The sequence below is a fragment of the Escherichia sp. WS1451 genome (genome assembly GCF_046487365.1).
Classification (GTDB): domain Bacteria; phylum Pseudomonadota; class Gammaproteobacteria; order Enterobacterales; family Enterobacteriaceae; genus Escherichia; species Escherichia coli.
Genome location: NZ_JBJQJP010000004.1, coordinates 115344 through 304178 on the forward strand (window position 1 = coordinate 115344; position 188835 = coordinate 304178).

The window sequence follows — 188835 nt, forward strand, 5'->3', positions numbered from 1 at the left end:
GGGAGCGCCAGTCCTGGCACAGCTACATTCCGTATACTGACCGTATCGAATACCTCGGCGGCTGCGTTAACGAAATGCCTTACGTGCTGGCTGTAGAGAAACTGGCCGGGATCACCGTGCCGGATCGCGTTAACGTCATTCGCGTAATGCTTTCTGAGCTGTTCCGCATCAACAGCCATCTGCTGTATATCTCCACCTTTATTCAGGACGTCGGCGCGATGACGCCAGTGTTCTTCGCCTTTACCGATCGTCAGAAAATTTACGATCTGGTGGAAGCAATCACGGGTTTTCGTATGCACCCGGCGTGGTTCCGTATTGGCGGCGTAGCGCACGACCTGCCGCGCGGCTGGGATCGCCTGCTGCGTGAGTTCCTCGACTGGATGCCGAAACGTCTGGCGTCTTACGAGAAAGCGGCGCTGCAAAATACCATTCTGAAAGGTCGTTCCCAGGGCGTTGCCGCCTATGGCGCGAAAGAGGCACTGGAGTGGGGCACCACTGGCGCGGGCCTGCGTGCTACCGGGATCGACTTCGACGTGCGTAAGGCGCGTCCGTATTCTGGCTATGAAAACTTCGACTTTGAAATCCCGGTGGGTGGTGGTGTTTCTGACTGCTACACCCGCGTAATGCTGAAAGTGGAAGAGCTGCGCCAGAGTCTGCGCATTCTTGAGCAGTGCCTCAACAACATGCCGGAAGGCCCGTTCAAAGCGGATCACCCGCTGACCACGCCGCCGCCGAAAGAGCGCACGTTGCAACATATCGAAACCCTGATCACCCACTTCCTGCAAGTGTCGTGGGGGCCGGTGATGCCAGCCAATGAATCTTTCCAGATGATTGAGGCGACCAAGGGGATCAACAGTTACTACCTGACCAGCGACGGTAGCACCATGAGTTATCGCACCCGTATCCGTACGCCGAGTTATGCGCATTTGCAGCAAATTCCGGCGGCGATCCGCGGCAGCCTGGTGTCTGACCTGATTGTTTATCTGGGCAGTATCGATTTTGTTATGTCAGATGTGGACCGCTAATTATGCACGAGAATCAACAACCACAAACCGAGGCTTTTGAGCTGAGTGCGGCAGAGCGTGAAGCGATTGAGCACGAGATGCACCACTACGAAGACCCGCGTGCGGCGTCCATTGAAGCGCTGAAAATCGTTCAGAAGCAGCGTGGCTGGGTGCCGGATGGCGCGATCCACGCGATCGCCGATGTGCTGGGTATTCCGGCGAGCGACGTCGAAGGCGTGGCAACGTTCTACAGCCAGATCTTCCGCCAGCCAGTAGGCCGCCATGTGATCCGTTATTGCGACAGCGTGGTCTGTCATATCAACGGTTACCAGGGCATCCAGGCGGCGCTCGAGAAAAAGCTGAACATCAAACCAGGACAAACGACATTTGACGGTCGCTTTACGCTGCTGCCAACTTGCTGCCTGGGGAACTGTGATAAAGGGCCAAACATGATGATCGACGAGGACACTCACGCGCATCTGACCCCGGAAGCGATCCCTGAACTGCTGGAGCGGTATAAATGAAAAACATTATCCGTACTCCCGAAACGCATCCGCTGACCTGGCGTCTGCGCGATGACAAACAGCCAGTGTGGCTGGACGAATATCGCAGCAAAAACGGTTACGAAGGCGCGCGTAAGGCGCTGACCGGGCTGTCTCCGGACGAAATCGTTAATCAGGTAAAAGACGCTGGTCTGAAAGGGCGCGGCGGCGCGGGCTTTTCGACGGGTCTGAAGTGGAGCCTGATGCCGAAAGACGAATCCATGAACATCCGTTACCTGCTGTGTAACGCGGATGAAATGGAGCCGGGCACCTATAAAGACCGCCTGTTGATGGAGCAACTGCCGCACCTGCTGGTGGAAGGTATGCTCATCTCCGCGTTTGCCCTGAAAGCGTACCGTGGCTACATCTTCCTGCGTGGCGAGTATATCGAAGCGGCAGTGAATCTGCGCCGTGCCATTGCCGAAGCCACCGAAGCGGGTCTGCTTGGCAAAAACATTATGGGAACAGGTTTCGACTTCGAATTGTTCGTCCATACCGGGGCAGGGCGCTACATCTGCGGTGAAGAAACAGCGTTAATCAACTCCCTGGAAGGGCGTCGCGCTAACCCACGCTCGAAGCCTCCATTCCCGGCAACCTCCGGTGCATGGGGCAAACCGACCTGTGTCAACAACGTCGAAACCCTGTGTAACGTTCCGGCGATCCTTGCTAACGGCGTGGAGTGGTATCAGAACATCTCGAAAAGTAAAGATGCTGGCACCAAGCTGATGGGCTTCTCCGGTCGGGTGAAAAATCCGGGTCTGTGGGAACTGCCGTTCGGCACCACCGCACGCGAGATCCTCGAAGACTACGCCGGTGGTATGCGTGACGGTCTGAAATTCAAAGCCTGGCAGCCAGGCGGCGCGGGCACCGACTTCCTGACCGAAGCGCACCTTGATCTGCCGATGGAATTCGAAAGTATCGGTAAAGCGGGAAGCCGTCTGGGTACGGCGCTGGCGATGGCTGTTGACCACGAGATCAACATGGTGTCGCTGGTGCGTAACCTGGAAGAGTTTTTCGCCCGTGAGTCCTGCGGCTGGTGTACGCCGTGCCGCGACGGTCTGCCGTGGAGCGTGAAAATTCTGCGCGCGCTGGAGCGTGGCGAAGGTCAGCCGGGCGATATCGAAACACTTGAGCAACTGTGTCGATTCTTAGGTCCGGGTAAAACTTTCTGTGCCCACGCACCTGGTGCAGTGGAGCCGTTACAGAGCGCCATCAAATATTTCCGCGAAGAATTTGAGGCGGGAATTAAACAGCCGTTCAGCAATACCCATTTGATTAATGGGATTCAGCCGAACCTGCTGAAAGAGCGCTGGTAACCGAATTTCGATTAACGCTCAGTCTCTGACTGAGAAAACTGGAAGCATGCTAATGGCTACAATTCATGTAGACGGCAAAGAATACGAGGTTAACGGAGCGGACAACCTGCTGGAAGCTTGTCTGTCTCTGGGCCTTGATATTCCTTACTTTTGCTGGCATCCGGCGCTGGGAAGCGTCGGTGCTTGCCGCCAGTGTGCGGTGAAGCAATACCAAAACGCGGAAGACACGCGTGGTCGCCTGGTGATGTCCTGTATGACACCGGCTTCCGATGGCACCTTTATTTCCATTGACGACGAAGAAGCGAAACAGTTCCGTGAAAGTGTGGTCGAGTGGTTAATGACCAACCACCCGCACGATTGTCCGGTATGTGAAGAAGGCGGTAACTGTCATCTTCAGGATATGACCGTGATGACCGGACACAGCTTCCGTCGCTACCGTTTCACCAAACGTACCCACCGTAATCAGGATTTGGGGCCGTTCATCTCTCACGAAATGAACCGCTGCATCGCCTGCTACCGCTGCGTGCGTTACTACAAAGATTACGCTGACGGCACGGACCTGGGCGTTTACGGTGCGCACGACAACGTCTACTTCGGTCGCCCGGAAGATGGCACGCTGGAAAGCGAATTTTCCGGTAACCTGGTCGAAATTTGCCCGACCGGCGTATTCACCGACAAAACGCACTCCGAGCGTTACAACCGTAAATGGGATATGCAGTTTGCGCCGAGCATCTGCCAGCAATGTTCCATCGGCTGTAACATCAGCCCCGGCGAGCGTTATGGCGAACTGCGTCGAATCGAAAACCGTTACAACGGTACAGTAAACCACTACTTCCTCTGCGACCGTGGTCGTTTCGGTTACGGTTACGTCAACCTGAAAGATCGTCCGCGTCAGCCAGTACAGCGTCGTGGCGATGATTTCATTACCCTCAACGCCGAACAGGCAATGCAGGGCGCAGCAGATATTCTGCGTCAGTCGAAGAAAGTGATCGGTATTGGTTCTCCGCGTGCCAGCGTGGAAAGCAACTTTGCGCTGCGTGAGCTGGTGGGCGAAGAAAACTTCTACACCGGTATCGCTCACGGTGAGCAGGAACGTCTGCAACTGGCGCTGAAAGTGCTGCGTGAAGGCGGCATTTATACGCCGGCACTGCGCGAAATCGAATCTTACGATGCGGTACTGGTGCTGGGCGAAGACGTTACCCAGACCGGCGCGCGCGTCGCGCTGGCAGTGCGTCAGGCGGTGAAAGGTAAAGCGCGCGAAATGGCGGCAGCACAGAAAGTGGCTGACTGGCAGATTGCGGCAATCCTCAACATCGGTCAACGTGCTAAGCATCCGCTGTTTGTTACCAACGTTGATGACACCCGTCTGGATGATATCGCGGCGTGGACTTACCGCGCACCGGTTGAAGATCAGGCGCGTTTAGGTTTTGCCATCGCCCATGCGCTGGATAACTCCGCGCCAGCGGTTGACGGTATCGAACCTGAGCTGCAAAGCAAAATCGACGTCATCGTGCAGGCACTGGCTGGTGCGAAGAAACCGTTGATTATCTCCGGGACGAACGCTGGTAGCGCTGAAGTGATTCAGGCGGCGGCTAACGTCGCGAAAGCCCTGAAAGGTCGCGGCGCTGACGTTGGTATCACCATGATTGCCCGTTCCGTCAACAGCATGGGGCTGGGCATTATGGGTGGCGGTTCGCTTGAAGAAGCGTTAACCGAACTGGAAACCGGACGCGCCGACGCGGTGGTGGTGTTGGAAAACGATCTGCATCGTCACGCTTCTGCTACCCGCGTGAATGCTGCGCTGGCTAAAGCGCCGCTGGTGATGGTGGTTGACCATCAACGCACAGCGATTATGGAAAACGCCCATCTGGTACTTTCTGCTGCCAGCTTTGCTGAAAGCGACGGTACGGTGATTAACAACGAAGGCCGTGCCCAACGTTTCTTCCAGGTTTACGATCCGGCTTATTACGACAGCAAAACTGTCATGCTGGAAAGCTGGCGCTGGCTGCACTCGCTGCATAGCACCCTGCTGAGCCGTGAAGTGGACTGGACGCAGCTCGACCATGTGATTGACGCTGTTGTGGCGAAAATCCCGGAACTGGCGGGTATCAAAGATGCTGCGCCGGATGCGACATTCCGTATTCGTGGGCAGAAACTGGCCCGTGAGCCGCACCGTTACAGCGGTCGTACCGCCATGCGCGCCAATATCAGCGTTCATGAGCCGCGTCAGCCGCAGGATATTGACACCATGTTCACCTTCTCGATGGAAGGTAACAACCAGCCGACCGCGCACCGTTCGCAAGTGCCGTTTGCCTGGGCACCGGGCTGGAACTCCCCGCAGGCGTGGAACAAATTCCAGGACGAAGTGGGCGGCAAACTGCGCTTTGGCGATCCGGGCGTGCGTCTGTTTGAAACCAGCGAAAACGGTCTGGATTACTTCACCAGCGTACCGGCACGCTTCCAGCCGCAGGAAGGGAAATGGCGTATCGCGCCGTACTACCACCTGTTTGGCAGCGATGAATTGTCACAGCGTGCTCCGGTCTTCCAGAGCCGTATGCCGCAGCCGTACATCAAACTCAACCCAGCGGATGCCGCGAAGTTGGGTGTGAACGCAGGTACACGCGTCTCCTTTAGTTACGATGGCAACACGGTCACGCTGCCGGTTGAAATCGCCGAAGGGCTGACGGCAGGGCAGGTGGGCTTGCCGATGGGTATGTCCGGCATTGCTCCGGTGCTGGCGGGCGCGCATCTTGAGGATCTCAAGGAGGCACAACAATGAGTTGGATATCACCGGAACTGATTGAGATCCTGCTGACCATCCTCAAAGCGGTGGTGATCCTGCTGGTGGTAGTCACCTGTGGGGCATTCATGAGCTTTGGCGAACGTCGCCTGCTGGGGCTGTTCCAGAACCGTTACGGACCTAACCGTGTTGGCTGGGGCGGTTCGCTCCAGCTGGTTGCGGACATGATCAAAATGTTCTTTAAAGAAGACTGGATCCCGAAATTCTCGGATCGCGTCATCTTTACCCTGGCACCGATGATTGCCTTTACCTCGCTGCTGCTGGCCTTTGCGATTGTGCCAGTCAGTCCGGGTTGGGTGGTTGCCGACCTGAACATCGGGATTTTGTTCTTCCTGATGATGGCCGGTCTGGCGGTTTACGCGGTGCTGTTTGCGGGCTGGTCAAGTAACAACAAATACTCGCTGCTGGGTGCGATGCGTGCTTCTGCGCAGACCCTGAGCTACGAAGTGTTCCTCGGGCTTTCCCTGATGGGCGTGGTGGCGCAGGCCGGTTCATTCAACATGACCGACATCGTCAACAGCCAGGCGCATGTGTGGAACGTCATCCCGCAATTCTTTGGTTTTATTACCTTTGCCATCGCGGGCGTGGCGGTGTGTCACCGTCACCCGTTTGACCAGCCGGAAGCCGAGCAGGAACTGGCGGATGGTTACCACATTGAATATTCCGGTATGAAGTTCGGTCTGTTCTTCGTGGGTGAGTACATCGGGATTGTGACCATCTCTGCACTGATGGTGACGCTGTTCTTCGGTGGCTGGCAAGGCCCGTTGTTACCGCCATTCATCTGGTTCGCGCTGAAAACCGCGTTCTTTATGATGATGTTCATTTTGATTCGTGCGTCGTTACCGCGTCCGCGTTATGACCAGGTAATGTCCTTCGGCTGGAAAATCTGCCTGCCGCTGACGCTGATCAACTTGCTGGTAACGGCGGCTGTCATTCTCTGGCAGGCGCAATAAGGGGCAATAAGACCATGACCTTAAAAGAATTGTTAGTAGGTTTCGGCACCCAGGTTCGTAGTATCTGGATGATCGGCCTGCACGCGTTCGCCAAACGCGAAACGCGAATGTACCCGGAAGAGCCGGTCTATCTGCCGCCCCGTTATCGTGGTCGTATCGTTCTGACCCGCGACCCGGACGGCGAAGAGCGTTGCGTAGCCTGTAACCTCTGTGCGGTAGCCTGCCCGGTCGGCTGTATCTCGCTGCAAAAGGCAGAAACCAAAGACGGTCGCTGGTATCCGGAATTTTTCCGCATCAACTTCTCACGCTGCATTTTCTGTGGTCTGTGCGAAGAAGCCTGTCCGACCACGGCGATTCAGTTAACCCCGGATTTCGAAATGGGGGAATACAAGCGCCAGGATCTGGTTTACGAAAAAGAGGATCTGCTGATCTCCGGTCCGGGCAAATACCCGGAATATAACTTCTACCGGATGGCAGGTATGGCAATCGACGGCAAAGATAAGGGTGAAGCAGAGAACGAAGCCAAGCCTATCGACGTCAAGAGCCTGTTACCGTAAGGAGAGGGGCAATGGAGTTCGCTTTTTATATCTGTGGCCTGATAGCCATACTTGCGACCTTGCGAGTGATCACCCATACCAATCCGGTACACGCACTGCTGTACCTGATTATTTCGCTGCTGGCGATTTCTGGGGTGTTCTTCTCACTGGGCGCTTACTTCGCCGGTGCGCTGGAAATTATCGTCTACGCGGGTGCCATTATGGTGCTGTTCGTGTTCGTGGTGATGATGCTCAACCTGGGCGGTTCAGAAATCGAACAGGAACGCCAGTGGCTGAAACCGCAGGTGTGGATTGGTCCGGCAATTTTGTCGGCCATCATGCTGGTGGTGATTGTTTACGCCATCCTTGGTGTTAATGATCAGGGTATCGACGGTACGCCAATCAGTGCTAAAGCAGTGGGTATTACGCTGTTCGGGCCTTACGTACTGGCGGTGGAACTGGCTTCTATGCTGCTGCTCGCGGGTCTGGTTGTGGCCTTCCACGTTGGTCGTGAAGAGCGTGCGGGTGAAGTGCTGAGCAATCGTAAAGACGACAGCGCGAAAAGAAAAACGGAGGAGCACGCATGATCCCCTTACAACATGGACTGATCCTCGCGGCAATCTTATTCGTTCTTGGCTTAACCGGTCTGGTTATCCGTCGCAATCTGCTGTTTATGCTGATTGGTCTGGAAATCATGATTAACGCCTCCGCGCTGGCCTTTGTGGTCGCCGGAAGCTACTGGGGCCAGACCGACGGTCAGGTGATGTACATTCTCGCTATCAGCCTCGCGGCGGCAGAAGCGAGTATCGGCCTTGCGCTGCTGCTGCAACTTCACCGTCGTCGCCAGAACCTGAACATCGATTCAGTAAGTGAGATGCGCGGATGAACATGCTTGCCTTAACCATTATTTTGCCATTGATTGGCTTTGTCCTGCTGGCGTTCTCCCGTGGGCGCTGGTCTGAAAACGTCTCGGCGATCGTTGGCGTTGGCTCTGTAGGCCTGGCGGCGCTGGTAACTGCCTTTATTGGCGTCGACTTCTTCGCTAACGGCGAGCAGGCATACAGCCAGCCGCTGTGGACATGGATGTCGGTAGGCGACTTTAACATCGGTTTTAACCTGGTGCTGGACGGCCTGTCGCTGACTATGCTCTCGGTGGTCACAGGTGTGGGTTTCCTGATCCACATGTACGCCTCCTGGTACATGCGCGGTGAAGAGGGCTACTCTCGCTTCTTCGCCTACACTAACCTGTTCATCGCCAGCATGGTGGTTCTGGTGCTTGCCGACAACCTGCTGCTGATGTACCTCGGCTGGGAAGGCGTGGGCCTGTGCTCCTATCTGCTGATCGGTTTCTATTACACCGATCCGAAGAATGGCGCAGCGGCAATGAAAGCGTTCGTCGTGACCCGTGTGGGTGACGTGTTCCTCGCTTTCGCGCTGTTCATTCTCTACAACGAACTGGGCACCCTGAACTTCCGCGAAATGGTGGAACTGGCACCAGCGCACTTTGCTGATGGCAATAACATGCTGATGTGGGCGACGCTGATGCTGCTGGGCGGTGCGGTCGGTAAATCTGCGCAGTTGCCGTTGCAGACATGGCTTGCCGACGCGATGGCGGGCCCGACGCCTGTCTCCGCGCTGATCCACGCCGCAACGATGGTAACCGCGGGTGTCTACCTGATCGCCCGTACCCACGGCCTGTTCCTGATGACGCCGGAAGTTCTGCATCTGGTGGGCATTGTTGGGGCGGTTACGCTGCTGCTGGCCGGTTTTGCCGCGCTGGTACAGACCGATATCAAACGTGTTCTCGCTTACTCTACCATGAGCCAGATTGGCTACATGTTCCTCGCGCTTGGCGTGCAGGCATGGGATGCGGCGATTTTCCACTTGATGACTCACGCGTTCTTTAAAGCGCTGCTGTTCCTGGCATCCGGTTCCGTCATTCTGGCCTGCCATCACGAACAGAACATCTTCAAGATGGGCGGTCTGCGTAAATCTATTCCGCTGGTTTATCTCTGCTTCCTGGTGGGCGGCGCAGCACTGTCGGCACTGCCGCTGGTCACTGCGGGCTTCTTCAGTAAGGATGAGATCCTCGCGGGTGCGATGGCGAATGGTCATATCAATCTGATGGTGGCTGGTCTGGTCGGTGCGTTTATGACCTCGCTCTACACCTTCCGTATGATTTTCATCGTCTTCCACGGAAAAGAACAAATTCACGCTCACGCCGTGAAAGGGGTAACTCACAGCCTGCCGCTGATTGTGCTGCTGATCCTTTCCACCTTCGTTGGCGCACTGATTGTACCGCCGCTGCAGGGCGTGCTTCCGCAAACGACGGAGCTGGCGCACGGCAGCATGTTGACCCTGGAAATTACCTCTGGCGTGGTCGCGGTGGTCGGCATTCTGCTGGCAGCCTGGCTGTGGCTGGGTAAACGTACTCTGGTGACCTCCATCGCCAACAGTGCGCCGGGCCGTCTGCTGGGCACCTGGTGGTACAACGCCTGGGGCTTTGACTGGCTGTACGACAAAGTGTTCGTCAAGCCGTTCCTGGGTATTGCCTGGTTGCTGAAACGCGATCCGCTGAACTCAATGATGAACATCCCGGCTGTCCTTTCCCGCTTTGCAGGTAAAGGTCTGCTGTTAAGCGAGAACGGTTATCTGCGCTGGTATGTGGCATCCATGAGCATCGGTGCGGTCGTGGTGCTGGCACTGTTGATGGTACTGCGTTGAGTTAAGGATTGTGGGCTTGCCCCTGGGCATATAAGAACGTAGGTCGGATAAGCCGCCTTCGCGGCGCATCCGACACTACAACCACAATCCGAAGAGAATTTTCTGTCGTGAGAATTCGTTGAAAATCCGGTCCTGACGGGACTTTTACAAGGAATAAAGATCGCCATGTTACTACCCTGGCTAATATTAATTCCCTTTATCGGCGGCTTCCTGTGCTGGCAGACCGAACGCTTTGGCGTCAAGGTGCCGCGCTGGATCGCGCTGATCACCATGGGATTGACGCTGGCGCTGTCGCTGCAACTGTGGTTGCAGGGCGGTTATTCACTGACGCAATCCGCCGGAATTCCGCAGTGGCAGTCTGAATTCGACATGCCGTGGATCCCGCGTTTTGGTATCTCTATCCATCTCGCCATTGACGGGCTATCGCTGCTGATGGTCGTGCTGACTGGTCTGCTCGGTGTGCTGGCGGTACTCTGTTCGTGGAAAGAGATCGAAAAATATCAGGGCTTCTTCCACCTCAACCTGATGTGGATCCTGGGCGGCGTTATCGGCGTGTTCCTTGCCATCGACATGTTCCTGTTCTTCTTCTTCTGGGAAATGATGCTGGTGCCGATGTACTTCCTGATCGCACTGTGGGGGCATAAAGCCTCTGACGGTAAAACGCGTATCACGGCGGCAACCAAGTTCTTCATTTACACCCAGGCGAGTGGTCTGGTGATGTTGATCGCCATCCTGGCGCTGGTTTTTGTTCACTATAATGCGACCGGCGTCTGGACCTTCAACTATGAAGAGCTGCTGAATACGCCAATGTCCAGTGGTGTGGAATATCTGTTGATGCTGGGCTTCTTCATCGCGTTTGCGGTGAAAATGCCGGTGGTACCGCTGCATGGCTGGCTACCGGATGCGCACTCCCAGGCTCCGACCGCTGGTTCCGTCGACCTCGCGGGGATCTTGCTGAAAACTGCCGCTTACGGTTTGCTGCGTTTCTCCCTGCCGCTGTTCCCGAACGCGTCGGCAGAGTTCGCGCCAATCGCCATGTGGCTGGGGGTTATCGGCATCTTCTACGGTGCGTGGATGGCCTTCGCCCAGACCGATATCAAACGTCTGATCGCCTACACCTCGGTTTCCCACATGGGCTTCGTGCTGATTGCTATCTACACCGGCAGCCAGTTGGCCTACCAGGGCGCGGTAATCCAGATGATTGCGCACGGCTTGTCGGCGGCGGGTCTGTTTATTCTCTGCGGTCAGCTTTATGAACGTATCCACACCCGCGATATGCGCATGATGGGGGGTCTGTGGAGCAAGATGAAATGGCTGCCAGCACTGTCGCTGTTCTTTGCGGTGGCAACGCTTGGGATGCCAGGCACCGGTAACTTCGTTGGCGAATTTATGATTCTGTTCGGCAGCTTCCAGGTTGTCCCGGTGATTACCGTTATCTCTACCTTTGGGCTGGTCTTTGCATCTGTTTATTCGCTGGCGATGCTTCATCGCGCTTACTTCGGTAAAGCGAAAAGCCAGATTGCCAGCCAGGAACTGCCAGGGATGTCGCTGCGCGAGCTGTTTATGATCCTGTTGCTGGTGGTGCTGCTGGTACTGCTGGGCTTCTATCCGCAGCCGATTCTGGATACCTCGCACTCCGCGATTGGCAATATCCAGCAGTGGTTTGTTAATTCCGTTACTACTACAAGGCCGTAAATCGCCATGACAATAACTCCACAAAACCTGATCGCACTGCTACCGTTGCTGATCGTCGGCTTGACGGTGGTGGTGGTGATGCTCTCCATTGCGTGGCGACGCAATCATTTCCTCAACGCTACGCTCTCGGTTATTGGGCTTAACGCGGCGCTGGTTTCGCTCTGGTTTGTCGGCCAGGCGGGCGCTATGGACGTTACGCCGCTGATGCGCGTTGATGGTTTCGCCATGCTTTACACCGGGCTGGTATTGTTGGCGAGCCTCGCCACCTGTACTTTCGCCTACCCGTGGCTTGAAGGCTATAACGACAACAAGGACGAGTTCTACCTGTTGGTGTTAATTGCCGCCCTGGGCGGGATCCTGCTGGCGAATGCCAACCATCTGGCGTCTCTGTTCCTCGGTATTGAACTGATCTCTTTGCCGCTGTTTGGCCTGGTCGGTTACGCTTTCCGCCAGAAACGTTCGCTGGAAGCCAGTATCAAATACACCATTCTCTCTGCCGCAGCGTCTTCTTTCCTGCTGTTTGGTATGGCACTGGTGTACGCGCAGTCTGGCGACCTGTCGTTTGTCGCGCTGGGTAAAAACCTCGGCGACGGTATGCTCAACGAGCCGCTGTTGCTGGCAGGTTTCGGCCTGATGATTGTTGGCCTCGGCTTCAAACTCTCTCTGGTGCCGTTCCACCTGTGGACGCCAGACGTATACCAGGGCGCGCCTGCGCCGGTTTCCACTTTCCTGGCGACGGCGAGCAAAATCGCTATCTTCGGTGTGGTGATGCGTCTGTTCCTCTACGCACCGGTGGGTGACAGTGAAGCGATTCGCGTGGTGCTGGCGATTATCGCCTTTGCCTCTATCATCTTCGGTAACCTGATGGCGCTGAGCCAGACCAACATCAAACGTCTGCTCGGTTACTCATCTATCTCTCACCTCGGCTATCTGCTGGTGGCGCTGATTGCGCTGCAAACCGGCGAGATGTCGATGGAAGCGGTAGGGGTTTACCTGGCCGGTTATCTGTTCAGCAGCCTCGGCGCATTTGGCGTAGTCAGCCTGATGTCCAGCCCGTACCGTGGCCCGGATGCTGATTCCCTGTTCTCTTACCGCGGTCTGTTCTGGCATCGTCCGATCCTCGCGGCAGTGATGACGGTGATGATGCTGTCTCTGGCGGGTATCCCAATGACGCTGGGCTTTATCGGTAAGTTCTACGTGCTGGCGGTCGGTGTCCAGGCACACTTGTGGTGGCTGGTGGGCGCGGTGGTTGTCGGTTCGGCAATCGGCCTCTACTACTACCTGCGCGTGGCGGTGAGCCTGTATCTTCACGCCCCGGAACAACCGGGTCGCGATGCACCATCAAACTGGCAGTACAGCGCGGGCGGTATCGTGGTGCTGATCTCTGCACTGTTGGTACTGGTGCTGGGTGTATGGCCGCAACCGCTGATTAGCATTGTGCGGTTAGCCATGCCGCTGATGTAAGCTGTCAGTTCGTAAGTCAGAAAGCCGCCGACATGTTCGGCGGTTTTTTTTGGTGCCCTGACCCCATCACCCAACAATAACCGTCAGCGCATGATTCCCTTGTCGCAGCATACGTCGATATGCACTAATCAGTTTTTCCATATCAAGCATGATCGAGGCAAAGAGTTGCCCCTCTAACTCTTCTGAAAAAGTCACACCAGGGTAAATCTCCATTTCATTGAGTCGTTTAATGGAAAACTGTTTACGCAGTTCACTTCGATCCAGTGATTCCAGGCGATCGATTGTCGCGGCTAACTCCTGATTCCAGGTCAATCCAAGGAAGCCATCTATGCCATCTTCGAGGCTGTGTTCACCAAGCACTGCGCGACTTAGCGGGTCATTCTTCGCGGGGTCAAATGCAGATGTACCCGTCAGGCCAAAGTGTAAAAAATCCCAGCGTTTATCAATATCCAGTCGGCGTAATCCTGAAAGCGTGTCATGTATATTATCCATCAAAGGTTTTTGAGTAGACTCAATAAGTTGGTTAATCTTTTCTGAGTCAATTTCTGCAAAATAGCCAATCATTCCCATTTTATTTTCCTCCGTTGAATTTCATGTTTCGCATCTTAAAACAGACGAGGGAAAATAAAATGTACATGTCGCTTTTTCTGGACCCGCCTCGAGAAATTTTTATTATTTACTGTTGTATAACAAAGTTATAACCCCATCCACTACCTGAGCCATTTTCTGATAATTCAATCTGTCTGCGGCATCACCGGGCAAGTGGTATTGTTTATTACGATAAAAAGCGGTGTCGGTAATCATTACGGCGGGAATATCGTGTTGCCAATAATTAAGGTGATCAGAGAAATCAATACCGGGAATAAACCCTGGGGCATTCATAGAATAAACAGATAAATCCCGGGATGACAACAATGCCGCTTTTACCTGACGAACGGCGTTGATATCCTGCATTCTGCCGACCACGGCAATAAAGTCTCCCCGATCGGGATAAAGCCAGGACATTGCCGGGTAAGGGTAATCCTGACTACCAGGCGCAGAGTCGTAATAGCCAATCATCTCCAGCGTTATCATTAATCTCACTGGACGCTCAAGCGAAGCTGCATGTACCGCGCTCCCCATTTCATCGCTACGAAAGAAGGGCGGTTCTTCCGACGCATAGGCGACCAGCTGCACGCCAGTTTTCGGTGCTTGCTGCTGTAACAAACGTGCCAGTTCGAGTAATCCTGCCACGCCACTGGCGTTATCATCCGCGCCCGGCGTATAGGTCAATTGATCGTTTTCATAACTGCTGGCAGAGTCATAGTGCGCACCAATAATAATCAGCGGTCCATCGGCAGGACCATAATCAGCAACAATGTTTTTGTAGGGGCCACCCGTAATGGGGACGTCCTGCGAGGTAACTCTGGCACCGCTACTGACAAAGACCTCTTTTATATACTCTGCGGACCTATTCAGATTATCAATATTGTCGGCACTACGTGGATGCACAGTTTGTGTAAGATAACGAACTGATTTTTCTAATTGCTCAGGACTTGCGTGTCGGGGAGTTGGCGGTAATGCATTGACCCAGGGTTGGTAAAAAATAATAAAAGTAAGCGATAGTAGTAATGATATAAAATAAAGAGGTGTCTTTTTTTTCATATGTAAATTATCAATAAAAGGCGTTATTTCATAATTATTTATAATGAGTGTTTATTTTATTACGGTTGGCAGAGATATACAAAAAGTTTTTTTACAGTGGGTTCGCTATTTTAAAAAGGAATTCATATGAGGAAAAAATAATTATGTTATTTATTGGCAGATTGAATTGACAGGGGGCAGAAATCTTAGGGTAAGAAAAGTCAGCAACTACAATCCACTACATCAACAGACCAGCAATCGCGTGCCGCGATACGCTGGAAATACCCGCAGATTGAACTGGCGGGTGGTGTGACTGACATCAGTCAGTGATGACTTTTTAGCAAACTATGTTCGACCAGTCAGCATATTTGCTGACTGGTCGAATTAATTAACAATGATGTTAACTTACTCTTTTGCCTGATGCTCTATTTTGGGGTTGTGAGTGTTTTATTTCTAAGTCTCTATAATAATCATTGATATTTGCATCGCCATATTTATCTAAATAACAATTTCTGTTTATCAGTCGATGTTGAAAATCAATTTCGTACTGCTCTTCTGCTGAATATTTTTTAAATCTGTCAGCATAGTTTTTTAATAACGTATAGGGAGCGCTGTCAGAATTGCTTTCCCTTTGTTCAATTACTTCTTTGGCTGCCATGCACACAAATGCACCGCAACTTTGGCTTAAGTATTGCTGAAGATCGGTATGTAAAAATATTATTTCTGGTTCAGCTAAATGATCTGTTATATTATCATTATTCGGCATTTCCCCCATGAATTTAGAATTGAAACTATTAATGACACGCTTAAGTGAATTTTCTTTATCATGGCCTAGTGCACGTAATGAGTTGAATATGACGCATTTTATTTGTTGTGTGTTATTTTTTTCATTAACTATTTTTTGTAGCGAAACTAATATCCAGTGTCCGCCAGTATTTATGGGGAATAACTGGACTTCTTTCGGCCATGATGGATCGCTCTTAATATTATCATTGAGAGCGATTTCCAGGTAAGTGCTGTTGGAATCGGGGAGGTAGAGACCAGTAGGATAATTGACTTGAGTATTTTTTGCATTAGCGGCGATCTTCTGAAGATAGCAATCTATTTCATCCGTGGTTAATTGACGATTTTTATCCCAGAAGTTTGTCCCATCGCTCAGTTCATTATTCTTATCATTTAAAAGTACCTTTGAAAGCGACTGTTTTTCTGATATAAGAGGAATGTCCTCACCGATAATTGTCATTAATTTCGAAGGGGAGAATAGTTTTTTGAACAGGAGATCATCTGAATCATGTGATTTGAGGGGGGGTTGGTTGCGGTATGTGCCAAATTATATAATTTTAAACAGGCATTTTTAATAAGTCGGATAATCGATAGGGTCTCATTTGTTGGGTTTCTAACAATATGGTAAAGAATATCTTCAGCTTTTTTCCCAAATTCATCATAACCTAACGCAATGTTATGCAGTAACTCAATACTTTCTTCATCTCCGGATAACGCTGTTTTTTTTAAAGACTGCAGTAATTCATCGGTCACAGTAAATTTTTCTGCAAATGTCTGACTGAGTTGGGTTTGAGATAATTGACAATAATTGCTGACAACTGTAACCATTATAGGCTCCTTTTAGTTGCAAAGGTTGTGCTGAATGAAGATAAAAAGAGGCAACTTATTGCTCTGAATATAGTGCGTAAGGAGATGAATAAATATCAAAAATCGCTCAATATGCCCGTGTGGGGGGATATATGTAGCGCGGGTTGCGATAACAGGGCAAGTTTCGCCCTGTTTTTAATAATAAGCAGAGTTAAACGTTAAACACGGTGAAATCATTCGCTAGTTCAGTCGCCGGGAAAATTGACCTGCATTCACGTAACAGGTGCTGACAACCTTTGTCATCATAGCGCGAGCTGACGTGGGTAATGATTAGCTTACCGACTCCAGCCTCACGGGCCAGTGTCGCAGCCTGGCGTGTAGAGCTATGACCGCGACTATTGGCTTTGGCTTCCATGGTTATATCCAGCGTCGCTTCGTGCACCATGACATCGACACCTTTAGCCAGGTCAAGTGCGGCATCGCAGGGGCCGGTATCGCCGAAAATAGCGAGCGCTTTACCTGGTACTGGAGCGGCTAAGTAATCTGCGCCGTTAATCTGCCTTCCATCTTCCAGCATGATTGTTTTGCCCGCTTTTAATGCCTGAAACAGTGGGCCAGGCGGTACGCCAGCAGCTTTTAATGCCTGGGCATTTAATGCACCCGGTTTATCATGTTCTTCAATACGATAGCCATAGCATTCCAGTGGGTGTTCCAGCGGATAAGCGGTTACTTTGCGCAGGCCATCATCGAAAATTTCGCCAGCGCCAATTTCGACAATTTCCAGCGGATAATCGGTCCATGAGCCGCTAATCCGCAGCGCGGTCTCCACAAATTCACGGATACCTTGCGGACCATAAATCGTTAAGGGTTGGACAATACCAGACATAGAACGACTGCACAGCAAGCCGGGTAAACCAAAGAGATGATCGCCATGAAGGTGACTGATAAAAATCTTGTCCAGTTTTCCAGGGTTAAAGGCGGTATGCAGTAGCTGATGCTGGGTGCCTTCACCGCAGTCAAACAACCAAAGACCGCTCTGGGTCGGATGTTGCAGGTTAAGCAATATTGCCGTGACATTGCGCGTACGGGTTGGCACACCGGCTGAAGTACCTAAAAAAATTAATTCCATGAGTTCATCACGTTTCAAAAAATATTCCGGCTAGTATAAGGCATACATCTAAAAGGAGAGCATTATGATTGAATGGCAAGATCTGCATCACTCTGAATTATCGGTTTCCCAGCTTTATGCCTTATTACAACTGCGTTGCGCGGTTTTTGTTGTTGAGCAGAATTGCCCTTATCAGGATATCGATGGTGATGATTTGACGGGAGATAATCGCCATATTCTCGGATGGAAAAATGATGAACTGGTAGCGTATGCGAGGATTCTGAAAAGTGATGATGATCTTGAACCGGTCGTTATTGGTCGGGTGATTGTCAGTGAAGCGTTGCGTGGCGAAAAAGTGGGGCAGCAGCTGATGAGTAAAACACTCGAAACATGCGCGCACCACTGGCCTGATAAGCCTGTTTACCTCGGGGCGCAGGCGCATCTGCAAAACTTCTACCAAAGTTTTGGCTTTATCCCTGTGACGGAGGTCTATGAAGAAGATGGTATCCCACACATTGGGATGGCACGCGAGGTAATTCAGGCGTAATCAATAACCATTGTCTATAGTTAGTGACAGGTTTTACGCAAATGGAGAACGAGAATGTCTAATCAGTTTGGTGATACACGTATCGATGACGACCTGACGCTGCTTAGTGAAACACTGGAAGAGGTGCTCCGCTCCTCTGGCGATCCCGCCGATCAGAAATATGTTGAGCTGAAAGCGCGTGCAGAAAAAGCGCTGGATGATGTGAAAAAACGGGTTAGCCAGGCTTCAGACAGTTATTACTATCGGGCGAAGCAGGCAGTTTATCGTGCTGATGACTACGTCCACGAAAAACCCTGGCAAGGAATTGGTGTGGGTGCGGCCGTTGGGCTGGTACTAGGACTGTTGCTGGCACGCCGTTAAAACCTCCCTACACCGGGGTACTGCATTTTTTTTGTCGTACCCCGTATAATGTGAGGCTTTTAACAGGGAGAGGTCCGCGTGCAATCACTTACTACGGCGCTGGAAAATCTACTGCGCCATTTGTCGCAAGAGATTCCGGCGACACCCGGCATTCGGGTTATCGATATTCCTTTCCCTCTCAAAGACGCTTTTGATGCCTTGAACTGGCTGGCCAGTCATCAGGTGTATCCGCAATTCTACTGGCAACAACGTAATGGTGATGAAGAAGCTGCCGTCCTGGGTGCGATAACCCGTTTTACGTCGTTGGACCAGGCACAACGTTTTCTTCGCCAGCACCCGGAACACGCCGACTTACGCATCTGGGGGTTGAATGCGTTTGACCCGTCGCAGGGCAATTTACTTTTACCACGCCTCGAATGGCGACGCTGTGGCGGTAAAGCCACGCTGCGGCTAACGCTATTCAGCGAAAGATCCCTTCAGCATGATGCGATTAAGGCAAAAGAATTTATCGCCACACTGGTGAGTATTAAACCCTTGCCTGGGTTACATTTAACCACCACCCGAGAACAACACTGGCCGGACAAAACGGGGTGGACGCAATTAATCGAACTGGCAACGAAAACCATCGCCGAAGGTGAGCTCGACAAAGTGGTGCTTGCTCGGGCAACTGACCTGCATTTCGCAAGTCCGGTCAATGCGGCGGCGATGATGGCTGCCAGTCGTCGACTGAATCTGAATTGCTACCATTTTTACATGGCCTTTGATGGCGAAAATGCTTTTCTTGGCTCTTCACCGGAACGATTATGGCGGCGGCGTGACAAAGCGCTGCGTACTGAAGCGCTGGCGGGAACGGTAGCAAATCATCCTGATAATAAGCAGGCGCAGCGGTTGGGTGAGTGGCTGATGGCGGATGATAAAAACCAGCGCGAGAACATGTTGGTGGTGGAGGATATCTGCCAACGATTGCAGGCCGATACCCAGACGTTGGATGTTTTACCGCCGCAGGTACTGCGTCTGCGTAAAGTGCAGCATCTTCGCCGCTGTATCTGGACTGCACTCAACAAAGCGGATGATGTGATCTGTTTACATCAGTTGCAGCCAACGGCAGCAGTTGCTGGCTTACCGCGCGATCTGGCGCGACAGTTTATCGCCCGTCACGAACCGTTCACCCGAGAATGGTACGCCGGTTCTGCGGGCTATCTCTCTTTACAACAAAGCGAATTCTGCGTTTCCCTGCGCTCAGCAAAAATCAGTGGCAATGTCGTGCGACTATATGCTGGCGCGGGCATTGTCCGTGGTTCCGACCCCGAGCAAGAGTGGCAGGAAATCGACAACAAAGCGGCAGGGCTGCGTACTTTATTACAAATGGAATAGTAATGAGTCGCATCATTACCGATTCATATCAATAATCTATTTTTGTAGCTCCTTATACTTAGCCGCAATATTGATACCGGACAAACTCATGTCAGTAAGCGCATTTAACCGACGCTGGGCGGCGGTCATTCTGGAAGCATTAACGCGTCACGGCGTCAGACACATCTGTATCGCCCCTGGCTCGCGTTCTACACCGTTAACGTTAGCGGCGGCGGAGAATTCCGCATTCATTCACCACACCCATTTCGATGAGCGTGGACTGGGGCATCTGGCGCTGGGGCTGGCGAAAGTCAGCAAGCAGCCGGTGGCGGTGATTGTGACCTCCGGCACGGCGGTAGCAAATCTCTATCCTGCACTGATTGAAGCTGGGTTAACCGGAGAAAAACTGATCCTGTTAACCGCCGATCGCCCGCCGGAGCTCATTGACTGCGGCGCGAATCAGGCGATTCGTCAGCCGGGAATGTTCGCCTCTCACCCCACGCACAGTATTTCATTGCCGCGCCCGACCCAGGATATCCCCGCACGTTGGCTGGTTTCTACCATCGACCACGCTCTCGGTACGCTTCATGCTGGTGGAGTCCATATCAACTGTCCGTTTGCCGAACCGCTGTATGGCGAAATGGACGACACCGGGCTTAGCTGGCAACAGCGTCTGGGCGACTGGTGGCAGGACGATAAGCCGTGGCTGCGTGAAGCGCCTCGTCTGGAAAGTGAAAAACAGCGCGACTGGTTCTTCTGGCGACAAAAGCGCGGCGTGGTGGTTGCCGGGCGCATGAGTGCGGAAGAGGGCAAAAAAGTTGCACTGTGGGCGCAAACTCTTGGCTGGCCGCTGATTGGCGACGTGCTGTCGCAAACCGGACAGCCGCTGCCGTGTGCCGATCTCTGGTTAGGCAATGCCAAAGCGACCAGCGAACTGCAACAGGCACAAATTGTGGTGCAACTGGGAAGCAGCCTGACGGGCAAACGGCTCCTGCAATGGCAGGCAAGCTGTGAACCGGAAGAGTACTGGATTGTTGATGACATCGAAGGGCGACTTGATCCGGCACACCATCGCGGACGTCGCTTAATTGCCAATATTGCCGACTGGCTGGAGCAGCATCCGGCAGAAAAACGCCAGCCCTGGTGCGTTGAAATTCCGCGCCTGGCGGAACAGGCAATGCAGGCGGTTATTGCCCGTCGCGATGCGTTTGGCGAAGCCCAACTGGCGCATCGCATCAGCGACTATCTGCCTGAACAGGGGCAATTGTTTGTCGGTAACAGCCTGGTGGTACGTCTGATTGATGCGCTTTCGCAACTTCCGGCAGGTTACCCGGTATACAGCAACCGTGGTGCCAGCGGTATCGACGGGCTGCTCTCGACCGCCGCAGGCGTTCAGCGGGCCAGTGGCAAACCGACGCTGGCGATTGTGGGCGATCTCTCAGCTCTTTACGATATCAACGCGCTGGCGTTATTACGTCAGGTTTCCGCGCCGCTGGTATTAATTGTGGTGAACAACAACGGCGGGCAAATTTTCTCGCTGTTGCCAACGCCGAAAAACGAGCGCGAGCGTTTCTATCTGATGCCGCAAAACGTCCATTTTGAGCACGCCGCCGCGATGTTCGAGCTGAAATATCATCGTCCCCAAAACTGGCAGGAACTTGAAACGGCACTTGCCGACGCCTGGCGCACGCCGACCACCACGGTAATTGAAATGGTGGTTAACGACACCGATGGTGCGCAAACCCTCCAGCAACTGCTGGCGCAGGTAAGCCATTTATGATCCTGCACGCGCAGGCAAAACACGGTAAACCAGGTTTACCCTGGCTGGTGTTTTTGCACGGTTTTTCCGGCGATTGCCACGAATGGCAAGAAGTGGGCGAGGCGTTTGTCGACTACTCACGGTTGTATGTTGATCTCCCAGGTCACGGTGGTTCGGCGGCGATTAGCGTCGATGGATTTGATGATGTCACCGGCTTACTGCGTAAAACCTTGGTTAGTTACAACATCCTTGACTTCTGGCTGGTGGGGTACTCGCTTGGCGGACGGGTGGCGATGATGGCGGCTTGCCAGGGGCTGGCGGGGCTTTGTGGGGTTGTTGTCGAAGGCGGGCATCCTGGGTTGCAAAATGCTGAACAACGCACGCAACGTCAGCGTTCCGATCGCCAATGGGCGCAGCGTTTTCGCACAGAACCGTTAACGGCGGTATTTGCTGATTGGTATCAACAGCCTGTTTTTGCCTCACTCAATGACGAACAACGCCGGGAGCTGGTTGCGCTGCGCAGCAACAATAATGGCGCAACGCTTGCCGCCATGCTGGAGGCGACTTCTCTCGCCGTCCAGCCCGATTTACGTGCTAACCTTAGCGCCCGCACATTTGCGTTTTATTATTTATGTGGTGAACGTGACAGCAAATTCCGCGCCCTGGCGGCGGAACTGGCTGCCGAATGCCATGTCATTCCTCGCGCCGGACATAACGCGCATCGGGAAAATCCCGCTGGCGTAATCGCAAGTCTGGCGCAGATCTTGCGTTTCTGACTAAAGGACACAATATGATTTATCCTGATGAAGCAATGCTTTACGCACCGGTTGAATGGCACGACTGCTCCGAAGGTTTCGAGGACATTCGTTATGAAAAATCTGCCGACGGTATCGCAAAAATCACCATTAATCGTCCGCAGGTGCGCAATGCCTTCCGTCCTCTGACGGTAAAAGAGATGATCCAGGCACTGGCAGATGCGCGTTATGACGACAACATCGGCGTGATCATTCTGACTGGCGCAGGCGATAAAGCGTTCTGCTCCGGTGGTGACCAGAAAGTGCGTGGTGATTACGGCGGCTATAAAGATGATTCCGGCGTACATCACCTGAACGTGCTGGACTTCCAGCGTCAGATTCGTACCTGTCCGAAACCAGTTGTCGCGATGGTGGCTGGCTACTCCATCGGCGGCGGTCACGTTCTGCACATGATGTGCGATCTGACTATCGCGGCAGATAATGCCATCTTCGGTCAGACTGGCCCGAAAGTCGGTTCCTTCGACGGCGGCTGGGGCGCTTCCTACATGGCGCGCATCGTCGGACAGAAAAAAGCGCGTGAAATCTGGTTCCTGTGCCGTCAGTACGACGCGAAACAGGCGCTGGATATGGGCCTTGTAAACACCGTGGTACCGCTGGCGGATCTGGAAAAAGAAACCGTGCGCTGGTGCCGTGAAATGCTGCAAAACAGCCCGATGGCGCTGCGCTGCCTGAAAGCTGCACTGAACGCCGACTGTGACGGTCAGGCAGGTCTGCAGGAGCTGGCGGGCAACGCCACCATGCTGTTCTACATGACGGAAGAAGGTCAGGAAGGTCGCAACGCCTTCAACCAGAAACGTCAGCCTGACTTCAGCAAATTTAAACGGAATCCGTAATGCGTAGCGCGCAGGTATACCGCTGGCAGATCCCCATGGACGCGGGGGTGGTTCTGCGCGACAGGCGGTTAAAAACCCGCGACGGGCTGTACGTTTGCCTGCGTGAGGGCGAGCGCGAAGGGTGGGGGGAGATCTCCCCACTGCCGGGCTTCAGCCAGGAAACCTGGGAAGAGGCGCAAAGCGTGCTGCTTGCCTGGGTAAATAACTGGCTGGCAGGCGATTGCGAATTACCGCAGATGCCTTCCGTGGCCTTTGGCGTAAGCTGTGCATTGGCGGAGCTGGCAGATACGCTCCCGCAGGCGGCCAATTACCGTGCGGCACCACTGTGTAATGGCGATCCTGACGATCTGATCCTCAAACTTGCCGATATGCCTGGTGAGAAAGTGGCGAAGGTCAAAGTGGGATTGTACGAAGCCGTGCGCGACGGCATGGTGGTGAATCTGTTGCTGGAGGCAATTCCGGATCTGCATTTGCGTCTTGACGCGAATCGCGCCTGGACACCGCTGAAAGGCCAGCAGTTTGCCAAATACGTTAACCCGGATTATCGCCACCGCATTGCTTTTCTCGAAGAGCCGTGCAAAACCCGCGATGATTCGCGTGCGTTTGCCCGTGAAACCGGCATTGCCATTGCCTGGGATGAAAGCCTGCGTGAGCCGGATTTTGCCTTTGTGGCGGAAAAAGGTGTGCGCGCGGTAGTTATCAAACCCACGCTCACGGGCAGCCTGGATAAAGTACGCGAGCAGGTGCAGGCGGCGCACGCGTTGGGGCTGACGGCGGTGATCAGTTCTTCTATTGAGTCGAGCTTAGGCTTAACGCAACTGGCGCGGATTGCCGCCTGGTTAACGCCAGACACCATTCCGGGGCTGGACACGCTGGATCTGATGCAGGCGCAGCAGGTTCGTCGCTGGCCGGGTAGCCCGCTACCGTTAGTGGAAGTTGATGCACTGGAGCGGCTGTTATGATCTTCTCTGACTGGCCGTGGCGTCACTGGCGGCAAGTGCGGGGAGAAGCCATCGCCTTACGTCTTAATGACGAGCAACTTAACTGGCGCGAGCTTTGTGCTCGCGTCGATGAATTAGCCTCCAGCTTTGCGGTGCAGGGTGTGGTTGAGGGCAGCGGCGTGATGTTGCGGGCGTGGAATACGCCGCAAACGCTGCTGGCCTGGCTGGCGTTACTGCAATGCGGGGCGCGGGTGTTGCCCGTGAACCCTCAGCTGCCGCAACCGCTGCTTGAGGAATTGCTGCCCAATCTTACGCTGCAATTTGCGCTGGTGCCGGAAGGGGAAAACACGTTTCCGGCGTTAACGTCGCTGCACATTCAGCTGGTTGAAGGCGCACATGCCGCTGCGTGGCAGCCGACGCGTCTGTGCTCAATGACGTTGACCTCCGGCTCTACCGGTTTGCCGAAAGCCGCTGTTCATACTTATCAGGCCCATCTTGCCAGTGCGCAAGGTGTGTTATCGCTGATACCGTTTGGCGAGCACGATGACTGGTTGCTCTCTTTACCGCTGTTTCACGTCTCCGGTCAGGGAATTATGTGGCGCTGGTTATACGCTGGTGCGCGGATGACGGTACGTGATAAACAGCCCCTGGAGCAAATGCTGGCAGGCTGTACTCACGCTTCACTGGTGCCAACACAACTCTGGCGTTTGCTGGTTAACCGTAGTTCCGTTTCCCTGAAAGCGGTTTTACTTGGCGGCGCGGCTATCCCGGTCGAGTTGACGGAACAGGCGCGCGAGCAGGGGATTCGTTGCTTTTGCGGCTATGGTCTGACCGAGTTTGCCTCCACGGTGTGTGCGAAAGAAGCCGACGGCCTGGCGGACGTTGGTTCGCCGCTGCCGGGTCGGGAAGTGAAAATCGTTAATGATGAAGTGTGGCTGCGGGCTGCCAGTATGGCAGAAGGTTACTGGCGTAACGGGCAACGGGTTCCACTGGTTAATGACGAAGGCTGGTACGCCACGCGCGATCGCGGTGAGATGCATAATGGCAAGCTGACCATTGTCGGACGTTTAGACAATCTATTCTTCAGTGGCGGTGAGGGTATTCAGCCGGAAGAAGTCGAGCGCGTTATTGCTGCACATCCTGCGGTTTTGCAGGTGTTTATCGTCCCCGTTGCCGACAAGGAGTTTGGTCATCGGCCGGTAGCGGTGGTGGAGTATGACCAGCAAACCGTTGATCTTGACGAATGGGTGAAAGACAAGTTGGCTCGTTTTCAGCAACCGGTGCGTTGGTTAACGTTACCATCAGAACTGAAAAACGGCGGTATTAAAATTTCACGTCGGGCGCTAAAAGAGTGGGTGCAACGCCAGGATTAAGAAATCATTAGTTTCACTTCGCAATTTTGCCATTCCATTGCCGTTGATAATAGGTTTATCTGTTAATCTGTAAATTAATGTGAAAATTCTTATCAAACAGGGTGGTGCAATGGAATGGCTGGTTAAAAAGTCATGCTGTGATAAACAAGATAACAGACATGTACTTAAGCTTTGTGATGCTGGTGGCACGATAAAAATGATTGCCGAAGTGAAGAGTGACTTCGCCGTGAAAGTGGGGGATTTACTCTCGCCTTTGCAGAATGCGCTTTATTGTATTAATCGTGAAAAGCTGCATACGGTGAAAGTCCTCTCGGCAAGCAGCTACAGCCCCGATGAGTGGGAACGGCAGTGTCAATCGGCTGGGAAAACTCAGTAACGTTGTTTTGTGGTGGGCAGGAAAATCAGCATCAACCCGCTCATAATACAGGCTACTCCCAGTAGTGCTTTCAGCGAAAAAGTTCCTTCCCAGCCGGGAAGTACCATTGAAGCAATCCATACCAGCACATAACTCATACTGAGCAAGGCATAGGCTTTGCTTAGTGCAAGTTTATGTAGTGTTTTATACCAACAAAAAACGGAAAGCAGATAACCCAGCAGCCCGAGTAACAGTATCCGGGCATCCAGGCCAAAAGCTAACAGCGCCGCGATAAAATCCCATAAGTGCGTCATCGGCGGCAGGTGACTCGCCGCAAAACCCAGGCTTAATTGCGCAGCGGAGGCGATAATGACGCTGAATAATCCCCACATCAGGCCCATTACACGGTACTCCCGAGGATCACAATGCCACCAATAATGAACGCCACCCCACACCAGTGACGCGGCGATACCGGTTCGTGCCACAGTTTTACTGCAGCCAGCGTCACCCAGACAAAATTCAGACTTAACATCGGGTAGGCAATGCCTACCGGTACGTTCTGCAAGACCAGCAGCCAGAGCACCATGGCAAGACCAAGACAAGCCAGCGCCAGTCCCAGCCACAGCACGATATGTTTGCGCCGTTTGTTTATCGCCACAAAGCAGGTTGCCTGTTTCTGACACAACTGCCCGGCAACGCTAAGCAAGCTGGCAAAGACTAATGTTAGCCAGATCATTTGGGACGATACTGAATCAGCACCAGACGCTCCTGACGATCGATGGCATCTGCGGGCGGAATGGCGAGACTGTTGATATCTTCATCGCGGTCAACCGAAAGTACGAGTGTAATAATCCCCTCCTGACGATGTTGATTAAGCCAGTTTGCGAACTCATCACCGCTGACAAATCTCCCTTTCGCATCCGGATAATTAAGGCCGTACTTCAACTCACCTGTCTGGCGATACATGATGATGTCATCGCGTTGCAGGCTCCATGCCAGACCTGCGGCAACACCGACGCTATCAGTAAGAATATAGCGGCTTGGCTGAAGTGATTCTTGTGTCATCTCGACAAAAAATTGCGGATGTTTTCCTTCCATGACTCTGTCAGGAATTGAAAATCCTACCAGCAACGCCAGCCCCAGCGGGCAAAGCGCGGCAAAAGACCAGGTCTTTTCGACGTTTGTTAAGGTGTACCAGCCGAAAAATGCCCATAGCGAAAAAATCGACCAGGCACAAAAGACTTTATAGCTCTCGAAGGTTTGCCACACTGGCGTGTTCATTGGTCCCCATGGGGAGACCACAAATGTGGCAATAATGCCAGTGACACCAAAAGCGATGTTAATCCAGCCATTAATCCGCAGCGCCAGAGGATTATTTTTTGCTGCCAGCAAAGCGTAATGCGCCATCAGCATTGCCAGAGGTGCAAAGCAGGAAAGAATATAGGTGGGCAATTTGCCTTTAGCGACGGAGAAAAACAGCAGCGGCATTATCGTCCAGCTCAACAAATAGACGGTTGCGGAATGCTTGCGGTTTTTCCAGCCTGCGTACAGTGCTCCGGGGAGTAATCCCAGCCACGGCAGGCTACCGGCAATGATGACCGGCAAGTAGTACCAGAACGGAGCTCTATGCTGAGCATCATCCATTGCAAAGCGTTGAATATGCTCAACCCAGAAAAAATAGTGCCAGAAGTCAGGCTCCCGTTGCGCTATCGCCAGTCCCCAGGGGAGAACCGTCAGTACGCAACTGATAACCGCCAGCCAGCCGTAAATAAAGAGATCTTTCCAGCGTTTTTGCGTTGCAACCCATGGAAGCACGCTTAATACCGGCACGGCAAGGGCGAGAAAACCTTTGGTCATCACCCCCATGCCGCAGGTGATTCCCAGCAGTAAAAATCCCGCGCTTTTACCTTTCCACGTTTGCGCATCCATTGCCAACCAGAAGCTACACATTCCCGACACCAGCCAGAATGCAATAAACGGATCGAGCACGGCGTAAGTGCCGATGGCGTAGACAATAAGCAGCGAGAGATAAATGACAGCGGCGAGTAGTGCCAGACGTTTATCGCGCCATAAGCGCAGAGTAAACCAGGTCACCAGCGCGGCAGTTAACAGGGTCGCAAAGATAACGCCTGCCCGCACACCAAAGTTATTCGCGCCAAATAGCCATTGCCCAATGCTGTTAATCCAGTATCCGGCAATGGGTTTTTCGAAATAACGTAGCCCTAACAGATGGGGCACAATCCAGTCGCCGGATGCCAGCATTTCCCGACTGATTTCCGCATAACGCGTTTCATCGGGTTGCCATAGCAGACGCGTGCTGATCGGTAACAGGTAATAGCAGGCAATAAACGCGAAGAGGCCGATAAGGTAACGTACCGATTTCATCAGCGACTACCCGCAATTTGTTGGCAACCCAGCCAGCCTTCACGTCCGGCAATATTTCCGCGAACAACTTGTCCGAGCGGCAACGTCCCTGATAACAGTTCGCTTAAAGGGCAAAATGTCACGCCTTCCTGAGCTGCGCGTTTGAGGAGATCCACAAAATTATGCTGATAAGCGCAGCCTTCAACTTCGGCATGAATGGTGTAAACCGGCGTGCCTTTATCTCGCTGGATGCGGTTGAGTAACCAACCGTTAAAATCTTCTGCTTTCACATCCCGACCAATCACTTCATCCCAGGTGGGTAAGGTCACCGGGATTTGCGCAGTGCCGGGTTTTCCTGAGTCGAGCAAGGGACGAAACGGCATCACCCCACGACAATCGCTGTTGTAGCGCAAATGGAACGCTTCTTTTGCTTCGATCACCTGCTGGTCGGCACGCCAGCCCGCAGCGGCAGAACAGGTTACCGGTTGACCGATAATCTCTTCCAGAGTGCGCAGGCCGCGTGCAATATCGTCGACTAATGTTTGCCGATCCCAGTTACCGCTATGGGCTTGCCAGGCATGGTGATCCCAGGCGTGCAGGCCGACTTCGTGGTATTTAGCCGCTTCACGAATGATATCGGCATTGGCATGACCAATCTCTTTACCTGGCCAGGCCGTACCTGCCAGTAAAATATCCCAGCCATAAAGCGATGCCGCGTTTGAGCGCAGCATCTTCCACAAAAACTGTGGCTTCACCAGTCGCCAGAGATGGCGGCCCATATTGTCCGGGCCGACGCTGAAAAAAATGCTGGCCTGAATATTATGCTTACTCAAGATTTCCAGCAGACGCGGCACGCCTTCACGGGTGCCACGAAAGGTATCGACATCAATGCGTAAGCCGACTTTGGTCATGATGGTTTATCCGTAAGATCAACGGTGCGCAGGAAGAAATCCAGCGTTTCGTCGATGGTTTCCTGCATATCAATTTTCGGTTCCCAGTCCAGGCAGCGGCGGGCATTGCGGATGCTCGGTTTACGATGCTCTACGTCCTGATATCCTTTGCCGTAGTAGCTGCTACTTTCGACAACACGAAAGCCCGCAAACGGTGGGAAGTAATGGCGCAGCGGATGTTTTTCGAAGCTCGCCAGCAGCATCTCCCCCAGTTCTTCAATGCTCGCTTCGTTCTCAGGATTGCCAATGTTGATAATTTCGCCATCGCAGCGATTTCCCGCATTTTCGATAATGCGGTATAACGCCTCGATACCATCCCGAATATCAGTAAAGCAGCGTTTTTGTTTTCCGCCATCAATCAGCTTAATCGGTGAACCTTCTACCAGATTGAGAATGAGTTGCGTAATAGCGCGGGAGCTGCCAATTCGCGCTGCATTAAGGTTATCCAGTCGTGGCCCCATCCAGTTAAACGGGCGGAAGAGGGTGAACTGTAAACCTTCTTTTTCGCCATAGGCCCAGATCACTCGATCAAGTAATTGTTTAGACACCGAATAAATCCAGCGTGGTTTATTCACCGGGCCGACGATTAAATTAGAATGGTCCTCATCGAAGTATTTATCGCTACACATCCCATAAACTTCTGAAGTTGATGGGAAGATGATTCGCTTACGGTACTTCACGCAATAACGGATAATGCGCAGATTCTCTTCAAAATCGAGTTCAAATACGCGTAGCGGGTTGCGGGTATATTCAATCGGCGTGGCTATCGCCACCAGCGGCAACACGACATCACATTTTTTGACGTGATACTCAATCCATTCGGAATGAATGCTGATATCGCCTTCGACAAAGTGAAAATGCGGATGATTCAGAAAACGGCTTATCGCATCGCTGCCAATATCCAGACCGTAAACTTCATAATGATCTTCGCGCAGCAGGCGTTCTGTCAGATGGTTGCCAATAAAGCCATTCACCCCGAGGATGAGTACCCGGGTACGGCGTCGGGCGGCACAGGCAGGCTGGCTATTCAAGCGTGAACCTTGCACCAGGCCCAGCGTCTGCGCTAATTGCGAGCCCTGCATAGTAATGCCGTCGCCCGCCTGTCCAGTGACGATTTCCAGCGCGCCATCGCCACAGGCAATCAGCAGTGGCGCAACAGAAATCACGCTCCCCGGTTGTGCTGCGGGCGCATGAGAATGCACGCGTGACGACCAGACGGTAAATTTCTGATTACCAACATAGCTGAAGGCACCCGGCCACGGATCGGCAACGGCACGCACCATGTTGTGCAGCACGGATGCCGGTTTATGCCATTCGAGGAAACTGTCTTCCGGTGTTCTGCGACCAAAACAGGTGGCTTCGTTTTCGCGCTGGGCGATTTCCAGAATATTACCGTGTTTAATGGCGGGTAATGTCTGTTCCAGTAGCTGGCGCGCGGCATGGCACAATTTATGATGCAGCGTAATGGCGATATCGTCTGGCGCAATGGCAATGCGCAGTTGGGCTACAATGGCCCCAGCATCGGCACGTTTCACCATTCGGTGCAATGTCACGCCAGTTTCCGTTTCACCGTTCACCAGCACCCAGTTCAGCGGCGCGCGACCACGATATTTGGGTAACAGCGAACCATGCAGATTAAATGCACCTGCGGGAGCGAGCTGCAAAATTTCGTCGCAAATAAGATGGCGATAATAAAAAGAAAAAATCACATCAGGTGATAGTTGGGCAATGCGTTCCACCCACAGCGGATGATTAACGTTATCTGGCGCATAAACCGGAATGCCTCTTTCCGCCGCCAGACGAGCTACCGAACCATAAAAGGCTTTTTCACCGGGATTATCAGTATGAGTAAAAATAGCGCTAATTTCGTAACCGGCATCCAGCAGGGCTTCAATACCGAGGCATCCCATATCGTGGTAGGCAAAAACGACGGTTTTCATTATTCATTTTCCTTGCTGGATGGACGGATAACTTGCTGAACAAAATAGCGGGGGCGGGCGCGGACATCGGTGTAGATCCTGCCGATATATTCACCGAGCAATCCCATGCCGATAAACTGAGCGCCAATAAAAGTAAACAGCACGGCAAATAGCATAAAGACGCCTTCTGCCGCCCATTGTGGTCCGAAGGTCAGGCGTAAAATCACCAGCAGCACCGCAATGCTAAAACCGCCAATCGCAATAATGCTGCCAAGCAGACTCAGCATACGTAGCGGCGTAGTGGTAAGGCAGGTCACCAGGTCGTACATCAAATTAATCAGGCGCATAAAACTGTATTTGGATTCACCAAACTCACGCTCGGCATGATGCACTGGAATTTCAATGGCACGGCGGGCGAAGATATTTGCCAGAATCGGGATAAAGGTACTGCGTTCATGGCAGTGCAACATCGCATCGACAATATGACGGCGATAGGCGCGCAGCATACAACCGTAGTCACCCATTGCTTTGCCGGTGGTGCGCTGAATAAGCCGGTTAATCATCTTCGATGCCGTTTTACGAAACCAGCTGTCCTGGCGGTTCTGGCGTACAGTCCCTACCACGTCGTAGCCTTCATCGGCTTTTGCCACCAGGCGGGGGATCTCCTCTGGCGGATTCTGGAGATCGGCATCGAGGGTAATAATTAAGTCGCCGGTAACGTGGCTGAAACCTGCCATGATCGCCGAATGCTGTCCGTAATTACGATTAAGCAAAATAGACACGATGTGGCTGCCCTCTGCTTGTGAGGCTTCGACCAGCATATGCGCGGAATTATCGCTACTGCCGTCATCAATCAGCAGGATCTCATACTCTTTCCCCAGTGATTCACAGGCTTTTGTGGTGCGCCTGATTAATTCCGGTAAGCTTTCCTGCTCGTTATAAACGGGAATAACCACCGAGACTTTCTTAACAGGGTGGATTTCAAACATGGCTTATTGTCCTGCGAGTTGCTGAAGGGCTGTGATGACGCGGTCGGCATCGGCGGTGGTCATATCCGGGAACAGCGGCAACGAACAGATGCGTTCGCTATTCCATTCGGTATTCGGTAACGACAGCGTGGGAAAACGCTCGCGATAATATTTTTGTGTGTGAGCGGCGCGGAAATGTAACCCGGTACCAATACCTCTTTCTTTTAACGCTTCCATCAACGCATCGCGACTGATACCACAACGTTGTTCATCGACACGAATAATAAACAGATGCCAGGCGTGAACGTGCGGCCAGGCGGGAAGGCTTAATGGCTGAAAGGGGAGAGCTGCCAGTGCTTGCTGATATTGCTGGACAATTTCGCGCCGACGGGTGTTGAGGTGCTCTAATTTTGCTAACTGTGTCAGGGCAATCGCGGCGTTAATATCGGTCAGATTGTACTTATAGCCCGGTGTTAAGACTTCAGCTTGCGGTGCACGGCCCCAGGTTTGTCTGTCATAGGCATCGACACCCAGACCGTGAAATTTCAGCATCCGTAGCTGGCGGGCAAGGTTTTCATTATCAGTTACAATCAGGCCACCTTCAGCACAGGTAATATTTTTAATGGCATGAAATGAAAAAATAGCGGTACCTTTTGCGCCAATATGTCGCCCTTTGTAATACGTACCGACGGCATGGGCAGCATCTTCGATAACTGCGATGCCGTAACGTTCGCCAATGGCGCGAATGGCGTCAATATCTGCTGGCGCACCGGCATAATGCACCGGAATGATGGCTTTAGTGCGTGGCGTAATGGCTGACTCGATCGCTTCAGGCGTGACCATCAGCGTATCGCGGTCGACATCCACCATTACCGGCGTTGCACCCAACAAGGAGATCATATTGAGGGTTGAAACCCAGGTCAGGGAAGGCGTAATCACTTCATCGCCCTTGCCAATTTCCAACGCCATTAGCGTGATATGCATTCCGGCGGTGGCTGAACTGACCGCGATGGCATGCTGATTTCCCGTCAACTGGCAAAAGGCTTGTTCAAGCGCCTGATTCTTCGGACCGGTTGTGATCCAACCGGATTCGAGAACCTCTTTAACTGCAGCGAGTTCCTCCACGCCCATTGCTGGTCGCGAAAAAGGCAAAAATTCTGACATTGCTTTTCCTTCCGCCATTGAATACCTGTCCACTTATATTTGCTATAAAGAGTGTTGTGTATATTTTGCCATTTGGAGCAAAATTTTAAGGATAGAATATTAACTTAACCTTAAGAAACTAATATTAGACGTAAATATTGAAATTTTTATATTTTTTCTTATTTAGGCTTTGCATTTGGCAAAATTTTGAGGCATTTTGCCAGCATCGCAGGATTTTTAATATTACACCAACTGCTAATTATCGCCAGAAATGTCGCTCAATTTCACGGTAATTGTCTGGTTGCGCTTGTCTATAGGTGGAGTTTACGTGTTAGCTTTTTGCCGATCTTCGTTGAAGTCAAAAAAATATTTCATCATTTTACTGGCGCTCGCTGCAATTGCCGGACTGGGTACTCATGCCGCCTGGAGTAGCAATGGTTTGCTACGTATCGACAATAAAACGCTGGCCAGACTGGCACAGCAGCACCCGGTTGTCGTTTTGTTTCGCCATGCTGAACGTTGCGATCGTTCAACCAATCAATGCTTGTCAGATAAAACAGGTATTACGGTCAAAGGTACCCAGGATGCCCGAGAACTGGGCAACGCTTTTAGTGCTGATATCCCTGATTTCGATCTCTATTCCAGTAATACCGTCCGGACCATTCAGTCGGCGACCTGGTTTTCAGCGGGTAAAAAGCTGACGGTAGATAAACGACTTCTTCAATGCGGTAATGAGATTTATAGTGCAATTAAGGACTTACAAAGCAAAGCACCTGATAAAAATATCGTTATTTTTACCCATAATCATTGCCTGACATATATTGCTAAAGATAAGCGTGATGCGACATTTAAACCCGATTATCTGGATGGTTTAGTCATGCATGTGGAAAAAGGCAAAGTTTATCTGGATGGGGAATTCGTTAACCACTAAATTTTCAATCTGACAGCCAGTAATGGCTGTCATCATTGTTACAGAAGACCTTTCAAACGTAACGTTTTTCGGGTGGCGGCATTCAAATCATAATGCACTAGATCTTCAGGTTTTACCCACGCGTAGTCCTGAAACTCTTCGTTTATTTTCACTTCTCGGTTGGCAGAAACGCAGTCAAAAATCAGGTAAATCATATAAATCTCTTCCTTGCGACCATCTGCATACGTCTTGGTGCGAATATCATCGCTGAAGGTCCACGGCGTGATTTCTGTCAAAAGCAGCTGTTCTCCCAGTTCTTCGCGAATTTCGCGGCGTAGTGCCTCTTCAATTCGTTCGCCAGGCTCTACGCCGCCACCCGAAAGCGCCCATTGACCGGGGAAAACGCCGCGATCGTCGGCCATTTTACACAGCAAATAAGCACCATCATTTTGAATCAAAGGGCATACAATAGTCCGTTGTCGCACAGGGGTATTCCTTATAAATAAAAAGAAACCATGAGAATACGGTAACTCAGAAATATGTGAAAGTGACAGTAATCTCTTTTGCGATGATAACTGTACTTATTATTATTTTTGTGTGTATCGATAAAGTGTGTTTATTTTTTCGGCGTTTAATTATTTAAGAAGTATTTAGTTACAATAAGTGACTAGATCCCTTTTTTCGCTCATTGAATCCTCTGTGCCAGGCAGTACAATCCCGCAGCTTTGGGAATTTTGATTAATTGCTTGTGGGAAAGGGGATATGAAAAAAATTGCGCTAGCAGGTCTGGCCGGAATGCTGTTGGTTTCTGCATCGGTCAATGCAATGAGCATCAGCGGTCAGGCGGGTAAAGAATACACCAATATTGGTGTCGGTTTTGGGACTGAATCGACGGGCCTGGCGTTAAGCGGTAACTGGACACATAACGACGACGACGGTGACGTCGCGGGCGTGGGGCTGGGGTTGAATCTGCCTCTCGGGCCGTTAATGGCGACCGTTGGCGGAAAAGGCGTTTACACCAACCCGAATTACGGCGATGAAGGTTATGCCGCAGCGGTAGGAGGTGGTTTGCAGTGGAAAATTGGCAACAGTTTCCGTCTGTTTGGCGAGTATTATTACTCCCCGGATTCGCTCTCCAGCGGTATTCAAAGTTATGAGGAAGCGAATGCGGGCGCGCGTTACACCATTATGCGTCCAGTCAGTATTGAGGCGGGCTATCGCTACCTGAACCTTTCTGGTAAAGACGGTAACCGCGACAACGCCGTGGCTGACGGCCCGTATGTGGGGGTTAACGCCAGTTTCTGATCCCTTCCGGCGCGGCATTCTGCCGCGCCATTCAGTTTCTTACTACGCCTTATCTCCCTTTGCGTTATAGTGATTCGATAACAAAAGCAGGAGATAACCATGTTAAAAGTGGAAATGTTATCCACCGGGGATGAAGTGTTACACGGGCAAATCGTTGACACTAACGCTGCCTGGCTGGCCGATTTTTTCTTTCACCAGGGGTTGCCATTATCTCGCCGCAATACGGTGGGGGATAACCTTGATGACTTAGTCACCATTCTTCGCGAACGGAGTCAGCACGCCGATGTGCTGATCGTTAACGGCGGGCTGGGGCCGACCAGTGATGATTTAAGCGCACTCGCCGCTGCGACAGCAAAAGGTGAAGGCCTGGTGTTGCATGAAGCCTGGCTCAAAGAGATGGAACGCTATTTCCACGAACGTGGACGAGTAATGGCACCGAGCAACCGTAAACAAGCGGAGCTACCTGCCAGTGCTGAATTTATCAATAACCCGGTAGGCACCGCCTGTGGTTTTGCCGTGCAGCTTAATCGTTGCCTGATGTTCTTTACTCCCGGCGTACCGTCAGAATTTAAGGTGATGGTCGAGCACGAAATCCTGCCGCGCCTGCGCGAGCGTTTTTCTTTACCGCAGCCGCCGGTTTGCCTGCGTTTGACTACCTTTGGTCGTTCGGAAAGCGATCTGGCACAAAGCCTGGACACTCTACAATTGCCGCCGGGCGTAACAATGGGCTATCGCTCTTCTATGCCGATTATCGAACTGAAACTCACCGGACCGGCAAGCGAGGAACAGGCGATGGAAAAACTGTGGCTGGACGTTAAACGTGTTGCCGGACAGAGCGTGATTTTCGAAGGCACCGAAGGACTGCCCGCGCAGATCAGTCGCGAATTGCAGAGCCGCCAGTTCAGCCTGACGTTGAGCGAGCAATTCACCGGTGGTTTATTGGCTTTGCAACTTTCTCGCGCAGGTGCTCCATTGCTGGCGTGTGAAGTAGTTCCTTCACAGGAAGAAACCCTGGCGCAAACTGCGCACTGGATTACAGAACGGCGTGCCAACCATTTTGCCGGGCTGGCACTGGCTGTTTCGGGTTTCGAGAACGAGCATCTCAACTTTGCGCTAGCCACGCCAGACGGCACTTTCGCTCTGCGTGTGCGTTTCAGCACTACACGCTACAGCCTGGCTATCCGTCAGGAAGTGTGCGCAATGATGGCACTGAATATGCTGCGCCGTTGGTTAAACGGCCAGGACATCGCCAGTGAGCATGGCTGGATTGAGGTTGTTGAGTCCATGACCTTATCTGTCTGATTCCGCCACTCTGTGCCGGTTTACTGCACCGGCACATTCCCCCTCCGGCAAAATTTGTCCAACCTGTTGTACTCAATAAGAAAAAATCCGTGCGCTGATTCACAAATTTGTGCGTAATTTCTCCAGTCCGCTGGACGAGGTGCGGGATTTGATGCGCTTCACAATTTTACTCCCCCTGAGCAACGAGACTGATTCCAGTATCTAAGACTGGAGTCCAGTATGTTGGAATCAAGCAAAGTTCCCGCCCTGACACGGGCTATTGATATTCTCAATTTGATTGCCCGCATTGGCCCCTGTAGTGCTGCGACGATCATTGACACATTGGGGATCCCTAAAAGCACGGCCTATTTGCTGCTTAATGAACTCAGGCGTCAGCGTTTTCTTAGCCTTGATCACCAGGAAAATTTTTGTTTGTGGACCAGGCTGGTGGAGCTTTCCGGTCATGCGTTAAGCAAGATGGATCTTAGGGAGCTGGCGCGACCACGCCTGACGCAACTGATGGATACCACCGGGCTGTTATGCCACCTTGGGATCATCGATAACGGTAGTGCTTATTACATTCTGAAAGTGGAGTCTTCAGCCACCATCAGCGTGCGTTCCCATGAAGGGAAAAGCCTTTCGCTTTATCGCTCTGGCATCGGGAAATGCCTTCTTGCCTGGCAACCAGCCGCTGTACAGCAAAGTATTATCGAAGGGCTGATCTGGGAGCAGGCGACACCCACAACGATTACTCATCCACAGCAACTTCACGAAGAACTGGCGCGTATTCGCCGTCAGGGCTGGAGCTATGACAACGGCGAAGATTACGCCGATGTCCGTTGTGTCGCTGCGCCGGTTTTTAACGCCAATAACGAGCTTACCGCTGCGATCTCGGTGGTCGGTACCCGCTTACAAATCAATGAAGAATACCGTGATTATCTGGCGGGCAAGGCCATTGCCTGCGCCAGGGATATTTCACGTCTGTTGGGATGGAAAAGTCCCTTTGACTTACAGGCCTCATAACAATGGAGAACAGCATGACCCTACCAAAAATCAAACAGGTTCGCGCCTGGTTTACTGGCGGTGCGACAGCAGAAAAAGGCGCTGGCGGCGGTGATTATCACGACCAGGGGGCGAATCACTGGATTGACGATCATATTGCCACCCCGATGAGTAAATACCGCGATTATGAGCAGTCACGCCAGTCATTTGGCATTAACGTTCTTGGCACGTTGATTGTTGAAGTCGAAGCAGAAAACGGCCAGACCGGATTCGCCGTTTCGACAGCCGGTGAAATGGGCTGTTTTATTGTCGAAAAACACCTTAACCGTTTCATTGAGGGTAAATGTGTCAGTGATATCAAACTGATCCACGATCAAATGCTCAATGCCACCCTGTATTACTCCGGCTCTGGTGGCCTGGTGATGAATACGATTTCCTGTGTCGATCTGGCTCTGTGGGATCTGTTCGGCAAAGTGGTCGGGCTTCCGGTTTATAAACTTTTAGGCGGCGCAGTTCGTGATGAGATTCAGTTCTACGCCACAGGTGCGCGTCCGGATCTGGCAAAAGAGATGGGCTTTATCGGTGGCAAAATGCCGACGCACTGGGGGCCACATGATGGCGATGCGGGGATCCGCAAAGATGCCGCTATGGTCGCGGATATGCGTGAAAAATGCGGTGAGGATTTCTGGTTAATGCTCGACTGCTGGATGAGTCAGGACGTGAACTATGCCACCAAACTGGCCCACGCTTGCGCGCCCTATAACCTGAAATGGATCGAAGAGTGCCTGCCGCCACAGCAGTATGAAGGTTATCGCGAACTGAAACGCAACGCACCAGCGGGGATGATGGTCACCAGCGGTGAGCACCACGGCACATTGCAATCTTTCCGTACGCTTTCAGAAACCGGTATCGACATTATGCAGCCGGATGTTGGCTGGTGCGGTGGCTTAACCACGCTGGTGGAAATTGCCGCAATCGCCAAATCCAGGGGGCAACTGGTGGTGCCGCACGGTTCGTCTGTTTACTCCCACCATGCGGTGATCACCTTCACCAATACGCCATTCAGTGAATTCCTGATGACCAGCCCGGATTGTTCAACGATGCGTCCGCAATTTGATCCGATTCTGCTTAATGAGCCGTTTCCGGTGAATGGTCGTATTCATAAATCAGTGCTTGATAAACCCGGTTTCGGCGTCGAACTCAATCGTGACTGCAATTTGAAACGCCCCTACAGCCACTAATCACTCCGGGCGTTGCTGTGACAACGGTAACGCCCACATATTCTAAGGAGCTTTTTATGAGCACCGCTTTGCTTGACGCCGTGGTGAAGAAAAACCGCGCGCGTTTAATTCCGTTTATGTTGGCGCTGTATGTGCTGGCGTTTCTCGACCGTTCGAATATCGGTTTTGCCAAACAGACCTACCAGATTGATACCGGGCTGAGTAATGAAGCTTATGCGCTGGGAGCAGGCATTTTCTTTGTGGTATACGCGTTTCTGGGGGTTCCGGCGAATCTTTTGATGCGCAAACTGGGGGCAAGAACCTGGATTGGTACGACAACACTGCTGTGGGGATTTCTTTCGGCAGCCATGGCATGGGCCGATACTGAAGCGAAATTTCTGATCGTTCGCACTCTGCTTGGTGCTGCGGAGGCTGGGTTTTTCCCTGGTATGATTTATCTCACCTCGCAATGGTTTCCGCAGCGTAATCGCGCCAGCATTATGGGGCTGTTCTATATGGGCGCACCGCTGGCGTTAACACTGGGATCACCGCTTTCTGGCGCGCTGCTGGAGATGCATGGATTTATGGGGCATCCCGGCTGGTTCTGGATGTTTGTTATTGAAGGATTGTTGGCAGTCGGCGCTGGGGTATTCACATTCTTTTGGCTTGATGACACACCGGAGCAGGCACGTTTTCTGAGTAAAGAAGAAAAAACGTTGCTTATCAACCAACTGGCAAGTGAAGAACAACAGAAAGTGACTTCCCGACTGAGCGATGCGCTGCGTAATGGGCGAGTCTGGCAACTGGCGATTATCTACCTGACCATTCAGGTAGCGGTTTACGGATTAATTTTCTTCCTGCCGACCCAGGTTGCTGCATTGCTGGGGACAAAAGTGGGCTTTACGGCGTCGGTGGTCACCGCCATTCCGTGGGTTGCGGCCTTGTTTGGAACCTGGCTTATTCCGCGCTATTCCGATAAAACCGGCGAACGGCGTAATGTCGCAGCGCTGACATTACTGGCGGCGGGCATTGGTATTGGTCTGTCCGGGCTGCTTTCTCCAGTACTGGCGATCGTAGCGCTGTGTGTTGCAGCCATCGGGTTTATTGCCGTGCAGCCGGTGTTCTGGACGATGCCGACACAACTGCTTTCCGGTACGGCGCTGGCTGCGGGGATTGGTTTTGTAAACCTGTTTGGTGCAGTGGGCGGGTTTATTGCCCCGATCCTGCGCGTGAAAGCAGAAACGTTATTTTCCAGCGATGCGGCGGGATTACTGACGCTGGCAGCGGTGGCGGTCATCGGTTCGCTGATTATTTTCACTCTGCGTGTAAATCGCACTGTTGCGCAGACCGACGTGGCACATCATTAAATAGGTTAAGGAACACGATGAACGCATTATTAAGCAATCCCTTTAAAGAACGTTTACGCAAGGGCGAAGTGCAAATTGGTCTGTGGTTAAGCTCGACTACTTCTTATATGGCAGAAATTGCCGCCACCTCCGGTTATGACTGGTTGCTGATTGACGGGGAGCACGCGCCAAACACCATTCAGGATCTTTATCACCAGCTACAGGCGGTAGCGCCCTATGCCAGCCAACCCGTGATCCGTCCGGTGGAAGCCAGTAAGTCGCTGATTAAACAAGTCCTGGATATTGGCGCGCAAACTCTACTGATCCCGATGGTCGATACTGCCGATCAGGCACGTCAGGTGGTGTCTGCCACGCGCTATCCTCCCTACGGTGAGCGTGGTGTTGGGGCCAGTGTGGCACGGGCTGCTCGCTGGGGACGCATTGAGAATTACATGGCGCACGTCAACGATTCGCTTTGTCTGTTGGTGCAGGTGGAAAGTAAGACGGCACTGGATAACCTGGACGAAATCCTCGGCGTCGAAGGAATTGATGGCGTGTTTATTGGACCTGCGGATCTTTCTGCCTCGTTGGGCTACCCGGATAACGCCGGGCACCCGGAAGTGCAGCGAATTATTGAAACCAGCATTCGGCGGATCCGTGCTGCGGGTAAAGCTGCTGGTTTTCTGGCTGTGGCTCCTGATATGGCGCAGCAATGCCTGGCGTGGGGAGCGAACTTTGTCGCTGTTGGCGTTGACACGATGCTCTACAGCGATGCCCTGGATCAACGACTGGCGATGTTTAAATCAGGCAAAAATGGGCCACGCGTAAAAGGTAGTTATTGATATCAAAGGCCCATGGGGATCGGCTGTGGGCCTGTGTTAATTAGTGGTTATTCGCTGCCAGATCGGCTTCGCTTAGCTGAGTGGCCGCGAGCACCTGGTCACGATCAATGCCCTGTTCCAGCATGCGCAAGGCAATTTTAATGGCTTGTTCATGCATGCCTTCTAATTTACCCTCCTGCCAGCCAATTTGGTGTCCTTCCTGCCGTAGCCGTTCAGCAATAGTCATTAATCTCTCCTTTTAATAACAGTTCGGAATATCAGCATCAGTGAGTTGGGTTGTCGCCAGCACAATCTCACGTTCAAAGCCCTGTTCCAGCATGCGCAAGGCAATTTTAATGGCTTGTTCATGCATACCTTCTACTTTGCCTTTCTGCAAACCCTCCAACTTCCCCTCCTGCCAACCTTCAATCTTACCCTCCTGCCAGCCAATTTGATGCCCTTCCTGCCGCAGCCGTTCAGCAATAGTCATTAATCTCTCCTTTTGTAGTGGTGAACGTTCGGCAATCTCCTCAATAAAACGGGTGAAACGGGAGGTATCGCCGCATTGCAGCAGATAATTAAACAGCGTTTGTAGCTGGCTGTCATTAGTGAAGCCTCTAACCAAAAGCGTGGTGATCCTGTCGACCATACCGATTAAATCGCGGTCGCGAATATGCTTTTGAATCAGTTCCAGCAGAGCTATACGCCGATGTTGCATGATCTCATCGTCAGGTACGATGGTGATATCCACCAACGGAAAAGCTTCGGTGTACAACTGCCGGGCAAGTTGCGGATCGTCAAACTCATCCAGCCAGTTGAGTGAGTACGGGTAGGGCGAGGTTTCGCCATGATAAAACAGCAATGGTACCACCAGCGGGACTCTGTCATAGCCTTTGTCCAGGTGACGCTGCATGGCGGCAGTGGCATAGCGCATTAGCCGAAAAGCCATATTCTTTTCTGCAGAGCTTTGATGTTCAATCACGCAGTAGATATAACCGTCACCCTCGCTGGTTTCCACAGACCACAAAACATCCGAGTAGTAAGCGCGTAAACTTTTTTCAATAAAGCTGGTGGGTTCCAGGCGTAAGGTTTGCAGGTTGCAAAGCTTGCGCAGCGGCTCTGGTAGATGTATTTCCAGAAAATCTCGCGCCGTATCGGGCGAGAACATAAAGGTTTTAAATACCGCATCATGCGGGGAGGAGGTTGTTGATTCGGTCATGGTTGTCCGTCACCTGATATTTATGATGACGCGACATTACGGTTATCCCGGGCCTTTGACATCTGCCAGTTTCAGCCTTTGCGAGACGTTTTCAGAGGAATTTTCACTGCGTTGCAACGTATACATTGGGCACGGAATCGTGTACGCAAAAATGCCCGGTAACAACATGCTTACCGGGCATCAGAAAGGAGTTTAAGCCAGCGCCTGGGCCAGCAGCGTAATCGGATGTTCGCAGCGAAGGCTTGTCGACATCTCAATCTGCCATTTACAGGTTTCGCAGTCGGTGACCACCAGATCTGCGCCGCTTTCTTCTATCTGGCGGAACAGTGGTGCGCCGATGGCTTGTGAGGTGGGGTAGTTCTCTTTTTTGAAACCGTAAGTACCCGCAATACCGCAGCACTGGGAATCCAGCACCGTTAACTCAAGCCCCGGGATTTTACGCAACAGCTCCAGGGTGTAGAGCGTCCAGCCCATTTTTTCCATATGGCACGGAGTGTGATAAACCACTTTTAGCGGCAGCGGTTTCAGCGGTAACGTTTTGCCTTCGTCCAGCTTGCGCCACAGCCAGCGGGTCGCCAGTTCGATGTGATCGCGCAAGCCTTTGTTGTCGACATTCAGCACTTCCGGGTACTCGTCGCGCAGAGCAAACGTACAGGTCGAGGAGGTAGCAATCACCGGAATGCCTTTTACTCCCACTGCTTCGCGGATCGACTCTACATTTGTGATTGCCTGTTTACGTGCTTTATCGGTAAAGCCGTTGGCGATCAGCGGTACGCCGCAGCATTTTTCTTTGCTGAGCAGTTGTACACCGGTACCCATTGCGTTGAGCACTTTAATTAAATCTTTGCCTAACTGCGGATGGTTGTAGTTAACGAAGCAGCCGTGAAAGAAAGCCACCTGGTCTTTATATTGTGCCTGCTGGGCCGCCACGCTGCGATACCAGCGACGGAACGTACCGAAGGAGTATTTCGGTAGCGTGCGGCGATGATCGATTTTTAACGCCGCATCAAGCAGCTGCCGCACTGGTTTCAGCGAGGTAGCGGTATTGACGATTGGTGCGAATGGCGTGGAAACGCTACCCATCAGGTCGGTATGACTCAACACAAAATTGCGCAGCGACGGGCGTGTGGTGTCATATTTCGCCCGGGCGCGCTGGATGATATCGCCAATCTTCACATCGGACGGGCAGGCGACTTCGCAACGTTTGCAGTTGATGCAATATTTCAGCGCCTCGTCATACAGTGCGCCATCTTTCAAACGCAGACGCTCGCCATCCGGCCCGGCTTGTTTTGGCCCCGGATATCCCGGATTCACCCGGCTCACCGGGCAGGCGGTGGTGCAGACGGTGCACTTAATGCAGTTTTCGAAGCTGGTGTCGTTCATTGTTGGCCTCCTGCGCGTTGGGCAATCTGTTGAGCGGCATGTAAAGCACTGACGGCACAAACACCGCCGCCGCATCCCTGGGCGATGGGATCAAATCCGCCCAGCACCGAACCGATGGCAAACAGGTTCTCAATGGTTTGCCCTGCCTGCGACGGGCGTAGTGCCTCATCAGTGGTTACACCGAACTGCTGCCACGGTTGCGGCGCAAAAAAATCGCCCTTATACCATTCACCCCGCGTGGCGGTTTGTAGCACATCAAGGCCGAGAATCGGCTCTCGAATGCCATCACGTTCCGCCACCAGTCCGCCGCTAAAGAAACTGCCGCTGGCGAGCACGGCAAAGCGTGGACGCAGCGGGATATCGGCGTGATTGCGCGTCCAGATTTCATTTACTACGCCATTTTTACAGGTCACTTTTTTCACTTCATCGCCTGGCATCCACACGCCACCCTGGCGCACAAACTGGCGCTGTAACTGGTTTTGCAGACGAATGCCCAGCACGGAAGGCGGCAGCGTTGGCAAAAGCATCAGTGAACAAGGTAGTTTTTCATTCAACCAATGCCACAGTTTGTCATCGGCCAGGCCGAAGCAGGCGGGCATCAGGATCATTTCGCAGGTATTGGCGACAGGAATAAGCGCATCAAGTAACAGCGGCCAGTTTTCTTCATTATCAAGGAAACGGGCGATATTCACCGCGCGAAACTCGGTGGCGTTGTTGCGCAGGACATCCAGTTCCGGCAGTTCAATTTCAGCGGTTTCAACGGCAAGGTCGAGTTCGCGCAACGAAGCCGCCGCAAGATGCGCCTGAAAATCCATCAGACCGCTAATTCCTACTACACATATTTTCTTCGCGGGCAGCGGCCAGACGGGGACTTCTGGCGCACTTAGCCAGGTTGAGCGCAGAGTGCCGAGTGGCGTAACCCGCTGGTGAGCCAGTTCTACGCTGCCCTGCAATTGTGCACCGCTTTCAGCGATTAATGCCTGCGCCTGGCAAGCGAGATCGAGTACGCGTTGTGGCCCGAGAAGAGTGTAAGGATGGGCAGGTGCCTGCTGACGCAAAGATTCCAGTCCACTGTGAATGTCTGTCACCGGTTGACCATCCGGCAGATGGCTCAGCAAATCCAGCGATCCAGATGAGAAATGCAGCGCGCTTTGACCACGAGTGACAATGGCACAGCGCAGGTCGTGTTTTTGCAGTTGCAGGCCACAGAGTAATCCGGCGAGGCCGCCGCCCATAATGACAGTATCAAAGCGCATCTTTCTGCTCCTTCTCCAGACCACACAGTCCCTGATAAACCCAGCGGGTAAATTCGCTTTCGCGCAGTGCGTCTCCCCATGCTATGGGTTGCACGCCTTTCCAGCGTTCGTTAAGGAAGGTGGAAAGTTGCTCGATAGATTGCGCGGACGTCGTGACGTTAAAACGTTGCAGCAGTCCGGCAGCCCGGCAGGCGCAGAGTTCGCCCTGGCAGGTACCCATCCCTACACGGGTACGACGGCGTAAATCCAGCAGGCTGTTAACGTTTAAATTTTCTACTGCGTACTGCACTTCACCCGCAGTTACCGCTTCGCACTCACATACCAGGCTGCGGTGCAGGCGGCCTTCGCTCAGCCAGGCTGGTGTGCGATCGCCGTGCCGGTAAACTGCGGAACCGCGCAGCGGAGCGGGCAGGGAGATCACTTTGCGCAGCGTGACTTCTGCCGGTTCCTGTGAGCCAGGCAACGGCGTGTCGGCAGTGGTACAGGGGCGCGTGTTGCCCAGCTTGCGACACACCGCGTCAGTAGCCCATTCCGCCATCAGGCGGTAGGTCATCAGTTTGCCACCGGTGATGGTGATAAACCCGTCCAGACCATCGCGTTCAGCATGGTCGAGCAGCACGATGCCACGGCTGACGTTACGTCCGCTCGGATCGTCATCGCTGGCAACCAGCGGGCGTACGCCAGAGTAGGCTCGCAAAATGCGCGTTTTCGCCATCACGGGGGCCAGTTTTTCCCCTTCACGCAGCAGAATATCAACTTCTTCTGCCGTCACTCGATTATCGTCAATCTCGTTGTAATCAATACGTAAAGAGGTGGTGCCAATTAGCGAAATGGTATCGCCAGGCACCAGAATATCGGCGTCAGAAGGTTTACGGCAGCGGTTGATCACATGCTGATTAATGCGGTGATCCATAATCAGCAGCGACCCTTTCGCCGGGAACATGCGAATGCGCAGATCGGCATATTCCGCAATATGTTGCCCCCAGATCCCGGCGGCATTAACCACGACAGGCGCATGAAGTGCCTGGGTTTCGCCGGTGAGGTGGTTACGTACATGAACGCCGCACACCGTCGCGCCTTCACGAATCAGCCCCGTGACTTCATGAGCGGTAAGGATAACGGCACCGTGTTCTTTGGCATCAAGCATATTTGCTGCGGTCAGACGAAATGGATCAACGGTGCCATCCGGAACTTTCACCGCGCCAATCAGTGCCGGGTTAACGGCAGGTTCGATAATGCGCGCTTGCTGCGGGTCTATAGCTTCTGCGCTGATCCCTGCTTCTTCGCAGGCGCGGATAAAAGTGGCCTGGAAGGAGAGGTCATCTTCCGGCAGGGTGATAAACAGGCCGTTGGTCGGTTCAACGCAGTGACGCGCAATGCGTTTCAGGATCTGGTTTTCACTAATACATTCGCGGGCCGATTCCGCATCGGTTACCGCATAGCGCGCACCGCTGTGTAGCAGGCCGTGGTTACGCCCGGTGGCACCGGTTGCGATGTCGTGGCGCTCTACCAAAATCACGCGCAGCCCGCGCAGGGCACAGTCGCGGGCAATCCCGGCTCCCGTTGCGCCGCCGCCAATGATAATCACGTCACTTGATTGCGAGTCGCGAGTTTTCATTGTTATCCCTCTGAAGTTCGTTTTTTACCATTTAGCCATAGTAAAAACATGAATTGTTTGATTTCGCGCATATTCGCTCACAATTCGAAAGTGAAACGTGATTTCATGCGTCATTCTGAACATTTAAACCATCGTATTTAATAATGTGTGCGGTAATTCACATTTAATTTATGAATGTTTTCTTAACATCGCGGCAACTCAAGAAACGGCAGGTTCTCCCACTGAATCAGGCTGTTAATCATAAATAAGACCACGGGCCACGGAGGCTATCAATGTTGAGTATTTTTAAACCAGCGCCACACAAAGCGCGCTTACCTGCCGCGGAGATCGATCCGACTTATCGTCGATTGCGCTGGCAAATTTTCCTGGGGATATTCTTTGGCTATGCTGCTTACTATTTGGTTCGTAAGAACTTTGCGCTCGCTATGCCTTATCTGGTTGAGCAGGGATTCTCACGCGGTGATTTAGGTTTTGCCCTTTCGGGGATCTCGATTGCTTATGGATTTTCGAAATTCATCATGGGTTCGGTATCGGATCGCTCGAATCCGCGCGTTTTCCTGCCCGCAGGTTTGATTCTGGCGGCGGCAGTGATGTTGTTTATGGGCTTTGTGCCGTGGGCGACGTCGAGCATTGCGGTGATGTTTGTACTGTTGTTCCTCTGCGGTTGGTTCCAGGGGATGGGATGGCCGCCGTGCGGTCGTACTATGGTGCACTGGTGGTCGCAGAAAGAACGTGGCGGCATTGTGTCAGTGTGGAACTGTGCGCACAACGTCGGTGGTGGTATTCCGCCGCTGCTGTTCCTGCTGGGGATGGCCTGGTTCAATGACTGGCACGCGGCGCTCTATATGCCCGCTTTCTGCGCCATTCTGGTGGCACTGTTCGCCTTTGCGATGATGCGCGATACCCCGCAATCCTGTGGCCTGCCGCCGATCGAAGAGTACAAAAATGATTATCCGGACGACTATAACGAAAAAGCGGAACAGGAGCTGACGGCGAAGCAAATCTTCATGCAGTATGTGCTGCCGAACAAATTGCTGTGGTACATCGCTATCGCCAATGTGTTCGTTTATCTGCTGCGTTACGGCATCCTCGACTGGTCACCGACTTATCTGAAAGAGGTGAAACACTTCGCGCTGGATAAATCCTCCTGGGCCTACTTCTTCTATGAGTATGCGGGCATTCCGGGCACCCTGCTGTGTGGCTGGATGTCGGATAAAGTCTTCCGTGGCAACCGTGGGGCCACCGGCGTCTTCTTTATGACACTGGTGACCATCGCGACTATCGTTTACTGGATGAACCCGGCAGGTAACCCAACCGTAGATATGATTTGTATGATTGTTATCGGCTTCCTGATCTACGGCCCTGTGATGCTGATCGGTCTGCATGCGCTGGAACTGGCACCGAAAAAAGCGGCAGGTACGGCAGCGGGCTTTACCGGGCTGTTTGGTTACCTGGGCGGTTCGGTGGCGGCGAGCGCGATTGTTGGCTACACCGTGGACTTCTTCGGCTGGGATGGCGGCTTTATGGTAATGATTGGCGGCAGCATTCTCGCGGTTATCTTGTTGATTGTTGTGATGATTGGCGAAAAACGTCGCCATCAGGAATTACTGCAAAAACGCAACGGAGGCTAATGGCATGAAATTGACGCTAAAAAACCTTAGCATGGCGATCATGATGAGTGGAATGATCATGGGAAGCAGTGCAATGGCGGCGGATAGCAACGAAAAAATAGTCATCGCCCATCGCGGTGCCAGTGGTTATTTGCCGGAGCATACGCTGCCAGCAAAAGCGATGGCGTATGCGCAGGGAGCGGATTATCTGGAACAAGATTTGGTGATGACCAAAGACGACCATCTGGTTGTCCTGCATGACCATTATCTCGATCGTGTTACTGATGTTGCCGATCGTTTCCCGGATCGGGCGCGCAAAGACGGTCGTTACTACGCGATAGATTTCACGCTCGATGAAATTAAGTCACTGAAATTTACCGAAGGTTTCGATATTGAAAACGGTAAGAAAGTACAGACTTATCCGGGGCGTTTCCCAATGGGTAAATCTGACTTCCGGGTGCACACTTTTGAAGAAGAGATTGAATTTGTTCAGGGGTTAAACCACTCTACCGGGAAAAATATCGGTATCTATCCAGAAATTAAAGCGCCGTGGTTCCATCATCAGGAAGGGAAGGATATTGCGGCAAAAACGCTGGAAGTGCTGAAGAAATATGGTTACACCGGTAAGGACGACAAAGTTTATTTGCAATGTTTTGATGCTGATGAGCTGAAGCGTATTAAGAATGAGCTGGAACCTAAAATGGGCATGGATCTCAATTTGGTACAGCTGATTGCCTATACCGACTGGAATGAAACGCAGCAGAAACAGCCGGACGGAAGCTGGGTTAATTACAACTACGACTGGATGTTTAAGCCGGGGGCCATGAAACAGGTGGCGGAATATGCTGATGGTATTGGTCCGGATTATCATATGTTGATTGAGGAGACATCGCAGCCAGGTAATATCAAACTCACTGGCATGGTGCAAGATGCTCAGCAGAATAAACTGGTAGTGCATCCTTACACCGTGCGGTCAGATAAGCTGCCTGAATACACTACTGATGTGAATCAGTTATATGATGCTCTGTATAACAAAGCGGGTGTAAATGGGCTGTTTACTGATTTCCCTGATAAGGCAGTAAAATTCCTTAATAAAGAGTAATGCTACTGCAGGATGGCGTTCATGCGCCATCCTGTCTCATATCAAATTTTCCACTCTCCACTAATTGTTCTGTGCACATTTGTAGTAAAAACAGTGGACTGCCTTCTACCGGCTTTTCTTTAGCCAGCAACGAAATCTGTCGATAGAAGGTTGGTTCGAGAGGAACGGAACACAATTCATCTGCAATGGTTTTCAGCGTTAACTCTGGTAATAAGGCGATGCCTAATCCCTGTCGAATAAAACTGATCGCTGTATCCGGGTGATTAAATTCATATTTTATCTGTGGGGTAATATTCTTTTCTTTAAATAGTGCCATAATGCTTAATTCATAGCGTCCTTTACTAATAATTAATGGTTCACCCATTAACTCTTCCACTGTAATAGTGCTGTTTTTTGCCAGAGCATGGTTGGGCGGTAACACTACGGTGAATTTATCCTGATAAATGGGCACGGAGTACATTCCGCTCACCGGAAAATGAACAAAACCGGCATCAATGGATTCATTCTGAAGGGAATCAATAATCGCTGTGCTATTTTCCTCAAAAGGAATAATTTTTATATTCGGATGATGAATTTCAAAGTAGCGAATCACAGCCGGTAAGATACAGGCGCAGACGCTGGGGAAACAACCAAGTCTCAGCGTTCTTTGAGGGTTCTGCTTTTCCTGCTCGGCTATCTCTTTTACTGCGTTCACTTCCCGATTAATGGCGCGCAGATGATGCATAATGCGGTGACCTGCAGAGGTCAGTTGTATAGCTTTACGGCGATCGCGTAACAGTATATTCACGCCAAGTTCTTGTTCGAGGGCAGCAATTGCCTGACTTACCGCCGACTGCGTCATGAACAATCGCTTGCTGGCTTCAGTAAAGCCACCGTAATCCAGCACGGCGAGTAAAGAATTTATTTGGGTAAGAGTCATTAGAGTTTGCTAATCAATAATATTAAAACGATTAATTTCTCTAATAGCATGCCGCCATTTATACTTCTGTTCTGCAAAGTACATCACAATTTGACGCAACCGCAGTAACGGGAGTGTTGTCTGCGTGCGTCATCCTGACAGGCGGTAGGGTATGAAAGAGAAGTTATGGACGAAGGATTTTTGGGCAATAACCATCATCAGTTTTATTATTTTCTTCGTCTTTTATGTTTTACTAACATTGTTGCCAATTTATATCTCAGACCGCTTGCATGCCTCTCCTGATAAAGCAGGTTTGTTGGTGACTTTATTTTTAATTGCCGCCATTGTTATTCGCCCCTTTGCCGGGCAATGGGTGGGCAAATATTCGAATAAAACTATTCTGGGGCTCTCTTCTCTGGCCTTCTTGGTGGTCACTGCGCTGTATCCTTTTTGCCACTCAATTGAATCACTGCTTTTTATTCGGGTGCTTCATGGTATTACCTTCGGGGTTATCACTACGGTAAAAGGAACGATTTCCGCGCGGCTGATCCCGGCCTCCCGACGTGGGGAGGGCATCAGTTTTTTCTCTCTGGCAATGGGGCTGGCAATGGTGGTCGGGCCGTGGATTGGCCTGAATATGGCGCGCTGGGAGGCCTTTAATATGGCTTTCTGGTTATGCACCGGCGTGGCAGCGGTGGGGATTATTCTGTCGCTGATTATGACAGTGCCGCCGGTTATCAGCCATGCTGATGGTTCAACGCCGAAAATGGGCTTCGCCGCCATGTTCGATCGCGCGGCGTTGCCATTTGCGATGGTCACCTTTTTTATGACCTTTTCGTATGCCGGGGTTTCTGCTTTTCTGGCGCTTTATGCACGCGAACTTAACCTGATGTCGGCAGCCAGTAATTTCCTGCTTTGCTACGCTATCTTCCTGATGATCTGCCGTACCTTTACCGGCAATGTCTGCGACAAAAAAGGACCGAAATATGTGGTTTACCCTTGCCTTGTGTTCTTTACGGTAGGACTGGTGGTTCTCGGCTACACCCAGGGAAGCATAATGATGGTTGTTTCTGGCGCATTGATTGGTATCGGGTATGGTTCCGTGACGCCAGTTTTTCAGACGCAGATTATCAGTTCAGTGGAACCGCATAAAATCGGTGTCGCAAACTCCCTCTTCTTCAATGCGATGGATGCAGGCCTGGCGCTGGGAGCCTGTGTGATGGGGATGATGGTTGCACATACTGGCTACCGAATGATTTATCTGCTGGGTGCACTATTAGTGGTTGTGGTTGGTGGAGTCTATGCGCTGCAAATGAAGGGCAAAAGCGGTGTCATGCTAGTAGCGGCAAAAGAAATTCATTAATACGACACGTTTCATTAAGATTTTTCGCAGGTAACCACCTATAGTCATTGTCGTAAATAAAAAATGACAGGCGATAGGGTATGGCAGTTTCAGCAAAGCACGACGAATTTAATCACTGGTGGGCAACAGAGGGCGACTGGGTTGAAGAGCCTAACTATCGCCGTAATGGTATGAGCGGGGTGCAATGCGTCGAGCGCAACGGCAAAAAGCTATATGTAAAGCGCATGACGCATCATCTGTTTCATTCCGTACGTTATCCGTTCGGTCGACCAACGATTGTCCGTGAGGTTGCGGTAATTAAAGAACTGGAACGGGCTGGTGTCATCGTGCCGAAGATCGTTTTTGGTGAAGCGGTGAAAATTGAGGGGGAATGGCGCGCGTTGCTGGTGACGGAAGATATGGCGGGGTTCATAAGTATTGCTGACTGGTATGCCCAGCATGCAGTAACACCTTATTCTGACGATATTCGGCAAGCCATGTTGAAAGCTGTGGCGATGGCGTTTAAGAAAATGCATAGCGTTAATCGTCAGCATGGCTGTTGCTATGTTCGCCATATCTATGTGAAAACAGAAGGTAAGGCAGAAGCTGGATTTCTTGACCTGGAGAAAAGTCGTCGCCGCTTGCGTCGTGATAAAGCGATTAATCATGACTTCCGCCAACTGGAAAAATATCTGGAGCCGATCCCTAAAGCGGACTGGGAGCAGGTGAAAGCGTATTACTACGCCATGTAATCGTTGTAGGCCAGATAATACGCGTAAGCGTCGTATCTGGCGCTAGTACCCGATCACAACTCGATTTCAATATCGCCTTTTGCCCGGCAACAACAGGGCAAAATTTCCCCCGGCTGAATAAAGGCTAACGGTTCGGCAATCCAGTCCACCTGGCCTGCAACAAGGCGTGTGCGACAGGAACCGCAGTAACCTTCGCGGCACTGATACTCAACCGCCACATTGTGGGATTCCAGCGCCGCCAGAAGGGAAGGGTGTTCATCCTGGCACAGCAGCTGTGTGCCAGTGATGCGCAGGGTAACGCGGGCCATCAGAGCTGGAAGTTACTCAAATCGTCGGTGTCCACTTCCGCGTCAATCTGCCCGACCAGATAAGAACTCACTTCCACTTCCTGCGGAGCAACCTGTACGTTATCAGACACCAACCAGGTGTTGATCCACGGGATCGGGTTGGAGCGCGTCTGGAACGGCAGATCCAAACCGACTGCCTGCATACGGATATTGGTGATGTATTCAACGTACTGGCAGAGGATGTCTTTATTCAGACCAATCATCGAACCATCACGGAACAGATAATCCGCCCAGTCTTTCTCTTGCTGTGCCGCCTGGACAAACAGGTCATAGCACTCCTGCTTACATTCTTCGGCAATTTCCGCCATCTCCGGATCATCCGCGCCGCTGCGCAGCAGATTCAGCATATGCTGGGTGCCGGTCAGGTGCAGGGCTTCGTCGCGGGCAATCAGGCGAATAATTTTGGCGTTACCTTCCATCAGTTCGCGTTCTGCAAAGGCAAAGGAACAAGCAAAGCTGACGTAGAAGCGGATCGCTTCCAGCGCGTTAACGCTCATCAGGCAGAGATACAGTTTTTTCTTCAGCTCGCGCAGGCTAACGGTTACGGTTTTACCGTTAACGGTGTGGGTGCCTTCGCCCAGCAGATGCCAGTAGCTGGTCATTTCGATCAGTTCATCGTAATAGCTGGAGATCCCTTCCGCACGTTTCTGGATCTGCTCGTTGGTGACGATATCGTCAAAGACAACTGACGGATCGTTAACGATATTACGGATGATATGGGTATAGGAGCGGGAATGAATCGTTTCTGAGAACGCCCAGGTTTCTACCCAGGTTTCCAGTTCCGGGATCGAGATCAGCGGCAGCAGTGCCACGTTCGGGCTGCGACCCTGAATGGAGTCCAGCAGCGTCTGATATTTCAGGTTGCTGATAAAGATGTGTTTTTCGTGTTCAGGTAGTGCCTGGTAATCGATACGGTCACGAGAAACGTCAACTTCTTCCGGACGCCAGAAGAAAGAGAGCTGCTTTTCGATCAGCTTTTCGAAGATGTCATATTTTTGCTGATCGTAGCGAGCCACGTTGACCGGCTGACCAAAGAACATCGGTTCTTTCAGCTGATCATTTTTCGTCTGTGAAAAGGTGGTATATGCCATGAATGTGTCCTGTTGGGAGTTTAATGCCGGATAAGGCATTTTACGCCGCATCCTGTGCCTGATGCGACGCTGGCGCGTCTTATCAGGCCTACAAACCGAGCCGTAGGCCAGATAAGGCGTTCACGCCGCATCCGGCATCTCAATATCAGATCTTACATGCGCCGCTTTCGCAGCCATCGTCCTGAATTGACGGCACCAGATCGTCTTGTGCGTCTTCTGCACCGTCACGGGTGTTCTGATAATACAGCGTTTTAACCCCGAATTTGTAGGCGGTGAGCAGGTCTTTCAGCAGTTGCTGCATCGGCACTTTTCCTGACGGGAAGCGTGACGGATCGTAGTTGGTGTTAGCAGAGATCGACTGATCGATAAATTTCTGCATGATACCCACCAGTTGCAGATAGCCATCGTTACCCGGCATTTCCCACAGCAGTTCATAGGCGTCGTGCAGATGCTCGTAGTCCGGCACCACCTGGCGCAGAATACCGTCTTTCGACGCTTTGATGCTGACGTAACCACGCGGCGGTTCAATACCGTTAGTGGCGTTAGAGATCTGCGAAGAGGTCTCTGACGGCATCAGAGCAGAAAGCGTGGAGTTACGCAGGCCGTGCGTTTTGATTGACTCACGCAGTGCTTCCCAGTCGTAATGCAGCGGCTCATTAGCGATGGCATCCAGATCTTTCTTATAGGTATCGATCGGCAGGATCCCTTTCGCGTAAGTGGTTTCGTTAAACCACGGGCACGCGCCTTGCTCTTTCGCCAGCTCATTAGACGCTTTCAGCAGGTAATACTGAATGGCTTCGAAGGTTTTATGCGTCAGGTTGTTGGCGCTGCCGTCGGAGTAGCGTTTACCGTGCTTCGCCAGGTAGTAAGCGAAGTTGATCACACCAATACCCAGCGTACGACGCCCCATCGCTCCACGTTTAGCGGCCGGGATCGGGTAATCCTGATAATCCAGCAGTGCGTCGAGTGCGCGAACCGCCAGAATTGCCAGCTCTTCCAGTTCATCCAGGCTGTTAATTGCGCCCAGGTTGAAAGCAGACAGCGTACACAGCGCGATTTCACCGTTCTCGTCGTTGACGTCGTTCAGCGGTTTGGTCGGCAGGGCGATTTCCAGGCACAGGTTAGACTGGCGCACTGGCGCGATGACCGGATCAAACGGGCTATGGGTATTGCAGTGGTCAACGTTCTGAATATAGATACGACCGGTAGACGCACGTTCCTGCATCATCAGCGAGAACAGCTCAACGGCTTTCACACGCTGCTTGCGGATGCTGTCGTCTTTCTCATATTTGGTATACAGGCGTTCAAACTCTTCCTGATCGGCGAAGAACGCGTCGTACAACCCCGGTACGTCGGACGGGCTGAACAGAGTGATATCTTCACCTTTCAGCAGACGGGTATACATCAGTTTGTTGATTTGTACCCCGTAGTCCATATGACGCACGCGGTTGCCTTCCACCCCACGGTTGTTTTTCAACACCAGCAGGCTTTCAACTTCCAGATGCCACATCGGGTAGAACAGCGTAGCCGCACCGCCACGCACACCGCCCTGAGAGCAGGATTTCACCGCTGTCTGGAAATGCTTATAGAACGGAATACAACCGGTATGGAACGCTTCGCCACCGCGAATCGGGCTACCCAGCGCACGAATACGCCCGGCGTTGATGCCGATCCCGGCACGCTGGGAAACGTATTTAACAATCGCGCTGGAGGTGGCGTTGATGGAATCCAGGCTGTCGCCGCACTCGATCAGTACGCAGGAGCTGAACTGACGAGTCGGGGTACGCACGCCGGACATGATTGGCGTCGGCAGCGAAATTTTAAATGTGGAAACCGCGTCGTAAAAACGCTTCACGTATTGCAGGCGCGTTTCACGCGGGTAGTTCGAGAACAGGCACGCGGCAACCAGAATATAAAGGAACTGGGCGCTTTCGTAGATTTCGCCGGTCACACGGTTCTGCACCAGATATTTGCCTTCCAGCTGCTTAACGGCAGCATAAGAGAAGGTCATATCACGGTCGTGATCGATAAACGTGTCCATCTGCTTGAACTCTTCTTCCGTGTAGTCTTCCAGCAGATGATTATCGTATTTGCCCATCTCGACCATTTTCACCACGTGGTCGTACAGCGCAGGCGGCTCAAACTGGCCGTAGGCTTTTTTACGCAGGTGGAAGATCGCCAGGCGCGCGGCGAGATACTGATAATCCGGCGCATCACGGGAGATCAGGTCTGCGGCAGCCTTGATAATGGTTTCGTGGATGTCAGAGGTCTTGATACCGTCATAAAACTGAATGTGGGAGCGCAGTTCGACCTGGGAAATCGAAACGTTATGCAGTCCTTCTGCCGCCCAATCCAGAACGCGATGGATTTTGTCGAGATTGATGCGCTCTGTGCTACCGTCGCGCTTTGTCACCAGCAGATTCTGATTCATGTATGTCGTACCTGTTTTTGGAATTCTTTCCGCAATAGTTTCATGCAGACTACCTGTAGTGAGGGAAGCTGCTTAGAACACTATATATAGGGGGTATGTTTGGGATTCACTGCAAGATAGTGTGAAAATGGCCCTCTTGCAAGTGCATAACTTTGTGGATAACTCAGGAAGGAAAAAGTGGCTTTCGCGCACCTTAGGTCAGACAAGGTGTCCGGGAAAGTCAATGGGAAGAGAAAAATTTGTTAAAAATAACTGTTCGGTGATTTCTTGAACGGAAGAATAGGTTAGATAAATTGATATAGATGGTTTATTAATCTTTTGGCTAATGATTGCAAAAATTGATCTAAGCACGAGTCATCACATAATCTGATGTATCAGTTATGGTCAATATATAAGCGAATGTAAGCGATTGTTGATGTCGAAATGGTTGTTTTCTCTTCGGTTGTTGTTAAATGCGAAGCCATTTTGTTAATTTACCTTATATTATAAGAAAATTATTCATTACTTTAATTCAGTTTAAACATAACTGATATCCCTTAAGGTGATTAACTTGAATTATGACGCACTGATATTATTCATGAAATAATAACAAAATAGCCATTGCACCGGGTTGAACAATTTACAAAAGAAAAATAACCCATATCGTATAATGCGATTAAATATGCCGTCTTATAGAAAATGATGGTCAGATTAATATGCGGATTATTTTTCTACGCAAGGAGTATTTATCTTTACTCCCGTCAATGATTGCATCTCTTTTCTCTGTTAACAGTGTCGCGGAGGTTTTGGATTCATGCCAGGGATATGATATCAAAGCGAGTTGTCAGGCCAGCAGGCAAAGCCTTTCAGGCATTACGCAGGACTGGAGCATCGCCGATGGGCAATGGGTGATTTTTTCGGGTATGGCCAATAATGCCAGCGGTGGCGCCGTATTTTTGCAGCAAAGTGCTGAATTTACGATATCACCACAAAATGAAACAGGGATGACCCTGTTTTCTAATAACTCGATTAGTGGCGAATATAATAATGGCGGAGCTATCTTTGCTAAAGAAAACTCAACGATAAATCTTGCGAATGTTATTTTCGACAGTAACGTTGCAGGAGGCTATGGCGGAGCAATCTATTCTGCGGGAACAAACGATGCCGGTGATATGGATTTAAATATCACTAATGCAATATTTGCGAATAATATCGCCAATGATGGTAAAGGTGGCGCTATTTATTCTATCAATAATGATATTTATTTAAGTGATGTCATTTTTGATAATAATCAGGCATATACATCAACCAGCTATAGTGATGGGGACGGCGGTGCCATTGATGTTACGGATAATAGTACGGATAACACACATCTTTCAGGAAAAACGATAATTAATAATACCTCCTTTACCAATAACTATGCAGAAGGTTATGGCGGAGCAATTTATACCAGCAGCACCACATCCCCGTATCTTATTGATATTTCTGTTGATGATAATTATGACCAAAACAATGGTGTGATGATTGATGAAAATAACAGCGCCTCGGGATATGACCATTCGGCGACGGCAGCGGCGGGGGGCTTTATGTATATCGGTCATAGTGTGGCTGAATTTAACATTGCCGCCGATAAAACGCTGGTAATAGGCAATACCAGCAACGATGGCGCGATTGATTCTCTTGCCGGAACGGGAGTCATCGTGAAAGAGGGAGCGGGAGAGTTAGTCCTCAATGCCGACAATAATGCGTTTACCGGCGAGATGAGTATCCAGAATGGCGAGGTGACGCTGGGGCGCAGCGATGAGTTAATGAATGTCGGCGACACGCACTGTCAGAGCGATCCGCAGGATTGCTTTGGTCTGATGGTCGGCAGCACTGTTCATTCTGAGTATCAGGCAGAACTGAATGTTGGCAATACACAACAAACGTTTGTGCACTCATTAACCGGTTTTGCTAATGGCATTTTGAATATCGACGCAGGCGGCAATGTTACCGTAAACCAGGGCGGTTTTTCCGGCTCGATTCAGGGTGAAGGACAGTTGACGGTAGCGCAAGATGGCAGCTATCTCCTGACAGGGGCGCAGTCGATGGCATTAACCGGCGATATTGTGGTGGAAGATAACGCCGTATTGTCGCTGGCGGGGAATCAGGCCGATTTACGGGCAATGCAGAGCGATCCGCAATCGATCGTGCTAAATGGCGGAGTATTGGATCTCTCTGATTTCACCACTTGGGATGGCGATAGCTCATACAATGACGGTCTGCAAATCAGCGGCAGTGGGGGGACAGTGATTGGCAGTAATGATGTCGTTGATATCAGCAGTGGCGATGATTTACATATTGGCGGCAGTGATGCCAGCCAGAATGGCGTTTATGTCGTCATTAATGCGGGGGATCAGCGCGTAACGCTGGCGAATAACAACGGTTATCTCGGTAATACGCAAATCGCCTCCGGTACGCTTGAAGTCAGCGATAATTCGCAATTGGGGGACACAAGTTACAACCGTTCAGTGATCTTCACAGATCCCCAACAACACAGTGAAATGGATGTGACGACTGATGTTGACACTCGCTCGGCTACAACAGGTCAGGGCAGGAATATTGAAATGCGCGCTGATGGCGAAATACACGTTGAGGATGGCGTAGATACGCAATGGGGCGGGTTGATGGCGGATAGTACCGGGCAACAACTGGATAGCGTAAGCACGTTGACTAAAAGTGGCGGCGGGACGCTGGAGTTGACCGCCAGCGGCACTGCGACGTCTGCGGTACGTGTGGAGGACGGAACGCTAAAAGGTGAAGCGGAGAATATTATTCCTTATGTTTCTTCACTGTGGGTGGGGGAAGACGGTGTTTTTGAAACCGGGAAAAATCAGGATATTCGTTCAATCGATGCCACCTCTGGCGGCGATATCGACATAACCGATGGTACTGTGTTGCGATTGACGCAGCAGGATACGAACCAGGCGCTGGATGCCTCGCTGTTTAGCGGCGACGGTACGTTGGTGAATGCCACCGATGGTGTGACGCTGACAGGCGAGCTTAATACCAACCTTGAAACTGACAGCCTGACTTATCTTTCAGACGTGACGGTCAATGGTGATCTAACTAATACTTCCGGTGCTGTCAGTCTGCAAAATGGCGTTGCTGGCGACACGCTCACGGTAAACGGTGATTACACCGGTGGCGGTACGTTGTTTCTCGACAGCGAATTAAACGGCGATGACTCGGCAAGCGACCAACTGGTGTTGAACGGTAATACTGCTGGCAACACGACCGTGGTAATTAATCCCATTACGGGTATTGGTGAGCCGACATCTACGGGCATTAAAGTGGTTGATTTCGTAGCCGATCCAACGCAATTTCAAAACAATGCGCAGTTCAGTCTGGCGGGCAGCGGCTACGTCAATATGGGAGCGTATGACTACACGCTGGTGGAAGATAACAACGACTGGTATCTGCGATCGCAAGAAGTAACGCCACCATCGCCACCTGATCCAGACCCGACTCCAGATCCTGATCCTACGCCGGATCCTGATCCAACACCCGACCCGGCTCCAGCCCCTACGCCTGCCTACCAGCCGGTGCTGAATGCCAAAGTTGGTGGCTATCTCAATAACCTACGTGCGGCAAATCAGGCATTTGTGATGGAGCGACGCGATCACGCTGGTGGCGATGGTCAGACGCTGAATTTACGTGTTATCGGCGGAGATTATCATTACACAGCAGCGGGGCAACTGGCTCAGCATGAAGACACTTCTACGGTGCAGCTTAGCGGCGACTTGTTTAGCGGGCGCTGGGGCATGGATGGCGAGTGGATGCTTGGGGCGGTTGGTGGCTACAGTGATAACCAGGGCGACAGCCGCTCGAATATGACCGGAACTCGCGCCGATAACCAGAACCACGGTTATGCCGTTGGTCTGACCTCAAGCTGGTTCCAGCACGGTAATCAGAAGCAGGGGGCCTGGCTGGATAGCTGGCTGCAATACGCGTGGTTTAACAATGATGTTTCCGAACATGAAGATGGCGCGGATCATTACCACTCATCGGGGATTATCGCCTCGCTGGAAGCCGGGTATCAGTGGTTACCGGGGCATGGAGTGGTGATTGAACCACAGGCGCAGGTGATTTATCAGGGCGTGCAGCAGGATGATTTCACCGCTGCTAACCATGCGCGGGTGTCACAATCGCAGGGTGATGATATTCAAACGCGGCTGGGTTTACACAGCGAATGGCGTACCGCGGTTGGTGTCATACCAACATTAGATCTGAATTATTATCACGATCCCCATGCGACGGAAATTGAAGAAGATGGCAGCACTATCAGTGACGATGCGGTGAAGCAACGGGGTGAAATAAAAGTGGGAATAACGGGCAATATCAGTCAGCGAGTTTCGCTGCGTGGTAGCGTGGCGTGGCAGAAAGGGAGTGATGATTTTGCCCAGACGGCAGGGTTTTTGTCGATGACAGTGAAATGGTAATCGCTGTCTGACCGGCACTGTTGCCGGATGCGGCGTAAACGCCTTATCTGGCCTACGGGAGCATTTGTAGGCCTGATAAGACGCGGCAAGCGTCGCATCAGGCTTGGCTCGGTCGTCGGATGAATCCAAACAACAACCTCACTTATTCTGCGTATGCAGCATATAGTTCACATCAACGCCGGGGCCGAGCTTAAAGGAATTAGTTATAGGGTTGTAATGCAGCCCGGTCATATGCCGTTCTTTAAGACTGGTCTGATCCACCCAGCCCAGCAATTCTGCCGGTTTAATAAACTTCTTCACATCATGTGTACCTTTAGGCACCATGCGCAAAATATATTCAGCACCAACCACCGCCATCAGCCATGACTTGCCGTTGCGGTTGAGCGTCGAGAAAAAGACATCGCCGCCCGGTTTCACCAGTTGCGCACAGGCTCTGACCACTGACTGAGGATCGGGGACGTGCTCCAGCATCTCCATGCAGGTCACCACATCATACTGCCCGGCATGTTTTGCCGCGTGCTCTTCCACGGTTTCCTGCACGTAATCCACCTGAATGCCGCTTTCCAGTGCGTGCAGTTTTGCCACCTGCAATGGCTCAAAGCCCATATCCAGACCGGTCACCGTCGCACCTTCGCGCGCCATACTCTCGGCCAGAATGCCGCCGCCACAACCGACATCGAGCACCTTTTTGCCAAATAAACCGCCAGCACGCTCGGCAATATAGCCCAGACGCAGCGGGTTAATACGGTGCAGCGGTTTGAACTCACCTTCCAGATCCCACCAGCGGGAGGCGACGGCTTCAAATTTAGCGATCTCTTCGTGGTCTACGTTATTGTTTTTAAGGAGATTTTCAGTGTTCATTGTTACATAAGAGTCTATAAAGGTTGTCGGGCAGTATAGCAGGTGAAAAGTGCCAGTGTTATAAACTCATTCACATTTTACTGTGTAGATAACGAGAGAATTTTTCGTGCGCGCTCGGTAAATCCACTACTTACGTGATGAGTAATAAAATTACAAACACCTTCAACGTTATTATTTTTTAGCATATCTAAAATAGTCGCATGGCCACGATTTGAATTGGTGATATATTCCGTAGTGAAATCCAGTCGATAACGGATAGCAAGTAAACGTGCGGATATCAATTGGTGTGCCTGAGAGATGTATTTATTATCAGCGTATTTAACAAACACATAATGAAAATCATGATCCAGTTTAAGATAAGCCTGAGTATCGCGCTCGGCATTAATTTTTGCTGATTTTGATAGTATACTATTTAGTTCAATGATGACATTGTTTGCATTCTTTTCCATTGCTTCACTAATTGCACCCTACTCCAGAATTACTCGCATTTTTATGAGGTCATTAATATCTTTATCTGTTACGGAAAAAACGAATGTTCCGCTGCGTGGAATGATATTGATCAGATTTTCATTGTGACTAAGTAAAATAAAAGCTTCACGAATAGGTGTTTTACTTACCGCCAGAATATTCGAAAGTTCATTTTCACTTATCGGTTGCCCAAGACTGAGATCGCCATGAATTATCATATCCCTGATTTTTTCTTTGATGACCTGTGTTACGGATTTTGGTATCTCAATTGATATGTGACTTAAGTCACGTTTCGCTTTATCTCTCATTCCTTTGCCCCTTATTAAGCTGCTGGTCCATTATATGTAATCATTTTATCAATGAAGGTATCTAATATATCAGATATGACAAAAATGATATATCTTATTGTTGTAGCTTAGTGTTTCAATCAATGATCAAGCTGATATATCAGATATAACACATCACCTTTTGAACTGGATTATTTTTTACGTAATATCCACTTCGGGCAGTACTCTTATTCATTGAACCACAAAAGGTGAAACAAAATGAGCAGTCCTCAGAAAGATTTGTATGACGCCATTTCTATTGTGAAAAGGAAGATTATTCCGTTAGCATTTATTCTGTATTTTTTAACTATATGGATCGTGTTAACATCGGATTTGCCGCTTTACGCATGAATGAATCCCTTGGTATTACACCAGAGGATTTTGCTAATATATCTTCAATATTTTTTGTGTCCTATTTGATTTTTCAAATTCCGAGCAGTATTGGGTTGCAAAAGTTAGGTGCAAGAAAATGGATTAGCGCCATTATTGTTGGTTGGGGAACAGTAACAACGTTAATTTTCTTTGCCAAAGACACCCAGCATATATTGCTCGCTCGGGTCTTTTTGGGAATATTTGAAGCGGGGTTTTTCCCTGGCATGGTTTACTACCTGGCATGTTGGTTCCCGGCGCGTGAACGTGGAAAAGTGAATAGCTTTTTTATGTTATCAATCGCAGTTGCATCTGTGCTGGCGGCACCAATGTCTGGTTGGATTATTGAACATATGAATACCGGTAACTATGAAGGATGGCGCTGGCTTTTTGCTATTGAAGGCATTCCTACGGTGTTATTGGGGGCGCTGACCTTTTATTTACTGCCAGATCGTCCGGAAAAAGCCCGCTGGCTTACACCATCGCAAGTCACCGCATTGGTCGATAAACTTAATTCTGATAACGAAAAAGCCGCAGCATTAAATAAAAATACAAATGCATCTTTTCTGTCAATCATTAAAAATCCAGTATTACTACAACTCTCATTTGCTTATATGTTTATTCAGGCAGCGGCGTTGGCGGCAAATTACTGGTTACCGGGGTTGGTTAAAGGATTTTCATCGGATTTCACAGATACCGATGTCGGTTTGATTATGAGTATTCCGTTTATTTTCGCGATGTTCAGTATGCCATTATGGGGATGGCATTCCGATAAAAAGAATGAAAGGAAATGGCATGCCGCACTACCGATGTTGGTTGCAGGTTGCGGTTTTTTAATGATCGCACTTGTACCTTCGATGACGCTGCGCATGATGGGATTAACATTATACGGTGTAGGCATTCTCAGTTATTACGGTCCGTACTGGGCTTTACCCTCAGCTTTACTTTCACCATCAGGCCTGGCAATCAGTATTGCGTTTATTAACTCTTGTTCAAGTTTGGGTGGTTTTCTGATCAATAAATCACTTGGCTATGTTTCTACACATTATGGAGCCACGGGGATATTTATTGTTGAGGCGATTCTTTGCTTTATCGCCGTAGCTATTTTGTTATCAATGAAAATTGATAATAAAAAAGATAACGCCCAGAAAGACAATGTTATTTCACATGCTAAATAAATGAGGTTATTTATGAAGATTACATCTGTAGAAATTTTTGACTGCGAACTCAAAAAAAGAGATCAAACTATGGCCTCTTATAATCCAGTACTTATTCGGGTTAATACCGATGCTGGAATAAGTGGTGTTGGCGAAGTAGGATTAGCCTATGGTGCAGGTGCAAAATCTGGTGTTGGTATTATCAGAGATTTAGCCCCTCTCATCATTGGTGAAGATCCGTTGAACATTGAGAAGATTTGGGAATTCCTCTTCAGGAAAACATTTTGGGGAATGGGCGGTGGTAATGTTTTTTACGCAGGTATGAGCGCTATTGATATTGCCTTATGGGATATTAAAGGTAAATATTTAAACGTGCCGGTTTATCAACTACTGGGGGGAAAGACTAACGATAAATTGAGAACTTACGCCAGTCAGTTACAATTTGGTTGGGGCGAAAAAAGGCAAATATTAGTAACGCCTGAAGAGTATGCAGAGGCAGCGCGTGCCGCTATTGCAGAAGGTTATAATGCGATAAAAGTTGATCCGCTTGAAATCGATCTGCATGGCGGCGATTGTGTCTTTCAGAACAAAAATAGAAATTACTCTGGCTTATTACTGGCCGAACAATTAAAAATGGGCGAGGCAAGAATTGCCGCTATGCGTGAAGCAATGGGCGACGATGCTGATATTATTGTAGAGATTCATTCTCTTCTAGGAACAAATTCAGCGATCCAGTTTGCCAAAGCAATAGAGAAATATCGTATTTTTCTCTATGAGGAGCCAATTCATCCATTAAATTCGGATAATATGCAGAAAGTTGCCCGTTCAACATCGATTCCGATAGCAACAGGTGAGCGTTCTTATACTCGCTGGGGATATCGTGATTTACTGGAAAAACAATCAATTGCGGTAGCTCAACCTGATTTGTGTCTTTGTGGTGGCATTACAGAGGGAAAGAAAATTTGTGATTATGCCAATATATATGACACAACCGTTCAGGTACATGTTTGTGGCGGGCCTGTTTCAACAGTAGCGGCGCTGCATATGGAAACTGCAATACCTAACTTTATTATTCATGAACATCATACCAATGCGATGAAAGCATGTATTCGGGAACTTTGTACTTACGATTATCAACCCGAGAATGGCTATTATGTCGCGCCAGAGTTGCCTGGGCTTGGTCAGGAATTAAACGATGAAATCGTACAACAATATCTTGCCTATGTGATCAAATAACGGCGATTTATATACTCTAAATAATTCGAGTTGCAGGAAGGCGACAAGCGAGTGAATCCCCAGGAGCTTACATAAGTAAGTGACTGGGGTGAGCGAACGCAGACGCAGCACATGCAACTTGAAGTATGACGAGTATAGCCATTATTTCTGGTGTTTATTGAGGCACAGGAAGCGTGTTGCGGTCTTTGTTCCTTTGTCGTTCACCGCCAGCGCGATGTGTGCTGGCGGTGGGGTAAAACGCAGTAGATCTACAGCGCCCGGAAGCCTGCATTACGTTTACCCGTCCGCAAGCGATTGTGTTATAATCTCCGACCTTTGAATCCGGGATACAGTAGAGGGATAGCGGTTAGATGAGCGACCTTGCGAGAGAAATTACACCGGTCAACATTGAGGAAGAGCTGAAGAGCTCCTATCTGGATTATGCGATGTCGGTCATTGTTGGCCGTGCGCTGCCAGATGTCCGAGATGGCCTGAAGCCGGTACACCGTCGCGTACTTTACGCCATGAACGTACTAGGCAATGACTGGAACAAAGCCTATAAAAAATCTGCCCGTGTCGTTGGTGACGTAATCGGTAAATACCATCCCCATGGTGACTCGGCGGTTTATGACACGATCGTCCGTATGGCGCAGCCATTCTCGCTGCGTTACATGCTGGTAGACGGTCAGGGTAACTTCGGTTCCATCGACGGCGACTCTGCGGCGGCAATGCGTTATACGGAAATCCGTCTGGCGAAAATTGCCCATGAACTGATGGCCGATCTCGAAAAAGAGACGGTCGATTTCGTTGATAACTATGACGGCACGGAAAAAATTCCGGACGTCATGCCAACCAAAATTCCTAACCTGCTGGTGAACGGTTCTTCCGGTATCGCCGTAGGTATGGCAACCAACATCCCGCCGCACAACCTGACGGAAGTCATCAACGGTTGTCTGGCGTATATCGATGATGAAGACATCAGCATTGAAGGGCTGATGGAACACATCCCGGGGCCGGACTTCCCGACGGCGGCAATCATTAACGGTCGTCGCGGTATTGAAGAAGCTTACCGTACCGGTCGTGGCAAGGTATATATCCGCGCCCGTGCCGAAGTGGAAGTTGACGCCAAAACCGGACGTGAAACCATTATCGTCCACGAAATTCCGTATCAGGTGAACAAAGCTCGCCTGATCGAAAAAATTGCGGAACTGGTAAAAGAAAAACGCGTGGAAGGCATCAGCGCGTTGCGTGATGAGTCTGACAAAGACGGTATGCGCATCGTGATTGAAGTGAAACGCGATGCGGTCGGTGAAGTTGTGCTTAACAACCTCTACTCCCAGACCCAGTTGCAGGTTTCTTTCGGTATCAACATGGTGGCATTGCACCATGGTCAGCCGAAGATCATGAACCTGAAAGACATCATCGCGGCGTTTGTTCGTCACCGCCGTGAAGTGGTGACCCGTCGTACTATTTTCGAACTGCGTAAAGCGCGCGATCGTGCTCATATCCTTGAAGCATTAGCCGTCGCGCTGGCAAACATTGACCCGATCATCGAACTGATCCGTCATGCGCCGACGCCTGCAGAAGCGAAAACGGCGCTGGTTGCTAATCCGTGGCAGCTGGGCAACGTTGCCGCGATGCTGGAACGAGCCGGCGACGATGCTGCGCGTCCGGAATGGCTGGAGCCAGAGTTCGGCGTGCGTGACGGTCTGTACTACCTGACCGAACAGCAAGCTCAGGCGATTCTGGATCTGCGTTTGCAGAAACTGACCGGCCTTGAGCACGAAAAACTGCTCGACGAATACAAAGAGCTGCTGGATCAGATCGCGGAACTGTTGCGTATTCTTGGTAGCGCCGATCGTCTGATGGAAGTGATCCGCGAAGAGCTGGAGCTGGTTCGTGAACAGTTCGGTGACAAACGTCGTACTGAAATCACCGCCAACAGCGCAGACATCAACCTGGAAGATCTGATCACCCAGGAAGATGTGGTCGTGACGCTCTCTCACCAGGGCTACGTTAAATATCAGCCGCTTTCTGAATACGAAGCGCAGCGTCGTGGCGGGAAAGGTAAATCTGCCGCACGTATTAAAGAAGAAGACTTTATCGACCGACTGCTGGTGGCGAATACCCACGACCATATTCTGTGCTTCTCCAGCCGTGGTCGCGTCTATTCGATGAAGGTTTACCAGTTGCCAGAAGCTACTCGTGGCGCGCGCGGTCGTCCGATCGTCAACCTGCTGCCGCTGGAGCAGGACGAACGTATCACCGCGATCCTGCCGGTGACCGAGTTTGAAGAAGGCGTGAAAGTCTTCATGGCCACCGCTAACGGTACCGTGAAGAAAACTGTCCTCACCGAATTCAACCGTCTGCGTACCGCCGGTAAAGTGGCGATCAAACTGGTTGATGGCGATGAGCTGATCGGCGTTGACCTGACCAGCGGCGAAGATGAAGTAATGCTGTTCTCCGCCGAAGGTAAAGTGGTGCGCTTTAAAGAGTCTTCTGTCCGTGCGATGGGCTGCAACACCACCGGTGTTCGCGGTATTCGTTTAGGCGAAGGCGATAAAGTTGTCTCTCTAATCGTGCCTCGTGGCGATGGTGCAATCCTCACCGCAACGCAGAACGGTTATGGTAAACGTACCGCGGTGGCGGAATACCCAACCAAGTCGCGTGCGACGAAAGGGGTTATCTCCATCAAGGTTACCGAACGTAACGGTTTAGTGGTTGGCGCGGTGCAGGTAGATGACTGCGACCAGATCATGATGATCACCGATGCCGGTACGCTGGTACGTACTCGCGTTTCAGAAATCAGCATCGTGGGCCGTAACACCCAGGGCGTGATCCTCATCCGTACTGCGGAAGATGAAAACGTAGTGGGTCTGCAACGTGTTGCTGAACCGGTTGACGAGGAAGATCTGGATACCATCGACGGCAGTGCCGCGGAAGGGGACGATGAAATCGCTCCGGAAGTGGACGTTGACGACGAGCCAGAAGAAGAATAATTTTACGTCTTCATGCCAAAAGGGAGATATCTCCCTTGTTTGAATTGAAAAGTCCAGGCTGCAAAGTCTGGGCTTTTGTCGTATTAGGGCGCGGTAAAGTTTTGCTGTGCTCGTAAAAAATGGCTGGCTTTACACAAGGAATGTGGCAATGAGTGGTGAAAAAAAGGCGAAAGGCTGGCGGTTCTATGGTCTTGTAGGTTTGGGCGCAATAGTACTGCTTTCCGCTGGCGTCTGGGCGTTGCAATATGCTGGCAGTGGGCCAGAAAAAACGTTGTCGCCGCTGGTGGTGCACAACAATCTGCAAATCGATCTCAATGAGCCGGACCTCTTTCTCGACAGCGACTCTCTGAGCCAGCTTCCCAAAGACCTCCTTACCATTCCGTTTCTCCACGATGTTCTGAGTGAAGATTTCGTTTTCTATTATCAGAATCATGCCGATCGTCTGGGCATTGAAGGCAGCATTCGCCGCATTGTCTACGAACACGATCTCACACTAATAGATAAGCTCTTTTCGTCACTCTTAGATCAGCCCGCGCAGGCGGCGCTATGGCACGATAAACAAGGCCATCTTTCTCATTATATGGTGCTGATCCAGCGAAGTGGTTTAAGCAAGCTGCTGGAGCCATTGCTGTTTGCCGCTACCAGCGACAGCCAGTTAAGTAAAACGGAAATCAGTAGTATTAAGCTAAATAGTGAAACCATCCCGGTTTATCAGTTGCGCTATAACGGCAATAACGCCCTGATGTTCGCAACATATCAGGACAAGATGCTGGTATTTTCCAGCACGGATATGCTGTTTAAAGATGATCAGCAGGATACCGAAGCCGCGGCAATCGCAAGTGATTTGTTAAGTGGTAAGAAACGCTGGGAAACCAGTTTTGGTCTGGAAGAGCGTACTGCCGAAAAAACGCCAGTACGCCAGCGCATCGTGGTCAGTGCAAATTTGCTGGGTTTTGGCTACCAGCGATTAATGCCTTCTTTTGCTGGTGTGCGCTTCGAAATGAGCAACGACGGCTGGCACAGTTTTCTGGCGTTAAATGATGAATCCGCAAGCGTAGATGCCAGTTTCGATTTTACGCCGGTATGGAACAGTATGCCTGCAGGGGCCAGCTTCTGTGTGGCGGTGCCTTATTCACATGGTATTGCTGAAGAGATGCTTTCCCACATCAGCCAGGAAAACGACAAGCTCAACGGGGCGTTAGACGGTGGCGCGGGGCTGTGCTGGTATGAAGATTCAAAATTGCAAACTCCGCTGTTTGTCGGTCAGTTTGATGGTTCTGCCGAACAAGTGCAATTGCCAGGAAAACTGTTTACGCAAAATATTGGTGCGCACGAAAGCAAAGCGCCAGAAGGTGTTTTGCCGGTAAACCAGACTCAGCAGGGCGAAGCGCAAATCTGGCGTCGCGAAGTGAGTTCCCGATACGGCCAGTATCCGAAAGCGCAGGCGGCGCAACCCGATCAATTAATGTCGGATTATTTTTTCCGCGTGTCGCTGGCGATGCAAAACAAAACGCTGCTTTTCTCCCTCGATGACACGCTGGTTAATAACGCGCTGCAAACACTGAATAAAACCCGCCCGGCAATGGTGGATGTGATACCCACTGACGGCATCGTTCCGCTCTATATCAATCCACAAGGCGTGGCGAAACTGCTGCGTAACGAAACGCTGACCAGTTTGCCGAAGAATCTCGAACCGGTTTTTTATAATGCCGCACAAACTTTATTAATGCCGAAGCTGGACGCTTTATCTCAACAACCGCGTTATGTCATGAAGCTGGCACAGATGGAACCCGGTGCCGCCTGGCAGTGGCTACCCATAACCTGGCAGCCGCTATGAGGCACGGACTGCTGGCGCTGATTTGCTGGCTGTGTTGTGTTGTTGCCCATAGCGAAATGCTGAATGTCGAACAATCCGGGCTGTTTCGCGCGTGGTTTGTACGCATTGCACAGGAACAGCTCCGCCAGGGGCCAAGTCCGCGCTGGTATCAGCAGGATTGTGCGGGCCTGGTGCGATTTTCGGCGAACGAGGCGCTGAAAATTCACGACAGCAAATGGCTAAAAAGTAACGGTATAGCAAGTCAATATTTGCCGCCTGAAATGACGCTAACACCTGAACAGCGTCAACTGGCGCAAAACTGGAATCAGGGGAACGGAAAAACTGGCCCCTATGTGACCGCGATTAATTTGATTCAGTACAACAGCCAATTTATTGGCCAGGACATAAACCAGGCGCTGCCTGGCGATATGATTTTTTTCGATCAGGGCGATGCCCAGCACTTAATGGTTTGGATGGGGCGTTACGTCATCTACCACACCGGAAGCGCCACGAAAACTGACAACGGAATGCGCGCAGTCAGTCTGCAACAACTTATGACATGGAAGGACACCCGATGGATACCCAACGATTCCAATCCCAATTTCATTGGCATTTATCGTTTAAATTTTCTGGCGCGATAGCAGCGTGCTTTTGCCTGTCTCTTGTGGGAACAGGGCTTGCTAATGCTGATGATTCGCTTCCTTCCAGTAACTATGCGCCGCCCGCCGGGGGAACATTCTTTTTGCTCGCTGACAGCAGTTTTAGCAGCAGTGAAGAGGCGAAAGTGCGACTGGAAGCGCCGGGGCGTGATTATCGACGCTATCAGATGGAAGAGTACGGTGGCGTGGACGTTCGCCTGTATCGTATTCCTGACCCGATGGCATTTTTGCGCCAGCAGAAAAACCTGCATCGCATTGTGGTGCAACCGAAATATCTGGGCGACGGGCTAAACAATACGCTGACCTGGCTGTGGGATAACTGGTATGGCAAATCTCGCCGTGTAATGCAGCGTACTTTCTCTTCTCAGTCACGGCAGAATGTGACTCAGGCGTTACCTGAATTACAGCTCGGTAATGCCATTGTTAAACCTTCCCGTTATGTACAGAACAGCCAGTTTTCACCGCTGAAAAAATATCCACTGGTGGAACAATTCCGTTATCCACTATGGCAGGCTAAACCGGTCGAGCCGCAGCAAGGGGTAAAACTGGAAGGCGCATCCAACAATTTCATCTCGCCGCAGCCGGGTAATATTTATATTCCTCTCGGCAAACAAGAGCCGGGATTGTACCTCGTCGAGGCGATGATAGGTGGGTATCGGGCAACGACGGTGGTGTTTGTTTCCGATACCGTGGCGCTTAGCAAAGTGTCAGGTAACGAGCTTCTGGTGTGGACCGCAGGTAAAATACAGGGTGAAGCGAAGCCGGGATCAGAGATCCTGTGGACTGACGGTCTTGGCGTGATGACTCGCGGTGTGACCGATGACAGCGGTACCTTGCAGTTACAACATATATCGCCAGAACGTTCATACATTCTGGGTAAGGATGCTGAAGGCGGCGTTTTTGTCTCCGAGAACTTTTTCTACGAAAGCGAAATCTACAACACCCGCTTGTATATCTTTACCGATCGCCCGCTATATCGCGCAGGCGATCGTGTCGATGTTAAAGTGATGGGCCGCGAGTTCCACGATCCGTTGCATTCATCCCCCATCGTCAGCGCACCGGCGAAGCTTTCGGTGCTGGACGCCAACGGCAGTCTGTTGCAAACCGTCAATGTCACGCTGGATGCGCGTAATGGCGGGCAGGGGAGTTTCCGCCTGCCAGAAAATGCCGTCGCCGGAGGTTATGAGTTACGTCTTGCTTACCGCAAACAGGTCTATAGCAGCAGTTTTCGCGTGGCAAACTACATCAAGCCACATTTCGAGATTGGCTTAGCTCTCGACAAAAAAGAGTTCAAAACTGGCGAAGCGGTCAGCGGCAAACTGCAACTGCTCTACCCGGATGGTGAGCCGGTAAAAGATGCCCGTGTGCAGTTAAGTTTGCGCGCTCAGCAATTATCAATGGTCGGTAACGATTTGCGTTATGCCGGACGTTTTCCCGTGTCGCTGGAAGGCAGTGAAACGGTATCCGACGATAGCGGTCATGTGGCGTTAAATCTCCCCGCCGCTGATAAACCAAGCCGCTATTTGTTAACCGTCTCCGCCAGTGACGGTGCGGCGTATCGTGTCACCACCACCAAAGAGATCCTCATTGAACGTGGACTGGCACATTACTCATTAAGTACTGCCGCACAATACAGTAATAGCGGTGAATCGGTTGTGTTCCGTTATGCCGCGCTGGAATCTTCAAAACAGGTTCCTGTTACGTATGAATGGTTGCGTCTCGAAGACCGCACGAGCCATAGCGGAGAGCTACCGTCAGGCGGCAAATCCTTTACCGTCAATTTCGCTAAACCTGGCAACTACAATCTGACATTACGCGATAAAGACGGCTTAATTCTCGCTGGGTTAAGTCATGCCGTCAGCGGTAAGGGCAGCACGGCGCATACTGGTACGGTAGATATCGTGGCGGATAAAACGCTGTATCAGCCAGGCGAAACTGCGAAGATGCTGATTACCTTTCCGGAGCCAATTGATGAAGCATTATTGACGCTGGAACGCGATCGCGTGGAACAGCAGTCGCTGCTTTCGCATCCGGCAAACTGGCTGACGTTACAACGTTTAAACGATACCCAGTATGAAGCCCGGGTTCCAGTGAGCAATTCCTTTGCGCCTAACATCACTTTTTCGGTGCTGTATACCCGTAACGGTCAGTACAGTTTTCAGAACGCCGGGATCAAAGTTGCCGTTCCCCAGCTGGATATCCGGGTGAAAACGGACAAAACCCATTACCAGCCTGGTGAACTGGTCAATGTCGAATTAACCTCGTCGCTGAAAGGTAAACCTGTTTCTGCGCAGTTAACGGTAGGCGTGGTCGATGAAATGATCTACGCGCTGCAACCGGAAATCGCGCCGAATATCGGCAAATTTTTCTATCCGCTGGGGCGTAACAATGTGCGTACCAGCTCCAGTTTGTCGTTTATCAGCTACGACCAGGCGCTCTCCAGCGAGCCGGTTGCGCCTGGCGCAACTAACCGCAGCGAGCGGCGAGTAAAAATGCTTGAACGTCCACGGCGTGAAGAGGTGGATACCGCGGCATGGATGCCGTCACTCACAACCGATAAACAAGGCAAAGCGTATTTCACGTTCCTGATGCCTGATTCGTTAACCCGCTGGCGTATCACCGCGCGTGGGATGAACGGCGACGGGCTGGTCGGGCAGGGGCGTGCTTATCTGCGTTCGGAAAAAAATCTCTACATGAAGTGGAGTATGCCAACGGTGTATCGCGTGGGCGACAAACCGGCGGCAGGACTGTTTATCTTCAGTCAGCAGGATAACGAACCGGTGGTGCTGGTGACTAAATTTGCAGGCGCTGAGATGCGCCAGACGCTGACGCTGCACAAAGGGGCGAATTATATTTCGCTGACGCAGAATATTCAGCAATCTGGCTTGTTAAGTGCAGAACTGCAACAAAATGGGCAAGTGCAGGACAGCATTAGCACAAAACTGTCTTTTGTGGACAACAGCTGGCCCGTTGAACAGCAGAAAAATGTCATGCTCGGCGGTGGCGAGAACGCGCTGATGTTGCCCGAGCAGGCGAGCAATATCCGGCTTCAAAGTAGTGAAACGCCGCAGGAGATTTTCCGCAACAATCTTGATGCGTTAGTCGATGAACCGTGGGGTGGGGTGATCAACACCGGTAGCCGTCTGATCCCGCTCAGTCTCGCCTGGCGTTCGCTTGCCGATCATCAAAGTGCCGCCGCTAACGACATTCGTCAGATGATTCAGGATAACCGTCTGCGGCTGATGCAACTGGCAGGGCCCGGTGCGCGCTTTACCTGGTGGGGTGAAGATGGCAATGGTGACGCCTTCCTCACGGCATGGGCATGGTACGCCGACTGGCAGGCCAGCCAGGCGCTCGGCGTAACGCAACAACCGGAATACTGGCAGCATATGCTCGACAGTTATGCCGAGCAGGCAGATAACATGCCGTTATTGCATCGGGCGCTGGTGCTGGCGTGGGCGCAGGAGATGAATCTGCCGTGCAAAACGTTGTTGAAAGGGTTGGATGAAGCTATCGCCCGGCGCGGAACTAAAACTAAAGATTTCTCTGAGGCAGACACCAGCGATATCAATGACAGTCTGATCCTCGATACACCTGAATCTCCACTGGCAGATGCGGTGGCAAACGTCTTAACCATGACGTTGCTGAAAAAAGCGCAGTTGAAGTCCACTGTGATGCCACAGGTTCAGCAATATGCGTGGGATAAAGCGGCAAACAGCAATCAGCCGCTGGCGCACACGGTTGTGCTGCTCAATAGCGGGGGCGACGCTACCCAGGCGGCTGCTATTTTAAGTGGTTTGACCGCTGAGCAATCTACTATTGAGCGCGCGCTGGCCATGAACTGGCTGGCGAAATATATGGCGACAATGCCTCCAGTTGTTTTGCCTGCGCCTGCGGGCGCATGGGCCAAACATAAGTTAACTGGAGGGGGCGAATACTGGCGTTGGGTTGGTCAGGGCGTGCCGGACATTCTCTCTTTTGGTGACGAATTATCGCCGCAAAATGTGCAGGTCCGCTGGCGTGAACCGGCAAAAACGGCTCAACAAAGTAACATTCCGGTGACCGTTGAACGCCAGTTGTATCGGCTTATCCCCGGTGAAGAAGAGATGAGCTTTACTCTGCAGCCGGTGACCAGCAATGAGATTGACAGCGATGCGCTGTATCTCGATGAAATTACGCTTACCAGCGAGCAGGATGCCGTTCTGCGCTACGGTCAGGTGGAAGTACCGCTCCCGCCAGGGGCTGACGTTGAGAGGACTACGTGGGGCATTTCGGTCAATAAACCGAACGCTGGAAAACAGCAGGGGCAGTTGCTGGAAAAAGCGCGAAATGAAATGGGCGAACTGGCCTATATGGTGCCGGTGAAAGAACTGACGGGAACGGTCACTTTCCGCCATTTGCTGCGCTTCTCGCAAAAAGGGCAATTCGTTCTGCCTCCTGCTCGTTATGTGCGTTCCTATGCACCTGCACAGCAAAGTGTTGCGGCAGGGAGCGAATGGACCGGGATGCAGGTGAAATAAGTGAACTGGCGCAGAATCGTCTGGCTATTAGCGTTGGTTACTCTGCCAACGCTTGCGGAGGAGACGCCGTTACAACTGGCGCTGCGGGGCGCGCAGCACGATCAACTGTATCAGCTGTCGTCATCAGGCGTGACCAAAGTCTCAGCATTACCTGACACGCTCACCACGCCGTTAGGGAGTTTATGGAAACTGTATGTTTACGCCTGGCTGGAGGATACCCATCAACCAGAGCAGCCCTACCAGTGTCGCGGAAACTCCCCGGAAGAGGTTTATTGTTGTCAGGCTGGGGAGAGTATAACGCGCGATACCGCGCTGGTACGCTCCTGTGGGCTCTATTTTGCGCCGCAACGGTTGCATATTGGTGCAGATGTTTGGGGGCAATACTGGCAACAGCGTCAGGCACCTGCGTGGTTAGCGTCTCTTACTACGCTGAAGCCAGAAACCTCGGTAACGGTTAAATCGCTGCTTGATTCATTAGCGACGTTACCTGCGCAAAACAAAGCTCAGGAAGTCTTACTGGATGTGGTGCTGGACGAGGCGAAAATCGGTGTCGCATCCATGCTCGGTAGTCGGGTAAGGGTGAAAACCTGGAGCTGGTTTGCCGATGATAAACAGCAAATCCGTCAGGGTGGTTTTGCCGGCTGGTTAACCGATGGTACACCGCTGTGGGTTACTGGCAGTGGCACCAGCAAAACGGTACTGACCCGTTATGCGACGGTGCTTAATCGGGTTTTGCCAGTGCCGACGCAAGTTGCCAGTGGGCAATGTGTAGAGGTGGAGCTGTTTGCCCGCTATCCGCTGAAGAAAATCGCAGCGGAAAAGAGTACGACGGCAGTAAAACCCGGCGTACTTAATGGGCGCTATCGTGTGACGTTCGCCAATGGTAACCACATTACGTTTGTCAGCCACGGTGAGACGACCTTACTGAGCGAAAAGGGCAAACTGAAATTGCAGTCGCATCTCGATCGTGAAGAGTATGTTGCCAGAGTTCTGGATCGCGAGGCGAAAAGTACGCCCCCTGAGGCAGCGAAAGCCATGACCGTGGCGATACGCACTTTTTTACAGCAAAACGCCAATCGGGAAGGCGATTGCCTGACCATCCCTGACAGCAGCGCCACACAGCGTGTTTCGGCTTCGCCAGCGACCACGGGGGCGCGAACGATGACCGCCTGGACGCAGGATCTTATCTATGCGGGCGATCCGGTTCATTATCACGGCAGTCGCGCTACCGAAGGGACGCTTTCCTGGCGGCAAGCCACGGCCCAGGCGGGGCAGGGAGAGCGTTACGACCAGATACTCGCGTTTGCTTATCCCGATAACAGCCTTAGCCGCTGGGGAGCGCCACGCTCAACCTGTCAGTTATTACCCAAAGCGAAAGCCTGGCTGGCGAAAAAAATGCCGCAGTGGCGGCGTATATTGCAAGGCGAGACGGGCTACAACGAACCAGACGTGTTTGCGGTCTGTCGTTTAGTCTCAGGTTTCCCCTATACCGATCGGCAGCAGAAACGGCTGTTTATTCGTAACTTCTTTACGCTTCAGGATCGGCTGGATTTAACCCATGAGTATCTGCACCTGGCCTTTGATGGTTATCCCACCGGGCTTGATGAGAACTATATCGAAACGCTGACCCGACAATTATTAATGGACTAATGCTATGCGAAAGATTTTTCTTCCGTTGTTACTGGTGGCGCTTTCGCCTGTCGCTCACAGTGAAGGTGTGCAGGAAGTCGAGATTGATGCACCGCTCTCTGGCTGGCATCCGGCAGAGGGCGAAGATGCCAGTTTTTCACAATCGATCAATTACCCGGCGTCGTCCGTCAACATGGCAGATGATCAAAATATCTCAGCGCAGATCCGCGGCAAAATAAAGAATTATGCTGCGGCGGGTAAAGTTCAGCAGGGCCGGCTGGTGGTCAACGGTGCCAGTATGCCGCAGAGAATTGAATCCGATGGTTCATTTGCACGCCCTTATATTTTCACTGAAGGCAGCAACAGCGTGCAGGTCATCAGCCCGGATGGGCAAAGCCGGCAAAAAATGCAGTTTTACTCAACGCCGGGTACAGGAACGATTCGTGCACGTTTACGGCTGGTTCTCTCGTGGGATACGGACAATACCGACCTCGACCTTCACGTTGTTACGCCCGATGGCGAACACGCCTGGTACGGTAACACCGTGCTGAACAACAGTGGTGCACTGGATATGGATGTCACGACGGGGTACGGCCCCGAGATTTTCGCCATGCCAGCGCCAGTTCACGGGCGCTATCAGGTGTATATCAACTACTATGGCGGACGCAGCGAAACGGAATTAACCACCGCCCAACTGACGCTGATCACCGATGAAGGATCGGTCAATGAGAAACAGGAAACATTTATTGTACCGATGCGTAATGCTGGCGAGCTGACGCTGGTGAAAAGTTTTGACTGGTGATTAATGGGGTTACCTTCGCCGTCGATGTTCAAGAAAACGCCCGATAACTTTCGCTATCGGGTGTTTTTATTGGTTAATTCAACCGTTCAATCACCATCGCAATTCCCTGGCCGCCACCAATGCACAGTGTTGCCAGCCCCAGCGTTTTATCGCGTGCCTGCATGGCATGTAATAGTGTGACCAGAATACGAGCACCACTGGCACCGATAGGATGCCCGAGCGCGATGGCCCCGCCGTTGACATTCACTTTCTCAGAATCAAAGCCCAGGGTTTTCCCAACGGCAAGGAACTGTGCGGCAAATGCTTCATTAGCCTCAATGAGATCAATATCCGCCAGTTGCAGCCCCGCCAGTTGTAACGCTTTTTGCGTGGCAGGTACTGGTCCCATACCCATCAATGCGGGGGGCACGCCACCGCTGGCATAACTTTTAATGCGAGCCAGGGGGGTAAGGCCTGCTGCCAGCGCCGCAGATTCTTCCATAATCACCAGAGCGGCAGCACCGTCGTTAATACCAGACGCGTTCCCGGCGGTGACTGTTCCTGCTTTATCGAAGGCCGGGCGCAATGCACCTAACGCTTCAGCCGTTGAATTCGCTTTCGGGAATTCGTCTTGACTGAAGACGAAGGTTTTCTTCCGGGTGACAATATTTACCGGGACGATTTCGGCTGTAAAAGCACCGGACTCAATTGCAGCTGCCGCTTTACGCTGTGAATGTAGCGCCAGTTCATCCTGCATTTCTCGGGTAATTCCGTACTCTTTGGCCACGTTCTCGGCGGTAATCCCCATATGATAACCATGAGTGGCGCACATCAGACCATCGCGCAGGATTACGTCATAAACCTGTCCGTCTCCAAGACGATAACCAGAGCGTGCTTTTGCATCGAGTAAGTAGGGCGCTAAACTCATATTTTCCATACCCCCCGCCACAATGCTTTGCGCCTGACCTGCCTGAATTGCCTGGGCGGCAAGCGCCACACTTTTAAGACCCGAACCACACACTTTATTGACCGTGAATCCGCACACCGTTTCTGCCAGCCCGCTTTTTAACAGTGCCTGACGCGCCGGATTTTGCCCCAGCCCGGCTTGCAACACGTTACCCATAATCACTTCATCAATGTGTAGTGAATCGATTTTTGCACGTTCAATGGCGGCTTTAATTACTGTCGCCCCCAGGTCGATGGCGCTGGTGGAAGCGAGTGAACCGTTAAAACTACCGATAGCAGTACGTACCGCACTGACGATGACACAATTTTTCATTTTATATTCCTTCTGTCTGTAGGGTTGCCGTCAGAACAGCGTTAAACCAATGACGAAAATGACGCCGGAGAAGAGCAGGGCAGTGATGCAATAGCCCATGATGTCGCGGACACCGAGTCCGGCGATTGCCAGTGCTGGCAGCGCCCAGAACGGTTGTGCCATGTTCATCCATTGCTCGCCGTAGGCGATCGCCATTACCGATTTACCGAGATCAGCGCCCAGCGCCTGGGCTGCGGGTATCACGAAAGGTCCCTGAATAACCCAGTGACCGCCGCCAGACGGAACGGCGAAGTTAATCAGTGCAGAACTAAAAAAGGTCATTACCGGGAAGGTGTCTTTGTTCGCAACATTGATGAAGAATTCGGTAATGAGTCCGCCCAGACCGGAATGCTCCATCATCAGTTGGATCCCAGCGTAGAAGGGGAATTGCACCAGAATACCGGCAGTACTGCGTGCTGCCGCGCTGATAGCACGCATATAAGCCATTGGCGTTTTATGTAGCAGCAGACCCGCAATCATAAACATCAGGTTGACGGTATTGATGGTGATGTTGAAGCCATGTTCGCTGAAGTACATCGCAAGGTAAGCGATACCGAGTGCGCCGATGATCAACGTCAGAATGCGGCTTTCTTCCAGTCGCTCGGATGGTGGGGCATCTTTCGGTAGCTGCTTTTGGAAATCAGCCTCTTCCATGAGTAGTTTCGGATCGATACTCACCACGTCAGACGGTTTTGGCATCATCATGCGGGTGATAAATGGCATCACCACAATCAACGCCACAGTGATGAAAATGTTAAAACCACTGAACAGAGTATCGCCCACCGGGATCAGCCCGGCGATATGCTCAACCGGGTTGCCCGGTGTTGCAGCCAACAGAGGCATTGAGCCAGAGAAACCGCCACCCCAGGTGAGAAAACCAATGTAGGCGCAGGCAATGAGCAACGGATAATCAGAACCGGGTACTCGGCGGGCGACTTCACGGGCAAACATTGCGCCGACAACCAAACCAAATCCCCAGTTGATGACACAAGCGACTGAACCGAAGAAAGTAACCAGCATGACGCCCTGTACGGGCGTCTTTGCGGCGGAGGCGGCAGTACGCAGCAAACTTTTTACCGGAGCAGAGCTGGCAAGGGCATGACCGGTAACGATGATAAGCGCCATCTGCATACCAAACGCCAGCAAGTTCCAGAAACCGTCACCCCACATTTTCACCATGCTGATCGGCGTTTGTGGTGTTAACCAAAGCGCGATCACGAATGTTAGCAATGTCAGCAACATGGCAAAGATCAGTGGATCGGGAAGCCACCGGCTGACAAAACGCGTCATAAAACGCGATATGCGACCAATCATAAATCACCCCGTTGCGTATTCAGGTCGGCAGCTACTTCAAACCGAGCTTCTGTTTTGGCACGCACGGTGGCTAAATCACACCCGTCAGCAATTTCGGTGAGCCACATTTTGCCGTCAATAAAACGAAAGACAGCCAGTTCAGTAACCAGCATATGCACCGCATGTTGCGCAGTGAGTGGCATGGTGCAGCGGCGCAAAATTTTTGCTGAACCATCTTTGGCGCAATGTTCCATGGCGATGATCACTTTGCGTGACCCGGTCACCAGATCCATCGCGCCACCCATACCGGGCACCATTTTCCCAGGCACTACCCAGTTCGCGAGGTTTGCTTCTTCGTCTACTTGCAAACCGCCGAGCACGCAGGCATCAATATGACCGCCACGGATTAGCGCAAATGACATGGCGCTATCAAACATGGCTGCGCCGGGTAAAATGCCGCACGGTTGTCCGCCAGCGTTCACCAGATCTGGATGCGCTGTCGTGACCGGGCCTAAACCGAGGAAGCCGTTTTCCGATTGCAGAGTGATATGAATACCCTCCGGTAAATAATTGGCGACCATTGTGGGTAAACCGATCCCTAAGTTAACGATGTCACCATCACGAAGCTCTTGCGCCACACGGCGCGCAATACGTTGTTTCGCATCCATTATTTGCTCTCCTGTGAAACGATGATGTGGTCGATAACGGCACCAGGGGTGACAATATGGTCAGGTTGCAGCTCGCCGGTTTCGACCAGTTCATCTGGCTCTACCAGCGTGATATCAGCCGCAAGGGCTATCAGGGGGTTAAAGTTGCGGGCGCTAAGGTGATAGGTCAGGTTGCCAAGTGTGTCGCAACGATGAGCGCGAATGAGCGCCAGGTCGGCGCGCAGCGGGCGTTCGAGCAGCCAGGTTTTACCGTCGAGTGTCAGTGTCTGTTTGCCTTCCTCTACGACGGTGCCGACACCCGTTGGGGTGAGAAAACCACCAAGTCCAGCTCCGCCACAGCGAATTTGCTCGATTAGCGTACCTTGCGGCACCAGAACGACGTCCATCTCACCAGAAATCATGCGCCGACCTGTTTCCGGGTTGGTACCGATATGTGAAGCAATCACTTTGCGGACTCGACCATTGACGATGAGCGGACCGATGCCGGTATCAACAAACGCGGTATCATTGGCTATCAATGTCAGGTCGCGAACACCAGATTCCAGTAATGCTTCAACCAGGCGGGATGGAGTGCCAATCCCCATAAATCCGCCCACCATGATGGTCATGCCGTCACGAAAGAAGCCGGTGGCGTCTTGTAATGTCATCAATTTTGTTTTCATTTTTTATCCCTCTTGCATACACCGTTGTGGGTACAGTCAGGGAATAGCAAGGGGAGTGCCAGAATGAGATTATTGGGGGTTGTTATTTAACTAATTGAATAGAAAAGGATAAATTAGATGGGGGTTTATAAGGAGAATGAGCGGCTATGCAGAAAATTGCGCACTGTGCAAATTTCTGCATAGCAAGTTTTGGCGTTATACATCCGCCGGATCGATACCGTATTCCTGGAGTTTATACATCAATGCACGGCGACTGATGCCCAGCATTAACGCAGTGCGGGTTCGGTTTCCTTCTTGTTGTTCCAGCACTTCCATAATGATGCGTTTTTCGACGCGTTTAATTTCCTCTTTTAAATTACGCTCACCGACAGGGGCTGTTTTTGCTTCACCAGCATTACAGACTGGCTGACGAATCTGCGGCGGAAGATCCTCAGAAAAAATGATCGGGCCTGAATTCATCACGACGGCGCGTTCAATAACGTTGGAAAGCTCTCGAATATTTCCCGGCCATGACCAGGCGGTAAGCAGTGACATTGCCATCGGATCGATGTCGATAATATCGCGCTGATTCTCACTACTGAATTTTTGCAAAAAGTGATTAGCTAACAGGGAAATATCTTCCCGGCGATCGCGCAGAGGCGGCAGTATTAAATGAATAACGTTAAGGCGATAAAAGAGATCTTCACGGAAGGTGCCTTCTTTCACCATTGCCTGCAAGTCGCGGTTGGTGGCAGCAATGATGCGGATATCAACTTTTATGGTCTGATGGCCGCCAATCCGTTCAAATTCCCGTTCCTGCAGAATGCGTAGTAATTTGGCTTGCAGTACCAGCGGCATTTCACCAATTTCGTCGAGGAGCAGAGTACCTTCGTTGGCACGTTCAAATAATCCCTGACGCAAGGTTTGTGCACCAGTAAATGCACCTTTTTCATGACCAAACAGTTCACTTTCGAGCAACGATTCCGGCAGTGCCGCGCAGTTGACTTTAATGAACGGCCCCTTTGCCCGCCGCGAATTGTAGTGAATCGCTCTGGCAATCAACTCTTTCCCGGTGCCGCTTTCACCGCTAATCAAGACGCTGGCCTGAGAAAGGGCAATTTTGGCGGTGTCTTTGCAGATGTCCATCATCGCCGGGCTGTTGGTGAGAATGTGCCCCCATTGCCAGCTGGTGCTCAGTGCCTGGTGCAGATGACGGATCTCTTTTTTCATTGACTGGAGTTGTAAAGCGCGCTGAACGATTAAATTCAACTCATCGAGATCAAACGGTTTAATAACATAGTCGAAGGCCCCGCAGCGTAGCGCTTCGACGGCGGTTTCCACTTCAGCATAGGCCGTCATCAGAATAACGGGTGTCCGTGTCTCATGGCTGCGCATCTCCTTGAGTGCCTTGATGCCGTCCATCTCTGGCATGCGGATATCCATCAACACCACGTCAGGGTGAATATCGGCAAACAGGTGTAATGCTGTGCGTCCGTTGTTCGCACAATGTGTTTCGAATCCTTGTAGTGCAAAAGCGGTGCTCAGCATACGGCGAACATTATCTTCATCATCCACAATAAGGATGCGATTAATAGCAGTCATACAGTCTGATTTCCCTGCGGGTTGATCGGTAAAATAAGCGTGAAGGTTGCGCCGTAGCCCGGCAAACTGGCGACGCGAATATCACCCTGATGGGCATTAATGATGCGTTGACTTAACGCCAGACCAAGCCCGGTTCCTGAGGCTTTGGTAGTGAAAAAGGGATCGAAGATCTTTTTTTGCAGCGAGAGATCAATGCCACTGCCGTTGTCCTCTATCGAAATGGCCTGTTGTGAGTCGCTATACTGCCAGGTTCGAATGCGAATTTTCCCTCGTGCACTGATAGCCTGGACGGCATTGATCAGGATATTCAGTAGTACCTGTTTGAGCAGTTCACGATCGGCGTTAATCGGGCTTAATTCATTATCCAGTTCGCTTATGAAGTCGACCCGCGCTTGTACGCCGGCGGTTTGTACCAGTACCAGAGTTTCTTCAACCAATGCATTGAGGCTGACTTGTTGCCATTGACTGTGGCGTGGACGTGAAAATTCGAGCAATTGCTGAATAACTTTGTTAATTGAATCAATTTCTTTGAGTACTACGGACAGATATTCCTGATGTATTAGGTCGCTGGTTTGTTGGCGCAAGATCTGTACATAACCACGAATAGCCGTTAGCGGATTACGTACTTCATGCGCCACGCCAGCCATCAGCTCACCCAGTGTAGCGAGGCGTTCTGCTTGCGCCATGCGGCGCTGGGTTTCTTTGCGGGCAGTTAAATCAGAGAAAATCACCAAAGCACCTATCATTTCACCGTGCGTGTTATGAATACGACTGGTCGTGACACTGAGTTCAATGGTGCGGTCACGGCCTGGAAAACTGATCTCCAGTGCTACATGTTCGGTGCCATGTTCCAGCGTATCCAGTACTGGACTGTAGAACTGAGTATTGTCGAACAACATGGAGTAAGGCTGCCCTACCAGTTCATGACGTTGATAGCCAGTAATGACTTCTGCTGCCGGGTTCATGGTGGTTACATCACCCTGGCGGTCAATGGCAATGACGCCATCGGCAGCGTTTTCAATAATCAGATCGTTAAGTGTCCGCGTTTCACGCAGTGCCTGGGCGAGGTTGTTAACACTCTGACTGATTTGCCCCATTTCACCGGGCAATTGTGGTAATCGAGTGGGAATATTTTGTGCCAGAGTCGAGAGGCCATCGGTGATGATATCTATATTGGCGCTCAGGCGACGGGAGAAAAGGACAATCAACAGCAGGCTTATCAGCAAACCGGCGGTGAGCACAATGATAATCCTCACATCCATTTTCCAGGCCTGGCGGCGAATATCTTCGGTTAATTCATTGGCCCAGATATAGCCGAGGATTTCACCATTACGCTCAATGGGGATCATTGAATTCAAAATATCGCCGCGCACCTGCCTGCCTGAATAAACCAAAGGGGTATTTGTACGCATGACTTCGCGACCAGGGTGATCTGCGGCAATGGTAACGCCGACATTATTCTGATATAGCGCTGAAGGCGCGTAGGTGATTATCGCATCCAGCGTTTTGTTGTAATAACCAGCGCCGATGCCAGGGAAGGCGTGAGTGATATTTTCGGTAATGGGGGCAAGTTCTGCATTTAATGCGCGGATACGCTCCTCACGCGGTAAGTCGATGTAGAGATCGTAGCGATCGCCTAGCGCCTGATTAAGCAGGTTGACCACGGCAGAAAGTTTTTTCTCTTTTTCAGATAAGACTGCTGAACGTCCTTCCGTTTCTACGATATAACCAATAGTAAGCGTTGGGACAATGACCATCAGGATTGCCATCAGAATCATTTGATTGCGTAAGCGGCGTGGATAAATCCACTTCATATAATGCATGCTGAAATCCACTAGTCTTGTCCGGTATATGACGATTATCAGAGGTTAAGGTGATGATTTCTCGGCGGTGTATCATATTCCAGAGAAGAGAGAACATTGCGGTAACACGCTTTTACCGCTACCTTAACCACACTCCATCGGTCACCTGAGGCGGAGCTTCGCCCCTTTGAAATACCTTGCTTCTTTTCGTACAACCCTGAAAGCCTCGCGCTACATGTTCAGAGCATTGGCGTTAGTGCTCTGGCTGTTGATTGCTTTTTCATCCGTTTTTTACATCGTTAATGCGTTACATCAGCGAGAATCGGAAATTCGTCAGGAATTTAATCTGAGTTCCGATCAGGCTCAGCGCTTTATTCAACGCACCTCTGATGTGATGAAAGAGCTGAAGTACATCGCCGAAAATCGCTTATCGGCAGAAAACGGTGTGCTTTCCCCGCGTGGACGAGAAACGCAGACGGATGTGCCTGCGTTTGAACCACTGTTTGCTGACTCTGATTGTTCCGCAATGAGTAACACCTGGCGAGGTTCTCTGGAGTCATTGGCGTGGTTTATGCGCTACTGGCGCGATAATTTTTCTGCGGCTTACGATCTCAACCGGGTATTTTTAATCGGCAGCGATAACCTCTGCATGGCCAATTTCGGTCTGCGTGATATGCCAGTGGAACGCGATACCGCGCTAAAAGCTTTGCATGAACGCATTAATAAATATCGAAATGCACCACAAGATGATAGTGGCAGTAACCTCTACTGGATCAGCGAAGGTCCGCGCCCTGGCGTCGGGTATTTTTACGCGTTGACGCCAGTTTATCTGGCGAACCGGTTGCAGGCGCTTTTGGGTGTCGAGCAGACCATCCGGATGGAGAACTTTTTCTTACCTGGTACGTTGCCGATGGGGGTTACCATTCTTGATGAAAATGGTCATACCCAGATTTCGCTTACCGGACCAGAAAGCAAAATTAAGGGCGATCCTCGCTGGATGCAGGAACGCTCCTGGTTTGGCTATACGGAAGGGTTCCGGGAGCTGGTGCTGAAGAAAAATCTGCCACCCTCATCGCTAAGCATCGTGTATTCGGTGCCGGTTGATAAGGTGCTGGAACGCATTCGCATGTTGATCCTTAACGCAATTTTGCTGAATGTGCTTGCCGGAGCTGCATTGTTTACTCTCGCGCGGATGTACGAGCGACGTATTTTCATTCCGGCGGAAAGCGACGCCCTGCGACTGGAAGAACATGAGCAGTTTAATCGCAAGATTGTCGCCTCCGCGCCAGTGGGTATCTGCATTTTGCGTACCGCTGATGGCGTCAATATTTTAAGTAACGAACTGGCGCATACCTATCTCAATATGCTTACGCATGAGGATCGCCAACGGCTGACACAAATTATCTGTGGGCAGCAGGTCAATTTTGTTGATGTCCTGACCAGCAACAATACCAATCTGCAAATCAGCTTCGTCCATTCGCGCTATCGTAATGAAAACGTGGCCATTTGTGTGCTGGTGGATGTTTCTTCGCGCGTGAAGATGGAAGAGTCGTTGCAGGAGATGGCACAAGCAGCAGAACAGGCGAGCCAGTCAAAATCGATGTTCCTTGCCACCGTCAGTCATGAGCTGCGAACGCCGCTGTATGGCATTATCGGTAACCTGGATCTGTTGCAAACCAAAGAGTTACCGAAAGGCGTCGATCGTCTGGTGACGGCAATGAACAACTCTTCCAGCCTGTTGTTGAAAATTATCAGCGATATTCTCGATTTCTCGAAAATTGAATCAGAACAGTTGAAGATCGAACCGCGTGAGTTTTCACCGCGTGAAGTGATGAACCACATCACCGCCAACTATTTACCGCTGGTGGTACGCAAGCAGTTAGGCTTGTACTGCTTTATTGAACCGGATGTGCCAGTGGCCTTAAATGGCGACCCGATGCGTTTACAGCAGGTCATCTCCAACCTGTTGAGTAACGCCATAAAATTCACCGATACCGGCTGTATAGTTTTGCAAGTTCGCGCTGATGGCGATTATCTCTCTATCCGTGTTCGCGATACCGGCGTGGGGATTCCGGCGAAAGAAGTCGTGCGCTTGTTTGATCCCTTCTTCCAGGTCGGAACGGGCGTACAGCGAAACTTCCAGGGGACCGGTCTGGGTCTGGCGATTTGTGAAAAACTGATCAGCATGATGGACGGCGACATCTCGGTAGATTCAGAACCGGGAATGGGCAGCCAGTTTACCGTGCGTATTCCGTTGTACGGCGCTCAGTACCCGCAGAAAAAAGGCGTGGAAGGGTTGAGTGGTAAACGCTGCTGGCTGGCGGTCCGCAATGCGTCGCTCTGTCAGTTCCTGGAAACCAGTTTGCAGCGCAGCGGCATCGTCGTTACAACATACGAAGGGCAGGAACCGACTCCCGAAGATGTGTTAATTACTGACGAGGTAGTGAGTAAAAAATGGCAGGGTAGAGCGGTAGTGACCTTCTGTCGTCGCCATATTGGTATTCCGCTGGAGAAAGCGCCAGGGGAGTGGGTACACAGTGTGGCGGCCCCGCATGAGCTACCGGCATTGTTGGCGCGTATTTATTTGATCGAGATGGAGAGCGATGATCCTGCTAACGCTCTGCCGTCGACGGACAAAGCGGTCAGCGATAACGACGATATGATGATTCTGGTCGTGGATGATCATCCGATTAACCGGCGTCTTCTGGCAGATCAGTTGGGATCGTTGGGCTATCAATGTAAAACCGCGAATGATGGCGTCGATGCGCTTAATGTACTTAGCAAGAATCATATTGATATCGTGCTTAGCGACGTCAACATGCCAAATATGGATGGTTACCGCTTGACGCAACGCATTCGTCAGTTGGGACTGACGTTGCCGGTAATCGGAGTAACTGCTAATGCGTTGGCTGAAGAGAAGCAGCGGTGTCTGGAGTCCGGTATGGACAGCTGCCTGTCGAAGCCGGTAACGCTGGATGTGATAAAACAGACGCTAACGGTATATGCCGAGAGGGTCAGGAAATCGCGGGAATCGTAGGACGGATAAGGCGTTTACGCCGCATCTGGCATTCAGTGCAAATGCCAGATAAGACACTGACGCGTCTTATCTGGCCTACAGGTGATTAGTCTTTATCTGCCGGACTTAACGTCACTGAAGAGAGATAATTCAGCAGAGCGATATCGTTCTCGACACCCAGCTTCATCATCGCAGATTTCTTCTGGCTACTGATGGTTTTAATACTGCGGTTCAGCTTTTTAGCGATCTCGGTCACCAGGAAGCCTTCCGCAAACAGGCGCAGAACTTCACTCTCTTTTGGCGAGAGACGCTTGTCACCGTAACCACCAGCACTGATTTTTTCCAACAGGCGAGAAACGCTTTCCGGGGTAAATTTCTTCCCTTTCTGCAGCGCGGCGAGAGCTTTCGGCAGATCGGTCGGTGCACCTTGTTTCAGCACGATCCCCTCGATATCCAGATCCAATACCGCACTAAGAATCGCCGGGTTGTTGTTCATGGTCAGAACAATGATCGACAGGCTTGGGAAATGGCGCTTGATGTACTTGATTAAGGTAATGCCATCGCCGTACTTATCGCCAGGCATGGAGAGATCGGTAATCAACACATGCGCATCCAGTTTCGGCAGGTTGTTGATCAGTGCTGTAGAGTCTTCAAATTCGCCGACAACATTCACCCACTCAATTTGCTCAAGTGATTTGCGAATACCGAACAAGACTATCGGATGGTCATCGGCAATAATTACGTTCATATTGTTCATGTAATAGGCTACCTTGCTACAGCAAGCTCTTGACATAACTGTCAATGTCGCTGATGTATTTTTCTATTCCTGAAACATCCTTCTCACGAATCAGATGTTCCAGCGTTTCACATAACTGCTTGCCGGGTACCAGATTTAGCATGGCAAATACGCCTTTAAGACGATGAGCCGTTTGGGCTAACGCAGCAAAGTCACTGGTTGCTGCTTCAGTATACAGCCTCTTAACATCATCCGGTACTGTGTCTACAAAGAGCGCATAATAGCCGCTGGCATGGAGTTGCGCATTTTCATCTCCGCCCAGAGGCGATTCTGTCACCTCTTCCTGCGCCAGTTGCACTTCAATTAATTGTAAGACCGCTTCCTGCATAGCGTTGCTCATATTGAAGTTGACGCACAATTGACCAGGCCCAATTTCCCGTACGCCAGACTCATCATCGCTTAAAAGCAAGCCAGAGGCAGTAAGATTAGACGGATTATCCGTTAAAAAGATATCATAATCTTGACTAATTAATCTTTCATCGGGTGTGATACAGGTTGCACCCCAATTTTCTAACTGGCGAGTGACAATATTCCGAATTTCTGCCGAAGTAACATCCACCATTACGCAGACATCATCCAGTAATCGCTCTTCTTCCTCTTCAACTTCCGGGTCAGCTGCGAGCATTTTGATATGCACAGAGTAGCGTGTACCGAGCCCATCCCGCGTTTTGATGTTTAAATGACCGCCCAGTTTACGCGCCAGTTGATCGCTCAGCCAGAATGCCAGCGGGTCCGCCTTGCCATAGCGATCGTTTTGGGTCTGGTTGATAAACGGGAAGTGCAAATTATCCATTTCATGAATGCTTACGCCTTCTCCGGTGTCCAGAATGCGGAACGTCAGGCGGTCTTCGGAGGACTCATCCTGATCAACCTCAAGGGTGATTTTTCCTAATTGCGTTGAGGTCACGGCATATTGCATCAGTAGCAGCAAAATACGTCGTAAGGCATCGCGATCGCCGCGGCGCATATCGTGTGCTTTCAGATGATTGTTAATCAGCAGTTGCAGACCTTTACGCTTGATGGCAGGCAACACTGAAGGCACAACTTCATCAATTAAATCCTGCACGGAGAACAGCACCGTCTCACTTTTCCAGCTATCGTCCGCAAGCATGTTCGCTAACTGTATTTCATCGACCAGCCGCACCAGCACATCTGCCTGATTCGCCAGTTGTTTGCTTTCCGGGGCGTTGAGTTTAGCCGCGCTCTCCGCCAGGGACTGTGCGGGTTCTTTCAGCGCATCGCCAATGTTTTTCATAAAGGTCATCCGCCCCTGCTGGTTTTTCTCATACAGACGCTGCGCCTGCTTGAGTTTCTTGTTTACCAGCACTTCGCGATCCTGATCGCGAATAATGAAAATTTGTGTGCGCGGCGCAACCTGGCTGCGGAACATGCGGATCTCATACAGCTCGTTATTGATCGTCGCCTGAATAATCCCCTGATGCTGTTCCGCCATGGTGGTGATGTTTTGCAGATTCAAATGCGGCAGCAAATGATCGGCAATTTTGTTACTTATGACTGTGCGGTTCGATTCCTGATCGTGAACCAGCAGGCCGAGCGGCAGCAGTGAGACTATCTCTTCATTAATTGCCCGTAAAATGCGCAATTCGTTATTGACCGCCGTGCTGGGGACGCTTTCTGTACTGCGGCTGGAGAAATGGCGGAATGTGGTATAGCCAAATAACGCCAGCGCCAGCAAACCGATGTTCAGCAGCAGTGGCAGCAGAATGTTTTGCAACGTATCCAGCAATAAGGTGCCATAAGGAACCTGCCAGACCAGGCGCATATCGGTAGAGTTGAGTGCCGAGGAGATTTCAATCTTCGTACTGTTAAAGTGGATACTGACGCTATCCGTCCCTTCTTTCTCATTATCATTGTTTCCCGTTGCCGTCGCGTCTGGCTCAAGGCGGAAACTGTCCAGCGGCATGCCCGGTGGGATCAAATCATTAATCGGCAGATCAAAAGCCACTACCGTTGCCAGATGTCCCGGCTGGTTGAACGTGGTACGCAAGGTAAAATAATGACCGTTCTGCCAGGCCAGGCGGCGCATGTTAGAAAAACTTTCGCGTTCATCGAGGGCGTTGGCCTGTTGCAACATCTCTGCACGACGTGAATCAACAATGTCGCTGACGGTCGATTCTTTAAATCCGGAGGTGAGATCTTTGAGGGGCAGGGTTGAGATCAGCACCAGACTGTTATCCTGACCATTCAGGTAATACATCGACCACGGTACATTTTCTGCGCCCCACAATGTGTCCAGATAGGTGGACATCCGTTGAGTCATCTCAAGCGTTGAGTTGTCGTGAGAGCCAAAGATTAACGCTTCCGTTTTGCGGCGTGGTTTCTCCAGATAGTAGACATCCTGTTTCAGGCGCGTCTCTTGTAAACCTTCGCCGGAGGAGGGGGAGGTCGTCGCGGCAATGTTGTCGTAGATCTGCCAGGTCACGTAACGCCAGGTATCGACGCGCTTTTGGATTGCGTGGGTAATGTCGACAATCTGGTAACTTTTATCTTTCAGCCAGGCGTTAACGGCACTTTGTACCATTACCCCCATCGTCACCAGTAACACAATGATCAACAGTAAAAAGAAGCGGGTAATGCTCCCCGGTAGGAGTGAAAAGCGGGTCGTGGCCGTTGTCTCTTTCTGACGCATTCGTGTTTATGACCTGTTAAAACTTCGCGAAGTGATAGGGCAGTATAAAGGGTACAGTGTGAAATTCCAGACTCTTACCTGATTGATGATTTTCTATTCTCCCGTGATATTTATCATCCTGCATTGGGGGAAATAGATGTACAAGCGCCATTTTGCTGTACAAATAACCTACAAAAAGCCCAATGAAATTAATTGCAAATAAACGAAGATTGCTGGAAATTATGCTGATGTTAATTATTTGTGAAATAGTTAACAAGCGTTATAGTTTTTCTGTGGTAGCACAGAATAATGAAAAGTGTGTAAAGAAGGGTAAAAAAAACCGGATGCGAGGCATCCGGTTGAAATAGGGGTAAACAGACATTCAGAAATGAATGACGGTAATAAATAAAGTTAATGATGATAGCGGGAGATATTCTAGTTGCGAGTGAAGGTTTTGTTTTGACATTCAGTGCTGTCAAATACTTAAGAATAAGTTATTGATTTTAACCTTGAATTATTATTGCTTGATGTTAGGTGCTTATTTCGCCATTCCGCAATAATCTTAAAAAGTTCCCTTCTATTTACATTTTGAAACATCTATAGCGATAAATGAAACATCTTAAAAGTTTTAGTATCATATTCGTGTTGGATTATTCTGCATTTTTGGGGAGAATGGACCTGCCGACTGATTAATGAGGGTTAATCAGTATGCAGTGGCATAAAAAAGCAAATAAAGGCATATAACAGAGGGTTAATAACATGAAAGTTAAAGTACTGTCCCTCCTGGTCCCAGCTCTGCTGGTAGCAGGCGCAGCAAACGCTGCTGAAGTTTACAATAAAGACGGCAACAAATTAGATCTGTACGGTAAAGTAGACGGCCTGCACTATTTCTCTGACAACAAGTCAGAAGATGGCGACCAGACCTACATGCGTCTTGGTTTCAAAGGCGAAACTCAGGTTACTGACCAACTGACTGGTTACGGCCAGTGGGAATATCAGATCCAGGGCAACAGCGCTGAAAACGAAAACAACTCCTGGACCCGTGTGGCATTCGCAGGTCTGAAATTCCAGGATGTAGGTTCTTTCGACTACGGTCGTAACTACGGCGTTGTTTACGACGTAACTTCCTGGACCGACGTTCTGCCAGAATTCGGTGGCGACACCTACGGTTCTGATAACTTCATGCAGCAGCGTGGTAACGGCTTCGCGACCTACCGTAACACCGACTTCTTCGGTCTGGTTGACGGCCTGAACTTTGCTGTTCAGTACCAGGGTACCAACGGCAGCGTAAGCGGTGAAGACCAGACCAATAATGGTCGTGGTGCTCTGCGTCAGAACGGCGACGGTGTCGGCGGATCTATCACTTATGATTACGAAGGCTTCGGCGTTGGTGCTGCAGTTTCCAGCTCCAAACGTACCTGGGATCAGAACAACACTGGCCTGATCGGTACTGGCGACCGTGCTGAAACCTACACTGGTGGTCTGAAATACGACGCTAACAACATCTACCTGGCTGCTCAGTACACCCAGACCTACAACGCAACTCGCGTAGGTTCCCTGGGTTGGGCGAACAAAGCACAGAACTTCGAAGCTGTTGCTCAGTACCAGTTCGACTTCGGTCTGCGCCCGTCTGTAGCATACCTGCAGTCTAAAGGTAAAAACCTGGGCACCATCGGTACTCGTAACTACGACGACGAAGATATCCTGAAATATGTTGATGTTGGTGCGACCTACTACTTCAACAAAAACATGTCCACCTACGTTGACTACAAAATCAACCTGCTGGACGACAACCAGTTCACCCGCGCTGCTGGCATCAACACTGATGACATCGTAGCTCTGGGTCTGGTTTACCAGTTCTAATCTCGATTTATATCGAACAAAGGGCCTGCGGGCCCTTTTTTCATTGTTTTCAGCGTACAAACACAGTTTTTTGGTGTACTCTTGCGACCGTTCGCATGAGGATAATCACGTATGGAAATAAGCTTTACCCGCGTGGCACTGCTGGCTGCCGCGCTCTTCTTTGTTGGTTGCGATCAAAAACCACAACCCGCCAAAACCCACGCTACTGAAGTTACCGTTCTTGAAGGCAAAACTATGGGTACCTTCTGGCGTGCCAGCATCCCGGGCATTGACGCCAAACGCAGTGCCGAACTTAAAGAAAAGATTCAGACCCAGCTGGACGCCGACGATCAGCTGCTTTCGACCTATAAAAAAGATTCCGCGCTGATGCGCTTTAACGACTCGCAAAGTTTGTCGCCGTGGCCAGTAAGTGAAGCGATGGCCGATATCGTCACCACCTCGCTACGCATTGGCGCGAAGACCGATGGCGCGATGGATATAACCGTCGGGCCGCTGGTGAATCTGTGGGGTTTCGGTCCGGAACAACAGCCGGTTCAAATTCCGAGTCAGGAACAGATCGATGCGATGAAAGCCAAAACCGGCTTACAGCACCTGACGGTCATTAATCAGTCGCATCAGCAATATCTGCAAAAAAACCTGCCGGATTTATATGTCGATCTCTCTACCGTCGGCGAAGGCTATGCGGCGGATCATCTGGCACGCTTGATGGAGCAGGAAGGGATTTCCCGCTATCTGGTGTCGGTGGGCGGCGCGCTGAACAGCCGTGGTATGAACGGTGAAGGCCAGCCGTGGCGGGTAGCGATTCAAAAACCAACTGATAAAGAAAACGCGGTTCAGGCTGTGGTGGATATCAACGGTCATGGCATTAGCACCTCTGGCAGCTACCGTAACTATTACGAACTGGACGGCAAACGCCTTTCCCATGTTATCGATCCGCAAACCGGGCGTCCCATCGAACACAATCTGGTATCCGTGACGGTGATTGCCCCGACGGCGCTGGAAGCCGACGCCTGGGATACTGGCTTAATGGTGCTCGGGCCAGAGAAAGCCAAAGAAGTCGTTCGCCGGGAAGGGCTGGCGGTTTATATGATCACCAAAGAGGGCGATAGCTTTAAAACCTGGATGTCGCCGCAGTTTAAAAGCTTCCTTATCAGCGAAAAAAATTAAAGCGCAAGATTGTTGGTTTTTGCGTGATGGTGACCGGGCAGACTAAAGGCTATCCTTAACCAGGGAGCTGATTATGAAAAACGCCACATGCTTAACTGACGATCAACGCTGGCAATCTGTCTTAGCCCGCGACCCGAATGCCGACGGCGAATTTGTCTTCGCCGTGCGCACCACGGGCATCTTTTGCCGTCCGTCTTGCCGCGCCAGACATGCCTTGCGGGAAAATGTCTCCTTCTACGCAAATGCCAGCGAGGCACTCGCCGCCGGATTTCGCCCCTGCAAACGTTGTCAGCCAGACAAAGCCAATCCCCGGCAACATCGCCTTGATAAAATTACCCACGCCTGCCGACTTCTGGAACAGGAAACGCCTGTAACGCTGGAAGCCTTAGCCGATCAGGTGGCGATGAGTCCGTTCCATCTGCATCGGTTGTTTAAAGCGACTACCGGAATGACGCCTAAAGCCTGGCAACAGGCCTGGCGCGTTCGCCGTTTGCGCGAATCGCTGGCGAAAGGGGAGAGCGTGACGACGTCTATTCTTAACGCCGGATTCCCCGACAGCAGCAGTTACTACCGCAAAGCCGACGAAACGCTGGGCATGACGGCTAAACAATTCCGTCACGGTGGCGAAAATCTGGCGGTGCGTTACGCGCTGGCTGATTGTGAGCTGGGCCGTTGCCTGGTGGCAGAAAGCGAGCGGGGGATTTGCGCGATATTGCTGGGCGATGATGACGCGACACTAATCAGCGAGTTACAGCAGATGTTTCCCGCTGCCGACAACGCGCCTGCCGATCTGATGTTTCAGCAACATGTGCGTGAAGTGATCGCCAGCCTCAATCAACGCGATACGCCGCTGACGTTACCGCTGGACATTCGCGGCACTGCTTTTCAGCAACAAGTCTGGCAGGCCCTGCGCACGATACCTTGCGGTGAAACCGTCAGTTATCAGCAACTGGCTAACGCCATCGGCAAACCGAAAGCGGTACGGGCTGTTGCCAGCGCCTGTGCCGCCAACAAGCTGGCTATCGTTATACCTTGTCATCGGGTGGTCCGTGGTGATGGCACACTTTCCGGTTACCGCTGGGGCGTGTCGCGCAAAGCGCAACTGCTGCGCCGCGAAGCTGAAAATGAGGAAAGGTAATGTTGGATCTGTTTGCCGATGCTGAACCGTGGCAAGAGCCACTGGCGGCTGGTGCGGTAATTTTACGGCGTTTTGCTTTTAACGCTGCGGAGCAACTAATCCGCGATATTAATGACGTTGCCAGCCAGTCGCCGTTTCGCCAGATGGTCACTCCAGGCGGATATACCATGTCGGTGGCGATGACCAACTGTGGGCATCTGGGCTGGACGACCCATCGGCAAGGTTATCTCTATTCGCCCATTGATCCGCAAACAAATAAACCGTGGCCCGCCATGCCGCAGAGTTTTCATCATTTATGTCAACGTGCGGCTACGGCGGCGGGCTATCCAGATTTCCAGCCAGATGCCTGTTTGATCAACCGCTACGTTCCTGGCGCGAAACTGTCGCTGCATCAGGATAAAGACGAACCGGATCTGCGCGCGCCAATTGTTTCTGTTTCTCTGGGCTTACCCGCGATTTTTCAATTTGGCGGCCTGAAACGAAATGATCCGCTCAAACGTTTGTTGCTGGAACATGGCGATGTGGTGGTATGGGGCGGTGAATCGCGGCTGTTTTATCACGGTATTCAACCGTTGAAAGCGGGGTTTCATCCACTCACCACCGACTGCCGCTACAACCTGACATTCCGTCAGGCAGGTAAAAAAGAATAAAAATAAGAATTATTATTGCTGTGCGCACGAAGATGTTTAAACTGCGGGCTGTAATTCATTGTCCGGGTTTTTTGCATGGAACTTCTTGTACTTGTCTGGCGGCAGTATCGCTGGCCATTTATCAGTGTGATGGCGCTAAGCCTCGCCAGTGCGGCATTAGGCATTGGCTTAATTGCTTTTATCAATCAGCGCCTTATCGAAACGGCGGATACCAGTCTGCTGGTGTTGCCGGAGTTTCTGGGATTATTGTTGCTGTTGATGGCAGTCACTCTCGGATCGCAACTGGCGCTCACCACTTTGGGGCATCACTTCGTTTACCGACTGCGTAGTGAATTTATCAAGCGGATTCTGGATACCCACGTCGAGCGCATTGAACAACTTGGTAGCGCTTCGTTGCTGGCGGGGTTAACCAGCGATGTGCGCAATATCACCATTGCTTTTGTGCGTCTGCCGGAACTGGTGCAGGGGATCATTCTCACTATCGGTTCAGCGGCGTATTTGTGGATGCTGTCGGGCAAAATGTTGCTGGTAACGGCTATCTGGATGGCAGTCACCATCTGGGGTGGTTTTATACTGGTGGCGCGGGTGTACAAACATATGGCGACCCTGCGTGAAACCGAAGATAAGCTGTACACGGATTTTCAAACCGTACTCGAAGGGCGCAAAGAGCTGACTCTGAACCGTGAACGCGCCGAGTATGTGTTTAACAACCTCTACATTCCTGATGCGCAAGAGTATCGCCATCATATTATCCGCGCAGACACCTTCCATCTTAGTGCCGTGAACTGGTCAAACATCATGATGCTGGGCGCTATCGGCCTGGTGTTCTGGATGGCGAACAGTCTCGGTTGGGCTGATACCAACGTTGCCGCGACCTATTCGTTGACGCTGTTATTCCTGCGTACGCCGCTGCTTTCGGCAGTTGGCGCATTGCCGACGCTGCTGACGGCGCAGGTGGCGTTTAACAAGCTGAACAAATTCGCGCTCGCACCTTTCAAAGCAGAGTTTCCACGCCCGCAGGCGTTTCCCAACTGGCAAACGCTGGAGCTGCGTAACGTGACGTTTGCTTATCAGGATAACGCGTTTTCCGTTGGGCCGATTAACCTCACCATCAAACGTGGCGAACTGCTGTTTCTGATTGGTGGCAACGGTAGCGGAAAATCGACGCTGGCGATGTTGCTGACGGGCTTGTATCAGCCACAAAGCGGCGAAATCTTGCTGGATGGCAAACCTGTCAGCGGCGAACAACCGGAAGATTATCGCAAACTGTTTTCGGCAGTGTTTACCGATGTCTGGCTGTTTGATCAACTGCTGGGGCCGGAGGGGCAACCCGCTAACCCGCAACTGGTTGAGAAGTGGCTGGCGCAGCTGAAAATGGCTCATAAGCTTGAGTTAAGTAACGGGCGTATTGTTAACCTGAAGTTATCAAAAGGGCAGAAAAAACGCGTCGCGCTGTTGCTGGCGCTGGCAGAAGAACGCGATATTATCCTGCTGGATGAATGGGCGGCGGATCAGGACCCACACTTCCGTCGTGAGTTTTATCAGGTGCTGCTACCGCTGATGCAGGAGATGGGTAAAACGATTTTCGCCATCAGTCATGATGATCATTACTTTATCCACGCTGACCGCCTGCTGGAATTGCGCAACGGGCAACTTAGCGAGCTGACAGGCGAAGAGCGCGATGCTGCTTCGCGTGATGCCGTTGCCCGGACGGCATAATATTTCGACGCTGACCTGGCGGACTGCTGCCGCCAGGTCAATATGCTAAAAATCCCTTCGTTTCTAATAACCCTATAATTAATCAACGAAATTATAATGTTTCTAAAATTAGAATATAATTTATAAACATTATTTAAATGTTGTTACTTAAGTGTTACCGTTGATGCCGCGCAAATCTCACCTGCAATAAAGCGACTAAAAGTAAGGCATTAACAAGATGAAAAAAGTGACTGCCATGCTCTTCTCGATGGCCGTGGGGCTTAATGCCGTTTCGATGGCGGCAAAAGCGAAATCGTCCGAGGAGCAGGAAACTGATGTACTGTTGATTGGCGGCGGCATTATGAGCGCCACGTTGGGGACCTATTTACGCGAGCTGGAGCCTGAATGGTCGATGACCATGGTGGAGCGCCTGGAGGGTGTCGCGCAGGAGAGTTCGAACGGCTGGAACAACGCCGGAACCGGGCATTCTGCACTGATGGAACTGAACTACACCCCGCAAAACGCCGATGGTAGCATCAGTATTGAAAAAGCAGTCGCCATTAACGAAGCATTTCAGATTTCGCGCCAGTTCTGGGCGCACCAGGTCGAGCGCGGCGTGCTGCGTACTCCGCGTTCATTTATCAATACCGTTCCGCATATGAGCTTTGTCTGGGGCGAGGATAACGTTAATTTCCTGCGAGCCCGTTACGCCGCGTTGCAACAAAGCTCGCTGTTTCGCGGTATGCGTTACTCTGAAGATCACGCGCAGATCAAAGAGTGGGCACCGTTAGTGATGGAAGGGCGCGATCCGCAACAGAAAGTGGCAGCCACGCGTACGGAAATTGGTACTGATGTGAACTATGGCGAGATCACCCGCCAGTTAATTGCTTCCTTGCAGAAGAAATCTAATTTTTCGCTGCAACTCAGCAGCGAAGTCCGCGCCCTAAAGCGTAATAACGATAACACCTGGACCGTTACCGTTGCCGATCTGAAAAATGGCACTGCACAGAACATCCGCGCCAAATTTGTCTTTATCGGCGCGGGCGGTGCGGCGCTGAAGCTGTTACAGGAATCGGGGATTCCGGAAGCGAAAGACTACGCCGGTTTCCCGGTGGGCGGACAGTTCCTTGTTTCGGAAAACCCGGACGTGGTTAATCACCATCTGGCGAAGGTTTACGGTAAAGCATCCGTTGGCGCACCACCGATGTCGGTTCCGCATATCGATACCCGTGTTCTGGACGGTAAACGCGTCGTGCTGTTTGGGCCATTTGCCACCTTCTCAACCAAATTCCTCAAAAACGGTTCATTGTGGGATCTGGTGAGTTCCACCACCACCTCTAACGTGATGCCGATGATGCACGTCGGGCTGGATAATTTCGATCTGGTGAAATATCTGGTGAGTCAGGTGATGTTGAGTGAAGAGGATCGTTTTGAAGCGTTGAAAGAGTACTATCCGCAGGCGAAAAAAGAGGACTGGCGTTTGTGGCAAGCGGGGCAGCGCGTACAGATTATCAAGCGTGATGCCGAGAAAGGTGGCGTACTGCGTCTGGGTACCGAAGTGGTCAGCGACCAGCAAGGGACCATTGCCGCGCTGCTGGGGGCATCGCCAGGTGCGTCAACCGCCGCGCCGATTATGTTGAATCTGCTGGAAAAAGTATTTGGCGATCGCGTTTCCAGCCCGCAATGGCAGGCAACGTTGAAGGCGATCGTTCCGTCTTATGGACGCAAGCTGAACGGTGATGTAGCGGCAACAGAACGCGAGTTGCAGTACACCAGCGAAGTGCTGGGGCTGAAATACGACAAGCCGCAGGCAGCAGATAGTACGCCGAAACCGCAGTTGAAACCGCAACCCGTTCAAAAAGAAGTGGCGGATATTGCGTTGTAATGATGTGCCACATCCGGCATGGTTTGCCGGATGTGGCGTATGCTAATAAGACGCGTCAGCGTCGCATCAGGCAACCGGCTCGGGCGTTAGATGTCGGATGCGGCGTGACCGCCTTATCCGACCTACGGGGTGGAGCACTTCACGGCAGTTTAGCGGACTACCGCGTTGTCAATTTTCTCTTCCGCCTTCCAGATGCGGTACTTCACATCCACATTGTCTGGCGTATACACCACGATCGGCAGCTTGCTGTTATAACGCAGCATTCCGGCATCGCCCAGATACGCGGTGACAAATTTCTTCTCTTTCTTGCCATCCGGGCAGGCCATCATCGTCGAAACCGGGGAACTGACTTTATCAAAGACATAATAATCATAGCCCCAGCCTTCCAGCGTTTTGCTTTCCAGCTTCCCGCCGAGACGATGCAAATTGCAATCGACTTCCAGCGTCTGACCGATTAACAGTTCTACTTTCAGGGTAGATTCATCTTCTTGCGGAGTTAACTGAATCACCTGACGCTTCATGCCTTTTTCAGCTTGTGGATAAGGTGCGATTTTTTCCAGCGGCTGGACGCTTTCTGCCGCCCAGGCGGAAGTGGTGGCGAAAGCGGCAAACAATACTGCAGGTAGAATGGTCTTCATTTTTTTGCTTTCCTTCTTCATTTATAGGTTTTCACCGATGATGTCGCTGAAGGTTAACATATTCATCAGATTTATTAATTTGCTTTATGAATAACTTAAAGAACATTCAGATAATTTTACCTGCTCTTTTAGTGTTAAATTCTGATGAGAAAACAAACCAGCAGAAATATCTCTGGCGAATTAATCGCTATATAAATATGTTTATAACCATTTGAAATGTGAGCAAAAGCCCGTTTTTGCCACGCTTCCCGCCACTCTTTTGATCCTGCTACAGGTTTTACCCCGATCGGGGTATGCATCTTTGACACATCCTTTAATATCTTAGCGGCTATAAAAATGGCTTATTAATTATGCGGTTTATTTGGTCGCTCTCAATTTTCAGAGCGCGTTAATGATGGAAGGTCAATGTGAAGATTGATGCATCCCGTCGGGGCATACTCACTGGTCGCTGGCGCAAAGCCAGTAACGGTATCCGTCCGCCCTGGTCCGGTGATGAATCTCATTTTCTGACCCATTGCACCCGCTGCGACGCCTGTATTAATGCTTGTGAAAACAACATTCTGCAACGCGGCGCGGGTGGCTATCCGAGCGTTAATTTCAAAAATAACGAGTGCAGCTTCTGTTACGCCTGCGCGCAGGCTTGCCCCGAATCGCTATTTTCTCCGCGCCACACCAGGGCCTGGGATTTGCAGTTCACCATTGGGGACGCGTGCCTGGCGTATCAGTCAGTTGAATGCCGCCGCTGTCAGGATAGCTGTGAGCCAATGGCAATTATCTTTCGCCCGACGCTCTCCGGGATCTACCAGCCGCAACTTAATAGCCAACTTTGCAACGGATGTGGAGCATGTGCAGCCAGCTGTCCGGTATCAGCCATAACTGCGGAGTATCTCCATGCACACTAACTGGCAAGTTTGCAGTCTGGTCGTGCAGGCCAAAAGCGAACGAATTTCAGACATCAGCACCCAACTGAACGCCTTTCCCGGCTGTGAAGTTGCTGTCAGCGACGCGCCGAGCGGTCAGTTGATTGTGGTGGTGGAAGCAGAAGACAGCGAAACGCTGATTCAAACCATTGAGTCAGTACGCAACGTAGAGGGCGTGCTGGCGGTGTCGCTGGTTTATCACCAGCAGGAAGAGCAAGGTGAGGAAACACCATGAAACTCAGTCGTCGTAGCTTTATGAAAGCTAACGCCGTTGCGGCCGCTGCGGCGGCTGCCGGTCTCAGCGTGCCGGGCGTTGCCCGCGCCGTTGTTGGTCAGCAGGAAGCCATTAAATGGGATAAAGCGCCGTGCCGTTTCTGCGGTACTGGTTGCGGCGTTCTGGTCGGAACGCAGCAGGGGCGTGTGGTGGCCTGTCAGGGCGACCCGGATGCACCGGTTAACCGTGGCCTGAACTGCATTAAGGGCTATTTCCTGCCCAAAATCATGTACGGTAAAGACCGTTTGACGCAGCCGCTGCTGCGTATGAAAAACGGTAAATATGACAAAGAAGGCGAATTTACCCCAATCACCTGGGATCAAGCCTTCGATGTGATGGAAGAGAAATTCAAAACCGCCCTGAAAGAAAAAGGGCCGGAATCGATCGGTATGTTCGGTTCTGGTCAGTGGACTATCTGGGAAGGTTATGCCGCGTCCAAGCTGTTTAAAGCGGGCTTCCGTTCGAACAACATCGACCCGAACGCGCGTCACTGTATGGCGTCGGCAGTAGTTGGCTTTATGCGTACCTTTGGTATGGATGAGCCGATGGGCTGCTATGACGACATCGAGCAGGCTGACGCGTTTGTGCTGTGGGGCGCAAACATGGCGGAGATGCACCCGATCCTCTGGTCGCGCATCACTAACCGTCGTCTCTCTAACCAGAACGTTACCGTGGCGGTGCTTTCTACCTACCAGCATCGTAGCTTCGAGCTGGCGGATAACGGCATCATCTTTACGCCGCAATCAGACCTGGTGATCCTGAACTACATCGCCAACTATATCATTCAAAACAATGCGATAAATCAGGACTTCTTTAGCAAACACGTTAACCTGCGCAAAGGGGCGACGGACATCGGCTACGGTTTACGTCCGACCCATCCACTGGAAAAAGCAGCGAAGAATCCAGGTTCTGACGCCTCCGAACCGATGAGCTTTGAAGATTACAAAGCCTTCGTTGCTGAGTATACGCTGGAAAAAACTGCCGAAATGACCGGCGTGCCGAAAGACCAGTTAGAACAACTGGCGCAGCTGTATGCCGATCCGAACAAGAAAGTCATCTCCTACTGGACGATGGGCTTCAACCAGCATACTCGTGGCGTGTGGGCCAACAACCTGGTCTACAACCTGCACCTGCTGACCGGCAAAATTTCCCAGCCGGGTTGCGGTCCGTTCTCCCTGACCGGGCAGCCTTCCGCGTGTGGTACTGCGCGTGAAGTGGGCACCTTTGCTCACCGTCTGCCTGCGGACATGGTGGTGACTAACGAGAAACATCGTGATATTTGCGAGAAGAAGTGGAATATCCCGAGTGGCACCATTCCGGCGAAAATCGGTCTGCACGCGGTGGCACAAGACCGTGCGCTGAAAGACGGCAAACTGAATGTTTACTGGACCATGTGTACCAATAACATGCAGGCCGGACCGAACATTAATGAAGAGCGTATGCCGGGCTGGCGCGATCCGCGCAACTTCATCATCGTTTCCGATCCGTATCCGACAGTCAGTGCGCTGGCCGCCGACTTGATCCTGCCGACCGCAATGTGGGTAGAGAAAGAGGGCGCTTACGGTAACGCCGAACGCCGTACTCAGTTCTGGCGTCAGCAGGTACAGGCACCGGGCGAAGCGAAATCGGATCTCTGGCAGTTAGTCCAGTTCTCCCGCCGCTTTAAAACTGAAGAAGTATGGCCGGAAGAGCTGCTGGCGAAGAAACCGGAACTGCGTGGCAAAACGCTGTACGAAGTTCTGTATGCCACCCCGGAAGTGAGCAAATTCCCGGTATCCGAACTGGCGGAAGATCAGCTGAACGATGAATCCCGCGAGCTGGGCTTCTATCTGCAAAAAGGGCTGTTCGAAGAATACGCATGGTTTGGTCGCGGTCACGGTCACGATCTGGCACCGTTCGATGACTACCACAAAGCGCGCGGTCTGCGCTGGCCGGTGGTGAACGGTAAAGAAACGCAGTGGCGTTACAGCGAAGGTAACGACCCGTACGTGAAAGCGGGCGAAGGCTATAAGTTCTACGGTAAACCGGATGGTAAAGCGGTGATCTTCGCGCTGCCGTTCGAACCGGCGGCGGAAGCACCGGATGAAGAGTACGACCTGTGGCTCTCTACCGGACGCGTCCTGGAGCACTGGCACACCGGCAGTATGACTCGCCGTGTGCCGGAACTGCACCGTGCCTTCCCGGAAGCGGTTCTGTTTATTCACCCGCTGGATGCGAAAGCGCGCGATCTGCGCCGTGGCGACAAAGTGAAAGTAGTTTCTCGCCGTGGCGAAGTGATCTCGATTGTCGAAACGCGCGGTCGTAACCGTCCGCCACAGGGCCTGGTGTACATGCCGTTCTTCGATGCCGCACAGCTGGTTAACAAACTGACGCTGGACGCGACCGATCCGCTCTCGAAAGAGACGGACTTCAAGAAGTGCGCGGTCAAACTGGAGAAGGTGTAAGCCATTATGTCCCGGTCAGCGAAACCTCAAAATGGTCGCCGCCGCTTTCTGCGCGATGTTGTTCGCACAGCAGGCGGGCTGGCTGCCGTGGGTGTGGCGCTGGGGTTACAACAGCAAACCGCACGCGCATCTGGCGTGCGGTTGCGCCCGCCCGGAGCCATAAACGAGAACGCCTTTGCCAGTGCCTGTGTGCGTTGCGGTCAGTGTGTTCAGGCTTGCCCTTACGACACCTTAAAACTGGCGACGCTGGCCTCAGGCCTGTCGGCGGGCACGCCATATTTTGTTGCGCGGGATATTCCTTGCGAAATGTGTGAGGACATTCCGTGCGCCAAAGTGTGCCCGAGCGGTGCGCTGGATCGTGAGATCGAATCGATCGACGACGCGCGGATGGGGCTGGCGGTGCTGGTGGACCAGGAAAACTGTCTCAACTTTCAGGGGCTGCGCTGCGATGTTTGTTATCGCGAATGCCCGAAAATTGATGAGGCCATCACCCTGGAGCTGGAGCGCAACACGCGTACCGGTAAGCACGCCCGCTTTCTGCCGACGGTTCACAGCGACGCCTGTACCGGTTGCGGTAAGTGCGAAAAAGTGTGCGTGCTGGAACAACCGGCAATCAAGGTGTTACCGCTGTCACTAGCGAAAGGGGAGTTAGGTCACCATTACCGCTTCGGCTGGCTGGAGGGGAACAATGGCAAATCGTAAACGTGACGCCGGGCGCGAGGCGCTGGAGAAAAAAGGCTGGTGGCGCAGTCACCGTTGGTTAGTGTTACGTCGCCTTTGTCAGTTCTTCGTGCTGGGGATGTTTTTGAGCGGTCCGTGGTTTGGTGTGTGGATCTTGCACGGCAACTACAGCAGTAGCCTGTTATTCGACACCGTTCCACTGACCGATCCGCTGATGACGCTGCAAAGTCTTGCCAGCGGTCATCTGCCTGCCACGGTGGCGTTGACCGGTGCGGTGATTATCACCGTGCTCTACGCCCTGGCAGGAAAGCGATTATTTTGCAGCTGGGTCTGCCCGCTGAACCCGATTACCGACTTAGCGAACTGGTTACGCAGGCGCTTTGACCTCAATCAGTCTGCGACGATCCCTCGCCACATTCGCTACGTGCTGTTGGTGGTCATTCTGCTGGGATCGGCCTTAACCGGCACGCTCATCTGGGAATGGATCAACCCCGTTTCCCTGATGGGGCGCAGTCTGGTAATGGGATTCGGCAGCGGCGCGCTGCTTATTCTCGCGCTGTTTTTATTTGATCTACTGGTCGTTGAACACGGCTGGTGCGGGCACATTTGTCCGGTTGGCGCGCTGTATGGCGTGCTGGGTAGCAAAGGTGTGATTACCGTTGCTGCCAACGATCGGCAGAAATGTAACCGCTGTATGGATTGTTTTCATGTTTGCCCGGAACCGCATGTGCTACGTGCCCCGGTGCTGGATGAACAAAGCCCGGTGCAGGTCACCAGCCGCGATTGCATGACGTGCGGTCGCTGCGTGGATGTCTGTTCTGAGGATGTATTTACAATAACTACACGATGGAGTTCGGGAGCGAAATCATGAAAAGCCATGACCTGAAGAAAGCGCTGTGTCAATGGACGGCGATGCTGGCCCTGGTGGTAAGCGGCGCGGTTTGGGCGGCTAATGGCGTCGATTTTAGCCAGTCGCCGGAAGTATCCGGGACGCAGGAAGGGGCCATTCGGATGCCAAAAGAGCAGGATCGGATGCCGCTGAACTATGTGAATCAGCCGCCAATGATCCCGCATAGCGTTGAAGGTTATCAGGTAACGACCAATACCAACCGCTGCTTGCAGTGCCACGGTGTCGAAAGCTATCGCACCACTGGCGCGCCGCGTATCAGTCCTACTCACTTTATGGACAGTGACGGCAAAGTGGGCGCAGAAGTGGCTCCGCGTCGTTATTTCTGTCTGCAATGTCACGTACCGCAGGCCGATACCGCGCCAATCGTGGGGAATACCTTTACCCCATCAAAAGGTTACGGGAAATAAGAGGTTATTATGGGAAATTCTGACCGTAAGCCTGGTCTGATTAAGCGCCTGTGGAAATGGTGGCGTACCCCCAGCCGTCTGGCGCTGGGGACGCTGCTGTTGATCGGCTTTGTTGGCGGCATCGTCTTCTGGGGCGGCTTTAACACCGGGATGGAAAAAGCCAATACCGAAGAGTTCTGCATTAGCTGCCACGAAATGCGTAACACGGTGTATCAGGAATACATGGATTCCGTGCACTACAACAACCGTAGCGGCGTTCGTGCGACCTGTCCGGATTGTCACGTTCCGCACGAGTTTGTGCCGAAGATGATACGCAAGCTCAAAGCAAGTAAAGAGCTGTATGGTAAAATTTTTGGCGTTATTGACACGCCGCAGAAATTTGAAGCTCATCGCCTGACGATGGCACAGAATGAGTGGCGGCGCATGAAGGACAATAACTCGCAGGAGTGCCGTAACTGTCACAACTTCGAGTATATGGATACAACCGCCCAGAAATCGGTTGCCGCGAAGATGCATGACCAGGCGGTGAAAGATGGGCAAACCTGTATTGATTGCCATAAAGGGATAGCGCACAAGCTGCCCGATATGCGCGAAGTCGAGCCAGGTTTTTAACAGGGTTATTGCGTGGGTATGCTTGAAGCCAGAGAGTTACTTTGCGAGCGGGATGAACGAACCTTATTTAGTGGCTTGTCATTTACGCTGAACGCAGGAGAGTGGGTACAAATCACCGGTAGCAACGGCGCGGGGAAGACAACGCTTCTCCGTTTGCTGACGGGGTTGTCTCGCCCTGATGCGGGTGACGTTCTCTGGCAAGGGCAGCCCTTGCATCAGGTACGCGACAGCTACCATCAAAACCTGTTATGGATAGGCCATCAGCCGGGGATCAAAACCCGGCTGACGGCGTTAGAAAATCTGCACTTTTATCATCGCGATGGCGATACCGCACAATGTCTGGAAGCCCTGGCGCAGGCTGGGCTTGCCGGATTCGAAGATATTCCGGTAAATCAACTTTCTGCCGGGCAACAACGCCGCGTCGCTTTAGCGCGTCTGTGGCTGACCCGTGCCACGTTATGGATACTCGACGAGCCTTTTACCGCGATTGACGTTAACGGCGTCGATCGTCTGACCAAGCGTATGGCGCAGCATACGGAGCAGGGGGGGACTGTGATTCTGACTACCCACCAGCCGCTCAACGTTGCTGAAAGTAAAATTCGCCGCATTTCACTGACGCAAACGGGGGCCGCATGATGTTCTGGCGCATTTTCCGTCTTGAGCTGCGCGTAGCGTTTCGCCATAGCGCCGAAATCGCCAACCCGCTGTGGTTCTTCCTGATTGTCATTACCCTTTTTCCGCTCAGTATCGGTCCGGAGCCGCAACTGCTGGCGCGTATTGCACCGGGCATTATCTGGGTTGCTGCGCTGCTTTCATCCTTGCTGGCGCTGGAACGATTGTTCCGTGACGATTTGCAGGACGGCAGTCTTGAACAATTGATGTTGTTGCCGTTACCCTTGCCCGCCGTTGTGCTGGCGAAGGTGATGGCGCACTGGATGGTAACCGGTCTGCCGTTACTCATCCTTTCGCCCCTGGTAGCAATGCTACTGGGAATGGATGTTTATGGCTGGCAAGTGATGGCGCTGACGCTGCTGCTGGGAACCCCTACGCTTGGCTTTCTCGGTGCACCGGGCGTGGCGCTGACAGTGGGACTTAAGCGCGGTGGTGTGCTGCTCAGCATATTGGTGTTACCGCTGACTATCCCATTACTCATCTTTGCCACCGCCGCGATGGACGCGGCTTCTATGCATTTGCCCGTTGATGGGTATCTGGCAATTTTAGGCGCGTTGCTGGCAGGCACCGCGACTTTAAGTCCTTTTGCGACGGCGGCAGCGTTACGAATCAGCATTCAATAACGCTGGATTACTGATTTTTGTTCGAGTCTGGTATCGAAACTATGTGGAAAACACTGCATCAACTGGCGATCCCACCACGGCTGTATCAAATCTGTGGCTGGTTTATACCGTGGCTGGCAATTGCCAGTGTGGTCGTGCTTACCGTCGGCTGGATCTGGGGATTCGGCTTTGCTCCGGCTGATTATCAGCAGGGAAATAGCTACCGCATTATCTACCTGCATGTGCCTGCGGCGATCTGGTCGATGGGCATTTATGCATCAATGGCGGTGGCGGCGTTTATTGGCCTTGTCTGGCAGATGAAAATGGCCAACCTGGCGGTGGCGGCGATGGCCCCCATTGGTGCCGTGTTTACCTTTATTGCCCTGGTTACCGGCTCTGCATGGGGAAAACCGATGTGGGGCACCTGGTGGGTATGGGATGCACGTCTGACTTCTGAACTGGTGCTGCTGTTTTTGTATGTTGGTGTCATTGCCCTGTGGCACGCCTTCGACGACCGCCGTCTGGCGGGCCGTGCGGCAGGTATTCTGGTGCTGATTGGCGTGGTGAATCTGCCGATTATTCATTACTCCGTGGAGTGGTGGAACACCCTGCATCAGGGATCAACGCGGATGCAGCAAAGTATCGATCCGGCGATGCGTTCGCCGCTGCGCTGGTCGATTTTTGGCTTCCTGCTCCTGTCTGCCACGCTGACGCTGATGCGGATGCGTAATTTGATTTTGCTGATGGAAAAACGCCGTCCGTGGGTGAGTGAACTGATACTGAAAAGAGGCCGTAAATGACCCCTGCATTTGCTTCCTGGAATGAATTTTTCGCAATGGGCGGTTACGCCTTTTTTGTCTGGCTGGCGGTGGTGATGACCGTCATTCCTCTGGTGGTTTTGGTCGTGCACTCGGTGATGCAGCATCGCGCAATTCTGCGTGGCGTGGCGCAACAGCGGGCGCGTGAGGCGCGTTTACGTGCTGCGCAACAGCAGGAGGCTGCATGAATATTCGCCGTAAAAACCGCTTGTGGATTGCCTGTGCCGTTTTGGCGGGGCTGGCGCTGACTATCGGTCTGGTGCTATATGCGCTGCGCTCGAATATCGATCTCTTTTATACGCCGGGGGAAATTCTCTACGGCAAGCGTGAAACTCAGCAAATGCCGGAAGTCGGTCAGCGTCTGCGCGTTGGCGGGATGGTGATGCCGGGTAGTGTGCAGCGCGATCCCAATTCGCTAAAAGTAACTTTCACCATTTACGACGCTGAAGGTTCAGTAGATGTCTCTTACGAAGGCATTTTGCCGGATCTGTTCCGTGAAGGGCAGGGCGTTGTGGTGCAGGGCGAACTGGAAAAAGGCAATCATATCCTCGCGAAAGAAGTGCTGGCGAAACACGACGAAAACTACACGCCACCAGAAGTTGAGAAAGCGATGGAAGCCAATCACCGTCGCCCGGCGAGTGTTTATAAGGACCCAGCATCATGATGCCGGAAATTGGTAACGGGCTGCTGTGTCTGGCGCTAGGAATTGCGCTGCTGCTGTCCGTGTATCCGCTATGGGGCGTAGCGCGCGGAGATGCGCGCATGATGGCATCTTCCCGCTTGTTTGCCTGGCTGCTGTTTATGTCTGTGGCTGGCGCATTTCTGGTACTGGTCAATGCCTTCGTGGTCAACGACTTCACCGTCACCTATGTTGCCAGCAACTCCAATACCCAGCTTCCGGTGTGGTATCGCGTGGCGGCCACCTGGGGCGCGCATGAAGGCTCGCTCCTGCTGTGGGTGCTGCTGATGAGCGGCTGGACCTTTGCGGTAGCGATTTTTAGTCAGCGTATTCCGCTGGATATTGTGGCCCGCGTACTGGCGATAATGGGGATGGTCAGCGTCGGCTTTTTGCTGTTCATTCTCTTTACCTCTAACCCGTTCTCACGCACGTTGCCGAACTTCCCGATTGAAGGTCGCGATCTTAACCCGCTGTTACAGGATCCGGGGCTGATCTTCCATCCGCCTCTGCTTTATATGGGGTACGTCGGCTTCTCGGTGGCGTTTGCTTTTGCCATTGCTTCTTTGTTGAGCGGGCGTCTGGACAGCACTTATGCGCGTTTTACCCGCCCGTGGACGCTGGCGGCGTGGATCTTCTTGACGCTCGGCATTGTGCTCGGTTCCGCATGGGCCTATTACGAACTCGGCTGGGGCGGCTGGTGGTTCTGGGATCCGGTAGAAAACGCCTCGTTTATGCCGTGGCTGGTGGGGACTGCGCTGATGCACTCACTGGCGGTCACTGAACAACGCGCCAGCTTCAAGGCGTGGACATTACTGCTGGCAATCAGTGCCTTCTCGTTGTGTCTGCTGGGGACTTTCCTGGTGCGTTCCGGCGTGCTGGTATCGGTACACGCGTTTGCCTCTGATCCGGCACGCGGTATGTTTATCCTCGCCTTTATGGTACTGGTGATTGGTGGTTCGCTGCTGCTGTTTGCCGCGCGTGGACACAAAGTTCGCTCACGCGTAAACAATGCGCTGTGGTCGCGGGAATCTCTGCTGTTAGCGAACAACGTTTTGCTGGTCGCCGCGATGCTGGTGGTATTACTGGGGACGCTGCTGCCGTTGGTGCACAAGCAACTGGGACTGGGCAGTATTTCGATTGGCGAACCGTTCTTCAACACCATGTTTACCTGGCTGATGGTGCCGTTTGCGCTGCTGCTTGGTGTCGGTCCTCTGGTGCGCTGGGGGCGCGATCGCCCACGTAAAATCCGCAATTTGTTGATTATCGCCTTCATCTCTACGCTGGTGCTGTCGCTGCTGTTGCCGTGGCTGTTCGAAAGCAAAGTGGTGGCGATGACGGTGCTCGGCCTGGCAATGGCCTGCTGGATTGCGGTGCTGGCAATTGCGGAAGCTGCGCTGCGTATTTCACGCGGCACGAAAACCACCTTCAGTTATTGGGGAATGGTGGCGGCTCACCTGGGGCTGGCAGTGACAATTGTTGGTATTGCCTTTAGCCAGAACTATAGCGTTGAGCGTGATGTGCGCATGAAGTCCGGCGATAGTGTCGATATTCATGAATATCGCTTCACCTTCCGTGATGTCAAAGAGGTGACTGGCCCGAACTGGCGTGGCGGTGTGGCGACTATCGGCGTAACGCGCGATGGCAAGCCGGAAACGGTGCTGTATGCGGAAAAACGTTATTACAACACTGCCGGGTCGATGATGACCGAAGCGGCGATTGACGGCGGCATCACGCGTGACCTGTACGCCGCGCTCGGTGAAGAGCTGGAAAACGGCGCGTGGGCCGTGCGTCTTTACTACAAACCGTTTGTTCGCTGGATTTGGGCGGGCGGGCTGATGATGGCATTGGGCGGGCTGCTGTGCCTGTTTGATCCTCGCTATCGTAAGCGCGTGAGTCCGCAAAAAACTGCGCCGGAGGCTGTATGAAGCGCAAAGTATTGTTAATTCCGTTGATTATCTTCCTGGCGATTGCCGCGGCGCTACTGTGGCAGCTGGCGCGTAATGCCGAAGGGGATGATCCGACCAATCTGGAATCGGCGCTCATTGGCAAGCCAGTGCCGAAGTTTCGCCTCGAATCACTGGACAATCCGGGGCAGTTTTATCAGGCGGATGTGCTGACTCAGGGCAAACCTGTGCTGCTTAACGTCTGGGCGACCTGGTGTCCGACCTGCCGTGCGGAACATCAATATCTGAATCAGCTTTCTGCGCAGGGCATTCGCGTGGTCGGCATGAACTATAAAGACGATCGCCAGAAGGCAATCAGCTGGCTGAAAGAGCTGGGTAATCCTTACGCACTAAGCCTGTTTGATGGCGACGGCATGTTAGGGCTGGATCTCGGTGTCTATGGCGCGCCAGAAACGTTCCTCATCGACGGCAACGGCATCATTCGCTATCGCCATGCGGGCGATCTCAATCCTCGCGTCTGGGAAGAAGAGATCAAGCCGCTGTGGGAGAAATACAGTAAGGAGGTCGCACAATGAGGTTTTTATTGGGCGTGCTGATGCTGATGATCTCCGGCTCAGCGCTGGCGACCATCGACGTGTTGCAGTTTAAGGATGAAGCGCAGGAGCAGCAGTTCCGCCAACTCACTGAAGAACTACGCTGCCCGAAATGCCAGAACAACAGCATTGCCGATTCCAACTCGATGATTGCCACCGACCTGCGCCAGAAAGTGTATGAACTGATGCAGGAAGGTAAAAGTAAGAAAGAGATTGTCGATTATATGGTGGCGCGTTACGGCAACTTCGTCACTTACGATCCGCCGTTAACGCCGCTGACCGTGCTGCTGTGGGTGCTTCCGGTAGTGGCTATTGGCATTGGCGGTTGGGTCATTTACGCCCGTTCGCGGCGTCGGGTACGCGTGGTGCCGGACGCGTTTCCTGAACAAAGCGTGCCGGAAGGTAAGCGTGCCGGATATATTGTTTATCTGCCGGGTATTGTGGTGGCGTTAATTGTGGCTGGCGTCAGCTACTACCAGACGGGCAATTATCAGCAGGTGAAAATCTGGCAGCAGGCCACGGCACAGGCTCCGGCGTTACTGGACAGGGCGCTGGATCCGAAAGCCGATCCGCTCAACGAAGAAGAGATGTCGCGCCTGGCGCTGGGGATGCGTACTCAACTGCAAAAAAATCCGGGAGATATAGAAGGCTGGATTATGTTGGGCCGCGTTGGCATGGCGCTGGGTAACGCCAGTATTGCCACCGATGCATACGCTACTGCATATCGCCTCGATCCGAAGAACAGTGATGCGGCGCTCGGATACGCTGAAGCGTTGACACGTTCATCTGATCCCAACGACAACCGCCTCGGTGGTGAACTGCTACGCCAGTTGGTGAGAACTGACCACAGCAATATCCGTGTGTTAAGCATGTATGCGTTTAATGCCTTTGAGCAGCAGCGATTTGGCGAAGCCGTTGCCGCGTGGGAGATGATGTTGAAACTCTTACCTGCCAACGATACTCGCCGTGCGGTGATTGAACGTAGTATCGCGCAGGCGATGCAACATTTGTCGCCGCAGGAGAGTAAATAAAAAGAGGCCCGATGGTGATGCCATCGGGCTATTTTTATTGTGCCCCGCGTTGTTGCAGGAACAGAATGGTGGCCGCCACGCGTGAGCGGACATTGAGTTTACGCAGCAGATTGCGAATGTGTACTTTTACTGTCTGCTCGGAAATATTCAACACCGAGGCAATCTGTTTATTTGACAGCCCCTGTGCCAGCTCGTGCAGAACATCCAGCTCGCGCTCCGTCAGCACGCTGAAGGGATCTTCTTCCGCGCCAAACATTTCACGTTCACGTAAGTACTGATTGACGCGTTCGCTAAAGACTTTGCTGCCTTTCGCTCCGGCACGAATCGCTTCCAGCAACACTTCCGGGTCGCTATCTTTCAACAGATAACCGTCTGCGCCTGCGTCTATCAGCGCAAAGACATCGCTGGAGGCATCGGATACGGTCAGGATAATAATTTGCGCGGTAACGCCATCCCTGCGCAAGGCATTGAGGGTATCCAGGCCACTCATACCTTTCATATTGAGATCCAGTAAGATCACGTCGATATCCAGTCTATTCGCCAGATCGATCGCGCTCGCGCCGTCGCCCGCTTCGGCGACCACTTCAAAGCCAGGATCAAGCTCCAGTAACTGACGAACACCGCGTCGCATAAGTGGATGATCATCCACAATCATCACCTGAAAAGGCGTTGCTTCAGGCATAGTAGTCTCCTGAGGTTTTATTAGAATCATTATGTTTGAGCGTAGCGTTGGTAACGCTACCAGGCGCGTGAATGTTACCCCATTTTATGTATGGACATGTAGCGAAAACTACAACCTTGTCGTTCGCTTTGGCATCATTTTCATTATAAAGACGGAATTTTGCATCAGCTTCTCATCAAGAAAAACAACTAAAAAATCAATCACAATACTTGTGCATTTCTTTAAACAGTTTTTAAAAACTGACTCCGGGTATGGAGCTATGGGTATTTTCTTTACCCAATGCTTTTAACAGCAATTAATTTCATAGGATGAAAGCTCAATGCATCAATCTGGTTCTGTTTCTCTTTGTCGTTCCGCAATATCTGTTCTGGTGGCTACAGCGTTATATTCACCCATAGCATTGGCATCAACAGTTGAGTATGGTGAGACAGTTGATGGTGTTGTCCTGGAAAAAGATATCCAGCTGGTTTATGGGACCGCCAATAATACGAAAATCAATCCTGGCGGAGAACAGCATATTAAAGAATTTGGTATAAGTAGTAATACTGAAATTAACGGCGGGTATCAGTACATTGAAATGAATGGCACCGCAGAATACTCAGTATTAAATGATGGTTATCAAATTGTTCAAATGGGTGGCGCGGCAAACCAGACTACCCTCAATAATGGTGTGCTACAGGTTTATGGCGCGGCGAATGAACCTACGATTAAAGGCGGGCGCTTAATCGTTGAAAAAGATGGGGGGACCGTCTTTGCCGCTATCGAAAAGGGAGGACTACTGGAGGTTAAAGAGGGGGGATTTGCGCTTGCGGTAGATCAGAAAGCAGGCGGTGCGATTAAAACAACCACGCGGGCCATGGAGGTATTCGGAACAAACCGTCTCGGTCAGTTCGATATCAAGAATGGTATTGCTAATAATATGCTGTTGGAAAACGGCGGAAGTTTGCGAGTTGAAGAAAATGACTTCGCTTATAATACCACTGTGGATAATGGCGGCTTACTGGAGGTTATGGATGGCGGGACTGCAACTGGCGTTGATAAAAAAGCAGGCGGAAAATTAATTGTCTCAACGAATGCGCTGGAAGTGAGTGGTACAAACAGTAAAGGCCAATTTAGTATAAAAGATGGTGTGTCAAAAAATTATGAACTGGATGATGGTTCCGGGCTCATTGTTATGGAGGACACGCAGGCCATTGACACTATCCTTGATGAGCATGCCACTATGCAATCGCTGGGAAAGGATACTGGTACGAGAGTGCAGGCAAATGCGGTGTATGATCTCGGTCGATCAGATCAGAATGGAAGTATCACGTATTCCTCTAAAGCCATCTCTGAAAATATGGTTATCAACAATGGCCGCGCTAATGTCTGGGCTGGCACGATGGTTAACGTTTCAGTCAGAGGGAATGATGGCATTCTTGAGGTCATGAAGCCGCAAATAAATTATGCACCCGCTATGTTGGTGGGTAGTGTCGTGGTTTCTGAGGGCGCTTCTTTAAGAACGCATGGTGCCGTGGATACCAGCAAAGCGGATGTTTCGCTCGATGGTAGCTCATGGACCATCATTGCCGATATCACTACGACGAACCAAAACACCCTCCTCAACTTAGCCAACCTTGCGATGTCTGACGCAAATGTGATTATGATGGATGAGCCAGTGACTCGTTCATCAGTGACGGCAAGTGCGGAAAATTTCATTACGTTGACCACCAATACCCTGTCGGGAAACGGCAATTTTTATATGCGTACCGATATGGCTAATCATCAGAGCGATCAGCTCAACGTCACCGGTCAGGCAACAGGTGATTTCAAAATATTCGTTACGGACACCGGTGCCAGCCCGGCAGCAGGAGATAGCCTTACACTGGTAACGACGGGCGGCGGTGATGCTGCATTTACGTTGGGCAATGCCGGAGGCGTTGTTGATATCGGTACGTATGAATATACCTTGCTGGATAATGGCAACCATAGCTGGAGTCTGGCAGAGAATCGCGCGCAAATTACCCCTTCAACCACTGATGTGCTGAATATGGCGGCAGCACAACCGCTGGTATTTGATGCAGAACTGGACACCGTGCGTGAGCGTCTTGGTAGCGTAAAAGGCGTTAATTACGATACGGCGATGTGGAGTTCGGCAATTAACACCCGCAACAACGTGACCACTGATGCGGGAGCTGGCTTTGAGCAAACATTGACGGGGCTGACGCTCGGTATCGATAGCCGTTTCTCCCGTGAAGAAAGCAGTACAATTCGCGGCTTGTTCTTTGGTTACTCTCATTCTGATATTGGTTTTGATCGCGGCGGCAAAGGCAATGTCGATAGCTATACCCTGGGGGCTTATGCCGGTTGGGAGCATCAGAACGGTGCCTATGTTGATGGGGTGGTGAAAGTTGACCGTTTTGCCAACACCATCCATGGCAAGATGAGTAATGGGGCAACAGCGTTTGGCGATTACAATAGTAACGGCGCGGGTGCTCATGTCGAGAGCGGGTTCCGTTGGGTTGACGGATTGTGGAGTGTTAGACCTTATCTGGCCTTTACCGGCTTTACCACAGATGGTCAGGACTACACGTTATCAAACGGCATGCGCGCGGATGTGGGAAATACCCGCATATTACGGGCTGAAGCGGGAACGGCGGTAAGCTATCACATGGACCTGCAAAACGGTACGACGCTGGAACCCTGGCTGAAAGCCGCCGTACGTCAGGAATACGCCGATTCTAACCAGGTGAAAGTTAATGACGATGGCAAATTTAATAATGATGTGGCTGGAACCCGTGGCGTTTATCAGGCTGGGATAAGGTCATCGTTTACCCCGACGTTAAGCGGTCATTTGTCAGTCAGTTATGGCAATGGCGCAGGGGTAGAATCGCCGTGGAATACTCAGGCGGGTGTGGTCTGGACGTTCTGATAACAGAAAATAAACAGGCCGTGATGTGTCACGGTCTGTTTATCGAATTAATTGCAGATATAAAAAAACCAACCGTAATGGTTGGTTTTTTCTTGGGATTTTTGGTCGGCACGAGAGGATTTGAACCTCCGACCCCCGACACCCCATGACGGTGCGCTACCAGGCTGCGCTACGTGCCGACTCGTGGCTGCTAATACTACCGTTTTCCACACCGATTGCAAGTAAGATATTTTGCTAACTGATTTATAATTAATCAGTTAGCGATAAAACGCTTCTCGTCTGTCAGTACTTGCAATAACAAACTTAACTGTGGTTTTTCATCTTTCACTCTTTCACCACGTAAGTTGTAAGTACGGTATTTACCGTTATTGTTCAGCACCAGCGTCTTTTTCGGGGTGGTAATTGCCAGCGTATCGTTATCCGCGGCGGTAACCCAGTAATGACGGCGTTGAGGGTTGAACAAATCCTGACCTTGCGAATATTCGCTGGCAGGTGTGCTGACATGTAGCAGGCGTTGCATCAGCGTCGTCATCAGATCGGTATGATCAGTCAGAGCATTAATACGCTGCGCCGGCGTGCCTGGCCAGTGAATCACTAATGGCACCTGCAGATGACCGTGGGACCAGTCAAAGGTTTCTTCCTCTTCGCTCAGCGGAATACCCCGACCGGCAGTGATAATCACCACCGTATTGTCCAGTTTGCCAGAATCGCGTAGTGCATTGAGCACGCGGTTGATCTGGTCATCGACATTGCCTGCCGCCCGGCTATATTTCCGTGCAAATGCCTGCTGATTGCTGTCGTCAATGTTAGTGCCATTGAAAGAAACCCACGAGAACCAGCGGTTATCTTCTTGTGCGTAGCGGCCCAGCCAGTTGATCCACTGCGTGGCGGTCTGCTCGTCGGATTGGGTGCGTACGCTCGGCATCGAGAAATCTGACAACAATGCCTGGCGATACAGCGGGCTGGTAAAGCCATCTGATGAGAATAACCCCAGCTGATAGCCTTGCTGATTAAGCGCAGTAATTAATGCCGCAGGCGTACGGGTCGACAGAATGCCATCCATATAGCTCGGCGAGATGCCATAGAACAGGCCAAAGATGCCGTTGTCTGTAGTGTTGCCGGAGCTCATATGGCGCGTGAACGAAATATTTTGCTCAGCAAAACCTGCCAGCGCAGGCATCTGCTTCTCGAAGCGTGAGTAGTTCAGGCCATCGACAGTAATCAACAGCACATTCTGCCCGGTGCCCATATCGCGATAGCGCAGTTCGCTTAACGGATACTGAACGGAAACGGCGTCAGGATTACCTTGCTCAATGAGACGGCGTTGATACTCCTGCGCATCAAGCAGACCATGCTTCTCAAGAAAACGTCGCGCCGTCATCGGGTACGAAAGCGGTAGGTTAGCGCGCTGCATGGTGATCGGGCGATAGAAGTTGGCATCGGCCCAGATATACACCACATGCGAGGCGATAAAGGCGATAAATAAGAATGCGGCCAGCGGGCGCGCGAAGCGTCGACGACGCGTCAGGCTGCGCAGCTTTTGCCAGCTCCACGTCGCAAACACCAGTTCAAGCAATAAAATAACCGGCACGCTGATGAACATCAGCTGCCAGTCGCGCGCCATCTCATTTTCGTCTGGGTTGATAACCAGTTGCCAGACGATGGGATTAAGATGGAGATGGAAACGAGTAAAGACTTCGCTATCGATCAGTAATAGCGTCATTCCCGCCGTTGCCAGAATGACGGACAAAAACCTCATCAGCCTCTGGGAGCCGACGATAAAGGTCAGCGGGAAGAGGATCAGCAAGTAGGTGGCGAACACCAGGAAGCTGAAATGACCGATAATGCTTACGTAGGAATAAATGCGACCAGCAAGCGTTGTCGGCCAGTCGGCGATAAACAGGTAACGGCTGCCAATGACGAGCGAAAGCAGAATATTGAACAGTGCAAACCAGTGCCCCCAACTGACCATCTGGGAGACTTTTTCACGGTAGCGCTGACGATGAGTTACCATAACCTGTTATCTGTTTCCCTTAGTGCGCTTTGTCTTCGTTGATAGAGGACTGTAAGGCGCGGGCAAAAGAGTTGGCAATTGCCTGGCGTTGGGCCGGGGCAATGCTGGTGTTGATAAGGTTAGTGACCATGTTGCCTAACACCATCAGGGAAAGGTCGGTCGGAGCCTTATGTTTTTCCAGTATGTTGAGCAGCTCTGCGAGCAATTGTTCAACCTGTTCATCACTGTAGCGGGAAATTTGTGGCATAAATCGAAATCAGTTAGTTGATGAAAGGGCAACATATTACCGTAGCAACGGTTTTTTTTCTGCTTTTTTATGCGTTAAATCATTCTCGTTACGCTGCCTTCTGTAAAATGACCGCCATCTTTTATTGCGTCGCTTAACCGGCGGTGGTTGAATACCGCCCGGTCTTAAAGGAGAGTTTATCATGAGTCTGGATATCAACCAGATTGCTCTGCACCAGCTTATCAAGCGTGATGAGCAGAACCTTGAGCTGGTGTTGCGCGATTCATTGCTGGAACCGACAGAAACCGTCGTTGAGATGGTGGCAGAACTGCATCGGGTCTATAGCGCCAAAAATAAAGCTTACGGCTTGTTTAGCGAAGAGAGTGAACTGGCGCAGACGCTGCGCTTACAGCGTCAGGGTGAAGAGGACTTTCTGGCATTTAGCCGCGCGGCAACCGGTCGCCTGCGTGACGAATTAGCGAAATATCCTTTTGCTGACGGTGGATTCGTGCTGTTTTGCCACTATCGCTATCTGGCGGTGGAGTATCTGCTGGTGGCAGTCCTGAGCAATCTGAGCAGTATGCGCGTTAACGAAAATCTCGACATCAACCCAACTCATTATCTTGATATCAATCATGCGGATATTGTTGCGCGTATCGATTTAACCGAGTGGGAAACCAATCCAGAGTCGACCCGCTATCTCACTTTCCTGAAAGGGCGAGTAGGGCGCAAAGTGGCGGATTTCTTTATGGATTTCCTCGGTGCCAGCGAAGGGTTAAACGCGAAAGCGCAAAACCGTGGGCTGTTGCAAGCGGTCGATGATTTCACTGCCGAAGCACAACTGGATAAAGCAGAGCGACAGAACGTGCGCCAGCAGGTTTATAGCTACTGTAATGAGCAGCTGCAGGCAGGTGAAGAGATTGAACTGGAATCGCTGTCGAAAGAGCTGGCTGGCGTCAGCGAAGTGAGCTTCACGGAGTTTGCGGCTGAAAAAGGCTACGAACTGGAAGAGAGCTTCCCGGCAGACCGTAGCACACTGCGTCAGTTGACGAAGTTTGCCGGTAGCGGCGGTGGCTTGACTATTAACTTTGATGCGATGCTGTTAGGTGAACGCATCTTCTGGGATCCGGCAACCGATACCCTAACCATTAAAGGCACGCCGCCGAATTTGCGTGACCAATTGCAGCGCCGGACGTCTGGCGGCAATTAATCGGTTTTGTGTTATGAATGCCAGATGCGGCGTGAACGCCTTATCTGGCCTGCAAAAAATAGCAATACCGTAATCAGGCATAATTTGCAGAGACAAAAAACCCCGCCGGAGCGGGGTTTTTTACAACTTATTCAGCAATTAAGCGCGAACGAAGTCGATGTGCAGCAGCTTCGGTTTGTACGGGTGACGCTGTACGTCCTGAGCTTTAACTTTGATTTCTTTACCGTCAACAACGATGGTCAGAACTTCGCTGTAGAATTCAGCTTTAACTTGCATGTTCATGACTTTGTCGTGATCCAGTTCGACAGCCAGCGGCGCTTCTTTGCCACCGTAGATGATTGCCGGGAACTTGTTAGCGGCACGCAGGCGGCGGCTCGCACCCTTACCCTGCTCTTTACGTACTTCTGCGTTGATAGTAAACATTTCTTTCTCTCTTAAATTAATCCTGCTACAGGCGACCCAGCAACAGGTAAGTGATCTGCTTTGCGTATGCAAAAGCGGGCGAGATTCTATACTCAATCGCCTTATACATCAATCAAAACTACCATTAACCGCGTAATTCGTGCGCCCGACGAAAACGACCTTCGTAATCGAACACTTTTTCACGCACTTGCCAGTACTGACCTTTCATGCGGGCGACGACAAAATCCGGGTGTCGCAGTAATGCTTGCTGGGCGAGGATATCGGCGGCGGTGATCCAGCGCAGAGGGATGCCCGGTGTGCGCGTATGCGGACGGATAAAAAGTTGTTCGAAGGCGGTACGCTGGGCGGGCGTTTGCAGACGGAAACGCTCACTCACATCCGCGCCGTCTTCATCGTAATAGGTGATTTTCAACCATTCGCCTTTCTCATCGTGCCCATGCTGCAAAGACATGCCGCTACAGCGTAATACCAGCGCGTCTTTCAGTCGTAGCGCCGCTTTTAACATATCATCCGGGTCAACCAGAATGGCGTCACACTCGCGGCAACGGCGAGCGGCAATATCATTTTCTGCGTTACATTGCGGGCAATTTTTAAAACGGAAACGGAAGTCACACTGTTCGCGATGACCGTCGTCATCTTCAAACCATCCCTGACAGCGGCGACCAAAGTGTTCAATCAATGTCCCGTCGGCGGTCGTTTTCCCCCAAAAGGTGTTGGCAAAACCGCAGGCAGGGCAGAAAACCTGTACCGGAACGTTGTCACTTTTGCCTTTCGGTGTACCAACTTCCGGCGCGTAGAGATCGTGAGGATTACCCGCATAATCAAGAATTAAGCAATCAGTCTTGCCAGGAGCGAGACGCAGACCGCGCCCGACAATTTGTTGGTAAAGACTCACTGATTCGGTAGGGCGCAGAATGGCGATAAGATCGACGTGCGGGGCGTCAAATCCGGTGGTCAGTACCGCGACGTTGACCAGATAGCGAAAACGCTGGGCTTTAAAATTTTCAATTAACACATCGCGCTCAGCGCCGGGGGTGTCGCCAGTAATCAGTGCAGCATCTTCGGTGGGTAGTAATCCCACAATCTCTTTTGCGTGTTCAACGGTGGCGGCGAAAATCATCACCCCTTTGCGCGTTGCAGCAAACTCCATAATCTGGCTGATGATGTGCGGGGTAATACGTTGTTGTTTTTTCAGCTCACGGTTGAGATCGGCTTCGCTGAACAGCCCGTTACTCTGTGCCTGCAAGCGGCTGAAATCGTATTGCACTACTGGCATATCCAGTCGTTCTGGCGGCGTCAGATAGCCGTGTTTAATCATATAACGCAGCGGCAGCTCATAAATGCAGTCACGGAAAAGGGCTTTCTCATCGCCGCGTACCATGCCGTGATAATGGAACTGATAAATCCAGCCTTTGCCCAGTCGAAAAGGCGTGGCAGTCAGCCCCAGCAGGCGTAAGTGGGGATTCACTTTGGTCAGGTGAGTGAGGATTTGCTGATACTGGCTCTCTTCATCGTCACCAATACGGTGACATTCATCGACAATCAACAGCGAAAATTCACCCTGAAAGGCATCAAGATTACGGGCGACCGACTGCACGCTGCCAAATACCACTTTACCGTGGCTCTCTTTGCGCTTTAGCCCGGCGGCAAAAATATCGGCTTCCAGCCCCAGCGCCTGATATTTTGCATGGTTTTGCGCCACCAGTTCTTTAACGTGTGCCAGCACCAGCACGCGACCACGTGCCAGCCGCGCCAGTTCCGCTATCACCAGGCTTTTACCTGCACCGGTGGGCAGCACGATTACGGCAGGGGTTTTATGACGACGAAAATGGTTGAGCGTGGCATCCACGGCTTCTTGCTGATATGGGCGGAGTGTAAAAATCATGGTCTCGCGTAGGTAGATTATTCTGCTAATAGTATGCCACGGATCTTTTTCCCTTGAGGGAAGTTATTAGACCGCTATACTGGGCAGACAACAGTTCAGATTTTCGGGTCATTACCCGACCTCCGTTTTTTACAGGCAAAATCACACACATGCGACTTGATAAATTTATCGCACAGCAACTCGGCGTTAGCCGTGCTATTGCCGGGCGTGAAATCCGCGGCAATCGTGTCACCGTCGATGGCGAAATCGTCCGTAATGCAGCGTTCAAACTGCTCCCTGAACATGATGTCGCTTACGATGGCAATCCGCTGGCGCAGCAACACGGTCCACGTTACTTCATGCTCAATAAGCCTCAGGGCTATGTTTGCTCCACGGACGACCCTGATCACCCAACGGTGCTCTATTTTCTTGATGAACCAGTGGCGTGGAAACTGCACGCCGCAGGGCGGCTGGATATCGATACCACCGGTCTGGTACTAATGACTGATGATGGTCAGTGGTCGCACCGCATTACTTCCCCGCGCCATCATTGCGAGAAGACCTATCTGGTGACGCTGGAATCACCCGTAGCTGACGATACGGCAGAGCAATTTGCTAAAGGCGTGCAACTGCATAACGAAAAAGATCTCACTAAGCCGGCGGTGCTGGAAGTGATTACCCCAACGCAGGTTCGTCTGACCATCAGCGAAGGGCGTTATCATCAGGTGAAACGCATGTTCGCCGCCGTGGGTAACCATGTGGTTGAGCTGCATCGTGAACGTATTGGCGGCATTACGCTGGATGCTGATTTAGCCCCCGGTGAATATCGTCCGTTAACTGAAGAAGAAATTGCCAGCGTCGTCTAACTTTTCAATGACTTTCAGGAGCCCGTTGTGACCACCCGACAGCATTCGTCGTTTGCTATTGTTTTTATCCTTGGCCTGCTGGCCATGTTGATGCCGCTGTCGATTGATATGTATCTGCCTGCGCTACCGGTAATTTCAGCGCAGTTTGGTGTACCGGCGGGCAGTACGCAGATGACCCTCAGTACTTATATTCTGGGCTTTGCGTTGGGGCAGTTAATCTACGGGCCGATGGCAGACAGCTTCGGGCGTAAGCCGGTGGTTCTTGGCGGTACGCTGGTGTTTGCCGCCGCCGCGGTGGCGTGTGCGTTGGCACAAACCATCGATCAGCTGATTGTGATGCGTTTCTTCCACGGGCTGGCTGCGGCTGCGGCCAGCGTGGTTATCAACGCTTTGATGCGTGATATCTACCCGAAAGAAGAGTTCTCGCGAATGATGTCGTTTGTCATGCTGGTGACGACCATTGCACCGCTGATGGCACCGATAGTTGGCGGCTGGGTGCTGGTGTGGCTGAGCTGGCATTACATCTTCTGGATCCTCGCCGTGGCGGCGATTCTGGCTTCGACAATGATCTTCTTTCTGATCAAAGAAACCTTACCACCGGAGCGTCGCCAGCCTTTTCACATTCGTACCACTATTGGTAACTTTGCGGCGCTGTTCCGTCATAAGCGTGTCCTGAGTTATATGCTTGCCAGTGGTTTCAGCTTTGCCGGGATGTTCTCGTTCTTAAGCGCCGGACCGTTTGTCTACATTGAAATTAACCACGTCGCGCCGGAAAACTTTGGTTATTACTTTGCGCTAAACATTGTTTTTCTGTTCGTGATGACTATCTTTAACAGCCGCTTCGTTCGCCGCATTGGCGCGTTAAATATGTTCCGCTCGGGGTTGTGGATACAGTTTATTATGGCGGCGTGGATGGTCATCAGTGCGCTGCTGGGGCTGGGATTCTGGTCTCTGGTGGTTGGCGTTGCGGCGTTTGTGGGCTGCGTGTCGATGGTGTCATCCAATGCGATGGCGGTCATTCTTGATGAGTTTCCCCATATGGCGGGAACGGCATCTTCGCTGGCAGGAACCTTCCGTTTCGGCATAGGGGCAATTGTTGGCGCATTACTTTCTCTTGCGACCTTTAACTCTGCATGGCCGATGATTTGGTCAATTGCATTCTGCGCAACCAGTTCCATTCTCTTCTGTCTGTACGCCAGTCGGCCGAAAAAACGGTGATCTATTGCACAACGAGGAAGCTAAAAGGCTTCCTTTGTTGATGCATGTCAACCACAAATCTATCATTCCCCCGATATATGTTTATTTTATGTAAAATCAATTTATGTAAAAAGTCACATCATTGTAGTTAAAAAGGTTGAGTTAGATCGCAGAAACGGGTACATATAGCCCCGCAAACGTGACCACGCCCGCAGATATTATTTAAATCAGAGCCATAGAGGCCACGCAGGCGAGGCATCAATCTTTACGATCTGTATAAAGACGGATTGTTGATGATGTGTTAAAATTGATGTAAACAAATTGTGAATTAAAATATGCTTCCGGGGAAAATAAGTGACTTCATTACAACTCTCAATCGTCCATCGACTGCCGCAGAACTATCGCTGGTCTGCTGGTTTCGCAGGTTCGAAGGTTGAACCGATTCCGCAAAATGGACCGTGCGGTGACAACAGCCTGGTGGCGCTTAAATTGCTTAGCCCGGATGGTGATAATGCATGGTCGGTGATGTACAAACTCAGCCAGGCGTTAAGCGACATCGAAGTCCCATGTTCGGTGCTGGAGTGTGAAGGTGAGCCGTGCCTGTTTGTAAATCGCCAGGACGAGTTTGCTGCAACATGCCGATTGAAAAATTTTGGTGTGGCAATTGCCGAACCCTTCTCAAACTACAATCCTTTTTAAGCGTCAGCTCAACGCCAGTAGCTGACGCGTATACTCCTGCTGCGGTGCGGCAAACACGCGCGCGCACGGTCCTTGTTCCACTACTTCCCCTTGTCGCAGTACGATAACCTGATGACATAACGCGCGGACAACGTGCAAATCGTGACTGATGAACAAATAGGCCAGTTGATGCTTTTGTTGCAATGATTTCAATAGCGTCAATATTTGCGCCTGTACCGTTTTGTCGAGTGATGATGTCGGTTCATCGAGTATGATCAGCGAGGGCTTAAGAATTAATGCCCTGGCAATCGCAATACGTTGCCGCTGACCACCAGAGAACTCCGCCGGATAACGGTGGCGTGTTTCAGGATCTAATCCCACTTCATGCATCACGGCTATCACTTGTTGTTCGCGTTGTGCGGCAGAAAGCGTCGGCTGGTGAACCCGTAAGCCTTCCTCAATAATTTGCAAAACGTTGAGTCGTGGGTTGAGTGAGGAGTTTGGATCCTGAAATACCACCTGAATGCGATGACGAATAGGTAACAGCTGGCGGCGATTTAAATTTTGCAGTGGCTGACCGTCAAAGACGACGCTGCCCTGAGAGTTAATCAGTCGCAGCAGCGCCAGTCCCGTCGTGCTTTTCCCGGAACCGGACTCGCCCACTAAACCTAGTGTTTCACCCGCTCGTAGCGTAAAACTGATGTTTTTCACCACCACATTATGATCCACAATGCGCTTCAAAATCCCTTTGCGAATGGGGAAGGCAACCTGAAGCTGTTCAACATCCAGCAACGTTGAGGCAGGTTCTGGCAACGGCACTGGATCGCCTGACGGTTCACTATTGAGTAGCTTTTGTGTGTAAGGATGAGTGGGTGAGGCAAATAGCGTAGCAGCGTTATTTTGCTCGACACAGCGACCGTTTTGCATTACCGCCACGCGGTGGGCCAGTTTTCTGACAATGCTGAGGTTATGAGTAATAAACAGCATGCCCATATTCAGCTCGCCTTGCAGTTCGCGCAATAGCTGTAAAATCTGCGCCTGGACAGAGACGTCCAGCGCGGTGGTCGGTTCATCGGCAATTAATAATTCCGGTCGCGTTAACAGCGCCATCGCAATCATCACCCGCTGGCGTTCGCCGCCGGAGAGCTGATGCGGATAATCTGTTAGCCGTTTTGCCGCCTGGCGGATACCGACGCGATCAAGGCAGTTAAGAATTTCGCCACGAGCCGCTTCCCGACGCATCCCGCGGTGGAGTGAAAGCACTTCATAAAGCTGTTTTTCCAGGGTATGCAATGGATTTAATGACACCATCGGCTCCTGAAAAATCATGGCGATCTTATTACCGCGTACACCGCGCAACGTTTGATCGCTGGCATGAAGCAGCGATTCGCCATGAAAACGAATATCGCCGGAGAGATATTCAACCGGCGGGGAAGGGAGCAGGCGTAAAATTGACAGCGCGGTAACGCTTTTGCCTGAACCAGACTCACCCACCAGCGCCAGCGTTTCGCCAGCCTCAATCTGTAGTGAAACATCATTGACTACTGTACGTACGGTTTGTTGATGGCGAAAACCCACCGACAAATTTTCAATCGCTAACAAAGTTTGCGTCATGCTACACCGCCTTATTAGGATCAAATGCGTCGCGGACGGCTTCACCAATAAAGATCAGCAAAGACAACAATATCGCCACCGACAAGAAGGCGGTGATCCCAAGCCACGGGGCCTGAAGGTTATTTTTCCCTTGTAACAGCAGTTCACCGAGTGACGGTGAACCGAGCGGCAGACCGAAGCCGAGGAAATCGAGCGAGGTCAGGGTGGTGATCGAACTACATAAAATAAACGGTAAAAAAGTGAGGGTAGCGACCATGGCATTTGGCAACATATGACGCAGGATGATACTGCGATCGCTGACGCCAAGCGCCTGCGCCGCGCGGATGTAGTCGAAATTACGGGTACGTAAAAACTCCGCCCGCACCACGCCGACCAGACTCATCCAGCCAAACAAGACGGTAATTGCCAACAGCCACCAGAAGTTAGGCTGTACGACGCTGGAAAGTAAAATAATCAAAAACAGCGTCGGCATCCCCGACCATACTTCAATAAAACGTTGCCCCCAGAGATCGACTTTACCGCCGTAATAGCCTTGTAGCGCCCCCGCCAGCACGCCCATCACGCTGGAGCAGAGGGTCAGCATCAGGCCAAACAGAACTGAGATCCGCGTGCCATAGAGAATGCGCGCCAGCACATCGCCGCCATTGGCATCCGTTCCCAGCCAGTTTTGCCGGGAGGGTGGGGAGGGGAAGGGCTTGTCAGTAGAAAAGTTGATACTGGTAGCGCCAAAGCGAATCGGTGCCCACAGTACCCAGCCTTTATCTTCCAACCGCTGTTTCAGCCACGGGTCCTGATAATCAGCCTGGCTTGCCAGCGGGCCGCCAAAATCGCTTTCGCTGTAGTTTTTCAACAACGGGAAATACCAACTGCCGTCATAACGTACCAGCAACGGTTTATCGTTGGCGATCAGTTCAGAACACAAACTCAAACCAAACAAGACGAGGAAAATCCATAACGACCAGTAGCCGCGACGGTTATGACGAAAACGCGCCCAACGGGCCTGATTGACGGGGCTGAGTCGCGACATTAACGTCCCTCAAAATCTATACGCGGATCGACCAGCGTATAGCTGATATCACTGACAATATTCAGCAGCAGGCCAATCAGGGTGAAAATATACAAAGTACCAAACATTACAGGATAATCGCGCGAGACGGTCGCTTCGTAGCCCAGTAAGCCAAGACCATTGAGCGAAAACATTACTTCAATCAGCAGCGAGCCGGTAAAAAACATGCTGATAAACGTCGCCGGAAAACCGGCAATCACCAGCAGCATGGCGTTGCGGAACACATGTTTCCAGAGAATATTTTTTTCACTTACCCCTTTCGCACGTGCCGTCACCACGTATTGCTTACGCACTTCATCAAGGAATGAGTTTTTTGTCAGCATGGTCAGAGCCGCAAAGCCGCCAATCACTGTCGCCAGCACCGGCAGCGTGATATGCCACAGATAATCGGTGATTTTCTGATACCACGGCAGCGAATCAAAGTTAGCGGAAACCAGGCCGCGCAGAGGGAACAGGTCGAAATAGCTGCCGCCCGCGAAGAAGACAATCAGCAGGATGGCAAACAAAAAGGCCGGAATGGCGTAGCCGATGATGATAAATGCACTACTCCAGACGTCAAAACGGCTCCCATTATAAACAGCTTTGCGAATGCCTAACGGAATCGACACCAGATAGATAATCAGCGTGCTCCACAATCCGAGGGTGATGGAAACCGGCAGACTGTCTTTAATCAGCGTCAGCACTGAGGCGCTGCGAAACAGACTATCGCCAAAATCAAAGCGGATGTAGTCCCAGAGCATTTTGAAGTAACGTTCGTGGATCGGCTTATCGAAACCGTAGCGATGAGTGATCTCGGCGATCACTTCTGGATCTAATCCGCGTCCGCCACGGTAATTACTGTCGCTGATATTGCCGACGCCCGTTTGCGCATGGCTGGCGCGAACACCTTCACCGCCTGCGCCGGGTAATACTCCGGCATTGCCAAACTCAATGGCGGCGATGGCCTGGTCGACCGGACCGCCAGGCGCAATTTGCACGATGAAAAAGTTGATAGTGATAATCGCCCATAGCGTTGGGATCACCAGCAACAGACGGCGAATCAGATAAGCGCCCATCTACTCTCCCTGTTGTCTGGCTGACGGCAGTTTCGTCGCTTTGTTAACGTCATACCACCAGGTATCGATACCCAGGCTGTAAACAGGGCGTACAGCGGGGTGGGAGAATTTATCCCACCAGGCGAGACGGTCTTCCGCCATATACCACATTGGCAGCATGTAATAATTCCACGTTAATACGCGATCCAGTGCTCGCCCCAACGGCAGTAATTTTTCTTTATTTCCCTGCGCGGCAATAATTTGGTTGATCAGCGAGTCGATAACCGGGCTTTGCACGCCGGGGGCATTATAAGTGGAATTGATATATTCCGATGACCAGGAAATCTGTAAATCGGAACTGGGCCACGGCATCGCCCGCCATACGCGCGGCATCATGTCATAGTCGCGACTGCGCATGCGGTTGGTGATTTGAGAGTTATCCACCTTGCGAATGTCCATGTTGATACCCAGCCGTTGCAGGCTGTGCTGGAACGGTAATACCCACTGACTATTGCTGCTTGAGGGAAGCAATAATTCAAAGCTGAGTGGCTGACCCGTTGTGGCATTAACGCGTTGCTGACCCTTCAGCACCCAGCCTGCTTCGTTAAGAAGTTTGTCGGCTTTTAACAGGTTGTCACGATCGTAGCCATCGCCTTTGGATACCGGCGGCTGGTAGATTTGCGTGAAGACTTCTGGCGGTAGATCTTTTTTCATTGGTGCCAGAAGCACCAGCTCCGCGGCGTCGGGGTAATTTCTGGCCGCGTATTCGGTATTCTGAAAATAACTGTTCGTGCGACTCCAGGCATTGTAAAACAACGCTTTGTTCATCCATTCAAAGTCAAAGGCGAGAGTGATCGCTTCCCGCACCCGGCGATCGCTGAATACCGGACGTTGGATATTAAACGCCAGCCAGCGCGTATCCTGGGCTGATTCGTTCTTTTGCTCATCTTTGATGATGTATTTTTTATCGAAATTTTTACCGGTATAGCGCGTGGCCCAGTTTTTGGCGTCGTTTTCCATACGCAAATCAAAGGCACCGGCTTTAAACGCTTCAAAGGCGACATTATCATCGAGGTAATAATCGTAGCGAATGGTGTCGAAATTCCAGCGTCCACGGTTTACCGGTAAGTTTGCTGCCCAGTAATCTTTCACGCGGGAATAGACAATATTTTGCCCCATTTTCCAGGACGTAATGCGGTACGGACCACTGGCAAGCGGAGGCGTGGCGAGCGGGTCGCTAAGTTTGTGATCTTTCCAATACTTTTCTGGAAATACCGGCAGCGAAAACAGACTCAGCATATCTTCTTTGCCGGGTTTAGCTAACTCAATGCGCACGGTTAACGGCGCAATGGCTTTGACGGTGGTGCCTTTGTAGACCAGACGAAATTGCGGCACGCCTTCGGTCATAAATTTTTGAAAAGTAAACTCTACATCGCGGGCAGTAATGGGCGAACCATCATGAAAACGGGCGCGTGGATTAATAGCGACCTCCACCCAGGAATAATCGTCAGCATAGCGTGCGCTTTCAGCAATCAGCGGGTAATAACTGCCTGGTTCGTCATCGGAAGTCGTAAATAGCGTGTCGTACAGCTGCTCGGTGCGTGCGCCCGGATTGCCGCGCAGTGCATAGCGGTTGAAATTATCGAAGGTGCCGAGGGCAGACAACGTTATTTGCCCACCTTTTGGCGCGGCGGGGTTCACATAATCAAAATGGTTGAAATTAAATGCGTACCGGGGTTCGCCCAGTACGGCAAAGGCATAGCTTTCCTTGATAGCCTGCGCCTGCGCACCAAAGGTGAACAGAGCGATAAACAGCAGCAGTATGCGCACAATCATCTGCAACGGATTTCCTTTTACTCATCATTAGCCGCAATCCGGCATGCTTTCACTATGAATAATAAGGGACGTAAGCACACCTTACCACTGCGGCGTATACGGTTTCTTCAGCCAGCGAACAAAATCGTCCAGCGGTAACGGGCGACTAATCCAGTAGCCTTGCATGAAATTAACGCCGCGTTCGCTTAGCCATCGTGCCTGTTCTGGCGTTTCGACCCCTTCAGCAACCGTCAGCATATTGAGGCGTTTCGCCAGCGTCAGCACCGCGTCAAGTACGGGTGAAGTGATCGTTTCCGTACCGATGGCGTTGATAAATCCACGATCAATTTTCAGATAATCGAGCGTAAAACGCTCAAGATAGATAAGCGCGCTGTGCCCGGTGCCGAAGTCATCAATAGCAATTTCTACGCCGACCGAATGCAGCCAGGCGAAGAGTTGTGTGGCTTCTCGCTCTTTCAGCATATCGCGCTCGGTAATTTCCAGCACAATCTGGAAATGGTGTGCGGGCAGGGAAGTGAGCAGTTTCTGGATATCCGCTTTAAAGTTTTCGCTGTGCAAGTGGGCCGGCGCAATGTTAATGCCAAATTTGACGCCTACCGGCAGTACTTTTTCTAATTCTGCGGCATCGCGGGCAATCAACTCAAACAGGTGCTGAGTCAGTGGCACAATCATCTTTTGCGCTTCGGCAAAGTTAATGAAGGCATCCGGGGGGATTTCTCCTGCTACTGGATGCCGCCAGCGTAGCAGTACTTCCAGGCCCGTTACCCGCAAAGCTTGTGTATCAACCACCGGTTGATATACCACGTAAAATTGTTCGCGCTTGATGGCGGTCATGATTTCTCTGCCTGGGCGCATACGCACACTCATCAGGTAATAGCAGAGAAGTCCAACGAAAGTTCCACTCATGCCACCCAGTAAAAATGCGTACCACACATCGTTCCATGTCCAGTCATCTGCATAAAGCCGAACGGTCAGAGGAATGCCCGCAATTTTAGTTTCACGGACCGGCATGTCGGTTAATTCATTAACGTTCATCAAACGTGAAGAAAAGGTAGATAGCGCAGTATTACCAATAATGAGGGCGAGGCCATCGTAATCTTCCTGCCGTGAACTATAAAAGAGTGAAGGCGTCAGGTTGAGATTCAGAGCGGCAAACACGCCGCTATTTTTCAGCAAAGGGTTGCGATACCAGATGACGATTGCGGGTTTGTTCGGCACCATCGGCGTGCCGGGTAAGATCGCCATATCGACGTTTTTATTAATGTCGAGCGCCGGAATCAATTCTTTTAGTGGAATGTCCATCTCACCAGTCGCAGATGAACAGAATGTTTTTTTATCTTTCACCAGCACAAACGTACGGACATTCATGCTAAACGCCGCGCGAGCGGTCAGTTCGGGGTTAGCCTGCTGGCAGGTATCTAAGGTCAGCGGCTGGAGCCGGTCAGTAGTGGATTTCAGGTCGGCAAAATAGGTATCGAGATACTTTTGTACGTCGGTAATCAGTGTGTCGTATTTGACTTCGTGCTTATGCCAGGCCACTAAAAACTGAAGGCAGCTCACCAGTATCGCAATCATCACGCCTGCAACAATGCAGGTAAGCAGGAGCTTACGTCCAGAATTGGGAGCGCGTATAAACATGATTCCGTTAATTTCCTGAAATTACGACAACATTTAAAAGATAACAATGACCGGACTATAGCCTGGATCAAGACGCGGAAACATCATTTTCTCTGATGAATGAAAACAAAAAAGCACTGCCTAAGCAGTGCTTTCAGTTAACTCGTCAGGATAGCCAAGGGATTGCATCCAAACGGTTTATTAGCTGCGGCTGAGAACCCGGCGTGCTTCGTTGTAACGCTTCTTCCAGTATGGTTCATTCATGCTGGAAATAATAACGCCACTGCTGGTGGAAGCATGGACAAACTGGTTGTTGCCGATATAAATACCGACATGGCGTCCCGTTGAACCGGCACGGAACAGAACTAAATCACCCGTACGCAAATTACTGCGGGAAACAGATTTACCCATTTCCTGCTGTTCATAAGTCGAACGCGGAAGTTCTAAGCCAAATTGCTCACGGAATGTACGCTGTACGAAACCAGAACAATCGATACCTTTTTTAGTGCTGCCGCCCAGACGATAGCGTACGCCTTTCCAGTCAGCATACTGATCCATAATCCGCGATTTTACGTCGACATTACGAACCAGGTTTTCAAATTCATCCTGAGAAGCTTGCAGTGATGATGTTTCACTACCCACTGCACGTGTCTCAGGATGCATATTCTTTGCGGTGTTATTTGCACTACATGCAGAAAGCAGAACCGCTACTGCAATCGCGGGGATCCCGCGCAAGATATATCTCAAAATCGGTTGAGATTTGACCATGTTGTTTGTTTTCCCTTGAAGTCCTTAACGACAAATATCGTTATAAAAAAATGCCAAGCGACACGAGACTAATTACCTGGGCATGTTGAAACAATTCCTTAAGGCCAAATCTGTGGACTAACGCACAAAATTATATGCTGTGAGGATAATCTACCGCCGAGGCAAAACGAGTTCGAGATTACCCGATTGGTGCGGTCTTGGCGAGCGGTTTTACATGATTTTTTATAAGAAAAAGTGATACAGAAAGTTAATAAGCGGGATTGGTCAATTAAAGTACGATTGAGTGAAACGCATGCAATACATTCATTTACTTAGAGAATGATTTTTGCGTTCGATAGATGAAAGCACGGTGCGCATCATCAGGATTATCCTCACTATAAAAATAACCCTGATGATGTTAATTACTGTGAGTTATTTGTTTTGGAAATGTTTGTTTTTTCCCGGTAGTGATTTGTCAAAAAAGGTGATTAATCGATCACTTAATGGCGTCAGCAACACCCAGGGCAAACCGATCAATATCACGGTCATCGAACCAACAATGATGTCAGTAAACCAGTGTGCGCCAATCATTACTCTGGGAAATGCAAAAACCACAAAAATAATAAGGGCGATAAGGCCTGCAACTTTGCCGAAATAACGCCACATGAATGCCGAAAAAATAAGCAGCATCATACCGTGATCGCCGGGAAAGCTATCTCGTGAGGCATCTTTCGTGGGAACAGAGAGCAGTTCGCTGACGCGGTTAATATCGGTAAAAGTCAATGTTGGGCTGGCCCGTTTTACAGGAATTAATGCCTGACCCAGCTGGTTTAATACCACTGCAGTTAATAGCATGACCAGACCAATAATCACGATACGTCGTCTGCCAGGGGCGTTTTCTTTCAGCCAGAAACTCAGCATCAACATACCCATCGCCAGCAGTGAACAACCGTCGAAGGCGCGATTGTTGGTCAATGCAACCAGCCACAAAAAGGCCTTACTTTCGACCAGTTTCTGATTAAAGAAATAAAAAATATCCGCATCAATCGGCAACCAGAATCCATGATTAACGGGAATATACCAGGAAAGAAACAGCGCGAGGCCGACAATATTCAACAACACTATTTGCGGCAAATTTTTAATCATATTTTCTCTAATTATCTTACTGAAAAACGCAGGCAACCTTACGCGGTAGTCGCTAAACGAAGCTTCAACAGCGCGCTCTGCAAGGCATTCCAGTCAGCTTCGCTGCTGGAAATCAGCTCAATACGGCTGTCCGGTGGCGCAACGTTTTGCGTTTCAATGTGCAGGTCATCGCCCTGACGGTTGATTCGCACCAGCCCTTCGGGAATACGCAGCACGCCTTTGACGCGTTCTACCGGTGCAAGTCGCGCCCATTCCAGAATGCCAATGGTGTCGAATACCGTATCAGCGTCGAATATCCAGCCGCAGGCCTGATATCCTTGCCCGCTGTTCAGACTGCGACGCCAGCGTTGATGCTCTGGCAGGCTTAACGCTGCTAACCCTTTTTTCACGACATGCTGATGAGAATGCGCGGCGCTGGCGGGCAACTCGGCTAAATTGCGACGCGGCAAATCCAGAAGATGACCGTCAACTTTCCCATGCTCACTGTGAATTAATTGCCGATCGCCACCATTTTGCTGCCACCAGCGCTGTAGCGCTTGCTCACTTTCGGGCGTCGCACGGTCGGATTTATTGGCGACAATAATGTCTGCGGCAGCCAGCTGGTCACGGAAGTTTTCATTGCTGGCGCTTTTTTCGTCCAGCAGCAGGCGTGGATCGAGAATGCACAACGTGGCGCGCAGATCTATCCACGGTTCATAGACGGGTGCGGTTAAGAGATCGAGGATCTGTTTCGGATGGCCTAGCCCGGTCGGCTCTATCAACAAGCGGTCTGGTTTTCCCTGACGCAGTAAGGTATTCAACCCTACCTGCATAGGTAAACCATTAACGCAGCACATGCAGCCGCCGGGGATCTCTTTCAGCAATGCGCCGCTATCGGCGAGCAAAGCACCATCAATTCCGACTTCCCCAAATTCATTAACCAGTACCGCCCATTTTTCGTTGGGATCTTTATGGGCTAACAGATGAAGAATCGACGTAGTTTTCCCGCTGCCGAGAAAACCGGTGATGAGGTTGGTTCTGGTCACAACGGCTCCGCAATACTCTTAAAAGTTAACTGAGCGTTAATCCTGGCTAAAAAAGGCAGAAAAGAGAAGGGGAGAGCGGACGAAGGCGAGCTTCATCCGCTTTAACCGCAGAAATCGTTAAATTTTGAGGGTGTTTAATAGCGCTTGATGCGCGCCGAATTGTGCGATTTGTTGCCAGGCTTGTTCGATTGCCTGCACAAAATGCGGGTTATCTGGCAGATCATCACCGAAAACTTCACGCAGAGAAAGCAGGGCGGTTACGCGTTGTTCACTGTTACTGCCCGCAACAAGTTCGCAAATTTTATCGCTAAGCGGATCGCGAACATCAATGGCATTTCCGGCATCATCAACGCCGCTGACGTAACGCATCCAGCCTGCAACGCCTAATGCCAGCAACGACCAGTCCGTTTCGCGCGCCAGATGTATGCGAATACCTGCCAGCATACGTTGCGGTAATTTCTGGCTGCCATCCATCGCGATTTGCCAGGTCTTATGTTTCAGCGCCGGGTTAGCAAAACGTGCAATTAACTTATCCGCATATTGTGTTAAATCGACATCTTTAATCCGCAGTGTCGGCGCTTGCTCATCCAGCATTATTGTTCTGGCGGCATGGCGAAATGCGCGATCCTGCATGCAATCACTGATATGGGCGAATCCTGAGAGGTAACCCAGATAAGCGAGAAAAGAGTGGCTGCCATTAAGCATCCGCAGTTTCATCTCTTCCCATGGCAGGACATCATTCACCATTTGTACACCTGCGACTTCCCAGGCAGGACGCCCAGCGACGAAGTTATCTTCCACCACCCACTGGATAAACGGTTCGCAGCTAATCGCACAGGGATCATTCACCCCCAGATGCTGGCTGATTTCCGCCAGTGATTCGTCGGTTGCTGCCGGAACAATACGGTCGACCATGGTTCCCGGAAAACTGACGTGTTCTTTTATCCACCCGGCGAGTTCTGGTGAACGTTTTTCCGCCATCCCCAGCACCGCGTTTTTCACCACATGGCCATTGTCGGGAATATTGTCGCAGGAGAGTACGGTAAACGGTGCAAGGCCGCGTTCACGGCGTCGTTTCAGTGCTTCGACGAGAATACCCGGCGCGGAGTGAGGTTCTTCAGGATTTTGAAGATCGTGAATAATCCGCGGATTGCTGGTGTCGAGTGCACCGGTGGCCGGGTCAATACAATAGCCTTTTTCGGTAATCGTCAGGGAAACAATTGCCACCTGTGGCTCGCAAAATTTCTCAATAATTGCCGCTAAGGAATCCAGTTTTGCATTCAGGCAGTCGTGAACGGCACCGACAATTATCGCCTGATTGCCGTCCGCACCTTTCTCCAGCACGGTATATAAATGGTTCTGTGCGCGGAGCTGGCTCATCAGTTGATCGCCGCTGAACAAGCTGATCTCACAGATCCCCCAGTCGCCGCCCTGGGCATTCAGCACACGATCGGTCAGTAACGCCTGATGAGCGCGGTGAAAGGCTCCAAAGCCAAAATGAACGATACGTGATTGCAACTGCTGGCGATCGTAGCGTGGAGCGTGTACATGATGCGGGAGCGTAGCGGAGGCGATTGTATTCATAGGAGTCACGTCTTAGTAACGATTGATTAACAATGACAGTGTAAAGTTATATGACAGCAATTGAAATTGGTCTGGATTGTTAATGCGATGAAGTGTGAGGGCGATCAATTTACAAGTGAATATTGCAGGCGAAAGGTGTTCAGGAAGCGCAAAATGAAGGATTGGTATAATAAATTAAAAAAGGGACAGCCTGAGCTATCCCTTTTCTGCATGCGGCTGAAGTTAGTCAGCACGACCCATATAACGGCGTTCTTCGATATGGATACGAATTTTTTCGCCCGGGCTTAAGTATTCTGGTACCTGAATCACCAGACCAGTGCTCAATGTCGCCGGTTTGTTACGGGCGCTGGCAGATGCCCCTTTGATGCCAGGTGCGGTTTCAACGATTTCCAGATCAACGGTCTGCGGCAGCTCAAGCGCCAGCAGTTGACCGTCCCAGGTCAGCACCTGCATGTCCGGCATGCCGCCCTCAGGCATAAACAGCAACTCTTCTTCAATCTGATCTTTGGTGAAGGTATACGGGGTATAGTCTTCTTTATCCATAAAGACATATTCGTTGCCATCGACATAGGAGAAGTCAACGTAACGGCGGGTCAGCGTCACGGTGTCAACGATATCATCACCTTTGAAACGCTCTTCTACTTTCAGCCCGGTACGGACATCAGAAAAACGCATTTTGTACAGCGTAGCGGCACCGCGGGCAGTGGGCGACTGAATATCAATATCCTTAACCAGCAGCAGTTTGCCGTTGTAATTCAGTACCATACCTTTTTTAATTTCGTTCGCTCTTGGCATCGAAAAATTCCTGTAGTCGAAAATGTCAAAAATATCGCGACAAAGTACTCGCGACGGGCCTTTCGGGCAAGTGGTATTCGCACTTTTGCTGGTGCAAAAAAGGTGGTACTGTGCGCGCTCATCAATCCGGTGGTTAACCTTAAGAGAACAACGTATGGAATGCCGTCCGGGTTGCGGGGCGTGTTGCACTGCCCCTTCAATTTCCAGCCCTATTCCCGGTATGCCAGATGGCAAGCCCGCCAATACGCCCTGCATTCAGCTTGATGAACAGCAACGCTGTAAAATTTTCACCTCGCCACTGCGGCCGAAAGTCTGTGCAGGCTTACAAGCCAGCGCTGAAATGTGCGGTAACTCGCGTCAGCAGGCAATGACCTGGCTTATCGATCTGGAAATGCTGACCGCGCCTTAAACATCTTTAATCCGCAGTAAGCAAAACAGAGTGGCGATAATCATCACCATCGCAAACCAGAACACAGCGTGATAATTCCAGATCTCGGCGACGATGCCCGCCACAGATCCTGCGATGATCCAGCCCACGCGCGACGTGTTGGTATAGAGCGTGGTGGCTGAACCTGCCTGACCGGGCATCAAATCCTGAAAATAAAGCATCCCGATGCCGCCCAGAATGCCAATAAAAATAGCATTTAGCAGCTGCAAGCCCAACAGAATGACAGGTGAATGCGCCATCAGCATTCCTGCGTAAAAACAGACGCCACCCACGGCAGCAACGCGCATTAAGAAACGCTTACCCAGACGTTTGGCGAAATATCCGGCAATCAACATGGTCGGGATTTCCAGCCCGGCGGCGGTCCCCATCATCACGCCTGCCAGTTTCTCGGGAAGATGGAGTTCGTTGATAATAAATAGCGGCATGTTGATGATGTACAGGCTGTTCGAGCCCCACATCAATGTACAAATGACAAACAGCAGCAGCGTATCGCGACGGTTACGGCGCGGCGCTTCAACCGTGCCGGTCGCCAGTGGAAGCTCTTTTTGCATCGACGGTAAAAACAGCCACACCATCACGCCGCAAACAATAAACGCTACCGCTGCGCTCAGATACATTACCGTAAAGCTGAAACCCATCGCTAAGGCATAAGCCAGCGGCGGGCCAATGACCCATGCCAGTGAAACCTGAGCGCGTAAAAAAGAGCTGAACATCACCGCTTCACGTCCGGTTTTGTCGGCATGTTCACGGGCGAGGGCAAACATTTGCGGGTTAGCGGTCGAGCCAAAGCTGCTAAGAAAGACGCCAACGAATAGCAAAACAAAGTAGTTGCGATTCCAGGCAAAAAGGGTGCAGGCCAGCACGCCTAACAGGCAGCAAAAGACAATCAGCGATTTGCGATCGCCGCGCTTATCAGAGCGCCCGGCGAGAAACTGACTGACCAGAATCCCAATGACAGCGCTGCCGGTAAAGAAGAATCCCACCATCGCCGGACGGGCATGTACTTCATCGGTAAGGAAAATACTGAGTGTCGGGGTTTGTAGAGCGCCCGCAATACCGGTGAGAAAGGCAACGATTAAAAACGCCGTCGAGGTCAGGTCAAACGATTTCGCGCTGGAGACTGCGGGGGAGTTATGCATGCTGGTCGATCACTGGAAGAGGAAGACGCGGAGTTTACGCTGCTTGTTAGAAAATAAACAGACAGCGAAATCAAAAGCGCCACGAATAATCAAAATGCCATTTCACTGTTGCTGATTGGCTGCTGACGCTGCTGAAATGAAATTGCTGATAACGGATTTTCCCATCAGCAATTAGGAAAAATGACAAAAAATTGTGCAGCACATCAAACTTTTGCTCATTACTTTACGGCTTTCCTTGCGTGCTGAAACAGAAGTATTATTCTTTCTTGAAACGTTTCAGCGCGATCTTGTCTTTAACCCTAAGCCAGGTTGGCGCTTTTTTTCTCATAGAAGCTGAATCGTTTCAATTCAGCAAGAGAGGAGAACTATGTTCCAGTTATCCGTACAGGACATCCATCCGGGCGAAAAGGCCGGAGACAAAGAAGAGGCGATTCGCCAGGTCGCTGCGGCGCTGGTGCAGGCCGGTAATGTAGCTGAAGGCTACGTCAATGGCATGCTGGCGCGCGAACAGCAAACCTCTACGTTCCTCGGCAATGGTATTGCTATTCCACACGGCACTACCGACACCCGCGATCAGGTGCTGAAAACCGGCGTTCAGGTATTTCAGTTCCCGGAAGGCGTCACCTGGGGTGACGGCCAGGTAGCGTACGTGGCGATCGGTATTGCTGCCAGCTCGGATGAACATCTGGGCCTGCTACGCCAGCTGACCCACGTACTGAGCGATGATTCCGTTGATGAACAACTGAAGTCAGCAACAACAGCAGAAGAACTTCGCGCATTGCTGATGGGCGAAAAGCAGAGTGAGCAGCTGAAGCTCGACAACGAAATGCTGACGCTGGATATCGTCACCAGCGATCTGCTGACTCTTCAGGCGCTTAACGCTGCGCGTCTGAAAGAGGCGGGGGCAGTTGACGCCACTTTCGTCACCAAAGCCATCAATGAACAACCGCTGAACCTCGGACAGGGTATCTGGCTGAGCGATAGCGCCGAAGGCAATCTGCGTAGCGCGATTGCGGTAAGCCGTGCGGCAAATGCTTTTGATGTGGACGGCGAAACGGCAGCCATGCTGGTGAGTGTGGCGATGAATGACGATCAGCCCATTGCGGTTCTTAAGCGTCTCGCTGATTTGTTACTCGACAATAAAGCTGACCGCTTGCTGAAAGCGGATGCGGCAACGTTGCTGGCGCTGCTGACCAGCGATGATGCGCTGACCGACGACGTGTTAAGCGCGGAGTTTGTGGTGCGCAATGAACACGGCCTGCATGCTCGTCCAGGTACCATGCTGGTCAATACCATTAAACAATTTAACAGTGATATTACCGTGACAAACCTTGATGGCACCGGCAAACCGGCAAACGGACGTAGTCTGATGAAAGTTGTGGCACTTGGCGTTAAGAAAGGTCATCGCCTACGCTTTACCGCCCAGGGTGCAGATGCTGAACAGGCGCTGAAAGCCATTGGCGACGCTATCGCTGCTGGTCTTGGGGAGGGCGCATAATGAGCAGACGTGTTGCTACGATCACCCTTAATCCGGCTTATGACCTTGTTGGTTTCTGCCCGGAAATTGAACGCGGCGAAGTGAACCTGGTGAAAACCACCGGTCTGCATGCGGCGGGTAAAGGCATCAACGTGGCCAAAGTATTAAAAGACCTGGGAATTGATGTCACCGTTGGCGGCTTCCTGGGTAAAGACAATCAGGATGGTTTTCAGCAACTGTTCAGCGAGCTGGGCATTGCCAACCGTTTCCAGGTTGTACAGGGGCGCACCCGAATTAACGTTAAGCTGACGGAAAAAGACGGCGAAGTGACCGACTTCAACTTCTCGGGTTTTGAAGTCACCCCCACCGACTGGGAACGCTTTGTGACTGATTCTCTGAGCTGGCTCGGTCAGTTCGATATGGTCTGTGTCAGCGGAAGCTTACCGTCAGGCGTCAGCCCGGAAGCGTTCACCGACTGGATGACTCGCCTGCGTAGTCAGTGTCCTTGCATTATCTTTGATAGTAGCCGTGAAGCGTTAGTAGCAGGTTTGAAAGCGGCACCGTGGCTGGTGAAACCTAACCGCCGCGAGTTGGAAATCTGGGCAGGCCGTAAACTGCCTGAAATGAAAGATGTGATTGAAGCTGCACATGCGCTACGTGAACAAGGTATTGCGCATGTTGTTATTTCACTGGGTGCCGAAGGCGCGCTTTGGGTTAATGCCTCCGGCGAATGGATCGCCAAACCACCGTCAGTCGATGTCGTAAGCACCGTTGGCGCAGGGGATTCTATGGTTGGTGGCCTGATTTATGGCTTGCTGATGCGTGAATCCAGTGAACACACACTGCGTCTGGCGACAGCTGTTGCAGCCCTGGCGGTAAGTCAAAGCAATGTGGGTATTACCGATCGTCCGCAGTTGGCCGCAATGATGGCGCGCGTCGACTTACAACCTTTTAACTGACAGCAGGAGAGGCATAATGAAAACGCTGCTGATTATTGACGCTAATCTCGGTCAGGCACGCGCCTATATGGCGAAGACCCTGCTGGGCGCGGCGGCGCGAAAAGCAAAACTGGAAATCATCGACAATCCGAACGACGCTGAAATGGCGATTGTTCTCGGTGATTCCATCCCGAACGACAGCGCGCTGAACGGTAAAAATGTCTGGCTGGGCGATATTTCCCGGGCAGTTGCGCACCCTGAGCTGTTCCTGAGTGAAGCCAAAGGCCATGCGAAACCTTACACTGCGCCGGTCGCTGCGACAGCACCGGTTGCCGCCAGCGGTCCGAAACGCGTAGTTGCGGTGACTGCTTGCCCGACTGGCGTAGCACACACCTTTATGGCGGCTGAAGCCATTGAAACCGAAGCGAAAAAACGTGGCTGGTGGGTGAAAGTTGAAACCCGTGGTTCGGTTGGCGCGGGTAATGCAATCACCCCTGAAGAAGTCGCCGCAGCGGATCTGGTGATTGTGGCGGCAGATATTGAAGTGGATCTGGCGAAATTTGCTGGTAAACCGATGTATCGCACCTCTACCGGTCTGGCGCTGAAGAAAACTGCGCAGGAACTGGATAAAGCGGTTGCTGAAGCAACGCTGTATGAACCAGCGGGCAAAGCTCAAACAGCGACCACTGAAGGCAAGAAAGAGAGTGCAGGCGCTTACCGTCACTTGCTGACGGGCGTCTCTTACATGCTGCCGATGGTCGTTGCAGGTGGTCTGTGTATCGCGCTTTCTTTTGCTTTTGGTATCGAAGCGTTTAAAGAGCCGGGTACGTTGGCTGCGGCGCTGATGCAGATTGGTGGTGGTTCAGCCTTTGCGTTGATGGTGCCGGTACTGGCAGGTTATATTGCCTTTTCCATTGCCGATCGTCCGGGTCTCACGCCGGGTCTGATTGGCGGTATGCTGGCGGTCAGCACCGGTTCTGGCTTCATTGGCGGTATTATTGCGGGCTTCCTGGCTGGTTACATTGCGAAGTTAATCAGTACGCAATTGAAACTGCCGCAGAGTATGGAGGCGCTGAAACCGATCCTGATCATTCCGCTAATTTCCAGTCTGGTGGTCGGTCTGGCGATGATTTACCTGATCGGTAAACCGGTTGCTGGCATTCTCGAAGGGTTGACTCACTGGCTGCAGACCATGGGGACTGCGAATGCGGTTCTGCTGGGGGCGATCCTCGGTGGCATGATGTGTACTGACATGGGCGGTCCGGTAAACAAAGCAGCGTACGCGTTCGGTGTGGGTCTGCTGAGTACTCAAACCTATGGCCCGATGGCGGCGATTATGGCGGCAGGTATGGTGCCACCGCTGGCAATGGGTCTGGCAACAATGGTGGCGCGTCGAAAATTCGACAAAGCGCAGCAGGAAGGTGGCAAAGCCGCTCTGGTATTGGGACTGTGCTTCATTTCGGAAGGTGCAATTCCGTTTGCTGCTCGTGATCCGATGCGTGTGCTGCCGTGCTGTATCGTGGGTGGGGCGCTGACTGGCGCAATCTCAATGGCGATTGGTGCGAAACTGATGGCACCGCACGGTGGTCTGTTTGTTCTGCTGATCCCTGGCGCGATTACGCCGGTATTGGGTTACCTGGTAGCCATTATTGCCGGTACGCTGGTGGCGGGTTTGGCCTATGCCTTCCTGAAACGTCCGGAAGTGGACGCAGTAGCGAAAGCAGCGTAATAAAAGGTGTGTTCCAGGGCAGAAATTTCCTGCCCTGTAACATTGGATGAGCGCAAAGGGAATGACCGGTTTGTGAATGTAATTTTATGAATTTAAATGGTTTTATCTTTTAGTAGAAACCTGAAACTTTCATCAAACACTAAGGTTATTTCCTCAAGGGCAGATTAATTTCTGCCCTTTTTTAGTGTTCCTGTTCTGTGCATCCCGTCACAAATTCCCCGTTTTTGTAATTCAGGCATTTAATCGCATTTTGTGAGCCTGCTCAAATCTGCCCATTTTGCCTCTCTGGCGGCCATTTACTTTACGTAAAACATGCATACTATGAGCACATGTTTAAATATGAACACATGTTTAAACCGTCTTTGCAGTATCTATATTCTTGTGGATTGACAGGGTTGGTAATTTTTTACCAGAGGACGTGCTATGCGCGAAAAGGATTATGTCGTAATTATAGGCTCGGCGAATATTGATGTCGCCGGATATTCACATGAATCATTAAATTATGCGGATTCAAATCCAGGTAAAATAAAATTTACGCCTGGTGGGGTAGGGCGCAATATTGCACAAAACCTGGCGTTGCTGGGTAATAGAGCCTGGCTACTGAGCGCCGTAGGCAGTGATTTTTATGGCCAATCGCTGCTAACGCAAACCAATCAATCTGGCGTTTATGTCGATAAATGCCTGATTGTGCCGGGAGAAAATACGTCGAGCTATTTATCATTACTCGATAATACCGGTGAAATGCTGGTTGCTATAAATGACATGAATATTAGCAACGCTATTACAGCTGAATATCTCGCACAGCACCGTGAATTTATTCAGAGGGCAAAGGTCATTGTCGCGGACTGTAATATCAGTGAAGAGGCACTGGCATGGATTCTGGATAATGCCGCCAACGTACCCGTATTTGTCGATCCTGTTTCCGCGTGGAAATGTGTCAAAGTGCGCGACCGTCTAAATCAAATCCACACTCTCAAGCCAAACCGCCTTGAAGCGGAAACCCTGAGTGGGATTGCGCTGTCAGGGCGTGAAGATGTGGCAAAGGTTGCCGCCTGGTTCCATCAACATGGCCTGAACCGACTGGTATTGAGCATGGGCGGCGACGGCGTTTATTACAGTGATATCAGCGGTGAAAGTGGTTGGTCTGCGCCGATCAAAACCAATGTCATTAATGTTACCGGAGCGGGCGATGCCATGATGGCGGGACTTGCTTCGTGTTGGGTAGACGGAATGCCGTTTGCCGAATCTGTTCGTTTCGCACAGGGATGTTCGTCAATGGCGCTCTCCTGTGAATACACCAATAACCCCGATTTATCGATTGCCAACGTTATATCGTTAGTGGAGAACGCAGAATGTCTGAATTAAAAATTTCCCCTGAATTATTACAAATTTCCCCGGAAGTGCAGGACGCTTTAAAAAACAAAAAACCGGTTGTGGCGCTGGAATCGACCATTATTTCTCACGGGATGCCGTTCCCACAAAATGCCCAGACCGCAATTGAAGTTGAAGAAACTATTCGTAAACAGGGCGCTGTACCTGCCACTATCGCCATTATTGGCGGCGTGATGAAAGTGGGTTTAAGCAAAGAAGAAATTGAATTGCTGGGTCGCGAAGGGCATAACGTGACCAAAGTTAGTCGTCGCGATTTACCTTTTGTCGTTGCCGCCGGAAAAAATGGCGCAACCACTGTGGCTTCAACGATGATTATTGCGGCGCTTGCCGGAATTAAAGTATTTGCCACCGGGGGAATTGGTGGTGTGCATCGCGGGGCGGAACATACCTTCGATATTTCTGCCGATTTGCAAGAACTGGCAAATACTAATGTCACCGTTGTTTGTGCCGGTGCAAAATCTATTCTCGATTTAGGATTAACAACAGAATATTTAGAAACCTTCGGTGTGCCGTTAATTGGCTATCAGACAAAAGCGCTGCCTGCGTTTTTCTGCCGTACCAGCCCGTTTGACGTCAGCATTCGCCTTGATAGTGCCACGGAAATCGCTCGTGCAATGGCAGTGAAATGGCAAAGCGGTCTGAACGGTGGCCTGGTGGTGGCAAATCCGATCCCAGAACAGTTTGCGATGCCGGAGGAATCTATCAATGCAGCCATAGATCAAGCCGTCGCCGAAGCCGAAGAGCAGGGCGTTATTGGTAAAGAAAGTACACCGTTCCTACTGGCGCGTGTTGCTGAACTGACCGGTGGTGACAGCCTGAAATCCAACATCCAACTGGTGTTCAATAACGCCATTCTGGCGAGCGAAATTGCCAAAGAATACCAGCGTCTCGCGGGTTAATTTCTGACGGGCAGAAAGCCGTCGCCCGTACTGATCATACATACCAAAACCTGGCGCTAGCGCCGGGTTTACTGGCATGAAGGGAAAATCATTATGGATATAATGAGAAGTGTTGTGGGGATGGTGGTGTTACTGGCAATAGCATTTTTGTTGTCAGTGAATAAAAAGAGCATCAGTTTGCGCACGGTTGGAGCTGCATTGCTGCTACAAATCGCCATTGGCGGAATCATGCTCTATTTTCCACCAGGAAAATGGGCGGTAGAGCAGGCGGCATTAGGCGTACATAAAGTGATGTCTTACAGTGACGCCGGCAGTGCCTTTATTTTTGGTTCATTGGTCGGGCCGAAAATGGATGTCCTGTTTGATGGCGCAGGCTTTATCTTCGCCTTTCGCGTACTCCCGGCGATTATCTTCGTCACTGCGCTCATCAGTCTGCTGTACTACATTGGCGTGATGGGGCTGCTGATTCGTATTCTTGGCAGTATTTTTCAGAAAGCCCTCAACATCAGCAAAATCGAATCTTTTGTTGCGGTTACCACTATTTTCCTCGGGCAAAATGAGATCCCGGCGATCGTTAAACCGTTTATCGATCGCATGAATCGCAACGAGTTGTTTACCGCAATTTGTAGCGGGATGGCGTCCATTGCGGGTTCGATGATGATTGGTTATGCCGGAATGGGCGTACCAATTGACTACCTGTTAGCGGCATCGCTGATGGCGATCCCTGGTGGTATTTTGTTTGCACGTATTCTTAGCCCGGCAACCGAGCCTTCGCAGGTGACATTTGAAAATCTGTCGTTCAGCGAAACGCCGCCAAAAAGCTTTATCGAAGCAGCGGCGAGCGGTGCGATGACCGGGCTGAAAATCGCCGCTGGTGTGGCGACGGTGGTAATGGCATTTGTGGCAATTATTGCGCTGATCAACGGCATTATCGGCGGAATTGGCGGCTGGTTTGGCTTCGCCAATGCTTCTCTGGAAAGTATTTTTGGCTATGTGCTGGCACCGCTGGCGTGGATCATGGGTGTGGACTGGAGTGATGCCAACCTTGCGGGTAGCCTGATTGGGCAGAAACTGGCGATTAACGAATTCGTCGCTTACCTGAGTTTCTCCCCATACCTGCAAACGGGCGGCACGCTGGAAGTGAAAACCATTGCGATTATCTCCTTTGCGCTTTGTGGTTTTGCTAACTTTGGTTCTATCGGTGTTGTCGTTGGGGCATTTTCGGCTATTTCGCCAAAACGCGCACCGGAAATCGCTCAGCTTGGTTTACGGGCGCTGGCAGCAGCAACGCTTTCCAACCTGATGAGCGCGACCATTGCCGGGTTCTTTATTGGTTTAGCTTGAGTTTCATTGCCGGATGTACGCCTAATTAAGCGTTGCATCCGGCAATCGCGCTATTGCAGATTATTTTTTACTGCATCATCCCGGAGAATTTATTCTCCGGGTCCATCTCCAGCGCCAGTCCTGACAACTGCTTTCTGTTTTTAATTAGATATCCTTTCTTGCTTTTAATTAATAAACCGTCGTGAATGAATTGCGCGAGAACATATAAAAGATGTCGATAAGAAACGCCTAAATACTCTGCCGCTTGCGTATGCTTTTCGTGATAAAGATCACCTTCTTGTGAGAGTAATATAAATGCTGCCAGGCGATTCACTAACGGAAATGATTGATTCTGAGTTAAAGAAACAATATTTCGATAATTTTTATGGCTTAAAGTAACGCAGAGTTTTCGTAAAAATAGCGTGTCGTTTAATAACAGCGGGCGGTAATGTTTCATAGAGAGCGCAAGGCACCAACACTCTTCAATAGCCTGCACCGCACGCGGTTCATGGTCTTTATCGATTAACTCAATCTCACCAATAAAACAGGGGGCGGCAAAGAAATCGATCAGCGACACGCGACCATTAGCTAGCGTGGCGTAAAGCCTGGCGCGGCCTCGCGTCAGGTAAAACAGCCAGGACGGCTGTTGCCCTTCCTGCACTATGTAGTCACGCGCTAAAAAATGAAACAGCCGAGTATCGGCTGAAACATCCGTTGAAAAGCAATCCTTAAACGCGGATTCACTCATCAATTGCTGCTTAAGATCATTATTGTGGATTTCTTTCACAATGTTTATCCGCTATGAGATTTCTCATATTTAGCATACGTACGCTGTTGTTAAGATTCAATCATCGGCCCGGTCGAATTTTCTTTGCTGTAGAAAAAATAACGCAACTGGAAACAGAGGAAATAAACAATGGAAAAGAGAAAAATTATTCTGGATTGTGATCCGGGTCATGATGATGCTATTGCAATGATGATGGCAGCGAAACATCCGGCGATTGATTTATTAGGTATCACCATTGTAGCGGGTAATCAGACGCTTGATAAAACATTAATTAATGGCCTGAATGTTTGCCAGAAACTGGAGATTAATGTTCCGGTTTATGCGGGGATGCCACAACCCATTATGCGGCAACAAATCGTTGCCGATAATATTCACGGTGAAACCGGACTGGATGGCCCGGTGTTCGGGCTGCTGACCCGCCAGGCAGAAAGCACTCATGCGGTGAAATATATCATCGATACCCTGATGGCAAGCGATGGCGATATCACTCTGGTGCCGGTTGGTCCGCTTTCAAATATCGCGGTGGCAATGCGTATGCAGCCCGCGATCCTGCCGAAAATCCGTGAAATTGTGCTAATGGGCGGCGCTTACGGTACAGGCAACTTCACGCCATCTGCCGAGTTCAACATCTTTGCGGACCCGGAAGCGGCGCGAGTGGTGTTCACCTCCGGCGTTCCATTAGTGATGATGGGCCTCGATCTCACCAACCAGACCGTTTGCACCCCGGACGTGATTGCTCGGATGGAAAGGGCAGGCGGCCCCGCCGGAGAGCTGTTCAGCGACATCATGAACTTCACTCTGAAAACGCAGTTCGAAAACTACGGTCTGGCTGGCGGCCCGGTACATGACGCCACCTGTATCGGTTATCTGATTAACCCCGATGGCATTAAAACCCAGGAGATGTACGTCGAAGTGGACGTCAACAGTGGCCCTTGCTATGGGCGTACCGTCTGCGACGAGCTGGGCGTTCTTGGCAAGCCCGCCAATACCAAAGTCGGCATCACTATTGATACTGACTGGTTCTGGGGATTAGTCGAAGAGTGCGTGCGCGGCTACATCAAAACCCATTAAGTGTTGATAACAAGCCGGGACAGTATCGCAAGATGCAGGCCCGGCGATTTCTGATGGGCAGAAAGCCGTCGCCCAAAATGACATGAAGAGATAATAACTATGGATGTCATGAGAAGTGTTCTGGGAATGGTGGTACTGCTGGCAATTGCGTTTTTGCTGTCAGTAAACAAGAAGAAGATCAGCCTGCGTACCGTTGGCGCGGCGTTAGTGTTACAGGTCGTGATTGGCGGCATTATGCTTTGGTTACCGCCAGGGCGTTGGGTCGCAGAAAAAGTCGCTTTTGGCGTGCATAAAGTGATGGCGTACAGCGATGCAGGTAGCGCATTTATCTTCGGTTCTCTGGTCGGACCGAAAATGGACACCTTATTTGATGGTGCAGGATTTATCTTTGGTTTCAGAGTATTACCGGCAATTATCTTCGTCACCGCGCTGGTGAGTATTCTCTACTACATCGGTGTGATGGGGATCTTAATTCGCATTCTCGGCGGTATCTTCCAGAAAGCATTAAATATCAGCAAGATCGAGTCATTCGTCGCGGTCACTACCATTTTCCTCGGGCAAAACGAAATTCCGGCAATCGTCAAACCCTTTATCGATCGGCTGAATCGCAATGAATTATTTACAGCGATTTGTAGTGGCATGGCCTCGATTGCTGGTTCGACAATGATTGGTTACGCCGCACTGGGCGTACCTGTGGAATATTTGCTGGCGGCATCGTTAATGGCGATCCCTGGCGGGATCTTATTTGCTCGCCTGTTAAGTCCGGCCACGGAATCTTCGCAGGTTTCCTTTAATAACCTCTCTTTCACCGAAACACCGCCAAAAAGCATTATTGAAGCCGCTGCGACAGGGGCAATGACCGGGCTGAAAATCGCCGCAGGTGTGGCGACAGTGGTGATGGCATTTGTTGCAATAATTGCGTTGATTAACGGTATTATCGGCGGCGTTGGCGGCTGGTTTGGTTTTGAACATGCCTCGCTGGAGTCCATTTTAGGTTACCTGCTGGCCCCACTGGCGTGGGTAATGGGTGTTGACTGGAGTGATGCGAATCTTGCCGGGAGTTTGATTGGACAGAAACTGGCAATAAATGAATTTGTCGCTTACCTCAATTTCTCACCTTATCTGCAAACAGCTGGCACTCTGGATGCTAAAACCGTGGCGATTATTTCCTTCGCGTTGTGCGGTTTCGCTAACTTTGGTTCTATCGGGGTGGTGGTGGGGGCGTTTTCTGCGGTTGCGCCACACCGTGCGCCGGAAATCGCCCAGCTTGGTTTACGCGCGCTGGCGGCGGCGACACTTTCTAACCTGATGAGTGCCACCATTGCCGGGTTCTTTATTGGTTTAGCGTAGTGCGCGAGTTATGAGCCGGATAAGACGCGGTCAAGCGTCGAATCCGGCAACATTGTTACACCATCGGCACTAATGAAAGCGCGTTATCGGCAGACAGGGTAGGGTTGTTTAAGCTGCCGCTGGCGCGTGAAATTGCTGCGCAGGCCATCGCAAAACGGGCGCTGTCACGGAAATTGTTTCCCTCCAGAAAGCTATATACCAGACCCGCCATAAAACCATCGTCAGCACCAAAACTGTCTACTGTCGTATGCGCTGGTGCGGTCAGCAAAAATTGTTCTCCATCCTTTTCGCTGCAATAAACTGACTCATCGGGCAAATAAACAAACAGTTGCTGAACACCTTGCTGATGTAATGCATTCACTGCGGCATTACGGTCAGCATCGCTGGTGATCGCCTGTCCCCATAAAATTTCCAGCTCCGGTAAAGTGGGTTTCAGGGTGTGAATATGCGCCAGCCAGTGTTTGATTTTGCCCGCTTTGAATTCTGAAACGGTATCGACAAACACCGGGATTTCATCAGCGAGGGTAAAGACCCATTCCAGCGCCTCGGCTGTCAGGTTACAATCTGCCAGTACCACGCCCGCATGACGAAGTAAATCGCGCGACCCGTTCAGTAGTTGCGGTGTCAACTGATCCAGCAGATGGGTATCGTTAATCGCCAGCACGGTTTGATCGTCTCGATTGGCAATTGCCAGATACGTCGATGTGCTTTGACCATGTAAACGAACGCAGCCGGAGACATTCACGCCGGCGCGGCGCGTTTCTTCCAGGAGCATTTCGCCATAAAAGTCATCGCCAATCACTGAAAGCAAATGAACGTCGCGGCCTAACAGCGCCAGATTGTGGGCGATATTGCGTCCAACGCCGCCTGCCGAGCAATGAATGGTACCGGGATGAGAAGCCGCTTGCGGGTAACGGATATCCGCCATCCCGCGAATATCCATATTGATTGTCCCCACCACTACGCAGTATTCCTGCTCGGTGAGAATGTAACCTTTGCCTTTAATCCGTCCTTTGCGCATTAAATCCATAATATGCGCTGCAACACGCGAACGGCTGATTTGCAGCATATCCGCAATTTCGTTCTGCTGAATCAGCGGGTTACGCCTTAATATTGCAAGGATCTCCTTCTCCCGGTTATTCATCTTCAGGCTACCGCTTTTTCAGTTTGTTGCGCTTTCAGCCAGGCGATCTCTTCTGCCCAGATATCCGGGTTGATGGTTTCAAGGATCAGCGGAATTCCGTCGAAACGGTCGTCCTGCATGATCCAGCGGAACGCATCATGACCGATATTGCCTTCACCGAGGCTATGATGGCGGTCAACGCGGCTGCCAAAGGTGCTTTTCGCATCGTTAAGGTGCATCCCGCGCAGATACTTAAAGCCGACAATACGGGCAAAATCCGCGAACGTTTTCTCGCATTCGGCAGAAGTACGCAAATCATACCCGGCAGCGAAAGCATGGCAGGTATCAATGCAGACGCCGACGCGGGATTTATCTTCCACGCCGTCGATAATCGCCGCGAGATGTTCGAATTTAAACCCTAAGTTACTGCCCTGACCGGCGGTGTTTTCAATCACCGCTGTCACACCATGAGTTTTATCCAGCGCAATGTTGATGGATTCGGCAATACGCGCAAGGCAATCCTCTTCTGAAATCTGCATCAGATGGCTGCCAGGGTGGAAGTTGAGCAAAGAAAGCCCCAGCTGTTCGCAACGCTGCATTTCATCTATAAAGGCATCGCGCGATTTTTCCAGAGCTTCAGTGACCGGATGTCCGAGGTTAATCAGATAACTGTCGTGGGGAAGAATTTGCGCCGATGTGTAGTGATATTTTTCACAGGCGGCTTTGAATTCATCGATGGTTTGCGTCGTGAGCGGTGCGGCACGCCACTGACGTTGGTTTTTGGTGAACAAGGCAAACGCGGTTGCGTCGATTTCGGCGGCGCGAATTGCGGCATTTGCCAGACCGCCAGCAGCACTAACGTGCGCTCCAATGTATTTCATGCGAGGACTCCTGTTAAACCCGCTGGAGGAAAACGGTAATGATAGCGGGTTAACAGGAGCAAGATGTAGTGGTTTATGCGATGACGCTTTGAATCACATAGTTAATCGCACCACCACCAACAATCAGCCAGGCAAACAGTACCAGAGCCATCAGCAGAGGTTTCGCCCCGGCTTTTTTCAGCGCGCTGACGTGAGTGGTCAGACCCAGCGCCGCCATCGCCATTGCCAGCAGGAAGGTATCCAGCGTTACCAGCATATTCACTACGCTCTGCGGTAACAGGTGGAACGAGTTAAAGATGGCAACTACGATGAACAAGATGGCAAACCACGGAATAGTGATTTTGCTTTTCTCGCCGCTGTTCGCCCCAGACAGCTGTTTAACACGCGCCGCCAGCAGGATGAGGAACGGAGCCAGCATCATCACGCGCAGCATTTTGGAAATAACTGCTGCGTTTTCTGCATCCGGGCTGATGGCATGACCTGCCGCCACCACCTGCGCCACTTCGTGCACAGTAGAACCAATGTAGATACCGAAAGTTTCCGGACTAAACCATTGAGACATCAGCGGATATATCGCCGGGTAGAGGAAAATCGCGACGGTCCCGAAGATAACAACGGTTGCAACAGCCACGGTTACTTTACTGGCTTCTGCTTTCACTACCGGCTCAGTCGCCAGTACCGCGGCAGCACCACAGATACTGCTACCGGCACCGATCAACCAGCTGGTGTGCTTATCCAGACCAAACACTTTCTGCCCCAGGAAGCAAGCCAGCAGGAAGGTACTGGACAGCGTCAACACGTCAATGATGATCCCACTGATACCGACATCGGCAATTTGCGAGAACGTCAGACGGAAGCCATAAAGAATGATACCCAGACGTAATAAATATTGCTTGGCAAACAGCACGCCACCGTCACAGCTTTTCCAGATGTGCGGATAGATGGTGTTGCCTAAAACCATCCCCAACAAAATTGCGAGGGTGAGGGCACTAAACCCGGCACCCGCAACCGCGGGAATGGAACCACCCCACAGGGCGACCCCGGTGATAACTGCACTCAGGGCTAACCCCGGAATAAAATGCCACAGTGTACGATGTTGTTTCTGTAAGGTGATATTCGTCATAACCCTCTCCTTTAACCGGGCATAAGGTTACGACTAACTGGTTTAAAAATAAAATTGATTATATATTTATAATTAATCTTTATAAGTGGTAAGCGACTATGCACATCACCCTCCGGCAGTTGGAAGTTTTTGCAGAAGTATTGAAAAGTGGATCAACCACCCAGGCGTCGGTGATGCTGGCGTTGTCGCAATCAGCAGTGAGCGCAGCCTTGACCGACCTGGAAGGGCAGCTTGGCGTTCAACTGTTTGATCGCGTGGGGAAAAGACTGGTAGTTAATGAACACGGGCGGCTGCTCTATCCGCGAGCGTTGGCACTGCTTGAACAGGCGGTTGAAATCGAACAACTGTTTCGCGAAGACAACGGCGCGATTCGTATCTATGCCAGTAGTACCATCGGTAACTATATTCTGCCTGCAGTTATCGCCCGTTATCGCCATGATTATCCGCAGTTGCCGATTGAACTTAGCGTTGGGAATAGCCAGGACGTGATGCAAGCGGTGCTGGATTTCCGCGTTGATATTGGCTTTATTGAAGGACCGTGCCACAGCACTGAAATCATTTCTGAACCGTGGCTGGAAGACGAGCTGGTGGTTTTCGCCGCGCCGACTTCGCCGTTGGCTCGTGGTCCGGTCACCTTAGAACAGCTGGCCGCTGCGCCGTGGATCCTGCGTGAACGCGGCTCCGGCACGCGGGAGATTGTCGATTATCTGTTGCTGTCACATTTACCGAAGTTTGAGATGGCGATGGAATTAGGTAACTCCGAGGCAATCAAACATGCGGTGCGTCATGGGTTGGGTATTAGTTGCCTGTCGCGACGGGTGATTGAAGATCAATTGCAGGCAGGCACATTAAGTGAAGTTGCGGTCCCTCTTCCGCGCCTGATGCGTACGTTGTGGCGTATACATCATCGGCAAAAACACCTTTCCAACGCGCTACGGCGCTTCCTGGACTATTGCGATCCCGCGAATGTACCGCGTTAAGTTGCTGTACAAGAACATGCTGGTGCTGTGTCGATTTCGTGACGCAGCGCCCTCAGCATGCATTCGCCAGAAAAGAGATTGGCTGCTTTACTTATAATCCCTGGGCGATCATGAAGGTGTCTTATAACCGTGTATTTCTGCCGGAAGGATTGCCAATCGTCTGCTACAATCGCGCCTCATTTTTAAGATGGATAGCATTTTTGTATGGGTTCCGAAACTAAAACTACAGAAGCGCCGGGCTTACGCCGTGAATTAAAGGCGCGTCACCTGACGATGATTGCCATTGGCGGTTCCATCGGTACAGGTCTTTTTGTTGCCTCTGGCGCAACGATTTCTCAGGCAGGTCCGGGCGGGGCATTGCTCTCGTATATGCTGATTGGCCTGATGGTTTACTTCCTGATGACCAGTCTCGGTGAACTGGCTGCATATATGCCGGTTTCCGGTTCGTTTGCCACTTACGGTCAGAACTATGTTGAAGAAGGCTTTGGCTTCGCGCTGGGCTGGAACTACTGGTACAACTGGGCGGTGACTATCGCCGTTGACCTGGTTGCAGCTCAGCTAGTCATGAGCTGGTGGTTCCCGGATACACCGGGCTGGATCTGGAGTGCGCTGTTCCTCGGCGTTATCTTCCTGTTGAACTACATCTCTGTTCGCGGCTTTGGTGAAGCGGAATACTGGTTCTCACTGATCAAAGTCACGACAGTTATTGTCTTTATCATCGTTGGCGTGCTGATGATTATCGGTATCTTCAAAGGCGCGCAGCCTGCAGGCTGGAGCAACTGGACAATCGGCGAAGCGCCGTTTGCTGGTGGTTTTGCGGCGATGATCGGCGTAGCTATGATTGTCGGCTTCTCTTTCCAGGGAACCGAACTGATCGGTATTGCTGCAGGCGAGTCCGAAGATCCGGCGAAAAACATTCCACGCGCGGTACGTCAGGTGTTCTGGCGAATCCTGTTGTTCTATGTGTTCGCGATCCTGATTATCAGCCTGATTATTCCGTACACCGATCCGAGCCTGCTGCGTAACGATGTTAAAGACATTAGCGTTAGTCCGTTCACCCTGGTGTTCCAGCACGCGGGTCTGCTCTCTGCGGCGGCGGTGATGAACGCAGTTATTCTGACGGCGGTGCTGTCAGCGGGTAACTCCGGTATGTATGCGTCTACTCGTATGCTGTACACCCTGGCGTGTGACGGTAAAGCGCCGCGCATTTTCGCTAAACTGTCGCGTGGTGGCGTGCCGCGTAATGCGCTGTATGCGACGACGGTGATTGCCGGTCTGTGCTTCCTGACCTCCATGTTTGGCAACCAGACGGTATACCTGTGGCTGCTGAACACCTCCGGGATGACCGGTTTTATCGCCTGGCTGGGGATTGCCATTAGCCACTATCGCTTCCGTCGCGGTTACGTATTGCAGGGACACGACATTAACGATCTGCCATACCGTTCAGGCTTCTTCCCACTGGGGCCGATCTTCGCATTCATTCTGTGTCTGATTATCACACTGGGCCAGAACTACGAAGCGTTCCTGAAAGACACCATTGACTGGGGCGGCGTAGCGGCAACATATATTGGTATCCCGCTGTTCCTGATTATCTGGTTCGGATACAAGCTGATTAAAGGAACTCACTTCGTACGTTACAGCGAAATGAAGTTCCCGCAGAACGATAAGAAATAAGTTTCCTCCCTTCCTTGCTAAGCCCTCTCAACCGAGAGGGCTTTTTCAATTCCATTTCCCTGACAAATCATGCGGATATAAAATTTAACATTTGGATTGATAATTGTTATCGTTTGCATTATCGTTACGCCGCAATCAAAAAAGGCTGACAAATCAGAGGCTGTTCCGGCTTTCTGGGATGATCACCTGCATACAAATAAGTCCACCGCGATGCTGCCGTACGCAAGGGGACGTAAAGAAGATGTGAGCGATACCCATTTTATTTTCGTAGTTACCTCATGGAGATATGGAATGTTTAGGTTGAACCCTTTCGTACGGGTCGGGCTGTGTTTGTCCGCTATTTCTTGCGCATGGCCTGTGTTAGCGGTCGATGATGATGGCGAAACGATGGTTGTCACTGCATCTTCCGTTGAGCAAAACCTTAAAGATGCACCCGCCAGTATCAGCGTCATTACCCAGGAAGACCTGCAGCGAAAACCGGTACAGAATCTGAAGGATGTCCTCAAAGAAGTGCCTGGCGTACAACTGACGAACGAAGGGGATAACCGTAAGGGCGTTAGTATTCGTGGTCTGGACAGCAGCTACACCCTGATTCTTGTCGACGGTAAACGCGTTAACTCCCGCAATGCCGTCTTCCGCCACAATGATTTCGATCTGAACTGGATCCCGGTCGATTCCATCGAACGTATTGAAGTGGTCCGTGGCCCGATGTCGTCGCTGTACGGTTCCGATGCGCTCGGCGGTGTAGTGAATATCATCACCAAAAAAATCGGTCAGAAATGGTCGGGTACCGTTACCGTCGATACCACCATTCAGGAACATCGCGATCGCGGTGATACCTATAACGGTCAGTTCTTTACCAGCGGACCATTAATTGACGGCGTGCTGGGAATGAAAGCTTACGGCAGCCTGGCAAAACGTGAAAAGGATGACCCGCAAAACTCAACGACCACCGATACCGGAGAAACGCCGCGTATTGAAGGATTCTCCAGCCGCGACGGCAATGTCGAATTTGCCTGGACACCGAATCAAAATCACGATTTTACTGCCGGATACGGTTTCGACCGTCAGGATCGTGATTCCGACTCGCTGGACAAAAACCGCCTGGAACGCCAGAACTACTCCGTCAGCCATAATGGGCGTTGGGATTACGGCACCAGCGAACTGAAATACTACGGTGAGAAAGTCGAGAACAAAAACCCTGGCAACAGCAGCCCGATAACTTCCGAAAGCAATACGGTCGACGGCAAATACACGTTGCCGCTGACGGCGATTAATCAGTTTCTCACGGTTGGCGGTGAATGGCGTCACGACAAACTTAGCGATGCGGTGAACCTGACCGGGGGAACCAGTTCCAAAACGTCTGCCAGCCAGTACGCGCTGTTTGTGGAAGATGAATGGCGGATCTTCGAGCCGCTGGCGCTGACGACCGGCGTACGTATGGACGATCATGAAACCTACGGTGAACACTGGAGTCCGCGTGCCTACCTGGTTTATAACGCCACCGACACCGTAACGGTGAAAGGGGGCTGGGCGACGGCTTTTAAAGCGCCTTCTCTGTTGCAACTTAGCCCTGACTGGACGAGCAATTCCTGCCGTGGCGCATGTAAGATTGTGGGTAGCCCGGATCTGAAACCAGAAACCAGCGAAAGTTGGGAGCTGGGGCTTTACTACATGGGTGAAGACGGCTGGCTGGAAGGGGTGGAGTCCAGCGTGACCGTTTTCCGTAACGATGTGAAAGATCGCATCAGCATCAGCCGTACGTCTGACGTCAATGCTGCACCGGGCTACCAAAACTTTGTCGGTTTTGAGACGGGCGCTAACGGACGGCGCATACCGGTATTCAGCTACTACAACGTTAACAAAGCACGTATTCAGGGCGTGGAAACCGAGCTGAAAATTCCGTTCAACGATGAATGGAAACTGTCACTCAACTACACCTACAACGATGGTCGTGATGTCAGCAACGGCGAAAACAAACCGCTATCCGATCTGCCGTTCCATACTGCTAACGGTACGCTGGACTGGAAACCGCTGGCGCTGGAAGACTGGTCATTCTATGTTTCTGGTCACTATACCGGGCAGAAACGCGCCGACAGCGCGACGGCTAAAACACCGGGCGGTTATACCATCTGGAATACCGGTGCGGCCTGGCAGGTGACTAAAGACGTCAAACTGCGCGCAGGCGTGCTGAACCTTGGCGACAAGGATCTCAGTCGTGACGACTACAGCTATAACGAAGACGGACGTCGTTACTTTATGGCAGTGGATTATCGCTTCTGATGAGAAGATGCCCGGCGAACCGGGCGGACTTTCACTTCAGTAAATACTGCGCATGGAAGCGCAGGTGATCCTCTATAAAAGAGGCGATGAAGTAGTAACTGTGATCATATCCCGGCTGAATACGCAGCGTCATCGGCCACGCTTTCTGGCGCGCGGCTTCTGCCAGCACTGCGGGTTGTAGCTGGTCGGCAAGAAACTGATCATTATCGCCCTGATCAATCAGTGTCGGGATCGCATCCTGCGCATTACTCGCATACATCAGCGCGCAACTGTCCCATTCCATCCAGTCATTTTTATCCTCACCCAGATAAGTGCTAAACGCTTTTATTCCCCACGGGACGCTGCACGGATTCACAATCGGCGCAAAGGCGGAAACGCTGGTGTATTTGCCCGGGTTTTTCAGCGCCATAATCAATGCGCCATGACCACCCATTGAATGACCGCTAATAGCGCAGCGGTCGCTGACATTAAATTGCGACTGAATCAGTGCCGGTAATTCATCGCGCAGATAATCGTACATCCTGTAATGCGTCGCCCACGGTTTTTGTGTGGCGTTGAGATAAAACCCCGCGCCCTGACCTAAATCGTAGCCATCGTCGTTGGCAACCTGTTCGCCGCGCGGGCTGGTGTCTGGCATCACCAGTACAATCCCCAGTTCCGCCGCCACGCGCTGGGCACCCGCCTTGGTGGTGAAGTTCTCGTCATTGCAGGTTAATCCGGAAAGCCAGTACAGCACTGGTGGCGGGGTGTGATCACGAGGTGGTGGGAGAAAGATACTGAACGTCATCGGGCAGTTTAAGGTGCTGGAGTCGTGTCGCCAGCGTTGCTGCCAGCCTTCAAAACAGCGGTGCTCTTCGAGCATTTCCATGCGTGGCTCCTTGTTGTGTTGTTTGCAATTTCTTCATCATACCGTTTATTCAATGTGCTGTGAGTAACTTTCACTTCCGTATTTGCATAACGATGTTTTAACATCTGCTGATGAAAGGCAGCGGCAATTACAATAATTATCGCTGTGAATACTGGATTATGTGCGCCGCCTCACGCACAATAATCAGGCTGTAAATCAGCTTAATAACTTTGCCCCCACGCAGGGCGGAGGCGTCACACCTGCAGGAGAAATCATAAATGCCATCACTCAGTAAAGAAGCGGCCCTGGTTCATGAAGCGTTAGTTGCGCGAGGACTGGAAACACCGCTGCGCCCGCCCGTGCATGAAATGGATAACGAAACGCGCAAAAGCCTTATTACTGGTCATATGACCGAAATCATGCAGCTGCTGAATCTCGACCTGGCTGATGACAGTTTGATGGAAACGCCGCATCGCATCGCTAAAATGTATGTCGATGAAATTTTCTCCGGTCTGGATTACGCCAATTTCCCGAAAATCACCCTCATTGAAAACAAAATGAAGGTCGATGAAATGGTCACCGTGCGCGATATCACCCTGACCAGCACCTGTGAACACCATTTTGTTACCATCGATGGCAAAGCGACGGTGGCTTATATCCCGAAAGATTCGGTGATCGGTCTGTCAAAAATTAACCGTATTGTGCAGTTCTTTGCCCAGCGTCCGCAGGTGCAGGAACGTCTGACCCAGCAAATTCTCATTGCGCTACAAACGCTGCTGGGCACCAATAACGTGGCTGTCTCTATCGACGCGGTGCATTACTGCGTGAAAGCGCGTGGCATCCGCGACGCAACCAGTGCCACAACAACGACCTCTCTTGGTGGATTGTTCAAATCCAGTCAGAATACGCGCCACGAATTTCTGCGCGCTGTGCGTCATCACAACTGATTAAAAGGCAGGAACCATGGAGCGCAACGTCACGCTCGATTTTGTTCGCGGCGTCGCCATTCTGGGGATCCTGCTATTAAACATCAGCGCCTTTGGGCTACCAAAGGCGGCTTATCTCAATCCCGCCTGGTACGGCGCTATTACGCCGCAGGATGCATGGACCTGGGCATTTCTCGATCTCATCGGCCAGGTGAAATTCCTCACGCTTTTTGCGCTGCTGTTTGGTGCTGGCCTACAAATGTTGTTGCCCCGTGGCAGACGCTGGATCCAGTCGCGGTTAACGCTGTTAGTCTTGCTGGGCTTTATTCACGGTTTATTGTTCTGGGACGGCGATATTCTGCTGGCTTACGGGCTGGTGGGCTTAATCTGCTGGCGGCTGGTGCGCGATGCGCCATCGGTAAAAAGCCTGTTTAATACAGGCGTCATGCTTTATCTGGTGGGGCTTGGCGTTTTGCTGTTATTGGGGCTGATTTCCGACAGCCAGACCAGCCGCGCCTGGACGCCGGATGCATCGGCTATTTTGTATGAAAAATACTGGAAGCTTCACGGCGGTGTTGAAGCGATCAGTAATCGTGCCGATGGTGTTGGCAACAGTTTACTGGCACTGGGCGCACAGTATGGCTGGCAACTGGCAGGGATGATGCTCATTGGTGCGGCGCTGATGCGCAGCGGCTGGCTGAAAGGGCAGTTCAGCTTACGTCACTATCGTCGTACTGGTTTTGTGCTGATGGCGATTGGGGTGATCATTAACCTTCCTGCCATCGCCCTGCAATGGCGGCTGGACTGGGCCTATCGCTGGTGCGCCTTTTTACTTCAGATGCCGCGGGAACTGAGTGCGCCGTTTCAGGCGATTGGCTATGCGTCGCTATTTTATGGCTTCTGGCCGCAATTAAGCCGCTTTAAGCTGGTGCTGGCAATCGCCTGTGTCGGACGGATGGCACTGACCAACTATCTATTGCAAACGCTGATTTGTACTACGCTTTTTTACCACCTCGGTTTGTTTATGCAGTTTGACCGTCTGGAGTTGCTGGCGTTTGTTATTCCGGTATGGCTGGCGAATATCTTCTTCTCTGTTATCTGGCTGCGTTACTTCCGCCAGGGGCCGGTGGAATGGCTCTGGCGTCAGTTAACTTTGCGTGCTGCCGGACCGACAATATCTAAAACATCAAGATAACGATCTGGATCACATTCGTTAACAAAACGGCTGTAACCGTTTCCATTGCTGTGACTCGATTCACGAAGTCCTGTATTCAGTGCTGACAAAATAGCCGCCAGCAAGCAGTCATTTACTGCAATCTCATAACAGGTAGTGAATATGATCACCATTCGTGATGTAGCGCGTCAGGCTGGCGTCTCTGTGGCAACGGTTTCCCGGGTGCTCAATAACAGCACGCTGGTCAGTGCCGACACGCGTGAAGCAGTAATGAAAGCCGTGAGTGAGCTGGATTATCGGCCAAACGCCAATGCCCAGGCGCTGGCAACTCAGGTTAGCGATACCATTGGCGTGGTGGTGATGGACGTTTCTGATGCGTTTTTTGGTGCGCTGGTAAAAGCGGTGGATTTGGTCGCCCAGCAGCATCAGAAATACGTGCTAATCGGCAATAGCTATCATGAAGCGGAAAAAGAGCGTCACGCCATTGAGGTGTTAATTCGCCAGCGTTGTAATGCGTTGATTGTTCACTCAAAAGCATTGAGTGATGATGAACTGGCACAATTTATGGATAACATTCCCGGTATGGTGTTAATCAACCGCGTTGTGCCGGGGTACGCCCATCGTTGCGTTTGCCTGGATAATCTCAGTGGTGCCCGAATGGCGACGCGCATGTTGCTTAATAACGGCCATCAACGTATTGGTTATCTTTCTTCCAGCCACGGCATTGAAGATGACGCCATGCGTAAAGCAGGCTGGATGAGTGCGTTGAAAGAGCAGGATATTATTCCGCCGGAAAGCTGGATTGGCACTGGCACGCCGGACATGCCGGGTGGTGAGGCGGCGATGGTTGAACTGCTGGGGCGCAATCTACAACTTACCGCTGTATTTGCTTATAACGACAATATGGCTGCTGGCGCACTGACAGCATTAAAAGATAATGGCATTGCGATTCCGTTACATCTCTCAATCATCGGTTTCGATGATATTCCCATCGCCCGTTACACCGACCCGCAATTAACGACCGTGCGTTATCCCATTGCTTCAATGGCTAAATTAGCCACCGAACTGGCCTTGCAGGGAGCAGCAGGCAATATTGATCCTCGTGCCAGCCACTGTTTTATGCCAACGTTAGTGCGTCGTCATTCTGTCGCAACGCGCCAGAATGCGGCGGCGATCACTAACTCAACAAATCAGGCGATGTAACCGCTTTCAATCTGTGAGTGATTTCACAGTATCTTAACAATGTGATAGCTATGATTGCACCGTTTTAACGTTGTAACCCGTATGTAACAGTGAATAATCACTTTCACCGAGGTAATAGCGTCATAACAACAATTAAAGCCGTTTTCTGGAGCGTTACCGGGCATGGAAGAACGAATTTTAAAAAGTGAGCTTCGGCGTTCAGTAACACTTCATTAACTCTACTGCCCCGCCGAGCATTTATCTCAAGCACTACCCTGCATAAGAAAAACCGGAGATACCATGAATAAGAAGGTGTTAACCCTGTCTGCTGTGATGGCCAGCATGTTATTCGGTGCCGCTGCACACGCTGCTGATACTCGCATTGGTGTAACAATCTACAAGTACGACGATAACTTTATGTCTGTGGTGCGCAAGGCTATTGAGCAAGATGCGAAAGCCGCGCCAGATGTTCAGCTGCTGATGAATGATTCTCAGAATGACCAGTCCAAGCAGAACGATCAGATCGACGTATTGCTGGCAAAAGGGGTGAAGGCACTGGCAATCAACCTGGTTGACCCGGCAGCTGCGGGTACGGTGATTGAGAAAGCGCGTGGGCAAAACGTGCCGGTGGTTTTCTTCAACAAAGAACCGTCTCGTAAGGCGCTGGATAGCTACGACAAAGCCTACTACGTTGGCACTGACTCCAAAGAGTCCGGCATTATTCAGGGCGATTTGATTGCTAAACATTGGGCGGCAAACCAGGGTTGGGATCTCAACAAAGACGGTCAGATTCAATTCGTACTGCTGAAAGGTGAACCGGGCCATCCGGATGCAGAAGCACGTACCACTTACGTGATTAAAGAGCTGAACGACAAAGGCATCAAAACTGAACAGTTACAGTTAGATACCGCTATGTGGGATACCGCTCAGGCGAAAGATAAGATGGATGCCTGGCTGTCTGGCCCGAACGCCAACAAAATCGAAGTGGTTATCGCCAACAACGACGCGATGGCAATGGGCGCGGTTGAAGCGCTGAAAGCACACAACAAGTCCAGCATTCCGGTGTTTGGCGTCGATGCGCTGCCAGAAGCACTGGCACTGGTGAAATCTGGTGCGCTGGCGGGCACCGTACTGAACGATGCTAACAACCAGGCGAAAGCGACCTTTGATCTGGCGAAAAACCTGGCCGATGGCAAAGGTGCGGCTGATGGCACCAACTGGAAAATCGACAACAAAGTGGTCCGCGTACCTTATGTTGGCGTAGATAAAGACAACCTGGCTGAATTCAGCAAGAAATAAGACTGATTGGGCGCAGTCGTTTACTGCGCCCTTATTGTATGGCCAACAAGGTAAAATTATATGGTCAGCTCAACGACTCCGTCTTCCGGGGAATACTTGTTGGAAATGAGCGGTATCAACAAGTCCTTTCCTGGTGTTAAGGCACTTGATAACGTTAATTTAAAAGTCCGGCCACATTCTATCCATGCATTAATGGGGGAAAACGGCGCAGGAAAATCAACATTATTAAAATGCCTGTTTGGTATTTATCAAAAAGACTCCGGCACCATTTTATTCCAGGGTAAAGAGATCGATTTCCATTCTGCCAAAGAAGCGCTGGAAAATGGTATTTCGATGGTACACCAGGAGTTAAACCTGGTATTACAACGTTCGGTGATGGATAACATGTGGCTGGGGCGATATCCCACCAAAGGCATGTTTGTCGATCAGGACAAAATGTACCGCGAAACCAAAGCGATTTTTGATGAACTGGATATTGATATCGATCCGCGTGCGCGCGTCGGCACATTATCCGTTTCGCAAATGCAGATGATCGAAATCGCCAAAGCGTTTTCCTATAACGCGAAAATCGTGATTATGGATGAACCGACTTCTTCGTTAACCGAAAAAGAGGTCAATCATCTGTTCACTATTATTCGTAAACTAAAAGAGCGCGGCTGCGGTATTGTTTATATCTCGCATAAAATGGAAGAAATCTTCCAGTTATGTGATGAAGTTACCGTATTGCGCGACGGTCAATGGATCGCCACCGAACCGCTGGCAGGGCTGACGATGGACAAGATCATCGCCATGATGGTTGGGCGTTCTCTTAACCAGCGTTTCCCTGACAAAGAAAACAAGCCGGGCGAAGTGATTCTGGAAGTGCGTAACCTAACGTCACTGCGCCAGCCGTCGATTCGCGATGTCTCGTTTGATCTGCATAAAGGGGAGATCCTCGGTATTGCCGGTCTGGTGGGGGCGAAACGTACCGATATTGTTGAGACGTTATTTGGTATTCGCGAGAAATCGGCTGGCACTATTACGCTGCACGGCAAAAAGATCAATAACCATAATGCCAACGAAGCCATAAACCACGGATTTGCACTGGTAACTGAGGAGCGCCGCTCAACGGGAATTTATGCCTATCTGGATATTGGTTTTAACTCGTTAATTTCCAATATTCGCAACTACAAAAATAAAGTTGGTTTACTGGATAACTCGCGGATGAAAAGCGATACCCAGTGGGTGATTGATTCGATGCGGGTAAAAACACCGGGGCATCGGACGCAAATTGGTTCGCTCTCCGGCGGTAATCAGCAAAAGGTGATTATTGGTCGCTGGCTGTTAACGCAACCAGAAATATTAATGCTCGATGAACCGACGCGCGGTATTGATGTCGGGGCGAAGTTTGAGATTTATCAGTTAATTGCCGAGCTGGCGAAGAAAGGCAAGGGGATTATTATTATCTCCTCCGAAATGCCAGAGTTGTTAGGGATAACAGACCGTATTCTGGTCATGAGCAATGGTCTCGTTTCCGGAATTGTCGATACAAAAACAACAACGCAAAACGAAATTCTGCGTCTTGCGTCTTTGCACCTTTAAGATTAGGGGCTTCCCATGAGTGCGTTAAATAAGAAAAGTTTTCTTACTTACCTGAAAGAGGGCGGTATTTACGTCGTTCTTTTAGTTTTGCTGGCGATTATTATTTTCCAGGACCCAACATTTTTAAGTCTGTTGAACTTAAGTAATATTCTCACCCAGTCATCGGTGCGTATTATTATCGCGCTTGGTGTGGCAGGGTTAATTGTCACCCAGGGGACCGACCTTTCTGCGGGACGTCAGGTAGGGCTGGCAGCCGTGGTGGCAGCGACGTTATTGCAGTCCATGGATAACGCTAACAAAGTGTTCCCGGAAATGGCGACGATGCCGATTGCGCTGGTTATTCTGATTGTCTGTGCCATTGGTGCGGTGATCGGTTTGATCAACGGTCTGATTATCGCCTATCTCAACGTGACGCCGTTCATTACCACGCTCGGCACAATGATCATCGTCTATGGCATCAACTCGCTCTATTACGACTTTGTCGGGGCGTCGCCAATTTCTGGTTTTGACAGTGGCTTCTCTACCTTTGCTCAGGGCTTTGTCGCGCTGGGGAGTTTCCGTCTCTCTTACATCACCTTCTACGCGTTGATTGCGGTGGCGTTCGTCTGGGTGTTGTGGAACAAAACCCGCTTCGGTAAGAACATTTTTGCCATTGGCGGTAACCCGGAAGCGGCGAAAGTATCTGGTGTCAACGTCGGCCTGAACCTGCTGATGATCTACGCGTTGTCTGGTGTGTTCTATGCCTTCGGCGGGATGTTAGAAGCCGGACGTATCGGCTCTGCCACCAACAACCTCGGCTTTATGTATGAACTGGATGCTATCGCGGCGTGCGTGGTGGGCGGCGTATCGTTCAGCGGCGGTGTGGGGACGGTGATTGGCGTGGTGACCGGGGTAATTATTTTTACCGTCATCAACTATGGCCTGACGTATATCGGCGTAAACCCATACTGGCAGTACATCATCAAAGGGGCGATTATTATCTTCGCCGTAGCGCTGGATTCACTGAAATACGCGCGTAAGAAATGATGTGAATGTGGGTATTGCCGGATGCGCTGCATCCGGCAATCGGTGCCAAATGCCGGATGCGTCTCTGGTTTTACAACGTTACCGGGTGTTCTTTCTCGCCTTTCTTAAACTTCACTTCCCCGAGCTCAATACAACCCACCGGGCAGACGTGACCACAAAGCAGACAACCCACACATTTCTCGGTATTACAATGCGGTGTGCGGGTTTTCTCGCTCCATTCCATCGCCTGGTGACCGCCGTCGTAACAGGAAATATAACAGCGTCCACAGCCAACACATTTATCAAGATTGATACGGGGATAGACAATATAACTGCGGTCTAAATCTTCCGCCGGGACAATATTGTTATTCGCCAGACCTACCATCTCCTGCAACGAATCAAATCCCTGATCGGCGAGATAATGCGATAACCCGCTCGCCATATCTTCTACGATGCGATAGCCGTACTGCATAATGCCGGTGGTCACCTGTAACGTTGCTGCGCCGAGCAATAAAAACTCCGCTGCATCCTCCCAGGTTTCAATGCCGCCGATACCGCTGATTGGGAAATCGCGCAGTTCTGGATGGGTGCGCATTTGCTGAATGAAGCGCAGGGCGATCGGTTTTACCGCTTTACCGGAATATCCGGAAATACTCGATTTACCGTTAACGATCGGCATACCGATTTTCTGATTAAGATCGATATTGGTGATGGATTTAACAGTGTTAATTGCCGCAATGCCATCTGCACCGCCGCGTTTCGCCGCCAGCGCCACTTCGCACATATCACCGATATTCGGCGTCATCTTCGCCAGCATTGGCAGCGTGGAACCACGTTTTACTGCCCGACAATATTTTTCTACCAGCTCCGGGCTTTGCCCGACATCGCTACCCATCGCATGAGAAGTCATTTGCGGACAGGAGAAGTTACACTCGATCATATCCGCGCCAGCTTCTTGCACCAGACGCGCCAGCTCTTCCCATTGCTGCTCATTTTCGCCCATGATTGAAGCGATCAATACTTTGTCCGGGTAATCTTCTTTCAGCCGACGCAGGGCGGCCAGATTCTCTTCCAACGGATGTTCAGCAATCTGCTCCATATTTTTGAAGCCGATAAAACCGGTATCTTCTTTCACCAGATGATCAAAACGCGGCGAGACTTCGTTGGCGATAAAAAAGCCGATCGTTTTAAACACCACGCCGCCCCAGCCAGTGTCGTAGGCTTTGGCACACATCTCATAGCAGTTGCCTACCGGCGAAGAAGAGAGGCAGAACGGGTTGGGAAACTTCACGCCGCAAAAAGTAATCGAAAGATCTTTCGTTAACATGAGCAAGCTCCCTCTAAATAGTGATGAATCGCCTCGGCGGCTTCTTTCCCGGTTTTCACGGCATAGACCACGGTTTTGTCCCCCTCAACAATATCGCCAGCAGCAAAGACTTGCGGATCGCGGGTCTGGTAATTTTGTGTATTGATGGTGTTACGCTGCGGCTCTAACTCCGCAAAGGCATCCAGTCTGGCATGCTGACCGACGGCGAGAATAATTTTATCTGCCGCCATCGTCAGTTCGCCCGGTAACCGTACATGCTTAAACGTGACTTTATTGCCTTCCACGGCTACTGGCGTGAATCCATCAATGATCGAAACGCCCAGCTCCCGGGCGCTGGCAAACTCTTTTTCGCTTGCCGGAAACTCATCTAACTCTTCACGCGCTACGCAAGTTACTGCCTGACAGCCGAGAACTTTCAGCGTGCTGGCTACGTCCATCGCGACATCACCGCCGCCGATAATTAATGCGCTTTGTGGAATGCTGATATCGCCTTGCGCCTGTCGTGCACGTTGCAGGAAGTCGACGGCAATCTCAACGTCGCTATGCTCAAACAGTGGTAGCCCCGAACCGCTCGATAACCCCACGGTGACCAGTACCGCGCGGTTTTCCGCTTTCAGCTGCTCCAGGGTGAGTGTGTTACCGATTTCGTTATTGCATTTAATGGTCACGCCCATTTTTTCTATACGGGCGATTTCTGCATCCAGCACCGATTGCGGTAACCGGAATTGCGGAATGCCGTTACGCAACCAGCCACCGGGTTGTGCTTCTTTCTCATAGATCGTGACGTCATAACCCTGGTTTGTCAGCGTCACACTGGCCTGCAATCCGGCAGGACCCGCGCCAATAATGGCGACTTTGCCGAGCGTTTTAGTACCGGGCTGATAAATTTCCATCCCGGTTTGTTGTTCAAAATCAGTAACAAAACGCTGTAAGCGACCGATATCAATGGGAGTATCAACACCGGCACGTGTACAACCGCTTTGGCATAATTTCTCCGTCGGGCACACTCTGGCACAAACGGCACCGAGGGCATTATTTTCACGAATTGTCTCGGCAGCACCTTTAAAATTACGAAAATAAATTGAGCGGATAAATTTCCCTGGGTCAGTTTGCGCCGGACAAGCCTGACTACAGGGGGCGTCATGGCATAATAAACAGCGAGAGGCTTCTTTAATCGCCAGTAAAGGCGTAAAAGCCGGAGTGAGTTCATCCAGATAATTTTGTTGCGGCATGTGATCTTCCTTAATGCTATGAGTAATTAAGGCGAACGCTAAATAAATATTGCGTGCTGATATTAAGGCTATGCGCGTGGGGAAATTTAAACTGTGAAAGGATTCACAAATAGCTGCGGTTCAGAATGTTATATCCGCAGCTTATTGAGTGAAGTAATAATTATTCTCAATAATTAACAGAAAAGAGAAAATATTAACGATAGAAAATAAGATAAACAATCATGCCGATAGATAAAATTCCGAAGCCGATATATGCCACCATATAAGCGAAGAAGAGTCCGGGATTTTTTGCTCGCCAGACATACACCGGTTCCGGTGCATTTTTAACCCGTTTATCAATCGCGCCTGCGCGCCAGCCTTTCCATGCTTCGCGGAAACAAAATATCGGGATAAGGAAAAAAACGGCAACGACAAAAAACTGCTGTACATCCATAACTACTTTCCTTGTTTCTTTTGTAATTCAAGTAACTGTTCGGGTGTGACGGCGGGATACCCCTGCGCATCTTCCGGCACCTGGTGCATAGCCGGAATAGGGACCAGCGGCCCTAAAAAACGCGGTTCACGTTTAAAAATATAAAGGTCAGCCAGCGCACCGAAACGGGCGGCAAATTCGCGAATACGTACTGACAGCATATCTTTCGGTGACGGTACGGCATAACACTGAGCCTGAATCCCCATATGCAGCGCAATAAATAATGCCCGCTCACAGTGGAAACGTTGGGTGATAATAATGAAATCATTAGTATCGAAAACTTTGCGTGTACGCACGATGGAATCCAGCGTACGAAAGCCTGCGTAATCGAGAACAATATCTGATGGGTCGACACCAGCTGCGATTAAATCTTTGCGCATGGTCATCGGCTCATTATAACTTTGCAATGCGTTATCGCCGCTCAGTAATAGATAATTTACCTTACCGCTGTTATAGGCATTAATCGCTCCTTGAATGCGGTAGCGATAATACTGATTAATTACGCCAGTACGATAATATTTTGCTGTGCCGAGCACCACGCCGACCTGGCGGTAGGGGAGATCCTGCAATTCGTCGTAGATATAAGGCGCGGTTTTCCAGCTCATCCAGCGATCGAGGCCGAGCACAGTCAACAGCAGCAAGCCGATCAGGACTAACAGGCTGAGGAACACGCGCTTTAACATGCAGGAGACTCGATCTAGGGAAAATTTCCATCAGGCTACTTTACCCGCTGGTTTTGCGCAAGAAACGGCAAACTGTTTGCCGGGATTTTCGACACCAGGAGAGGGCTGGCAAGCCGGACAAGGCGTTCACGCCGCATCCGGCACCAGGCTTAAGCGAGAAGCACGCGGTCGATATTGTGACAGCCGAGAGCTTTCAGCGTTGCGGAGGTGGCATCCCACTGAATCAACGGCGCATCGGCTTTTTCTGCCAGAACCGCGCGCTGGATATCCGGGTAATCATAACCCTTGAGATTCAACAGAATTAACGCCCCCTGCAACGGCGGCAGAGTCGGGTTGAATGCGGCGTTTTCAGCGTAGCTGCCGCTGAAAATACGACCGTCTTTACATTCCAGCGCGACACCGCTTGGCGACTTACTGTAAGGCATGTGCGAACGGTTTGCCGCCGCAATCGCCGCCTGAGAAAGCGCATCACCAGTCAGCGCATAGCCGTGATCCTGCTCGTCCATCAGCAGCGTTTTAATCTCCAGATCTTTCGGCCCAAAGGCATCCGGTAGATAGTCACGCAGCGCGTGTGCCTCGCGTCCCGGAAGATGAATACGCAGATCCAGACCGCTGTTCAGTTCATTCATAAACTGACGGCAGTGACCACAAGGCGTGTAGTTAACGGTGATGGCTGCAAGCGCTTTTTCACCACTCAACCAGGCGTGGCTGATCGCGCTTTGTTCGGCATGAACGGTTTGCTGCATTGTCGCACCAATAAATTCCATATTGGCACCGAAATACCAGGTTCCGCTCACACCGCGCGCAATTGCGCCAACATTAAAATTCGACAATGGCGTACGCGCACAGGCCGCCGCCAGCGGAAGTAGTGCGAATGCCAGCGCGTCTTCGTCCAGGCCCGTTGCGCTCTTCAGCGATGAGACTTGCTCCCCGGTCAACAAAGCGGGGAAGTACTTGTCTGCCAGAATAGGTTCCAGTGCAGATTGCAAGTTATCCGCAAGTTGGGCAAAAGCGGTTTGAAAACGTGGATGCATGGCGTTGCCTCATAATCATGTAATGGGATAACAGTTTACGAACCCGTTATGGCTTTATATGTGATCTGAATCTCATTAATTATGCAACGCGTGAAACTTACATCAAAAATGCGCGACGCATCGCAAATTTTAGCCCATTACTGCCAGAATAATCGGGAAAAGGAACGGTGCGATCAGCGAAGTAATAATCCCGCATAACACCAGCGCCAGCGAACTAAATGCACCTTCCTGATAATCCAGCTCGGCACAGCGTGCCGTACCGAGGGCGTGCGAGGCTGTCCCCATTGCCAGACCGCGCGCAGCTTTGGTACGAATACGCATCGCATTAAGCAATGTATGGCCAAACACAGCGCCGAGGATGCCGACGAAAATCACGCAAACTGCGCTGATTGCCGGAATACCGCCAATACTGCCGCCAACCGCCATTGCAATAGGCGTGGTGACTGATTTCGGCAGGATTGACGCGGCGATTTCCGGTGAAGCGCCCATCAACAATGCCACGGAAGTCCCCGTCACCATCGCAACCACGCTGCCGATAAAACAGATGGTGATGATCGATTTCCAGCGCGCGCGGATCTGGTGTAGCTGCTCATATAAAGGATAGGCCAGCGCAACGACCGCCGGTTGCAGCAGATCGTTTAGCACTTCGCTACCTTTAAAGTAGCTGTCGTAAGAGATGCCGGTCAGCATTAAAAAAGGAATGATCACCACCATTGCTACCAGCAACGGGTTAAGCAGGGGAAACTTATACCGTGCCGCCAGTTTGCGGGCGGCAAAAAAGACAATCAACGTCAGCGGTAATGACCACCAGATATTCGCCATCATTCTTCTGATCCTTTCTGACCTACGACTTTACGTTCACCATGCACCAGTTGCGAACTCCAGCTCACCACCAGAAAAACCACCAGCGTACTGACTGCACAGGAAACCACTACCGGGCCAAACTGTGCGCGGAGCAAATCAAAATATTGCATGACGCCTACGCCAATCGGCACAAACAATAGCGCCATATAGCGAATCAGTACGTAGCACCCCGGATTGACCCATTTCGCCGGAAGAATTTGCAAGGCCAGCAGGACAAACAGGATCAGCATCCCGATGATGCTGCCCGGAATGGTTACCGGTAGCAGTGAAGCAATGAAAATGCCTGCATACAGGCAGGCATAAATCAGGACAAAAGCACGTAAATATTGCCAGATAATGTTCAGTGTCTTACTCATAATCAACACCCCAGATGAGATGGATTCATCATACAATTAATTCGTAAAACGTGCTACCGATCACATTAAGAATTCTCAGCATAGTTGAATTTTAGGGACGTAACCTCGGGCGAGCGCCCAGTTCAGCACACTAATTCTGCTGTAAAAAGTGCAGAAACTGACTTAAAGCATAAGAAGGCGTTTCGTTATTGCGCCAGAACACACCGACGCTGCCTTTCTGTTCTATCTTTGGCAGGTTGAGGATCACCAGTTGTCCCTGGCTGGCATAACGTTGCGCCAGGCGTAATGACAAAATAGAGATCACATCGCTGCTTTGTAACAGGTTGGTACTGACGTTCATCGACGCCGACTCAATCGTGTTTTCTGGCAGCATCACGCCGTGGTCTACCAGCGCATTATCAATACTGATGCGAATGGGGGTACCTGTCGGCCAGACTATCCACCGCCAGTTAGCAAGATCATTCCAGCTGAGGGTGGCGTATTTCGCCAGTGGATGCTCAGCACGGGCGACAAAACACACCGGCTCGGTGTAGAGCACCTTATAATTCAGTGGCAGCTGCAAGGCGCGACCGCCAATTCGCCCAACGACCACGTCGACAGAACCTGCCAACAGATCTTGCAGCAATGGGGTCATAACCTTCTCTTCAATATTCAGGTGTAGAGTTGGCATCTCCTTGAGCAAATGCAAAATCGCCTGGGATACGCAGTCAGTGGCGACGGGAGAACAGCCAATTTTCAGACTGCCGACCAGCCCACCTTGTTTAAAACGGGCCAGTTCATGTTGCGAGCGCTCCATGTCATTGATTAACCGCTGGGCATGTTGCAATAACAATCTACCGCCTTCGGTAGGGCGTAACCCTTTGCTGTGCCGCTCAAAGAGTGTGAGGCCGATCTCATCTTCGAGTTGTGACAACCATTTCGACAGCGCAGGCTGGGTGATATTCATCATCCGCGCCACATGGGTCAGATTGCCCTGTTCACCCAGCGCCACCAGCATTTGCAGGTGATGAAGCTTTAGTTTCTGCGCCCAGTTTGCCATTTGCCATAACCTCCAGGTTATCTCTCTGCCCGAAATGCCATTGTACATTTCATCTCTTTAATCACAATATCGCAACATACATAAAACAAAAGAAACATCTACCTTACCTGCACTGAGGCATTTACTATGACTCAACGACGTGATTTACAAGCACTGATCGATGCTGCTCCGGTCGGCAAGATGCAGTGGCGCGTTATCATCTGCTGTTTTCTGGTGGTAATGCTCGATGGTTTTGACACCGCGGCTATCGGCTTTATCGCCCCTGATATTCGCACTCACTGGCAACTCACCGCAGGCGATCTCGCCCCGCTTTTTGGCGCGGGTCTGCTGGGGTTAACCGCAGGCGCACTGCTTTGTGGTCCGTTGTCCGATCGCTTTGGCCGCAAACGCGTGATTGAGCTGTGCGTCTTTTTGTTTGGCGCGTTAAGCCTCGCCTCGGCTTTCTCACCGGATCTGCAAACGCTGGTATTCCTCCGTTTCCTCACCGGCCTTGGGCTGGGTGGCGCGATGCCAAACACAATTACCATGACCTCGGAATATCTGCCTGCCCGCCGCCGCGGCGCGCTGGTGACGCTGATGTTTTGCGGCTTTACCCTGGGTTCGGCGTTTGGTGGGATTGTCAGCGCGCAGCTGGTGCCGGTGATTGGCTGGCACGGGATCCTGGTGTTGGGTGGCGTATTACCGCTGATGCTGTTTGTTGCACTGCTGGTGGTTCTGCCGGAATCGCCACGCTGGCAGGTGCGCCGCCAGCTACCCCAGGCGGTGATTGCGAAAACCGTCAGCGCCATCACCCGCGAGCGTTATGTCGATACCCACTTTTATCTCATTGAATCAGCCTCCGTTACAAAAGGCAGCATTCGTCAACTGTTTATGGGGCGTCAGTTACCCATCACGTTGATGCTGTGGGTGGTGTTCTTTATGAGCTTGCTGATTATTTACCTGCTCTCAAGCTGGATGCCAACGCTGCTCAACCATCGCGGCATCGACCTGCAACATGCCTCCTGGGTTACCGCCGCGTTCCAGATTGGCGGTACGTTGGGCGCGCTGGCGCTGGGCGTGCTGATGGATAAGTTCAATCCTTTCCGCGTACTGGCGCTGAGCTATGCCATAGGCGCTGTATGCATCGTGATGATTGGCTTAAGCCAGGACGGATTATGGCTAATGGCGCTGGCGATTTTCGGCACCGGCATTGGCATCAGCGGATCGCAGGTGGGGCTGAATGCGCTGACCGCAACACTTTATCCAACACAAAGTCGCGCCACGGGCGTGAGCTGGTCAAACGCCGTGGGCCGCTGCGGCGCGATTGTTGGCTCGCTGTCTGGCGGCGTGATGATGGCGATGAATTTCTCTTTCGACACCCTGTTTTTCATTATCGCTGTGCCCGCGGCGATCAGTGCGGTGATGTTAACCCTGCTGATCACCGTGGTTCGCCAGTCGACCTCTGTCCCTGACTCACTGCCTCACGCAGGTGTTGTGAACGAATAAGGAGCATCCCAATGACTGATAACAATCAAAATAGCCGCGAGCAATTTTATCAGTATATTTCCGGGCAAAACCTGACCCCGCTGTGGGAGTCACTGCACCATCTGGTGCCAAAAACGCCCAACGCTAACTGTGCGCCAGCGTACTGGAATTATCAGGAGATCCGCCCGCTGCTGCTGGAGAGCGGCAGCCTGATTGGCGCGAAAGAAGCCGTGCGCCGCGTGCTGGTGCTGGAAAACCCGGCGCTGCGCGGGCAGTCTTCCATCACCGCGACTTTATATGCCGGTTTGCAACTGATCATGCCGGGCGAAGTGGCACCGAGTCATCGCCATAACCAGTCGGCGCTGCGTTTTATTGTTGAAGGTAAAGGGGCATTCACCGCCGTTGATGGCGAACGCACGCCAATGAATGAGGGCGATTTTATCCTGACCCCGCAGTGGCGCTGGCACGATCACGGTAACCCTGGCGACGAACCGGTTATCTGGCTCGATGGGCTGGATCTGCCATTAGTGAACACTCTGGGCTGCGGTTTTGCCGAAGATTACCCGGAGGAGCAACAACCAGTAACGCGTAAAGAGGGCGATTACCTGCCGCGTTACGCTGCCAATATGTTGCCGCTGCGCCATCAGACCGGGAACTCCTCGCCCATCTTTAACTACCGTTATGAGCGTAGCCGCGAAGTGCTACACGATTTAACCCGCCTGGGCGATGCCGATGAGTGGGATGGCTACAAAATGCGCTACGTCAACCCGGTCACCGGTGGCTATCCGATGCCGTCGATGGGCGCTTTCCTGCAACTGCTGCCGAAAGGGTTTGCCTCACGCGTGGCGCGTACCACTGACAGCACCATCTACCATGTGGTGGAAGGTAGCGGGCAGGTCACTATCGGCAATGAAACCTTCAGCTTTAGTGCAAAAGATATCTTCGTGGTGCCGACCTGGCACGGCGTGTCGTTCCAGACCACGCAAGATACCGTTTTATTTAGTTTTTCGGACAGACCGGTACAAGAAGCCCTGGGGCTGTTCCGCGAAGCGCGTTATTAATTTGGGAGAGAGAAAATGACTCAATACGTATTCGAACCACAAGCGCCCGTTACCGTACCGGTTGTTGGCAGTTATGAACAATTCCCCGTACGCCGCGTTTACTGCGTCGGACGTAACTATGCCGCCCACGCCCGCGAAATGGGCTTTGATCCGGATCGTGAACCGCCATTCTTCTTCTGCAAACCGGCGGATGCCGTTGTTCCGGTTGCCGCTGGCGAAACGCTGGCGCTGCCGTATCCGGCGCAGACCGATAACTACCATTATGAAATTGAACTGGTGGTGGCGATTGGTAAAAAAGGCAGTGATATCCCGCTGGAAAACGCCCATGAATATGTCTGGGGTTATGCCACGGGTCTTGATATGACTCGCCGTGACCGTCAAATGGAAATGCGCCAGATGGGCCGCCCGTGGGAAATCGGCAAAGCGTTCGATCTCTCGGCCCCCATCGCGCCGCTGCACAAAGCCAGCGAAACTGGCGGTATTGATAACGCACCTATCTGGTTACAGGTTAACGGCGAAGATCATCAGCGCAGCGATATTCGTCATCTCATCTGGTCAGTGAATGAAACCATCAGCTACCTGTCAGGCTTCTTTGAACTGCAACCGGGCGATCTAATCTTTACAGGTACGCCGGAAGGGGTTGGCCCAGTAGTCAAAGGTGATGTGATCACGGGCAACGTCGAGGGCTTAACGCCTATCGCGGTGAAGATTGTCTGAGGTGATGATGAAGCTGTACAGTTTTTTTAATAGTTCAGCGTCTTACCGGGTGCGCATTGCGCTGGCGCTGAAGGGTATCGATTACCAGACCGAAGGGGTGAATATCCGCATTGGTCAGCAAAACGAACTGGCCTACCGGCGGATGAATCCGGTCGGGCTGGTGCCGACGCTGCTGACCGACGAGGGCGAATCACTCGGACAATCGCTGGCGATTATTGACTGGCTGGAGAGTCACTACCCGCAAGTTCCGCTGATGCCGCAGGAAGAACCGGCCCGCAACAAGGTGCTGGAAATTGTCTATGCCATCGCCTGCGATATTCATCCATTGAATAACCTACGCGTGCTGCGCTACCTGACCGAAGAGCTGAACGTCAGTGAAGAAGATAAAAAACGCTGGTATGCGCACTGGATCCAGCAGGGGTTAAGCGCGGTGGAACAGCTACTGCGCCAGAGCCAGTCGGGGCAATTTTGTGTGGGCGAGACGCCGACGCTGGCAGATTGCTGCCTTGTTCCACAGTGGGCGAACGCGCTACGTATGAACTGCGATCTGAGCGGGTATCCGCGCTGCAAAGCGGTGTACGACACCTGCACGCAGCTGCCAGCGTTCATTGCCGCAGCGCCAGAAAATCAACAAGATAAAATTTCAGCCTGACCAGGAGAACCATAATGACTAAAGTGACACGCGCAGTAATTGTGGGAGGCGGGATCGGCGGTGCGGCAACTGCGTTGTCACTGGCCCGCCAGGGGATCAAAGTGGTGCTGCTGGAAAAGGCGCATGAGATCGGTGAGATTGGCGCAGGTATCCAGTTGGGGCCAAATGCGTTTTCGGCGTTGGATAGCCTCGGCGTCGGTGAAATCGCCCGCCAGCGCGCGGTATTCACCGATCACATCACCATGATGGATGCGGTAAACGCCGAAGAAGTGGTGCGCATTGAAACCGGTCAGGCCTTTCGCGATCATTTCGGCGGCCCTTACGCGGTGATCCACCGGGTTGATATTCACGCCTCGGTGTGGGAAGCGGTACTGACGCATCCGGACGTGGAATATCACACCTCCACCAATGTCGTGGATATTCGCGAGACAGAAGACGATGTCACCGTTTTCGACGAGCGCGGCAATAGTTGGATCGGCGATATTCTGATTGGCTGTGACGGCGTGAAGTCAGTGGTGCGCCAGAGCTTATTGGGCGATGCGCCGCGTGTCACCGGGCATGTGGTCTACCGTGCGGTTATCGATTGTGCCGATATGCCGGAAGATTTGCGCATTAACGCACCAGTACTGTGGGCGGGGCCGTGCTGTCACTTGGTGCATTACCCTTTACGCGGCGGCAAGCAGTATAACCTGGTGGTGACATTCCACAGCCGCCAGCAGGAAGAGTGGGGCGTGAAGGATGGCAGTAAAGAGGAAGTGCTCTCTTACTTTGAAGGGATTCACCCCCGTCCGCGCCAGATGCTGGATAAACCGACCTCCTGGCGACGCTGGTCAACCGCCGACCGTGAACCGGTAGCGAAGTGGGGAACGAAGCGCATTACGCTGGTGGGCGATGCGGCCCATCCGGTGGCGCAGTATATGGCGCAGGGTGCCTGTATGGCGCTGGAAGACGCGGTAACACTGGGTAAGGCGCTGGCGCAGTGTGAGGGTGATGCGGCACAAGCCTTTGCGCTGTATGAGTCGGTACGTATACCGCGCACCGCGCGCATCGTCTGGTCGACCCGTGAAATGGGGCGGGTTTATCATGCCGCAGGAGTAGAGCGCCAGGTACGTAACCTGCTGTGGAAAGGGAAATCGCAGGCAGAGTTTTACCGCGGCATGGAGTGGCTGTACGGCTGGAAAGAAGATAACTGTTTGCAACCACGCTGAGTACTTTAATCCGCTGACCATAGGCGCTAACATAGCGCCTCATTTTTTGGCGGGTGATGATATGCGTGTGTTACTGGCTCCGATGGAGGGTGTACTTGACTCTCTGGTGCGGGAATTACTGACCGAAGTTAACGACTACGATCTGTGCATCACCGAGTTTGTCCGCGTGGTGGATCAACTGCTGCCGGTAAAAGTCTTTCATCGCATTTGCCCTGAGCTACAAAACGCCAGCCGGACACCATCCGGTACGCTGGTGCGCGTGCAGTTGTTAGGCCAGTTCCCACAATGGCTGGCAGAGAACGCCGCCCGTGCAGTCGAGTTAGGTTCCTGGGGCGTGGATCTCAATTGCGGCTGCCCGTCGAAAACGGTTAACGGTAGCGGCGGTGGGGCGACGTTACTGAAAGATCCTGAACTCATCTATCAGGGTGCAAAAGCGATGCGCGAAGCTGTACCGGCGCATTTGCCCGTCAGTGTGAAAGTGCGTCTGGGCTGGGACAGCGGTGAGAAGAAATTTGAAATCGCCGATGCGGTGCAACAGGCTGGCGCTACGGAGCTGGTAGTACATGGGCGGACAAAAGAGCAGGGGTACCGCGCGGAGCATATTGACTGGCAGGCGATTGGCGAGATTCGCCAGCGGCTGAATATTCCGGTGATTGCCAACGGTGAAATCTGGGACTGGCAGAGCGCGCAACAATGCATGGCGATCAGCGGCTGCGACGCAGTGATGATTGGTCGCGGGGCGCTCAATATTCCCAACCTGAGCCGGGTGGTAAAATATAACGAACCGCGAATGCCATGGCCGGAGGTAGTTGCTTTGCTGCAAAAATATACCCGTCTGGAAAAGCAGGGCGATACCGGGTTATATCACGTAGCGCGGATTAAACAGTGGTTGAGTTATTTGCGTAAAGAATACGATGAAGCAACAGAATTATTTCAGCATGTTCGGATGTTGAATAATTCCCCTGATATTGCAAGGGCTATTCAGGCAATTGATATCGATAAGCTGCGATAATAGTGGAATCGCAGCTTATCTGAGACAATGAATCGCTTATTTAGCTTCATCATCTTGTTGTGCTCCTTTCATGAGCTAAGCCACATATTGCCACTGGCGCAAGGAGCACGCAGGGGGAGGACAATCGCCTCCTCCCCCTGCACCCCCGGGCTCTGGCGAACAAAATCGCCGCTGCGCGGTACCTTCAGCTTATCCCCTTCGGCTACCGGGTCGGGCGCGAGGTAACGTCCTTGTAAGACGCGCCCTCAGCCCACATCCATGTGGGCTGCCCCGGCCTTCGGGGAACGCTTCAGCGATTTTGACGCCACCAACACCGGAGCTGTTTGCAAATCAAGTACACAAAATATCGAGTTACTGACCTGACAACTTATATGCCATATCTGATTTTTAAAATATCATCTTAAATACGCCAGTCACCACCAGTAGCCCAATCAGGAAAATAATCAATACAGCCCAGAGTATAATTTTCATTGGCGTTCCTTTATTTGTGAGTGCTGAATAAGTATAGGAAAAAACGAAGCCCTTTGCCGCTATTCATAAACGATTAAGATAAATCGGAAGATATCATTCGCTTAGTGTATATTTTTCTGGATATGTCGTTTTATTGCCACTGATGTATTGCCACGCGAAACTAAAAAATATATCGCAACACACGGTAATCTCCGCGCACCTTTTCTTACCTGATTATTCCCCCATGAATCGTGATTCTTTTTATCCAGCCATCGCCTGTTTTCCGCTGTTACTGATGCTAGCCGGGTGTGCGCCTATGCATGAAACCCGCCAGGCGTTAAGCCAGCAAACACCCGCGGCACAAGTTGACACCGCATTACCCACGGCGCTGAAAAATGGTTGGCCAGACAGCCAATGGTGGCTGGAGTATCACGATAATCAACTCACCTCATTAATTAATAACGCACTACAGAACGCACCGGATATGCAGGTGGCTGAACAGCGCATTCAGCTGGCTGAAGCCCAGGCGAAGGCAGTTGCCACTCAGGATGGTCCGCAGATCGACTTTTCTGCGGATATGGAGCGGCAAAAAATGTCTGCAGAAGGGTTAATGGGGCCGTTTGCTCTGAACGATCCTGCCGCAGGTACGACCGGTCCGTGGTACACCAACGGTACTTTTGGCTTAACGGCGGGCTGGCATCTCGATATCTGGGGAAAGAATCGGGCGGAGGTTGCTGCTCGCCTGGGTACGGTTAAAGCACGGGCGGCGGAACGCGAGCAAACCCGCCAATTGCTGGCTGGCAGCGTAGCCCGCCTGTACTGGGAGTGGCAAACCCAGGCGGCGTTAAACACGGTCTTGCAGCAAATCGAAAAAGAGCAGAACACCATTATCGCGACCGATCGCCAGCTATATCAGAACGGGATTACTTCTTCAGTTGAAGGTGTGGAAACCGATATTAATGCCAGCAAAACCCGGCAGCAGCTCAACGATGTCGCGGGGAAAATGAAAATTATTGAGGCACGGTTAAATGCACTCACAAATCACCAGACAAAGTCATTGAAGCTTAAATCGGTCGCATTGCCGAAAGTGGCAAGCCAGCTTCCTGATGAACTGGGGTACTCCTTACTGGCCCGGCGGGCAGATTTGCAGGCGGCGCACTGGTACGTTGAGTCATCGTTAAGCACTATTGATGCGGCAAAAGCGGCATTTTATCCTGACATCAACCTGATGGCCTTCCTGCAACAGGATGCGTTGCACTTAAGCGATCTGTTCCGTCATTCCTCGCAGCAAATGGGCGTTACGGCAGGCCTGACGCTACCCATTTTCGATAGTGGTCGTCTTAACGCCAACCTCGATATTGCAAAAGCCGAAAGCAACTTGTCTATCGCCAGCTACAACAAAGCGGTGGTTGAAGCGGTGAATGACGTGGCGCGGGCAGCCAGTCAGGTTCAGACACTGGCGGAGAAAAACCAGCATCAGGCGCAAATTGAGCGCGATGCCTTACGTGTGGTAGGTCTTGCGCAGGCCCGCTTTAACGCGGGTATCATTGCCGGTTCCCGCGTCAGCGAAGCCAGGATCCCGGCGCTGCGTGAGCGGGCCAATGGCCTGTTATTGCAAGGGCAGTGGCTGGATGCCTCCATTCAACTCACTGGTGCGTTGGGCGGGGGTTACAAACGCTGATGATATGCGCCTTCTATACTTAACATTTATTCAGCGTTAAGTGGAGAACTCGATGGCACAGGTCGCGATAATTACCGCCTCCGATTCGGGGATCGGCAAAGAGTGCGCGTTATTACTGGCGCAGCAGGGGTTTGATATTGGCATTACCTGGCACTCAGATGAAGAAGGGGCAAAAGATACCGCGCGTAAGGTGGTTAGCCACGGCGTACGTGCGGAGATCGTGCAACTGGATCTCGGCAATCTACCAGAAGGGGCGCTGGCGCTGGAGAAACTTATTCAACGGCTGGGGCGTATTGATGTGCTGGTGAATAATGCGGGCGCAATGACCAAAGCGCCGTTTCTTGATATGGCTTTCGATGAGTGGCGCAAGATTTTTACCGTTGATGTCGATGGCGCATTTTTATGCTCGCAAATTGCGGCTCGTCAGATGGTGAAACAAGGGCAGGGCGGTCGCATCATCAACATTACGTCGGTGCATGAACATACGCCGTTGCCGGATGCCAGCGCCTACACAGCCGCTAAACATGCGCTCGGTGGGTTAACCAAAACGATGGCGCTGGAGCTGGTCAGGCATAAGATTTTGGTGAACGCAGTCGCACCTGGGGCGATCGCCACGCCAATGAACGGCATGGATGGCGGCGACGTGAAGCCTGACGCGGAGCCTTCGATTCCCTTGCGACGTTTTGGCACAACGCATGAGATTGCCAGCCTGGTGGTATGGCTTTGTTCGGAGGGCGCAAATTACACCACCGGGCAGTCGTTGATAGTGGATGGCGGCTTTATGTTGGCGAATCCGCAGTTCAACCCAGAATAGCGCAGTGAGGTGCGTGGTTATTTCATTGGGTTAGGCCAGATAAGACACGCCAGCGTCGCATCAGGCATGGTGCACCGGATGTCGGATGCGGCGCGAACACCTTATCCAGGGCAATGGTTTTACGCCTGATGATCCGGCTTTTTCTTCCCGCGCCGTTTCAGCCACCAGCGCACGCCTACCACCAGAACCACGACCAGAATCAACCAGACCCAGTGCTTCAAATGCTGGTCGAGATTGTGCAACCACGGCGCAATCACCTGCCCACCAGCGTAACCGATAGTGGTAAAAATCAGCGACCAGGCAAATGCGCCGAGAATATTCAGCGGCAGAAAGATTTTCGGCGGCAGCTGGCTGGCACCAATCAGCGTCGGGCCAATGACCCGAAAGCCATACATAAAACGCGTACCAATGACAAACAGATACGGATGGCGTTGGATAAGTTTCTGCGCCCGCTCAATTTTATCCTGATGTTTCGAGAAACGGCGTAATAGCTTGCCGCCAAACCGCCGCCCGCACAGATAAAGCACCTGGTCGCCAATCATGCCGCCAAGCGCCACAGAAAGTACCACCAGCGGGAACTTTAATAGCCCCTGATGTGCCGCAACGCCTCCCAGCAAAGTCACGGTTTCACCTTCCGCCAGGCTACCGATCACCAGCGCGGCATAACCATATTGTGAGATGAGTGTATTGAGATCCATAAGCCAGTCTGTCTCCCTTTGCTTGCCTGTAAGCATACACCCTGTGAATCATTCACGCTGAAAAAGGACGTACACAGACGGTGCAAATTACATGAGCGAACAAAAAATAATCACAAGCTGACTTATACTTGAACTGTCAGGTTCATGAACTCACAACAAGGGGGCGGTATGAGCCATGTCTGGGGACTGTTTTCCCATCCCGATCGTGAAATGCAGGTGATTAATCGCGAAAACGAAACGATTTCTCATCACTACACCCACCACGTTTTGCTGATGGCGGCGATTCCGGTGATTTGCGCCTTCATTGGCACTACACAGATTGGCTGGAATTTTGGCGATGGCACTATCCTGAAGTTATCCTGGTTTACCGGACTGGCGCTGGCTGTCTTGTTTTACGGCGTTATGCTGGCTGGGGTTGCGGTGATGGGGCGGGTCATCTGGTGGATGGCGCGTAATTATCCGCAGCGTCCGTCACTTGCGCACTGCATGGTCTTCGCGGGCTACGTTGCAACTCCGCTGTTTTTAAGCGGTCTGGTGGCGCTTTACCCGCTGGTCTGGTTGTGTGCGCTGGTCGGCACGGTGGCGCTGTTTTACACCGGCTACCTGCTGTATCTCGGTATTCCGAGCTTCCTGAATATCAACAAAGAGGAAGGACTTAGCTTCTCCAGTTCGACACTGGCGATAGGCGTGCTGGTGCTGGAAGTGCTGCTCGCCCTTACCGTTATACTATGGGGCTACGGTTATCGTTTGTTCTAGAAAGTTCTTTTGCGCTGCATTGCTGGCGTAAATGTCAGCAATGCAGCATTTCCTCACGATTCTTCTTTGACGATCGCACTTTTTGCTCGTTATGATGGCGTCGCTAGCCTCAGTAAATCCTTACTCCGGCGGTGCGCAACCCGTGCGCGTGAACCACTATCTGAATGCTCATCATGCCGAAATTTCGAGTTTCTTTATTTAGCCTGGCCCTGATGCTGGCTGTGCCTTTGGCACCGCAGGCCGTTGCGAAAACGGCAGCCGCTACCACCGCTTCACAGCCGGAAATTGCCTCCGGTAGCGCGATGATTGTTGATCTGAATACCAACAAAGTGATCTATTCGAACCACCCGGATCTGGTGCGTCCGATTGCGTCTATCAGCAAATTAATGACCGCGATGGTTGTGCTGGATGCACGACTGCCGCTGGATGAAAAACTTAAAGTGGATATCAGCCAGACGCCGGAGATGAAAGGGGTCTATTCGCGCGTACGACTAAACAGCGAAATCAGCCGTAAAGATATGCTGTTGCTGGCGCTGATGTCTTCAGAAAACCGCGCGGCGGCAAGCCTTGCGCACCATTATCCCGGTGGTTACAAAGCCTTTATTAAGGCGATGAATGCGAAAGCGAAATCGCTCGGAATGAACAACACGCGCTTTGTTGAACCGACCGGATTGTCGGTGCATAACGTTTCAACCGCCCGTGACTTAACCAAACTGCTCATTGCCAGCATACAATATCCGTTGATCGGGCAGTTAAGTACCACCCGGGAAGATATGGCAACCTTCTCTAACCCGACGTATACGCTGCCGTTCCGCAATACTAACCATCTGGTGTATCGCGATAACTGGAATATTCAGCTAACCAAAACCGGTTTTACCAATGCGGCGGGCCATTGTCTGGTGATGCGTACGGTTATCAATAATAAACCGGTGGCGCTGGTAGTGATGGACGCGTTTGGCAAATATACCCATTTTGCCGATGCCAGCCGCCTGCGTACCTGGATTGAGACCGGTAAAGTGATGCCTGTTCCGGCAGCAGCGTTAAGCTATAAAAAACAAAAAGCCGCCCAAATGGCGGCGGCGGGGCAGACGGCACAGAACGATTAAGTGAATTACGGATGGCGATACTCTGCCATCCGTAATTTTTACTCCACTTCCTGCCAGTTTTTCCGCTTACTGGTTTTACCGATCCCCGGATTCATACTGTTGGTCGGATCGTTCTCGCGATAGAACTTCTGCAATGTCTCCGGTGCTTTATACAAATGACCGACGTTATGCTCGGCAGGGTATTGCGCGCCGCGCTGCTGTAGCAGTTCCAGCATCTGTTCTTTCAACGCATGCACATCCACGCCTTTTTTAACGATGTAATCCTGATGGAAGACATAGCACATAAAATGGCCGTAATAGAGCTTGTGCACCAGTTGGCTGTCGATCTCCGGCGGTAAATGCTCATACCATTCGGTGTCGTTACGCCGCAGAGCGATATCCAGCGCCAGAATGTCTTCGACTTCATCGGAATGCACAGCCTGATAACGAATTGCTGCGCCCGCAGCGGCGAAACGGTGTAAAAACGCTTTGCTGCCTTCCTCCGGCGTACAGACAAAGAAATCGCCCTCGGCCTGTTTGAAATAATCCACCAGCCACGATTTGGCTTCACCGACGCCATCGCCCGCCATTTTTAACAGCAGATGATGCTCGTATTTATCGCGCCAGTTTTTCATGCGTGGCGGTAAATGGCTGGGGAACAGGTGACCGAATTTTTGCATTGCACGGTCGGTAAAATGCGGACGGAAGAATTTCACTTTCTCCAGCATCGCATCGGTGCGTCCCTTGAGATTAAAGAAGAACGGCATCTTGTCGGTGCCTAACTTATCAATCATCAGGAAGGTGTCTTTGCCGTATTTTTCCGCAATATCGTAGATATCCCGGTGCATATATTCCCCGGCAACCGGTAGATTTTCGAAATTAGCCAGAATATGACGGCGGATTTCGGTCAGTACTTCCGGCTGGTTGGTGCCGATATAAAACACCTGCTGATTTTTTTCCGCTTCGAAGGTATCAAGACGTACCGCAAAGACGGCCAGCTTCCCGGCGCAACCAGAAGATTCAAATAACCGATCCGGATCGGCGTTATAACGTGCGGGCGTGTCGGCTTCAATATCACGAACGCGGTGGACATAGTCATAATCGTGGGCGTGACGACCATCGTGACGCACATCGTCATCTTTTATGCGATCGTCATCCAGCTTGCTAAGGATCTGCTCCGGCGTTTCGCCCAGATCAATCCCGAGATGGTTCACCAGCGTCAGTTTGCCATCTTCATTTATACGCGCGAATAACGACATTTCGGTATACGCCGGGCCACGTTGCACCAGCGAGCCGCCGGAGTTGTTACAAATACCGCCGATGACCGATGCGCCTATACACGATGATCCAATCACCGAGTGCGGTTCGCGTCCCAGCGGTTTGAGGGCTTTTTCCAGCGAATAGAGCGTGGTGCCAGGATAGGCCAGCACCTGTTCGCCCTTACCGAGAACGTGCAACTTGTCGAGACGCAGGGTGCTGATGATCACGATATCGCGATCATAGTCGTTACCGTTTGGCGTCGATCCTTCGGTCAGACCTGTATTGGCGGCCTGCATCAGAATAATTTTGTCGGCGGTGACGCAGGCTTTCAGCACCCGCCACAATTCCAGTAGTGAGCCAGGGAAAACGACAGCCAGCGCGTCGCCCTGACCAGAACGGAAGCCCTTGCGATAGCGGGCCGTTTTTGCGGGATCGGTGAGCAGGTGTGAATGACCGACCAGACGGGCAAGTTCATTCAAAAAGGCTTTATTATCAGTTGTTGTCATGGAAGACATTTTCCACTCCTTGTGGTGGCGAAAAAATATCACAAACTAGAATAGCGCCTTGTATGACAATTCAGCGAGTGAATATTTTGAAAATTCAGACAATAAACTGAGCATTCTTTTTCTCTCTCTATCATGCTTATGGCAAACTACGGTTTTTGCACCATTTTCGCTGCCTCGTCGGGCAACAGAGGAAGAAAAATCCATATGAAATGGCTATGTTCAGTAGGAATCGCGGTGAGTCTGGCCCTGCAGCCAGCACTGGCGGATGATTTATTCGGCAACCATCCATTAACGCCCGAAGCGCGGGATGCGTTCGTCACCGAACTGCTTAAGAAAATGACAGTTGATGAGAAAATTGGTCAGCTGCGTTTAATCAGCGTCGGCCCGGATAATCCGAAAGAGGCGATCCGCGAGATGATCAAAGACGGGCAGGTTGGGGCGATTTTCAACACCGTAACCCGTCAGGATATCCGCGCCATGCAGGATCAGGTGATGGAATTAAGCCGCCTGAAAATTCCTCTTTTCTTTGCTTACGACGTGCTGCACGGTCAGCGCACGGTGTTCCCAATTAGCCTCGGTCTGGCCTCGTCTTTTAACCTCGATGCGGTGAAAACAGTCGGGCGTGTCTCTGCTTATGAAGCGGCAGATGATGGCCTGAATATGACCTGGGCACCGATGGTCGATGTTTCGCGCGATCCGCGCTGGGGACGTGCTTCCGAAGGTTTTGGCGAAGATACGTATCTCACCTCAATAATGGGTAAAACCATGGTGCAAGCGATGCAGGGTAAAAGTCCGGCAGATCGCTACTCGGTGATGACCAGCGTCAAACACTTTGCCGCTTACGGCGCGGTAGAAGGCGGTAAAGAGTACAACACCGTCGATATGAGTCCGCAGCGCCTGTTTAATGATTATATGCCGCCGTACAAAGCGGGGCTGGACGCAGGCAGCGGCGCGGTGATGGTGGCGCTGAACTCGCTGAACGGCACGCCAGCCACCTCCGACTCCTGGCTGCTGAAAGATGTTCTGCGCGACCAGTGGGGCTTTAAAGGCATCACCGTTTCCGATCACGGCGCAATCAAAGAGCTGATTAAACATGGCACAGCGGCAGACCCGGAAGATGCGGTGCGCGTGGCGCTGAAATCCGGCATCAACATGAGTATGAGCGACGAGTATTACTCGAAGTATCTGCCTGGGTTGATCAAATCCGGCAAAGTGACGATGGAAGAGCTGGATGACGCTGCCCGTCATGTACTGAACGTTAAATATGATATGGGGTTGTTTAACGACCCGTACAGCCATCTCGGTCCGAAAGAGTCTGACCCGGTGGATACCAATGCCGAAAACCGCCTGCACCGCAAAGAAGCGCGTGAAGTGGCACGCGAAAGCCTGGTGTTGCTGAAAAACCGTCTCGAAACGTTACCGCTGAAAAAATCAGCCACCATTGCGGTGGTTGGCCCGCTGGCAGACAGCAAGCGTGACGTGATGGGCAGCTGGTCGGCAGCAGGTGTCGCCGATCAATCTGTTACTGTGCTAACAGGGATTAAAAACGCCGTCGGTGAAAACGGTAAAGTGCTGTACGCCAAAGGGGCGAACGTCACCAGTGACAAAGGCATTATCGATTTCCTGAATCAGTATGAAGAGGCGGTCAAAGTCGACCCGCGCTCGCCGCAAGAGATGATTGATGAAGCGGTGCAAACCGCGAAGCAATCTGATGTGGTGGTGGCTGTGGTCGGTGAAGCTCAGGGGATGGCGCACGAGGCCTCCAGCCGTACCGATATCACTATTCCGCAAAGCCAACGTGACTTGATTGCGGCGCTGAAAGCCACCGGTAAACCGCTGGTGCTGGTGCTGATGAACGGGCGTCCGCTGGCGCTGGTGAAAGAAGATCAGCAGGCGGATGCGATTCTGGAAACCTGGTTTGCGGGGACTGAAGGCGGTAATGCAATTGCCGATGTATTGTTTGGCGATTACAACCCGTCCGGCAAGCTGCCGATGTCCTTCCCGCGTTCTGTCGGGCAGATCCCGGTGTACTACAGTCATCTGAATACCGGTCGCCCGTATAATGCCGACAAGCCGAACAAATACACTTCGCGTTATTTTGATGAAGCTAACGGGGCGCTTTATCCGTTCGGCTATGGTCTGAGCTATACCACTTTCACCGTCTCTGATGTGAAACTTTCTGCGCCGACCATGAAGCGTGACGGCAAAGTGACCGCCAGCGTGCAGGTGACGAACACCGGTAAGCGCGAAGGGGCGACGGTAGTTCAGATGTACCTGCAGGATGTGACGGCTTCCATGAGTCGCCCGGTAAAACAGCTGAAAGGCTTTGAGAAAATCACCCTGAAACCGGGCGAAACCCAGACCGTCAGCTTCCCGATTGATATCGAGGCGCTGAAGTTCTGGAATCAACAGATGAAATATGACGCCGAGCCTGGCAAGTTCAATGTCTTTATCGGCACTGATTCCGCACGCGTTAAGAAAGGCGAGTTTGAGTTGCTGTAATGCTTTAGCAAGGGCGCGACGTTTGCGCCCTTTGCCTGATGTTCATATCTTAACTTGCTGAATTTTCGCCCTTTGTAGGCCGGATAAGGCGCTCTGAACTGCACCCCAAATGTTGGACATAATCTGACATCTGAAGGTGCAGTTTATGAAACATTCATTTGAAGTAAAACTTGCCGCTGTAAATCATTACCTGGCTGGTCATGCAGGCATCATTTC

General features: G+C 51.5%; 158 protein-coding genes, 1 tRNA gene and 4 pseudogenes (1 of these 163 cut by a window edge). 97 read left to right on the top strand and 66 right to left on the bottom strand.

All coding sequences use genetic code 11. The features are described from left to right. The 11 genes from nuoC to nuoN all read left to right on the top strand — a co-directional run. Nucleotides 1-1025, top strand: partial view of an NADH-quinone oxidoreductase subunit C/D gene (gene nuoC / locus ACJHX7_RS07610; RefSeq protein WP_000247878.1) — the 3' portion only. It extends 778 nt beyond the left edge of the window; only the last 1025 of its 1803 coding nucleotides appear in the window; the start codon falls outside the window, past its left edge; its stop codon occupies nt 1023-1025. 2 nt (nt 1026-1027) lie between these two features. Beyond that, nucleotides 1028-1528 (top strand): NADH-quinone oxidoreductase subunit NuoE, encoded by a 501-nt coding sequence (nuoE, locus tag ACJHX7_RS07615; RefSeq protein ID WP_000545042.1) that lies wholly within the window; start codon nt 1028-1030, stop codon nt 1526-1528. Then, nucleotides 1525-2862: an NADH-quinone oxidoreductase subunit NuoF gene (gene nuoF, locus ACJHX7_RS07620; RefSeq protein ID WP_000789500.1), complete on the top strand. Its 1338-nt coding sequence runs from the start codon at nt 1525-1527 to the stop codon at nt 2860-2862. Before nuoE ends, nuoF begins: the two co-directional genes overlap by 4 nt. A 52-nt stretch (nt 2863-2914) precedes the next feature. Further along, complete coding sequence (nuoG, locus tag ACJHX7_RS07625; protein WP_001353068.1) at nt 2915-5641, top strand: NADH-quinone oxidoreductase subunit NuoG; 2727 nt, start codon at nt 2915-2917, stop codon at nt 5639-5641. After that, nucleotides 5638-6615 (top strand): NADH-quinone oxidoreductase subunit NuoH, encoded by a 978-nt coding sequence (gene nuoH, locus ACJHX7_RS07630; RefSeq protein ID WP_000118507.1) that lies wholly within the window; start codon nt 5638-5640, stop codon nt 6613-6615. Before nuoG ends, nuoH begins: the two co-directional genes overlap by 4 nt. A gap of 14 nt (nt 6616-6629) precedes the next feature. Continuing rightward, nucleotides 6630-7172 carry an NADH-quinone oxidoreductase subunit NuoI gene (gene nuoI, locus ACJHX7_RS07635; protein WP_000172749.1) on the top strand — a complete coding sequence of 181 codons (543 nt, stop codon included), beginning with the start codon at nt 6630-6632 and terminating at the stop codon, nt 7170-7172. 11 nt (nt 7173-7183) lie between these two features. Continuing rightward, entirely contained in the window at nt 7184-7738 is a 555-nt protein-coding gene (nuoJ, locus tag ACJHX7_RS07640; protein ID WP_000393511.1) for an NADH-quinone oxidoreductase subunit J, read from the top strand. Next, a complete protein-coding gene (gene nuoK, locus ACJHX7_RS07645; protein WP_000612644.1) occupies nt 7735-8037 on the top strand; it encodes an NADH-quinone oxidoreductase subunit NuoK in 303 nt (100 codons plus the stop codon). Before nuoJ ends, nuoK begins: the two co-directional genes overlap by 4 nt. Then, nucleotides 8034-9875, top strand: coding sequence for an NADH-quinone oxidoreductase subunit L (nuoL, locus tag ACJHX7_RS07650; protein ID WP_001056618.1), 1842 nt, complete (start codon nt 8034-8036; stop codon nt 9873-9875). The genes nuoK and nuoL overlap by 4 nt, the downstream gene beginning before the upstream one ends. A gap of 165 nt (nt 9876-10040) precedes the next feature. Beyond that, nucleotides 10041-11570, top strand: a complete 1530-nt coding sequence (gene nuoM, locus ACJHX7_RS07655) for an NADH-quinone oxidoreductase subunit M (RefSeq protein ID WP_000926441.1) — start codon at nt 10041-10043, stop codon at nt 11568-11570. Nucleotides 11571-11576: 6 nt separating this feature from the next. Next, the gene (nuoN, locus tag ACJHX7_RS07660) at nt 11577-13034 is read left to right on the top strand and encodes an NADH-quinone oxidoreductase subunit NuoN (RefSeq protein ID WP_000156701.1); all 1458 of its coding nucleotides are present in this window, start codon (nt 11577-11579) and stop codon (nt 13032-13034) included. A gap of 66 nt (nt 13035-13100) precedes the next feature. Here the strand turns inward: nuoN and ACJHX7_RS07665 are convergent, their stop codons facing one another. The 4 genes and pseudogenes from ACJHX7_RS07665 to rbn all read right to left on the bottom strand — a co-directional run bounded on the left by ACJHX7_RS07665 (nt 13101) and on the right by rbn (nt 17376). Further along, the gene (locus ACJHX7_RS07665) at nt 13101-13604 is read right to left on the bottom strand and encodes a YfbM family protein (protein WP_094029682.1); all 504 of its coding nucleotides are present in this window, start codon (nt 13602-13604) and stop codon (nt 13101-13103) included. Nucleotides 13605-13706: 102 nt separating this feature from the next. Further along, nucleotides 13707-14678: a M28 family metallopeptidase gene (locus ACJHX7_RS07670; RefSeq protein ID WP_094029683.1), complete on the bottom strand. Its 972-nt coding sequence runs from the start codon at nt 14676-14678 to the stop codon at nt 13707-13709. Between the two features lie 379 nt (nt 14679-15057). Then, a pseudogene (gene elaD, locus ACJHX7_RS07675) lies at nt 15058-16268 on the bottom strand (deubiquitinase ElaD). Nucleotides 16269-16458: 190 nt separating this feature from the next. Then, nucleotides 16459-17376 carry a ribonuclease BN gene (gene rbn / locus ACJHX7_RS07680; RefSeq protein ID WP_001604679.1) on the bottom strand — a complete coding sequence of 306 codons (918 nt, stop codon included), beginning with the start codon at nt 17374-17376 and terminating at the stop codon, nt 16459-16461. Nucleotides 17377-17440: 64 nt separating this feature from the next. Between rbn and ACJHX7_RS07685 the strand changes: the two genes are divergently transcribed. The 9 genes from ACJHX7_RS07685 to pmrD all read left to right on the top strand — a co-directional run bounded on the left by ACJHX7_RS07685 (nt 17441) and on the right by pmrD (nt 25712). Next, nucleotides 17441-17902: a GNAT family N-acetyltransferase gene (locus ACJHX7_RS07685; protein ID WP_032171649.1), complete on the top strand. Its 462-nt coding sequence runs from the start codon at nt 17441-17443 to the stop codon at nt 17900-17902. Nucleotides 17903-17956: 54 nt separating this feature from the next. Next, on the top strand, nt 17957-18262 hold the full coding sequence (elaB, locus tag ACJHX7_RS07690; RefSeq protein ID WP_000070621.1) for a stress response protein ElaB: 306 nt from the start codon (nt 17957-17959) through the stop codon (nt 18260-18262). A 78-nt stretch (nt 18263-18340) separates the two neighbouring features. After that, nucleotides 18341-19636, top strand: coding sequence for an isochorismate synthase MenF (gene menF, locus ACJHX7_RS07695; protein WP_094029684.1), 1296 nt, complete (start codon nt 18341-18343; stop codon nt 19634-19636). Nucleotides 19637-19724: 88 nt separating this feature from the next. Beyond that, nucleotides 19725-21395 carry a 2-succinyl-5-enolpyruvyl-6-hydroxy-3-cyclohexene-1-carboxylic-acid synthase gene (gene menD / locus ACJHX7_RS07700; protein ID WP_094029685.1) on the top strand — a complete coding sequence of 557 codons (1671 nt, stop codon included), beginning with the start codon at nt 19725-19727 and terminating at the stop codon, nt 21393-21395. Further along, nucleotides 21392-22150: a 2-succinyl-6-hydroxy-2,4-cyclohexadiene-1-carboxylate synthase gene (gene menH / locus ACJHX7_RS07705; protein ID WP_094029686.1), complete on the top strand. Its 759-nt coding sequence runs from the start codon at nt 21392-21394 to the stop codon at nt 22148-22150. Before menD ends, menH begins: the two co-directional genes overlap by 4 nt. A gap of 14 nt (nt 22151-22164) precedes the next feature. Then, nucleotides 22165-23022 carry a 1,4-dihydroxy-2-naphthoyl-CoA synthase gene (gene menB / locus ACJHX7_RS07710; RefSeq protein WP_000639989.1) on the top strand — a complete coding sequence of 286 codons (858 nt, stop codon included), beginning with the start codon at nt 22165-22167 and terminating at the stop codon, nt 23020-23022. Then, the gene (menC, locus tag ACJHX7_RS07715; protein WP_032171646.1) at nt 23022-23984 is read left to right on the top strand and encodes an o-succinylbenzoate synthase; all 963 of its coding nucleotides are present in this window, start codon (nt 23022-23024) and stop codon (nt 23982-23984) included. Before menB ends, menC begins: the two co-directional genes overlap by 1 nt. Next, on the top strand, nt 23981-25336 hold the full coding sequence (menE, locus tag ACJHX7_RS07720; RefSeq protein WP_094029687.1) for an o-succinylbenzoate--CoA ligase: 1356 nt from the start codon (nt 23981-23983) through the stop codon (nt 25334-25336). The genes menC and menE overlap by 4 nt, the downstream gene beginning before the upstream one ends. 109 nt (nt 25337-25445) lie before the next feature. Further along, nucleotides 25446-25712 (top strand): signal transduction protein PmrD, encoded by a 267-nt coding sequence (gene pmrD / locus ACJHX7_RS07725; protein ID WP_022645912.1) that lies wholly within the window; start codon nt 25446-25448, stop codon nt 25710-25712. Here pmrD and arnF read toward each other — a convergent pair. From arnF to arnB, 7 genes are read right to left on the bottom strand one after another with little or no spacing between them, the layout of a single operon-like run. Next, nucleotides 25706-26092, bottom strand: a complete 387-nt coding sequence (gene arnF, locus ACJHX7_RS07730) for a 4-amino-4-deoxy-L-arabinose-phosphoundecaprenol flippase subunit ArnF (RefSeq protein WP_000523864.1) — start codon at nt 26090-26092, stop codon at nt 25706-25708. The two genes, pmrD and arnF, sit on opposite strands and share 7 nt — an antisense overlap. Beyond that, nucleotides 26092-26427 (bottom strand): 4-amino-4-deoxy-L-arabinose-phosphoundecaprenol flippase subunit ArnE, encoded by a 336-nt coding sequence (arnE, locus tag ACJHX7_RS07735; protein ID WP_000638031.1) that lies wholly within the window; start codon nt 26425-26427, stop codon nt 26092-26094. Before arnE ends, arnF begins: the two co-directional genes overlap by 1 nt. Then, on the bottom strand, nt 26424-28076 hold the full coding sequence (gene arnT, locus ACJHX7_RS07740; RefSeq protein WP_000844025.1) for a lipid IV(A) 4-amino-4-deoxy-L-arabinosyltransferase: 1653 nt from the start codon (nt 28074-28076) through the stop codon (nt 26424-26426). The genes arnE and arnT overlap by 4 nt, the downstream gene beginning before the upstream one ends. After that, complete coding sequence (gene arnD / locus ACJHX7_RS07745; protein ID WP_094029688.1) at nt 28076-28966, bottom strand: 4-deoxy-4-formamido-L-arabinose-phosphoundecaprenol deformylase; 891 nt, start codon at nt 28964-28966, stop codon at nt 28076-28078. The genes arnT and arnD overlap by 1 nt, the downstream gene beginning before the upstream one ends. Beyond that, nucleotides 28963-30945 carry a bifunctional UDP-4-amino-4-deoxy-L-arabinose formyltransferase/UDP-glucuronic acid oxidase ArnA gene (arnA, locus tag ACJHX7_RS07750; protein ID WP_094029689.1) on the bottom strand — a complete coding sequence of 661 codons (1983 nt, stop codon included), beginning with the start codon at nt 30943-30945 and terminating at the stop codon, nt 28963-28965. Before arnA ends, arnD begins: the two co-directional genes overlap by 4 nt. Then, the gene (gene arnC, locus ACJHX7_RS07755) at nt 30945-31913 is read right to left on the bottom strand and encodes an undecaprenyl-phosphate 4-deoxy-4-formamido-L-arabinose transferase (protein ID WP_000461641.1); all 969 of its coding nucleotides are present in this window, start codon (nt 31911-31913) and stop codon (nt 30945-30947) included. The genes arnA and arnC overlap by 1 nt, the downstream gene beginning before the upstream one ends. 3 nt (nt 31914-31916) lie before the next feature. Continuing rightward, nucleotides 31917-33056: a UDP-4-amino-4-deoxy-L-arabinose aminotransferase gene (arnB, locus tag ACJHX7_RS07760; RefSeq protein ID WP_023908921.1), complete on the bottom strand. Its 1140-nt coding sequence runs from the start codon at nt 33054-33056 to the stop codon at nt 31917-31919. Between the two features lie 307 nt (nt 33057-33363). On the opposite strand from arnB, the gene ais reads away from it, so the two are divergent. Next, the gene (gene ais, locus ACJHX7_RS07765) at nt 33364-33966 is read left to right on the top strand and encodes a lipopolysaccharide core heptose(II)-phosphate phosphatase Ais (protein WP_094029690.1); all 603 of its coding nucleotides are present in this window, start codon (nt 33364-33366) and stop codon (nt 33964-33966) included. A gap of 38 nt (nt 33967-34004) precedes the next feature. On the opposite strand, the gene nudI is transcribed toward ais, so the two are convergent. Continuing rightward, on the bottom strand, nt 34005-34430 hold the full coding sequence (nudI, locus tag ACJHX7_RS07770) for a nucleoside triphosphatase NudI (protein WP_094029691.1): 426 nt from the start codon (nt 34428-34430) through the stop codon (nt 34005-34007). A 277-nt stretch (nt 34431-34707) separates the two neighbouring features. Here nudI and ACJHX7_RS07775 point away from each other — a divergent pair, with 277 nt between their 5' ends. The 6 genes from ACJHX7_RS07775 to yfaU all read left to right on the top strand — a co-directional run bounded on the left by ACJHX7_RS07775 (nt 34708) and on the right by yfaU (nt 40941). Then, a complete protein-coding gene (locus ACJHX7_RS07775) occupies nt 34708-35250 on the top strand; it encodes a YfaZ family outer membrane protein (RefSeq protein ID WP_000717009.1) in 543 nt (180 codons plus the stop codon). A 99-nt stretch (nt 35251-35349) separates the two neighbouring features. Next, the gene (locus tag ACJHX7_RS07780) at nt 35350-36552 is read left to right on the top strand and encodes a nicotinamide mononucleotide deamidase-related protein YfaY (protein WP_094029692.1); all 1203 of its coding nucleotides are present in this window, start codon (nt 35350-35352) and stop codon (nt 36550-36552) included. Nucleotides 36553-36771: 219 nt separating this feature from the next. Continuing rightward, nucleotides 36772-37554: an IclR family transcriptional regulator gene (locus tag ACJHX7_RS07785; protein ID WP_000894183.1), complete on the top strand. Its 783-nt coding sequence runs from the start codon at nt 36772-36774 to the stop codon at nt 37552-37554. A 14-nt stretch (nt 37555-37568) separates the two neighbouring features. Further along, on the top strand, nt 37569-38774 hold the full coding sequence (gene rhmD / locus ACJHX7_RS07790) for an L-rhamnonate dehydratase (RefSeq protein WP_094029722.1): 1206 nt from the start codon (nt 37569-37571) through the stop codon (nt 38772-38774). A gap of 56 nt (nt 38775-38830) precedes the next feature. After that, nucleotides 38831-40120, top strand: a complete 1290-nt coding sequence (locus tag ACJHX7_RS07795) for an MFS transporter (RefSeq protein WP_012311861.1) — start codon at nt 38831-38833, stop codon at nt 40118-40120. Nucleotides 40121-40137: 17 nt separating this feature from the next. Continuing rightward, nucleotides 40138-40941 carry a 2-keto-3-deoxy-L-rhamnonate aldolase gene (gene yfaU / locus ACJHX7_RS07800; protein ID WP_000992957.1) on the top strand — a complete coding sequence of 268 codons (804 nt, stop codon included), beginning with the start codon at nt 40138-40140 and terminating at the stop codon, nt 40939-40941. A gap of 40 nt (nt 40942-40981) precedes the next feature. Here the strand turns inward: yfaU and ACJHX7_RS07805 are convergent. The 5 genes and pseudogenes from ACJHX7_RS07805 to glpA all read right to left on the bottom strand — a co-directional run. Then, nucleotides 40982-41179 (bottom strand): annotated as a pseudogene (locus ACJHX7_RS07805) (hypothetical protein); the annotation flags it as partial. Then, complete coding sequence (locus ACJHX7_RS07810; protein ID WP_000140535.1) at nt 41180-42139, bottom strand: ISNCY family transposase; 960 nt, start codon at nt 42137-42139, stop codon at nt 41180-41182. Between the two features lie 192 nt (nt 42140-42331). Next, nucleotides 42332-43522 carry an anaerobic glycerol-3-phosphate dehydrogenase subunit GlpC gene (gene glpC, locus ACJHX7_RS07815; protein ID WP_001000377.1) on the bottom strand — a complete coding sequence of 397 codons (1191 nt, stop codon included), beginning with the start codon at nt 43520-43522 and terminating at the stop codon, nt 42332-42334. Further along, a complete protein-coding gene (gene glpB / locus ACJHX7_RS07820; protein ID WP_001209880.1) occupies nt 43519-44778 on the bottom strand; it encodes a glycerol-3-phosphate dehydrogenase subunit GlpB in 1260 nt (419 codons plus the stop codon). Before glpB ends, glpC begins: the two co-directional genes overlap by 4 nt. Then, entirely contained in the window at nt 44768-46396 is a 1629-nt protein-coding gene (gene glpA / locus ACJHX7_RS07825) for an anaerobic glycerol-3-phosphate dehydrogenase subunit A (protein ID WP_000857239.1), read from the bottom strand. The genes glpB and glpA overlap by 11 nt, the downstream gene beginning before the upstream one ends. Nucleotides 46397-46668: 272 nt before the next feature. On the opposite strand from glpA, the gene glpT reads away from it, so the two are divergent. Both glpT and glpQ read left to right on the top strand, forming a co-directional pair. Then, nucleotides 46669-48027 (top strand): glycerol-3-phosphate transporter, encoded by a 1359-nt coding sequence (gene glpT / locus ACJHX7_RS07830; protein ID WP_000948724.1) that lies wholly within the window; start codon nt 46669-46671, stop codon nt 48025-48027. A 4-nt stretch (nt 48028-48031) separates the two neighbouring features. Beyond that, nucleotides 48032-49108, top strand: a complete 1077-nt coding sequence (glpQ, locus tag ACJHX7_RS07835; protein WP_000779074.1) for a glycerophosphodiester phosphodiesterase — start codon at nt 48032-48034, stop codon at nt 49106-49108. Nucleotides 49109-49127: 19 nt separating this feature from the next. Here the strand turns inward: glpQ and ACJHX7_RS07840 are convergent, their stop codons facing one another. Next, the gene (locus ACJHX7_RS07840) at nt 49128-50027 is read right to left on the bottom strand and encodes a LysR family transcriptional regulator (protein ID WP_000176733.1); all 900 of its coding nucleotides are present in this window, start codon (nt 50025-50027) and stop codon (nt 49128-49130) included. Between the two features lie 151 nt (nt 50028-50178). Between ACJHX7_RS07840 and ACJHX7_RS07845 the strand changes: the two genes are divergently transcribed. Together ACJHX7_RS07845 and inaA are read left to right on the top strand one after the other, a co-directional pair. Further along, nucleotides 50179-51369 (top strand): MFS transporter, encoded by a 1191-nt coding sequence (locus ACJHX7_RS07845; RefSeq protein WP_094029693.1) that lies wholly within the window; start codon nt 50179-50181, stop codon nt 51367-51369. An 80-nt stretch (nt 51370-51449) separates the two neighbouring features. Continuing rightward, nucleotides 51450-52100: a lipopolysaccharide kinase InaA gene (gene inaA / locus ACJHX7_RS07850; protein ID WP_094029694.1), complete on the top strand. Its 651-nt coding sequence runs from the start codon at nt 51450-51452 to the stop codon at nt 52098-52100. A 53-nt stretch (nt 52101-52153) separates the two neighbouring features. Here inaA and yfaE read toward each other — a convergent pair whose 3' ends face one another. The 3 genes from yfaE to nrdA form a co-directional block, all read right to left on the bottom strand. Continuing rightward, a complete protein-coding gene (gene yfaE / locus ACJHX7_RS07855; protein WP_000135039.1) occupies nt 52154-52408 on the bottom strand; it encodes a ferredoxin-like diferric-tyrosyl radical cofactor maintenance protein YfaE in 255 nt (84 codons plus the stop codon). Beyond that, the gene (gene nrdB, locus ACJHX7_RS07860; RefSeq protein ID WP_000332036.1) at nt 52408-53538 is read right to left on the bottom strand and encodes a class Ia ribonucleoside-diphosphate reductase subunit beta; all 1131 of its coding nucleotides are present in this window, start codon (nt 53536-53538) and stop codon (nt 52408-52410) included. The genes yfaE and nrdB overlap by 1 nt, the downstream gene beginning before the upstream one ends. 145 nt (nt 53539-53683) lie before the next feature. Further along, entirely contained in the window at nt 53684-55969 is a 2286-nt protein-coding gene (nrdA, locus tag ACJHX7_RS07865; protein ID WP_001539150.1) for a class 1a ribonucleoside-diphosphate reductase subunit alpha, read from the bottom strand. Nucleotides 55970-56096: 127 nt separating this feature from the next. Here nrdA and ypaB point away from each other — a divergent pair, with 127 nt between their 5' ends. Together ypaB and yfaL are read left to right on the top strand one after the other, a co-directional pair. Continuing rightward, on the top strand, nt 56097-56240 hold the full coding sequence (gene ypaB / locus ACJHX7_RS07870) for a protein YpaB (RefSeq protein ID WP_269217359.1): 144 nt from the start codon (nt 56097-56099) through the stop codon (nt 56238-56240). 424 nt (nt 56241-56664) lie between these two features. Then, entirely contained in the window at nt 56665-60429 is a 3765-nt protein-coding gene (yfaL, locus tag ACJHX7_RS07875) for an AIDA-I family autotransporter adhesin YfaL/EhaC (protein WP_410231552.1), read from the top strand. A 138-nt stretch (nt 60430-60567) separates the two neighbouring features. Here yfaL and ubiG read toward each other — a convergent pair whose 3' ends face one another. Together ubiG and ACJHX7_RS07885 are read right to left on the bottom strand one after the other, a co-directional pair. Beyond that, nucleotides 60568-61290, bottom strand: coding sequence for a bifunctional 2-polyprenyl-6-hydroxyphenol methylase/3-demethylubiquinol 3-O-methyltransferase UbiG (gene ubiG / locus ACJHX7_RS07880; protein ID WP_001091058.1), 723 nt, complete (start codon nt 61288-61290; stop codon nt 60568-60570). 77 nt (nt 61291-61367) lie between these two features. Then, a pseudogene (locus ACJHX7_RS07885) lies at nt 61368-62110 on the bottom strand (GntR family transcriptional regulator). A gap of 193 nt (nt 62111-62303) precedes the next feature. Here ACJHX7_RS07885 and ACJHX7_RS07890 point away from each other — a divergent pair. From ACJHX7_RS07890 to ACJHX7_RS07925, 8 genes and pseudogenes are all read left to right on the top strand, one after another. Next, nucleotides 62304-63631 (top strand): annotated as a pseudogene (locus tag ACJHX7_RS07890) (MFS transporter). A 12-nt stretch (nt 63632-63643) separates the two neighbouring features. Beyond that, the gene (locus ACJHX7_RS07895) at nt 63644-64846 is read left to right on the top strand and encodes a mandelate racemase/muconate lactonizing enzyme family protein (RefSeq protein ID WP_001571680.1); all 1203 of its coding nucleotides are present in this window, start codon (nt 63644-63646) and stop codon (nt 64844-64846) included. Nucleotides 64847-65196: 350 nt separating this feature from the next. After that, nucleotides 65197-67824: a DNA topoisomerase (ATP-hydrolyzing) subunit A gene (gene gyrA, locus ACJHX7_RS07900; RefSeq protein WP_001281242.1), complete on the top strand. Its 2628-nt coding sequence runs from the start codon at nt 65197-65199 to the stop codon at nt 67822-67824. Nucleotides 67825-67972: 148 nt separating this feature from the next. Continuing rightward, entirely contained in the window at nt 67973-69661 is a 1689-nt protein-coding gene (locus ACJHX7_RS07905; RefSeq protein WP_094029695.1) for a DUF2138 domain-containing protein, read from the top strand. After that, nucleotides 69658-70281, top strand: a complete 624-nt coding sequence (locus ACJHX7_RS07910; RefSeq protein ID WP_001322734.1) for a DUF1175 domain-containing protein — start codon at nt 69658-69660, stop codon at nt 70279-70281. The genes ACJHX7_RS07905 and ACJHX7_RS07910 overlap by 4 nt, the downstream gene beginning before the upstream one ends. A gap of 23 nt (nt 70282-70304) precedes the next feature. Beyond that, nucleotides 70305-74819, top strand: coding sequence for an alpha-2-macroglobulin family protein (locus tag ACJHX7_RS07915; protein ID WP_199773147.1), 4515 nt, complete (start codon nt 70305-70307; stop codon nt 74817-74819). Further along, a complete protein-coding gene (locus ACJHX7_RS07920) occupies nt 74820-76469 on the top strand; it encodes a YfaQ family protein (RefSeq protein ID WP_094029697.1) in 1650 nt (549 codons plus the stop codon). 4 nt (nt 76470-76473) lie between these two features. Further along, nucleotides 76474-77250: a YfaP family protein gene (locus ACJHX7_RS07925; RefSeq protein ID WP_001225860.1), complete on the top strand. Its 777-nt coding sequence runs from the start codon at nt 76474-76476 to the stop codon at nt 77248-77250. A gap of 73 nt (nt 77251-77323) precedes the next feature. Here the strand turns inward: ACJHX7_RS07925 and atoB are convergent, their stop codons facing one another. The 6 genes from atoB to atoS all read right to left on the bottom strand — a co-directional run bounded on the left by atoB (nt 77324) and on the right by atoS (nt 84574). Next, complete coding sequence (atoB, locus tag ACJHX7_RS07930) at nt 77324-78508, bottom strand: acetyl-CoA acetyltransferase (RefSeq protein WP_000786519.1); 1185 nt, start codon at nt 78506-78508, stop codon at nt 77324-77326. Nucleotides 78509-78538: 30 nt separating this feature from the next. Further along, nucleotides 78539-79861, bottom strand: coding sequence for a TIGR00366 family protein (locus tag ACJHX7_RS07935; protein WP_000580275.1), 1323 nt, complete (start codon nt 79859-79861; stop codon nt 78539-78541). Further along, nucleotides 79858-80508, bottom strand: a complete 651-nt coding sequence (atoA, locus tag ACJHX7_RS07940) for an acetate CoA-transferase subunit beta (protein WP_000339055.1) — start codon at nt 80506-80508, stop codon at nt 79858-79860. Before atoA ends, ACJHX7_RS07935 begins: the two co-directional genes overlap by 4 nt. Further along, nucleotides 80508-81170, bottom strand: coding sequence for an acetate CoA-transferase subunit alpha (gene atoD, locus ACJHX7_RS07945; protein WP_000850538.1), 663 nt, complete (start codon nt 81168-81170; stop codon nt 80508-80510). The genes atoA and atoD overlap by 1 nt, the downstream gene beginning before the upstream one ends. 195 nt (nt 81171-81365) lie before the next feature. After that, on the bottom strand, nt 81366-82751 hold the full coding sequence (atoC, locus tag ACJHX7_RS07950; protein WP_000125281.1) for an acetoacetate metabolism transcriptional regulator AtoC: 1386 nt from the start codon (nt 82749-82751) through the stop codon (nt 81366-81368). Continuing rightward, nucleotides 82748-84574: a two-component system sensor histidine kinase AtoS gene (atoS, locus tag ACJHX7_RS07955; RefSeq protein ID WP_024224030.1), complete on the bottom strand. Its 1827-nt coding sequence runs from the start codon at nt 84572-84574 to the stop codon at nt 82748-82750. The genes atoC and atoS overlap by 4 nt, the downstream gene beginning before the upstream one ends. A 166-nt stretch (nt 84575-84740) precedes the next feature. Between atoS and rcsC the strand changes: the two genes are divergently transcribed. Beyond that, the gene (rcsC, locus tag ACJHX7_RS07960) at nt 84741-87590 is read left to right on the top strand and encodes a two-component system sensor histidine kinase RcsC (RefSeq protein ID WP_094029698.1); all 2850 of its coding nucleotides are present in this window, start codon (nt 84741-84743) and stop codon (nt 87588-87590) included. An 85-nt stretch (nt 87591-87675) separates the two neighbouring features. Here rcsC and rcsB read toward each other — a convergent pair whose 3' ends face one another. Together rcsB and rcsD are read right to left on the bottom strand one after the other, a co-directional pair. Beyond that, nucleotides 87676-88326 carry a response regulator transcription factor RcsB gene (rcsB, locus tag ACJHX7_RS07965; RefSeq protein WP_001061917.1) on the bottom strand — a complete coding sequence of 217 codons (651 nt, stop codon included), beginning with the start codon at nt 88324-88326 and terminating at the stop codon, nt 87676-87678. A 16-nt stretch (nt 88327-88342) separates the two neighbouring features. After that, entirely contained in the window at nt 88343-91015 is a 2673-nt protein-coding gene (gene rcsD / locus ACJHX7_RS07970; RefSeq protein WP_094029699.1) for a phosphotransferase RcsD, read from the bottom strand. A 738-nt stretch (nt 91016-91753) separates the two neighbouring features. On the opposite strand from rcsD, the gene ompC reads away from it, so the two are divergent. The 6 genes from ompC to mqo all read left to right on the top strand — a co-directional run bounded on the left by ompC (nt 91754) and on the right by mqo (nt 99395). After that, entirely contained in the window at nt 91754-92857 is a 1104-nt protein-coding gene (ompC, locus tag ACJHX7_RS07975) for a porin OmpC (protein ID WP_000865589.1), read from the top strand. Between the two features lie 111 nt (nt 92858-92968). Beyond that, complete coding sequence (gene apbE, locus ACJHX7_RS07980; RefSeq protein ID WP_094029700.1) at nt 92969-94024, top strand: FAD:protein FMN transferase ApbE; 1056 nt, start codon at nt 92969-92971, stop codon at nt 94022-94024. Between the two features lie 73 nt (nt 94025-94097). Further along, nucleotides 94098-95162, top strand: coding sequence for a bifunctional DNA-binding transcriptional regulator/O6-methylguanine-DNA methyltransferase Ada (gene ada, locus ACJHX7_RS07985; protein WP_094029701.1), 1065 nt, complete (start codon nt 94098-94100; stop codon nt 95160-95162). Then, nucleotides 95162-95812, top strand: coding sequence for a DNA oxidative demethylase AlkB (gene alkB / locus ACJHX7_RS07990; RefSeq protein ID WP_094029702.1), 651 nt, complete (start codon nt 95162-95164; stop codon nt 95810-95812). The genes ada and alkB overlap by 1 nt, the downstream gene beginning before the upstream one ends. Before the next feature lie 75 nt (nt 95813-95887). Next, nucleotides 95888-97531 (top strand): microcin J25 efflux ABC transporter YojI, encoded by a 1644-nt coding sequence (yojI, locus tag ACJHX7_RS07995; protein WP_094029703.1) that lies wholly within the window; start codon nt 95888-95890, stop codon nt 97529-97531. A gap of 217 nt (nt 97532-97748) precedes the next feature. Next, the gene (gene mqo, locus ACJHX7_RS08000; RefSeq protein ID WP_094029704.1) at nt 97749-99395 is read left to right on the top strand and encodes a malate dehydrogenase (quinone); all 1647 of its coding nucleotides are present in this window, start codon (nt 97749-97751) and stop codon (nt 99393-99395) included. Between the two features lie 149 nt (nt 99396-99544). On the opposite strand, the gene eco is transcribed toward mqo, so the two are convergent. Both eco and ACJHX7_RS08010 read right to left on the bottom strand, forming a co-directional pair. Beyond that, nucleotides 99545-100054 carry a serine protease inhibitor ecotin gene (gene eco / locus ACJHX7_RS08005; RefSeq protein ID WP_000712250.1) on the bottom strand — a complete coding sequence of 170 codons (510 nt, stop codon included), beginning with the start codon at nt 100052-100054 and terminating at the stop codon, nt 99545-99547. A 113-nt stretch (nt 100055-100167) separates the two neighbouring features. Continuing rightward, nucleotides 100168-100332 carry a hypothetical protein gene (locus ACJHX7_RS08010; RefSeq protein WP_001296243.1) on the bottom strand — a complete coding sequence of 55 codons (165 nt, stop codon included), beginning with the start codon at nt 100330-100332 and terminating at the stop codon, nt 100168-100170. 108 nt (nt 100333-100440) lie between these two features. On the opposite strand from ACJHX7_RS08010, the gene napF reads away from it, so the two are divergent. Genes napF through ccmH form a run of 15 tightly spaced genes read left to right on the top strand, consistent with a single transcriptional unit; the run spans nt 100441 to nt 112580 of the window. Continuing rightward, a complete protein-coding gene (napF, locus tag ACJHX7_RS08015) occupies nt 100441-100935 on the top strand; it encodes a ferredoxin-type protein NapF (RefSeq protein WP_000686723.1) in 495 nt (164 codons plus the stop codon). Further along, nucleotides 100925-101188, top strand: coding sequence for a chaperone NapD (gene napD, locus ACJHX7_RS08020; protein WP_000557378.1), 264 nt, complete (start codon nt 100925-100927; stop codon nt 101186-101188). The genes napF and napD overlap by 11 nt, the downstream gene beginning before the upstream one ends. Then, nucleotides 101185-103671, top strand: a complete 2487-nt coding sequence (gene napA, locus ACJHX7_RS08025; protein ID WP_000778067.1) for a periplasmic nitrate reductase subunit alpha — start codon at nt 101185-101187, stop codon at nt 103669-103671. The genes napD and napA overlap by 4 nt, the downstream gene beginning before the upstream one ends. Nucleotides 103672-103677: 6 nt before the next feature. Then, nucleotides 103678-104373, top strand: coding sequence for a ferredoxin-type protein NapG (gene napG / locus ACJHX7_RS08030; protein WP_000091291.1), 696 nt, complete (start codon nt 103678-103680; stop codon nt 104371-104373). Next, entirely contained in the window at nt 104360-105223 is an 864-nt protein-coding gene (napH, locus tag ACJHX7_RS08035; RefSeq protein ID WP_000013502.1) for a quinol dehydrogenase ferredoxin subunit NapH, read from the top strand. The genes napG and napH overlap by 14 nt, the downstream gene beginning before the upstream one ends. Beyond that, nucleotides 105220-105669 (top strand): nitrate reductase cytochrome c-type subunit, encoded by a 450-nt coding sequence (napB, locus tag ACJHX7_RS08040; protein ID WP_000835174.1) that lies wholly within the window; start codon nt 105220-105222, stop codon nt 105667-105669. The genes napH and napB overlap by 4 nt, the downstream gene beginning before the upstream one ends. Before the next feature lie 9 nt (nt 105670-105678). Beyond that, on the top strand, nt 105679-106281 hold the full coding sequence (gene napC / locus ACJHX7_RS08045) for a cytochrome c-type protein NapC (protein WP_000528376.1): 603 nt from the start codon (nt 105679-105681) through the stop codon (nt 106279-106281). Nucleotides 106282-106293: 12 nt separating this feature from the next. After that, a complete protein-coding gene (gene ccmA, locus ACJHX7_RS08050; protein ID WP_023908919.1) occupies nt 106294-106917 on the top strand; it encodes a cytochrome c biogenesis heme-transporting ATPase CcmA in 624 nt (207 codons plus the stop codon). After that, entirely contained in the window at nt 106914-107576 is a 663-nt protein-coding gene (gene ccmB, locus ACJHX7_RS08055) for a heme exporter protein CcmB (protein WP_000971730.1), read from the top strand. The genes ccmA and ccmB overlap by 4 nt, the downstream gene beginning before the upstream one ends. 41 nt (nt 107577-107617) lie before the next feature. Next, nucleotides 107618-108355 carry a heme exporter protein CcmC gene (gene ccmC / locus ACJHX7_RS08060; protein ID WP_001295447.1) on the top strand — a complete coding sequence of 246 codons (738 nt, stop codon included), beginning with the start codon at nt 107618-107620 and terminating at the stop codon, nt 108353-108355. Continuing rightward, nucleotides 108352-108561 carry a heme exporter protein CcmD gene (gene ccmD / locus ACJHX7_RS08065; protein WP_000186540.1) on the top strand — a complete coding sequence of 70 codons (210 nt, stop codon included), beginning with the start codon at nt 108352-108354 and terminating at the stop codon, nt 108559-108561. Before ccmC ends, ccmD begins: the two co-directional genes overlap by 4 nt. Beyond that, complete coding sequence (ccmE, locus tag ACJHX7_RS08070) at nt 108558-109037, top strand: cytochrome c maturation protein CcmE (protein ID WP_001026418.1); 480 nt, start codon at nt 108558-108560, stop codon at nt 109035-109037. Before ccmD ends, ccmE begins: the two co-directional genes overlap by 4 nt. Further along, a complete protein-coding gene (gene ccmF / locus ACJHX7_RS08075) occupies nt 109034-110977 on the top strand; it encodes a cytochrome c-type biogenesis heme lyase CcmF (protein WP_000982447.1) in 1944 nt (647 codons plus the stop codon). Before ccmE ends, ccmF begins: the two co-directional genes overlap by 4 nt. Next, a complete protein-coding gene (gene dsbE, locus ACJHX7_RS08080; RefSeq protein WP_000824440.1) occupies nt 110974-111531 on the top strand; it encodes a thiol:disulfide interchange protein DsbE in 558 nt (185 codons plus the stop codon). The genes ccmF and dsbE overlap by 4 nt, the downstream gene beginning before the upstream one ends. Continuing rightward, entirely contained in the window at nt 111528-112580 is a 1053-nt protein-coding gene (ccmH, locus tag ACJHX7_RS08085; RefSeq protein WP_001211558.1) for a cytochrome c-type biogenesis thiol:disulfide oxidoreductase CcmH, read from the top strand. The genes dsbE and ccmH overlap by 4 nt, the downstream gene beginning before the upstream one ends. A 34-nt stretch (nt 112581-112614) precedes the next feature. Here ccmH and narP read toward each other — a convergent pair whose 3' ends face one another. Then, nucleotides 112615-113262, bottom strand: a complete 648-nt coding sequence (gene narP, locus ACJHX7_RS08090) for a nitrate/nitrite response regulator protein NarP (RefSeq protein ID WP_001113637.1) — start codon at nt 113260-113262, stop codon at nt 112615-112617. Between the two features lie 319 nt (nt 113263-113581). Here narP and yejO point away from each other — a divergent pair, with 319 nt between their 5' ends. Next, nucleotides 113582-116173 (top strand): autotransporter YejO, encoded by a 2592-nt coding sequence (gene yejO / locus ACJHX7_RS08095; protein ID WP_022645889.1) that lies wholly within the window; start codon nt 113582-113584, stop codon nt 116171-116173. 102 nt (nt 116174-116275) lie between these two features. Here the strand turns inward: yejO and ACJHX7_RS08100 are convergent. The 3 genes from ACJHX7_RS08100 to ACJHX7_RS08110 all read right to left on the bottom strand — a co-directional run bounded on the left by ACJHX7_RS08100 (nt 116276) and on the right by ACJHX7_RS08110 (nt 118434). Next, nucleotides 116276-116352 (bottom strand) — tRNA-Pro (locus tag ACJHX7_RS08100). Between the two features lie 74 nt (nt 116353-116426). Then, nucleotides 116427-118187: an LPS biosynthesis-modulating metalloenzyme YejM gene (gene yejM / locus ACJHX7_RS08105; RefSeq protein ID WP_000256203.1), complete on the bottom strand. Its 1761-nt coding sequence runs from the start codon at nt 118185-118187 to the stop codon at nt 116427-116429. 19 nt (nt 118188-118206) lie between these two features. After that, a complete protein-coding gene (locus tag ACJHX7_RS08110; RefSeq protein WP_001135664.1) occupies nt 118207-118434 on the bottom strand; it encodes a YejL family protein in 228 nt (75 codons plus the stop codon). 181 nt (nt 118435-118615) lie between these two features. Between ACJHX7_RS08110 and yejK the strand changes: the two genes are divergently transcribed. Further along, nucleotides 118616-119623, top strand: coding sequence for a nucleoid-associated protein YejK (gene yejK / locus ACJHX7_RS08115; RefSeq protein ID WP_000050789.1), 1008 nt, complete (start codon nt 118616-118618; stop codon nt 119621-119623). A 138-nt stretch (nt 119624-119761) separates the two neighbouring features. Here the strand turns inward: yejK and rplY are convergent, their stop codons facing one another. After that, nucleotides 119762-120046, bottom strand: a complete 285-nt coding sequence (gene rplY / locus ACJHX7_RS08120; RefSeq protein ID WP_000494186.1) for a 50S ribosomal protein L25 — start codon at nt 120044-120046, stop codon at nt 119762-119764. A 124-nt stretch (nt 120047-120170) separates the two neighbouring features. Next, entirely contained in the window at nt 120171-121931 is a 1761-nt protein-coding gene (locus tag ACJHX7_RS08125; protein WP_094029705.1) for a DEAD/DEAH box helicase, read from the bottom strand. Between the two features lie 149 nt (nt 121932-122080). On the opposite strand from ACJHX7_RS08125, the gene rsuA reads away from it, so the two are divergent. The 3 genes from rsuA to ACJHX7_RS08140 all read left to right on the top strand — a co-directional run bounded on the left by rsuA (nt 122081) and on the right by ACJHX7_RS08140 (nt 124672). Beyond that, entirely contained in the window at nt 122081-122776 is a 696-nt protein-coding gene (rsuA, locus tag ACJHX7_RS08130; RefSeq protein WP_001234850.1) for a 16S rRNA pseudouridine(516) synthase RsuA, read from the top strand. 27 nt (nt 122777-122803) lie between these two features. Next, nucleotides 122804-123994: a multidrug efflux MFS transporter Bcr gene (gene bcr, locus ACJHX7_RS08135; RefSeq protein WP_000213391.1), complete on the top strand. Its 1191-nt coding sequence runs from the start codon at nt 122804-122806 to the stop codon at nt 123992-123994. A 333-nt stretch (nt 123995-124327) separates the two neighbouring features. Beyond that, a complete protein-coding gene (locus tag ACJHX7_RS08140; protein ID WP_000202798.1) occupies nt 124328-124672 on the top strand; it encodes a YejG family protein in 345 nt (114 codons plus the stop codon). Nucleotides 124673-124675: 3 nt separating this feature from the next. On the opposite strand, the gene yejF is transcribed toward ACJHX7_RS08140, so the two are convergent. The 10 genes from yejF to yeiP form a co-directional block, all read right to left on the bottom strand. Next, nucleotides 124676-126265, bottom strand: coding sequence for a microcin C ABC transporter ATP-binding protein YejF (gene yejF, locus ACJHX7_RS08145; RefSeq protein WP_094029706.1), 1590 nt, complete (start codon nt 126263-126265; stop codon nt 124676-124678). A gap of 1 nt (nt 126266) precedes the next feature. Continuing rightward, on the bottom strand, nt 126267-127292 hold the full coding sequence (locus ACJHX7_RS08150) for an ABC transporter permease (RefSeq protein ID WP_000088901.1): 1026 nt from the start codon (nt 127290-127292) through the stop codon (nt 126267-126269). After that, nucleotides 127292-128386: a microcin C ABC transporter permease YejB gene (locus ACJHX7_RS08155; RefSeq protein ID WP_000501604.1), complete on the bottom strand. Its 1095-nt coding sequence runs from the start codon at nt 128384-128386 to the stop codon at nt 127292-127294. Before ACJHX7_RS08155 ends, ACJHX7_RS08150 begins: the two co-directional genes overlap by 1 nt. Next, the gene (locus ACJHX7_RS08160) at nt 128387-130201 is read right to left on the bottom strand and encodes an extracellular solute-binding protein (protein ID WP_012311712.1); all 1815 of its coding nucleotides are present in this window, start codon (nt 130199-130201) and stop codon (nt 128387-128389) included. Nucleotides 130202-130282: 81 nt separating this feature from the next. Continuing rightward, a complete protein-coding gene (locus ACJHX7_RS08165) occupies nt 130283-131839 on the bottom strand; it encodes a cyclic di-GMP phosphodiesterase (protein ID WP_094029707.1) in 1557 nt (518 codons plus the stop codon). A gap of 180 nt (nt 131840-132019) precedes the next feature. Beyond that, on the bottom strand, nt 132020-132586 hold the full coding sequence (mepS, locus tag ACJHX7_RS08170) for a bifunctional murein DD-endopeptidase/murein LD-carboxypeptidase (protein ID WP_000241011.1): 567 nt from the start codon (nt 132584-132586) through the stop codon (nt 132020-132022). A 411-nt stretch (nt 132587-132997) separates the two neighbouring features. After that, nucleotides 132998-133711 carry a Kdo(2)-lipid A phosphotransferase gene (gene lpxT, locus ACJHX7_RS08175; protein ID WP_000594599.1) on the bottom strand — a complete coding sequence of 238 codons (714 nt, stop codon included), beginning with the start codon at nt 133709-133711 and terminating at the stop codon, nt 132998-133000. A 38-nt stretch (nt 133712-133749) separates the two neighbouring features. Further along, nucleotides 133750-134736, bottom strand: coding sequence for a zinc-binding GTPase YeiR (gene yeiR, locus ACJHX7_RS08180; protein ID WP_000198822.1), 987 nt, complete (start codon nt 134734-134736; stop codon nt 133750-133752). A gap of 117 nt (nt 134737-134853) precedes the next feature. Beyond that, nucleotides 134854-136320 carry a mannitol dehydrogenase family protein gene (locus ACJHX7_RS08185; RefSeq protein ID WP_094029708.1) on the bottom strand — a complete coding sequence of 489 codons (1467 nt, stop codon included), beginning with the start codon at nt 136318-136320 and terminating at the stop codon, nt 134854-134856. 222 nt (nt 136321-136542) lie between these two features. Next, nucleotides 136543-137115 (bottom strand): elongation factor P-like protein YeiP, encoded by a 573-nt coding sequence (gene yeiP / locus ACJHX7_RS08190; RefSeq protein WP_001136827.1) that lies wholly within the window; start codon nt 137113-137115, stop codon nt 136543-136545. A gap of 154 nt (nt 137116-137269) precedes the next feature. On the opposite strand from yeiP, the gene ACJHX7_RS08195 reads away from it, so the two are divergent. Then, nucleotides 137270-137524 (top strand): YkgJ family cysteine cluster protein, encoded by a 255-nt coding sequence (locus ACJHX7_RS08195; RefSeq protein WP_000389030.1) that lies wholly within the window; start codon nt 137270-137272, stop codon nt 137522-137524. On the opposite strand, the gene setB is transcribed toward ACJHX7_RS08195, so the two are convergent. Continuing rightward, nucleotides 137521-138702 carry a sugar efflux transporter SetB gene (gene setB, locus ACJHX7_RS08200; RefSeq protein ID WP_000551977.1) on the bottom strand — a complete coding sequence of 394 codons (1182 nt, stop codon included), beginning with the start codon at nt 138700-138702 and terminating at the stop codon, nt 137521-137523. The two genes, ACJHX7_RS08195 and setB, sit on opposite strands and share 4 nt — an antisense overlap. A gap of 367 nt (nt 138703-139069) precedes the next feature. Here setB and fruB point away from each other — a divergent pair, with 367 nt between their 5' ends. From fruB to ACJHX7_RS08230, 6 genes are all read left to right on the top strand, one after another. Continuing rightward, nucleotides 139070-140200 (top strand): fused PTS fructose transporter subunit IIA/HPr protein, encoded by a 1131-nt coding sequence (gene fruB / locus ACJHX7_RS08205; RefSeq protein WP_094029709.1) that lies wholly within the window; start codon nt 139070-139072, stop codon nt 140198-140200. Next, a complete protein-coding gene (gene fruK / locus ACJHX7_RS08210; RefSeq protein ID WP_000091267.1) occupies nt 140200-141138 on the top strand; it encodes a 1-phosphofructokinase in 939 nt (312 codons plus the stop codon). The genes fruB and fruK overlap by 1 nt, the downstream gene beginning before the upstream one ends. A 16-nt stretch (nt 141139-141154) precedes the next feature. Further along, nucleotides 141155-142846: a PTS fructose transporter subunit IIBC gene (gene fruA, locus ACJHX7_RS08215; RefSeq protein WP_000854438.1), complete on the top strand. Its 1692-nt coding sequence runs from the start codon at nt 141155-141157 to the stop codon at nt 142844-142846. A 423-nt stretch (nt 142847-143269) separates the two neighbouring features. Beyond that, on the top strand, nt 143270-144211 hold the full coding sequence (locus tag ACJHX7_RS08220; protein ID WP_001208157.1) for a pseudouridine kinase: 942 nt from the start codon (nt 143270-143272) through the stop codon (nt 144209-144211). Further along, entirely contained in the window at nt 144199-145137 is a 939-nt protein-coding gene (psuG, locus tag ACJHX7_RS08225) for a pseudouridine-5'-phosphate glycosidase (protein ID WP_094029710.1), read from the top strand. Before ACJHX7_RS08220 ends, psuG begins: the two co-directional genes overlap by 13 nt. 93 nt (nt 145138-145230) lie before the next feature. Beyond that, nucleotides 145231-146481 carry a NupC/NupG family nucleoside CNT transporter gene (locus ACJHX7_RS08230; RefSeq protein ID WP_000353878.1) on the top strand — a complete coding sequence of 417 codons (1251 nt, stop codon included), beginning with the start codon at nt 145231-145233 and terminating at the stop codon, nt 146479-146481. A 67-nt stretch (nt 146482-146548) separates the two neighbouring features. Here ACJHX7_RS08230 and ACJHX7_RS08235 read toward each other — a convergent pair whose 3' ends face one another. Beyond that, nucleotides 146549-147247, bottom strand: coding sequence for a transcriptional regulator YeiL (locus tag ACJHX7_RS08235; RefSeq protein WP_000658603.1), 699 nt, complete (start codon nt 147245-147247; stop codon nt 146549-146551). Between the two features lie 129 nt (nt 147248-147376). Here ACJHX7_RS08235 and rihB point away from each other — a divergent pair, with 129 nt between their 5' ends. Together rihB and ACJHX7_RS08245 are read left to right on the top strand one after the other, a co-directional pair. Further along, on the top strand, nt 147377-148318 hold the full coding sequence (gene rihB / locus ACJHX7_RS08240; protein ID WP_094029712.1) for a ribosylpyrimidine nucleosidase: 942 nt from the start codon (nt 147377-147379) through the stop codon (nt 148316-148318). Nucleotides 148319-148417: 99 nt separating this feature from the next. Next, a complete protein-coding gene (locus ACJHX7_RS08245) occupies nt 148418-149668 on the top strand; it encodes a NupC/NupG family nucleoside CNT transporter (protein ID WP_000382942.1) in 1251 nt (416 codons plus the stop codon). 55 nt (nt 149669-149723) lie between these two features. On the opposite strand, the gene ACJHX7_RS08250 is transcribed toward ACJHX7_RS08245, so the two are convergent. The 3 genes from ACJHX7_RS08250 to ACJHX7_RS08260 form a co-directional block, all read right to left on the bottom strand. After that, nucleotides 149724-150812: a sugar kinase gene (locus tag ACJHX7_RS08250; RefSeq protein WP_001064989.1), complete on the bottom strand. Its 1089-nt coding sequence runs from the start codon at nt 150810-150812 to the stop codon at nt 149724-149726. 2 nt (nt 150813-150814) lie between these two features. After that, on the bottom strand, nt 150815-151672 hold the full coding sequence (gene nfo, locus ACJHX7_RS08255) for a deoxyribonuclease IV (protein WP_000873886.1): 858 nt from the start codon (nt 151670-151672) through the stop codon (nt 150815-150817). A 73-nt stretch (nt 151673-151745) separates the two neighbouring features. Next, nucleotides 151746-152795 carry a YeiH family protein gene (locus ACJHX7_RS08260; protein ID WP_000182053.1) on the bottom strand — a complete coding sequence of 350 codons (1050 nt, stop codon included), beginning with the start codon at nt 152793-152795 and terminating at the stop codon, nt 151746-151748. Nucleotides 152796-152893: 98 nt separating this feature from the next. On the opposite strand from ACJHX7_RS08260, the gene yieE reads away from it, so the two are divergent. The 3 genes from yieE (at nt 152894) to cirA (ending at nt 157732) form a co-directional block, all read left to right on the top strand. Continuing rightward, complete coding sequence (gene yieE / locus ACJHX7_RS08265) at nt 152894-153775, top strand: DNA-binding transcriptional regulator YeiE (RefSeq protein WP_000548294.1); 882 nt, start codon at nt 152894-152896, stop codon at nt 153773-153775. Between the two features lie 204 nt (nt 153776-153979). Next, nucleotides 153980-155449: a lysine-specific permease gene (gene lysP / locus ACJHX7_RS08270; RefSeq protein ID WP_000534384.1), complete on the top strand. Its 1470-nt coding sequence runs from the start codon at nt 153980-153982 to the stop codon at nt 155447-155449. A 291-nt stretch (nt 155450-155740) separates the two neighbouring features. Continuing rightward, nucleotides 155741-157732 carry a catecholate siderophore receptor CirA gene (cirA, locus tag ACJHX7_RS08275; protein WP_094029713.1) on the top strand — a complete coding sequence of 664 codons (1992 nt, stop codon included), beginning with the start codon at nt 155741-155743 and terminating at the stop codon, nt 157730-157732. 31 nt (nt 157733-157763) lie between these two features. Here the strand turns inward: cirA and yeiG are convergent, their stop codons facing one another. Then, the gene (gene yeiG / locus ACJHX7_RS08280) at nt 157764-158600 is read right to left on the bottom strand and encodes an S-formylglutathione hydrolase (protein WP_094029714.1); all 837 of its coding nucleotides are present in this window, start codon (nt 158598-158600) and stop codon (nt 157764-157766) included. A gap of 257 nt (nt 158601-158857) precedes the next feature. On the opposite strand from yeiG, the gene folE reads away from it, so the two are divergent. The 6 genes from folE to mglC all read left to right on the top strand — a co-directional run bounded on the left by folE (nt 158858) and on the right by mglC (nt 165767). After that, the gene (folE, locus tag ACJHX7_RS08285) at nt 158858-159526 is read left to right on the top strand and encodes a GTP cyclohydrolase I FolE (protein WP_032171584.1); all 669 of its coding nucleotides are present in this window, start codon (nt 158858-158860) and stop codon (nt 159524-159526) included. Between the two features lie 16 nt (nt 159527-159542). Beyond that, nucleotides 159543-160700 carry a DUF418 domain-containing protein YeiB gene (yeiB, locus tag ACJHX7_RS08290; protein WP_094029715.1) on the top strand — a complete coding sequence of 386 codons (1158 nt, stop codon included), beginning with the start codon at nt 159543-159545 and terminating at the stop codon, nt 160698-160700. A 141-nt stretch (nt 160701-160841) separates the two neighbouring features. Beyond that, a complete protein-coding gene (galS, locus tag ACJHX7_RS08295) occupies nt 160842-161882 on the top strand; it encodes an HTH-type transcriptional regulator GalS (RefSeq protein WP_000628659.1) in 1041 nt (346 codons plus the stop codon). Between the two features lie 279 nt (nt 161883-162161). Beyond that, nucleotides 162162-163160 (top strand): galactose/glucose ABC transporter substrate-binding protein MglB, encoded by a 999-nt coding sequence (mglB, locus tag ACJHX7_RS08300; protein WP_001036964.1) that lies wholly within the window; start codon nt 162162-162164, stop codon nt 163158-163160. Between the two features lie 60 nt (nt 163161-163220). Continuing rightward, on the top strand, nt 163221-164741 hold the full coding sequence (gene mglA, locus ACJHX7_RS08305) for a galactose/methyl galactoside ABC transporter ATP-binding protein MglA (RefSeq protein ID WP_000255032.1): 1521 nt from the start codon (nt 163221-163223) through the stop codon (nt 164739-164741). Between the two features lie 15 nt (nt 164742-164756). Then, on the top strand, nt 164757-165767 hold the full coding sequence (gene mglC, locus ACJHX7_RS08310) for a galactose/methyl galactoside ABC transporter permease MglC (RefSeq protein ID WP_001275118.1): 1011 nt from the start codon (nt 164757-164759) through the stop codon (nt 165765-165767). A 70-nt stretch (nt 165768-165837) separates the two neighbouring features. Here the strand turns inward: mglC and preA are convergent, their stop codons facing one another. The 8 genes from preA to ACJHX7_RS08350 form a co-directional block, all read right to left on the bottom strand. Beyond that, nucleotides 165838-167073 (bottom strand): NAD-dependent dihydropyrimidine dehydrogenase subunit PreA, encoded by a 1236-nt coding sequence (gene preA / locus ACJHX7_RS08315; protein WP_000956071.1) that lies wholly within the window; start codon nt 167071-167073, stop codon nt 165838-165840. Continuing rightward, the gene (gene preT / locus ACJHX7_RS08320; protein ID WP_001136381.1) at nt 167067-168305 is read right to left on the bottom strand and encodes an NAD-dependent dihydropyrimidine dehydrogenase subunit PreT; all 1239 of its coding nucleotides are present in this window, start codon (nt 168303-168305) and stop codon (nt 167067-167069) included. Before preT ends, preA begins: the two co-directional genes overlap by 7 nt. A 193-nt stretch (nt 168306-168498) precedes the next feature. Then, nucleotides 168499-168738, bottom strand: coding sequence for a DUF2542 family protein (locus ACJHX7_RS08325; RefSeq protein WP_000383096.1), 240 nt, complete (start codon nt 168736-168738; stop codon nt 168499-168501). 2 nt (nt 168739-168740) lie between these two features. Then, nucleotides 168741-169460: an outer membrane permeability protein SanA gene (sanA, locus tag ACJHX7_RS08330; RefSeq protein ID WP_000920064.1), complete on the bottom strand. Its 720-nt coding sequence runs from the start codon at nt 169458-169460 to the stop codon at nt 168741-168743. Nucleotides 169461-169609: 149 nt separating this feature from the next. Continuing rightward, complete coding sequence (gene cdd / locus ACJHX7_RS08335) at nt 169610-170494, bottom strand: cytidine deaminase (protein ID WP_000553553.1); 885 nt, start codon at nt 170492-170494, stop codon at nt 169610-169612. A gap of 129 nt (nt 170495-170623) precedes the next feature. Next, a complete protein-coding gene (locus ACJHX7_RS08340; RefSeq protein WP_000968208.1) occupies nt 170624-171319 on the bottom strand; it encodes a CidB/LrgB family autolysis modulator in 696 nt (231 codons plus the stop codon). Further along, nucleotides 171316-171714 (bottom strand): CidA/LrgA family protein, encoded by a 399-nt coding sequence (locus ACJHX7_RS08345; protein WP_001295452.1) that lies wholly within the window; start codon nt 171712-171714, stop codon nt 171316-171318. Before ACJHX7_RS08345 ends, ACJHX7_RS08340 begins: the two co-directional genes overlap by 4 nt. Nucleotides 171715-171844: 130 nt before the next feature. Beyond that, nucleotides 171845-172753: a LysR substrate-binding domain-containing protein gene (locus ACJHX7_RS08350; protein ID WP_094029716.1), complete on the bottom strand. Its 909-nt coding sequence runs from the start codon at nt 172751-172753 to the stop codon at nt 171845-171847. Nucleotides 172754-172879: 126 nt separating this feature from the next. On the opposite strand from ACJHX7_RS08350, the gene ACJHX7_RS08355 reads away from it, so the two are divergent. The 6 genes from ACJHX7_RS08355 to dusC all read left to right on the top strand — a co-directional run bounded on the left by ACJHX7_RS08355 (nt 172880) and on the right by dusC (nt 178867). Next, complete coding sequence (locus ACJHX7_RS08355) at nt 172880-174238, top strand: MFS transporter (RefSeq protein ID WP_000194231.1); 1359 nt, start codon at nt 172880-172882, stop codon at nt 174236-174238. Between the two features lie 11 nt (nt 174239-174249). Continuing rightward, entirely contained in the window at nt 174250-175278 is a 1029-nt protein-coding gene (gene gtdA, locus ACJHX7_RS08360) for a gentisate 1,2-dioxygenase (RefSeq protein ID WP_000131696.1), read from the top strand. Nucleotides 175279-175293: 15 nt separating this feature from the next. Further along, nucleotides 175294-175995 (top strand): fumarylacetoacetate hydrolase family protein, encoded by a 702-nt coding sequence (locus ACJHX7_RS08365; RefSeq protein ID WP_410231553.1) that lies wholly within the window; start codon nt 175294-175296, stop codon nt 175993-175995. A 7-nt stretch (nt 175996-176002) separates the two neighbouring features. Further along, entirely contained in the window at nt 176003-176647 is a 645-nt protein-coding gene (gene maiA / locus ACJHX7_RS08370) for a maleylacetoacetate isomerase (RefSeq protein WP_094029717.1), read from the top strand. 14 nt (nt 176648-176661) lie between these two features. Continuing rightward, nucleotides 176662-177855, top strand: a complete 1194-nt coding sequence (locus tag ACJHX7_RS08375) for a 3-hydroxybenzoate 6-monooxygenase (RefSeq protein WP_094029718.1) — start codon at nt 176662-176664, stop codon at nt 177853-177855. 61 nt (nt 177856-177916) lie between these two features. After that, nucleotides 177917-178867 carry a tRNA dihydrouridine(16) synthase DusC gene (gene dusC / locus ACJHX7_RS08380; RefSeq protein WP_094029719.1) on the top strand — a complete coding sequence of 317 codons (951 nt, stop codon included), beginning with the start codon at nt 177917-177919 and terminating at the stop codon, nt 178865-178867. Nucleotides 178868-179254: 387 nt separating this feature from the next. Here the strand turns inward: dusC and yohP are convergent, their stop codons facing one another. After that, nucleotides 179255-179338: a small membrane protein YohP gene (yohP, locus tag ACJHX7_RS08385; protein WP_000691708.1), complete on the bottom strand. Its 84-nt coding sequence runs from the start codon at nt 179336-179338 to the stop codon at nt 179255-179257. A 223-nt stretch (nt 179339-179561) separates the two neighbouring features. Here yohP and mdtQ point away from each other — a divergent pair, with 223 nt between their 5' ends. Both mdtQ and ACJHX7_RS08395 read left to right on the top strand, forming a co-directional pair. Continuing rightward, a complete protein-coding gene (mdtQ, locus tag ACJHX7_RS08390; RefSeq protein ID WP_094029720.1) occupies nt 179562-180998 on the top strand; it encodes a multidrug resistance outer membrane protein MdtQ in 1437 nt (478 codons plus the stop codon). A gap of 52 nt (nt 180999-181050) precedes the next feature. Further along, entirely contained in the window at nt 181051-181812 is a 762-nt protein-coding gene (locus tag ACJHX7_RS08395) for an SDR family oxidoreductase (RefSeq protein ID WP_032171577.1), read from the top strand. A gap of 119 nt (nt 181813-181931) precedes the next feature. On the opposite strand, the gene ACJHX7_RS08400 is transcribed toward ACJHX7_RS08395, so the two are convergent. Further along, nucleotides 181932-182510 carry a DedA family protein gene (locus ACJHX7_RS08400; protein ID WP_001297891.1) on the bottom strand — a complete coding sequence of 193 codons (579 nt, stop codon included), beginning with the start codon at nt 182508-182510 and terminating at the stop codon, nt 181932-181934. Nucleotides 182511-182678: 168 nt separating this feature from the next. Between ACJHX7_RS08400 and ACJHX7_RS08405 the strand changes: the two genes are divergently transcribed. After that, nucleotides 182679-183266: a Yip1 family protein gene (locus tag ACJHX7_RS08405; RefSeq protein ID WP_001295454.1), complete on the top strand. Its 588-nt coding sequence runs from the start codon at nt 182679-182681 to the stop codon at nt 183264-183266. A 173-nt stretch (nt 183267-183439) separates the two neighbouring features. Next, nucleotides 183440-184372 carry a D-alanyl-D-alanine endopeptidase gene (gene pbpG / locus ACJHX7_RS08410; RefSeq protein WP_094029721.1) on the top strand — a complete coding sequence of 311 codons (933 nt, stop codon included), beginning with the start codon at nt 183440-183442 and terminating at the stop codon, nt 184370-184372. A gap of 38 nt (nt 184373-184410) precedes the next feature. On the opposite strand, the gene dld is transcribed toward pbpG, so the two are convergent. Next, a complete protein-coding gene (dld, locus tag ACJHX7_RS08415; protein WP_000097369.1) occupies nt 184411-186126 on the bottom strand; it encodes a D-lactate dehydrogenase in 1716 nt (571 codons plus the stop codon). A gap of 195 nt (nt 186127-186321) precedes the next feature. Between dld and bglX the strand changes: the two genes are divergently transcribed. Beyond that, on the top strand, nt 186322-188619 hold the full coding sequence (gene bglX / locus ACJHX7_RS08420) for a beta-glucosidase BglX (RefSeq protein WP_032171576.1): 2298 nt from the start codon (nt 186322-186324) through the stop codon (nt 188617-188619). The last annotated feature ends 216 nt before the right edge of the window (nt 188620-188835 follow it).

Bases quoted from the DNA above. Each gene is read 5' to 3' on its own strand.
- ACJHX7_RS08155 (WP_000501604.1), bottom strand. From the start codon at position 128,386: ATGGGCGCTTATCTGATTCGCCGTCTGTTGCTGGTGATCCCAACGCTA.
- napG (WP_000091291.1), top strand. From the start codon at position 103,678: ATGTCCCGGTCAGCGAAACCTCAAAATGGTCGCCGCCGCTTTCTGCGC.
- yojI (WP_094029703.1), top strand. From the start codon at position 95,888: ATGGAACTTCTTGTACTTGTCTGGCGGCAGTATCGCTGGCCATTTATC.
- dld (WP_000097369.1), bottom strand. From the start codon at position 186,126: ATGTCTTCCATGACAACAACTGATAATAAAGCCTTTTTGAATGAACTT.
- napH (WP_000013502.1), top strand. From the start codon at position 104,360: ATGGCAAATCGTAAACGTGACGCCGGGCGCGAGGCGCTGGAGAAAAAA.
- ACJHX7_RS07840 (WP_000176733.1), bottom strand. From the start codon at position 50,027: ATGACTCTTACCCAAATAAATTCTTTACTCGCCGTGCTGGATTACGGT.
- rihB (WP_094029712.1), top strand. From the start codon at position 147,377: ATGGAAAAGAGAAAAATTATTCTGGATTGTGATCCGGGTCATGATGAT.
- nuoJ (WP_000393511.1), top strand. From the start codon at position 7,184: ATGGAGTTCGCTTTTTATATCTGTGGCCTGATAGCCATACTTGCGACC.
- yeiG (WP_094029714.1), bottom strand. From the start codon at position 158,600: ATGGAAATGCTCGAAGAGCACCGCTGTTTTGAAGGCTGGCAGCAACGC.
- mglC (WP_001275118.1), top strand. From the start codon at position 164,757: ATGAGTGCGTTAAATAAGAAAAGTTTTCTTACTTACCTGAAAGAGGGC.
- ACJHX7_RS07905 (WP_094029695.1), top strand. From the start codon at position 67,973: ATGAGTGGTGAAAAAAAGGCGAAAGGCTGGCGGTTCTATGGTCTTGTA.
- alkB (WP_094029702.1), top strand. From the start codon at position 95,162: ATGTTGGATCTGTTTGCCGATGCTGAACCGTGGCAAGAGCCACTGGCG.
- fruK (WP_000091267.1), top strand. From the start codon at position 140,200: ATGAGCAGACGTGTTGCTACGATCACCCTTAATCCGGCTTATGACCTT.
- napA (WP_000778067.1), top strand. From the start codon at position 101,185: ATGAAACTCAGTCGTCGTAGCTTTATGAAAGCTAACGCCGTTGCGGCC.
- apbE (WP_094029700.1), top strand. From the start codon at position 92,969: ATGGAAATAAGCTTTACCCGCGTGGCACTGCTGGCTGCCGCGCTCTTC.
- atoC (WP_000125281.1), bottom strand. From the start codon at position 82,751: ATGACTGCTATTAATCGCATCCTTATTGTGGATGATGAAGATAATGTT.
- ACJHX7_RS07910 (WP_001322734.1), top strand. From the start codon at position 69,658: ATGAGGCACGGACTGCTGGCGCTGATTTGCTGGCTGTGTTGTGTTGTT.
- cirA (WP_094029713.1), top strand. From the start codon at position 155,741: ATGTTTAGGTTGAACCCTTTCGTACGGGTCGGGCTGTGTTTGTCCGCT.
- ACJHX7_RS08260 (WP_000182053.1), bottom strand. From the start codon at position 152,795: ATGACGAATATCACCTTACAGAAACAACATCGTACACTGTGGCATTTT.
- glpC (WP_001000377.1), bottom strand. From the start codon at position 43,522: ATGAACGACACCAGCTTCGAAAACTGCATTAAGTGCACCGTCTGCACC.
- ACJHX7_RS08405 (WP_001295454.1), top strand. From the start codon at position 182,679: ATGAGCCATGTCTGGGGACTGTTTTCCCATCCCGATCGTGAAATGCAG.
- preA (WP_000956071.1), bottom strand. From the start codon at position 167,073: ATGTTAACGAAAGATCTTTCGATTACTTTTTGCGGCGTGAAGTTTCCC.
- atoA (WP_000339055.1), bottom strand. From the start codon at position 80,508: ATGGATGCGAAACAACGTATTGCGCGCCGTGTGGCGCAAGAGCTTCGT.
- rcsD (WP_094029699.1), bottom strand. From the start codon at position 91,015: ATGCGTCAGAAAGAGACAACGGCCACGACCCGCTTTTCACTCCTACCG.
- yejF (WP_094029706.1), bottom strand. From the start codon at position 126,265: ATGACGCAAACTTTGTTAGCGATTGAAAATTTGTCGGTGGGTTTTCGC.
- ACJHX7_RS08150 (WP_000088901.1), bottom strand. From the start codon at position 127,292: ATGTCGCGACTCAGCCCCGTCAATCAGGCCCGTTGGGCGCGTTTTCGT.
- ACJHX7_RS08355 (WP_000194231.1), top strand. From the start codon at position 172,880: ATGACTCAACGACGTGATTTACAAGCACTGATCGATGCTGCTCCGGTC.
- yieE (WP_000548294.1), top strand. From the start codon at position 152,894: ATGCACATCACCCTCCGGCAGTTGGAAGTTTTTGCAGAAGTATTGAAA.
- nrdB (WP_000332036.1), bottom strand. From the start codon at position 53,538: ATGGCATATACCACCTTTTCACAGACGAAAAATGATCAGCTGAAAGAA.
- galS (WP_000628659.1), top strand. From the start codon at position 160,842: ATGATCACCATTCGTGATGTAGCGCGTCAGGCTGGCGTCTCTGTGGCA.
- rhmD (WP_094029722.1), top strand. From the start codon at position 37,569: ATGACCCTACCAAAAATCAAACAGGTTCGCGCCTGGTTTACTGGCGGT.
- mdtQ (WP_094029720.1), top strand. From the start codon at position 179,562: ATGAATCGTGATTCTTTTTATCCAGCCATCGCCTGTTTTCCGCTGTTA.
- ccmH (WP_001211558.1), top strand. From the start codon at position 111,528: ATGAGGTTTTTATTGGGCGTGCTGATGCTGATGATCTCCGGCTCAGCG.
- nuoN (WP_000156701.1), top strand. From the start codon at position 11,577: ATGACAATAACTCCACAAAACCTGATCGCACTGCTACCGTTGCTGATC.
- pmrD (WP_022645912.1), top strand. From the start codon at position 25,446: ATGGAATGGCTGGTTAAAAAGTCATGCTGTGATAAACAAGATAACAGA.
- nuoI (WP_000172749.1), top strand. From the start codon at position 6,630: ATGACCTTAAAAGAATTGTTAGTAGGTTTCGGCACCCAGGTTCGTAGT.
- nuoK (WP_000612644.1), top strand. From the start codon at position 7,735: ATGATCCCCTTACAACATGGACTGATCCTCGCGGCAATCTTATTCGTT.
- glpA (WP_000857239.1), bottom strand. From the start codon at position 46,396: ATGAAAACTCGCGACTCGCAATCAAGTGACGTGATTATCATTGGCGGC.
- ACJHX7_RS08125 (WP_094029705.1), bottom strand. From the start codon at position 121,931: ATGATTTTTACACTCCGCCCATATCAGCAAGAAGCCGTGGATGCCACG.
- rcsB (WP_001061917.1), bottom strand. From the start codon at position 88,326: ATGAACAATATGAACGTAATTATTGCCGATGACCATCCGATAGTCTTG.
- ACJHX7_RS08365 (WP_410231553.1), top strand. From the start codon at position 175,294: ATGACTCAATACGTATTCGAACCACAAGCGCCCGTTACCGTACCGGTT.
- elaB (WP_000070621.1), top strand. From the start codon at position 17,957: ATGTCTAATCAGTTTGGTGATACACGTATCGATGACGACCTGACGCTG.
- glpQ (WP_000779074.1), top strand. From the start codon at position 48,032: ATGAAATTGACGCTAAAAAACCTTAGCATGGCGATCATGATGAGTGGA.
- lpxT (WP_000594599.1), bottom strand. From the start codon at position 133,711: ATGATTAAAAATTTGCCGCAAATAGTGTTGTTGAATATTGTCGGCCTC.
- arnT (WP_000844025.1), bottom strand. From the start codon at position 28,076: ATGAAATCGGTACGTTACCTTATCGGCCTCTTCGCGTTTATTGCCTGC.
- yeiP (WP_001136827.1), bottom strand. From the start codon at position 137,115: ATGCCAAGAGCGAACGAAATTAAAAAAGGTATGGTACTGAATTACAAC.
- ACJHX7_RS07780 (WP_094029692.1), top strand. From the start codon at position 35,350: ATGTTAAAAGTGGAAATGTTATCCACCGGGGATGAAGTGTTACACGGG.
- ccmE (WP_001026418.1), top strand. From the start codon at position 108,558: ATGAATATTCGCCGTAAAAACCGCTTGTGGATTGCCTGTGCCGTTTTG.
- ccmC (WP_001295447.1), top strand. From the start codon at position 107,618: ATGTGGAAAACACTGCATCAACTGGCGATCCCACCACGGCTGTATCAA.
- gtdA (WP_000131696.1), top strand. From the start codon at position 174,250: ATGACTGATAACAATCAAAATAGCCGCGAGCAATTTTATCAGTATATT.
- nrdA (WP_001539150.1), bottom strand. From the start codon at position 55,969: ATGAATCAGAATCTGCTGGTGACAAAGCGCGACGGTAGCACAGAGCGC.
- inaA (WP_094029694.1), top strand. From the start codon at position 51,450: ATGGCAGTTTCAGCAAAGCACGACGAATTTAATCACTGGTGGGCAACA.
- nuoM (WP_000926441.1), top strand. From the start codon at position 10,041: ATGTTACTACCCTGGCTAATATTAATTCCCTTTATCGGCGGCTTCCTG.
- ompC (WP_000865589.1), top strand. From the start codon at position 91,754: ATGAAAGTTAAAGTACTGTCCCTCCTGGTCCCAGCTCTGCTGGTAGCA.
- nuoH (WP_000118507.1), top strand. From the start codon at position 5,638: ATGAGTTGGATATCACCGGAACTGATTGAGATCCTGCTGACCATCCTC.
- ACJHX7_RS08340 (WP_000968208.1), bottom strand. From the start codon at position 171,319: ATGATGGCGAATATCTGGTGGTCATTACCGCTGACGTTGATTGTCTTT.
- mglB (WP_001036964.1), top strand. From the start codon at position 162,162: ATGAATAAGAAGGTGTTAACCCTGTCTGCTGTGATGGCCAGCATGTTA.
- pbpG (WP_094029721.1), top strand. From the start codon at position 183,440: ATGCCGAAATTTCGAGTTTCTTTATTTAGCCTGGCCCTGATGCTGGCT.
- ACJHX7_RS07845 (WP_094029693.1), top strand. From the start codon at position 50,179: ATGAAAGAGAAGTTATGGACGAAGGATTTTTGGGCAATAACCATCATC.
- preT (WP_001136381.1), bottom strand. From the start codon at position 168,305: ATGCCGCAACAAAATTATCTGGATGAACTCACTCCGGCTTTTACGCCT.
- yeiB (WP_094029715.1), top strand. From the start codon at position 159,543: ATGGAGCGCAACGTCACGCTCGATTTTGTTCGCGGCGTCGCCATTCTG.
- menE (WP_094029687.1), top strand. From the start codon at position 23,981: ATGATCTTCTCTGACTGGCCGTGGCGTCACTGGCGGCAAGTGCGGGGA.
- rsuA (WP_001234850.1), top strand. From the start codon at position 122,081: ATGCGACTTGATAAATTTATCGCACAGCAACTCGGCGTTAGCCGTGCT.
- ypaB (WP_269217359.1), top strand. From the start codon at position 56,097: ATGGCCCTCTTGCAAGTGCATAACTTTGTGGATAACTCAGGAAGGAAA.
- menD (WP_094029685.1), top strand. From the start codon at position 19,725: ATGTCAGTAAGCGCATTTAACCGACGCTGGGCGGCGGTCATTCTGGAA.
- ACJHX7_RS08110 (WP_001135664.1), bottom strand. From the start codon at position 118,434: ATGCCACAAATTTCCCGCTACAGTGATGAACAGGTTGAACAATTGCTC.
- napC (WP_000528376.1), top strand. From the start codon at position 105,679: ATGGGAAATTCTGACCGTAAGCCTGGTCTGATTAAGCGCCTGTGGAAA.
- mglA (WP_000255032.1), top strand. From the start codon at position 163,221: ATGGTCAGCTCAACGACTCCGTCTTCCGGGGAATACTTGTTGGAAATG.
- ada (WP_094029701.1), top strand. From the start codon at position 94,098: ATGAAAAACGCCACATGCTTAACTGACGATCAACGCTGGCAATCTGTC.
- ACJHX7_RS07685 (WP_032171649.1), top strand. From the start codon at position 17,441: ATGATTGAATGGCAAGATCTGCATCACTCTGAATTATCGGTTTCCCAG.
- yejM (WP_000256203.1), bottom strand. From the start codon at position 118,187: ATGGTAACTCATCGTCAGCGCTACCGTGAAAAAGTCTCCCAGATGGTC.
- ACJHX7_RS07810 (WP_000140535.1), bottom strand. From the start codon at position 42,139: ATGACCGAATCAACAACCTCCTCCCCGCATGATGCGGTATTTAAAACC.
- dsbE (WP_000824440.1), top strand. From the start codon at position 110,974: ATGAAGCGCAAAGTATTGTTAATTCCGTTGATTATCTTCCTGGCGATT.
- yejO (WP_022645889.1), top strand. From the start codon at position 113,582: ATGCATCAATCTGGTTCTGTTTCTCTTTGTCGTTCCGCAATATCTGTT.
- nuoE (WP_000545042.1), top strand. From the start codon at position 1,028: ATGCACGAGAATCAACAACCACAAACCGAGGCTTTTGAGCTGAGTGCG.
- cdd (WP_000553553.1), bottom strand. From the start codon at position 170,494: ATGCATCCACGTTTTCAAACCGCTTTTGCCCAACTTGCGGATAACTTG.
- setB (WP_000551977.1), bottom strand. From the start codon at position 138,702: ATGCATAACTCCCCCGCAGTCTCCAGCGCGAAATCGTTTGACCTGACC.
- ACJHX7_RS08350 (WP_094029716.1), bottom strand. From the start codon at position 172,753: ATGGCAAACTGGGCGCAGAAACTAAAGCTTCATCACCTGCAAATGCTG.
- rbn (WP_001604679.1), bottom strand. From the start codon at position 17,376: ATGGAATTAATTTTTTTAGGTACTTCAGCCGGTGTGCCAACCCGTACG.
- ACJHX7_RS07795 (WP_012311861.1), top strand. From the start codon at position 38,831: ATGAGCACCGCTTTGCTTGACGCCGTGGTGAAGAAAAACCGCGCGCGT.
- bglX (WP_032171576.1), top strand. From the start codon at position 186,322: ATGAAATGGCTATGTTCAGTAGGAATCGCGGTGAGTCTGGCCCTGCAG.
- ACJHX7_RS08220 (WP_001208157.1), top strand. From the start codon at position 143,270: ATGCGCGAAAAGGATTATGTCGTAATTATAGGCTCGGCGAATATTGAT.
- menC (WP_032171646.1), top strand. From the start codon at position 23,022: ATGCGTAGCGCGCAGGTATACCGCTGGCAGATCCCCATGGACGCGGGG.
- ACJHX7_RS08400 (WP_001297891.1), bottom strand. From the start codon at position 182,510: ATGGATCTCAATACACTCATCTCACAATATGGTTATGCCGCGCTGGTG.
- mqo (WP_094029704.1), top strand. From the start codon at position 97,749: ATGAAAAAAGTGACTGCCATGCTCTTCTCGATGGCCGTGGGGCTTAAT.
- ACJHX7_RS08185 (WP_094029708.1), bottom strand. From the start codon at position 136,320: ATGAATACAATCGCCTCCGCTACGCTCCCGCATCATGTACACGCTCCA.
- ubiG (WP_001091058.1), bottom strand. From the start codon at position 61,290: ATGAACACTGAAAATCTCCTTAAAAACAATAACGTAGACCACGAAGAG.
- atoS (WP_024224030.1), bottom strand. From the start codon at position 84,574: ATGCATTATATGAAGTGGATTTATCCACGCCGCTTACGCAATCAAATG.
- arnB (WP_023908921.1), bottom strand. From the start codon at position 33,056: ATGTCAGAATTTTTGCCTTTTTCGCGACCAGCAATGGGCGTGGAGGAA.
- ACJHX7_RS08195 (WP_000389030.1), top strand. From the start codon at position 137,270: ATGGAATGCCGTCCGGGTTGCGGGGCGTGTTGCACTGCCCCTTCAATT.
- arnF (WP_000523864.1), bottom strand. From the start codon at position 26,092: ATGGGCCTGATGTGGGGATTATTCAGCGTCATTATCGCCTCCGCTGCG.
- mepS (WP_000241011.1), bottom strand. From the start codon at position 132,586: ATGGTCAAATCTCAACCGATTTTGAGATATATCTTGCGCGGGATCCCC.
- ccmF (WP_000982447.1), top strand. From the start codon at position 109,034: ATGATGCCGGAAATTGGTAACGGGCTGCTGTGTCTGGCGCTAGGAATT.
- arnA (WP_094029689.1), bottom strand. From the start codon at position 30,945: ATGAAAACCGTCGTTTTTGCCTACCACGATATGGGATGCCTCGGTATT.
- ACJHX7_RS08245 (WP_000382942.1), top strand. From the start codon at position 148,418: ATGGATGTCATGAGAAGTGTTCTGGGAATGGTGGTACTGCTGGCAATT.
- ACJHX7_RS08010 (WP_001296243.1), bottom strand. From the start codon at position 100,332: ATGCATACCCCGATCGGGGTAAAACCTGTAGCAGGATCAAAAGAGTGG.
- menH (WP_094029686.1), top strand. From the start codon at position 21,392: ATGATCCTGCACGCGCAGGCAAAACACGGTAAACCAGGTTTACCCTGG.
- ACJHX7_RS08375 (WP_094029718.1), top strand. From the start codon at position 176,662: ATGACTAAAGTGACACGCGCAGTAATTGTGGGAGGCGGGATCGGCGGT.
- ACJHX7_RS08250 (WP_001064989.1), bottom strand. From the start codon at position 150,812: ATGAATAACCGGGAGAAGGAGATCCTTGCAATATTAAGGCGTAACCCG.
- maiA (WP_094029717.1), top strand. From the start codon at position 176,003: ATGAAGCTGTACAGTTTTTTTAATAGTTCAGCGTCTTACCGGGTGCGC.
- folE (WP_032171584.1), top strand. From the start codon at position 158,858: ATGCCATCACTCAGTAAAGAAGCGGCCCTGGTTCATGAAGCGTTAGTT.
- napD (WP_000557378.1), top strand. From the start codon at position 100,925: ATGCACACTAACTGGCAAGTTTGCAGTCTGGTCGTGCAGGCCAAAAGC.
- atoB (WP_000786519.1), bottom strand. From the start codon at position 78,508: ATGAAAAATTGTGTCATCGTCAGTGCGGTACGTACTGCTATCGGTAGT.
- ACJHX7_RS08160 (WP_012311712.1), bottom strand. From the start codon at position 130,201: ATGATTGTGCGCATACTGCTGCTGTTTATCGCTCTGTTCACCTTTGGT.
- nuoL (WP_001056618.1), top strand. From the start codon at position 8,034: ATGAACATGCTTGCCTTAACCATTATTTTGCCATTGATTGGCTTTGTC.
- narP (WP_001113637.1), bottom strand. From the start codon at position 113,262: ATGCCTGAAGCAACGCCTTTTCAGGTGATGATTGTGGATGATCATCCA.
- nfo (WP_000873886.1), bottom strand. From the start codon at position 151,672: ATGAAATACATTGGAGCGCACGTTAGTGCTGCTGGCGGTCTGGCAAAT.
- ACJHX7_RS07925 (WP_001225860.1), top strand. From the start codon at position 76,474: ATGCGAAAGATTTTTCTTCCGTTGTTACTGGTGGCGCTTTCGCCTGTC.
- arnD (WP_094029688.1), bottom strand. From the start codon at position 28,966: ATGACCAAAGTCGGCTTACGCATTGATGTCGATACCTTTCGTGGCACC.
- glpT (WP_000948724.1), top strand. From the start codon at position 46,669: ATGTTGAGTATTTTTAAACCAGCGCCACACAAAGCGCGCTTACCTGCC.
- eco (WP_000712250.1), bottom strand. From the start codon at position 100,054: ATGAAGAAGGAAAGCAAAAAAATGAAGACCATTCTACCTGCAGTATTG.
- rplY (WP_000494186.1), bottom strand. From the start codon at position 120,046: ATGTTTACTATCAACGCAGAAGTACGTAAAGAGCAGGGTAAGGGTGCG.
- atoD (WP_000850538.1), bottom strand. From the start codon at position 81,170: ATGAAAACAAAATTGATGACATTACAAGACGCCACCGGCTTCTTTCGT.
- ACJHX7_RS08325 (WP_000383096.1), bottom strand. From the start codon at position 168,738: ATGGATGTACAGCAGTTTTTTGTCGTTGCCGTTTTTTTCCTTATCCCG.
- yejK (WP_000050789.1), top strand. From the start codon at position 118,616: ATGAGTCTGGATATCAACCAGATTGCTCTGCACCAGCTTATCAAGCGT.
- ACJHX7_RS08230 (WP_000353878.1), top strand. From the start codon at position 145,231: ATGGATATAATGAGAAGTGTTGTGGGGATGGTGGTGTTACTGGCAATA.
- arnE (WP_000638031.1), bottom strand. From the start codon at position 26,427: ATGATCTGGCTAACATTAGTCTTTGCCAGCTTGCTTAGCGTTGCCGGG.
- ACJHX7_RS07785 (WP_000894183.1), top strand. From the start codon at position 36,772: ATGTTGGAATCAAGCAAAGTTCCCGCCCTGACACGGGCTATTGATATT.
- yfaL (WP_410231552.1), top strand. From the start codon at position 56,665: ATGCGGATTATTTTTCTACGCAAGGAGTATTTATCTTTACTCCCGTCA.
- yfaE (WP_000135039.1), bottom strand. From the start codon at position 52,408: ATGGCCCGCGTTACCCTGCGCATCACTGGCACACAGCTGCTGTGCCAG.
- ACJHX7_RS07895 (WP_001571680.1), top strand. From the start codon at position 63,644: ATGAAGATTACATCTGTAGAAATTTTTGACTGCGAACTCAAAAAAAGA.
- ccmD (WP_000186540.1), top strand. From the start codon at position 108,352: ATGACCCCTGCATTTGCTTCCTGGAATGAATTTTTCGCAATGGGCGGT.
- yohP (WP_000691708.1), bottom strand. From the start codon at position 179,338: ATGAAAATTATACTCTGGGCTGTATTGATTATTTTCCTGATTGGGCTA.
- glpB (WP_001209880.1), bottom strand. From the start codon at position 44,778: ATGCGCTTTGATACTGTCATTATGGGCGGCGGCCTCGCCGGATTACTC.
- psuG (WP_094029710.1), top strand. From the start codon at position 144,199: ATGTCTGAATTAAAAATTTCCCCTGAATTATTACAAATTTCCCCGGAA.
- lysP (WP_000534384.1), top strand. From the start codon at position 153,980: ATGGGTTCCGAAACTAAAACTACAGAAGCGCCGGGCTTACGCCGTGAA.
- fruA (WP_000854438.1), top strand. From the start codon at position 141,155: ATGAAAACGCTGCTGATTATTGACGCTAATCTCGGTCAGGCACGCGCC.
- ACJHX7_RS08345 (WP_001295452.1), bottom strand. From the start codon at position 171,714: ATGAGTAAGACACTGAACATTATCTGGCAATATTTACGTGCTTTTGTC.
- yfaU (WP_000992957.1), top strand. From the start codon at position 40,138: ATGAACGCATTATTAAGCAATCCCTTTAAAGAACGTTTACGCAAGGGC.
- ACJHX7_RS07670 (WP_094029683.1), bottom strand. From the start codon at position 14,678: ATGAAAAAAAAGACACCTCTTTATTTTATATCATTACTACTATCGCTT.
- sanA (WP_000920064.1), bottom strand. From the start codon at position 169,460: ATGTTAAAGCGCGTGTTCCTCAGCCTGTTAGTCCTGATCGGCTTGCTG.
- nuoG (WP_001353068.1), top strand. From the start codon at position 2,915: ATGGCTACAATTCATGTAGACGGCAAAGAATACGAGGTTAACGGAGCG.
- ccmB (WP_000971730.1), top strand. From the start codon at position 106,914: ATGATGTTCTGGCGCATTTTCCGTCTTGAGCTGCGCGTAGCGTTTCGC.
- gyrA (WP_001281242.1), top strand. From the start codon at position 65,197: ATGAGCGACCTTGCGAGAGAAATTACACCGGTCAACATTGAGGAAGAG.
- fruB (WP_094029709.1), top strand. From the start codon at position 139,070: ATGTTCCAGTTATCCGTACAGGACATCCATCCGGGCGAAAAGGCCGGA.
- dusC (WP_094029719.1), top strand. From the start codon at position 177,917: ATGCGTGTGTTACTGGCTCCGATGGAGGGTGTACTTGACTCTCTGGTG.
- ACJHX7_RS07775 (WP_000717009.1), top strand. From the start codon at position 34,708: ATGAAAAAAATTGCGCTAGCAGGTCTGGCCGGAATGCTGTTGGTTTCT.
- ACJHX7_RS07935 (WP_000580275.1), bottom strand. From the start codon at position 79,861: ATGATTGGTCGCATATCGCGTTTTATGACGCGTTTTGTCAGCCGGTGG.
- ACJHX7_RS08165 (WP_094029707.1), bottom strand. From the start codon at position 131,839: ATGTTTATACGCGCTCCCAATTCTGGACGTAAGCTCCTGCTTACCTGC.
- menB (WP_000639989.1), top strand. From the start codon at position 22,165: ATGATTTATCCTGATGAAGCAATGCTTTACGCACCGGTTGAATGGCAC.
- nuoF (WP_000789500.1), top strand. From the start codon at position 1,525: ATGAAAAACATTATCCGTACTCCCGAAACGCATCCGCTGACCTGGCGT.
- ACJHX7_RS08395 (WP_032171577.1), top strand. From the start codon at position 181,051: ATGGCACAGGTCGCGATAATTACCGCCTCCGATTCGGGGATCGGCAAA.
- ACJHX7_RS07665 (WP_094029682.1), bottom strand. From the start codon at position 13,604: ATGGGAATGATTGGCTATTTTGCAGAAATTGACTCAGAAAAGATTAAC.
- arnC (WP_000461641.1), bottom strand. From the start codon at position 31,913: ATGTTTGAAATCCACCCTGTTAAGAAAGTCTCGGTGGTTATTCCCGTT.
- napB (WP_000835174.1), top strand. From the start codon at position 105,220: ATGAAAAGCCATGACCTGAAGAAAGCGCTGTGTCAATGGACGGCGATG.